223 protein-coding genes, 4 tRNA genes and 1 pseudogene (2 of these 228 cut by a window edge) are annotated in these 225091 nt (G+C 71.0%); 151 read left to right on the forward strand and 77 right to left on the reverse strand.

What is annotated here, in order from left to right; translation table 11 throughout:
* On the forward strand, window positions 1–398 hold the final stretch of the coding sequence (locus OG361_RS23265; protein ID WP_405856434.1) for an acyl-CoA dehydrogenase family protein. 499 nt of this gene lie to the left of the window's left edge; only the last 398 of its 897 coding nucleotides appear in the window; its start codon lies beyond the left edge, outside the window; the stop codon is at window positions 396–398.
* Between the two features lie 400 nt (window positions 399–798).
* Window positions 799–1320 carry an ATP-binding protein gene (locus tag OG361_RS23270; RefSeq protein WP_405856436.1) on the forward strand — a complete coding sequence of 174 codons (522 nt, stop codon included), beginning with the start codon at window positions 799–801 and terminating at the stop codon, window positions 1318–1320.
* 199 nt (window positions 1321–1519) lie between these two features.
* Here the strand turns inward: OG361_RS23270 and OG361_RS23275 are convergent, their stop codons facing one another.
* The gene (locus OG361_RS23275; RefSeq protein WP_405856438.1) at window positions 1520–2446 is read right to left on the reverse strand and encodes a cyclase family protein; all 927 of its coding nucleotides are present in this window, start codon (window positions 2444–2446) and stop codon (window positions 1520–1522) included.
* Window positions 2447–2546: 100 nt separating this feature from the next.
* On the opposite strand from OG361_RS23275, the gene OG361_RS23280 reads away from it, so the two are divergent.
* The 3 genes from OG361_RS23280 (at window position 2547) to OG361_RS23290 (ending at window position 5915) form a co-directional block, all read left to right on the forward strand.
* A complete protein-coding gene (locus OG361_RS23280; protein WP_405856440.1) occupies window positions 2547–3479 on the forward strand; it encodes an SDR family oxidoreductase in 933 nt (310 codons plus the stop codon).
* Entirely contained in the window at window positions 3476–4531 is a 1056-nt protein-coding gene (locus OG361_RS23285; protein ID WP_405856442.1) for a Zn-dependent alcohol dehydrogenase, read from the forward strand. Before OG361_RS23280 ends, OG361_RS23285 begins: the two co-directional genes overlap by 4 nt.
* A gap of 115 nt (window positions 4532–4646) precedes the next feature.
* Window positions 4647–5915, forward strand: coding sequence for an MFS transporter (locus tag OG361_RS23290; protein ID WP_405856444.1), 1269 nt, complete (start codon window positions 4647–4649; stop codon window positions 5913–5915).
* Here the strand turns inward: OG361_RS23290 and OG361_RS23295 are convergent.
* Window positions 5822–6865: a GlxA family transcriptional regulator gene (locus OG361_RS23295; RefSeq protein WP_405856446.1), complete on the reverse strand. Its 1044-nt coding sequence runs from the start codon at window positions 6863–6865 to the stop codon at window positions 5822–5824. The two genes, OG361_RS23290 and OG361_RS23295, sit on opposite strands and share 94 nt — an antisense overlap.
* A 154-nt stretch (window positions 6866–7019) precedes the next feature.
* On the opposite strand from OG361_RS23295, the gene OG361_RS23300 reads away from it, so the two are divergent.
* The 3 genes from OG361_RS23300 to OG361_RS23310 all read left to right on the forward strand — a co-directional run bounded on the left by OG361_RS23300 (window position 7020) and on the right by OG361_RS23310 (window position 10280).
* Window positions 7020–8267 (forward strand): MFS transporter, encoded by a 1248-nt coding sequence (locus OG361_RS23300; protein ID WP_405856447.1) that lies wholly within the window; start codon window positions 7020–7022, stop codon window positions 8265–8267.
* Between the two features lie 181 nt (window positions 8268–8448).
* Window positions 8449–9756: an MFS transporter gene (locus tag OG361_RS23305; RefSeq protein ID WP_405856449.1), complete on the forward strand. Its 1308-nt coding sequence runs from the start codon at window positions 8449–8451 to the stop codon at window positions 9754–9756.
* A gap of 23 nt (window positions 9757–9779) precedes the next feature.
* The gene (locus OG361_RS23310; RefSeq protein ID WP_405856450.1) at window positions 9780–10280 is read left to right on the forward strand and encodes a hypothetical protein; all 501 of its coding nucleotides are present in this window, start codon (window positions 9780–9782) and stop codon (window positions 10278–10280) included.
* Here OG361_RS23310 and OG361_RS23315 read toward each other — a convergent pair.
* The 4 genes from OG361_RS23315 to OG361_RS23330 form a co-directional block, all read right to left on the reverse strand.
* On the reverse strand, window positions 10277–10885 hold the full coding sequence (locus OG361_RS23315; RefSeq protein WP_405856452.1) for a flavin reductase family protein: 609 nt from the start codon (window positions 10883–10885) through the stop codon (window positions 10277–10279). The two genes, OG361_RS23310 and OG361_RS23315, sit on opposite strands and share 4 nt — an antisense overlap.
* Before the next feature lie 106 nt (window positions 10886–10991).
* A complete protein-coding gene (locus OG361_RS23320; RefSeq protein WP_405856454.1) occupies window positions 10992–14684 on the reverse strand; it encodes a hypothetical protein in 3693 nt (1230 codons plus the stop codon).
* 74 nt (window positions 14685–14758) lie between these two features.
* Window positions 14759–15550 (reverse strand): enoyl-CoA hydratase/isomerase family protein, encoded by a 792-nt coding sequence (locus OG361_RS23325; RefSeq protein ID WP_405856456.1) that lies wholly within the window; start codon window positions 15548–15550, stop codon window positions 14759–14761.
* A 7-nt stretch (window positions 15551–15557) separates the two neighbouring features.
* On the reverse strand, window positions 15558–17780 hold the full coding sequence (locus tag OG361_RS23330; RefSeq protein ID WP_405856458.1) for an acetate--CoA ligase family protein: 2223 nt from the start codon (window positions 17778–17780) through the stop codon (window positions 15558–15560).
* A gap of 365 nt (window positions 17781–18145) precedes the next feature.
* On the opposite strand from OG361_RS23330, the gene OG361_RS23335 reads away from it, so the two are divergent.
* A complete protein-coding gene (locus OG361_RS23335; RefSeq protein ID WP_405856460.1) occupies window positions 18146–19906 on the forward strand; it encodes a hypothetical protein in 1761 nt (586 codons plus the stop codon).
* A gap of 140 nt (window positions 19907–20046) precedes the next feature.
* A complete protein-coding gene (locus OG361_RS23340; protein WP_405856462.1) occupies window positions 20047–21783 on the forward strand; it encodes a hypothetical protein in 1737 nt (578 codons plus the stop codon).
* 105 nt (window positions 21784–21888) lie between these two features.
* Here OG361_RS23340 and OG361_RS23345 read toward each other — a convergent pair whose 3' ends face one another.
* A complete protein-coding gene (locus OG361_RS23345) occupies window positions 21889–23046 on the reverse strand; it encodes a flavin-containing monooxygenase (RefSeq protein ID WP_405856464.1) in 1158 nt (385 codons plus the stop codon).
* A 207-nt stretch (window positions 23047–23253) separates the two neighbouring features.
* Here OG361_RS23345 and OG361_RS23350 point away from each other — a divergent pair, with 207 nt between their 5' ends.
* Window positions 23254–23703 (forward strand): DoxX family membrane protein, encoded by a 450-nt coding sequence (locus OG361_RS23350; protein WP_405856466.1) that lies wholly within the window; start codon window positions 23254–23256, stop codon window positions 23701–23703.
* A complete protein-coding gene (locus OG361_RS23355; protein ID WP_405856468.1) occupies window positions 23703–24101 on the forward strand; it encodes a Zn-ribbon domain-containing OB-fold protein in 399 nt (132 codons plus the stop codon). The genes OG361_RS23350 and OG361_RS23355 overlap by 1 nt, the downstream gene beginning before the upstream one ends.
* Window positions 24102–24105: 4 nt before the next feature.
* Here the strand turns inward: OG361_RS23355 and OG361_RS23360 are convergent, their stop codons facing one another.
* Window positions 24106–26034, reverse strand: coding sequence for a protein kinase domain-containing protein (locus OG361_RS23360; RefSeq protein ID WP_405856470.1), 1929 nt, complete (start codon window positions 26032–26034; stop codon window positions 24106–24108).
* 360 nt (window positions 26035–26394) lie between these two features.
* Here OG361_RS23360 and OG361_RS23365 point away from each other — a divergent pair, with 360 nt between their 5' ends.
* The 3 genes from OG361_RS23365 to OG361_RS23375 all read left to right on the forward strand — a co-directional run bounded on the left by OG361_RS23365 (window position 26395) and on the right by OG361_RS23375 (window position 29599).
* Window positions 26395–27066, forward strand: a complete 672-nt coding sequence (locus tag OG361_RS23365; protein ID WP_405856472.1) for a DUF4097 family beta strand repeat-containing protein — start codon at window positions 26395–26397, stop codon at window positions 27064–27066.
* Between the two features lie 50 nt (window positions 27067–27116).
* The gene (locus OG361_RS23370) at window positions 27117–27947 is read left to right on the forward strand and encodes an alpha/beta fold hydrolase (protein ID WP_405856474.1); all 831 of its coding nucleotides are present in this window, start codon (window positions 27117–27119) and stop codon (window positions 27945–27947) included.
* 341 nt (window positions 27948–28288) lie between these two features.
* Complete coding sequence (locus OG361_RS23375; RefSeq protein WP_405856476.1) at window positions 28289–29599, forward strand: hypothetical protein; 1311 nt, start codon at window positions 28289–28291, stop codon at window positions 29597–29599.
* A gap of 183 nt (window positions 29600–29782) precedes the next feature.
* Here the strand turns inward: OG361_RS23375 and OG361_RS23380 are convergent, their stop codons facing one another.
* From OG361_RS23380 to OG361_RS23390, 3 genes are read right to left on the reverse strand one after another with little or no spacing between them, the layout of a single operon-like run.
* Window positions 29783–30439, reverse strand: coding sequence for an HAD family hydrolase (locus tag OG361_RS23380; RefSeq protein ID WP_405856478.1), 657 nt, complete (start codon window positions 30437–30439; stop codon window positions 29783–29785).
* Complete coding sequence (locus tag OG361_RS23385; protein WP_405856480.1) at window positions 30403–30588, reverse strand: DUF397 domain-containing protein; 186 nt, start codon at window positions 30586–30588, stop codon at window positions 30403–30405. Before OG361_RS23385 ends, OG361_RS23380 begins: the two co-directional genes overlap by 37 nt.
* Window positions 30585–31448 carry a helix-turn-helix domain-containing protein gene (locus OG361_RS23390; protein ID WP_405856482.1) on the reverse strand — a complete coding sequence of 288 codons (864 nt, stop codon included), beginning with the start codon at window positions 31446–31448 and terminating at the stop codon, window positions 30585–30587. Before OG361_RS23390 ends, OG361_RS23385 begins: the two co-directional genes overlap by 4 nt.
* A 91-nt stretch (window positions 31449–31539) precedes the next feature.
* Here OG361_RS23390 and OG361_RS23395 point away from each other — a divergent pair, with 91 nt between their 5' ends.
* Complete coding sequence (locus tag OG361_RS23395; RefSeq protein ID WP_405856484.1) at window positions 31540–31965, forward strand: ATP-binding protein; 426 nt, start codon at window positions 31540–31542, stop codon at window positions 31963–31965.
* On the opposite strand, the gene OG361_RS23400 is transcribed toward OG361_RS23395, so the two are convergent.
* The 8 genes from OG361_RS23400 to OG361_RS23435 all read right to left on the reverse strand — a co-directional run bounded on the left by OG361_RS23400 (window position 31952) and on the right by OG361_RS23435 (window position 47349).
* Complete coding sequence (locus OG361_RS23400; RefSeq protein ID WP_405856486.1) at window positions 31952–34297, reverse strand: FG-GAP repeat domain-containing protein; 2346 nt, start codon at window positions 34295–34297, stop codon at window positions 31952–31954. The two genes, OG361_RS23395 and OG361_RS23400, sit on opposite strands and share 14 nt — an antisense overlap.
* Window positions 34298–34388: 91 nt before the next feature.
* Window positions 34389–36632, reverse strand: a complete 2244-nt coding sequence (locus tag OG361_RS23405) for an FG-GAP repeat domain-containing protein (protein ID WP_405856488.1) — start codon at window positions 36630–36632, stop codon at window positions 34389–34391.
* Window positions 36633–36778: 146 nt separating this feature from the next.
* Window positions 36779–39037, reverse strand: a complete 2259-nt coding sequence (locus OG361_RS23410; protein WP_405856490.1) for an FG-GAP repeat domain-containing protein — start codon at window positions 39035–39037, stop codon at window positions 36779–36781.
* 120 nt (window positions 39038–39157) lie between these two features.
* Complete coding sequence (locus tag OG361_RS23415) at window positions 39158–41464, reverse strand: FG-GAP repeat domain-containing protein (RefSeq protein ID WP_405856492.1); 2307 nt, start codon at window positions 41462–41464, stop codon at window positions 39158–39160.
* Between the two features lie 120 nt (window positions 41465–41584).
* Entirely contained in the window at window positions 41585–43939 is a 2355-nt protein-coding gene (locus OG361_RS23420) for an FG-GAP repeat domain-containing protein (RefSeq protein ID WP_405856494.1), read from the reverse strand.
* Between the two features lie 128 nt (window positions 43940–44067).
* A complete protein-coding gene (locus tag OG361_RS23425; protein WP_405856496.1) occupies window positions 44068–46338 on the reverse strand; it encodes an FG-GAP repeat domain-containing protein in 2271 nt (756 codons plus the stop codon).
* A gap of 103 nt (window positions 46339–46441) precedes the next feature.
* Complete coding sequence (locus OG361_RS23430; RefSeq protein ID WP_405856498.1) at window positions 46442–46948, reverse strand: DinB family protein; 507 nt, start codon at window positions 46946–46948, stop codon at window positions 46442–46444.
* Entirely contained in the window at window positions 46945–47349 is a 405-nt protein-coding gene (locus tag OG361_RS23435) for a DUF1992 domain-containing protein (protein ID WP_405856500.1), read from the reverse strand. The genes OG361_RS23430 and OG361_RS23435 overlap by 4 nt, the downstream gene beginning before the upstream one ends.
* Window positions 47350–47504: 155 nt before the next feature.
* Here OG361_RS23435 and OG361_RS23440 point away from each other — a divergent pair, with 155 nt between their 5' ends.
* Window positions 47505–48341, forward strand: a complete 837-nt coding sequence (locus OG361_RS23440) for a M23 family metallopeptidase (RefSeq protein ID WP_405856502.1) — start codon at window positions 47505–47507, stop codon at window positions 48339–48341.
* A gap of 161 nt (window positions 48342–48502) precedes the next feature.
* Here OG361_RS23440 and OG361_RS23445 read toward each other — a convergent pair whose 3' ends face one another.
* Window positions 48503–48706 carry a cold-shock protein gene (locus OG361_RS23445; protein WP_030208785.1) on the reverse strand — a complete coding sequence of 68 codons (204 nt, stop codon included), beginning with the start codon at window positions 48704–48706 and terminating at the stop codon, window positions 48503–48505.
* Window positions 48707–48977: 271 nt separating this feature from the next.
* Between OG361_RS23445 and OG361_RS23450 the strand changes: the two genes are divergently transcribed.
* The 5 genes from OG361_RS23450 to OG361_RS23470 all read left to right on the forward strand — a co-directional run bounded on the left by OG361_RS23450 (window position 48978) and on the right by OG361_RS23470 (window position 54338).
* Complete coding sequence (locus OG361_RS23450) at window positions 48978–49850, forward strand: menaquinone biosynthetic enzyme MqnA/MqnD family protein (protein WP_405856505.1); 873 nt, start codon at window positions 48978–48980, stop codon at window positions 49848–49850.
* 395 nt (window positions 49851–50245) lie between these two features.
* Complete coding sequence (mqnC, locus tag OG361_RS23455; protein WP_405856507.1) at window positions 50246–51460, forward strand: cyclic dehypoxanthinyl futalosine synthase; 1215 nt, start codon at window positions 50246–50248, stop codon at window positions 51458–51460.
* A gap of 7 nt (window positions 51461–51467) precedes the next feature.
* Window positions 51468–52067: a hypothetical protein gene (locus OG361_RS23460; protein WP_405856509.1), complete on the forward strand. Its 600-nt coding sequence runs from the start codon at window positions 51468–51470 to the stop codon at window positions 52065–52067.
* A 98-nt stretch (window positions 52068–52165) separates the two neighbouring features.
* Complete coding sequence (locus OG361_RS23465; RefSeq protein WP_405856511.1) at window positions 52166–52858, forward strand: demethylmenaquinone methyltransferase; 693 nt, start codon at window positions 52166–52168, stop codon at window positions 52856–52858.
* Between the two features lie 193 nt (window positions 52859–53051).
* Entirely contained in the window at window positions 53052–54338 is a 1287-nt protein-coding gene (locus tag OG361_RS23470) for a geranylgeranyl reductase family protein (RefSeq protein WP_405856513.1), read from the forward strand.
* A gap of 50 nt (window positions 54339–54388) precedes the next feature.
* On the opposite strand, the gene OG361_RS23475 is transcribed toward OG361_RS23470, so the two are convergent.
* Together OG361_RS23475 and OG361_RS23480 are read right to left on the reverse strand one after the other, a co-directional pair.
* Window positions 54389–55348, reverse strand: coding sequence for a hypothetical protein (locus tag OG361_RS23475; RefSeq protein ID WP_405856515.1), 960 nt, complete (start codon window positions 55346–55348; stop codon window positions 54389–54391).
* Window positions 55349–55380: 32 nt separating this feature from the next.
* Window positions 55381–55794, reverse strand: coding sequence for a hypothetical protein (locus OG361_RS23480; protein ID WP_405856517.1), 414 nt, complete (start codon window positions 55792–55794; stop codon window positions 55381–55383).
* Between the two features lie 458 nt (window positions 55795–56252).
* Here OG361_RS23480 and OG361_RS23485 point away from each other — a divergent pair, with 458 nt between their 5' ends.
* From OG361_RS23485 to OG361_RS23500, 4 genes are read left to right on the forward strand one after another with little or no spacing between them, the layout of a single operon-like run.
* Window positions 56253–56696, forward strand: coding sequence for a hypothetical protein (locus OG361_RS23485; RefSeq protein ID WP_405856519.1), 444 nt, complete (start codon window positions 56253–56255; stop codon window positions 56694–56696).
* A 10-nt stretch (window positions 56697–56706) separates the two neighbouring features.
* Window positions 56707–58164: a peptidoglycan-binding protein gene (locus OG361_RS23490; protein WP_405856521.1), complete on the forward strand. Its 1458-nt coding sequence runs from the start codon at window positions 56707–56709 to the stop codon at window positions 58162–58164.
* Window positions 58161–58946: an ABC transporter ATP-binding protein gene (locus OG361_RS23495; protein ID WP_405856523.1), complete on the forward strand. Its 786-nt coding sequence runs from the start codon at window positions 58161–58163 to the stop codon at window positions 58944–58946. Before OG361_RS23490 ends, OG361_RS23495 begins: the two co-directional genes overlap by 4 nt.
* On the forward strand, window positions 58943–60181 hold the full coding sequence (locus OG361_RS23500; RefSeq protein ID WP_384559945.1) for an ABC transporter permease: 1239 nt from the start codon (window positions 58943–58945) through the stop codon (window positions 60179–60181). Before OG361_RS23495 ends, OG361_RS23500 begins: the two co-directional genes overlap by 4 nt.
* Before the next feature lie 84 nt (window positions 60182–60265).
* Here the strand turns inward: OG361_RS23500 and OG361_RS23505 are convergent, their stop codons facing one another.
* Window positions 60266–61159: a C40 family peptidase gene (locus OG361_RS23505; protein ID WP_405856526.1), complete on the reverse strand. Its 894-nt coding sequence runs from the start codon at window positions 61157–61159 to the stop codon at window positions 60266–60268.
* A gap of 658 nt (window positions 61160–61817) precedes the next feature.
* Here OG361_RS23505 and OG361_RS23510 point away from each other — a divergent pair.
* The 16 genes from OG361_RS23510 (at window position 61818) to OG361_RS23585 (ending at window position 79551) form a co-directional block, all read left to right on the forward strand.
* Window positions 61818–62177 (forward strand): NADH-quinone oxidoreductase subunit A, encoded by a 360-nt coding sequence (locus OG361_RS23510; protein ID WP_019888619.1) that lies wholly within the window; start codon window positions 61818–61820, stop codon window positions 62175–62177.
* A 17-nt stretch (window positions 62178–62194) separates the two neighbouring features.
* Window positions 62195–62749: an NADH-quinone oxidoreductase subunit B family protein gene (locus tag OG361_RS23515; protein WP_024756031.1), complete on the forward strand. Its 555-nt coding sequence runs from the start codon at window positions 62195–62197 to the stop codon at window positions 62747–62749.
* Entirely contained in the window at window positions 62746–63477 is a 732-nt protein-coding gene (locus tag OG361_RS23520; RefSeq protein ID WP_405856528.1) for an NADH-quinone oxidoreductase subunit C, read from the forward strand. The genes OG361_RS23515 and OG361_RS23520 overlap by 4 nt, the downstream gene beginning before the upstream one ends.
* Window positions 63474–64796 (forward strand): NADH-quinone oxidoreductase subunit D, encoded by a 1323-nt coding sequence (locus tag OG361_RS23525; RefSeq protein WP_384559951.1) that lies wholly within the window; start codon window positions 63474–63476, stop codon window positions 64794–64796. Before OG361_RS23520 ends, OG361_RS23525 begins: the two co-directional genes overlap by 4 nt.
* Complete coding sequence (gene nuoE, locus OG361_RS23530; protein WP_405856531.1) at window positions 64793–65533, forward strand: NADH-quinone oxidoreductase subunit NuoE; 741 nt, start codon at window positions 64793–64795, stop codon at window positions 65531–65533. Before OG361_RS23525 ends, nuoE begins: the two co-directional genes overlap by 4 nt.
* Entirely contained in the window at window positions 65530–66891 is a 1362-nt protein-coding gene (gene nuoF / locus OG361_RS23535; protein ID WP_405856533.1) for an NADH-quinone oxidoreductase subunit NuoF, read from the forward strand. Before nuoE ends, nuoF begins: the two co-directional genes overlap by 4 nt.
* Window positions 66888–69371, forward strand: coding sequence for an NADH-quinone oxidoreductase subunit G (locus OG361_RS23540; protein WP_405856535.1), 2484 nt, complete (start codon window positions 66888–66890; stop codon window positions 69369–69371). Before nuoF ends, OG361_RS23540 begins: the two co-directional genes overlap by 4 nt.
* On the forward strand, window positions 69368–70729 hold the full coding sequence (gene nuoH / locus OG361_RS23545) for an NADH-quinone oxidoreductase subunit NuoH (protein WP_384559959.1): 1362 nt from the start codon (window positions 69368–69370) through the stop codon (window positions 70727–70729). Before OG361_RS23540 ends, nuoH begins: the two co-directional genes overlap by 4 nt.
* Window positions 70722–71300, forward strand: coding sequence for an NADH-quinone oxidoreductase subunit NuoI (gene nuoI, locus OG361_RS23550; RefSeq protein WP_405856538.1), 579 nt, complete (start codon window positions 70722–70724; stop codon window positions 71298–71300). The genes nuoH and nuoI overlap by 8 nt, the downstream gene beginning before the upstream one ends.
* The gene (locus tag OG361_RS23555; RefSeq protein WP_405856540.1) at window positions 71297–72124 is read left to right on the forward strand and encodes an NADH-quinone oxidoreductase subunit J; all 828 of its coding nucleotides are present in this window, start codon (window positions 71297–71299) and stop codon (window positions 72122–72124) included. The genes nuoI and OG361_RS23555 overlap by 4 nt, the downstream gene beginning before the upstream one ends.
* Complete coding sequence (gene nuoK, locus OG361_RS23560; RefSeq protein WP_030693539.1) at window positions 72121–72420, forward strand: NADH-quinone oxidoreductase subunit NuoK; 300 nt, start codon at window positions 72121–72123, stop codon at window positions 72418–72420. The genes OG361_RS23555 and nuoK (OG361_RS23560) overlap by 4 nt, the downstream gene beginning before the upstream one ends.
* An 11-nt stretch (window positions 72421–72431) precedes the next feature.
* Window positions 72432–74324 (forward strand): NADH-quinone oxidoreductase subunit L, encoded by a 1893-nt coding sequence (gene nuoL / locus OG361_RS23565; RefSeq protein WP_405856542.1) that lies wholly within the window; start codon window positions 72432–72434, stop codon window positions 74322–74324.
* A gap of 5 nt (window positions 74325–74329) precedes the next feature.
* Window positions 74330–75910, forward strand: a complete 1581-nt coding sequence (locus tag OG361_RS23570) for an NADH-quinone oxidoreductase subunit M (protein ID WP_405856544.1) — start codon at window positions 74330–74332, stop codon at window positions 75908–75910.
* Window positions 75907–77556, forward strand: a complete 1650-nt coding sequence (gene nuoN / locus OG361_RS23575; RefSeq protein ID WP_405856546.1) for an NADH-quinone oxidoreductase subunit NuoN — start codon at window positions 75907–75909, stop codon at window positions 77554–77556. Before OG361_RS23570 ends, nuoN begins: the two co-directional genes overlap by 4 nt.
* 163 nt (window positions 77557–77719) lie before the next feature.
* Entirely contained in the window at window positions 77720–78685 is a 966-nt protein-coding gene (locus OG361_RS23580) for an AraC family transcriptional regulator (protein ID WP_405856548.1), read from the forward strand.
* 38 nt (window positions 78686–78723) lie between these two features.
* On the forward strand, window positions 78724–79551 hold the full coding sequence (locus tag OG361_RS23585; protein ID WP_405856550.1) for a carbohydrate-binding protein: 828 nt from the start codon (window positions 78724–78726) through the stop codon (window positions 79549–79551).
* A gap of 12 nt (window positions 79552–79563) precedes the next feature.
* On the opposite strand, the gene fahA is transcribed toward OG361_RS23585, so the two are convergent.
* Window positions 79564–80790, reverse strand: a complete 1227-nt coding sequence (gene fahA, locus OG361_RS23590) for a fumarylacetoacetase (RefSeq protein WP_405856552.1) — start codon at window positions 80788–80790, stop codon at window positions 79564–79566.
* 289 nt (window positions 80791–81079) lie between these two features.
* Between fahA and OG361_RS23595 the strand changes: the two genes are divergently transcribed.
* Entirely contained in the window at window positions 81080–82435 is a 1356-nt protein-coding gene (locus OG361_RS23595; protein WP_405856554.1) for a peptidase, read from the forward strand.
* Between the two features lie 58 nt (window positions 82436–82493).
* Here OG361_RS23595 and OG361_RS23600 read toward each other — a convergent pair whose 3' ends face one another.
* A complete protein-coding gene (locus OG361_RS23600; RefSeq protein WP_405856556.1) occupies window positions 82494–84491 on the reverse strand; it encodes a CocE/NonD family hydrolase in 1998 nt (665 codons plus the stop codon).
* Window positions 84492–84838: 347 nt separating this feature from the next.
* On the opposite strand from OG361_RS23600, the gene OG361_RS23605 reads away from it, so the two are divergent.
* Both OG361_RS23605 and OG361_RS23610 read left to right on the forward strand, forming a co-directional pair.
* Complete coding sequence (locus OG361_RS23605; RefSeq protein WP_405856558.1) at window positions 84839–85849, forward strand: polyprenyl synthetase family protein; 1011 nt, start codon at window positions 84839–84841, stop codon at window positions 85847–85849.
* 329 nt (window positions 85850–86178) lie between these two features.
* Window positions 86179–87354 (forward strand): LolA family protein, encoded by a 1176-nt coding sequence (locus OG361_RS23610; protein ID WP_405856560.1) that lies wholly within the window; start codon window positions 86179–86181, stop codon window positions 87352–87354.
* Between the two features lie 68 nt (window positions 87355–87422).
* On the opposite strand, the gene OG361_RS23615 is transcribed toward OG361_RS23610, so the two are convergent.
* The gene (locus OG361_RS23615) at window positions 87423–88727 is read right to left on the reverse strand and encodes a M28 family metallopeptidase (RefSeq protein ID WP_405856562.1); all 1305 of its coding nucleotides are present in this window, start codon (window positions 88725–88727) and stop codon (window positions 87423–87425) included.
* Window positions 88728–89193: 466 nt separating this feature from the next.
* Here OG361_RS23615 and OG361_RS23620 point away from each other — a divergent pair, with 466 nt between their 5' ends.
* Entirely contained in the window at window positions 89194–89757 is a 564-nt protein-coding gene (locus OG361_RS23620; protein ID WP_405856564.1) for a DUF1203 domain-containing protein, read from the forward strand.
* 22 nt (window positions 89758–89779) lie between these two features.
* Here the strand turns inward: OG361_RS23620 and OG361_RS23625 are convergent, their stop codons facing one another.
* Complete coding sequence (locus OG361_RS23625) at window positions 89780–90247, reverse strand: VOC family protein (protein ID WP_405856565.1); 468 nt, start codon at window positions 90245–90247, stop codon at window positions 89780–89782.
* A 21-nt stretch (window positions 90248–90268) separates the two neighbouring features.
* Here OG361_RS23625 and OG361_RS23630 point away from each other — a divergent pair, with 21 nt between their 5' ends.
* The 3 genes from OG361_RS23630 (at window position 90269) to OG361_RS23640 (ending at window position 92055) form a co-directional block, all read left to right on the forward strand.
* Window positions 90269–90877 carry a CGNR zinc finger domain-containing protein gene (locus OG361_RS23630; RefSeq protein WP_405856567.1) on the forward strand — a complete coding sequence of 203 codons (609 nt, stop codon included), beginning with the start codon at window positions 90269–90271 and terminating at the stop codon, window positions 90875–90877.
* Window positions 90877–91236 (forward strand): SRPBCC domain-containing protein, encoded by a 360-nt coding sequence (locus OG361_RS23635; protein ID WP_405856569.1) that lies wholly within the window; start codon window positions 90877–90879, stop codon window positions 91234–91236. Before OG361_RS23630 ends, OG361_RS23635 begins: the two co-directional genes overlap by 1 nt.
* Window positions 91237–91401: 165 nt before the next feature.
* Entirely contained in the window at window positions 91402–92055 is a 654-nt protein-coding gene (locus OG361_RS23640) for an NADPH-dependent F420 reductase (RefSeq protein ID WP_405856571.1), read from the forward strand.
* Here OG361_RS23640 and OG361_RS23645 read toward each other — a convergent pair.
* A complete protein-coding gene (locus tag OG361_RS23645; RefSeq protein ID WP_405862402.1) occupies window positions 91998–92648 on the reverse strand; it encodes a DUF4291 domain-containing protein in 651 nt (216 codons plus the stop codon). The two genes, OG361_RS23640 and OG361_RS23645, sit on opposite strands and share 58 nt — an antisense overlap.
* Before the next feature lie 180 nt (window positions 92649–92828).
* Window positions 92829–93265, reverse strand: a pseudogene (locus OG361_RS23650) (winged helix-turn-helix transcriptional regulator).
* A gap of 99 nt (window positions 93266–93364) precedes the next feature.
* On the opposite strand from OG361_RS23650, the gene OG361_RS23655 reads away from it, so the two are divergent.
* Both OG361_RS23655 and OG361_RS23660 read left to right on the forward strand, forming a co-directional pair.
* Entirely contained in the window at window positions 93365–94762 is a 1398-nt protein-coding gene (locus OG361_RS23655; protein ID WP_405856573.1) for an MFS transporter, read from the forward strand.
* A gap of 29 nt (window positions 94763–94791) precedes the next feature.
* Complete coding sequence (locus OG361_RS23660) at window positions 94792–95130, forward strand: DUF6401 family natural product biosynthesis protein (RefSeq protein ID WP_405856575.1); 339 nt, start codon at window positions 94792–94794, stop codon at window positions 95128–95130.
* A gap of 4 nt (window positions 95131–95134) precedes the next feature.
* On the opposite strand, the gene rarD is transcribed toward OG361_RS23660, so the two are convergent.
* Both rarD and OG361_RS23670 read right to left on the reverse strand, forming a co-directional pair.
* Window positions 95135–96163 carry an EamA family transporter RarD gene (rarD, locus tag OG361_RS23665; RefSeq protein WP_405862404.1) on the reverse strand — a complete coding sequence of 343 codons (1029 nt, stop codon included), beginning with the start codon at window positions 96161–96163 and terminating at the stop codon, window positions 95135–95137.
* A gap of 224 nt (window positions 96164–96387) precedes the next feature.
* Window positions 96388–97257 carry an NmrA family NAD(P)-binding protein gene (locus OG361_RS23670; RefSeq protein WP_405856577.1) on the reverse strand — a complete coding sequence of 290 codons (870 nt, stop codon included), beginning with the start codon at window positions 97255–97257 and terminating at the stop codon, window positions 96388–96390.
* 97 nt (window positions 97258–97354) lie between these two features.
* Here OG361_RS23670 and OG361_RS23675 point away from each other — a divergent pair, with 97 nt between their 5' ends.
* From OG361_RS23675 to OG361_RS23690, 4 genes are all read left to right on the forward strand, one after another.
* Entirely contained in the window at window positions 97355–97759 is a 405-nt protein-coding gene (locus OG361_RS23675; RefSeq protein ID WP_405856579.1) for a winged helix-turn-helix transcriptional regulator, read from the forward strand.
* A gap of 148 nt (window positions 97760–97907) precedes the next feature.
* A complete protein-coding gene (locus tag OG361_RS23680; protein ID WP_405856581.1) occupies window positions 97908–98678 on the forward strand; it encodes a hypothetical protein in 771 nt (256 codons plus the stop codon).
* Window positions 98675–100918 carry a bifunctional serine/threonine-protein kinase/ABC transporter substrate-binding protein gene (locus OG361_RS23685; protein ID WP_405856583.1) on the forward strand — a complete coding sequence of 748 codons (2244 nt, stop codon included), beginning with the start codon at window positions 98675–98677 and terminating at the stop codon, window positions 100916–100918. Before OG361_RS23680 ends, OG361_RS23685 begins: the two co-directional genes overlap by 4 nt.
* A gap of 3 nt (window positions 100919–100921) precedes the next feature.
* Complete coding sequence (locus tag OG361_RS23690; protein WP_405856585.1) at window positions 100922–103105, forward strand: bifunctional serine/threonine-protein kinase/ABC transporter substrate-binding protein; 2184 nt, start codon at window positions 100922–100924, stop codon at window positions 103103–103105.
* Window positions 103106–103158: 53 nt separating this feature from the next.
* Here the strand turns inward: OG361_RS23690 and OG361_RS23695 are convergent, their stop codons facing one another.
* The 5 genes from OG361_RS23695 to OG361_RS23715 all read right to left on the reverse strand — a co-directional run bounded on the left by OG361_RS23695 (window position 103159) and on the right by OG361_RS23715 (window position 110201).
* Window positions 103159–104211 carry a 2-oxoacid:ferredoxin oxidoreductase subunit beta gene (locus tag OG361_RS23695; RefSeq protein WP_405856587.1) on the reverse strand — a complete coding sequence of 351 codons (1053 nt, stop codon included), beginning with the start codon at window positions 104209–104211 and terminating at the stop codon, window positions 103159–103161.
* Window positions 104204–106138 (reverse strand): 2-oxoacid:acceptor oxidoreductase subunit alpha, encoded by a 1935-nt coding sequence (locus OG361_RS23700; RefSeq protein ID WP_405856589.1) that lies wholly within the window; start codon window positions 106136–106138, stop codon window positions 104204–104206. Before OG361_RS23700 ends, OG361_RS23695 begins: the two co-directional genes overlap by 8 nt.
* A 338-nt stretch (window positions 106139–106476) precedes the next feature.
* The gene (locus tag OG361_RS23705) at window positions 106477–107136 is read right to left on the reverse strand and encodes a LuxR C-terminal-related transcriptional regulator (RefSeq protein ID WP_405856591.1); all 660 of its coding nucleotides are present in this window, start codon (window positions 107134–107136) and stop codon (window positions 106477–106479) included.
* A gap of 377 nt (window positions 107137–107513) precedes the next feature.
* On the reverse strand, window positions 107514–108800 hold the full coding sequence (locus OG361_RS23710; protein WP_405856593.1) for a sensor histidine kinase: 1287 nt from the start codon (window positions 108798–108800) through the stop codon (window positions 107514–107516).
* Between the two features lie 192 nt (window positions 108801–108992).
* On the reverse strand, window positions 108993–110201 hold the full coding sequence (locus tag OG361_RS23715; RefSeq protein WP_405856595.1) for a sensor histidine kinase: 1209 nt from the start codon (window positions 110199–110201) through the stop codon (window positions 108993–108995).
* A 141-nt stretch (window positions 110202–110342) separates the two neighbouring features.
* On the opposite strand from OG361_RS23715, the gene OG361_RS23720 reads away from it, so the two are divergent.
* The 13 genes from OG361_RS23720 to OG361_RS23780 all read left to right on the forward strand — a co-directional run bounded on the left by OG361_RS23720 (window position 110343) and on the right by OG361_RS23780 (window position 122481).
* The gene (locus tag OG361_RS23720) at window positions 110343–110771 is read left to right on the forward strand and encodes an NADH-quinone oxidoreductase subunit A (RefSeq protein ID WP_405856597.1); all 429 of its coding nucleotides are present in this window, start codon (window positions 110343–110345) and stop codon (window positions 110769–110771) included.
* Window positions 110762–111325 (forward strand): NADH-quinone oxidoreductase subunit B, encoded by a 564-nt coding sequence (locus OG361_RS23725; protein WP_384560029.1) that lies wholly within the window; start codon window positions 110762–110764, stop codon window positions 111323–111325. Before OG361_RS23720 ends, OG361_RS23725 begins: the two co-directional genes overlap by 10 nt.
* A complete protein-coding gene (locus OG361_RS23730) occupies window positions 111322–112806 on the forward strand; it encodes an NADH-quinone oxidoreductase subunit C (RefSeq protein ID WP_405856599.1) in 1485 nt (494 codons plus the stop codon). The genes OG361_RS23725 and OG361_RS23730 overlap by 4 nt, the downstream gene beginning before the upstream one ends.
* Complete coding sequence (locus OG361_RS23735; protein WP_405856601.1) at window positions 112803–113771, forward strand: NADH-quinone oxidoreductase subunit H; 969 nt, start codon at window positions 112803–112805, stop codon at window positions 113769–113771. Before OG361_RS23730 ends, OG361_RS23735 begins: the two co-directional genes overlap by 4 nt.
* Window positions 113771–114364 carry a NuoI/complex I 23 kDa subunit family protein gene (locus OG361_RS23740; protein WP_405856603.1) on the forward strand — a complete coding sequence of 198 codons (594 nt, stop codon included), beginning with the start codon at window positions 113771–113773 and terminating at the stop codon, window positions 114362–114364. Before OG361_RS23735 ends, OG361_RS23740 begins: the two co-directional genes overlap by 1 nt.
* Window positions 114361–114960, forward strand: coding sequence for an NADH-quinone oxidoreductase subunit J (locus OG361_RS23745; RefSeq protein ID WP_405856605.1), 600 nt, complete (start codon window positions 114361–114363; stop codon window positions 114958–114960). The genes OG361_RS23740 and OG361_RS23745 overlap by 4 nt, the downstream gene beginning before the upstream one ends.
* A complete protein-coding gene (nuoK, locus tag OG361_RS23750; RefSeq protein WP_405856607.1) occupies window positions 114960–115364 on the forward strand; it encodes an NADH-quinone oxidoreductase subunit NuoK in 405 nt (134 codons plus the stop codon). Before OG361_RS23745 ends, nuoK (OG361_RS23750) begins: the two co-directional genes overlap by 1 nt.
* Window positions 115361–117403, forward strand: a complete 2043-nt coding sequence (locus OG361_RS23755) for an NADH-quinone oxidoreductase subunit L (protein ID WP_405856609.1) — start codon at window positions 115361–115363, stop codon at window positions 117401–117403. The genes nuoK (OG361_RS23750) and OG361_RS23755 overlap by 4 nt, the downstream gene beginning before the upstream one ends.
* 27 nt (window positions 117404–117430) lie before the next feature.
* Window positions 117431–118984 carry a NuoM family protein gene (locus tag OG361_RS23760; protein ID WP_405862406.1) on the forward strand — a complete coding sequence of 518 codons (1554 nt, stop codon included), beginning with the start codon at window positions 117431–117433 and terminating at the stop codon, window positions 118982–118984.
* A complete protein-coding gene (locus OG361_RS23765) occupies window positions 118981–120504 on the forward strand; it encodes an NADH-quinone oxidoreductase subunit N (RefSeq protein WP_405856611.1) in 1524 nt (507 codons plus the stop codon). The genes OG361_RS23760 and OG361_RS23765 overlap by 4 nt, the downstream gene beginning before the upstream one ends.
* A 47-nt stretch (window positions 120505–120551) precedes the next feature.
* Window positions 120552–121028 carry a large conductance mechanosensitive channel protein MscL gene (gene mscL / locus OG361_RS23770; protein WP_405856613.1) on the forward strand — a complete coding sequence of 159 codons (477 nt, stop codon included), beginning with the start codon at window positions 120552–120554 and terminating at the stop codon, window positions 121026–121028.
* A 200-nt stretch (window positions 121029–121228) separates the two neighbouring features.
* Window positions 121229–122092, forward strand: a complete 864-nt coding sequence (gene htpX / locus OG361_RS23775) for a zinc metalloprotease HtpX (RefSeq protein WP_405856615.1) — start codon at window positions 121229–121231, stop codon at window positions 122090–122092.
* Entirely contained in the window at window positions 122089–122481 is a 393-nt protein-coding gene (locus tag OG361_RS23780; protein ID WP_384560049.1) for a YccF domain-containing protein, read from the forward strand. The genes htpX and OG361_RS23780 overlap by 4 nt, the downstream gene beginning before the upstream one ends.
* A gap of 37 nt (window positions 122482–122518) precedes the next feature.
* On the opposite strand, the gene OG361_RS23785 is transcribed toward OG361_RS23780, so the two are convergent.
* From OG361_RS23785 to OG361_RS23800, 4 genes are all read right to left on the reverse strand, one after another.
* A complete protein-coding gene (locus OG361_RS23785; protein ID WP_405856618.1) occupies window positions 122519–123757 on the reverse strand; it encodes an APC family permease in 1239 nt (412 codons plus the stop codon).
* 10 nt (window positions 123758–123767) lie between these two features.
* Window positions 123768–124427, reverse strand: coding sequence for an alpha-ketoglutarate-dependent dioxygenase AlkB family protein (locus tag OG361_RS23790; protein WP_405856620.1), 660 nt, complete (start codon window positions 124425–124427; stop codon window positions 123768–123770).
* Window positions 124424–124930: a methylated-DNA--[protein]-cysteine S-methyltransferase gene (locus OG361_RS23795; protein ID WP_405856622.1), complete on the reverse strand. Its 507-nt coding sequence runs from the start codon at window positions 124928–124930 to the stop codon at window positions 124424–124426. Before OG361_RS23795 ends, OG361_RS23790 begins: the two co-directional genes overlap by 4 nt.
* Before the next feature lie 95 nt (window positions 124931–125025).
* A complete protein-coding gene (locus tag OG361_RS23800; RefSeq protein ID WP_267045269.1) occupies window positions 125026–125517 on the reverse strand; it encodes a YajQ family cyclic di-GMP-binding protein in 492 nt (163 codons plus the stop codon).
* Window positions 125518–125686: 169 nt separating this feature from the next.
* On the opposite strand from OG361_RS23800, the gene OG361_RS23805 reads away from it, so the two are divergent.
* A tRNA-Tyr gene (locus OG361_RS23805) sits at window positions 125687–125768 on the forward strand.
* Window positions 125769–125833: 65 nt separating this feature from the next.
* Here OG361_RS23805 and OG361_RS23810 read toward each other — a convergent pair.
* Window positions 125834–126490, reverse strand: a complete 657-nt coding sequence (locus tag OG361_RS23810) for an NAD(P)H-binding protein (protein ID WP_405856624.1) — start codon at window positions 126488–126490, stop codon at window positions 125834–125836.
* Between the two features lie 2 nt (window positions 126491–126492).
* Window positions 126493–127773, reverse strand: a complete 1281-nt coding sequence (locus tag OG361_RS23815; RefSeq protein WP_405856626.1) for an amidohydrolase family protein — start codon at window positions 127771–127773, stop codon at window positions 126493–126495.
* 229 nt (window positions 127774–128002) lie between these two features.
* Here OG361_RS23815 and OG361_RS23820 point away from each other — a divergent pair.
* From OG361_RS23820 to OG361_RS23845, 6 genes are all read left to right on the forward strand, one after another.
* Window positions 128003–128075, forward strand: a tRNA-Thr gene (locus OG361_RS23820).
* Window positions 128076–128119: 44 nt separating this feature from the next.
* Window positions 128120–128192, forward strand: a tRNA-Met gene (locus OG361_RS23825).
* Window positions 128193–128278: 86 nt separating this feature from the next.
* Complete coding sequence (gene rpmG, locus OG361_RS23830) at window positions 128279–128443, forward strand: 50S ribosomal protein L33 (protein WP_003956487.1); 165 nt, start codon at window positions 128279–128281, stop codon at window positions 128441–128443.
* A gap of 82 nt (window positions 128444–128525) precedes the next feature.
* Window positions 128526–128978, forward strand: a complete 453-nt coding sequence (locus OG361_RS23835) for a MaoC family dehydratase N-terminal domain-containing protein (RefSeq protein WP_384560063.1) — start codon at window positions 128526–128528, stop codon at window positions 128976–128978.
* Between the two features lie 2 nt (window positions 128979–128980).
* Entirely contained in the window at window positions 128981–129409 is a 429-nt protein-coding gene (locus OG361_RS23840; RefSeq protein ID WP_384560065.1) for a MaoC family dehydratase, read from the forward strand.
* 89 nt (window positions 129410–129498) lie between these two features.
* Window positions 129499–130557 (forward strand): UDP-N-acetylmuramate dehydrogenase, encoded by a 1059-nt coding sequence (locus OG361_RS23845; RefSeq protein ID WP_405856629.1) that lies wholly within the window; start codon window positions 129499–129501, stop codon window positions 130555–130557.
* A gap of 24 nt (window positions 130558–130581) precedes the next feature.
* Here the strand turns inward: OG361_RS23845 and OG361_RS23850 are convergent, their stop codons facing one another.
* Window positions 130582–131214, reverse strand: a complete 633-nt coding sequence (locus tag OG361_RS23850; RefSeq protein WP_405856631.1) for an NAD(P)-dependent oxidoreductase — start codon at window positions 131212–131214, stop codon at window positions 130582–130584.
* A gap of 87 nt (window positions 131215–131301) precedes the next feature.
* On the opposite strand from OG361_RS23850, the gene OG361_RS23855 reads away from it, so the two are divergent.
* On the forward strand, window positions 131302–131910 hold the full coding sequence (locus OG361_RS23855; protein WP_405856633.1) for a TetR/AcrR family transcriptional regulator: 609 nt from the start codon (window positions 131302–131304) through the stop codon (window positions 131908–131910).
* Here the strand turns inward: OG361_RS23855 and OG361_RS23860 are convergent.
* On the reverse strand, window positions 131900–132919 hold the full coding sequence (locus tag OG361_RS23860; protein ID WP_384560073.1) for an adenosine deaminase: 1020 nt from the start codon (window positions 132917–132919) through the stop codon (window positions 131900–131902). The two genes, OG361_RS23855 and OG361_RS23860, sit on opposite strands and share 11 nt — an antisense overlap.
* A gap of 121 nt (window positions 132920–133040) precedes the next feature.
* A complete protein-coding gene (locus OG361_RS23865; RefSeq protein ID WP_405856635.1) occupies window positions 133041–134267 on the reverse strand; it encodes a pyridoxal phosphate-dependent aminotransferase in 1227 nt (408 codons plus the stop codon).
* A 206-nt stretch (window positions 134268–134473) separates the two neighbouring features.
* On the opposite strand from OG361_RS23865, the gene OG361_RS23870 reads away from it, so the two are divergent.
* The 10 genes from OG361_RS23870 to OG361_RS23915 all read left to right on the forward strand — a co-directional run bounded on the left by OG361_RS23870 (window position 134474) and on the right by OG361_RS23915 (window position 147683).
* Window positions 134474–134546, forward strand: a tRNA-Trp gene (locus OG361_RS23870).
* Window positions 134547–134649: 103 nt separating this feature from the next.
* Window positions 134650–134937, forward strand: coding sequence for a preprotein translocase subunit SecE (gene secE / locus OG361_RS23875; protein ID WP_384560077.1), 288 nt, complete (start codon window positions 134650–134652; stop codon window positions 134935–134937).
* 44 nt (window positions 134938–134981) lie between these two features.
* Window positions 134982–135920: a transcription termination/antitermination protein NusG gene (gene nusG / locus OG361_RS23880; RefSeq protein WP_405856638.1), complete on the forward strand. Its 939-nt coding sequence runs from the start codon at window positions 134982–134984 to the stop codon at window positions 135918–135920.
* A 158-nt stretch (window positions 135921–136078) separates the two neighbouring features.
* Complete coding sequence (gene rplK, locus OG361_RS23885) at window positions 136079–136513, forward strand: 50S ribosomal protein L11 (RefSeq protein WP_015035536.1); 435 nt, start codon at window positions 136079–136081, stop codon at window positions 136511–136513.
* 79 nt (window positions 136514–136592) lie between these two features.
* A complete protein-coding gene (gene rplA / locus OG361_RS23890; protein WP_384560081.1) occupies window positions 136593–137321 on the forward strand; it encodes a 50S ribosomal protein L1 in 729 nt (242 codons plus the stop codon).
* Window positions 137322–137440: 119 nt separating this feature from the next.
* Complete coding sequence (locus OG361_RS23895; RefSeq protein WP_405856640.1) at window positions 137441–138364, forward strand: hypothetical protein; 924 nt, start codon at window positions 137441–137443, stop codon at window positions 138362–138364.
* Between the two features lie 249 nt (window positions 138365–138613).
* Window positions 138614–139144 (forward strand): 50S ribosomal protein L10, encoded by a 531-nt coding sequence (gene rplJ, locus OG361_RS23900; protein WP_024755372.1) that lies wholly within the window; start codon window positions 138614–138616, stop codon window positions 139142–139144.
* Between the two features lie 110 nt (window positions 139145–139254).
* A complete protein-coding gene (gene rplL, locus OG361_RS23905) occupies window positions 139255–139638 on the forward strand; it encodes a 50S ribosomal protein L7/L12 (protein ID WP_405856642.1) in 384 nt (127 codons plus the stop codon).
* A gap of 547 nt (window positions 139639–140185) precedes the next feature.
* Window positions 140186–143668 (forward strand): DNA-directed RNA polymerase subunit beta, encoded by a 3483-nt coding sequence (gene rpoB, locus OG361_RS23910; protein ID WP_384560087.1) that lies wholly within the window; start codon window positions 140186–140188, stop codon window positions 143666–143668.
* A gap of 100 nt (window positions 143669–143768) precedes the next feature.
* Window positions 143769–147683 carry a DNA-directed RNA polymerase subunit beta' gene (locus OG361_RS23915; protein WP_125744742.1) on the forward strand — a complete coding sequence of 1305 codons (3915 nt, stop codon included), beginning with the start codon at window positions 143769–143771 and terminating at the stop codon, window positions 147681–147683.
* Window positions 147684–147765: 82 nt separating this feature from the next.
* Here the strand turns inward: OG361_RS23915 and OG361_RS23920 are convergent, their stop codons facing one another.
* From OG361_RS23920 to OG361_RS23985, 14 genes are all read right to left on the reverse strand, one after another.
* Window positions 147766–148029, reverse strand: coding sequence for a hypothetical protein (locus OG361_RS23920; protein WP_056651295.1), 264 nt, complete (start codon window positions 148027–148029; stop codon window positions 147766–147768).
* Window positions 148016–148267 carry a hypothetical protein gene (locus OG361_RS23925; protein ID WP_405856645.1) on the reverse strand — a complete coding sequence of 84 codons (252 nt, stop codon included), beginning with the start codon at window positions 148265–148267 and terminating at the stop codon, window positions 148016–148018. Before OG361_RS23925 ends, OG361_RS23920 begins: the two co-directional genes overlap by 14 nt.
* Window positions 148268–148290: 23 nt before the next feature.
* The gene (locus OG361_RS23930; protein WP_405856647.1) at window positions 148291–149229 is read right to left on the reverse strand and encodes a peptidoglycan-binding protein; all 939 of its coding nucleotides are present in this window, start codon (window positions 149227–149229) and stop codon (window positions 148291–148293) included.
* A 108-nt stretch (window positions 149230–149337) separates the two neighbouring features.
* On the reverse strand, window positions 149338–149739 hold the full coding sequence (locus OG361_RS23935; protein ID WP_405856649.1) for an ATP-binding protein: 402 nt from the start codon (window positions 149737–149739) through the stop codon (window positions 149338–149340).
* Window positions 149740–149782: 43 nt separating this feature from the next.
* Window positions 149783–150361 carry a hypothetical protein gene (locus OG361_RS23940; protein ID WP_405856651.1) on the reverse strand — a complete coding sequence of 193 codons (579 nt, stop codon included), beginning with the start codon at window positions 150359–150361 and terminating at the stop codon, window positions 149783–149785.
* Window positions 150361–151473 carry a hypothetical protein gene (locus tag OG361_RS23945; protein WP_405856653.1) on the reverse strand — a complete coding sequence of 371 codons (1113 nt, stop codon included), beginning with the start codon at window positions 151471–151473 and terminating at the stop codon, window positions 150361–150363. Before OG361_RS23945 ends, OG361_RS23940 begins: the two co-directional genes overlap by 1 nt.
* A gap of 12 nt (window positions 151474–151485) precedes the next feature.
* Window positions 151486–152622, reverse strand: coding sequence for a hypothetical protein (locus tag OG361_RS23950; RefSeq protein WP_405856655.1), 1137 nt, complete (start codon window positions 152620–152622; stop codon window positions 151486–151488).
* Between the two features lie 31 nt (window positions 152623–152653).
* Window positions 152654–153844, reverse strand: coding sequence for a hypothetical protein (locus tag OG361_RS23955; RefSeq protein WP_405856657.1), 1191 nt, complete (start codon window positions 153842–153844; stop codon window positions 152654–152656).
* Window positions 153845–153893: 49 nt separating this feature from the next.
* Entirely contained in the window at window positions 153894–155087 is a 1194-nt protein-coding gene (locus tag OG361_RS23960; RefSeq protein WP_405856659.1) for a hypothetical protein, read from the reverse strand.
* 105 nt (window positions 155088–155192) lie between these two features.
* Window positions 155193–156116, reverse strand: a complete 924-nt coding sequence (locus tag OG361_RS23965; RefSeq protein ID WP_405856661.1) for a phage distal tail protein — start codon at window positions 156114–156116, stop codon at window positions 155193–155195.
* A gap of 66 nt (window positions 156117–156182) precedes the next feature.
* Window positions 156183–157445, reverse strand: coding sequence for a tape-measure protein (locus OG361_RS23970; RefSeq protein ID WP_405856663.1), 1263 nt, complete (start codon window positions 157443–157445; stop codon window positions 156183–156185).
* Window positions 157442–158653 (reverse strand): phage tail protein, encoded by a 1212-nt coding sequence (locus OG361_RS23975; protein ID WP_405856665.1) that lies wholly within the window; start codon window positions 158651–158653, stop codon window positions 157442–157444. Before OG361_RS23975 ends, OG361_RS23970 begins: the two co-directional genes overlap by 4 nt.
* Window positions 158654–158683: 30 nt before the next feature.
* A complete protein-coding gene (locus OG361_RS23980) occupies window positions 158684–159577 on the reverse strand; it encodes a hypothetical protein (protein WP_405856667.1) in 894 nt (297 codons plus the stop codon).
* A 97-nt stretch (window positions 159578–159674) separates the two neighbouring features.
* A complete protein-coding gene (locus OG361_RS23985) occupies window positions 159675–159887 on the reverse strand; it encodes a hypothetical protein (RefSeq protein ID WP_405856669.1) in 213 nt (70 codons plus the stop codon).
* Window positions 159888–160193: 306 nt separating this feature from the next.
* Between OG361_RS23985 and OG361_RS23990 the strand changes: the two genes are divergently transcribed.
* Window positions 160194–160991: a hypothetical protein gene (locus OG361_RS23990; protein WP_405856671.1), complete on the forward strand. Its 798-nt coding sequence runs from the start codon at window positions 160194–160196 to the stop codon at window positions 160989–160991.
* A 43-nt stretch (window positions 160992–161034) separates the two neighbouring features.
* On the opposite strand, the gene OG361_RS23995 is transcribed toward OG361_RS23990, so the two are convergent.
* Complete coding sequence (locus OG361_RS23995) at window positions 161035–161220, reverse strand: hypothetical protein (protein WP_405856673.1); 186 nt, start codon at window positions 161218–161220, stop codon at window positions 161035–161037.
* Between the two features lie 18 nt (window positions 161221–161238).
* On the opposite strand from OG361_RS23995, the gene OG361_RS24000 reads away from it, so the two are divergent.
* On the forward strand, window positions 161239–161502 hold the full coding sequence (locus tag OG361_RS24000; protein WP_405856675.1) for a hypothetical protein: 264 nt from the start codon (window positions 161239–161241) through the stop codon (window positions 161500–161502).
* Here the strand turns inward: OG361_RS24000 and OG361_RS24005 are convergent.
* From OG361_RS24005 to OG361_RS24015, 3 genes are all read right to left on the reverse strand, one after another.
* Window positions 161463–161753, reverse strand: coding sequence for a hypothetical protein (locus tag OG361_RS24005; RefSeq protein WP_384560120.1), 291 nt, complete (start codon window positions 161751–161753; stop codon window positions 161463–161465). The genes OG361_RS24000 and OG361_RS24005 overlap by 40 nt on opposite strands.
* Window positions 161754–161847: 94 nt before the next feature.
* A complete protein-coding gene (locus OG361_RS24010; protein WP_384560121.1) occupies window positions 161848–162459 on the reverse strand; it encodes a phage tail protein in 612 nt (203 codons plus the stop codon).
* Window positions 162460–162638: 179 nt separating this feature from the next.
* A complete protein-coding gene (locus OG361_RS24015; RefSeq protein WP_405856677.1) occupies window positions 162639–163049 on the reverse strand; it encodes a hypothetical protein in 411 nt (136 codons plus the stop codon).
* 261 nt (window positions 163050–163310) lie between these two features.
* Here OG361_RS24015 and OG361_RS24020 point away from each other — a divergent pair, with 261 nt between their 5' ends.
* Complete coding sequence (locus tag OG361_RS24020) at window positions 163311–164138, forward strand: hypothetical protein (protein ID WP_405856679.1); 828 nt, start codon at window positions 163311–163313, stop codon at window positions 164136–164138.
* A 69-nt stretch (window positions 164139–164207) separates the two neighbouring features.
* On the opposite strand, the gene OG361_RS24025 is transcribed toward OG361_RS24020, so the two are convergent.
* The 3 genes from OG361_RS24025 to OG361_RS24035 form a co-directional block, all read right to left on the reverse strand.
* Window positions 164208–164429 carry a hypothetical protein gene (locus tag OG361_RS24025; protein ID WP_405856681.1) on the reverse strand — a complete coding sequence of 74 codons (222 nt, stop codon included), beginning with the start codon at window positions 164427–164429 and terminating at the stop codon, window positions 164208–164210.
* Window positions 164423–165127: a hypothetical protein gene (locus OG361_RS24030; RefSeq protein WP_405862408.1), complete on the reverse strand. Its 705-nt coding sequence runs from the start codon at window positions 165125–165127 to the stop codon at window positions 164423–164425. Before OG361_RS24030 ends, OG361_RS24025 begins: the two co-directional genes overlap by 7 nt.
* Window positions 165128–165218: 91 nt before the next feature.
* Entirely contained in the window at window positions 165219–165494 is a 276-nt protein-coding gene (locus tag OG361_RS24035) for a WhiB family transcriptional regulator (protein WP_405856683.1), read from the reverse strand.
* Window positions 165495–165746: 252 nt separating this feature from the next.
* On the opposite strand from OG361_RS24035, the gene OG361_RS24040 reads away from it, so the two are divergent.
* The 5 genes from OG361_RS24040 (at window position 165747) to tuf (ending at window position 170844) form a co-directional block, all read left to right on the forward strand.
* Window positions 165747–166196 (forward strand): helix-turn-helix domain-containing protein, encoded by a 450-nt coding sequence (locus tag OG361_RS24040; protein ID WP_405856685.1) that lies wholly within the window; start codon window positions 165747–165749, stop codon window positions 166194–166196.
* Between the two features lie 289 nt (window positions 166197–166485).
* Window positions 166486–166857 carry a 30S ribosomal protein S12 gene (gene rpsL, locus OG361_RS24045; RefSeq protein ID WP_003948652.1) on the forward strand — a complete coding sequence of 124 codons (372 nt, stop codon included), beginning with the start codon at window positions 166486–166488 and terminating at the stop codon, window positions 166855–166857.
* Window positions 166858–166859: 2 nt separating this feature from the next.
* Window positions 166860–167330 carry a 30S ribosomal protein S7 gene (rpsG, locus tag OG361_RS24050; protein ID WP_024755400.1) on the forward strand — a complete coding sequence of 157 codons (471 nt, stop codon included), beginning with the start codon at window positions 166860–166862 and terminating at the stop codon, window positions 167328–167330.
* 39 nt (window positions 167331–167369) lie between these two features.
* A complete protein-coding gene (fusA, locus tag OG361_RS24055; RefSeq protein WP_384560133.1) occupies window positions 167370–169499 on the forward strand; it encodes an elongation factor G in 2130 nt (709 codons plus the stop codon).
* Between the two features lie 151 nt (window positions 169500–169650).
* Window positions 169651–170844: an elongation factor Tu gene (gene tuf, locus OG361_RS24060; protein WP_125744782.1), complete on the forward strand. Its 1194-nt coding sequence runs from the start codon at window positions 169651–169653 to the stop codon at window positions 170842–170844.
* Between the two features lie 106 nt (window positions 170845–170950).
* Here tuf and OG361_RS24065 read toward each other — a convergent pair whose 3' ends face one another.
* Entirely contained in the window at window positions 170951–172936 is a 1986-nt protein-coding gene (locus tag OG361_RS24065; RefSeq protein WP_405856688.1) for a PIG-L family deacetylase, read from the reverse strand.
* A gap of 225 nt (window positions 172937–173161) precedes the next feature.
* Here OG361_RS24065 and OG361_RS24070 point away from each other — a divergent pair, with 225 nt between their 5' ends.
* From OG361_RS24070 to truA, 33 genes are all read left to right on the forward strand, one after another.
* Window positions 173162–173524, forward strand: a complete 363-nt coding sequence (locus OG361_RS24070) for a YciI family protein (protein WP_384560137.1) — start codon at window positions 173162–173164, stop codon at window positions 173522–173524.
* A complete protein-coding gene (locus OG361_RS24075) occupies window positions 173521–174768 on the forward strand; it encodes an RNA polymerase sigma factor (protein WP_405856690.1) in 1248 nt (415 codons plus the stop codon). Before OG361_RS24070 ends, OG361_RS24075 begins: the two co-directional genes overlap by 4 nt.
* 490 nt (window positions 174769–175258) lie before the next feature.
* The gene (gene rpsJ, locus OG361_RS24080) at window positions 175259–175567 is read left to right on the forward strand and encodes a 30S ribosomal protein S10 (protein WP_003948644.1); all 309 of its coding nucleotides are present in this window, start codon (window positions 175259–175261) and stop codon (window positions 175565–175567) included.
* Window positions 175568–175578: 11 nt separating this feature from the next.
* A complete protein-coding gene (rplC, locus tag OG361_RS24085) occupies window positions 175579–176223 on the forward strand; it encodes a 50S ribosomal protein L3 (protein WP_267045310.1) in 645 nt (214 codons plus the stop codon).
* A 7-nt stretch (window positions 176224–176230) separates the two neighbouring features.
* Complete coding sequence (rplD, locus tag OG361_RS24090) at window positions 176231–176881, forward strand: 50S ribosomal protein L4 (RefSeq protein WP_384560141.1); 651 nt, start codon at window positions 176231–176233, stop codon at window positions 176879–176881.
* Entirely contained in the window at window positions 176881–177204 is a 324-nt protein-coding gene (rplW, locus tag OG361_RS24095) for a 50S ribosomal protein L23 (RefSeq protein WP_024755407.1), read from the forward strand. The genes rplD and rplW overlap by 1 nt, the downstream gene beginning before the upstream one ends.
* Window positions 177205–177244: 40 nt before the next feature.
* Window positions 177245–178081 (forward strand): 50S ribosomal protein L2, encoded by an 837-nt coding sequence (gene rplB, locus OG361_RS24100; protein WP_384560143.1) that lies wholly within the window; start codon window positions 177245–177247, stop codon window positions 178079–178081.
* A gap of 12 nt (window positions 178082–178093) precedes the next feature.
* A complete protein-coding gene (rpsS, locus tag OG361_RS24105) occupies window positions 178094–178375 on the forward strand; it encodes a 30S ribosomal protein S19 (RefSeq protein ID WP_024755409.1) in 282 nt (93 codons plus the stop codon).
* Window positions 178376–178417: 42 nt separating this feature from the next.
* Complete coding sequence (gene rplV, locus OG361_RS24110; protein WP_056552397.1) at window positions 178418–178765, forward strand: 50S ribosomal protein L22; 348 nt, start codon at window positions 178418–178420, stop codon at window positions 178763–178765.
* Window positions 178765–179613 (forward strand): 30S ribosomal protein S3, encoded by an 849-nt coding sequence (gene rpsC / locus OG361_RS24115; RefSeq protein ID WP_017239578.1) that lies wholly within the window; start codon window positions 178765–178767, stop codon window positions 179611–179613. Before rplV ends, rpsC begins: the two co-directional genes overlap by 1 nt.
* 5 nt (window positions 179614–179618) lie before the next feature.
* Complete coding sequence (gene rplP / locus OG361_RS24120) at window positions 179619–180038, forward strand: 50S ribosomal protein L16 (RefSeq protein WP_015035580.1); 420 nt, start codon at window positions 179619–179621, stop codon at window positions 180036–180038.
* Complete coding sequence (rpmC, locus tag OG361_RS24125; protein ID WP_017239580.1) at window positions 180038–180262, forward strand: 50S ribosomal protein L29; 225 nt, start codon at window positions 180038–180040, stop codon at window positions 180260–180262. Before rplP ends, rpmC begins: the two co-directional genes overlap by 1 nt.
* Complete coding sequence (rpsQ, locus tag OG361_RS24130) at window positions 180262–180543, forward strand: 30S ribosomal protein S17 (protein WP_024755411.1); 282 nt, start codon at window positions 180262–180264, stop codon at window positions 180541–180543. The genes rpmC and rpsQ overlap by 1 nt, the downstream gene beginning before the upstream one ends.
* Before the next feature lie 137 nt (window positions 180544–180680).
* Window positions 180681–181049: a 50S ribosomal protein L14 gene (rplN, locus tag OG361_RS24135; RefSeq protein WP_003956455.1), complete on the forward strand. Its 369-nt coding sequence runs from the start codon at window positions 180681–180683 to the stop codon at window positions 181047–181049.
* A 2-nt stretch (window positions 181050–181051) separates the two neighbouring features.
* Entirely contained in the window at window positions 181052–181363 is a 312-nt protein-coding gene (gene rplX / locus OG361_RS24140; protein ID WP_384560145.1) for a 50S ribosomal protein L24, read from the forward strand.
* Complete coding sequence (gene rplE / locus OG361_RS24145) at window positions 181360–181917, forward strand: 50S ribosomal protein L5 (RefSeq protein WP_384560389.1); 558 nt, start codon at window positions 181360–181362, stop codon at window positions 181915–181917. The genes rplX and rplE overlap by 4 nt, the downstream gene beginning before the upstream one ends.
* A 5-nt stretch (window positions 181918–181922) precedes the next feature.
* A complete protein-coding gene (locus tag OG361_RS24150; RefSeq protein WP_003948630.1) occupies window positions 181923–182108 on the forward strand; it encodes a type Z 30S ribosomal protein S14 in 186 nt (61 codons plus the stop codon).
* Window positions 182109–182330: 222 nt separating this feature from the next.
* Window positions 182331–182729, forward strand: a complete 399-nt coding sequence (rpsH, locus tag OG361_RS24155; protein WP_399224157.1) for a 30S ribosomal protein S8 — start codon at window positions 182331–182333, stop codon at window positions 182727–182729.
* 21 nt (window positions 182730–182750) lie between these two features.
* On the forward strand, window positions 182751–183290 hold the full coding sequence (gene rplF / locus OG361_RS24160) for a 50S ribosomal protein L6 (protein ID WP_055641839.1): 540 nt from the start codon (window positions 182751–182753) through the stop codon (window positions 183288–183290).
* Between the two features lie 3 nt (window positions 183291–183293).
* On the forward strand, window positions 183294–183677 hold the full coding sequence (rplR, locus tag OG361_RS24165; RefSeq protein WP_056651228.1) for a 50S ribosomal protein L18: 384 nt from the start codon (window positions 183294–183296) through the stop codon (window positions 183675–183677).
* Between the two features lie 45 nt (window positions 183678–183722).
* On the forward strand, window positions 183723–184325 hold the full coding sequence (rpsE, locus tag OG361_RS24170) for a 30S ribosomal protein S5 (protein WP_015035588.1): 603 nt from the start codon (window positions 183723–183725) through the stop codon (window positions 184323–184325).
* Window positions 184325–184507: a 50S ribosomal protein L30 gene (gene rpmD, locus OG361_RS24175; protein ID WP_015035589.1), complete on the forward strand. Its 183-nt coding sequence runs from the start codon at window positions 184325–184327 to the stop codon at window positions 184505–184507. Before rpsE ends, rpmD begins: the two co-directional genes overlap by 1 nt.
* Window position 184508: 1 nt before the next feature.
* Window positions 184509–184964, forward strand: a complete 456-nt coding sequence (gene rplO / locus OG361_RS24180; RefSeq protein WP_384560146.1) for a 50S ribosomal protein L15 — start codon at window positions 184509–184511, stop codon at window positions 184962–184964.
* Window positions 184965–185178: 214 nt separating this feature from the next.
* A complete protein-coding gene (gene secY, locus OG361_RS24185) occupies window positions 185179–186498 on the forward strand; it encodes a preprotein translocase subunit SecY (protein WP_384560148.1) in 1320 nt (439 codons plus the stop codon).
* Window positions 186498–187145, forward strand: coding sequence for an adenylate kinase (locus tag OG361_RS24190; RefSeq protein ID WP_405856699.1), 648 nt, complete (start codon window positions 186498–186500; stop codon window positions 187143–187145). The genes secY and OG361_RS24190 overlap by 1 nt, the downstream gene beginning before the upstream one ends.
* A 96-nt stretch (window positions 187146–187241) precedes the next feature.
* The gene (map, locus tag OG361_RS24195) at window positions 187242–188093 is read left to right on the forward strand and encodes a type I methionyl aminopeptidase (protein WP_405856701.1); all 852 of its coding nucleotides are present in this window, start codon (window positions 187242–187244) and stop codon (window positions 188091–188093) included.
* 368 nt (window positions 188094–188461) lie between these two features.
* Complete coding sequence (infA, locus tag OG361_RS24200; RefSeq protein ID WP_003956442.1) at window positions 188462–188683, forward strand: translation initiation factor IF-1; 222 nt, start codon at window positions 188462–188464, stop codon at window positions 188681–188683.
* 63 nt (window positions 188684–188746) lie between these two features.
* A complete protein-coding gene (gene rpmJ, locus OG361_RS24205) occupies window positions 188747–188860 on the forward strand; it encodes a 50S ribosomal protein L36 (protein WP_003956441.1) in 114 nt (37 codons plus the stop codon).
* Window positions 188861–189065: 205 nt separating this feature from the next.
* Window positions 189066–189446: a 30S ribosomal protein S13 gene (gene rpsM, locus OG361_RS24210; protein ID WP_015035595.1), complete on the forward strand. Its 381-nt coding sequence runs from the start codon at window positions 189066–189068 to the stop codon at window positions 189444–189446.
* A gap of 66 nt (window positions 189447–189512) precedes the next feature.
* Entirely contained in the window at window positions 189513–189917 is a 405-nt protein-coding gene (rpsK, locus tag OG361_RS24215; RefSeq protein WP_003956432.1) for a 30S ribosomal protein S11, read from the forward strand.
* Window positions 189918–190068: 151 nt separating this feature from the next.
* Window positions 190069–191091 carry a DNA-directed RNA polymerase subunit alpha gene (locus OG361_RS24220; protein ID WP_024755423.1) on the forward strand — a complete coding sequence of 341 codons (1023 nt, stop codon included), beginning with the start codon at window positions 190069–190071 and terminating at the stop codon, window positions 191089–191091.
* A gap of 138 nt (window positions 191092–191229) precedes the next feature.
* The gene (gene rplQ / locus OG361_RS24225) at window positions 191230–191694 is read left to right on the forward strand and encodes a 50S ribosomal protein L17 (RefSeq protein ID WP_384560153.1); all 465 of its coding nucleotides are present in this window, start codon (window positions 191230–191232) and stop codon (window positions 191692–191694) included.
* Window positions 191695–191776: 82 nt separating this feature from the next.
* Entirely contained in the window at window positions 191777–192634 is an 858-nt protein-coding gene (gene truA / locus OG361_RS24230) for a tRNA pseudouridine(38-40) synthase TruA (protein ID WP_405856704.1), read from the forward strand.
* Here truA and OG361_RS24235 read toward each other — a convergent pair.
* Window positions 192605–193582: a hypothetical protein gene (locus OG361_RS24235; RefSeq protein WP_405856706.1), complete on the reverse strand. Its 978-nt coding sequence runs from the start codon at window positions 193580–193582 to the stop codon at window positions 192605–192607. The two genes, truA and OG361_RS24235, sit on opposite strands and share 30 nt — an antisense overlap.
* 56 nt (window positions 193583–193638) lie before the next feature.
* Between OG361_RS24235 and OG361_RS24240 the strand changes: the two genes are divergently transcribed.
* From OG361_RS24240 to glmM, 4 genes are all read left to right on the forward strand, one after another.
* Window positions 193639–195261 (forward strand): ABC-F family ATP-binding cassette domain-containing protein, encoded by a 1623-nt coding sequence (locus tag OG361_RS24240; RefSeq protein ID WP_384560159.1) that lies wholly within the window; start codon window positions 193639–193641, stop codon window positions 195259–195261.
* Window positions 195262–195626: 365 nt separating this feature from the next.
* A complete protein-coding gene (gene rplM, locus OG361_RS24245) occupies window positions 195627–196070 on the forward strand; it encodes a 50S ribosomal protein L13 (protein WP_053646145.1) in 444 nt (147 codons plus the stop codon).
* 44 nt (window positions 196071–196114) lie between these two features.
* Window positions 196115–196627, forward strand: a complete 513-nt coding sequence (rpsI, locus tag OG361_RS24250) for a 30S ribosomal protein S9 (RefSeq protein WP_015035601.1) — start codon at window positions 196115–196117, stop codon at window positions 196625–196627.
* 128 nt (window positions 196628–196755) lie between these two features.
* On the forward strand, window positions 196756–198114 hold the full coding sequence (gene glmM / locus OG361_RS24255) for a phosphoglucosamine mutase (RefSeq protein ID WP_405856709.1): 1359 nt from the start codon (window positions 196756–196758) through the stop codon (window positions 198112–198114).
* A gap of 158 nt (window positions 198115–198272) precedes the next feature.
* On the opposite strand, the gene OG361_RS24260 is transcribed toward glmM, so the two are convergent.
* Window positions 198273–199220: a DUF389 domain-containing protein gene (locus OG361_RS24260; RefSeq protein ID WP_405856711.1), complete on the reverse strand. Its 948-nt coding sequence runs from the start codon at window positions 199218–199220 to the stop codon at window positions 198273–198275.
* A 25-nt stretch (window positions 199221–199245) separates the two neighbouring features.
* Window positions 199246–200271 (reverse strand): type I pantothenate kinase, encoded by a 1026-nt coding sequence (gene coaA, locus OG361_RS24265; protein ID WP_405856712.1) that lies wholly within the window; start codon window positions 200269–200271, stop codon window positions 199246–199248.
* Between the two features lie 184 nt (window positions 200272–200455).
* Between coaA and OG361_RS24270 the strand changes: the two genes are divergently transcribed.
* The 9 genes from OG361_RS24270 to OG361_RS24310 all read left to right on the forward strand — a co-directional run bounded on the left by OG361_RS24270 (window position 200456) and on the right by OG361_RS24310 (window position 209640).
* On the forward strand, window positions 200456–201211 hold the full coding sequence (locus OG361_RS24270) for a hypothetical protein (protein WP_405856714.1): 756 nt from the start codon (window positions 200456–200458) through the stop codon (window positions 201209–201211).
* Between the two features lie 102 nt (window positions 201212–201313).
* Complete coding sequence (glmS, locus tag OG361_RS24275) at window positions 201314–203161, forward strand: glutamine--fructose-6-phosphate transaminase (isomerizing) (RefSeq protein ID WP_405856716.1); 1848 nt, start codon at window positions 201314–201316, stop codon at window positions 203159–203161.
* Window positions 203162–203168: 7 nt separating this feature from the next.
* On the forward strand, window positions 203169–203537 hold the full coding sequence (locus OG361_RS24280; RefSeq protein WP_384560170.1) for a holo-ACP synthase: 369 nt from the start codon (window positions 203169–203171) through the stop codon (window positions 203535–203537).
* Window positions 203538–203717: 180 nt separating this feature from the next.
* Window positions 203718–205208: an NAD(P)H-hydrate dehydratase gene (locus OG361_RS24285; protein ID WP_405856718.1), complete on the forward strand. Its 1491-nt coding sequence runs from the start codon at window positions 203718–203720 to the stop codon at window positions 205206–205208.
* A 261-nt stretch (window positions 205209–205469) separates the two neighbouring features.
* Window positions 205470–206414, forward strand: coding sequence for a L,D-transpeptidase family protein (locus tag OG361_RS24290; RefSeq protein ID WP_405856719.1), 945 nt, complete (start codon window positions 205470–205472; stop codon window positions 206412–206414).
* Window positions 206415–206434: 20 nt separating this feature from the next.
* A complete protein-coding gene (alr, locus tag OG361_RS24295) occupies window positions 206435–207583 on the forward strand; it encodes an alanine racemase (RefSeq protein ID WP_405856721.1) in 1149 nt (382 codons plus the stop codon).
* A gap of 18 nt (window positions 207584–207601) precedes the next feature.
* Window positions 207602–208819, forward strand: coding sequence for an alpha/beta fold hydrolase (locus OG361_RS24300; RefSeq protein ID WP_405856723.1), 1218 nt, complete (start codon window positions 207602–207604; stop codon window positions 208817–208819).
* Between the two features lie 10 nt (window positions 208820–208829).
* Window positions 208830–209330: a tRNA (adenosine(37)-N6)-threonylcarbamoyltransferase complex ATPase subunit type 1 TsaE gene (tsaE, locus tag OG361_RS24305; RefSeq protein ID WP_141295646.1), complete on the forward strand. Its 501-nt coding sequence runs from the start codon at window positions 208830–208832 to the stop codon at window positions 209328–209330.
* Window positions 209331–209463: 133 nt separating this feature from the next.
* Window positions 209464–209640, forward strand: coding sequence for a hypothetical protein (locus OG361_RS24310; protein WP_405856725.1), 177 nt, complete (start codon window positions 209464–209466; stop codon window positions 209638–209640).
* Between the two features lie 60 nt (window positions 209641–209700).
* Here OG361_RS24310 and OG361_RS24315 read toward each other — a convergent pair whose 3' ends face one another.
* The gene (locus OG361_RS24315) at window positions 209701–210267 is read right to left on the reverse strand and encodes a hypothetical protein (RefSeq protein ID WP_405856727.1); all 567 of its coding nucleotides are present in this window, start codon (window positions 210265–210267) and stop codon (window positions 209701–209703) included.
* Window positions 210268–210458: 191 nt separating this feature from the next.
* Between OG361_RS24315 and tsaB the strand changes: the two genes are divergently transcribed.
* The 7 genes from tsaB to OG361_RS24350 all read left to right on the forward strand — a co-directional run bounded on the left by tsaB (window position 210459) and on the right by OG361_RS24350 (window position 215710).
* Window positions 210459–211115: a tRNA (adenosine(37)-N6)-threonylcarbamoyltransferase complex dimerization subunit type 1 TsaB gene (gene tsaB / locus OG361_RS24320; protein WP_405856729.1), complete on the forward strand. Its 657-nt coding sequence runs from the start codon at window positions 210459–210461 to the stop codon at window positions 211113–211115.
* A 23-nt stretch (window positions 211116–211138) separates the two neighbouring features.
* On the forward strand, window positions 211139–211609 hold the full coding sequence (gene rimI, locus OG361_RS24325; protein ID WP_405862410.1) for a ribosomal protein S18-alanine N-acetyltransferase: 471 nt from the start codon (window positions 211139–211141) through the stop codon (window positions 211607–211609).
* Window positions 211599–212732: a tRNA (adenosine(37)-N6)-threonylcarbamoyltransferase complex transferase subunit TsaD gene (tsaD, locus tag OG361_RS24330; protein ID WP_405856731.1), complete on the forward strand. Its 1134-nt coding sequence runs from the start codon at window positions 211599–211601 to the stop codon at window positions 212730–212732. The genes rimI and tsaD overlap by 11 nt, the downstream gene beginning before the upstream one ends.
* Window positions 212729–212983 carry a hypothetical protein gene (locus tag OG361_RS24335; protein ID WP_405856733.1) on the forward strand — a complete coding sequence of 85 codons (255 nt, stop codon included), beginning with the start codon at window positions 212729–212731 and terminating at the stop codon, window positions 212981–212983. Before tsaD ends, OG361_RS24335 begins: the two co-directional genes overlap by 4 nt.
* 77 nt (window positions 212984–213060) lie before the next feature.
* Complete coding sequence (locus OG361_RS24340; RefSeq protein WP_405856735.1) at window positions 213061–213912, forward strand: polysaccharide deacetylase family protein; 852 nt, start codon at window positions 213061–213063, stop codon at window positions 213910–213912.
* 162 nt (window positions 213913–214074) lie between these two features.
* Entirely contained in the window at window positions 214075–214440 is a 366-nt protein-coding gene (locus OG361_RS24345) for a YciI family protein (protein ID WP_384560192.1), read from the forward strand.
* A 28-nt stretch (window positions 214441–214468) separates the two neighbouring features.
* The gene (locus tag OG361_RS24350; RefSeq protein ID WP_405856737.1) at window positions 214469–215710 is read left to right on the forward strand and encodes an RNA polymerase sigma factor; all 1242 of its coding nucleotides are present in this window, start codon (window positions 214469–214471) and stop codon (window positions 215708–215710) included.
* Here OG361_RS24350 and OG361_RS24355 read toward each other — a convergent pair.
* The 3 genes from OG361_RS24355 to OG361_RS24365 are packed head-to-tail and all read right to left on the reverse strand — an operon-like array spanning window position 215704 to window position 219070.
* On the reverse strand, window positions 215704–217182 hold the full coding sequence (locus OG361_RS24355; RefSeq protein WP_405856739.1) for a hypothetical protein: 1479 nt from the start codon (window positions 217180–217182) through the stop codon (window positions 215704–215706). The genes OG361_RS24350 and OG361_RS24355 overlap by 7 nt on opposite strands.
* Complete coding sequence (locus tag OG361_RS24360) at window positions 217175–217825, reverse strand: hypothetical protein (RefSeq protein ID WP_405856741.1); 651 nt, start codon at window positions 217823–217825, stop codon at window positions 217175–217177. The genes OG361_RS24355 and OG361_RS24360 overlap by 8 nt, the downstream gene beginning before the upstream one ends.
* 54 nt (window positions 217826–217879) lie before the next feature.
* Window positions 217880–219070 (reverse strand): THUMP-like domain-containing protein, encoded by a 1191-nt coding sequence (locus tag OG361_RS24365; protein ID WP_405856743.1) that lies wholly within the window; start codon window positions 219068–219070, stop codon window positions 217880–217882.
* Between the two features lie 130 nt (window positions 219071–219200).
* Between OG361_RS24365 and OG361_RS24370 the strand changes: the two genes are divergently transcribed.
* Both OG361_RS24370 and OG361_RS24375 read left to right on the forward strand, forming a co-directional pair.
* Window positions 219201–220154, forward strand: a complete 954-nt coding sequence (locus OG361_RS24370) for a polysaccharide deacetylase family protein (RefSeq protein WP_405856745.1) — start codon at window positions 219201–219203, stop codon at window positions 220152–220154.
* Window positions 220155–220171: 17 nt separating this feature from the next.
* Entirely contained in the window at window positions 220172–220420 is a 249-nt protein-coding gene (locus OG361_RS24375) for a hypothetical protein (RefSeq protein ID WP_405856747.1), read from the forward strand.
* Window positions 220421–220446: 26 nt separating this feature from the next.
* Here OG361_RS24375 and OG361_RS24380 read toward each other — a convergent pair whose 3' ends face one another.
* Entirely contained in the window at window positions 220447–220875 is a 429-nt protein-coding gene (locus OG361_RS24380; RefSeq protein ID WP_405856749.1) for a DUF6234 family protein, read from the reverse strand.
* A gap of 301 nt (window positions 220876–221176) precedes the next feature.
* Between OG361_RS24380 and groES the strand changes: the two genes are divergently transcribed.
* Together groES and groL are read left to right on the forward strand one after the other, a co-directional pair.
* The gene (gene groES, locus OG361_RS24385; RefSeq protein ID WP_384560208.1) at window positions 221177–221485 is read left to right on the forward strand and encodes a co-chaperone GroES; all 309 of its coding nucleotides are present in this window, start codon (window positions 221177–221179) and stop codon (window positions 221483–221485) included.
* Between the two features lie 110 nt (window positions 221486–221595).
* Complete coding sequence (groL, locus tag OG361_RS24390; protein ID WP_405856752.1) at window positions 221596–223224, forward strand: chaperonin GroEL; 1629 nt, start codon at window positions 221596–221598, stop codon at window positions 223222–223224.
* A gap of 80 nt (window positions 223225–223304) precedes the next feature.
* On the opposite strand, the gene OG361_RS24395 is transcribed toward groL, so the two are convergent.
* The gene (locus OG361_RS24395) at window positions 223305–224003 is read right to left on the reverse strand and encodes an ester cyclase (protein WP_405856754.1); all 699 of its coding nucleotides are present in this window, start codon (window positions 224001–224003) and stop codon (window positions 223305–223307) included.
* 163 nt (window positions 224004–224166) lie between these two features.
* A protein-coding gene (locus OG361_RS24400; protein ID WP_405856756.1) for a hydroxyacid dehydrogenase crosses the window boundary here: on the reverse strand, window positions 224167–225091 show its 3' portion. The gene runs 95 nt beyond the window's last position; 925 of the gene's 1020 nt are visible here — the last part of the coding sequence; its start codon lies beyond the right edge, outside the window; it ends in the stop codon at window positions 224167–224169.

A 225091-nucleotide genomic window follows, 5' to 3' on the forward strand; every position in this document is an offset into this window, starting at 1 on the left:
AGACGGTCTTGCTCACGGCCGCGGAGCAGGTCGGGAGCGCCGGTCGGACCACTGAGACGGCTGTGGCGTACGCGCGGGAGCGGGAGCAGTTCGGGCAGGTGATCGGGGGGTTCCAGGCGGTCAAGCACCTCTGTGCCGGGATGCTCGTCCGTACCGAGCTCGCCCGGGCCGCCGTGCGGGCCGCGTCCGTCACCGCCGACCCCGTCGAGATCGCCGGGGCCAAGCTCCTCGCCGACGAGGCCGCCACCGGGAACGCCCGGGACTGCCTCCAGGTGTTCGGCGGGATGGGCTTCACCTGGGAGGCGGACGTGCATCTCCACCTCAAACGGGCGTGGGTACGGGCGGAGCTACGGCTGCCCGCCGCGCGGGCCGAGGAGGTGGTGGCCGCCCGCCTGTAGCGTTCCGCGTCCGCCGGGTCACGGAATGTCGATATCGGGTTGTGTCCTTCGGCGGGGCCGTCACGGCCCGGAGTCGGCCTCCGGCTCCGGTACTCTCCGTTGGATGCGAGTGCTCGTTGGCCCGGATCGTCCCGGTGTCGCCCCTGAGGTGACTCCGGGCCCGGGAATGCGCGCCGCTCGCGCCCCCAGGAGGCGCCCCGCGCGCTCCTGTTCGACTCCCCGCAGCGTGCGTCGCACAGTATGGACTACGCGTACTCCTTCGCGCTGGAATATGCCTGAAGCGCTTGTTGCGGTGACTGTACGTCAACCATGCTGTCTCACAAGGGAATCACGTTCCGTAAGGGCGTCGATGGCTGTGAGGCGCGAGGCGATGTGTCCGCCGGTTCGGATGGTGTGAGCGGTGCAGGTGCTTCAGGTTCAGTTGGAGGTCGGGCCGGACCCGGCGGAGGTGGGGCGGGCCCGGAGGTGGGCGCGGTCGCGGCTCGCCGGTTCGGGCATAGGGGACGACGAGCCGCTGGCGGACACGCTGGTGCTGCTCATCTCCGAGCTCGTGACCAACGCCGTGGTGCACACCGGCTGCCCGGCCGTGCTGCGGATGCTGTTCGCGGCGGAGGGCGGGGTGCGGGTCGAGGTGGCCGACGCGAGCGACCGCCCGCCGCGGCCCCGGCACGCGGAGGGCGAGGACACCAACGGGCGCGGCCTGGAGCTGGTGGACGGCCTCGCGGACCGGTGGGGCTGGCAGCCCGATGGCGTCGGCAAGAGCATCTGGTGCGAGGTGGACCGGGCGCCGGTCGCGCCCCCGACCGCCGCCCCCGTCGCCTCCTCCGCCCCCGCGTCGGTGTCCACCGTTTCCGTGGTCTCCGCCGTCTCCGCACCCGTGAAACCGGGGATCCCGGTGTCGCCCGGTTGGGCGCGCTGTTGACGGTTCGTTCCGTTTTGCCCACTCTGGTGTGAGCGATTCGTGGCGAGGGGAGCCGAGGGCCGTGGCCCTCGGCGTGTGCGGGTCGTGCTCGGGTGGCGGCGGCCGTGCCGTGCTCGGGGCGCGCGCGAGCGCGCCGCCGCCCGCGAACCACCGCTCAGAGGATCGCCGCTCAGGGGATCGCCGCTCGGGGGATCGCCGCTCAGAGGATCGCGACCGGGGCCACCGGTGTTCCCGTGCCACCGACGAAGGGTTCGGGCATCGCGGAGAGCAGGAAGGCGTAGCGCCGCTCCTGTGCACAGGCTGTGGACAGCCCCTCCAGATTCCAGTTCTGCCCCTGGAGCATCCCCATCTCGACGAGGTCGAGGGCGTGGACGGGCAGCCAGAGGTCGTCGATCTCCGGCGGGAAGATCTCGAAGGTGAGCGTGTCGTTGGCGACGGCCGCGACGTCCCGGGCGTGGAACCACTCCGGCGTACGGACCGAGAGCCCCGGTGACGGGAAGGCGTACCCGTGGCTGTCGCCGGCCAGGTACACCTGCATCTGTCCCGTCCGTACGAGGACGACGTCGCCGGACCGGACCGTGACCCCGCCGAACTCGGCGGCCTCGTCGAGGTCCTCGGGGGTGACGGCGTGGTCGCCGGGCAGCCGGTCGACCCCCTTCGCGGCGGCCACGTCGAGCAGGACGCCCCGCGAGACGAGGTGCCGGGCGGTGTGGATGCCGCTGAACTCGGAGCGGCCGTGCGGGGTGATGGTCGAGGCGGGGCGGCCGTTGTAGATCCGCCCGGAGTGCGAGGCGTGCGTCAGGGCGTCCCAGTGGGTGCCGGCCTGGAGGCCGAGGGTCACGGCGTCGTCGCTGGTGGCGACCGTGCCGGGGCCGAAGAGCTCCTGATTGACCTGGACCATGACGTGGAGCGGGTTGACCCGGCCGGGGATCATGCCGGTCTGGACGCCGTCCTGCTTGAGGTCGACGGCGAGCGGGACGCGGTGGCCGGTGCGGACGGTCGCGACGGCCTCCCGCACGACCTCGTCGGTGACGAGGTTGAGCGTGCCTGTCTCGTCGTCCTGGCCCCAACGTCCCCAGTTGTTGACGCGCTTGGCGATCTCGTGAAATGCGGCGGGCAGAGACATCGGGGCCTCCGGGGTCTTGTTTTCCGGTATCTGACGGACCGTAGAATCCTGACGACGAATGAATCTAACGGACCGTCAGAAACTGTGGGAGGGGCCGGGCATGGGGAACTTCTTGACTGGCAGGGTCGTCGCCGTGACGGGCGCGGGGCGGGGCATCGGCCGCGCCGTCGCCCTCGCGTGCGCGGCGGAGGGCGCGAAGGTCGTCGTCAACGACTACGGAGTGTCGATCGAGGGCGGGGAACCGACCTCGGAGATCGCCCTCTCCGTCGTGAAGGAGATCGAGGCGGCCGGCGGCACGGCCGTCGCCGTCGCCGACGACATCTCGACGATGGCGGGCGGGCAGCGGGTCGTCGACGTCGCCCTCGCGGAGTACGGGCGCATCGACGGGGTCGTGTGCGTGGCCGGCATCCTGCGCGAACGGATGCTCTTCAACATGGCCGAGGAGGAGTGGGACCCGGTCGTCGCCACCCACCTCAAGGGCACCTTCACGGTCTTCCGCGCCGCCTCGGCGGTGATGCGCAAGCAGGGCGCGGGGACGCTGATCGGCTTCACCAGCGGCAACCACCAGGGCTCCGTGGCGCAGGCCAACTACTCGGCGGCGAAGGGCGGCATCATCTCGCTCGTGCGCAGCGCCGCCCTCGGGCTCCACAAGTACGGGGTCACCGCGAACGCGGTCGCGCCGGTGGCCAGGACCCGGATGTCCGCCAACGTCCCGATGGAGCTCAAGGAGATCGGGGAGCCGGAGGACGTGGCCGCTCTCGTCGTCTACCTGCTCTCGGAACGGGCGCGGGCGGAGAAGATCACCGGCCAGGTGTACACGATCGCCGGCCCGAAGATCGCGGTGTGGGCCCAGCCGAGGGAACTGCGGGCCGGGTACGCGGAGGGCGGCGCGTGGACGCCGGAGCGGATCGCGGACTTCCTGCCGGGGACGGTGGGGGTGGACCCGATGCCGATGCTGGAACGCCTTGAGGAGATGGCCCGGGCCGCGGCGGACGGCTCGCGCCCGAATGCCGGTAAGGAGAACGGGTCATGAGGGGTGTCGTGTTCGACGGGAAGTCCGTGCGGGTCGTCGACGATCTGGAGGTGCGGGACCCCGGGCCCGGGGAGGTGCTCGTCGGGATCGCCGCCGCCGGGCTGTGCCACAGCGATCTGTCCGTCGTCGACGGGACCATCCCGTTCCCCCCGCCCGTCGTCCTCGGCCACGAGGGCGCCGGGGTCGTCGAGGCCGTCGGCCCCGGCGTCACCCACGTCGTCCCCGGCGACCACGTCGCCCTCTCCACGCTCGCGAACTGCGGCACGTGCGCCGACTGCGACCGCGGCCGGCCCACCATGTGCCGCAAGGCGATCGGCATGCCGGGGCAGCCGTTCTCGCGCGCGTCGACCGGGCAGCCGCTGTACCAGTTCGCGTCCAACTCCTCCTTCGCCGAGCGGACCGTCGTCAAGGCCGTCCAGGCCGTGCGGATCCCGAAGGACGTCCCGCTCACCTCCGCCGCCCTCATGGGCTGCGGCGTCCTCACCGGCGTCGGGGCCGTACTCAACCGCGCCAAGGTCGGCCGCGGCGAGACCGTCGTCGTCATCGGCACCGGCGGCATCGGCCTCAACGTCATCCAGGGCGCCCGGATCGCGGGCGCCCCGACGATCGTGGCCGTCGACACCAACCCGGAGAAGGAGGCCGTGGCCCGGCAGTTCGGCGCCACGCACTTCCTCGCCTCCACCGACGGCGTCCGGGAGATCCTGCCCACCGGCGCCGACCACGTCTTCGAGTGCGTCGGACACACCGGCCTCGTCCGTACCGCGATCGACCTCCTCGACCGGCACGGCCAGGCGATCCTGCTCGGCATGACCGCCCCGAAGGCGGAGGCGAGCTTCCCGCCCGCCGCGATGTTCCTGGACAAGTCGATCCTGGGCTGCCGCTACGGCTCCTCCCGCCCCCAGCGGGACATCGCCCTCTACGCGGAGCTGTACCGGTCCGGCGAGCTCCTCCTCGACGAGCTGGTGACACGGACGTACCCCGTGGAGGAGTTCGCGCGGGCCGTCGAGGACGCGGAGCGGGGGAAGGTGGCCCGGGGGGTGCTCACTTTCTGAGCTTTCGGAGCCTTCGAGCCTTCGGGCCTTCGAGCCTTCGGAGCCTCCGGGCCTCCGGGCCTGCTTGTGGAATTCCCCTGGGTGACAGGACCGCCTGAGGGCTACGGTCGTGGCCATGTCCTACCGCGAGCTCGCCACCCGCCCCGTCCTCGCCTGGTCCGCCGTCACCGTCGCCGGCCGGCTGCCCGTCGCCATGGCGCCGCTCGCGCTCGTCTTCCTCGTGCGGGAGCGGCCCGGCGGCTACTCGCTCGGGGCCGTGCTCGCCGCCGCGTACGTCATCGGGGAGATCGTCGCCGCACCCGTCCTCGGCATGCGGATGAACGCCGAGCGCGCCCGGCCGCAGCTCGTCGCCGGACTCGCCGTCGGCGCCGCCGGGTTCGCCGGGCTCGGGCTCCTGCCCGACGCGCACCCCGTCGTCCTCGCCCTCCTCGCCCTGCTCGCGGGCGCCGGACCGGCGGCCGTGCCCGGCGGGCTGCGCGCCATGCTGACCGGCATGGTCCCCGAGCGGGCCGTCACACAGGCGATGAGCATGGAGTCGGTGCTGACCTTCGCGATCTGGGCGGCGGCGCCCGCGCTCGCCACCGGTCTGGCGCTCGGCGTCGACCCCGCCGTACCGCTGCTCCTCCAGGGCGCCCTGATGGGGCTCTCCGTGGCCGGGCTGTGGCTGCTGCCGGCCGGCTGGTCGGCCGAGCCGCCGGGCGAGGGGGCCTCGGTGCGGCGGGCGCTGCTGCGGGCCTGGCCCGTGTACGTCCTCGGGGCCGGCGCCCTGACCCTGCTCGCGCTCGCCGAACTGATCCTGCCCGCCCTCCTCGAACAGCGCGGCATCGGCATCGGCTGGGCGGGACCGCTCCTCGCCGGGTTCTCGATCGGCTCGGCCGTCGGCGCGTTCGTGTACGGCCTGCGGAGCGGCGGCTGGCCCGGCCCGCTGCCGGTCCAGTCCGTCGTCCTGGTCCTCGCCGTCTCCGCCGGGGTCGCGCTCGTCGCCCTCCTGCCCTGGACGGTGGGCATCGCGATCACCCTGGCCGCCTCCGGCCTCCTCATGGCCCCCGCGATGCTCACCCGGAACCTCGCGCTGCGGGAACTCCTCCCGCCGTCCGCGCTCGCCGCCGGGTACTCGGTCATGTACGCGGCCGTCGGCGCCGGTTACGCGGCGAGCGGCACCCTCGCGGGCGGCCTCCTCAAGGTGGTGGCCCCCTCGACGGCGATCCTCTGCGGAGTCGGTCTGACCGTGCTGCTCACGGTGGTCGGCGCGGTGGGGGAGCGGCGGCTGGCCCGCCGTGCCCCGGTGGTTCAGGAGGAGGCCTCGGAGGATGCCTCCGAGGGAGTCTCCGAAGGAGCCACCGGGGAAGCCTCCGAGGAGGCGGCGCGGAAGGTGCGCCGGTAGGACGTCGGGGTCACCCCGATCGCGCTCATCAGGTGCACGCGCAGCGATTGGGCGGTGCCGAAGCCGGCGTCCTGCGCGACCCGGTCGACGGGCAGCCCGGTGGACTCCAGGAGGTGCCGGGCGCGCTCGACGCGCTGCTGCGTGAGCCACTGGCCGGGGCTGATGCCGACCTCGTCACGGAAGCGGCGGGTGAACGTCCGTACGCTCATCGCCTCCTTCTCGGCCAGGTCCCGCAGCTGGATCGGCTCGTGGAGGTGGGCGAGCGCCCAGGCCCTGGCCGTGGTCGTGGTGTGGGTGCCGGCCTCGGGGAGGGGCCGCTCGATGTACTGGGCCTGGCCGCCGTCCCGGTGCGGCGGCACGACGGTCCTGCGGGCGACGTCGTTGGCGACGGCGGTGCCGTGGTCACGGCGCACGATGTGCAGGCACAGATCGATCCCGGCGGCCACGCCCGCCGACGTGAGGACGTCGCCGTCGTCGACGAAGAGGACGTCCGCGTCGACCCGCACACTCGGGAAGAGGCGCTGGAAGTGGTCGGCGGAGGACCAGTGGGTGGTGGCCGGGCGCCCGTCGAGGAAGCCGGCGGCGGCGAGCACGTACCCGCCGGTGCAGATGGAGACGAGCCGGGTGCCCGGCCGGATGTGCGCGAGGGCGGCGGCGAGCTCCTCGGTGAGCCTGCCCTCCTCGTAGACCGGGCCGAGCTCGTACGAGGCGGGTATGACGACCGTGTCGGCGGTGGCGAGGGCCTCGGGGCCGTGCTCCACGTACACGGAGAAGTCGGCGTCGGTGGGGACGGCACCCGCGACGGGGGCGCAGGTCACGATCTCGTACAGGAGGGTCCCCTCGGCGTCCCGGGCGCGGCCGAAGATGCGGTGCGGGATGCCCAGTTCGAAGGGGAGGAGCCCGGGCAGGGCGAGGACGGCGACGCGGTGGGGCGTGGGCGACGGCGGCACGGGCGGTGCTCCCTCCGGGAAGGACGGTCGGTCGAGAACCGGTGAAGGACGGTAGGTCGAGAACCGGTGAAGGACGGTCGGTCGAAACCAGTGCAGGACGGTAGGTCGAAAACCAGTGGTGGTCCAGACCAGTTACTGGTACCCCTTCGTTTCCGTGACGGACAACACGTACAAGTCTGAGGCCGCCGAACGGATTCCCGTCCCGGCCGAGCCGCCCGCACTGTGGAACCGTAACTTCCGGCTCTTCTTCGTCGCCCGCGCGGTCGCCGTCTTCGGCGAGGGCACGGTCCCGGTCGCCTTCGCCGCCGGACTCCTCGGGGCCGGCCACTCCGGCTCCACCGTCGGCTACGCGCTCGGCGGCTGGACGGCCGCCTTCGCGCTCTTCGTCCTCTTCGGCGGCGTCCTCGCCGACCGCTTCACCGCCCGCCGCATGATGATCCTCGCGGACCTGCTCCGGCTCCCCGCGTCCGCCGTCCTCGCCGTCTCCTTCACCCTCGGCAGCCCACCCCTCTGGGCGGTCTACGCCCTCTCCGTCCTCAGCGGCGTCGGCGCCGCCCTCTTCCAGCCCGGGGTCGCCTCCACGATCCCGCGCATCGCCCCCGACGTGCAGCGCGCCAACGCCGTCCTGCGGGTCGTCGAAGCCCTCATGATCATGGCGGGACCGGCCGCCGCCGGCCTGCTCGTCGCCCTGTGGAACGCGGGCGCGGCCTTCGCCGTCAACGGTGCGACCTTCGCCGTCAGCGCCCTCTGCCTCGCCCTCATGCGGCTCGCCCCCATCCCGTCCGACACCGTCCGCCGCGACTCCCTCGGCGCCGAACTCGCCGGAGGCTGGCGCGAGTTCCGCTCCCGCAGCTGGCTGTGGGGGGTCATCTCCATCTGGACGGTGTACGGACTGACCGTCGCGGGGCCGATGGTCCCGCTCACCGCGAGCCTGGTCACCGGGGAGCACGGCTCCGCCACGTACGGCGTGCTCATGGCGATCAACGGCGCGGGCAGCGCCGTCGGCGGCCTGATGGCCATCCGGCTGCGCCCCCGCCGCCCCCTCGCGGCGGGCGCGGTGGCCCTCCTCGGCCTCCCCGTGAACCTCTGCCTGCTCGGCGCGGGCGCCCCCGTGTGGCTGCTCGGCGCGGGGCAGTTCATCGGCGGCGCGGCCTTCGCCTTCTGGCTGGTCATGTGGTCCACCGCCGTCCAGACCCACGTCCCGCAGGAGGCCCTCAACCGCATGCACGCGTACGACGTGGCCGGCTCGCTCCTCATGATGGGCGTCGGCCGCAGCCTGTCGGGCCCGGTGGCGGTGGCGGTCGGCACGGAGACGGTGCTGCTCACGGGGGCGGGGGTCGCGGTGCTCGTGGTGGCGGCGCTGCTCGTCGTGAGGCCGATCAGGACGCTGCCGCGGGTGTAGCGGGGAGGGGCGGGGGAGGGACGGGGAGGGGCGGGGCACGCCCAGGCCTCGCGGCCGCGCCCAGGCCTCGCGGCCGCCCCCGGGCCGCCCCGGTCGTGTCCCGGGCCGTGTCCCAATCCTTTGGAAACATGTCGTTCAGGCCAATGGTGGGGGTGGGGGCGGGCGCGCCAAGCTCTGTGGCATGGCCCAGACAACCGAGAGCCCCGCCTCCGCGCCCCCGTCCCGCCACCGCCGCACCCCGCGCGTCCACCGCGCCTGGTTCGTCGCCGCGGTCACCTTCGTCACGATCATCGGCGCCGCGGCCTTCGCCTCGCTGCCGGGCCTGCTGATCGAGCCGCTGCACCGGGAGTTCGACTGGTCGCGCGGCACGATCGGCTTCGCCGTCTCCGTGAACCTCGCCCTCTACGGCCTGACGGCCCCGTTCGCCGCCGCGCTCATGGACCGCTTCGGCATCCGCCGGGTCGTCGCCGTCGCGCTGACGATCATCTCCGTCGGCTCGGTCCTCACCGTGTGGATGACGGCCGCCTGGCAGCTCGTCCTCTTCTGGGGCGTCCTCGTCGGCCTCGGCAGCGGCTCGATGGCCCTCGCCTTCGCCGCGACCGTCACCAACCGCTGGTTCGTCGCCCGCCGCGGCCTGGTCACCGGCATCCTCACCGCCGCCGGCGCCTCCGGACAGCTCGTCTTCCTGCCGCTGCTCTCCTGGCTGGTCGAGAACCACGGCTGGCGCCCGGCCGCCGTCACCGTCTCGCTCGCCGCCCTCGCGGTCGTCCCCTTCGTGTGGCTGCTGCTCCGCGACCACCCGGCGGACGTGGGCCTCGCCCCGTACGGCGGGGAGTACGCCGAGAAGCCCGCCCCCGTCACCGGCGCCGCCCGCCGGACCCTCACCGTCCTCTTCAAGGCGGCCCGCACCGGCCCCTTCTGGCTGCTCGCCGGCACCTTCGCGATCTGCGGCGCCTCCACGAACGGCCTGGTCAAGACCCACTTCGTACCCGCCGCCCACGACCACGGGATGCCCGTCACCGCGGCGGCCGGACTGCTCGCGGTGATCGGCGTCTTCGACGTCGTCGGCACGATCGCCTCCGGCTGGTTCACCGACCGCTTCTCGGCGCGGCGGCTGCTCGCCGTCTACTACGCGCTGCGCGGGATCTCGCTGCTCTTCCTGCCGATGCTGCTCGCGCCCTCCGTGCACCCGCCGATGCTGTTCTTCATCGTCTTCTACGGCCTCGACTGGGTGGCCACCGTCCCGCCCACCATCGCCCTCTGCCGCGAGCACTACGGCGAGGACTCGGCGATCGTCTTCGGCTGGGTCCTCGCCTCCCACCAGGTCGGCGCGGCCCTCGTCGCCTTCGGTGGCGGTGTCGCCCGGGACGTCTTCGGGTCGTACGACATCGTCTGGTACGCCTCCGGTGCGCTCTGCGCGGCGGCGGCGCTGATGGCCCTGGTCATCCGGCGACCCCGGACGGAGACGGTGTCCTTGGCGGGAGCATGATGATCTCCAGGGGGTGATCGCGGGTGAGCGATCCATACATGGGGCGTACCAACGCCCGGATGCTGCGGGTCTCGACACTGGCGCTGCTGCTGGAGGCCGGGGCGGCCCTGGCGGTGCTGATGACGGTGGGCCTGTCCACGGAGCCGGAGCCCGGGGACGACGTCGGCGGCAGCGCTCTGCTCCTGCTGCTGCTCCCGTTCATCGCGGTGTTCGGCGTACTGGCGGCGTTCGCGGTCTCCGCCGTGCTGGTCCTGCCCGTGGTGCTGCTCGGCGAGGACCTGGGGCGCAAGTTCGGCGGCGGCCCGGTCTGGTGGCAGCTCTCCCTGGCGGGCCTCGCCGGCGCCCTCCTCGCACCGCTCGCGGGCGTGCGGGGGTGGGTCGTGGGCTGGACGGTCCTGGCCGTGGCGGCGCTGCTCACCCGGCGGGCGAGGCAGGGCTACTTCGTCTCCCTGCTTCTGTGGGGCACGCTCGCCGTGGTGAGCGTCTTCATGGTGGGCGGGATCGTCCTGTACGCGGACTCCTAGGAGCTGAACCGCCCGAACCGCCCCCGGTGGAAGAGCAGCGGATCCGCGTCCTCCGCCGCGCCCAGGGAGTCGACCCGCCCGACCACGATCAGATGGTCCCCGCCCGTGTGGACGGCGGTGATCGTGCAGTCCAGCCAGGCGGGGGAGCCCGCCAGCCGCGGGGAGCCGGTGGACGGGGCCGGGGTCCAGTCGACGCCGGCGAACTTGTCGGCGCCGCTCACCGCGAACGACCGGCACAGCTCGCCCTGGTCGGCGCCGAGGATGTTGACGCAGAAGGTGCCCGCGTCCCCGATCCGGGGCCAGGTCGTCGAGGTGCGGGCGACCATGAAGGCGACCAGGGGCGGGTCGAGGGAGAGCGAGGCGAAGGACTGGCAGGCGAAGCCCGCCGGGCCTTCGGCGTCGAGGGCCGTGACGATCGTGACCCCGCTCGCGAAGTGGCCGAGGACGCGGCGGAATTCGGCCGGGTCGACGGGCGGTCGCTCGTCCTCCCGTACCGCGCGCAGTACCGGCCTGGGCAGTGGTTCGACGGCCGTCGGTGCACCGGCCGCTCTCAGGTGTCGGACGGCGGTGGCCGCCATCCCCGCATGTCCCATCACACCGCCCATTGAAACTGACGGTTCGTCAGATAGGAAGCCCCCGGGGCGACGGAGGACCGTCGCCCCGGGGGCTTCCGGGACAGAGGAGCCCGAGGGGGCCGAGGGGGCCGATGGGTCAGCCCGCGACCGCCCCCGTCGACCGGGTCCACGCGACCCCGGCCGTGTGACCGGTCCGGTAGGCCGTCACCTTCACGGTGATCCGCGTCCCGCGCTGCGCGCTCGTCGGCGTGAACCAGGTCTTGGTGGCCCCGGAGATCGCCCGCCCGTTGGCGTACCACTGGTACGCGTACGAGGTCGGCGCCGGCGTCCACGTACCCCGGTTCAGGGTGAGCGTCCGCCCGACCCTGACCGTGCCCGTGAGGTACGGAGCGACGGTCGCCTTCGGCGCGAGGCCCGTGGCGACGGTGTACCCGGCGGTCGTGTACGCCCCGCTCAGGTGCCCGGTCCGGTGGGCGGTCACGGTCACCGTGAGCTTCTTGCCGAGGACGGACGCGACGGGCACGTACGTCGACGCCGTCGCCCCGGCGATCGCCACACCGTTGGCCCGCCACTGGTACGCGTACGAGGTCGGCGCCGGCGACCAGGTGCCGACCACCGCCGTCAGCTTGCTCCCGACCCGGGTGGCGCCCGTGAAGTACGGGACCTTGGTGGGCTTGGGCGCGACGCCCTTCACCACCACGGACCCGCTGACCGCCGTGACGACCGGATGCCCGGCCTTGCGGGCGGTCACCGCCACGGACAGCTGCTTGCCGAAGAGCGTCGACGGCAGCGTGTACGTGGAGGCCGTGGCCCCCGCGATGGCGACGCCGCCGGCCCGCCACTGGTACGCGTACGCGTCGACGGCGGGCGTCCAGGTCCCGGCCTTCGCCGTCACCTTGCCGCCGACGACCGCGGTGCCGGTGACGGTGGGAGCGGCGGTGGCGCGGATGGGGGCGACGACGGTGACGGGCGGGCGGAGGTACTGCGCCCCGTGCGCGAAGACGCTCAGGCTCAGCGTGCCGAGAGGGGCGTTCGTCAGGTCCAGGGCGACCGTCGCGCTCCGGCGGTCGGGAGCGACGGAGACCGGCGTCGACCGCACCCGGTACGTACCGTTCGACACCTCCACGGCGAGCGACTCGTGGAGTGCGCCGCCGGTGACCGTCATGGTGATCCTGCCCCGGCCGACCGTGCCCGGGGTCACGGTGCCGACGGTCCGCTCGTCGAGGCCGCAGAGGTAGTGGGTGCAGGAGAGGTCGGCCCGTACCGCGGTGGAGGCCTGTGCGGGCTTCTCGGGGAGGCCGAGCACGAGCGTGCTGGGCCGGGACGCCTTCGGCTGGGCGCTCGGCAGGGAGCACTGGTAGTTCTGGCCCTCGCTGGAGTACGACCCGAAGCAGCCGTTCTTCAGCGTCGAGCCGTCGTACAACCAGGGGGTCGGCGACTGCTCGAAGGTCCCCGTCGGCGTGAGCCGCACGTCGAAGCGGTCACCGGACGCCGTCGGAAGCACGGCGCAGATCGCCGTCCTCTGCTCGCTGAGAGTGCCGACGAGCGGCCCGAAGCCGTAGCTGATGTTCGGGACCTTGACGCACTCGGGCGCCGGCCCGGCGGGCGTGCCGACGCGCAGGGCGTCGAGACGGTAGGAGGCCGGGGCGGTCTTGCCCTCCGGGACCTCCACGAGGACCTGGTAGCGGCTGGAGCCGGTGACGGCGCAGCCCGCGGCGAAGTAGTCGCAGACGGCCTTGCCGCTCGCGTCGTAACCGATCTGGCGGACGGCGCCCTGTGCGTCGCGCACGTTCAGGTGCAGGGTGTCTCCGGCGGAGGCGGTGGTCACCTGGTGGCAGAGGAAGGTGCCCGGCGCGGCCGGGACACCACCGGTCGACGGGCCGCCGACCGCCGTGGCCGGGGTCGTGACGCAGCCGCGCGCGGTGGCGGTGACGTCCCGGCGGGTGAGCGCGAACTCGGCGGGGACATCGCGGCCCCGGACGAGGACGGTGTGCGCGAGCCCCGGGGTCAGGGCACAGGTCGAGAAGGTGCCGTAGTACGAGCGGATGGCACAGACCTGCTTGCCGGCCGCGTCCAGGACGCTGACCTCGGCCCCGGAGTCGCCGGAGACCTCCTGGATCCGTACGAGCTCGTGCGCGGAGTGGCCGTCGGCCGGGATGGTCAGGCAGTCGGCGAAGACGCCGTCGCCGTTCTTCACGCTCATCCGGGCGGAGTTCGCCGTGAAGTCGCCGGCGAGGAAGGTGCGGCAGGCGCTCGGCGCGTCCGTGCGGTGCGCGACGAGACCGTAGCCGGCGGTTCCCTCGTGCGGGTCCTTGTCGGCGACGAGGGCGCGGTACGGGGCGGTGCCGCCCGGGACGCACGTGCCCTGCATGAGCTGGAGGTCGTCGCAGAAGGCGACGCCGGTCGCGTCGACGACGCTGACGTCCGTGGAGCCGTCGGTGAGGAGGGCCAGGTGGGCACCGGCCGACACCGGCAGGGTCAGGCAGTCGACCTCGCCGGGGGCGGTGAAGGTGCCCCGGTGGACGGTGCCGAGCGGGACGTCGCTCACGCAGCCCTCGCCGGAGGCGCGGTCCACGATGCTGACGGCCTCGTCGGTGACCAGCGTGTACGTGGCACCGGCGGTGAGCGCGCAGTTCTCTCCGCCCGCGCACACGGTCGTGCCGTCCGCCGCGTACACCTCGATGCCGGTGGCCCAGCCGTCCGCGCCGACCTGCCGCACGTCGTAACGGCTCGTCACAGCGGGGACGAAGGTCCGGCACCCGGTCTGCGGGGCGGCCACGGTGGGCGCCGTGCCGTAGGCGTTCACGGGCGCGGCGGCGCAGCCGGACGGGTTCGACAGGCGCCGGACCTCAAGGGTGTACGCGGCCGGGGAGCCGTCCTCGGCGTGTCCGACGACGGCCAGGACGCGGAAGCCGGCGGAACCCTCGGGCAGGACGCAGCCGTCGCTGCCGTCGGCGTTCCAGGAGGGACAGATCCGCTTGCCGGAGTCGTCGGTGATCCAGCGGTGGGCGGCGCCGGGGAGGTCGGCGGTGATCCGCTCGCCGGGGGCGGCGGTGAAGGCGTGGCAGACGACGCCCAGCGGGCCGGCGCCCCGGCCGGTCGCCGGGGCCGTGTCGTAGCCGGTGCCGGGGATGCCCGGGCAGCCGGGTGCGGCCATCAGCGGGACGAGGGAGACACCGCTCTCGTGGCTGTCCCAGTCGCTGTTGTAGAGCTTGAGCGTGTACGTCCCGGCGGCGAGTTCGCACCAGGAGTCGCGGTAGTTGAAGTCCTCGCACTCGACGGGGGTCTCACCGGAGTACAGCGAGGGGTACGCGTGCTGGTCGGAGTGGAGGAGCCGGTGCAGGCCCGGCTTCTCGACGGTGACCGTGAAGCAGACGGATTCCTTCCCCGCGACCGTCGCGCTGCCGACCGCGCCGCCCGGGTCGCCCAGCGGGGCGAGGGCGAGGGCCGGGCAGGGGGCGGCGGTCTCCGTCGGGTCGGGAGTCGGTGTCGGTTCGGCCGTTTCCGTCGGGTCGGGAGACGGTGTCGGCTCGGTGGTCTCCGTCGGGTCGGGAGACGGCTCGGCGGTCTCCGTCGGGTTCGGCGTCGGGTCCGTCGTCGACGGCTCCGGTGCCGGTACGGCACTCGCCGTCGGCGCGGGCGTCGCCGCCAGGGCCGTACCCGTCGGGACGAGCGGGCCCAGGAGGGCCGTCAGCAGGGCGGGGACCAGAAGAAGCGATCTGCGGGATCTTCCGGATCCGCCGGTTCCTCCGGATCTGGTGGATCTGGAGGGTGTCGTGGATCTGGTGGATCTCGTGGATCTTTCGCGCGAGCGCGCGGAGTTGGGCATGCCGTTCCCCCCGGAGCGGTGTGTGTCATATGCGCGTCACACACTAAGGCCGGCCCCGGACACCCGTCGCGCGACTATCTCCCCTCGTACCGCGACTCCCGCCGCTCCACGAAGCTCGCCACCCCCTCCTGCGCGTCCCGCGTCGTCATGTTGATCTCCTGTGCCGTCGCCTCCGCCGCGAAGGCCGTCGCGCGGTCCACCTCCAGGGACGCGTTCACCAGCTGTTTCGTCAGGGCGAGGGCCCGCGTCGGGCCCTGGGCCAGGCGTTCGGCCCATTCGCGGGCCGTCTTGGCCAGGTCGTCCGCCGGGACGACCCGGTTCACCAGGCCCATCTCCTTCGCCTCCGCCGCCGGGACCGCGTCGCCGAAGAACATCAACTCCTTCGCCCGCTGCGGCCCGATCAGCCGGGGCAGCAGATACGCGCCGCCCCCGTCCGGGACGAGGCCCCGGCGTACGAACACCTCGATGAAGCGTGCCGAGTCCGCCGCGAGCACCAGGTCGCAGGCGAACGCGAGGTGCGCCCCGATCCCGGCCGCCGTGCCGTTCACCGCCGCGATCACCGGCTTCTCGCAGTCCAGTACGGCCCCGATGAACCGTTGCGCCCCGAGCCGGATCACCCGGGCCACGTCCCCCGCCACCCGCTCCGCGCCGCCGGCCGGGGGCGCTCCCCGCAGGTCCGCGCCCGCGCAGAAGCCCCGGCCGGTCGCCGTGACGGCCACCGCCCGGACGCCGGGGTCGGCGGAGGCCTCGGCGAGCAGGGCGATGATCCGCTCCCGCTGGTCCCAGGTGACCGCGTTCATCGCCTCGGGGCGGTTGAGCGTGATCCACGAGACGCCGTTCTCGACGGTGTGCAACACATCGGACATGGCTCTCCTATCGGCAGACCGCGAGCGCGTCCAGGGCCACCGCCCCCTGCCCGCGCGGCAGCACCATCAGCGGGTTGATGTCCAGTTCGGCGAGGTCGCCGTCGAGTTCGAGGGCCATCCGCTGCACCCGGAGCACGACCTCGACGAGCGCGTCCACGTCGGCCGGCGGAGCTCCCCGTACGCCGTCGAGCAGGGCCCGGCCGCGCAGGTCGGCGAGCATGGACCGGGCCTCGTGCTCGCCGAACGGCGGGACGCGGACGGCCGTGTCGTCGAGGACCTCGACGAGGACCCCGCCGAGGCCGACGGTGACGGTCGGGCCGAAGAGCTCGTCGCGCGTCACGCCCACCACCATCTCGACGCCGCGCCCGACCATCTGGCAGACGAGGATCCCGTCGAGGTCGATCGACTCGTAGCGGGCGATGTCGGTGAGCTCGCGGTAGGCGTCCCGTACCTGGCTGGCCGAGGTGAGGCCGACCTTCACGAGCCCCAGCTCCGTCTTGTGGGCGAGCTGCCCGCCGGAGGCCTTCATCACGACCGGGTAGCCGACGAGCCCCGCGGCCCGGACCGCCGCCGCCGCGCTCGTCACGAGCTGCTCGCGCGGCACCCGTATCCCGTACGCCCGCAGCAGTTGCTTCGCCGCGTGCTCGCTGAGCCGCCGGCCGGGCCGCATGAGGGCCTGGGCCTTGCGGAAGGAGGGGGAGGGGGTGCGGGGGGCCTCGTCGAAGGGGGAGCGGTAGCCGGTGGTGAAGCGGTGGTGGTCGAGGTAGGCCTTCACGGCCCCGATGCAGTTGCCGAAGGTGCGGAAGGTGGCGACGCGCGAGGAGCCCAGGAGAGTCGAGCGGTACGCGTCCTCCGTTCCCACCGGTGAGCCCCAGATCACGCACACCAGCTTGTCCGTCGCCTCGGCGGCGTCGACCAGGTCCTGGGCGAGCTTGTCGCTCATGGGCGGGAAGGGGCCGGTGATGGGACAGATGAGGACACCGACGGAGGGGTCGGCGAGGATCGCGTCGATGATCTTCCGGCCGCGCCAGTCGCCGACCGGGTGCCCGCCGTTGTCGACGGGGTTCGAGACGCTCAGGTACTCCGGTATCCACTGGTGCAGTTCGTCCTGCTTGGCCTGCGGGAGGGTGGGCAGCTGGAGGCCCGCGGCCGTGGCGAGGTCGGCGAAGTGGGCGCCCGTACCGCCGGAGATCGAGTAGACGACGACTCCCTCGGCGAGCGGCCGGCGGGCGCGGGCGAGCAGCGTCGCGGTGTCCTGGAGCTCGTCGAGCCCGTCGACCCGGATCACCCCGTACTGGCGCATGGCCGCGTCGACGACCTGGTCGGCGCCGGTGAGCTTGCCGGTGTGGGAGGCGGCGGTACGGGCCCCGGTCTCGGTGCGGCCGACCTTCACGGCGACGACGGGAACGCCCTGGCGCGCGGCCCGGTCGGCGGCGAGGAGGAAGGAGCGGCCGTCCTTGAGCCCTTCGACGTAACAGGCGATGGCCCCGACCTCGGGCAGTCCGGCGAAGTACGAGATGAAGTCGGAGGTCTCCAGGTCGGCCTCGTTGCCGGTGGGGGCCCAGTGGGAGAGGCGGACGCCGAGCTCCTGGAGGGTGAAGACGGGCCGTCCCTGGTGGCCGGACTGGGTGATGAGGGCGACGGCGGGGCCTTCGAGGTCCTCGCGGAAGCGCTCGAAGGCGTTGAGGTTGGTGTTGGGGCCGAGAAGCCGGAGCCCGGAGCCGCGTACGGCGGCGGCGAGCCGTTCCTGCGCGGCGGCGCCCGCCTCGCCGGTCTCGGCGAAGCCGGAGGCGAAGGCGACGGCGAACCGCACCTTCGTCCCGGCGAGTTCCTCGACGACGGGGAGCGGGTCGGCGACGAGGAGGACGGCGAGGTCGACGGGTTCGGTGAGCGCGGAGACGGAGGGCACGCAGTCGATCCCGAAGACGCTCTTACGGGTCGGGTGCACGGGCACGAGCCGGGCGCCGACCCGCTCGGCCCAGGCGAGCAGCTGCCGGGTGATGCCGGTGTTGGGGCGGCCCTCGGTGTCGGAGGCGCCGACGACGGCGACGGACCCGGGCCGGAAGAAGCGGTCGAGGTCGGGTACGGGGGCGTGCAGCGGCCGCCCGCTGACGTCCTGGTCGCCGGGGGCGACGGTGACGCCGTGCACGACGACCGGGGGTGCCTCCCCGCAGGCGACCACGCGGGCGCGGAGATCGGTGGTGAAGGTGCCGTGAGTCGATCCAAGCATGTGTTCCGCCCGCCCTTCACCCATCCGTATACACCTGACGACTAGTCAGATTACAGAACTGACGGCCAGTCAGGAATGGGTGTGCGGCGGGAAGCCTTGATCCGGGCAGGGGGAGGCCGATCCGAGCCGGGAAGCCCCGATCCGGGCAGGGGGGGCGATCCGAGCCGGTAAGCCCCGATCCGGGCAGGGGGGGCCGATCCGAGCCGGTAAGCCCTGATTCGAGCCGGGAGGCTGTACGGCCGGTCGCGCATCCACCCGCCCATCCACCCGCCCATCCACCCGTACAACCCTTCGGGTCGCTGGTCTGTCTCACCCCCCGAACGACGCGAACGGTCGCGTCCGACGAATCCGCCCGGGGGGGCCTCTTGAACCGCACCACTCGCACCACCCGCACCACCGCCTCGCGCGGCCGCCGCCGTGCCCTCGGCGCCGCCCTGGCCGTCCTCGCCTCCTCCGCCGTGCTCACCGCCGTCACGACGGCACCGGCCGTGGCCGAGGAGACCCCGTCCCCGAGCCCGAGTCAGCAGCCCGTCGCCTCCGTCGACCAGGAGGACGTCGTGCGTCAGCAGCGCGTCGCCTTCGTCGAGCAGAAGGACGTCGACGGGGTGCGTACGAGCACGATCGTCACGATCAACGCCGACGGCACGGACCGGCGCGAGATAGCCCCCGTCAGCTGGAACGGCGCCCGGCCCCAGGGCGAGATCACCGCGGTCACCTTCTCGCCCGACGGCCTGCGGATGGCCTTCATCGTGCACGACGGCGCTCCCGACGTCTGGACCGCGGGCGCCGACGGCACGGGCGCCTCCCTGGCCCAGACGAACGTCGAGCAGGTGGGCACCCGGCTGGACGAGCTCGACTGGACCGCCGACGGCCGGAGCCTCTACCTGAGCTTCCGCCCCGAGGCGGGCCAGACCCGGACCCGGCTCATGCGGATGACCGTCGGCAGCTCCCAGCGCAGCTACGTCTTCGACACGCCGGAGAACACCTGGGAACAGGAGGCGGACGTCGCCTGGGACGGCCGTCTCGCCTTCGTGCGCGGCGGCGTCATCCACCTCTGGGACCCGCGCACGGGCGGCGAGCCGCGGCCCCTCACCCGGGGAAGTCACCCCGAGTTCAGGCCGGACGGGCTGTCGCTCTCCTTCTCGAACGGCGAGGACGGCTCGTTCGACATCCACACGTACTCCTTCGGCGACGGCAGCACGCACGCCGTCACCCAGGGGCAGGACATCCGGACCTTCGAGCACTCCCCGTACCGCGTCCTCACCGCCCGGCTCTCCGGCGGAGAGAAGCCCCAGGCCGTCGTCGGGGAGTTCGGCAAGCCGGACAAGGTGCTGTCCGGCCCGGACGCCACGGCCTCCTCGATCACCTGGGCCGTCCCGCCGGGGTCGACCCCCTGGGGGCAGCGACCGCACGACTACGGCGGGACGGTCCGGCCCGACGTGTTCGCCCAGGACTCCACCGGTGTCATCTGGCGCTACGAGAGCAACGGCAGGGGAGGACTGGAGCCCCGGGTGAAGTCCGAGTGGGGCTGGAAGGGCTGGCGCCTCACGGCCGTCGGCGACCTGAGCGGAGACGGCTGGGCCGACGCGCTCGCCCAGGACCCCTCCGGCGACCTCTGGCGGGTCGACGGCTCCAGCTACGGATTCCAGTCCAAGGTGAAGATCGGCTGGGGGTGGAAGAACCTCCGGCTCACCGGCACCGGCGACATGAACGCCGACGGTTCCCCGGACGTCATCGCCGTCGACCCCGCCGGGGCGCTGTGGGTCTACCAGGGTGACGGCCACGGAGGCCTCAAGTCCCGCTTCCAGCACGGAGGGGGCTACCAGAACTACCGGCTGACGGCCGTCGGCTCCATGGAGGACCACGGCAGTCCGGCCGTCCTCGCACAGAAGAGCAACGGAGACCTCTACCTCTACACCCGGCACATGAACAGCAGGACCCTGATCGGTTGGGGCTGGCAGAACCTGACGCTGACCGGCGTGGGCGACCTCACCGGCGACGGGATTCCCGACGTGCTCGCCCGCGACACCGCCGGTGTCCTGTGGCGGTACGACGGCGACGGCGCGGGCGGCCTGAAGCCGCGTACGAAGATCGGCTGGGGCTGGAACGGCCTCTCCCTGTTCTGATCCCGCCCGCGAGCCGACCCCGGCCTGATCGGCACGAGCCCCCCAGGTGCGGCTCCGTACAACCATTCGGGCCGGCGGTCGGTCTCACCCCCCGGACGCCGAGAACGGCCGCGTCCGACGACACCGCCCTGGGGGGCCTCTTGAACCGCACCACCCGCACCACCGGCGCACCCGGCTCGCGCGGCCGCCGCCGCGCCCTCGGCACCGCCCTGGCCGTACTCGCCTCCTCCGCCGCGCTCACCGCGGTCACGGCGGCACCGGCCCAGGCCGCCGAGGGCGCGCCGAAGCCCCGCGTGGTCTTCACCGAGCACAAGGACGTCGACGGCGTCCGCCACAGCACCCTGGTCACGGTCAACCCCGACGGCACGGACCGGCGTGAGCTGGTGCCCACGGGCCCGGGTCTCCCCAAGGCGGAGATCTCCGGTGTCTCGTACTCGCCGGACGGCCTGCGCATGGCCTTCATCAGCAACGACGGCTACGCCGACATCTGGGTCGCGAACGCCGACGGCACCAACGCCCGTCCCGTCCGCATGGACATCGACGAGCCCGACGGCTGGCTCAACGGCCTCGACTGGACGCCCGACGGCAAGCAGCTCTACCTGAGCTTCCGCGCCAAGCCCGGCCACGACCGCCTGCGCATCATGCGGGTCGACCTGGACGGCACCGGCCTCGGCTACGTCTTCGCCGAGCCGGAGAAGACCTGGGACACCCAGGTCGACGTGGCCTGGGACGGACGCGTCACCTTCCTGCGCGGCAGCACGATCCACCTCTGGGACCCGCGCGCGGGCGGCGACCCGAAGCCCGTCACCCAGGGCCTGAACCCGACGTTCTCGCCGAACGGCGATCGCATCGCCTTCGCGAACGGCGCCGACGGCTCGTACGACGTGCACGCCCGCGCCCTGGGCAGCGGCGCCGAGGAGACGTTCACCTACAACCAGAACGTCCTGCTCCCCGAGTGGTCCCCGGACGGCTCCAAGGTCGCGTTCCTCTCCGGAGGTACGCAGCAGAAGGCCACCGTCGCCGACGCCGCCGACCCCTCGACCGGCCGCACGTCCGGCATCCGGGTCCTCTCCGCCCCCGGCACCACGGCCTCCGACATCGCCTGGGCCGCCCCGCGCGGCTGGAGCCCCCGGGGTACGTTCCGCCACGACTTCACCGGGGACGCCGTTCCCGACGTCCTCGCCCAGGACGCCTCCGGTGTCCTCTGGCGCTACGACGGCGACGGCAAGGGCGGCCTGAAGGCCCGGGTGAAGATCGGCTGGGGCTGGACCGGGTACCGCCTCACGGTCGCCGGTGACCTCAGCGCGGACGGCATCCCCGATGCCGTCGCCCAGGACGCCTCGGGCGGACTCTGGCGAGTCGACGGGAACGGGACCGGCGGTCTCCGGCCGAAGGTGAGGATCGGGTCGGGCTGGCAGGGCCTGCGGCTGGCCGGCACCGGCGACCTCAACAACGGCGCCCTGCCCACCGACGGCTTCTCGGACCTCCTCGCCATCGACGGAAACGGCACGCTGTGGCTGTACGGCGGTAACGGCCGCGGCGGCCTTCTGCCGCGCGTCAGTCACGGCGCCATGTACCAGGGCTACCGAGTGACGGGCGTGGGCGCCCTCTCACCGGATGGCTCCCAGGCCTACCTCGGACAGAAGCCCTCCGGCGAACTGCACCGCTATGACGACGCCTTGGGCCGCGAGACGATCGGCTGGGGCTGGAAGGACCTGACCCTGACCGGCGTCGGCGACCTGGGCAACGACGGCATCCCCGACGTGATCGCCCAGGACACCGCCGGTGTCCTCTGGCGCTACGACGGCGACGCCGCCGGCCACCTCAAGCCGCGCGTGAAGATCGGCTGGGGCTGGAAGGGCATCACCACCTTCTGATCCCGCCCATGTGCTGATCCCGTCCCCCGGGATCAACCGGTGCCCGCCCCCAATCCCCTGGGGGGCGGGCACCACCTTCATCTCGCGGCCGTCACTTCGCGGCCGTCACTTCGCCGTCTTCCTCGCGATCCGCCGCGCGATCCTCTCCGCGTCGATCGCCAGCTCGCGGAACATCCCGCTGATCGGGTTCGTGAACCCCGTGAAGTACAGCCCCGGCGCCTCGCGCGGGCAGCGCGCCCCGTGCGCCACCGGGCGGCCCTGCGCGTCGAGCACGCCGTCCAGGTGTCCGAGGAGCGGTTCCAGGGCGCGGCGGTAGCCGGTCGCCGCGATCACCGCGTCCGGGGCGATCCGGGTGCCGTCCGCGAGGAGCACCTCGCCGTTCTCGAAGCCCTCGACGGCGGCGACGATCTCGACCTTCCCGGACCGTACGGCGTCGATGAGGCCGATGTCCTGTACCGGGATCGCGCCCTCCCGCTGGCGGGTGGCGACGCCCTTCTCCGGCCGGGGCAGCCCGTACGCCGTCAGGTCCGGCAGCGCGACCCGCGCCATCACCGAGCCCATCAGGTCGACCACGGCCACCGGCAGCCGCCGCACCAGGATCCCGGTGCGCTGGGCGGGCCAGCCGGCCGTCGTGCGGCGCACGATGTGGGGGACGGTCCGCACCGCGAGCCGTACGCGCGCGGCGCCGCCCTCGGCGAGGTCGGAGGCGATCTCCGCCCCGGTGTTGCCGATGCCGACGACGAGGACGTCCCTGCCCTTGTACGGCCCCGGGTCGCGGTAGGTCCGGGCGTGGCTCAGCTCGCCCTCGTACACGTCGCGGCCGGGCCACTCGGGAAGGTACGGGGTGTGGTTGTACCCGGTGGCCACGACCACCGCGCCCGCGACGAGCCGCCGCCCGCCGGTCGCGTGCAGCACCCACTCCGCGCCCGCCCGCTCGATCCGGAAGACCTCGACGCCCGTCACGATCTCCAGCTCGTGCTTCTCGGCGTACTTCTCCAGGTAGCGCACCACGTCCGCGCGGGCGACCCAGCGGCCGAAGGAGCGGGGCATCCGCAGGCCGGGGAGGCCGGAGAGGCGCCGGGTGGTGTGCAGCCGCAGCCGGTCGTAGTGGGCGCGCCAGGAGGCGCCGACGGCGTCGGACTTCTCCAGGACGACGGCCCGGACCCCGCGCTCGCGCAGGGAGGCGGCGACGGCGAGTCCGCCGGGGCCGCCGCCGATGACGTACACGGGGTGGGTGGTGGCTTGCTGGGGGGTGGTGACCATGAATGCTGAGCGTAATGACGTGTACACGCAGTGGGTCTCGACCAAGAGGGATTTCGGTTGCGAATCGGTCACGTCCACTCGCTTCGCGGGTGAGGAGTCCCGCCCTCGCCCGAGCGGCCCCGCGCCCGCCCCTTGCGCGCGGGGCCCGCTCTGCGCTGAACTGACGTACCGTCAGATTCAGTGGTTCAGTTCGCCGAGGGGGCGCGCATGCAGACCGTCTGGCTCACCGGCGCCGAATGGCTCGCCGTCCTCCGCATCGGCCTCGGCCTGTGGTGGCTGGAGAGCTGGCGCCACAAGGACAGGAAGGGCTGGTTCGAGCGCGGAACCGGCATAGCCTGGGCCGCCGACGTCGCCGCCAACCACAAATGGCCGCAGGTCAAGAAGGGCTTCGAGGCTGTCGTCGCCCCCCGCCCCAAGGTGATGGCGTACGTCGTCGTCTACGCCGAACTCGCCCTCGGCCTCGGCCTGGTCGTCGGCTTCCTCACCCCGGTCGCCCTCGTCGGCGGCCTCCTCCTCAACCTCCTCTACCTCGTCCTCATGATCCACGACTGGGCCGAGCAGGGGCAGAACGCGATGATGGCGCTCATCTCCCTCGTCGCCCTCCTCGCCATCTCCTGGCAGACCTGGTCCCTCGACTCCGCGATCGGACTCTTCTGATGACGGCCGCCGACCCCGACATCGACGCCTTCACCCGCCCCTACTGGGACGCCGCCGCCGAAGGACACCTGCTCCTGCGCCGCTGCGCGGCCTGCGACCGGCCCCACCACTACCCGCGCGAGTTCTGCCCCCACTGCTGGAGCGAGGACGTCCACTGGGAGCGGGCGAGCGGCCGGGCCACGCTCTACACCTGGTCCGTCGTCCACCGGAACGACCTCCCGCCCTTCGGCGAGCGCGTCCCGTACGTCGCGGCCGTCGTCGACCTCGCGGAGGGCCCGCGCATGATGACGGAGATCGTGGACGTGCCGGAGGGCGACCTGCGGATCGGGATGGGGCTACGGGTCGCCTTCCGGGCGGAGGGCGAGGCGACGGTCCCGGTCTTCACGGGCGCCGCCTGAACCGTCAGACGGGGGAGACGTTCCTCCAGAGCTGGGTCTTGCTGCTCGGGTCGCAGGTGTACTCCATGTTGAACGGCGGTCCGGCGACCATGCACTGGCCGCTGTCCATGTTCTTGATGGTCATGCCGGCGGACGTCTTGGTGTTGATCTTCCACGACTGGGTGCTGGAGCCGTTGCAGGCCTTGGCGGTGAAGCCGGGCGTCCCGCCCGGCTGGAGGCAGTGGCCGGACTGCTTGTTGACCAGCCGGAAGGTGCCGTTCGCGCCGGGCGAGTAGATCCAGGCGTAGGAGATCGTGCCGCTGCTGGGCGCGGAGCCGCACGGAGCGGTGTTCGCCATGACGGCGTACCCGGGGTTGGACTCGGCCAGGCACTCCCCGTTGGAGACGCTCTCGATGGAGTACGTCCCCGAGGGCACCGAGCCGCCGGTCGACGGCGGGGGAGCCGGCTGGGTGGTCGTCCGCGAGGGCTGCGGGGCGGGCTGGGTGGTCGTGGAACCGCCACCACCGGGGCTGGTCGTCTTCGACCCGCTCCCGGGGCTGCTGCCCGACCCGCCCCCGGATCCGCCTCCGCCGCCGGGCTGGGTCCCGCCCCCGCCCGCGCCGCCCGTGCCGGGCGGAGGCGCCGCGGTGGACCCGCCCGGAGGCGGGGACGACGGCTCCGTGGAGGTGGAGGAGGAAGCCGACGCGGACGCGGACGTGCCCGGCTTCCCGGACGACGACGTGGGTACGGGTACGAGCGCGGGGTTCCCGGGCGCCGGCTGCGAGGCGACCGCGGAGGGTGAGCCCGAGGCGTCGGGGCCCGCGTCGCGGCCGATCTGGTACGGGCCGAGGGCGACGGTCAGGGTGGTGCCGGTCGCCACGACGACGGGCACGGCGAGCATGACGAACTTGTTCCGCCGCTCCCGCCGCTTGCCGGGGGCGGCGGCACCCGTGACGGCGAGCTGGTCGGGCGACGCGGTCGCGGGTTCCTTCCCGCGCTGCGGGGTGAGCGAGGCGGTCGCCACGTCCTGGGCCGGTTCGATCCGCTCCAGCTCCGCCAGGTGCTCGGCGGTGGGCGCCCCGGCGGCGAAGGCCGCGCGCTCGCCTATGCGCTCGGCGACGACGCCGGGCCACGTGGCCCCGGCGGCCCGCTCGTCGGCCCGGTCGACGAGTTCGGCGGCGGTCGGCCGGTCCGCCGGGTCCTTGGCGAAACAGGTGCGGACGAGCGCGGCGAGCTCGGGGTCGTCCTCCGTGAGCCGCCCGAAGTCGGGCTCTCCGTGGACGACCCGGTAGAGCAGGTCCGGCCCGGAGCCGTCGCCGAACGGGGGCCGCCCGTTCGCCGCGTAGAGCAGCAGACTGCCCAACGCGAAGACATCGGCGGCACCGGTCAACTTCCGGTCTGCGACGGCCTGTTCGGGAGCCATGTAGGCGGGGGTTCCGATGACCATGCCGGTCTTGGTCAGCCGGCTCTGGTCGGCGGCGCGGGCCACGCCGAAGTCGATGAGGGAGAGTCCGTCGGCGGTCAGCATGACGTTGGACGGCTTGAGGTCGCGGTGCACCATGTCGGCGCCGTGCACGACCCGCAGCCCGGCCGCCGCGTTCCGGAGGAGCCGCCACAGGGCGTCGCCGGTCAGCGGGCCGCCGTGGAGCCGGATCGCCTCGTTGAGGGTGATCCCGGGGATGAACTCGGTGGCGAACCACGGCGGTTTGGCCGTGCGGTCGCTCGCGAGGAGCTTGGTGTTGGCGCCGGCGGGCAGCCGGGCGAGGTTGTCGAGCTCGTGCCCGAAGTGGCTCAGGAAGTCGGCGTCCTCGGCGAGGATGGGGAGTACGCGCTTCACCGCCGCGAACTTCCCCGGCACGGCGCCGAGATAGACCCGGCCCATACCTCCGGAGCCGAGTACGCCGAGCAGCCGGAACGCCCCGATCTGACGGGGATCCCCCGCCTCGAGAGGCATGGCTCCGCTGCCGTCCAGACTGCCCACACCAGAGTGGTCTTCCAGTTCCCCCTGCATGGGCCACAGGTTAGCTGAGGGTTGTTCACATTCGTACGGAGACCAAGTGCTTGTTTCCGTAAGGCGGTTGAACGGACGGGGCGGCGCCCGCGGTGCGTTAACGCCCAGTTCATTGCAACGCAAGCGTGTCGAACGTTGCGTTAGACGCCACGATGGTTGCAATGAAATCGAGGCATTGACCTGTGTGAATGGTGATTTCACGCAACGAGGCCGTTGCTCGATCCTTGAACGCAACGTAGCGTTTCTCTTGTCAGAAACGACGAGCGCAAGAGCTCGAGAGCGCAAGAACCCAAGGAGATCGTCATGCAGAAGTTCGCCACCACCGCCCCGATCGCCGTCATCCTCGACGTCCCGGCGGGCCTGGTCCGGTTCATCGCCGCCGAGCGGGCCGACGCCACGGTCGAGGTCCTGCCTGCGGACGCCTCGAAGGGCCGCGACGTGAAGGCGGCGGAGCAGATCGCGGTCGAGTACGCCGACGGCGTCCTGCGGATCGGCGCCGCGGAGGCCAAGAACCGGATCCTCGGCAACTCCGGGGCGGTCGAGGTCACGGTCCAGCTGCCCGCCGGCTCCCGCGTCGAGGCGAAGACGGCCGCCGCCGAACTCCACGGCGTCGGGCGGCTCGGTGACGTCACCTTCGAGAGCGCGCAGGGCACGGTCAAGCTCGACGAGGCCGCCGCCGCCCGCCTCACCCTCCAGGCCGGTGACATCACCGTCAGCCGACTGGGCGGCCCGGCGGAGATCAGCACCATGAAGGGTGACATCCGGATCACCGAGGCGCTGGGCGGCGCGGTCGTGCTGCGCACCGAGTCGGGTGACCTGGAGATCGGCGCGGCCCGCGGAGTCTCCGCCACCCTCGACGCCGGAACCACCCACGGCCGCATCCACAACACCCTCCGGAACAGCCAGGGCGCCGACGCCGGCCTGAACATCCGCGCCACCACCGCCCACGGCGACATCACCGCCCGCAGCCTCTGAAACACCACCGGCAGTTCCCCACTCCCTCCCACTCCGAAAGAAGAAACGCCATGACCGCCACCACCGCCACCGCCGCCCGCACCCAGCAGCCCGCCGCCTGGACCGGCACGGTCTCGGTCGACGACACCACCCTCGCCGTGACCGACACCGGCGGCCCCGGCCGCCCCGTGGTCTACCTCAACGGCTCCTACGCCGACCGGTCGCACTGGCGGCGGGTCATCACCGAACTGGGCGTCGACCACCGGCACATCACCTACGACGAGCGCGCCCGCGGCAAGTCGGGGCTCTCCGCCGACTACTCCTTCGAAGCGTGCCTGCGCGACCTCGACGCCGTCCTCACCGCCCGGGGCGTGGAGCGCCCGATCCTGGTGGGCTGGTCGTACGGAGCGATGCTCGCCGTGCACTGGGCCGCCCGGAACCCCGACCGCGTCCTGGGGGTGGTGTCCGTGGACGGCGCCCTGCCGCACTCGTGGCTCGACGAGGCCACCAAGACGCAGGTCCGCAAGCTGTTCCGCCGTCTGAGCCCGCTCTTCCCGGTCGCCCGCCGGCTCGGCATGGCGGCGCGCATGAGCGCCGAGCAGCACGCCGAGATCAACATCGAGGTCAACGAACTCTGCGCACCCGCCGCCCTGGACCCGGTCTTCGACAGCCTGACCGTCCCCACCCGGTACGTGCTCGCCACCGGCGGGAACCTGGGCGGCGACGCGGAGCTGATGGAGAAGATCCGAGGCAACCTCGCCCCGGTGGTCGCCCGCAACCCGCACGTCCGGCTCAGCGCGAAGGTCGCGAGCAACCACTCCAAGATCCTGCGCAAGGACTACCGGGCCGTCGCGGCGGCGGCACGCGACATCGCCGCCACCGCCACGCACCAGGGCGCCTGATCCGTGGCGTGGAGGCCGGGCCCAGGAACGGGTCCCGGAGGTGGACGTCTCCGGTGGGCTTCTGGTGGGGCCGCCCTCTTTCCGAGTGTGGCGCCCTCCGCCGCATGGCGGGCATTTCACCCCTGTCCGGTGATCGATCTGTAGGAATGCCTCGCCTCGCCCCAGTGTCAAGCCCACCAGCGGGGCCTGAATCCCCGCCAACCGGCGGTCCCACCCGCACTCGCTCGACACGGCCACCCTCCGCACCTCGGAGACCTTCCCTTCCGCACAACCATTCGCCCCCACCGAAGGTCAAAGACGCGAACTACCGAACAAAATCGGAAGAATTCCTGGGGGGATTCGTGGCACATGCGCGTGCGGCTCTGGCGATCGCGACGGTTCTGGCCGTCGGCGTGACCCCTGCGGTACTGGGAGGCACGGCGACCGCTGCCGTACCCCCGGCCGCCGGGGCGACGAGTACGAGTACGACCGGAACCGTCGTCCAGGAGGGCGGCCCGCTGGTCGTGCCCTCGGGCGAGGAGGTGGTGACCACCCGGGTCACCGTCACTCTCCCGGCGGACGCGAGCGGCCCCGTGAAGGCGCGGCTTCTCCTGCCGATCACCTATGAGTTCGCGGGTGACGCGTGGGACTTCCAGGACGACATCAAGGCGACCTGCTCGGTCAACGGCGGTGCCTACCAGCCCTGCCCCTGGCTGCAGCCGGTCGAAGGGGTCAACCAGGGCCCGTACGTGGCCACGATGCCCGTCACCGAGGCCGCGACCACCCTCACCTACGACATCCGTATCGAGTCGGGCATCGGCGCCCGCCGGCACGGGGACGTCAACGGCACCCTCGAAGTGGGCGCGGGCGGGGCCCCCGACCTCGCGAGCGGGCCCGTGGTCTTCCAGTTCGCCCGGAACACCCCGGCGGCCAACCTGCGGACGACGGTCCTCGCCCGTGACAAGGCGGGCGTGCTCTGGCAGTACGAGAGCACCGGCCTCCACGAGAAGCCGCTCAAGGCGCGCGAGCGCATCGGCGGCGGCTGGAACATCTACACGTCGATCGCTCCCCTCGGAGAGCGGACGGCGGCGGGCGAGGGCAGCCTCGTCGCCCGGGACAAGGACGGGGTCCTCTGGCACTACCAGGGCTCCGGAAACCCGGACGCCCCCTTCAAGCCGCGCGTGCGGGTCGGTGGCGGCTGGAACACGTACACGGCGATCACGACCCGGGGCGGGGGCCTCATGGCCCGCGACCGGGAGGGGGTCGTCTGGTACTACCCGCAGACGTGGGACGGCTCCCCGTCCGTCCCCCTCCAGCCGCCCCGGCTCGTGACCGACGGCTGGAACGTGTACAGCGCCATCGTGGGCCAGGGCCAGAGCCCCGGATACGGCGTCGTGACCCGCGACACGGCCGGAGTGCTCTGGTCGCACACGCCCTCCTGGCAGGTGTCGGGCTTCCTGCCGAGGGTGCGTCTGGGCGGTGGCTGGAACGCCTACGACCGCATCACCTACGCCCGGAACCTCGCAGGTTCCCGCTACGGCGACTACCTCGCCCGCGACAAGGAAGGCCGTCTCTGGTTCTACGAAGGCCTCACCCGCAACGGCAACCTCGTCCCGTCGCCGACCCGCAGGCAGATCGGCTGGGGCTGGGGCATCTACGACGCCATCCTCTGACCGGTCCTAGGGCGTGTGTCGAAAGTCCCGCCTGCCCGGCGGCGCCCGGCACGCACGCTCGCCGCGTTGTCGGGATCACCCCGATACATCCAGTATCGGGGCGACCCTCCGCCTTGCGATCGCACGCACCGGACACCACCGGGCCTGCCCTTCGGGCAGACGGCGCTACTTTCGACACACGCCCTAGCCCAGCGCCGCCAGGATGTGCGGCGCCGCCTCCGCCAGGGTCGGGAAGTGGCGGTGCGCGTCGGGGTGTGCGGCCGGGGTGTTGACCGTCCAGACGGTCATCCCGGCCGCCAGGCCCGAACGGACCCCCGACGGCGCGTCCTCGATCACCAGACACTCCGCCGGGTCCGCGCCGAGCTTCTCGGCGGCGGTCAGGTACGGGACGGGCGAAGGCTTCCCCTCCGCCACCGAGGCCGCGTCGACGACGAGCGCGGGCATCGGAAGCCCGGTCCGCCCGAACCGGCCCCGGACCCGGTGCTCGTAGTTCGACGTGACCAGCGCCCACCGGTCGGCGGGCAGGGCGGTCAGCAGCTCGACGGCGCCCTCGAAGGCCGCGTACGTACCCGTACGGACGTCCTCGTCCTCCAGCGCGTGCAGGAGGGCGAGGCACTCGTCCGGGTCGCGGGTCGGGACGACGGCCGCGAAGGTCTCGACGGGCCGCGTCCGCAGGGCGACGGCGTACACCTCGTCCCCGTCGAGCCCGTGGCGCGCGGCCCACTCGTGCCAGACGCGCCGCTGGTTGGCGACGGCGTCCATGAGGGTGCCGTCGACGTCGAAGAGTACGAAGTTCTTGCTGGTCACGCGCTCGATGCTACGTCCACGAACGCGGCCCATGCCGTCGGGGCGACGGCGAGCTGCGGGCCGTCGGGGTTCTTGGAGTCGCGGATGTGGACGGCGGTGGGGTGCGCGGCCACCTCGACGCAGTTGCCGCCTTCGCCGCCGCTGTAGCTGCTCTTGAACCAGGCCAGATCTGCGGTGCTCATAGCTCTCCCAGCATCTTCTCGATCAACTCCAGGGACTCGCGGGGCGTGAGTGCCTGCGCCCGGATGATCCCATAGCGCTCGGTATACATGCGGACCTCTTCTGGGTCGGTGATCAGCCGGGCGTGCCCGTAGCTCTCGGTGTACGCAACCTCCCGCCGCCCCTTGGGCGTGAGCAGCGTGAATGCGCCCTCCATGCCCGGGTGTTCCTCACGCTCGGTCGGCATGATCTGAAGGTGGACGGTTCTGAACCGGGCGACTTCGGCGAGGCGCCGCAACTGCTCCCGGAAAGCCACCCGGCCGCCCAGCGGGCGGCGGAGCACCGCTTCCTCGACGACGAAGCTCATCGTCGGGCCCGGCCACTTGTCGAAGATGACCTGGCGAGCCAGCCGGTCGGCCAACCGCTTCTCGATCGTCTCCTCGTCGTACAGCGGGCGGCGGTAGCGGAACACGGCCTCCGCGTAGGGGGATGTCTGCAACAGCCCCGGTACCGCCTGCACCTCGTAGTAGTGCAGCGCTACCGCCGCCGCCTCGGCCTTCGCGAAGTCCTGGAACCAATCCGGATGCCGAACCCGCGCCTTGGCCAGCGCCTCCCTTACGTCATCCACCGCCGCGATCAGCACACCCCCCGCCCCCACCACCGGGTCCGCCCGGATCAGGAAGTCCGGTTGGGGTGTCCGTACTCCTCGCTCGACCGAGGAGACGAGGTCCTCGCTGCAATGGGTGGCGTCCGCCAGTTCCGCCTGGCTCAGGCCCGCGTTCTTCCGCAGCACCTTGATGATCTTCCCGAGCGCACGGAACAGGTGCGCCGTACCGTCCACCTCGGAGGGCCGTTCCGGCCGCTCCTGCTCGTTCCCCGACATCCGTACCGCCCTCTTGGCGCACCCGTACAGTGACTCAGCGTCGTCGCGTCGCTGCTGTTCAGCGTAGGGCGCACCCGCCACGCTCAGGGGCATGAAGTCCGAAACCACCACTCCAACCGGTGAGTTCACGCTCCGGCTCTCGGCCACGCGCCGGGGCGCGCGGCTCGCCCGGCTACTCGCCGTGCAGCAGCTCCACGACTGGGGCGTCACCGGCTCAGCCGCCGAGGCCGCCGAACTGGTCGTCGCCGAGCTCTCCAACAACGCTGTCCTGCACGGGCGCGTGCCCGGGCGGGACTTCGAGGTGCGGATGCGGATGGAGCGGGGCGACGACCACGTACGGATCGAAATCTCCGACGCGCGCGGCGAGCGGCGCCCCTTACCGGCCGAGAAGCCCGACGAGGGCGGCTACGGGCTGTTGCTCGTCGCCGCCCTCGCCACCACGTGGGGTGTGAAGGACAGGTGCGTCGGCAAGACGGTCTGGGCGACCGTCCCGCTGACGCCCGTCAGAACAGGGTGAAGTAACCCGTTCCGAGGTCCTCCGGGCTGTAGACCTCGCGCCGGGGGCCGAAGGGCGTGTCCCAGTCGCCGGTTCCCTCGTAGTAGGAGAGGGTCTCGAAGCTGCCGCCCGCGACTCCCTGCACGACGAGGTCCGGGTCGCCGTCCCTGTCGATGTCGCCGACGCCGACGATGTCGCTGTACCGGTCCCAGCCGCCGCCGATGCGGGTCCGCTTGGCGAAGGTGCCGTCGCCGTTGCCGAGGTGGAGCCAGAGGACGCCGGCCTTGTCGCGGGCGACGAGGTCTCCGGTGGTGTTGCCGCCGATGTCACCGACGGCGGCGATCGTGTTGTAGATGCCCCAGCCGTAGCCGATCTTCTTGCGCGGGGCGAAGGGGGCGGCGCCGTTGCCGGTGCCCTTGTACAGGTACAGGTCACCGGCCTTGTCCGTGGCGACCAGGTCCGCTCGGCCGTCCCGGGTCAGGTCGCTGCCGCCCGTCAGCTGGTTGTAGATCTGCCAGCCGCCGCCGATCTTCTTCCGGGGGGCGAGCGTGTGACCGGTGCCCGAGTGGAGCCACAGGGCGCCCGTCCGGTCCCGGCCGATCACGTCGGCGTACGGGGAGGCGTCCAGGTTCCCGGGGGCCGCGACGCGGTCGTAGACCTGCCAGCCCGTGCCCATGACGACGGGCGTCCTCCGGTGGCCCACCACGGCCTCGTACAGGGCCTGGCGGGCGTCGTAGTTGATCAGACGGCCCGCGCTGTCCTTGACGAGCAGGTCCGGGACGCCGCTGTCGGAGAAGTCGTGCGGGGCGGGCCTGCTCGTGACCTTGAGGGTGCCGGTCCGTTCCACCGACGGCCCGATGCCGTTGAGGGGCTTCGCGGTCAGCTTCCAGGTGTAGGTGCCGTTGTACGCGGAGGAATGGTCGTCGAACATTCCGGTCCAGGTCGTGGCGCCGAGGTGGGGGCGGTCCAGGTAGATGCGCTCGGAGGTCCAGCGCTTCCCGGACGCGGTGTGGGTCAGGACGACGTGTGCGTCCGTGGCCTTGTCGAACTCCCACCCCAGCGTCGCGTCCTGGCCGCGTGCGAAGTCGACGACGGTGGGGATGGGGGTGTGGTCGTGGTCCTTGACCCCGAGGACGGTCGTCCCGCCCGTGCTCGCCACCAGCTCGGTGCCCGGCCTGCCGTCCGGCCCGAGGGCGATCCGGTACAGGCCCTCGCCGTCGGCCACGGTTCCGCCGCGTACGAGCTGCGTGCTGTCGGGGCCCGGGGCGGCGCTCATGAAGTGGTCCAGGAGCCTGACCGTCTCACCGGACGTCAGGGACCGGGCGGTCAGGGCGTACAGGGGCTTCGGCTGGGTGGCGGCGAGCCCGCCGTTCTGCCCGTACAGCAGCCAGTCACCGGCCAGCTCGATGTTCAGGACGTCGGCCTGGCCCAACGGGACGCGCTTCGTCTCGCCGGTGTCGCGCCGGACCACGACAGCGTCCGTCGTGGTGGAGGTGGGCCGCTCGATCCAGGCGATGTGGGTCGCGGACAGGGCGACGTCGCCGTCGTAGTTTCCGGTCCGCGGTGTCTCGTACGCGTCGACGACCGCGTGCTTCTCGACGTCGACGACGGCGATGTGTGTGCCGAGCGATGTGTCCCCGGCGTCGCTGTACCGGACGACGAGGGTGCCCGGGTGGTCCAGGACGAGACGCTTGATCGGGGCGTTCTCGGGCAGGCCGGTCACCTTGTGGTCGACGAGGGTGCCGTTCACCTTGCTGATGACGTGGACCTCGCTGCCTCCGGCCGCGGTGGCCTTCGTGGCGACGAGGGTGGACGGCCCGATGCCCCGCCCCGAGCGGTAGCCCTCGCCGAGGAGACCGAGGTCGATCACCACGGGCTCGGCGTCCGTCGCCATGTCGTAGAGGGTGTGGACGGACCCGTCGGTCTTCGTGACGACGTCGGTCCGTCCGTTGCCCCACCCCGCGGTGCCGGCGGGCATGGCCGTGGTGGAGCCGTCCGCGTATCGCGTCCACGCGTGCGCCGTCTTGCCGTCGACGAGACGGCTGGTGAGGAAGCCCGTCCGGCCCGCGCCGACGACGGCCGCCCCGTCCGGGAACGGGAGGACGTCCTCCGCCGACTGCGCGGCGACCGTCACGGCCGCCCCCGTCGCCGCCAGGGCCGCCGGGGCGGTGGTCGCCGTCGTGGCGTCCTGTTCGGTCGCTGTCGCTGTCGCTGTCGCGGTCGAGCTCGGGGTCGTGCCGGCCGCCACGTCACCGGCCGCCACGGCCGGAGCGGCCAGGGTGCCCACGGTGACGGCGAGGGCGACGGTGACGGCGGCCGCGAGGTGCCGTCGGGAGATGCGTGCGCGTGCCAAAGCTGTGGTCCTCCTCAAGAGGTACGGGCGGGGCGGAATCCGCCACGCCCGTACCTGACTCACGAGGAGTTCGAATGGTTGTACGCCGGTGTCAGGAAACCGAGTTGAACTTCGTTCCCTCGCCCGCGTAGAGGGCGCTGGCCGCGCGGGTGAAGGGCGTGGCCGCGGTGCCCGTGGCGAGGTACGCGGTGGTGCCGGCGGCCCCGTACGCGAGCAGGTCCGCGCGGCCGTCGTTGTTCAGGTCGCCCGCGCCGACGAGCTGGGAGAAGGAGCCCCAGCCGCCGCCGATCCTCGTCCGGGCGGCGAAGGTGCCGTTGCCGTTGCCGAGGTAGAGCCAGAGGACGCCGGCGGTGTCGCGGGCGACGAGGTCTCCCGCGGCGCCTCCGGCGATGTCGCCGACGGCGGTGATCTGGTTGTAGACGCCCCAGCCGCCGCCGATGCGGGTGCGGGCGGCGTAGGGGGTCTGCCAGTTGCCGGTGGCCTTGTAGAGCCAGAGGACGCCGGTGGTGTCGGTGGCGACGAGGTCGGGGCGGCCGTCGCCGGTGAGGTCGGAGCCCGCGGCGATCTTGTTGTACGTGTTCCAGCCGCTGCCGATCCTCGTACGGGCGGCGAAGGTGCCGTCGCCCTTGCCGAGGTAGCTCCACAGGACCCCGGTGGTGTCCCGGGCGACGAGGTCGACCGCCGCGTTGCCCGTGTGGTTTCCGGCGGCCTCGATCTGGTTGTAGATCTGCCAGCCCGTACCGATCTTTGTACGCCGTGCGGGCGCCACGATGCCGCCGGGCGGCCAGTCGAAGGCGTCGTCCCGCCAGAGCGTGCCCGAGGCGTCGCGGGCGAGCAGGTCGGCCGAGCCGTTGTCGTTGAGGTCGTGCGCGTTCACCTTGCGGGTCACCTTGAAGGTGCCGCCGGCGGACCCGGCGTAGCCGATGCCGTTGAGCGGCTTGGCGAGGACCGACCACGTGTAGTCGCCGTTGGGGGCGCTGATGCCGTCCAGGAGGCCCTGCCAGGTGAACCGGGCGGGGGAGGCGGGCTGCGTCAGGCGCTGCGTGAACGTCTTGCCCGTCGCGTTGTGCTTCAGCGTGACGTCCAGGGTGACGTTGGAGCGGGACAGGGTCCACTCCATCGGCACCTGGGTGCCGTTCCTCTCCAGGTCCACGACGCCGGGGACGTTGCTGCCGAGCACCTGGACGGAGGTCGGCTGACCCGTACCCGCGACCATCGAGACGCTCGGGGCGCCGCCGCCCAGGTCCGCGATCCGGTACAGGCCCTCGCCCTGGGCGGCGTCGCCGCCGCGGACGAGGAGGGTGCCGTCGGGGGCGTGGGCCGCGCTGGACAGGTGGTCCAGGAGCTTGGTGGTGGCGCCCGTGAGGATGTTGCGGGCGGTCAGCGCGTACAGCGGGTTCGGGGCGGTCGCCGTGGCGCCGCCCGGCTGCCCGTACAGCACCCAGTCGCCGATGATGCCGGCGACGACGACCTTGGGGGCGTTGCCCAGGGGGATGGGGATCGGGCCGTCGTGGTTCGTGCGGTTCTCGACCACGATCTCGGTCGACGTGCCCTGGTGCTCTCTCCACGCCAGGTACTTCGTGGAGATGGCGCCGGTCGTGGTGGCGTCCCACGCGCCCGCGCCGCTCGTGTAGGCGTAGAGGCCGCCCGAGGCCAGGTCGTACGTCGTGCGCGAGTACTCGGTGTACGCCCCGTTCGTGGCGGAGATCAGGATGAAGACCTTGCTCCCCGAGGCGCCGACGATCTTGTAGCCGGTGTTCTGGTTGCCGTAGGAGATCTGCTGCTTGTTCAGGGTGCCGTTGCTCAGCTTGACGACCCGGTAGAGGTGCAGGAAGCCGTTGCCGTCGGGCAGGGTCGCGAAGACCGTCGAGCCGACGGCGCCGACGAACGCGGCGCCGTTGCCGAGCTGAGACAGGTGGTAGGTCGACGAGTAGCCGCCCGTGGTCATGTCGTACAGGGCGACCGAGGAGCTGCCCTCGCTGGTCGCCACGGTGTCCGAGTACGTGTTGAAGCCGTAGGTCCCCGCGACGGGCGTGGTGCTCCCGTCGGTGAACTTCGTCCAGGTGAGGGTGGAGCCGCCCGCGCCGTCGGGTGTGCCGCTGAGGAAGCCGGTCGCGCCGGTGCTGATGATCTCGGCGCCGACCGGGAAGGAGACGGTGGCCCCGGCCGTCCCCGTCGTGGTCGCTGCACCTGTCGTGGTCGTCGTGGTGACGGGTGCGGCGACGGCCGGGGCCGCGACCAGCGTCCCCGCCACGGCGGTGACGGCGAGGACGGCGGTGACGGCCGCGGCGAGGCGACCGCCGCGTATGTGGTTGTGGTGGTGGCTGTGGTTCACGCGGTACTTCTCCCCAGGAAGCGGGCGCGGCGGGGTCCGCCGCGCCCTGCGGATGACTCAGACGCAGATGCGGATACAGATGCAGATGTCGTGCGTGCCACTGCCGGCACGGAGACGACGGTCAGATGACGTTCTTGAACGAGCGGTCAGATGACGTTTTTGAACGAGCTGCCTTCGCCCGTGTAGACCCAGGTGGCCTGCCGCGCGCCCAGCGGGGCCGCCGGGACGCCCGTCCCCCCGTACACGTACGTGCCGCCCGGGCCGTACGCGACGATGTCGGCCCGGCCGTCCTTGTCGATGTCCCCGGCGCCCACGAGGTGCGTGTACGCGCCCCAGCCGCCGCCGATCCTCGTCCGGGCGGCGAAGGTGCCGTCGCCGTTGCCGAGGTAGAGCCAGAGGACACCGGCCGTGTCGCGGGCGACGAGGTCTCCGGCGCCGCCGCCCGCGATGTCGCCGACGGCGGTGATCTGGTTGTAGACGCCCCAGCCGCCACCGATCCTCGTACGGGCGGCGTAGGGGGTCTGCCAGTTGCCGGTGGCCTTGTAGAGCCAGAGGACGCCGGTGGTGTCGGTGGCGACGAGGTCGGGGCGGCCGTCGCCGGTGAGGTCGGAACCGGCGGCGATCTTGTTGTACGTGTTCCAGCCCGCGCCGATCCTCGTCCGCGGGGCGAACGTGCCGTCGCCCCTGCCGAGGTAGCTCCACAGGACACCGGCCGTGTCCCGGGCGACGACGTCTCCCGCCGCGTTGCCCGTGTGGTTTCCGGCGGCCTCGATCTGGTTGTAGATCTGCCAGCCCGAACCGGCCTGCTTCCGCTGGTACACGTAGATCCCGGCGCCGGTGGACTCCGAGCGGACGAGGTCGTCCCGCCACAGCGTGCCCGTGGAGGTCAGGGCGAGCAGGTCGGGCGAACCGTTGTCGTTGTAGTCGTGCCCGTTGGGCTTCCGGACCACCTTGAAGGTGCCGGTCTGCTTCACGGCCGGGCCGATGCCGTTCTTCGGGGTGGCGTTGAGCTCCCAGGTGTAGTCGCCGTTCGGAGCGTGCTCACCGCCCAGGAGGCCCTGCCAGTTGAGGGCGACGACCCCGGTGCCGGAGGTCCAGTTCAGGGAGGAGTCGAAGGAGTGGTCCGCCGCGGTCCCGCCCGTACGGACGTGGCGGAGCTTCACCGTGCCCGAGGCGAGGGCGCGGGACAGCGTCCACTCCAGGGTCGCCCTGCCGCCGTTCTTGTCGAGGTCGACGACGGCCGGGACCTTGCTGGAGACCATCGTGAGAGCGGTCGGCTCGCCCGTGCTCGCGACGAGGGCGACGATCGGTGCGCCGTCCTCCCCGATCGAGATCCGGTAGACGCCCTCGCCCTGCGCGAGGCTGCCGCCGCGCACGAGCAGCGATCCGTCGGCCTCGTTCACCGAGGAGGTGGCGTGGTCGAGGAGCTTGACCTTGGCGCCGGTGGTGACGTTGTACGCGGTCAGCGCGTGGTGGGGGTTCGGAGCGGTGGCCGTGGGGGCGCCCGGAGCCGAGTAGGTGAGCCAGTCGCCGAGGAACGCGACCTGGGCGTTGGTGCTGTTGCCCAGGGGGATCGGTGTGCCGGTCGGGCCGGCGCCCTCGCCGCCGCGCTCGGCGTACACCAGGGTGGCGACCGTGTCGACGGCCGTGACCCAGGCCAGGCGCGAGCCGGAGACGGCCGAGTCCCCGAAGCCGGCCAGGCCGGGCACCTCGCGCTTCTCGACGACCGAGGCGGTGACGGTGTCCACGAGGGCGAGGTGGTGGTGGAGGACGGAGTTCGCGTCGAGCGTCGAGTAGGTGACGAGCGCGGTGGAGACCGAGGCGGGCTCCGCCCTGCGGATGCGGGCGTCGGCGGGCAGCCCGGTCACCAGGCGGTCGGACCCCGAGCTGATGCCCCGCGTCTTGAGGCGGAGCTCGCCCGTGTGCGTCGCGGTGCTGTACGTCGACATGAGGAGCGTCGAGCCGACCGCTCCCATGAGCGTGGGGCTGCCGCTCAGCTCGTAGGTCTCGTAGGAGAGGTCCGGCGACGACATGTCGTACAGGCGGTAGGACGACTGGGTCGGGACCTTGGCCACGACGATGTCGGAGAAGCCGCCGTAGTACGTGCCGGACGCCGGGAGGACCTTGGTGGTGCCGTCCACGGTGCTCGTCCAGCGGTAGATGGAGTCGGCGAACGGGTCGTTGCTCGCGGGCGCCGTGGTGAGGAAGCCGGAGGGGCCCGAGCTGACGATGCGCCGGGCGGCGGGCAGGGAGATCGGCGCGTCGGCCGTCTTCGCGACGGCCGCGGGGCCGGGCGCCGGGGCGGCGACGGCGGGCACGGTCAGGGCGCCGGCGCCGAGGGTGACGGCGAGGGCGGCGGTCACGGCGGCGGTGAGACGGTGCCGGGTGGTGCGTGCTGAGCTCAAGGTATCCCCCCGTGAGATGCGAAACGGCGCGCGAACATGCGCGCGCCGTTCGATCAGACTCTTGATCGGCACGGGGGGTTGTACGGCAAAAACGTCGAACTTCCGTACAGGTGTGCGGTGTCAGTAGGTGCCGTTGTACGAGACGCCGTCGCCGAGCAGGGCCCCACTGGACACCCGGCTCCCGAAGGGAGCCTTGTAGTTGCCCGTACCGGGGTAGAAGTACGCGGCGCCACCCGGCCCGTACGCGTACAGGTCGGGGCGGCCGTCCTTGTTGCCGTCGCCGATGCCGACGGTGTCGGTGTACGCGTTCCAGCCGCCGCCGATCCTGGTGCGGGGCGCGAAGGTGCCGTTCCCCGTGCCGAGGTACAGCCAGAGGGTGCCGGAGGCGTCGCGGGCGACGAGGTCGCCTGCCGGGCCGCCGCCGATGTTCCCCGTGGCGGTGATCTGGTTGTAGCCGCCCCAGCCGTGGCCGATCTTCTTCCGCGCGGCGAAGGGAGCGGTGAGGCTGCCGGTGCTCTTGTAGAGCCACAGGACCCCGGCCTTGTCGGTGGCGACGAGGTCGGCGCGGCCGTCACCGGTCAGGTCGCTGCCGCCGGTGAACCGGGTGTACGTGTTCCAGCCGCCGCCGATCCGCGTCCGGGGCGGGAACGTCACGTCGTAGCCGGTGTCGGCTCCGTTGTACATCCAGAGCACGCCGTCCCGGTCCCGGGCGACGAAGTCGGCGGAGCCGCGGACGGCGATGTCGCCGACGGCCTCGATCCGGTCGTAGGCCTGCCAGCCGCCCCCGACCCGGATGCGCCCGCCGCTCCTGACGAGGCTCTTCTTCGTGGCGTCGTACGTGGTGTCGGTCCGCCACAGCACGCCCTGGGCGTCGCGGGCCAGCAGGTCCGGGGTGCCGTTGTCCTTGATGTCGTGCGGGGCGGAGGTCTTGACGGCGCGGAAGGAGCCGGTGGCCTCCACGGCCGGGCCGACGCCGTTCTGCGGGGTCGCCTTGAACGACCAGTCGTAGTCGCCGATGTGGGCGTCCTTACCCATCTGGGACTCGTCCGCGATCGTGGACCAGGAGATGCAGACGACGTTGTCCCTGCAGAGGTACGGACTGCCCGCGGACTCGGTGTAGAGCCCGAACGTCGTGGTGAAGGTCTTGCCGGTCCGACGATGGGTGATCTTCAGGTCGATGTTGGCGTTGTTCCGGGACAGCTGCCACTTGAGCGTCGGGTCGGTGTCCAGGTCGAGCGTCCCCGGGAACTGTGCGCCGAGGTACGTGAGCTTCGTCGGCTCGCCGGTGGAGGCGACGAGCTCGGCGGCCGGCTTCCCGTCCGCGCCGAGGGCGATCCGGTAGATGCCCTCGCCCCTGTCGAGGGTGCCGCCCCTCGCGAGCAGGGTGCCGTCGGGGCCGGGCACGATCCGCTGGGTGTAGTCGAGGAGCTTGAGCGGTCCGTCCGAGGTCGGGGACTTCGCCATGAGCGGGATCAGCGGCCCCCCACTGCCGCCCAGACCGTCCCCTTCGAGGGCCGACGGCTCGGCGTACATCACCCACGAGCCCAGCAGGCCGCCTGTGAGCGACTCCGTCCTGCCCAGGTCCACCCGCGTCTCCGCCCCGGTGGCACGGTCCGCGACGACGACACCCTGCCGGCTGTCGTCCTTCCACTCCGACCAGGCCAGGTGGGTGTCGGAGAACGCGCTGAACCCCCATGTGTTGCTCAGGAAGGCCGCCGGGTCGGTCTCGTGGGTGGTGACCACCGAGGCGGTGGCGAGGTCCACCAGCGAGAGATGCTCCTTGGACGCCCCGCTTCCCTCGTCCCACACGTAGTACGAGACGAGGACGGATCCGTCGCGCGCGACGCTGGACAGCACACCCCGGGCCCCGGTGGGGATGCCGGTGATCGTCTTCTGCGTGACGGCGGCTCCGGTACGGGTGACGAGCCGCACCTCCTCGGTGCGGTCCTCGCGCGTCGCCTTGGCCAGGACCGAGTCCCGGGACACGCCCTTCACATAGGTGAGCTTCAGCGCGCCGAGGTCGATCGCGACGGGCGCGCCGCCGGTGGCCATGTCGTGGAGCTTCACGACCTTGGAACGGTTCATCTCATACTCCCCGTCTCCGGACACGACCACGTCCGACCCGGTGGAGTCGACCGTCGTGGCGTCGAACGCGGTCGTCGAGCCGTCCGCGTACCGGATCCACCGGTACCCCGACTCCCACCACGGTGGTGACGTCAGGAAGCCGGTCTTCCCGGCCGCCGCGAGGCCCGCGCGCTGGGGGAAGGTCAAGGGCGCGTCCGCCGTGACCCCCGCCGCCGCGGCGGCTGGTGCGGGAGTGGGCGCGGCGGTGGCCGGGACGGCCAGGGCGCCCGCGCCGAGCGTGACGGCGAGGACGGTGGTGACCGCGGCGGAGACACGGCGACGGGTGATGCGTGCGGAGTTCAAGGCTTCCCCCCATGGGAATCGAAACGGCGCGCGATCACGCCGGCGCCGTTCGGTCAGACTCTTGGTCGGCGCAGGCGGTTGTACGCAGGCGTCGAACTTCCCTACGGGCGCGGCGCGGTGTCAGGAGACGCTGTCGTACGTGACGCCGCCTCCGAGCAGGGCCTCACTGGGCGTACGGGTCGCGAACGGCGCGCTGTAGTCGCCCGTTCCGGCGTGGAAGTACGAGGTGTCGGCGGGTCCGTACCCGTACAGGTCGGGGTGGCCGTCCTTGTTGCCGTCGCCGATGCCGACGATCTCGCTGTACTGGTTCCAGCCGCCGCCGATCTTCCTCCGGGGCGCGAAGGTGCCGTCGCCCTTGCCGAGGTAGAGCCAGAGGACGCCGGCCGTGTCGCGGGCGACGAGGTCACCCGTACCGTTGCCGCCGAGGTTGCCCGTGGCGGAGACGTGGTTGTAGATGCCCCAGCCGTGGCCGATCTTCCTGCGCGGGGCGAAGGGGGCGCCCGTACCGCCGTTCGCCTTGTACAGCCAGAGGTCGCCGGCCTTGTCGGTGGCGACGAGGTCGGGGCGGCCGTCGCCGGTGAGGTCGCTGCCGCCGGTGAACCGGGTGTACGTGTTCCACCCGCCGCCGATCCGCGTCCGGGCCGGGAACGTCGCCTCCGAGCCGGTCCCGGCACCCGAGTACAGCCACAGCACGCCGCTCCTGTCGCGGGCGACGAAGTCGGCGGCGTCGCTCCGGCCGCCGATGTCGCCGACGGACTCGATCCGGTCGTAGATGTTCCAGCCGTGCCCGACCCGCTTGCGGGAGACGGGGCTCGTGAGACGCGACGCGGACGTGTCGGTGTGGGTGTCGACCTGCCACAGCAGGCCCTGCGCGTCCCGGGCCAGCAGGTCCGGAGCGCCGTTGTCGTCGAGGTCGTGCGGCTTCGGCGCGCGGACGACCTTGAAGCTGCCCGAGGCGGTGACCTCCGGGCCGATGCCGTTCTGCGGGACGGCCCGCAGCGACCAGTCGTAGTCGCCGTTCTGCGCGGCCTTGCCGGTGATCGTCTTGAACCCGTAGTTCTCCCACCAGTTCAGGGCGAGGGTTGTTCCGGCGGCGCCGCGGGGGCCGTCGGGCTTGTACTCCTGGATGTACGTCCGGCCCGTGCGGCGGTGGGTCAGCTTCAGGTACACGTCGGCGTTGAGCCGGGACAGCCTCCAGGTCAGCGGGGTCTGCCCGCCGCTGCGGTCCAGGTCGAGCACGTCGGGGATCTCGTCGCCGAGGTACGTGAGCTTCGTCGGCTCACCGGTGGAGGCGACCAGCTCGGTGGTCGGCCTGCCGTCCTCGCCCGCGGCGATCCGGTAGAGGCCCTCGCCCTTCTCGACGGTGCCGCCGCGCGCCAGGAGCGTCCCGTCGGGACCGGGCGCGGCGGAGGACATGTACGAGAGCAGCGCGATCGTCTCGCCGGTCTTCGACGACCGGGCCCGGAGGGGCCCGAGCGGTGCCGTCCCCCGGCCGTAGAGGTCGCTGGGGCTGGCATACGTGACCCACTCGCCCACCAGGCCGATGCTGATCCCGTACTCGCCCCGACGGCCCAGGGGGGTGCGCCGGATCTCGCCGGTGGCGCGGTCGACGACCGCCAGCGTCCCCGTGGAGCCGTCGTCGTCGTACTCCGGCCAGGCGACGGAGGAGTCCGACACGGCGAGGCTGTCCCCGGGGTAGCCCCCACTGGCACCGATGGTCGTGCTCGCACCCCTCACCGCCGCGGTGGTCAGGTCCACCGTGACCAGGTGTTTCGATTGAGCCTCGTCCGGGCCGGTGTAGTAGCCGAGGAGCGCGGTCCCGGCGCCGCGGCCGTAGACGCCTCCGTCCCGTACCTCCGCCGGCAGACCCGTCACCTTGCGGGCCGACTCGGGGTCGCCCGTCATGTCGAGGAGCAGCAGCTCGCTCGCACCGTCCCGGTTCGTGCCCAAGGCCAGCAGCGTGGAGTCGACGAGCCCCGCGAACCGGTGGTCTCCGCCGAGCGCGGTGAGGTCGACCTTGACGGGCTCGGCGCCCGTGGCCATGTCCCGCAGGGTGAACTTGCGGGGACGCCAACTGCTCTGGCCCTCGTCCGGCGACATGAGGACGTCGGAGCCGGCGACACCCATGCGGGTGTCCTCGGGCAGTGCGGTCGACGTGCCGTCCGCGTACCGGGTCCAGCGCGGGTTCGCCGGATAGGCCAGGCTGTTCAGCGTCAGGAAGCCGGTCCTGCCCGCCCCGGAGAGCACCCCACTCATCGGGAACTGCACCGTGCCGTCGGCCGTGACGCCCGCCTCTCCCGGCACGGCGGCCGTCGCGGGGACGGTCGTGGCGGGAGATGCGGGAGATGCGGGAGATGCGGGAGAGGCGGGCGCGGCCGTCGCCGGCACGGACAGGACGCCGGCGCCGAGGGTGACCGCGAGGACGGTGGTGACGGCGGTGGTCAGACGGCGCCGGGTGGTACGCGCTGAGCTCAAGGAATCCCCCACGAGATGCGAACGGGCGCCCGCTCGTGCGTGCGCCGTTCGGTCGGACTCCCGGTCGGGCCAAGGGGTTGTACGTGCCCCGACCCGTGATCGCTCGGGGCACGCGGTCCGACGTCGTGTCAGACGAAGTGGTTGTACGTGACGGCCGTGGCCCAGAAGTGATACGGGGACGTCTCCTCGCGCGGCCGCAGCGGGGTCCGGTAGTCGCCCGTTCCCCGGTAGAGGACCCCCGCGGTGTACAGGTCCGGACGGCCGTCCCGGTCCGCGTCCCCGATCCCGACCAGCCGGCCGTACCCGCCCCAGCCGCCGCCGATCCGGGTCCGCGGCGCGAAGGTGCCGTTCCCCGTGCCGAGGTAGAGCCAGAGGACACCGGCCCGGTCCCGGGCGACGAGGTCTCCGGCAGCGCCTCCGGCGAGGTCTCCGACGGCGGTGAGCTGGTCGTAGACGCCCCAGCCACCGCCGATCCGGACGCGGGCGGCGAAGGGCGCGGTGTCCCTCCCGGTGCCCCGGTACAGCCAGAGGACACCGGCCCTGTCGGCCGCGACGAGGTCGGCGCGGCCGTCCCCGGTCAGGTCGCTGCCGCCGGTGAGCCGGGTGTACGCGCCCCAGCCGCCGCCGATCCGGATGCGAGCGCTGAAGGTGTGGTCACCGCGCCCCTTGTACAGCCACAGCACCCCGGCCTTGTCGCGGGCGACGAAGTCGCCGACGCCCGAGCCGCCGAGGTCGCCGGTGGCCTCGATCTTGTCGTAGATCCCGTAGCCCTGCCCGACGACCTTGAAGTGGTGCTCCTGGAAGTACTCGTAGCCGCTTCCCCAGTCCGTGACGCGGAAGGTGTCCGCGAGCAGCAGCCGGCCCGTGGTGTCCCGCATGAGCAGGTCGGGCGACCCGTCGCCGTCGAAGTCGTGCGGCTGCGGCTTGCCGCGGACCACCGTGAAGGAACCGGTCTTCGTCAGCGTCGGGCCGATGCCGTTGAGCGGCTTGGCGTCGATCCGCCAGGTGTACGGGCCCGCCGGAGCGCCCGTCGACCGGCCCGGTTCGCCCGGCCAGTCGACGTCGCCCTGCCAGACGTAGTGGGCATACGTGAAGTCCGCGGCCTGCTCGGCGAGCGGGTACACGTGCTCGACCTTGGTGTCGCCGGTGCGGGTGTTGCGCAGGGTGACGGTCATCTCGACGTTGATGCGCGAGAGCCGCCACTTCAGGTCGAAGCCGCGGTTGCGGCTCAGGTCGATCGTCGCCGGAATGCTGTGGCCGAGCAGGTCGACCTTGGTCGGCTCGCCGCTGGGTGCGAGGAGCGTGGCGACCGGCACCCCGCCGGTCCCCGGGGCGATCCGGTACAGGCCCTGGCCCTGGGCGGCCGTGCCGCCGTGGACGCCGTTCGTGCCGCCGGGCCCGTCGACGTCCGACACGACGTGGTCGAGGAGCTTGCGGGTCGTACCGGTGTTCAGGTCGCGGGCGGTGAGCGCGAGGAGCGGGCTGGGCTCGTAGGCACGCAGCCCGTCGGTCTCGCCGTACGTGACCCAGTTCCCCACCAGACCGAGGGCCACGCGGTTCTGCGCGGCGAGCGGGATGCGCTGGACCTTGCCGGTGGCGCGGTTCAGGGCCACCACGGTGGCGGCCCCGCCGTCGGACTGCTCGGTCCAGGCGACGTACGTCGCGGACACGGCCGCGTCCTGAAGCTGTGGGGCCGCGTGGTGGGCGGTCACGGCGGCGGTCTTGAGGTCGAGGAGCGCCCAGTGGCCGCCCGAGCCGGTCCGGTACCTGATGAGGGCGCTGTCACCGGCGACACCCACGGCCCACAGGCCGGTGGCGTCCGTGGGCAGCCCGGTCACGGACCGGGACGAGGGCAGGCCGTCGGCGGGGGTGTAGAGGCGGAGGCTCCGGCCGCCGGCCCCGTTGGAGGCGGAGACGAAGAGGGTCGAGCGTACGGCGCCCGCGACCTGGCTGTCCGCGCCCAGCTGCATGAGGTCGAGCTCGAACAGTTCCGTGCCCACCGCCATGTCCCTGAGCGTGACGGTACGGTCCGCCTCGTCGATGACGACGTCGGAGTCGCGCGAGCCGAAGACCGTGTGGCCGGCCGGGAAGGCGGTCACGGCGCCGTCCGAGAGCCGCGTCCAGCGGGCGATGAGGTCTTCTTCCACCGACCAGGTGAGGAAGCCGGTACGGCCCAGGCCCCAGAGCTTCGCCTCGCGCGGGTACGTGGTGGTGGTGGCGGACGTGCCGGCGGTGGCGGAATCGTCGGCGGCGGCTGACGTGTCGGCGGTGACGCCCGTGGGCGGCGCGGCGACGGCGGGCGCGCCCAGCCCACCGGCCGTGACGGCGAGTGCGACGAGGACGGCCGCGCCGAGACGGCGGCGTGAACGCGAAACGGATGTGCGGGTGCGGTGGTCCATCGAAGGCCTCCCCCTGGAGCCGAGGCGGCCGGTGGTGCCCCCCAACCGGAACATCGCCTCTCGTCAAGATCGGCCGGAGGCTACCAGCCGCAGGCGTCCGACGTCACCGCCGCTCCACCACACCCCGTACGTACGCCGCCTGCCCCGCGTGCTGGAGGTCGTCCGCGATCACCGACACCAGCCGGACGCCGAGGGTGACCGGCGGGTCCCAGGAGGTGTCGACGACCCGCGCGAGCTCCGCGTTCGTCACCGTCCCGACCAGCTCCACGCTCCGCTCGTGCACGGCGTCGTGGTACCCGAGCAGCAGCTCCGCCGGGGCGCGCACCGCGTCCACCTGGGCCCTCGTCTGCCCGTACCCGGTGGCATCCTTCGGGAACGGCAGGCCGAAGCGGTCCGCCCAGCCGTCGGAGGCCCACAGCTGCTCCGTGTCGAAGGCGCCCGCGAGGTGGTCGTCCTGGATGCGGGTGAGGTGCCAGACGAGCCAGGCGATCGAGTTGGCGTCCGGATCGATCCGGGCGGCGAGCTCCTCGTCCGTCAGGCCCTCCACGGCTTCGTGGACGGCTTCCCGCACCCGTCCGAACGAGTCGACCAGCAGTCCGGCGCTGTTCACGGGAGACTCCTTTCCGCCTTCCACCGCTCCACCGTCGCGTCGACGTCGAAGGGCTTGAGGTTCAGCGGGGGCCCGGCGGGCGGCCGGAGCAGGGCTTCGGCGATCCGGGTGTTGATCTCGCCGAGGATCCGGCGGACCTGGCTCTCCGAGACGGCCGCGGCGACCGCCTCCTCCGCGTCCTCGGCCGCCTTGCGGAGGGCGAGCGACGGCGGCAGCACGGACGCGCCCTCGCTGTGCATCTTGCCCTTGATCCACCACAGTTCGTCGTACGGCGCGGAGTCGTCCGGCAGCGGCTTCCCGAAACCGGGCAGGCTCCGGAACTCCCCGCGCTCCGCGGCCTCGCGGATCTGCTTGTCGACGAATGACTCGAAGCTCACACCGGGCGGTTTCCGTTCGGTCATGTGTCCAGACTACGTAATCGCCGCGGCACGAGTGTGGTGTTCGCGGTCTACTGCGACAGACGATCTTCCGGCACTCTGTGGTCCGTTCAACGCGCGTCGACCCCTGATCCCCCAAGGGATCACCGCTCCCCCCACCCCCCCGTACCGGAGGACGCATGCGTGCACGGATCACTCCGCTCGGCACCCTGCTCGCGCTCGTCGCGGGCCTGCTCACCGCGCTCGTCACCACCACCCCCGCCCAGGCGGCGCCGCTCTTCAAGGCGCCCTACCCCTGCGGCCAGAAGTGGACCTACAGCCACCACTCCGCCGAGGTCCGCCAGGCCCTCGACTTCATCCGCGCCGACGGCGGTACGACGGCCCGCACCCCGGTCCTCGCCTCGGCCTCCGGCACCGCCTACCGCTACTCGCAGCCGACCGGCGCGGGCAACTACATCGTGGTCGACCACGGCGGCGGCTGGAAGACGTACTACTTCCACCTCAACGCCTACTCCGTCGCCAACGGCGCCTGGGTCGCCCAGGGTCAGCAGATCGGCACCACCGGCTCCACCGGCAACAGCTCCGGCGCCCACATCCACTACGAGCAGCTCTACAACGGTGTCGGCCAGCCCATCGTGATCAACGGCGCCTCCCTCGCCCCCTACCCGGGCTCCTACGGCTCCAAGTACCTGACGAGCGACAACGGCTGCTCGGGCGGCGGAGGCGGAAAGTACTGGGTCGACACCTTCGCCAACGCGACCGGCTACGCCCAGGCGAACACCAACGACGCCCAGGGCGTGCTGAACGCGGGCACGAACTACGTCTACTGCAAGGTCTGGGGCCAGGAGGTCCGGGACGGCTCCGGCAACTACAACCACTGGTGGCTCAGGACCGACCTGGACACCGTCTACGCCGGGAAGAACGGCAACGGAGCGTACGTGTCCGCCTACTACCTGTCCCGCTGGGGCAACGACGAGGCCCGCGACAACAACGGCGCGACCATCCCCACCTGCTGACCGCCTGCCCCGGCCGACTCCGGGCGGCCACGTGACGTGCCCGGAGGCCGGCCGCGTGACGTGCCCGGAGAAAAGGGCAGGAGCCCCGCTCGTGCCCTGGGGCACGGAGCGGGGCTCCTTGGGTACTGCTCTAGTCGTGCGCTTTCGCCGACCCGGGCAACTTAGGCCGGGGTGACGTTCTCCGCCTGCGGGCCCTTCGGGCCCTGCGTGACGTCGAAGGTCACGAGCTGGTTCTCCTCGAGCGAACGGAAGCCGTTCGCGTTGATCGCGGAGTAGTGGACGAAGACATCCGGGCCGCCGCCGTCCTGGGCGATGAAGCCGAAGCCCTTTTCAGCGTTGAACCACTTGACGGTTCCGGTAGCCATAAGCCCTCCTTGGGCCAAAGGGTTGCCCTGCTCCAGAACCTGCAAACAAGTCTGAAAACTACAAAAGCCTGCGGGTCACATGCTCCGCAGGCTCTGTACTGCAAGGGAAACCAAACTGCAACTTGCGCTGAGCGTAGCACGCAGGACGCGGCGGGCGGTAGAGGGAAAGATCACGTCACCCACATGTTTGATCTGCGGTTCAGAAGCTGACGCCGACCGTGTCGCGTGCCCCGGCGATGTCCGCCGTACGAGACGGGTCTAGCCTCGCGATGTGGACAATGCAACCGATGACCACCAGCGCAGCCGGCCCCGCGTCGGACACATCCAGTTCCTGAACTGCCTGCCCCTCTACTGGGGGCTCGCGAGGACCGGAACGCTCCTCGATCTCGAGCTCACGAAGGACACCCCGGAGAAGCTCAGCGAGCGCCTCGTGCGGGGCGATCTCGACATCGGCCCCATCACCCTCGTCGAGTACCTCCGCAACGCGGAGGACCTCGTCGCCCTCCCCGACATCGCCGTCGGCTGCGACGGCCCGGTCATGTCCTGCGTGATCGTCTCGCAGCGGCCGCTCCAGGAGCTGGACGGGGCCCGGGTGGCGCTCGGCTCCACCTCCCGCACCTCGGTCCGCCTCGCCCAGCTGCTCCTCGCCGAGCAGCACGGGGTGCGGCCCGCCTACTACACCTGCCCGCCCGACCTCGGCGTGATGATGCAGGAGGCGGAGGCGGCGGTCCTCATCGGCGACGCCGCGCTCCGGGCCTCCCTCCATGACGCTCCCAGGCTCGGGCTCCAGGTCCACGACCTGGGCCTCATGTGGAAGGACTGGACGGGGCTGCCGTTCGTCTTCGCCGTGTGGGCGGCGCGCAAGGACTACCTGGAGCGCGAGCCGGAGACCGTCCACGAGGTGCACCAGGCGTTCCTGGCCTCGCGGGACCTCTCCCTCGACGAGGTCGCCAAGGTCGCCGAGCAGGCCGCCCGCTGGGAGACCTTCGACGCCGAACTCCTTGAGCGGTATTTCCGTACGCTCGACTTCCGCTTCGGCCCGGAGCAGCTCGCCGGCGTACGGGAGTTCGCCCGCCGCACGGGCCCGACGACGGGTTTCCCCGCGGACGTCACGGTGGAACTGCTCGGGTCCGCCATCCGATAGGGCGCTCGATACAGAGCTCGACCCAGAGTCGATAGAGCGCTCGGTACAGAGCGCGATAGGCCACTCGATAGAGCGCTCGTTACACAGCTCGTTAGGCGCCTCGTTACGCCGCCCCTTGCGCCGCTCCTTATGCGCCGGGGGCGTTCGGGAATGCGCGCGCACCGGATCGCCACCGGCTCGCGAACCGGATCGCGAACGCTCGTGAACCGAATCGCGTGCGGAATCCGGTACGTCCCCGGTGTTCCGGACGCCCCTTTCCTGACGTTCCCGGAATGACCCCCGCAATTCACCGGGCATTCGCCCCGCGCCGCCGACCGGCACCCTGCGGAGGCCGTGACAACCGCTGGCGTAGGCTGGTTCGGTCCGTCAGAACCCCTCCGAAAGGGACGCATCCGGTGACCGAGAAGGCCGAACTCACGTCGTTTGATGTCGCAGCCGTTCTCGACCGCGCAGCCGCGGGTGGCCGGATCACCCCCGAGGAGGCGCTCGACCTCTACCGCTCGGCGCCCCTGCACGCGCTGGGCGCCGCCGCCGACGCGGTCCGCCGCCGTCGGTACGCGGGGACCGAGCACATCGCGACGTACATCATCGAGCGCAACATCAACTACACGAACGTCTGTGTGACGGCGTGCAAGTTCTGTGCGTTCTACGCCGCCCCGAAGGACACGAAGAAGGGCTGGACCCGCGACCTCGACGACATCCTGCGCCGCTGCGCGGAGACCGTGGAGCTCGGCGGCACCCAGATCATGTTCCAGGGCGGCCACCACCCGGACTACGGCGTCGAGTACTACGAGGAGCACTTCGCCGCCATCAAGCAGGCCTTCCCGCAGCTGGTCATCCACTCCCTCGGGGCCTCCGAGGTCGAGCACATGGCCCGGATCTCCGGGGTCTCCGCCGAGGAGGCGATCACCCGGATCCACGCGGCAGGCCTCGACTCCTTCGCGGGCGCCGGCGCCGAGCTGCTCCCCGAGCGGCCGCGCAAGGCCATCGCCCCGCTCAAGGAGAGCGGCGAGCGCTGGCTGGAGATCATGGAGATCGCCCACGGGCTGGGTGTCGAGTCCACCTCCACCATGCTGATGGGCACCGGCGAGACCAACGCCGAGCGGATCGAGCACCTCCGCATGATCCGTGACACGCAGGACCGGACGGGCGGCTTCCGGGCCTTCATCCCGTACACGTACCAGCCCGAGAACAACCACCTCAAGGGCCGCACGCACGCCACGCTCTTCGAGTACCTCCGGATGATCGCGATCGCGCGGCTGTTCTTCGACAACATCGCCCACATCCAGGGCTCGTGGCTCACCACGGGCAAGGAGATCGGCCAGCTGACCCTGCACTACGGCGCCGACGACCTCGGCTCGATCATGCTGGAGGAGAACGTCGTCTCCTCGGCGGGCGCCAAGCACCGCTCCAACCTGCGCGAGATGATCGACATGATCCGCACGGCCGACCGGGTCCCGGCGCAGCGCACCACGACCTACGAGCACATCGTGGTCCACGACGACCCGGCGAACGACCCGGTCGACGAGCGCGTCGCCTCGCACATCTCGTCCACGGCGATCGAGGGCGGCACGGCTCACCCCGAGCTGAAGCTCCTCGACGCCAACTGACGCGCCCGTGCTGACCATCCACGTCGCCGAGGCGTCACCCGAGACCGCCGTCCTGGTCGACGGCGCCCTCGTCGCCGCCGTCGGCCCGTACGAGGACCTGGCCGCCGTCCGACCCGAGGCGCGGGTGCGGCGGTGGCCCGGCATCCTCACGCCCGGACTGCTCAACCCGTACGCGCCCGAGCTGCTGGAGGGCATGTACCACCCGGACCCCCGGGAGGCCGCGGGGTTCGGCACCGAGCCGATCACGGGGGAGCGGGCGCAGCGGATCTTCCGGGCGGACGCCTCCCGCCGGGGCGCCTCCGCGCGCCGCGGCGTGCAGCGGATGCTCGCCCACGGGACGGTCGCCGTCGCCGGCGAGCTGCGCGGCCGGGCCGCCGTGGACGCCGTGCGCCGGGCCGGTCTCGCCGTCGGCCGCCGCCCCGACAGGCTCCCCGGCCCGCCGTCCTTCTCTCCGGTGCCGCTGGTGCTCATGCCCGGTCTGATGCCGGGAGGCCCCGCCCGCTTCGCCGTCTTCGACGTCCCCGACCGGGCGGCTCTGGTCCGCCTCGGAGCGTCGACCTGTGTGGCGACCGTCATCGAGGGACGTCTCGTCCACCGCAGCCGCTGACGTCGTCACCGACCGGCAAGCCCCCGGTCGGTGACGGCACTCCGCCTGCGAGAATGGACGCGCCCGCCCGTACCCCGATTCTGCGAGGCCGAACGCCAGTGACCCGAGCCACTCTGGACAAGCAGCCGCACGAAGTCGCCTCGATGTTCGACGACGTGGCGGCGAACTACGACCTCACCAACGACGTGCTCTCCCTCGGCCAGGACCGGCGCTGGCGCAAGGAGGTCGCGAAGGCGGTCGACGCCCGCCCCGCGCAGAAGATCCTCGACCTCGCCGCGGGTACGGCCACCTCCTCGCAGCCCTTCGCCCGCGCCGGCGCGTACGTCGTGCCCTGCGACTTCTCGATCGGCATGCTCCAGGTCGGCAAGAAGAAGCACCCGTGGATGCCGTTCACGGCGGGCGACGGCACGAAGCTGCCGTTCCGCGACGACGTCTTCGACGCCGTCACCATCTCCTTCGGGCTGCGCAACATCCAGGACACGGACGCGGCGCTGCGCGAGCTGTACCGGGTGACGAAGCCCGGCGGCCGGGTCGTCATCTCCGAGTTCTCGCACGCGACCTGGGCGCCGTTCCGCACGGTGTACGAGGAGTACCTGATGCGCGCGCTGCCGCCGGTGGCCCGCGCGGTCTCCTCGAACCCCGACGCGTACGTGTACCTGGCCGAGTCCATCCAGTCCTGGCCGGACCAGCCGACCCTGGCGGGAATGCTCCAGAAGGCCGGCTGGTCGAAGGTGGCCTGGCGGAACCTGACCGGCGGGATCGTCGCCCTGCACCGGGGGTTCAAGGCCTGAGGGGGGTCCTGGCCGCTGCTCGGCGTACATGCCGTAGTGGCCGCTGATCCCCGCGTACGCGGTGGCGGCCAGGAGGAAAGCCGTCCGGACAGCCCTCGGGGTGGCCCTCCGGACGGCCCGCGACACGCCCCCATAGACTGCCCCGGTACGTCCGTACCGCCCTCCTACCGTCGAGTCTTCGGGAGAATCCGCCGTGACCGAGCAGCCCCTCTCCGAGCACACCGCAGATGTGATCGTCGTCGGGGCGGGCCCGGCCGGCTCGACCACCGCGTACTACCTCGCCAAGGCCGGACTCGACGTCCTGCTCCTGGAGAAGACCGCGTTCCCCCGCGAGAAGGTCTGCGGCGACGGCCTCACCCCCCGCGCCACCAAGCAGCTCGTCTCCATGGGCATCGACATCTCCGAAGAGGCCGGCTGGCTGCGGAACAAGGGCCTGCGGATCATCGGCGGCGGCGTCCGCCTGGAGCTCGACTGGCCGGAGCTCGCCTCGTACCCGGACTACGGACTCGTCCGCAAGCGCGACGACTTCGACGAGCAGCTCGCCCGGCAGGCGCAGAAGGCCGGCGCCCGGCTGTACGAGCGCTGCAACGTCGGCGCCCCGATCATCGACGACCGCACGGGCCGCATCACCGGCGTCCAGGCCAAGCTCGGCGAGGAGAAGCGCGAGGTCACCTTCCACGCCCCGCTCGTCGTCGCCGCCGACGGCAACTCCACCCGGCTCTCCGTCGCCATGGGCCTGCACCGGCGCGAGGACCGGCCGATGGGCGTCGCCGTCCGCACCTACTTCACCTCGCCCCGCCACGACGACGACTACCTGGAGTCCTGGCTGGAGCTGTGGGACCGGCGCGGCGACCAGGACCGGCTGCTCCCCGGCTACGGCTGGATCTTCGGCATGGGCGACGGTACGTCCAACGTCGGCCTCGGCATCCTCAACTCCTCCTCCGCCTTCAAGGAGCTGGACTGGCGCGAGGTCCTCAAGGCCTGGTGCGCCTCGATGCCGGAGGACTGGGGCTACACCCCGGAGAACATGACGACGTCGATCCGCGGCGCCGCCCTCCCGATGGCCTTCAACCGCCAGCCGCACTACACCAAGGGCCTGCTGCTCGTCGGCGACGCGGGCGGCCTCGTCAACCCGTTCAACGGCGAGGGCATCGCGTACGCCATGGAGTCCGGCCAGATCGCGGCCGACGTCATCGTCCAGGCGCACGCCCGCGCGACCCCCGCCCAGCGCGAGCTGGCCCTGCGGAACTACCCGCAGATCCTCAAGGACACCTACGGCGGCTACTACACGCTCGGCCGCGCCTTCGTGAAGCTCATCGGCAACCCGAAGGTCATGAAGATCGCGACCCAGCGCGGCCTGACCCACCCGCTCCTGATGAAGTTCACGCTCAAGATGCTGGCGAACCTCACCGACCCGACGGGCGGCGACGCCATGGACCGCATCATCAACGGCCTCTCGAAGGTGGCCCCGAAGGCCTGAACGCTGCCGGACACGACGGGCCCCTTCCCGCCGGAAGGGGCCCCGTCGTGTCACCGGTTGACCGAGGCAGCCTTCTTGATCCGCTCGTCCAGCTCGACCTTGACCTGGCGCAGCGTCTCGGCGTGCTCCTCCATGAGCTTCTTCTGGAACCCGGCCTCGGCGGTGTACCAGAGGGCCACCAGATCCGTCCGCTTCTTGCAGGCCACATCCTGCTTCGCGGCGGCGATCGCCTTGGCACTGCCGAAGTCGACCTCCGACTTCAGCCCGAGGGCTGCCTGCGGGGAGACGGGGTCGGTGACGCGGTACCCCTTCTCCGCCATGCACGCCGACCATGCCTTGACGGCCTTGGCCACCTTCGGGGACTCCTGGGCCCGGGAGGACGACTCGCTCTCCATGCCGAAGACGTAGAGGAGCTCCACGGGCTCCTTCTTCTCGGCGTAGAGGCGGAGGTACCCTTCCCGGCCGCAGCCACCGACCGGCACCTTCTGCCCGTTGACCGTCCGGCCGCTGTCGGTCTTCCGCGACTCCTCCAGGGTGAGCGGGGGAAGGACGATCCCACCCCCCGGCTTGGGCTTGAGCGGCGGGCCGCTCAGCGCCAGCCGCTCGGCCGGAGGGAGCGAGTCCTCGGGCACCTCGTCCGGCTCGGGGACGGGGCCGCCGGGCCTGGCGTACCCGTACCGTGCCGCCTTCGCCTCGTCCGTGACCCCGTAGCGCGACGACGTGTCCTTGGGACGAGGCACGGGCCGGACCGGCGGCTTGTACGTGAATCCGAACCGCTTCATGCAGTCCCCGACCAGCACGTCCTGTGCCGCCTCCAGACTGCGGATCTGCTCGTCCGTCGTCTTGTACGGGTCCAAGGGGTACACCAGTCGGGCCGGGGCGACCTTGGACGGGTCGGACAGCGGCTTCGTGTCGGCGGAGACGGCCGGTTCTCCCGATGAGCAGGCGGTGAGAAGCAGCCCCGCACTCAACAGGAGGACAGCGGCCGAACGGGACGGGCGGGGACGCATGAATGCTCCGGAGCTGGATGCGGGGGACGGACCTAGTTGGCGTCGTTGTCGTAGATCGAGGAGACCTGGTTCTTGAAGTTGGTGGAGAAGTTGCCCAGGTGCTCTGCGGGAATCCAGCCTTCGATACCGCCGGCGTACGAGCTGGTGTACACGTACCAGGTCACGTTGTCGCGGTTGAAGTACGACTCGGCGTTGTTGTCCACGATCTTGCCCTGCCCGTCGCCGGGCGTAATGAAGGTGTCGTTGCTGAGGAGGGCCTCGTCGTACAGGAAGTCGGTCCAGGAGCCCATCTGAGTGGCGTAGTAGGTCAGCGAGAACTCGTGGTAGTCCAAGTAGCCGTCCTTGTTCGCCGCCGAGGCGGGAGCGGCGGTCGCCAGAGCGCCCGCACCGAGGGCTCCGAGGGCGACGGCGGTGCTGAGGGTGCGACGGAGGCCGGTGTTCTTCATGGTCTTGCCTTTCGATACGAAAGAGACAGCGTGAGAACTACGTGACACATGGCGCCCGCGAGGCACCGACGGCGAAGTACACGCCACCGTCGATCTTGCGTCCAGACCTTTTCGCTCGCGTTGTCGAGCGAGGAGGGGGTTTTCCCTCGGCAACCAGCACCTTTCGCCCTGAGCGAAGGGGTGTTCGGTGTTGTGATAGTTCGTCAGGTCGACAGGCGCGGCGTCCGTTCGAACGGATCGCGCCCGCTCCCGATCTGGGAAACGGCTTGCCGGTCAAGGCATTTGGGAAGTGACGCGCCTTCGGCCGTGTGTCTAGAGTGGCGTCCGTCGAGCGCGCGTACGACGTGCCCGGCCCGCTTCGCGCCGCGCCGTGGAGGCGCCCCGCGCCACCGGTTCCGAGCTCCGCGCGCCCCATCACCGGGGACGCCTCCCCGTAGAAGGCAGAAGGACGTGCACCGATGAGACGCTCGCCGGCCATCCCCCTGCTCCTCGTCGCCCTCGCGCTCACCGGGTGCACCGCGGAAGCCGCCCGCGCCCCGATCGAGCCGGTCGACGCCGCCTACGCCGCGCACACCGAGTGCCTCGGCAAGCACGGAGTGGAGCTCAAGGAGAAGAGCGCCGGTGTCTGGGTCGTGGACAAGGGCGTCATCGACCACAAGGCGATGCTGGCAGCCCAGGAGGAGTGCAAGAGCCTGCTTCCCACCGAACTCCCTGTCGATCAGGAGGCGTTGAAGGTGGGGAAGCAGATCTCGGAGTGCTACCGGCGCAACGGCTACCCCGACTATCCCGACCCCGACCCGAAGACCGGTGAGGTGCCCGCGGGGACGGACATGAACGACTCCGCCGTGATGCGAAAGTGCCACCCGGGTACCTCTGACGTCAGCTTGCCCGCCTCCGGCTGAGGCCGCCGACATGGACGCAGACGTGAATACGGACATGGACACCACCCCCGAGCGCCAAGCCTCCCGAGGCCGCCTCTGGGTCGGTGCGCTCGTCGTCGGGGCCGTCGTCCTCACCGCTGCCGGCGCCTTCGCCGGTACGGTGATCAAGTCGCCCGCTCAGATCGCGGCGGATGCCGCCCCGCCCCCGGCCGACTTGCTCACCGCCGCCGTCGAGCGCCGCGTCCTGCGTGAGACGGTCGTGCTGCGCGGCACCGTCGTCGCGGGCCAGACCGTACCGGTGGCGCCGGTCGCCGCCGGCGCGGACGGCGGGGCGCCCGTCGTCACCAAGACGCCGGGCGCCGTCGGTGCGGCCGTGCGCGCCGGGCAGGTCATCCTGGAGATATCCGGCCGCCCGCTCTTCGTCCTCCCGGGCCGTCTCCCCGTCTACCGGGACCTCAAGCCGGGCGCGACGGGCGACGACGTGGCCCAGCTCCAGACCGCGCTGGCCGGGCTCGGCTTCGGCCGGGGCGGCGACGAGGAGGGGACGTTCGGTGCGGGGACGAAGGAGGCCGTGGAGGGGTTCTACGCCACCGCCGGCTACGAACCACGCCCGGCCGTGGACGACGTAGGCGCCGGTGTGGACGCCGCGAGTGACGCCGTGACGGCCGCCGAACGGGCCGTCGACGACGCCCGGGACGCGGTCGCCGAGAACAAGGACGAGGCTCAGAAGAAGAACCTGCGCAAGGCGCGGGACCGGGCCGTCGAGGACTTGGAGAAAGCCCGTACCGCGCTCGGCAAGGCGCGGGCAGTCGCCGGGCCGATGGTCCCGGCGGGAGAGGTCGTCTTCGTGGAGCGCTTCCCGGCCCGGATCGCGTCCACCGCCGTACGCCCCGGCTCCCCGGTCTCCGGCACGCTGATGACCCTGTCCTCCGGCCGCCTCCTCGCACAGGGCTACCTCCAGGACCACCAGAAGGGCATGGTCCGGCCCGGCCAGAAGGTCCGTGTCGTCGACGAGGTGACCGGCGTCGAACTCACCGCCGAGGTCGAGACCGTCGCCTCGACGCCCACCGCCGCCGCCGCCAAGCAAGGCGGCGGCCAGGGCGAGGGGCAGGGCCGGAGCGAGGACGGAGCCGCGCCCGCGAACGGCCCCACCGGCTCCGGCTTCCTCTTCACCGCCATGCCCGACGAGGAGATCCCGCCCGCCCTCGCCGGCCAGGACGTACGGCTGACGATCGAGGCGGCCTCCACCGATGGCGAGGCCCTCGTCGTCCCCGTCACCGCCGTGTCGGCGGGCGCGGACGGTACGACCGTGGTCACCGTCGTCGACGGGAGCGGGCGCCACACCCCCGTCGAGGTGCGCACCGGCACCCTCGGGGACGGCTACGTCGAGGTCGTCCCGCTCACGGCGGGCAGCCTGACGGAGGGCGCCGAGGTCATCACCGGGATCGCCGCCACCAGCGCCGACCAGGGCGGCCGGGAGCCGGAATGACCCCACTCGTACGACGAAGGCGGGACCGGAACTCCGGCCCGTCACCCGTCCACACCGCGCAGCCCACTCCGGAGACGCCCGTCATGGAGTTCCGCCGCGTCGGCCTCACCTACCCGGGCCCGCCGCCCGTCCAGGCCCTGCGACCCTGCGAACTCGCGGTCGAACGCGGCGAGTTCGTCGCCGTCGTCGGCCCCTCCGGTTCCGGCAAGTCCACCTTCCTGAACGTCGCGGGACTCCTCGACGCCCCCACCGAGGGCACCTATCTCCTCGACGGGATCGACACGGCCGAGCTCCCCGACAGAGACCGCACCGCCCTGCGAGGCCGCCGCATCGGCTTCGTCTTCCAGGCGTTCCACCTGATGCCGCACCGCAGCGCCGCGGAGAACGTGATGCTGTCGATGGTGTACGCGGCGGTGCCCCGCGCCGAGCGGCGCGTCCGCGCCCGCGAGGCGCTGGAGCGCGTCGGGCTCGCCCACCGGGTCGACGCGCTCCCCGGCCGCCTGTCGGGCGGTGAACGCCAGCGCGTCGCCATCGCCCGCGCGCTGGCGGGCCGGCCGTCGCTGCTGCTCTGCGACGAGCCGACGGGCAACCTCGACTCGGGCAACGCCGAGACGGTCCTGTCGCTCCTCGGCGAGCTCCACACCTCGGGCATGACGGTCGTCGTCATCACCCACGACAGCGAGGTCGCCGCGCGCGCCGACCGCACGGTGACGATCCGCGACGGCGTCCTCAGCGAGGCCGGGCCCGTACGGCGGAGCGGCCACGAACGGACCCCCGCATGAGAAACCGCCAGGGCGGCCGCGCCGTCGAGCCCACCCGCCTCACCTCCCGCGACCTGCTCTCCGAGGCCGTCGCGGGCATGCTCCAGCGCCCCGGCCGTTCCCTCCTCACCGCCCTCGGCACCGTCCTGGGCGTCGGCACCTTCGTCGCGATCCTGGGCCTGACGGCGACGACCTCCTCGCAGATCGACGCCCGCTTCGACCTGTTGACCGCGACCGAGGTCACCGTGGAGGACGTGGCCCAGCAGCAGGACGAGTTCGCCGGGCCCGGCTTCCCCGCCGACGCGGACGCCCGCGTCGAGCGGCTCGGTGGCGTCCGGCACGCCGGGGTGTACTGGACGGTCCGGCTGGGGCCCGACGTCGCCGTGCGGGCCGCGCCGGTCGGCGACGGCGCGGACGGCGTGCCGGTCGACGTGGTGGCCGCCTCGCCGGGCGCGCTCCGGGCCGCCGTGCCCCACCTCGCACAGGGCCGGCTGTACGACGAGTTCGCGTCGGCGAAGGCGCAGCCGGTCGCGGTCCTCGGGGCGTCGGTCGCGGCCCGGCTCGGCATCGTCACCCTGGAGACCCGCCCGGCGGTGTTCATCGGGGACGAGCCGTTCGTGGTCGCCGGGATTGTGGACGACGTCGAGCGCCGGCCGGACGTGCTGATGTCGGTGAGCGTGCCCCGGACGACGGCCGAGCGGATGTGGGGACCGCCGGGGCCGGGGGACGCGCGGATGCTGGTCGCCACCGAGACGGGGGCCGCCCGGCAGGTCGCCGAGGTGGCGCCGGTGGCGCTGCGCCCGGACCACCCGGAGTACCTGAAGGCGGTGCCGCCGCCGGATCCGCGGATGCTGCGGGCCGGGGTGACGGGCGACCTGGACCAGCTGTTCCTGCTGCTTGCCGGGATCTGCCTGGTCATCGGCGCGGTCGGCATCGCCAACACGACCCTGGTGGCGGTCCTGGAGCGGACCGGCGAGATCGGGCTGCGCCGCGCCCTGGGCGCGCGGGGGCGGCACATCTCCCTCCAGTTCCTGGCGGAGTCGGGCACGCTGGGCACGGTCGGCGGGCTTGTCGGTACGGCGCTCGGGGTGTGCACGGTGATCGGCGTGGCGCTGGTCAGGGACTGGACCCCGGTCGTCCATCCCGCGACCGTCGCCGCGGCTCCGGCGGTCGGTCTGGCCACCGGTCTGGTCGCCGGCCTCTACCCGGCGTGGCGGGCCTCCCGCATCGAGCCGGCCGAGGCCCTGCGCCACTGACCGCCGTCTCCGTGGGCCGGACACGGCGAAGGGCCGTCGCTCCCCCGAGGAGTGACGGCCCTTCGCCGTGAGTGCGGGGTCGGATCAGAGGATCCGGACGGCGCCCGAGGGGGTGTCCCAGTCGAGCGAGTGCTCGACGACGCCGGTGGCCGAGTTCTGCGCGCCGACGTACTTGCCGCCGCCGACGTAGATGGCGACGTGGTACGAGCCGCTGCGGCTGCCCCAGTACAGGATGTCGCCCGGCTGGAGGTTGCTCAGGGAGACGGAGGTGCCCATGCTCGACTGGTCGTACGAGATGCGGGGCAGGTCGATGCCGGCCGCGGCGTAGGCGCCCTGGACGAGGCCGGAGCAGTCCCAGGAGTTGGGGCCGGTGCCGCCGCGGACGTACGCGTCGCCGACCTGGGCACGCGCGAAGGCCACGATCGCGGCGGCGGTGCCGGAGGGGGCCTGCGTCTCGTTGCTGCTGCCGGTGCTCGTGGAGGAGCCGCTGTCCGAGGAGCCGGAGGAGCCGCTGTCGCTCGTGGAGGTGGTGGAGAGCTGGGTGCGCTCACGGTCGCGCGAGGCGCGCTCCTCGGCCTCCTTGCGCTCCTGCTCGGCCTTCGCCTTGGCCTCGGCCTCGGCGCGGGCCTTCTCGGCGCGCTCGGCCTCGGCCTTGCGGTCCGCCTCGGCCTTGGCCTTCTTGGCCTCCTTGGCGGCCTTCTGCAGGGCCAGGTTCTCCTGGGTCTGCAGGCTCTGGTCGAGAGCCTCCTGCTGGGACGCCTCGGCCGAGGCGGCGACGGCGCTCGCCAGGCCGGTGTCGAGGGACCCGAGCGTGGGCATTTCGATGGTCTCGGTCACCGGCTCGGCATTCGCCGGCCCGGCAGCACCGGCCACCGCGATGGTGCCGAGGACGCCACCGGCAACTCCGGCACGGAGCGCGAGCTTCGAGGCGCTGCGGCGGGGCTTCCGGTGGCTGGGTATGTGAGCGGTGTGGGACATGGGACAACCGCTATCAGGGCTTGGCGGTTCCCTTCAAGAAACGTGGTCTGCGCCACAGTTGTGCCGGGAGGCGCCGAATCCGCTTCTGTGGTGCCCTTATTGACGCCGTAACGGGCAAATCGGGCACGAGTCATTGAGCCCTTGATCATGCGTTTTCAATAAAACGTCCGAATTGCCCGTCACTTACCACCTCTTCACCTCGGTGGCCAAGCCCCGCTTTCCCTGGCCCCACTCGTCGTGACGCAGGTCACAATCTCGCTCGTGAACGGGCGCACGCGTCCACCTCCGTACGCCGGACCCCTCGACCGGGCGATGCGGGCTTCCTTTACCACCGGGGTGCGTCCATCGCCAATTTGCCTGTATGGGCCAACGCTTGATAGTGCAGCACCCCCTCCGAGCAGCGATTTCCCGTATGGATGTCACATCTGGTGATCACCTGGGCGCTTCGCGCAACAAGATCACCGCTCATCCGGCTTCATGATCCTTCGTCAGGTGGTGGAGATCACAAAGTCCTTGCTGTACCCCGTGTCGCAGATCACAGAGGGGCAGGCATAAGATGCGGGGCAGCCGGGCTTGTGAACTGCCTCACATGGGGGCGATCTTTCACGGGTCGGCAGTGCGGTCCAACGGTCAAGGACGACTGGAAGGAGCGAGGAGCGTGAATGCGTACGCGCCCGTCCTCGTGCTCGGTGCCCTGGGTGCGGGGTTTGCGATCTTCTCCGTGGTCATGGCCACGCTTATCGGGCCAAAGCGGTACAACAGGGCAAAACTTGAGGCGTACGAGTGCGGCATCGAGCCGACGCCCACTCCCGCCGGAGGCGGTCGCTTCCCGATCAAGTACTACCTGACGGCGATGCTCTTCATCGTCTTCGACATCGAGATCGTCTTCCTCTACCCCTGGGCCGTCACCTTCGACGCCCTGGGGCTTTTCGGGCTCGTGGAGATGCTGCTCTTCGTGCTCACCGTCTTCGTCGCCTACGCGTACGTGTGGCGGCGCGGCGGCCTGGAATGGGACTGAGGGGCTGAGGGGCACCTATGGGACTCGAAGAGAAACTCCCGAGCGGCTTTCTGCTGACGACGGTCGAACAGGCCGCGGGCTGGGTGCGCAAGGCGTCCGTGTTCCCCGCGACCTTCGGCCTCGCCTGCTGCGCCATCGAGATGATGACCACCGGCGCCGGCCGGTACGACCTGGCCCGCTTCGGCATGGAGGTCTTCCGCGGCTCACCGCGCCAGGCCGACCTCATGATCGTCGCCGGCCGCGTCAGCCAGAAGATGGCGCCCGTCCTGCGGCAGGTCTACGACCAGATGCCCAACCCCAAGTGGGTGATCTCCATGGGCGTCTGCGCCTCCTCGGGCGGCATGTTCAACAACTACGCGATCGTGCAGGGCGTCGACCACATCGTGCCGGTCGACATCTACCTGCCCGGCTGCCCGCCGCGTCCGGAGATGCTCCTGGACGCGATTCTCAAGCTCCACCAGAAGATCCAGACCTCCAAGCTCGGCGTGAACGCCGAGGAGGCTGCGCGCGAGGCGGAGGAGGCGGCGCTCAAGGCGCTGCCGACCATTGAATTGAAGGGTCTGCTCCGGTGAGTGACGAGACACCCAACCCCGAGAAGGAGCTGAGCGAGCAGAACCTGCCGGGCCAGCGCGGGGAGCACGGCGAGGAGGTACGCCTCCAGCGTGGCATGTTCGGCGCCAACAACGGCGGCGACACGTCCGGCTACGGCGGCCTCGTCCGCTCCGTCCGGCTCCCCGGCGCGACCGTCCGCCCCTACGGCGGCTGGTTCGACGAGGTCGCCGACGAACTCGAGGGCGCGCTGGAGGAGCAGGGCCTGCTCCCCGAGAACGCCATCGAGAGGACGGTCGTCGACCGCGAGGAGCTCACCTTCCACATCGAGCGCGAACACCTCGTCCGGGTCGCCCGCACCCTCCGCGACGACCCGGCGCTCCGCTTCGAGCTCTGTACCGGCGTCTCCGGCGTCCACTACCCGGGTGACAAGGGCCGCGAGCTGCACGCCGTCTACCACCTGCGCTCGCTCACCCACGGCCGGCTGATCCGCCTGGAGGTCTCGGCGCCGGACGCCGACCCGCGCATCCCGTCCCTCGTCGCCGTCTACCCGACGAACGACTGGCACGAGCGCGAGACGTACGACTTCTTCGGCATCGTCTTCGACGGCCACCCCGCCCTCACCCGGATCATGATGCCGGACGACTGGCAGGGCCACCCGCAGCGCAAGGACTACCCCCTCGGCGGCATCGCCGTCGAGTACAAGGGCGCCCAGATCCCGGCTCCGGACCAGCGGAGGTCGTACTCGTGACCACTCCCCACGCGTCTCCCCGCGAGACGACAGAAGGCGCCGTCTACACGGTGACCGGTGGCGACTGGGAAGAAGTCGTCCAGTCCGCCGCCAAGGCCGACGACGAACGCATCATCGTCAACATGGGCCCCCAGCACCCGTCCACCCACGGCGTGCTCCGCCTCATCCTGGAGATCGACGGCGAGACCGTCACCGAGGCCCGCTGCGGCATCGGCTACCTCCACACCGGCATCGAGAAGAACCTCGAGTACCGGACCTGGACGCAGGGCACCACCTTCGTCACGCGCATGGACTACCTCACCTCGTTCTACAACGAGACGGCGTACTGCCTGGGCGTGGAGAAGCTCCTCGGGATCACCGACCAGATCCCGGACCGGGCGAGCATCATCCGCGTCCTGCTCATGGAGCTCAACCGGCTCTCCTCCCACCTGGTGTGCATCGCCACCGGCGGCATGGAGCTCGGCGCCACCACGATCATGATCTACGGCTTCCGGGACCGCGAGATGATCCTGGACCTGTACGAGCTGATCACCGGCCTGCGCATGAACCACGCGTTCATCCGCCCCGGCGGCCTCGCCCAGGACCTCCCGCCCGGCGCCGTCGACGCCGTGCGCGAGTTCGTGAAGACCATGAAGAAGAACCTGCCGGAGTACGACAAGCTCGCCACCGGCAACCCCATCTTCAAGGCCCGCATGCAGGACGTCGGCTACCTCGACCTCACCGGCTGCATGGCCCTCGGCGCCACCGGTCCGATCCTGCGCTCGGCGGGCCTCCCGCACGACCTGCGCAAGACCGACCCGTACTGCGGCTACGAGAACTACGAGTTCGACGTCCCGACCGCCGACACCTGCGACTCCTACGGACGCTTCCTCGTCCGCCTGGAGGAGATGCGCCAGTCGCTGCGGATCGTCGAGCAGTGCCTCGACCGGCTGGCACCGGGCCCGGTCATGGTCGGCGACAAGAAGATCGCCTGGCCCGCGCAGCTCGCGCTCGGCCCCGACGGCCTCGGCAACTCCCTCGACCACATCAAGAAGATCATGGGCACCTCCATGGAGGCCCTGATCCACCACTTCAAGCTGGTCACCGAGGGCTTCCGGGTCCCCGCCGGGCAGGCCTACGCGGCCGTCGAGTCCCCCAAGGGCGAGCTCGGCGTCCACGTCGTCTCCGACGGCGGCACCCGCCCCTTCCGGGTCCACTTCCGCGACCCGTCCTTCACCAACCTCCAGGCCATGGCCGCGATGTGCGAGGGCGGCCAGGTCGCCGACGTCATCGTCGCCGTCGCCTCCATCGACCCCGTGATGGGAGGCGTCGACCGATGACGGAGAACGTCAGCCTGGGGATGCCCCAGCTCCCCGCCCCCGAGTACCCGGCCGAGGTCCACGCGCGCCTGACGGAGGACTCGAAGGCGATCATCGCCCGCTACCCGGACTCCCGCTCCGCGCTCCTGCCGATGCTGCACCTCGTGCAGTCGGAGGAGGGCCACGTGACCCGTACCGGCATGAGGTTCTGCGCCGAACTCCTCGGCCTGACCACCGCCGAGGTCACCGCCGTCGCCACCTTCTACACGATGTACCGGCGCAAGCCCTCCGGCGACTACCAGGTCGGCGTCTGCACGAACACGCTCTGCGCGGTCATGGGCGGCGACGCCATCTTCGAGGAGCTCAAGGCCCACCTCGGCGTCGGCAACGACGAGACGACCGAGGACGGCCGGATCACCCTCGAACACATCGAGTGCAACGCGGCCTGCGACTTCGCGCCCGTCGTGATGGTCAACTGGGAGTTCTTCGACAACCAGACCCCGGAGTCCGCCAAGAAGATGGTGGACGACCTGCGGGCCGGACGGACCGTCGAACCCACCCGCGGCGCCCCGCTCTGCACCTTCAAGGAGACCGCCCGCATCCTCGCCGGCTTCCCCGACGAGCGCCCCGGCGCCGTCGAGGCCACCGGCGGAGCCGGCCCGGCCTCCCTCATCGGCCTGCGCCTGTCCAAGGGCGAGGCCCCGCACCACCGAATCGTTCACCCGCGCGGTGAATCAACCCGTCAGGAGGGGGAGTGACGACCTTGGCGGCCGAGATCGACAACAGCAGCCCCGAGAAGCTTCTCGCCCCCGTTCTCTCCGCGTTCTGGGACCAGCCCAACTCCTGGACCCTGGAGACCTACGAGCGCCACGAGGGATACCAGGGCCTCAAGCGGGCCCTCGCGATGAGCCCCGACGACGTCATCGCGTACGTCAAGGAATCCGGGCTCCGCGGCCGCGGCGGCGCCGGCTTCCCCACCGGCATGAAGTGGCAGTTCATCCCGCAGGGCGACGGCAAGCCCCACTACCTCGTCGTCAACGCCGACGAGTCCGAGCCCGGCACCTGCAAGGACATCCCGCTCCTCTTCGCCAACCCGCACTCCCTCATCGAGGGCATGGTGATCGCCTGCTACGCGATCCGCTCGAACCACGCCTTCATCTACCTGCGCGGCGAGGTCGTCCCCGTCCTGCGCCGCCTCCACGAGGCCGTCCGCGAGGCCTACGCGGCCGGCTACCTCGGCAAGAACGTCCTCGGCAGCGGACTCGACCTCGACATCACCGTGCACGCCGGCGCCGGCGCGTACATCTGCGGCGAGGAGACCGCGCTCCTCGACTCGCTCGAAGGGCGCCGCGGCCAGCCCCGGCTGCGTCCCCCCTTCCCCGCGGTCGCCGGTCTGTACGCCTGCCCCACTGTCGTGAACAACGTCGAGTCCATCGCCTCCGTTCCCGCGATCCTCAACCGGGGCAAGGAATGGTTCACCTCGATGGGCAGCGAGAAGTCCCCGGGCTTCACGCTCTACTCGCTCAGCGGGCACGTCGCATCCCCCGGCCAGTACGAGGCCCCCCTCGGCATCACGCTCCGCCAGCTCCTCGACATGAGCGGCGGCATGCGGCCGGGCCACCGGCTCAAGTTCTGGACCCCCGGCGGCTCCTCCACCCCCATGTTCACCGAGGAGCACCTCGACGTGCCCCTCGACTACGAGGGCGTCGGCGCCGCCGGATCCATGCTCGGCACCAAGGCCCTCCAGTGCTTCGACGAGACCACCTGCGTCGTCCGGGCCGTCACCCGCTGGACCGAGTTCTACGCCCACGAGTCCTGCGGAAAGTGCACCCCGTGCCGGGAGGGCACCTACTGGCTCGTCCAGTTGCTCCGCGACATCGAGGAGGGCAAGGGCGTCATGGCCGACCTCGACAAGCTGAACGACATCGCCGACAACATCAACGGCAAGTCGTTCTGCGCCCTCGGCGACGGCGCCGCCTCGCCGATCTTCTCCTCGCTGAAGTACTTCCGCGCGGAGTACGAGCAGCACATCACGGGCAAGGGCTGCCCCTTCGACCCCGCCAGGTCGACCGTCTGGGCCGACCGGCGCGCAGGAAACACGGAGGTGAACGCATGACAGTCACCACGTCTGCCCCCTCCGGGGGTGGCGAGGCGGCGCTCCCGCCCCAGGACCTCGTCACGCTGACCATCGACGGCGCCGAGATCTCCGTCCCCAAGGGGACGCTGGTCATCCGCGCCGCCGAACAGCTCGGCATCGAGATCCCCCGCTTCTGCGACCATCCCCTCCTCGACCCCGCCGGCGCCTGCCGCCAGTGCATCGTCGAGGTCGAGGGCCAGCGCAAGCCCATGGCCTCCTGCACCATCACCTGCACCGACGGCATGGTGGTGAAGTCGCAGCTGACCAGCCCGGTCGCCGAGAAGGCCCAGCACGGCGTGATGGAGCTCCTGCTCATCAACCACCCGCTGGACTGCCCGGTCTGCGACAAGGGCGGCGAATGCCCCCTGCAGAACCAGGCCATGTCCCACGGACAGTCCGAGTCCCGCTTCGACGGGCACAAGCGGACCTACGAGAAGCCCGTACCGATCTCCACCCAGGTGCTGCTCGACCGCGAGCGCTGCGTCCTGTGCGCCCGCTGCACCCGCTTCTCCAACCAGGTCGCGGGCGACCCGATGATCGAGCTGATCGAGCGCGGCGCGCTCCAGCAGGTCGGCACCGGCGAGGGCGACCCCTTCGAGTCGTACTTCTCCGGCAACACCATCCAGATCTGCCCGGTCGGCGCCCTCACCTCGGCCGCCTACCGCTTCCGCTCCCGCCCCTTCGACCTGGTCTCCTCGCCGTCGGTCTGCGAGCACTGCGCCGGCGGCTGCGCCACCCGCACCGACCACCGGCGCGGCAAGGTCATGCGGCGGCTCGCCGCCGACGACCCCGAGGTCAACGAGGAGTGGATCTGCGACAAGGGCCGCTTCGGCTTCCGGTACGCGCAGCAGCGCGACCGGCTCACCACCCCGCTGGTGCGGAACACCGAGACCGGTGAGCTCGAAGCCGCCTCCTGGCCCGAGGCCCTGGAGGCCGCCGCCCGCGGGCTCGTCCGCGGCCGCACCGGCGTCCTCGCCGGCGGCCGGCTGACCGTCGAGGACTCCTACGCGTACGCCAAGTTCGCCCGGATCGCCCTCGACACCAACGACGTCGACTTCCGGGCCCGGATCCACTCCGGCGAGGAGGCCGACTTCCTCGCCTCCACCGTCGCCGGCCGCGGCCGCGACCTGGACGGCAGTGGGGTCACGTACACCTCGCTCGAAGCCGCCCCGGCCGTGCTCCTCGTCGGCCTGGAGTCCGAGGAGGAGGCCCCCGGCGTCTTCCTGCGGCTCCGCAAGGCCTGGCGCAAGCACGGACAGCGGACGTACGCGATCGCCGCCTTCGCCACCCGCGGCCTGGAGAAGGCGGGCGGCACCCTGCTGCCCGCCGCCCCCGGCACCGAGACCGAGTGGCTCGACGCCCTCACCTCCCGGGTCGGCCTCGAAGGCGACGGACTCGCCGCCGCCGAGGCCCTCCGCCGGGACGGCTCCGTCATCGCCGTCGGCGAGCGCCTCGCGGGCGTGCCCGGCGCGCTCACCGCCGCCCTGCGCACCGCGGCCGCCACCGGCGCCCGGCTCGTCTGGATCCCGCGCCGCGCCGGCGAGCGCGGAGCGGTGGAGGCGGGCACCATCCCGACGCTGCTGCCCGGCGGCCGGCCCGCGACCGACCCCCGCGCGCGGGACGAGGTCGCCGCCGCCTGGGGCGTCCGCGAACTCCCGCACCGCTACGGCCGCGACACCGGCCAGATCCTGGAGGCCGCGGCCACCGGCGAACTCGGCGCACTGCTCGTCGCCGGCGTAGAGGTCAGGGACCTGCCCGACCCGGCACGCGCGCGTGAGGCCCTCGACGCGGCCTTCGTGGTCTCCCTGGAGCTGCGGCCCGGCGAGGTCACCGAGCGCGCCGACGTCGTCCTGCCGGTCGCCGCCGTCGCCGAGAAGTCCGGCACCTTCCTCAACTGGGAGGGCAGGGCACGGCTCTTCGAGGCCGCGCTCAAGCCCGAGCAGATGACCAGGACGCTCGCCCCGACCGACGCGCGCGTGCTCCACATGCTCGCCGACGCCCTCGACGTCCACCTGGCCCTCCCCGACCTGCGATCCGCACGACGGGAGATCGACCGGCTCGGCCGCTGGACCGAGGAGCGGGCCTCCGAGCCCGCCGAGCCCGGCCAGGCCGCGCCCCGGGCCGGCGAAGGCGAGGCCGTCCTCGCCGGACACCGGATGCTCCTCGACCTCGGCCGCCTCCAGGAGGGCGACACCGCCCTGGCCGGCACCCGCCACGCGGCGGTCGCCCGGCTGTCGGCCGCCACCGCCGCCGACACCGGCGTCAAGGACGGCGACACCCTCGAAGTGACCGGCCCCACCGGCTCCGTCACCTTCCCCCTCCGGATCACCGAGATGCCCGACCGCGTGGTCTGGCTCCCGCTGAACTCGGCCGGCAGCGGCGTCCACTCCGCCACCGGCGCCCGCCCCGGCGACCTGGTCCGCATCGGCGCGGCCACCACGACGGAGGTCCAGGCATGAACACCGTCCTCGCCGCCGAAGACCTGTCCATGTTCGGCACGGACCCCTGGTGGCTCGTCGCGATCAAGGCCGTCTTCTGCTTCGCCTTCCTGATGGTGACCGTGCTCTTCTCCATCGTGTGGGAGCGCAAGGTCGTCGCCTGGATGCAGCTGCGCATCGGGCCCAACCGGCACGGCCCCTGGGGCATGCTCCAGTCCCTCGCGGACGGCATCAAGCTGATGCTGAAAGAGGACGTGATCGTCAAGAAGGCCGACAAGGTCGTCTACGTCCTCGCCCCGATCATCGCCGCCGCCCCCGCGTTCATGGCGATCGCCGTGATCCCCTTCGGGCCCGCCGGCAACGAGGTGTCGATCTTCGGCCACCGCACGACGATGCAGCTCACCGACCTCCCGATCGCGATGCTGTACGTCCTCGCGATCGCCTCCGTCGGCATCTACGGCATCGTCCTCGCCGGCTGGTCCTCCGGCTCCACGTACCCGCTCCTCGGCGGCCTGCGGTCCTGCGCGCAGATGATCTCGTACGAGATCGCCATGGGCGCGGCCTTCGCCTCCGTCTTCCTCTACTCCGGGTCGATGTCGACCTCGGCGATCGTCGAGGCGCAGGCGGACCGCTGGTTCGTCATCCTGCTGCCGGTCTCGTTCATCATCTACATCGTCACGATGGTCGGTGAGACCAACCGCGCGCCCTTCGACATGCCGGAGTCCGAGGGCGACCTCGTCGGCGGCTTCAACACCGAGTACTCGTCCATCAAGTTCGCGATGTTCATGCTCGCCGAGTACGTGAACATGGTGACGGTCTCGGCCGTGTCGGTGACGCTCTTCCTGGGTGGCTGGCGGGCCCCGTACCCGATCTCCACCTTCTGGGAGGGCGCGAACCACGGCTGGTGGCCGATGCTCTGGTTCGTCCTCAAGGTGCAGCTGCTCCTCTTCTTCTTCATCTGGCTCCGCGGCACCCTGCCCCGCGTCCGCTACGACCAGCTGATGAAGCTCGGGTGGAAGGTCCTCATCCCGGTCTCCGTGGTCTGGCTCATGCTCGTCGCCACCGTCCGGGCGCTGCGGAACGAGAACATCGCCTTCAGCAACATCGTCCTGTACGTGGCCGGTGCCGTCCTCGGACTGCTGCTGCTCTCCTTCGTCGTCGACACGTTCCGCGACAGGAAGGCGAAGGCCGGGGCGGAGGCCCCCGAGGACGCCCGCGCCTTCGACCCGATGGCCGGAGGCTTCCCCGTACCGCCCAAGCCCGGACAGTCCCTGCCGCCCGTGCCCCGGCGCAGGCCGCGGCACGACAAGGACCTCGTTGTCAGCGGCGCCTCCGATACTGCTACTGCGAGTGAGCGAAAGGAGACGGACGGTGTCTGAGTTCCAGAATCCGGTGGCCGGCTTCGGCGTGACCTTCAAGGCCATGTTCAAGAAGCGGCTGACCGAGCAGTACCCGGAGCAGCAGAAGACGACGGCGCCCCGCTTCCACGGCCGGCACCAGCTCAACCGTCACCCCGACGGCCTGGAGAAGTGCGTCGGCTGCGAGCTGTGTGCCTGGGCCTGTCCCGCCGACGCCATCTACGTCGAGGGCGCGGACAACACCGACGAGGAGCGCTACTCGCCCGGCGAGCGCTACGGCCGCGTCTACCAGATCAACTACGCCCGCTGCATCCTCTGCGGGCTGTGCATCGAGGCCTGCCCCACGCGCGCGCTGACGATGACCAACGAGTTCGAGCTGGCCGACTCCTCCCGAGAGAACCTGATCTACACCAAGGAGCAGCTGCTCGCGGGCCTCGACGACACCATGGTCGACACCCCGCACGCGATCTTCCCGGGCATGACCGAGCAGGACTACTACCGGGGCCTGGTCACCGAGGCCGCGCCCGGCACCGTCCCGCAGGTCGCCGTCTCCAACGGTGAGCAGGGCGAGCCGGAGGGGGCGGACGCATGAGCGCGAACCTCGCGGCGTACGCCACGTCCTCCGGTGAGGCCTTCCAGTTCTGGGTCCTCGGCACGGTCGCCGTCGCCGGCGCACTCGCCACGATCCTGATGAAGAAGGCCATGCACAGCGCCCTGTCGCTGGCCGGCACGATGATCGTCCTGGCGGTCTTCTACCTGGCCAACGGCGCGTACTTCCTCGGCATCGTCCAGATCGTCGTCTACACCGGCGCGATCATGATGCTCTTCCTCTTCATCGTCATGCTGGTCGGTGTCACGGCCGCGGACTCGCTGAAGGAGACCATCAAGGGGCAGCGCTGGTGGGCCGCGGCCTGCGGCCTCGGCTTCGGCATCCTGCTGATCGCCGGCATCGGCCAGGCCTCGCTCACCGAGTTCAACGGCCTGGGCACGGCCAACGCCGCGTACGGCGGGAACGTCGAGGGCCTCGCCGCCCTCATCTTCACCAAGTACGTCTTCGCCTTCGAGATCACCGGCGCGCTCCTGATCACCGCCGCCGTCGGCGCGATGGTGCTCACCCACCGCGAGCGCACCGAGCGGGCCCGCACCCAGCGCGAGCTGGCCGAGCAGCGCGTACGGGAAGGCAAGCACGTGCCGCCGCTCCCCGCGCCCGGCGTCTACGCCCGGCACAACGCCGTGGACGTCGCCGGTCTGCTGCCCGACGGCACCCCGTCGGAGCTCACCGTCATGCAGACCCTGCGCAAGCGGGGCCAGATCCGGGACGTGTCCAGCGAGGCGCTCGCCGACCTCAAGGCCCTGGAGCAGCGCTCCGAGGAGCGGCTCGGCCGGGACCGGGACGAAGAGGAGGCCACCCGGTGAACCCCGTCAACTACCTGTACCTGTCGGCCCTGCTGTTCACCATCGGTGCGGCCGGGGTGCTGATCCGGCGCAACGCGATCGTGGTCTTCATGTGCGTCGAGCTGATGCTCAACGCCTGCAACCTCGCGTTCGTCACCTTCTCCCGTATGCACGGCAATCTCGACGGCCAGATCATCGCGTTCTTCACGATGGTCGTCGCCGCCGCGGAGGTCGTCGTCGGGCTCGCGATCATCGTGTCCGTCTTCCGCGCCCGCCACTCGGCCTCGGTCGACGACGCCAGCCTGATGAAGCTGTAAGGGGCGGAATCGTGGATAACTTGATTGCGCTGCTCATCGCGGCGCCTCTGCTCGGAGCAGTCGTTCTGCTCTGCGGAGGGCGGCGGCTCGACAGGACCGGGCACTGGCTCGGCACCCTGCTCGCGGCCGTCTCCTTCGTCATCGGCCTCGTCCTCTTCGCCGACATGCTCGGCAAGAGCGCCGACGACCGGGCGATGTACCAGCGGCTGTACACCTGGATCCCGGTGGAGGGCTTCCAGGCGGACATCGCCTTCCAGCTCGACCAGCTGTCGATGACCTTCGTCCTGCTGATCAGCGGGGTCGGCACGCTCATCCACGTGTACTCCATCGGTTACATGGAGCACGACGAGCGCCGCCGCCGCTTCTTCGGCTACCTCAACCTGTTCGTCGCGGCGATGCTCCTGCTGGTCCTCGCCGACAACTACCTGCTCCTGTACTTCGGCTGGGAGGGCGTCGGCCTCGCCTCGTACCTCCTGATCGGCTTCTGGCAGCACAAGCCCAGCGCGGCCACCGCCGCGAAGAAGGCCTTCCTGGTCAACCGGGTCGGCGACATGGGCCTGTCGATCGCCATCATGATCATGTTCACCACCTTCGGCACCTTCACCTTCGGGCCGGTCCTGGCGTCGACCGACCAGGCCTCCGAGGGCACCCTGACCGCGATCAGTCTGATGCTGCTCCTCGCGGCCTGCGGCAAGTCGGCCCAGGTGCCGCTGCAGTCCTGGCTCGGGGACGCGATGGAGGGCCCGACCCCGGTCTCGGCCCTCATCCACGCGGCCACGATGGTGACCGCCGGTGTCTATCTGATCGTCCGCTCCGCCGACATCTTCAACGCCGCGCCGAACGCGCAGCTCGTCGTCACCGTCGTCGGAGCGGTCACGCTCCTCTTCGGTGCGATCGTCGGTTGCGCCAAGGACGACATCAAGAAGGCGCTCGCCGGTTCGACGATGTCGCAGATCGGCTACATGATCCTGGCGGCCGGCCTCGGCCCCATCGGATACGTCTTCGCGATCATGCACCTGGTGACGCACGGCTTCTTCAAGGCCGGGCTCTTCCTCGGCGCCGGTTCGGTCATGCACGGCATGAACGACGAGGTCGACATGCGGAGGTACGGCGGCCTGCGGAAGTACATGCCGGTCACCTTCGTCACCTTCGGCCTCGGCTACCTCGCGATCATTGGCTTCCCCGGCCTGTCCGGCTTCTTCTCCAAGGACAAGATCATCGAGGCGGCCTTCGCCAAGGGCGGCACCGAGGGCTGGATCCTCGGCTCGGTCACCCTGCTCGGCGCGGCCATCACGGCGTACTACATGACCCGCGTGATGCTGATGACCTTCTTCGGCGAGAAGCGCTGGCAGGCTGACGCCGAGGGCCACGAGCCGCACCCGCACGAGTCCCCGAAGTCCATGACGATCCCGATGGTCCTGCTGGCCGTCGGCTCGGTCGCCGCGGGCGCCTACTTCGAGTTCGCCGGATTCGTCGAGTGGCTGGAGCCGGTCACCGGCTTCGCCCACGGCCACTCGCCGCTCAGCGCGGCGGCCGTCACCACCGCCACCGTCGCCGTCATGGTCATCGGCGTCGGCCTCGCCTACCTCCAGTACGGGCGCAGGCCCGTCCCGGTGGTCGCCCCGCGCGGCTCGCTGCTCACCCGGGCGGCCCGCCGCGACCTCCTCCAGGACGACTTCAACCACGCCGTCTTCGTCACGGGCGGCACGCACCTCACCCGCTCGCTCGTCTACGTCGACCACAGCCTGGTCGACGGCGTCGTCAACGGCACCGCGGCCGCCGTCGGCGGTCTCTCCGGCCGGCTGCGCAAGCTGCAGAACGGCTACGCCCGCTCGTACGCGGTCTCCATGTTCGGAGGTACTGCGGTGCTGATCGCCGCGACCCTGCTGATGAGGGCGGTGTAACTCCCATGTCCTTCCCGCTCCTTACGCTGACGGCAGCGGTGCCGGCGGCCGGTGCGATCCTCACCGCCGCCGTCCCCGCCGCCCGTCGCACCGCCGCCAAATGGCTGGCGCTGCTCGTCTCGCTCGCCACACTGGTGCTCGCCGCCGTCGTCTTCGTACGGTTCGATCCCGGCGGCGCGCGGTACCAGCTGACCGAGTCCCACGCCTGGATCAAGGACTTCGGGGTCCGCTACGAGCTCGGCGTGGACGGCATCGGGGTGGCGCTCATCGCGCTCACCGCCCTGCTGATCCCCTTCGTGATCCTGGCCGGCTGGCACGACGCCGACCCCCTGGAGACGAAGTCCTCGCGCTGGCGGCCGACGCAGGGCTTCTTCGCCCTGATCCTCATGGTCGAGGCGATGGTGATCCTCTCCTTCGAGGCCACCGACGTCTTCCTCTTCTACGTCCTCTTCGAAGCCATGCTCATCCCGATGTACTTCCTCATCGGCGGCTTCGGCGACCGGGCGCACACGGGCTCCGACGAGAACGCGGCGGCCCAGCGCTCGTACGCGGCGGTCAAGTTCCTGCTCTACAACCTGGTCGGCGGCCTCATCATGCTGGCCGCGGTGATCGGGCTGTACGTGGTGGCGGGGAACTTCTCGCTCACCGAGATCGCCGAGGCGCGGGCCGACGGCTCGCTGGAGATGGCCACCAACACCGAGCGGCTGCTCTTCCTCGGCTTCTTCTTCGCCTTCGCGGTGAAGGCGCCGCTCTGGCCGCTGCACACCTGGCTGCCGAACGCGATGGGGGAGGCGACCGCCCCGGTCGCCGTCCTCATCACCGCCGTCGTCGACAAGGTCGGCACCTTCGCGATGCTCCGCTTCTGCCTCGGGCTCTTCCCCGAGGCCTCGAAGTGGGCCACCCCGGCGATCATCGTCCTCGCGCTGATCAGCATCGTCTACGGGGCGCTTCTCGCGGTCGGCCAGCGGGACATCAAGCGGCTGGTCGCCTACGCGTCGATCTCGCACTTCGGCTTCATCATCCTGGGCATCTTCGCGATGACCACCCAGGCCCAGTCCGGTGCCACGCTGTACATGGTCAACCACGGCATCTCGACGGCCGCGCTGATGCTCGTCGCCGGCTTCCTGATCTCCCGGCGCGGCTCGCGGCTCATCGCCGACTACGGCGGTGTGCAGAAGGTCGCCCCGGTGCTCGCCGGCACCTTCCTGATCGGCGGGCTTGCGACCCTGTCGCTGCCCGGACTCGCGCCGTTCGTCAGTGAGTTCCTGGTCCTGGTCGGCACCTACTCCCGGTACCCGGTGGCCGGCATCGTCGCCACCACCGGCATCGTCCTCGCCGCGCTCTACGTCCTCGTCCTGTACCAGCGGACGATGACCGGGCCGGTGAAGGAGGAGGTGCGCACGCTGCCCGATCTGCGGGTGCGTGAACTGGCGGTGGTCGTCCCGCTGATCGCCGTCCTGATCTTCCTCGGCGTCTTCCCGAAGCCGCTGACGGATGTCGTCAACCCGGCGGTGCAGCACACCATGTCCGACGTCCAGCAGAAGGACCCCCAGCCCACCGTGGAGAACGTGGAGGCAGCCAAGTGAGTACAACGGCTGTCCACAGCCTGTGGACGACGGCGGCCGAGCCGCTGAACAAGATCCCGGCCCCGCACATCGAGTACACGCAGCTCTCGCCCGTGCTCATCGTGATCGGCGCCGCGATCGTCAGCGTCCTCGTCGAGGCCTTCGTGCCCCGCAAGGGCCGCCACGTGGCCCAGGTCTTCCTGTCGGTCCTCGCCCTGGCCGCCGCGTTCGCCGCCGTCGTCGCCCTGGCGGCCGGCGGCTACGGCACCACCAAGGCCCAGATCGCGGCCATGGGCGCCATCGCCGTCGACGGGCCCGCCCTCTTCCTCCAGGGCACCATTCTCCTCGCCTCGATCGTGGCGGTCTTCACCTTCGCCGAGCGCAGGCTCGACCCGGCCGACCACGGCCACAAGGTCGACTCCTTCGCCGCCGAGGCCGCCGCCGTCCCCGGCAGCGACCACGAGAAGGCGGCCGTCAAGGCCGGGTTCACCACCACCGAGGTCTTCCCGCTCGCGCTCTTCGCGATCGCCGGCATGCTGGTCTTCCCGGCGGCCAACGACCTCCTGACGCTCTTCGTCGCCCTGGAGGTCTTCTCCCTCCCGCTGTACCTGCTCTGTGCCGTCGCCCGCCGCAAGCGGCTGATGTCGCAGGAGGCGGCCGTCAAGTACTTCCTGCTCGGCGCCTTCTCCTCGGCCTTCCTGCTCTTCGGGATCGCCCTGCTGTACGGCTACGCGGGCTCGGTCTCCTACGCGACCATCGCCCGGGTCGTCGACGGCGCCGTCGTCTCCGTCGACCCGGCGCTCGCCGACACCATGGGCAACGACGTCCTGCTGCTCATCGGCTTCGCCATGGTCCTCACGGGGCTCCTCTTCAAGGTCGGCGCCGTGCCGTTCCACATGTGGACCCCGGACGTCTACCAGGGCGCGCCGACCCCGGTCACCGGCTTCATGGCCGCCGCGACCAAGGTCGCCGCCTTCGGCGCGCTGCTCCGTCTGCTGTACGTGGTGCTGCCGGGTCTGACCTGGGACTGGCGGCCGGTCATGTGGGGCGTCGCGGTCGTCACCATGCTGGGCGGTGCGATCGTCGCCATCACCCAGACCGACATCAAGCGGCTCCTGGCCTACTCGTCCATCGCCCACGCCGGGTTCCTGCTGGCCGGTGTCATCGCCGCCACCCCCGCCGGCGTCTCGTCCGTCCTCTTCTACCTGGCGGCGTACTCCTTCGTGACGATCGGCGCCTTCGCCGTCGTCACCCTGGTCCGGGACGCGGGCGGCGAGGCCACCCACCTCTCCAAGTGGGCCGGGCTCGGCCGCCGTTCGCCGCTCGTCGCGGCGGTCTTCGCGGTCTTCCTGCTCGCCTTCGCCGGTATTCCGCTGACCTCCGGATTCTCCGGCAAGTTCGCGGTCTTCGCGGCGGCGGCGGACGGCGGCGCGGGCGCGCTCGTCGTGGTCGGCGTGCTCTCCTCGGCGATCGCCGCCTTCTTCTACATCCGGGTGATCGTGCTGATGTTCTTCAGCGAGCCGAAGGCGGACGGCCCCACGGTCGCCGTGCCCTCGGCCCTGACGACGCTCACCATCACGGCGGGCGTGGTGGTCACGCTGGTGCTCGGCGTCGCGCCGCAGTACTTCCTGGACCTGGCCAACCAGGCGAGTGTCTTCGTCCGGTAGGCGTCACGCGCGCACGGAGGGGCCCGGCTCACCACGAGCCGGGCCCCTCCGGCGTGCGCGGGGGACCCACGGGCCCTTCACCAGGGGAGGTGTCCGTGTCATCGTGGGAGCCGCTCCGAATGGTCTGTACCAGCCATGTCAGTCACCGGGAGGAAGTGCCACGATGCGCGGCACGACCGTCTTACCAGGCACTCCCTGCGCCGCCCCCAGGGCAGGCGACCCGCCCGTGCACCGCCTGGAGGTGCGCCTGCCCGACGAGGTGCCCTTCGCCGCCGGAAGCTTCGACGCCGTCGGCCCCCTGTCCCGGGCCGCCTTCCCCCACCGCCACACCTTCTACGAGATCGTGCACGTCACCGCCGGCACCGGCACCCACGTCGTCGACCTGGCCCGCTGGGAGCTCCGCCCGCCCCACCTGGCCGTGATCGTGCCCGGCCAGGTGCACCACTGGGAGAACGCCCGCGACCTGGACGGCACCGTCGTCCTCTTCACCGAGGACTTCCTCCTCGACCACCCCGGCGACCGGGACCTGCTCCGCCGCCTCGGCGACCGCCCCTGGCTCACCCTCGACGGGCCCACGCACACCCGCACCACCGGGCTGATGGCCGAACTCGCCGAGGAGTACGGGCACGGGGCCGACGGCTTCGCGACCGTCCTGCGCTCCCTGCTGCGCGTGCTCCTCGTCCGTACGGCCCGGCTGCCCGGCCCCGGTCCCGGCCCAGGCCCCGGCAGGGGAGCGGCCGGGGGCGCGGGCGCGGGCCCAGGTGCGGGCCCCGGCGCCGTCGCCGAGGCGTTCGCCCGTCTGATCGCCCGTACCGGAGCGGACCACCGGTCCGTACGGGAGTGCGCCGAGCGGATCGGGGTCACCCCGGGCTACCTCACCGAGGCCGTCCGGGCCGCCACCGGCCGGACCGCCGGGGCGCTGCTCCGGGAGGCGCGCACGCGCGAGGCCCAACGGCTGCTGATCGGCACCGGCCTGTCGATCCGTCAGGTCGCCGCCCGGGTCGGCTTCGACGACCCCGCGTACTTCTGCCGTTTCTTCCGCCGCGAGACCGGGCGGAGTCCGGGGGACTTCCGAAAACACCACGACCGCCGTGTTCCGTCCCTCGAAGCCGGCGGCGCACCCGCCTAGGTTCGTTGCGACCCCAGCCCCCCGTACGAGGAGCAGGCATGGACAACGAGACCAGCACCGGGCACGTCACCCGCAAGGCCGTGCTGCGGGCCGCGCTCGCGGCCGGCATGGCGGCGCCCGCCGTGCTCATGGGCGTCCCGGCGCTCGCCCGGACCCTCACCGCGGGCGAGGCGGCGCCCGCGCTCACCCCCGAGTGCGACGACGGCGACGACCCGACCCCGCCGCAGACCGAGGGCCCCTACTTCAAGCCCAACTCGCCGCTGCGCACCAGCCTGTTGGAGTCCGGCACGGTCGGTGTCCGGCTGACCGTCAGCGGCTATGTCTTCGGGCTCGCCTGCCGGCCGATAGCGGGCGTCCTGCTCGACTTCTGGCAGGCCGACACCAACGGCGCCTACGACAACACCGGCTTCCGCTTCCGTGGGCACCAGTTCACCGACGCGCAGGGCGCCTTCAAGCTCACCACGATCGTGCCCGGCCTCTACCCCGGCCGCACCCGCCACATCCACGTCAAGCTCCAGGCCCCCGGCCGGCCCGTGCTCACCACCCAGCTGTACTTCCCGGGCGAACCCCGCAACAACACCGACACCATCTTCGACCCGCGGCTCCTCATGACCGTGCGGGACGCGGGCGGCGCCCGGGAGGCCGCCTTCGACTTCGTCCTGAACGTGCCCCAGAACCCCGGCCCGAGCCCCACGGTCACGGCCACGCCCACCGGGTCCCCCGGGGGAAGCTGGACCGCGGGGACCGCCTACCGGGCCGGGGACGCGGTCACGTACGGCGGCCTGGGCTACGTGTGCCTCCAGGCACACACGGCCCAGGCCGGCTGGGAGCCGCCGAACGTCCCCGCGCTGTGGCGGGTGCGCTGACGGCCGTACGGATCAGGCGGAAGGAACGATCCGGCCCCGGACCTCGCCCAGCGCCACCCGCGTGCCGTCCGGGCCCGGCGCCCAGGCCGTCAGCACGACCTCGTCGCCGTCCTCCAGGAACGTCCGCTTGCCACCGGCCAGTTCGATCGCGTCCCGGCCGTTCCAGGTGAGTTCGAGCAGCGAACCGCGCTGGTTCACCTCCGGCCCCGACACCGTCCCGGAGCCGTACAGGTCACCCGTGCGCAGCGAGGCGCCGTTCACCGTCATGTGGGCCAGCTGCTGGGCCGCCGTCCAGTACATGGTGGAGAACGGCGGCTCGGCCACGACCTCGCCGTTGATCTCCACCGTGATCCGCACGTCGAAGCCGCCCGGCTCCTCCTCGCCCGCGTCGTCCAGGTACGGAAGCAGCGGGAAGTCCCGCGCGGGCGGGGCGGTCCGGGCCGCGTCCAGCGCCTCCAGCGGGGTCACCCACGCCGAGACCGAGGTCTGGAACGACTTCCCGAGGAACGGGCCGAGCGGCACGTACTCCCAGGCCTGCACGTCCCGCGCCGACCAGTCGTTGAGCAGCGTCAGACCGAAGACGTGCTCCCGGAAGTCGCCGAGCGCGACCGGCCGGCCCAGCTCCGACGGGGTGCCGACCAGGAAGCCGACCTCCGCCTCGATGTCCAGCTTCACGGAGGGCCCGAAGACCGGAGCCGCGTCCGCCGGCGCCTTGCGCTGCCCGGAGGGGCGTACGACATCGGTGCCGGACACCACGACCGTGCCCGCGCGACCGTGGTAACCGATCGGCAGGTGCTTCCAGTTGGGGGTCAGCGCGTCGCCGTCCGGGCGGAAGATCCGGCCCACGTTCGTCGCGTGGTGCTCGCTCGCGTAGAAGTCGACGTAGTCCGCGACCTCGTACGGCAGGTGGAGCGTCACCTCGTCCAGCGGGTACAGCAGCGGCTCGATGTCCGCCCGGTGCGCGGGAACCGTCACCCAGGCCGTGAGCGCCCGGCGCACATCGCGCCAGGCGGTCCGCCCGGCCGTGAGCAGCGGGTTGAGACCGGGCTGCGCGAGCAGCGCCGCGTAGGGCGAGCCGAGCGCGTGCGCCGCGGCGCCCGCGTCCAGCACGTGCCCGCCGATCCGGACACCGAGCCGGCGCCGATCGGGCTCGTCGGCGGTGGAGAAGACGCCGTACGGGAGGTTGTGCGGGCCGAAGGGATCGCCTTCGGCCAGGTCGAGCGGGCTGTGCTCGGGCATCGGTGCGTGCCTCGCTTTCCACGTGTGTGGGGGACACGTTACGGGTCGGGCCGCCGGGTGCGGATGACATGGATCACAGAGAAACAGGGGCCTCCGTGGGCAACTGTCCGCATTCGCGCGCTATGTGGCCGAGGTCTGTCGCACTACCCGTCCCGGGCTGCGGAAAGAGACTCCCCGCGGGGTGCCGTGAGCCCTACGATCGCGGTGGCGTCGCGCCGCGTGAAGTCCCCGCGGAGGCACGCCCCGACGCTCTCTTTCACCTCTCCCTGACCAGGAAAAGGTCCGCTCTGTGAAGATTCGCCGCATACTCGCGACCGCCGTGGCCGCCGCCGTGACCACCCCGGTCGTGTTCCTCTCCGCCGCGCCGGCGTTCGCCGACACCAAGCCGTCGCCCGCTTCGACGCAGAAGCCCGCGCAGGACGAGGACGACCTCGACGACGAGATGCCGTCGCTCGAGGAGCTCAAGGCCGCCGTCGCCGAGGCCCAGGAGGCGTACGACGAGGCCGTCGTCGAGCTCGCCAAGGCCACCGCGGATCGGAAGGCCCTGGACAAGGCCGACAACGACCTCGTGGTCGCGGTCGCCGACGCCCAGAACGCCGCCGACGCCGCCGCCGCCGAGAAGACGGCCGCCGACGAGGCACTCGAAAAGGCCGAGGAGGCAGTGACGAAGCTGCCCGAGACCGCGACCGAGGCGGAGAAGAAGGCGGCCGCCGACGCCGTCACCGACGCCCAGAAGGCCGCCGACGAGGCCGCCGACGCCCAGAAGGCCGCCGACGAGAAGGTGAAGGAGGCCGCGGCCGCCCTCACCGCCGCCCAGGACGCCGCCGACCGCGTGGTCAAGCTCGCCGAGAAGGTGAAGAAGGCCGCCGCCGAGGACCTCGCCGAGGCCGAGGAGGAGCTGGAGTTCTTCGAGGACTTCCCGGATTGCAAGGAGGACGACGCCGTCGAGGTCGCGCTCAGCGGCCCGGAGACGGTCACCGCCGGCCGGCCCGCGATCTTCTCGCTCCGCGTCACCAACACCTCCGACCGGACCCTGGACGCCGTCGAGGCCTACGCCAACGCCGCGCAGTTCCCGGGGCCCGATGAGGTCATCGACGAGGAGACGGGATTCGAGGACCGGCTCATCCCCGTCGAGTGGTCGTCCGCCGACGTCCTCGAATGGACCCCGGTCTCCGACGAGTTCGAGGCCATCGAGGTCGGCAAGCTCGCCAAGGGCGCCCACTACGACGTGAAGCTGCGCCTCACGGTCGCGGCCGACGCCCCGGCCGGCAAGGGTCTGGCCTACGCCTACGGCTCGTACGAGAACGACGACGAGAGCTGCGGCATCGGCGAGGAGTACGCGAAGGTCGACTTCGACATCCTCGCGGCCAAGGGCGACAAGCCCACGCCGACGCCCACGCCGACCCCGTCGGCGTCGACGAGCACGCCCACCCCGGCGCCGACCGTCACCACCGGTGGCACCACGGGCAACACGAACACCACCCAGCAGGGCGGCTCGTCCCGCACCCCCGTGAACGGCACCCTCGCCGCCACCGGTTCGAACGACACCCTGCCGCAGCTCGGCCTCGCCGCCGGCGCGGCCGTCGCCCTCGGCGCCGGTGCGCTGGTCGTCGCCCGCCGCCGCAGGGCCGGCGCGGACGCGTAGGGCAGCACGCGCGGAGGCGCCCGTACCCCCGACCGGGGTACGGGCGCCTCTCGCGTACTCATCCCGCCGTGCGCGGGATCCGCTTCTCCCACGTGCGGTGGAAGACGATCTCGCCGTCCTCCTTGCACACCACCTCGTTCGAGGTGTGGAAGGCGTCCGCGTCGCAGGAGATCTCCGAGCGCGTGTCGACCGTGACGTCCCAGGCGAGCTCGGGCCGGTGCAGCCGGATCGACCACTCCGAGCGGGTCCGCGCGGACAGCGGATCGCCCTCGTCGATCGTGTACGTCTCCACGGCGTCCTCGGTGTACTCCAGGCCGTCCGGGTACACGCGCGTGCCGCCGTACTTCGGATCGACCTCCAGCTTCCACTCGCCCTTCGCGACGTCCCGCACCACGACCCGCTCCGGGCGCGGCTCCTCCAGGGGGCGCGGGTAGGCGACGCCCAGCGGTTCGGACTGCTCCGGCTCCTCCCAGGTGACGGCGTCCTCGGTGTGGCGGCGTACCGGCAGGGTGAGGGAGGAGCCCGCCGGGTCGAGGGTGAAGCCCGCCGCGTCCGGCTGCGGCCAGATCCACGGCCAGTACGTGGAGGAGACCGCGAGCCGCACCCGGTGGCCGGGCGGGAAGGTGTGCCCGATGCCGTTCAGCTCGAAGGCGAAGCCCTCCGTCTCGCCGATCTGCGCCTCCACGGCCCGGTCGCGGCCGTAGCGGGCGGAGAAGTTCAGCGCGCCGCGCGTGACGAGGGTGGAGGAGCCGTCGGGGGCGATGTCGCAGAGCCGGGCGACGACCTGGCCGGTGGGGGCCGCCGTGCGCAGGGCGAGGCTCACGGAGGGCCGGCCGAGGATCTCGATGGGGCCGCCGTCCTCGGGGACGGGGAAGTCGAAGCAGGCCGAGTGGGCGTCCTCCTCGCGCTGGTCGGGCGGCAGGTCGGCGTCGTTGCCGAAGGGGAAGAAGCGGCCCGCGTCGATGCCGGTCTGCTGGGGCGAGTCGACGACCACGGGGGCGCCCTGGAAGGCGTACGTGACGGGGGTGACGTTCGGGGAGGGCCAGACGGGGTCGGTGACCCAGCGGCCCGGCAGCTCCTCGTACACGGTGGCCGGCGGGTGCGACTCGCTGATCCAGGAGCGCAGCAGCGGCTCGGCCATCACGTCGTTCTCGACGCCCTTGAGGTGGTGGTCCCACCAGCGCAGGGTCTCCTGGAGGAAGCCGATGGCGGGGCCGGGCGGCAGCCCGCGGTCCGGGTACTGGTGGGACCAGGGGCCGATGATGCCGCGCACCCGGTCCTGGGGGAGGTGCTGGGCGAGCCGCAGGACGGTGTCCCGGTACGGGTCGTGCCAGCCGCCCACGGCGAGGACGGCGGCCCGGATCGCGGAGTAGTCCTCGCAGACGCTGCCGTGCTTCCAGTAGGCGTCGCGGGTCTGGTGCGCGAGCCAGGTGTGGATGAGCGGGTCCACGGCATCCAGGCGCTTCAGCCACATCGAGCGCCACTCCTCGCCCGTGTACCGCGGGTCGGGCGGCCGGCAGACGAAGGCGAGCATGGTGGCCGCCCAGGCGTGCATGTCGACGCCGAGGACCGAGCCGCCCATGTAGTGGACGTCGTTGTCGTACCGGTCGTCGGTGGAGCAGACGGTGACGATCGCCTTGAGCGGCTCGGGGGCGAGCGCGGCGATCTGGAGCGAGTTGAAGCCGCCCCAGGAGATGCCGAACATGCCGACCTTCCCCGTGCACCAGGGCTGCTCGGCGAGCCAGTTAACGACGGCCACGCCGTCGGCGAGCTCGACGGCGTCGTACTCGTCGCCGGGCAGGCCCTCGCTGTTGCCGTGGCCGCGGACGTCGACCCGTACGGAGGCGTAGCCGTGGCCCGCGTACCAGGGGTGGCGCTGCCAGTCGCGGGGCGCGGTCCAGTCGCTGAGGCGGTACGGCAGGTACTCCAGGAGGGCCGGTACGGGCTCGTCGGTGACCGGGCGCCAGATCCGGGCGTACAGCTGCGTGCCGTCCGGCAGCGGGACGCGGACGTCCTCGTGGCGGGTCTCGTACGGGAAGTCGGTACGGATCTTCATCGCGGATACCTCGTGGCTCCCTGGTGGACGGGGTGCGTGGTGCGGCGCAGCCAGGGCGCCAGGGCGATCACGGCGAGGCCGGCCCGGATCATGGCGGCTCGCCGTTCGTATCGGTGTCGATCGCTGTTCGGGACAAAACGCCTACTCCTGGTCGTATGAGCTGATCACGAACATACCGGGGGTGACGGGAAGGCGCCCACGGTGATCGAAAGGTGACCGGATACGCTGGCTTGAGTGAATCGAGCGACACATCGACAATCCGTGTGATCGTCAATAGTCCATGTGAACAATCCGTGTGATCAATCCGTGTGATCGTCAGCAGGCGTCAGCAGACAGGAGACCCCCTCGTGACCGTCGTCGGGCCGTTCGGTCTTAGCGTGCGGGACCAGGCTCTTGAGGCCGATGTCCAGACCGGGTTGGCGGCTGTGGAGGCGGGCCTCCTGGACGCCACCAAGAGCGATGTCCCCTTCATCACGGAGGCCGCGCAGCACCTCGTCCTGGCCGGTGGCAAGCGGTTCCGCCCCCTGCTCGTGATGCTCGCCGCCCAGTTCGGCGACCCCTACGCGCCGGGCGTCGTGCCCTCCGCCGTGGTCGTCGAGCTCACCCACCTGGCCACGCTCTACCACGACGACGTCATGGACGAGGCCGACGTCCGGCGCGGTGTGCCGAGCGCCAACACGCGCTGGGGCAACTCGATCGCCGTCCTGACGGGTGACTTCCTCTTCGCCCGCGCCTCGCACACGCTCGCGGACCTCGGTCCCGAGGCCGTACGAATCCAGTCCGAGGCGTTCGAGCGGCTCGTGACCGGTCAGATCCTGGAGACCGCCGGTCCCAGCGACGGCCGCGACCCCGTCGCCCACTACCTCGACGTCCTCGGCGGCAAGACCGGCTCGCTCGTCGCCGTCTCCTGTCGCTTCGGCGCGATGATGTCCGGCGCCGACGAGAGCGTCGTCGACATCCTCACCCAGTACGGGGAGCGGCTCGGCGTCGCCTTCCAGCTCGCCGACGACGTCCTCGACATCACCTCCGACTCCCACGAGTCCGGCAAGACCCCCGGGATCGACCTCCGCGAGGGCATCCCGACCCTGCCCGTCCTGCACCTGCGGGCCGCGGCGGCCGCCCACGGCCGCCCGGAGGACATCGAGCTCGTCGAGCTCGTCGACGGCGATCTGACGGACGACGAGCGGCACGCCGAGGTCCTGCGCCGGCTGCGCTCCCACCCGGCCCTGGAGCAGGCCCGGAAGGACACCGTGCGGTACGCGGAGGAGGCGCGGGCGATGCTGGCGCCGCTGCCCGACGGGTACGCGAAGGCGGCGCTGCAGGAGCTGTGCGACGCGGTGGTCCACCGCGCGGGCTGAGGCTCCGGGGCTTCGGGGGCTTCCGGGCCGTAGGGCCTCTGGGGCATCGGCTATCGGGCCTCTGGGCCATCAGGCCATCAGGCCATCAGGCCATCAGGCCATCAGGCCATCAGGCCATCAGGCCTTCGGGCCTTCGGGCCATCGGGCCCGAGGAGTTCAACCCCCGGCCCGGCCCGGGGGGTTCCGTCCCCCCAGCGGACCAGGCGATCTCAGGGTCGGGTCATCCCGAAGCAGTACGCGAGGTTGATCCCGGGGGCTGACGCTTCCGCGTTCTCGTTTTGGTCAGATGGAGACATCGACCAACAGGGCGCACGGAGGAAGCGGAGACCATGGCAGACACCCGTAAGGCGAGCCGGTTCATCGTCCCGGTCGCGGTGGCAGGAGTGGCCGCGGCGACCATCGGGCTCGTCCCGGCACTGGCGGCGTCCGGTGACCCGGACCTGCCGGAGATCACGGCCCAGCAGCTCATCGAGAAGATCGCCGCCTCGGACACCCAGACCCTGTCCGGCACGTTCAAGATCTCCACCGACCTCGGCCTGCCCCTCGACGGCCTGGCCTCCGGCCTCGGCGGGGGCGGCGGCTCCTCCTCGGCGGACCCCGCGGACCGGCTCACCGAGCTCGTCTCCGGCACGCACACGCTGCGCGTGGCGGCCGACGGCCCCGAGCGCCAGAAGCTGACGCTGCTCGACGGCACCGACGAGTACAGCCTCATCCACAACGGCGACGACGTCTGGGCCTACGACAGCAAGTCCAACGAGGTCTTCCACGAGAAGGCCCCCGCGGACGCGGCGGCGAAGGGGGAGAAGCACGAGAAGCAGTTCCCCGGCACGCCCAAGGAGCTCGCGGACGAGGTCCTGAAGGCCGCCGGTGACACCACCTCGATCACCGTCGACGGCACGGCGAAGGTGGCCGGCCGGGACGCGTACCAGCTGGTGATCAAGCCGAAGCAGTCCGGCTCGACGGTCGAGTCGGTGAAGATCGCCGTGGACGCGGCGAACGGCACCCCGCTGAAGTTCACCCTCGCCTCGGTCGAGGGCGGCAAGCCGGTCGTCGACGCGGGCTTCACGAAGGTCGACTTCGGCAAGCCGGCCGCCTCCGACTTCACCTTCAAGGCCCCGGAGGGCGCGAAGGTGACGGAGGGCGCGGCGGAGAAGGGCGCGAAGGAGGAGCAGCTCCCCGAGGGCTTCGAGAAGGGCTTCGGCGGTGGCCTCGGTGACCTCCCGGGCTTCGGCGACCTCGGGAAGGACGGCCTGAACGTCATCGGTGAGGGCTGGACGACGATCGCGAAGCTCGACACCGGTGCCCCGGCGCCCAAGACGGACGAAGCGCCGAAGGAGGTCCAGGGTCTCCTGGGCTCCTTCGGCGACAAGGTCACCGGGAAGTTCGGCTCGGGCACCGTCTTCAAGACGAAGCTGGTGAACGCGCTGCTCACGGACGACGGCAAGGTCTACGTCGGCGCGGTGACGCAGGACGCGCTGGTGAACGCGGCCAACGCCGGTAAGTAGCAGTCCGGTTGGGACCCCGGGCGGGTCGGGGGCGATGGTCACCGACCCACCCGGGAGCTTTGTGCGTCCTACGGGAAGGTCAGCTTGAAGTTGTTGATGTAGCCGGTGTCGATCGAGGCCTTGTCCTGGACGCGGAGCTTCCAGGCACCGTTGGCGACCTCGGTGGAGGCGTTCACGGTGAAGGTCTGGATGATGTTGTCGGCGCTGCCGCCGGACCGGTTGCTCAGGCTGTAGACCGAGCCGTCGGGGGCGACGAGGTCGACGACGAGGTCACCGCGGTAGGTGTGGACGATGTCCACGCCGACGGCGAGGTTGCTCGGGGCGTTGCCGGTGATCCCGGTGACGTTGACCGTCGAGGTGACCGCGGCGCCGTTGTCCGGGATGGAGACGTCGGCCGCGTTCTCGAAGACCGTGCCGGTGGGCGGGGGCGTGGTGGTGCCGGACAGCGTCCAGATCGCATGCGCGGCAGCGTCGCTGTTGCGGTCGAGAGCGGTGTCGCTGATGTTCGACGTCGTGTCGCAGGACGAGTGGTAGCAGCGGTCGAAGGCCGTGGTCGTACCGCCCCACTTCGACACCTGGGCACTGGTCTTGACCCGGCTCGCGCCCGTGAAGAGACCGCCGACGGGTATGCCGACGTTCTTGAACGAGGCGTGGTCCGAGCGGCCGTCGCCCTCGGTCTCGATCTCGGTCGGGACGCCGAGACCCGCGAAGTAGTCCTTGAAGGTCTGCTCGATGGCCGGGTCGTCGTCGTAGACGAAGTAGCCCGGGTTCGGCGAGCCGATCATGTCGAAGTTCAGGTAGCCGGAGACCTTGGCGCGCTCGGCCGTCGGCAACTGGCTGACGTAGTAATTCGAGCCGACGAGACCGAGCTCCTCCGCGCCCCACCAGCCGAAGCGCAGGTGCTTGGAGGGCTGGTACCCGGCGCGGGCGACGGCCAGGGCGGTCTCCAGGACCGCGGCGGAGCCGGAGCCGTTGTCGTTGATGCCGGCGCCGGAGCTGACCGAGTCGAGGTGCGCGCCGGCCATCAGGACCTGGTTCGGGTCGCCGCCCGGCCAGTCGGCGATGAGGTTGTAGCCGATGGCGCCGCTGGTGGTGAACTGCTGGACGGTCGTGGTGTATCCGGCCGCGTCGAGCTTGGCCTTCACGAAGTCGATGGACGCCTTGTAGCCGGTACGGCCGTGGGCGCGGTTGCCGCCGTTGGCGGTGGCGATCGACTGGAGGTCCGTCAGGTGCTGCTTGACGTTGGCCAGCGGGATGTCGGGCGCGGCGGCAGCCGCCCGCGACTCGGCGGTGGCGGTGCCGGTGAGACCGGCGAGCGCGAGGGCCGCGAGGGCCGCGAGCGCGGTGATGCGTCTGGGCACGGAGATGTTCATGTGGGGGCTCCGGATTCCGAACGGGGATGGGACGGAACGTGCGAGACGCCTCGGGCTTGGGTGCCACGAGGCGCGGGAGCTGTGCGAGTGCATGTGCGGTGTTCAGTTGTTCTGCTGTGCGTGCTGAATGTTCAGTGAGAGTTTGACTCCGCGTCAAGAGCGGAAACCGGTCAGGTGCGTTCGCTGAGCGGACGAGCGTGAGCGTCAAGGGAGTTGAGGCCTTGGGTGTGGGGGTTCGGGGCCGCGTCAGGCGTGGATCGCGTACGGCCCACCGGGCCCACCGGGACCACCGTGCTCACCGGGACCACCGTGCTCACCGGGACCACCGTGCTCACCGGGACCACCGTGCTCACCGGGACCACCGGGACCACCGGACCCACCGGGAACGCCCACCCCTCACGGACCCGCCGAGTGCCCCGTCCGAATTCCGCCAGCGGCCGTGGCGGGACCGCGTGACCCTGGCCCCATGAGCACCCACATCGGCGAAGCCGCCCCCACCACCCCGACCGCCCCGGCCACCCCGGCCGCCCCCACCACCACTTACGCCGCCCGCGCCATCCCGCCCGCCGCCCTCGCCCGGCTCCGCGTCACCGACGACGCCGGACGGCCCTGTGTGCCGTTCGTCGACGGCGAGGGCGGGAACCCCCTGCGCTGCTGTCTGCGGCTCTCCCTCGTCGGCGAGCGGATCGCGCTCGTGTCGTACGCCCCGCTGCGGCGCTGGGCCGCCGAGGCCGGGGTCGAGCCGGGGGCGTACGACGAGCAGGGGCCCGTCTTCGTGCACGCCGAGGAGTGCGAGGGGCCCCGGCCCTCGGAGGCTTACCCCTTCGAGCGGGCCGGGGCGCTGCGGACCGTCCGGCGGTACGACGCGGAGGGCCGGATCGTCGGCGGGCGGCTCCTGGAGCTTCCCGAGGCCGCCCGTGAGGGCTTCGACCGGGCCTTCGCGGAGGCGTTCGCCGACCCGGCCGTCGTCCTCGTGCACGTCCGCGCGGTGGAGTACGGCTGCTTCCACTTCGAGGTGCGGAAGCCCTGACCTCCGTCATCGGGCGGCGCCGTCACTGCACGCAGAACTCGTTGCCCTCCGGGTCGGCCATGACCGTCCAGGACCCGGACGGCTCGTCCACCCGGCGCAGGACCGTCGCGCCGAGCGCCTCCAGGCGGGTGACCTCGGTCTCGCGGGTACCGGGGTCCGCGTGGAGGTCGAGGTGGAGCCGGTTCTTCGTGGTCTTGGGCTCCGGGACGCGCTGGATGAGGAGGCGCCGGCCGAGCCCCCCGCCCGTCGCCGGGTCCTGGGGGTCGTCCGGGTGGCGTACGGCGGCGAGGTCGCGCCAGCCGAGGCGCTCGCGGTCCGTGCCCTCGTGGACGGTGGCGGTGGCCTCGGGCGGGGCGGCCCCGAGGTCGAGGAGGCGGCGGATGAGCGCGTCGTGGTCCTCCTCTACGTATCCGAGGGCGGCGGCCCAGAAGACGGCCTGCGCGTGCGGGTCGGCGGCGTCGAGGACAAGCTTCCAATGGATGGGCTTCATGTAACTGGTTATACTGGTTACATGACGCAGGCCGCCACCGGAATGACCCTCCGGCACCGCGACGGACAGCGGTTCCGCTTCGATGCCGGGGCCCTCTGCCTGGAGCTGCTCCTCACCGGTGGACCAGGGCCCGTCGCCGCGCGGTACGAGGTCCTCGACCGGGTCGAGGGGCTGCTCACCTGGGTGCGGGAGTGCCGGCTGGCCCCCGGGCTCGACGTCACCGTCACGGACGGCGAGCTGGCCGCCGTGCGCGAGGTGCGGGACGCGCTCTGGGGCATCGCCCTCGCGCGCGCCGGGGGTGCCGCCCCCGACCCCGATGAGGTGGCGCTGGTCAACGCCGCCGCCGCCGAGCCGCCGCTCGTGGCCCTGATCGCCGCCGACGGCACGCGCGCGTGGGCGCCCGGGGCCACCGGGGCCGGGCTGCTCGCGACGGTCGCCCGGGACGCGGTCGAGCTGCTGACCGGACCGCACGCCGGCCGGGTCCGGATCTGCGGCGCCGACAACTGCGCCCTGGTCTTCGCCGACACCTCACGCCCGGGGCGCCGCCGCTGGTGCTCGATGGACCGGTGCGGCAACCGTCACAAGGTGCGGGCGCACCGTGCCCGTACCCCGTCGGAGGGAGAAGCCTGATGCCCGTGGGACTGACGCGGGACGCCGGTTGGGAGATCGGCGTCTCGAAGACCCTGCCCCTGCCCGTCGCGACCGTCTGGGAGTTCCTCGTGAGCCCGGAGGGCCTGGCCCTCTGGCTCGGTCCCGGCGCCGCACTGCCGGCCGAGGGCGACCCCGCCCTCCGCGGTCTCCGGCCGGGCGACCGCGTCCGCCTCACGTACGGCGACACCGTCCTCCAGGTCACGGTCTCCCCGGCGAGCGGCGACCGGACCGTCCTCACCTTCCACCAGGAGCACCTGGCGGACGCCGAGGAGCGCGAGCGTCAACGCGCCCACTGGAAAGGCGTGATGGCCGAAATCATGCGGGTCCTCTTGCCGTAGAGAGGTCATGCGGAGGCCGTGGAGGTCGTGGAGGCATTCGCGCATGCGGGACGACACGGGACGGCACGGGACGCCACCCGGGCTCACGCCGTCCTAGGGTCGGGCTCCCGGACCAAGGATTTTCGGACGTGAAAGCGCGCACGCCGTCGTGAAGGAGCACATGCCATGAGGATCGCCGTACTGGGCACGGGCGAGGTCGGCCGCCGCCTCGCCACCAAGCTGGTCTCCCTCGGGCACGAGGTCACGATGGGCTCCCGCACCGCGGACAACGCCGAGGCGGTGAAGTGGGCCGAGGCGTACGGCGGTGGGCACGGCACCTTCGCCGACGCCGCCGGCCCCGCCGAGCTCGTGGTGAACGCGACCGGCGGGCTCGTCTCCCTCGCCGTCCTGGAGTCCGTGGGCGCGGAGAACCTGCGCGGCAAGGTCCTCGTCGACGTGTCCAACGCGCTCGACTCCTCGGAGGGCTTCCCGCCCAAGGTCGTCACGCCCGACGGCGGCAGCCTCGCGGAGCAGCTCCAGAGGGCGTTCCCGGAGACGCACGTCGTGAAGACGCTCAACACCATGACCAACACGGTGATGGTCGAGCCCGGCCGGGTCCCGGGCGACCACAACGTCTTCCTCAGCGGTGACAGCGAGGACGCGAAGGCCGTGGTCGCCGACCTGCTCCGCTCCTTCGGCTGGCCCTCCGACCGGATCCTGGACCTCGGCGACCTGTCGAGCGCCCGGGCCACCGAGCAGCTGCTGCAGCTGTGGCTGAGGCTCTACGGGGTGCTCGGCACCGGTGACTTCAACTTCGCGGTGTCGACCGCCGGTTCCTGAGCCCCGCGCAAGTGGTCCAGCAGCCCCCCGGACGTCGGGTACGGCTCCTCCCGGGGCAGCAGCCGGCCCGCGGCGGCCGTGTCGCCCGCGCGGACGAGCGCGTGGACGTCGTGGGCGAGCGGGGTCACGTCGGTGACGGAGACCGTCCACTCGTCCGCGTACCGCCGGGTGGCCTCCCCCGACAGGCCGAGCTGGAGTGAGCGGTACGGGAGCGGCCGCAGGTGCAGGTCGCGCTCCGGGTCCCACTGGACGCGGGCCGGAGCCTGCTTCAACTGCCGCTTCCAGGAGGCCTGGTCGGGGTGGAAGCCGCGCACGTAGTGCGAGAGGCAGGCGTGCCGCAGGGCCCATTCGAAGCCCTCGCGGGTGATCTCCACGGCGAGGACCGTCTCCTGGCCCTCCTTCGCGCCCCAGCCGCAGCGGTACATCATCCACAGGAACGACGGCTTGATCCACGTCATCCGGTCCCGCTTCCAGGCGGCCGGGAAGCGGCCGTCGCGGGCCGCGGGGAGGCCGATCCCCGGCCTGTACGCCTGGTAGACGGTGACGGTGTCCGGGGTGTGCAGCGCCCGGATCCGGTGCTTCGATTCCTTCATGGACGTCATGGACGTCAGGGTGCGGGAAGTCGTGCGGGGAGGGCCACCGGATATCCGGGCCTCGGCTCTCGGCCCCGCCCCCGGCCCCTCGGCTCTCGGCCCCGCCCCCGGCCCCGGCCCCCGGCCCCTCGGCTCTCGGCCCCGCCCCGCCCTCCGCCCCCCGGCGCCGCCCCCCGGCCCTCAGATCAGCGCCGCCTCTTTCGCGTCGTACTCCTCGCGCGCCGCCGCGATCTCGTTCTGGTGCTGCTCGGTCCAGGTCACCAGGGAGCGGATCGTCGTGTGCAAGGTCCCGCCCAGGGGCGTGAGTTCGTACTCGACGCGCGGCGGGACCACCGGGTGGACCGTGCGCTTCACCAGGCCGTCGCGCTCCAGCTGGCGCAGCGTCACGGTCAGCATGCGCTGGCTGACGCCGTCGATCTCGCGCTTGAGCTCGGTGAAGCGCAGGACTCGGCGGTCGAGGAGGGCGATGACGAGGAGGGACCACTTGTCGGCGACACGGTCGAGGATCTGGCGGACCTCGCAGTCCTCGCGGGTGTCCCACTGGAAGGGGTCGGGGTCCCCGTCGCTTCCGTAGTTCCCTCGCAGTGACTCGGTGACTTCAAAGTGCCTTCTTCCATGGCACCCGATCCTCCCGCAGGATTCAGGTGGTTACAAGAGGGAACCGACCCTCGGCCCGGTAACCGACCCACCCAACCCACCCTGCCCTGGAGACAGTTGTGTCCCTACGCGCCTGGAGTCTGCTCCTCGTCCTCTGCGGGACGATCTTCCTCGAAGGCATCGACGTCGCCATGCTCGCCGTCGCCGTCCCCACCGTCCGCGCCGACCTCGGCCTCACCACCGGCACCGCCGCCTGGGTCATGTCCGCGTACGTCCTCGGCTACGCCGGCTTCACCCTCCTCGGCGGCAGGGCGGCCGACCTGCTCGGACGGCGCCGGATGTTCCTCGGCTGGCTCACCGTCTTCCTGCTCTTCTCGGGTCTCGGCGGCCTCGCCGACGAGGGCTGGACCCTGATCCTGGCCCGCTTCGTGACCGGTGTCGCGGCCGCCTTCATGACCCCGGCCGCCATGTCGATCATCACCACCTCGTACGAGGAGGGGCCGCAGCGCAACCAGGCGCTCCTCGTCTTCGCCGGCACCGCCGCCGGCGGCTTCTCGCTCGGCCTCGTCATCGGCGGGCTGCTCACCCAGCTCGGCTGGCGCTGGGTCTTCTTCGCCCCGGTCCTGCTGGCCGCCGCGATCCTGGTCGCCGCGGTCAGACTGATCCCGAAGGAGCCGCGTCCGGTCCGCGTGAAGGGCGGCTTCGACCTGGGCGGCGCGCTCACCGCCGCCGGGGCCATGCTGCTCCTCGCGTACGGGATCGTCCGTCTGGAGCACGGCTTCGACGGCTGGACGGTCACGGCCGCCGCGCTCGCCGCCGGACTCGTCCTCGCCGGGGTCTTCGTCGCCGTCGAGCGCCGGGCCGCGAGCCCGCTCGTCCGGCTCGGCATCCTCCGCAAGGCCTCGCTCGTCCGCGCCGACCTGGGCGCCCTGCTCTTCGTCGGCTCCTTCTTCGGCTTCCAGTTCGTGGCCACGCTCTACCTCCAGGAGCTGCGCGGCTGGTCGTCGCTGGAGACGGCGCTCGCCCTGCTGGTCATGGGCGTCGACGCGGTCCTCGCGCCGACGCTGACCCCTCGGCTCGTGGCGCGGTTCGGCAACGCCCGGGTGATCCTCGGCGGGTTCGTCCTCGCGGTCGTCTCGTACGCGCTGTTCCTGCCGGTCGGCCCGGACTGGTCGTACGCGGCGATGTTCCCGACCCTGCTGCTGACCGGCCTCGCCTTCGCCCTCGCGTACGGGCCGCTGACCATCGCGGGAACGGAGGGGATCGCGGAGGAGGAGCAGGGGCTCGCGAGCGGGCTGCTCACGACGGCGACCCAGTTCGGTTCGGCGGTCGGCATCGCGGCGGTGACCGCGGTGTACGGGCTGGCGGGCGGCGGTCTCGACGGCTTCCGGGCGGCGCTCGTCGTCCCGCTGGTGATGGTGGCGCTGGGGGCCGTGGTCACGGCGACGGGGGTACGGGGAGGCTCGCGCGCGGCCGCCCCGGAGGTCCCGGAGGCTGCGACGAAGGTCACGGTCTGAACGCCCCGGTCCGCACCTAATGTGGAGGGATGAACGATTCGCCCGGCTGCCCGCTGATCGATGTCGCCGTCACGTACATGCCCCGGCTCGCGGAGTTCACCTCCGAGCCGGGGCTCGTGGCCGCCGTGGACCAGCACGCCGCCGCGGTGTGCGACGCGCTCGTCCCGGCACAGCGGAGGGGGCCGGGGAGGCCGAGGAGGCCGGAGGGCAGGACCGTACGGCGGGAGGAGCTCGCCGACTACGTCCTCGGGTTCACCGACGGGCTCTCCGAGGCCGAGTGGACCGAGCCCGCGGGGCACGACTTCGCGACGCTGCGGCTGACGGCGGTCTGCTGGCTGATCCGGGAGCACGACCTCCTGGACGCGTGAGGCGTCAGAGCCCCGGGCGGGCCGGGTCGGCCGTCGGGCCGACGGCCGGTGTGGCCGTCAGATCGGCCGTCGGGCCGACCGCCGGTGTGGCCGTCGGATCGGTCGTCGGGGTGGCTGCCGGTGCGGCCGCCGGGGTGGGGGCGGACTGCGCCGCCGCCTCGACCGCGGCGAACGCCTCCGCGGACGCCGCCGCCACCGCGGCCCGGCTGCGGCGGGCCGTGCGCAGCGCGTCCCAGGTGAGGAGCGTCAGGGCCAGCCACACGAGGGCGAAGCCCGCCCACCGCTCCGGCGGCATCGCCTCGTGGAAGTAGAGGATCCCGAGCAGGAACTGGAAGGTCGGCGCCAGGTACTGGAGGAGGCCGAGCGTCGACAGCGGTACGCGGATGGCCGCCGCGCCGAAGCAGACCAGCGGCACCGCCGTGACGATGCCGGTGGCGGCGAGCAGGGCCGCGTGACCGGCGCCCTCGCTGCCGAAGGTCAGGGTGCCCTGGGTGCCGATCCAGACCAGATAGCCGAGGGCCGGGAGGAACTGGACGGCGGTCTCGGCGGCGAGCGACTCCAGGCCCCCGAGGTTCAGCTTCTTCTTCACCAGGCCGTAGACGGCGAAGGAGAAGGCGAGGGTGAGCGAGATCCACGGCGGCTGCCCGTACCCGATCGCGAGGACGAGGACGGCCGCGAAGCCGACGCCGACCGCCGCCCACTGGGCCGGGCGCAGTCGCTCCTTGAGGACGAGGACGCCGAGGGCGATGGTGACGAGCGGGTTGATGAAGTAGCCGAGGGAGGCCTCGACGACGTGGCCGGTGTTGACCGACCAGATGTAGAGGCCCCAGTTCACGCTGATGACGGCGGCGGCGACGGTGATCAGGGCGAGCTTGCGCGGGCTGCGGACGAGCTCCCGTATCCAGCCCCAGCGGCGGAGCGCGAGCAGCGCGACGCCGATGAAGACGAGCGACCAGACCATCCGGTGGGCGAGGATCTCGACGGCTCCGGCGGGCTTGAGGAGCGGCCAGAAGAGCGGGACCAGCCCCCACATGCCGTAGGCGCCGATCCCGTAGAGCAATCCTGCTCGTCCCTCGTTCTCCGTCTTCGTCTCCACCGGACCTCCTGCCACGCGCCGCGCTGTCCTGTCGAAGGTAGCGCCGCGGAGGTCGGGTTGTCATGCCCGTATCGCCATACGGTCATGACAATGTGAGAGCTGTGAAGTGTGAGCGGCGGGTGGGCTCCGTGAAGTGGGAGCCGTCGCTCAGGAGTCGTCGCTCAGGCGGCGGCGTCGAGCGCTTCCTTGATCGTCACAGCGATCGGGGTGGTGGGGCGGCCGATCAGCCGGGCCAGGTCACCGGTCCGCAGGGCGAGCGCGCCGTGCTCGACGGCCCGGTCGACGTCGACCAGGATCGCGGCGAAGGGCTCGGGGACCCCGGCGCCGGTGAGGATCGCGAGGTGGGCCTCGGCCGGGACGTTGGTGTACGCGATCTCCCGGCCGGACAGTGCGGCGACCTCGGCCGCGTACTCGGCGAGCGACCAGGCGATGTCGCCGCTCAGCTCGTACGCCGTGTTCACGTGCTCCTCGGCCGGGCCGGTAAGGACGGCGGCCGCGGCGGCGGCGTAGTCGGCGCGGGCGGCGGAGGCGATCCGGCCCTCGCCGGCGCTGGCGACGACGGCGCCGTGGGCCAGGACGGGGGCGAGGTTCGCGGTGTAGTTCTCGGTGTACCAGCCGTTGCGGAGGAAGGTGTACGGCAGGCCGGAGGCGAGGACGAGCCGCTCGGTCTCCTTGTGCTCGGCGGCCAGGTCGAAGTCGGCCTCCGGGCCGCCGAGGACGCCGGTGTACGCGAGCTGGGCGACGCCCGCCGCCTTGGCCGCGTCGATCACGGCGGCGTGCTGCGCGACACGCTGCCCGACCTCACTGCCCGAGATGAGGAGCACCCGGTCGCCGGCCTCGAAGGCCTCCGCCAGCGTCTCCGGCCGGCTGTAGTCCGCGATCCGCAGCTCGACACCGCGCTCCGCGAGGTCGGCCGCCTTCTCCTTGTTCCGGACGACGGCGGCGACGGACTCGGCGGGGACGGTCTCCAGGAGGGCGTCGATGACGAGACGGCCGAGCTGTCCGGTGGCTCCGGTGACGACGATGCTCATGATTGCTTCCTTTTCCCATGGGGTGCGGTGGCGATGCACTCACCGTAAGGCGGGCGCTTTCCTTTCGTAAGTACCCACTTTGAAGTAAGGTACTGGTATGGGAGTAAGTCCACAGGCCAAGAAGCCCGACGTGAACGAGCCGATGTGCCCCTCCCGGCTCGTCCTGGAGCACGTCACCAGCCGCTGGGGCGTCCTGATCCTCGCGGCCCTGCTGGAGCGCTCGTACCGCTTCAGCGAACTGCGCCGCGCGATCGGCGGCGTCAGCGAGAAGATGCTCGCCCAGACCCTCCAGACCCTGGAGCGCGACGGCTTCGTCCACCGCGACGCCAAGCCCGTCATCCCGCCCCGCGTCGACTACACCCTCACCGGCCTGGGCGAGGAGGCCGCCCGCCAGGTCTGGGAGCTCGCCCGCTGGACCGAGCGGCAGGTCGGAGCCGTCGAGGAGGCCCGCGGACGGTACGACGCGGCGCGTCGCGAGAGCGCCACGAATACGTCCCAATGATGTTGTAACCAGGGCGAGTTGTCTGTGCCGGGCCGTACGATCTGCTCACTGTTCGGGGGAGACCGCGAAGGACCGTGGGGGAACTGTGGCATACGGGGACCGAAGACTGTGGCGCGCCTGCTGCGCCGTGCTGGTGGGTGGGCTGGCCGTGACGGGGTGCACCGACGGAGGGAAACCGGAGGGCAAGGGCGGTACGACCACGGCGGCGCCACCCACCAGGACGCCGACCACCGCCCCGGCACCCACCCCGACCGGCCTCGACTTCACCCCGGACCCGAAGCGCGCGCCGAAGACCGAGGCCGAGGCCAGACGCCTCGCCCTCGCCGTCGTCGCAGGGCCCGACGCCTGGGCCCCGGGTTACGTCAAGCGCACCCCGCACCTCAGCGACCCGGACTACTGGCCCGTCCTCGGCGCCAACTGCTCCTGGGAGACCGGCAGCCGGCCGGCGGACGTCCTCGCCAGCGTCACCGCCTACAGCGAGATCCCCGCCACCGGCGGCAAGGGCGTTCTGCGGGTCGCCGCCACCGTCACCGTGCACCGCACCGAGTCCGACGCCGACTGGGAGATGGCCTCGACCCTCGAAGAGGTGCTGCGCTGCCCCGACCAGAAACTCCGCGACGGCGAGCGCATCACCGGCCTCATGTCGCTCGGCAATCCCTTCGGCGTCGGCGGCAACGCCACCGCCCACGACGCACTCCGCGAGGGCGGCTCCTACCTCAACGACGCCGTGAAGGGGAAGCAGTTCTACAGCTGGTACCAGTCCCGGCTCGGCCAGGTCACCGTCGCCACCGTCGTCAAGGGCGCCCCCGGCTACACCGAGTTGAGCGATGGCGCTGCCATCGGCACGAGCCAGGCACAGGTCCAGGCCCTCGTCACCATGCTCGAACGCGCCCAGGACGAGCTGGAGGTCCAGTCGTGAGCGCCACCACCCCGCAGCCCCGCCCCGAGCCCGGCGCCCTCCAGCCGCTGCTGCCCTCCGACCCGTCGACGATCGCCGGCTACCGGCTCCTCGGCCGTCTCGGCGCCGGCGGCATGGGTGTCGTCTACCTCGGCCGCACGGCAGTCGGCGAACTCGCCGCCGTCAAGGTCACCCACGCCGACCAGGCCGACCAGCCCGACTTCCGGGCCCGTTTCCGCCGCGAGGTCGAGGCCGCCCGCCGGGTCTCCAGCCCCTGGGCCGTCCCCGTCACCGGCGCCGACCCGGACGCCCCCGAACCGTGGATGGCCACCGCCTTCGTCGCCGGCCCCTCCCTCGGCGAGGCCGTCACCGCGCACGGCCCGCTGCCCGAGCGGAGCGTCCGCCTCCTCGGCTGGTCCGTCGCCCGCGCCCTCGCCGCCGTGCACGCGGCCGGGCTCGTCCACCGGGACGTCAAGCCCGGCAACGTCCTCCTCGCCGTCGACGGACCGCGCCTCATCGACTTCGGCATCGCCCGCGCCACCGGGGAGACCGCGCTCACCGCCACCGACATGGTCGTCGGCACCCCCGGCTTCCTCGCCCCCGAGCAGGCCGAGGCCCGCGCCGACGCCATCGGCCCGCCCGCCGACGTCTTCGCCCTCGGCTGCCTCCTCGCGTACGCGGCCACCGGCCGCCCGCCCTTCGGCACCGGCGCCGTGGACGCCCTGATGTACCGGACCGTCCACGACGAGCCCGACCTCACCGGCGTCCCCGAAGGGCTGCTCGACCTCGTCAGGGCCTGTCTCGCCAAGGACCCGGCCGCCCGGCCCACCGCGGCCGAGATCGGCGTCCGGCTCGTCGAGGACAGCCCGGGCAACGGCGCCGACTGGCTGCCCGCCCCGGTCGTCCGGACCATCGCCGAACGCTCCGCCCGGATGCTCGCCCTCCCCGAGATCGACGTCACCGAGGCCGGTGGCACCACCGCCCCGGCCGCCCCGGAGAAGAGCAGACGCGGCTTCCTGCTGCTCGCCTCCGGCGCCGCCGTGCTGGCCGTCGGCGGCGGTGCGGCCGCCGTCTGGGCAGGGCTCGACGACGACAAGGGCGACGCCAAGGGCGGCGGCAAGAAGGCCGCTCCGCCCCGCACCCGCTGGACGATCGGCGTCCTCGCCGACCTGTCCGGGCCCGCCAAGGAGATCGGCCGCGCCCAGGAGCGCGGCGCACGGCTGGCCGTCGAGCAGTTCAACGCCCGCAAGGACAAACCCTTCACGCTCGACCTCAAGGTCGTCGACGAACGGGGCGACGGCTCCCGGGCCCTGCAGACCGCCAAGGCCCTCACCACCGACCCCGGGGTCCTCGCCGTCCTCGGCCCCACCACCGACGCCGTCGGCCAGGCCGCCCTGCCCGCCTTCGAGGAGGCCGGCATCCCGCTGATCACGGTCTCGGCCGGATACAACCTGCTCACCGCGCGGTCGGACACCGCGCGGAACGAGACGTTCCTGCGCGCCATCCCCAACCACATCAGCGCGGGCACCCACCTCTCCTTCGCCGCCACCCTGCTGCCTCAGATCCGCCGCCCCGGGGTCCTGGAGGACCGGACCGAGGACCACTACAGCTGGCAGGTCACCGGCGGTGTCCGCTTCGGCTTCGGGCAGGCCGGCATCGCCCCGCACTTCCGGGTCGTCCCCGCCCACGCCGACGCCGCCGCGTACCGCCGGGTGCTCGGCGAGATGATCGACGCCGGTGTGGACGCGTACGTCCACTGCGGAGTCACCGAGACGGCCGTCCACGCCGCCCGCGCGCTCACCGAACTGGGCTTCACCGGGCCGAGGTTCACCGGCCAGGCCGTCTTCGGCCAGGACTTCTTGAAGCAGGCCGGGGCCGCCGCCGAGGGCTGGTTCGTGTGCGCACCCGTCGCCGACCCCACCACGCAGAAGACGGCCGCCGCCTTCACCGCCGCCCACCGCAAGCGGTACGGCACGGGCCCCGCGTACTACACGGGCGAGTCGTACGACGTGGTCACCATGACGGTCAAGCAGCTGACGGCCCAGGCGAAGGCCGGTGGCAAGCCCGCCCGCAAGGGCCTGTGGGCCGCGCTGCGCAAGCAGAAGTACACCGGCGCGATGGGCGGTTACCACTTCAACGAGTTCGGCGACCTGGGGCTCGGCGGCACCTTCGTCTTCGCGGTGCAGAACGGCGCGTACAAGCCGATCGGCTCCGCGCCCCTGCTGCCGAACAAGCCCGCGAAGAACGACAAGAAGGCCTGACCCGTGCAGCCGCTCCGCAAGGCCGACCCGTCGGCCATCGCCGGGTACCGGATCCTCGGCCGCCTCGGCGCCGGCGGCATGGGTGTGGTCTACCTCGCCCGCTCCGGCGGCGGGGCGCTCGCCGCCCTCAAGCTGATCCGCGCCGAGCACGCCGCCGATCCGGGCTTCCGGGAGCGGTTCCGCCGCGAGGCCCGGGCCGCCGAGCGGATCACCGGCCGCTGGGTCGTCCGCGTCCTCGGCGCCGACCCCGAGGCCCGCGAACCGTGGCTCGCCACCGAGTACGTGCCCGGCCCCTCGCTCGCCGAGGCCGTCGCCCTGCATGGCGCCCTCCCCGAGCCGACCGTCCGGGCCCTGGGCGCCCGGCTCGCCTCCGCGCTCGCCGACATGCACGACGCCGGGCTCGTCCACCGGGACGTCAAGCCGGGCAACGTCCTCCTCGCAGTCGACGGGCCCCGGCTCATCGACTTCGGCATCGCCCGCTCCGCCGGCGCGACCGCCCTGACCGCCACCGACGCGATGATCGGCACCCCCGGCTTCCTCGCCCCGGAACAGGCACGGGTGGCGGGGTCCGCAGAGGTCGGTCCGGCCAGTGACGTCTTCTCGCTCGGCTGCGTCCTCGCGTACACGTCGACCGGTGAGCGGCCCTTCGGTACGGGCGGCGTGGCGGCCGTCGTCTACCGCACCGTCCACGAGGAACCCGAGCTCGACGGCGTACCGGCCGCACTCCTCCCGCTGGTCGCCGCCTGCCTCGCCAAGGACCCGGCGGACCGGCCCACGGCCGCCGAGGTACACGCGGCCCTGGGCGCGGCCGACGGGCCCGCCGGCGACTGGCTGCCGCCCGGCCTGCCCGCGCTGATCGCCCAGCGCTCCACCCGGGTCCTTGACCTGCCCGTCGCCGAACCGACCCTGCTCACCCGGGAGGAGCGGCCCCCGGGCGTCTCCCGCCGCCGGCTCCTCATGGCCGGCTCCGCCGCCGCCGTCGCGGGCGCCAGCGGCCTCACCGCCTGGCTCCTCACCCGCTCACCGGGCGGCACGGGCGCGGGAACGGGCGGCACCGGCGGCCCCCTCGCCTCCTACACGATCGGCGTGCTCACCGACCTGAGCGGCCCCACCAAGTCGGACGGACGGGGGCAGCAGCGTGGCATCCGGCTGGCCGTGGAGGAGTTCAACGCCCGCGCCGACCGGCCCTTCGACGTGCGGCTCCGGGTCGTGGACGACGGGGGGAGGCCGGAGCGCGCCAAGGCCGGCGCCCGCGTCCTGCTGGACGAGCCCGGGCTGGCAGGCGTCCTCGGCCCCACGACCGCGCCGACGGCGGCCGCGGCGGGGAACGAGTTCTTTCTTCGCCGGATGCCGTTGGCGAGCGTCGTCGCGGAAGTCCCGTCGGGGCAGATCCCGGGCCAGGACTCCAGGATGACGTACTTCCAGCCGCGCGCCCTGCACGACGTGATGACCGTGCCCTTCGGCCGCTATCTCACCGCCCACGGGCTCGTACGGACCGCCGTGGTGGAGGACCGTGCCGCCGGCCGGTACAGCTGGTTCGCCGTCAAGAGCCTCAAGGAGTACCCGCCGTCCGGAGCGAACGGCGGGGTGGTGACCTCGCATCCGGTGGAGGCGGACAGCGAGGACTTCGGCCCCGCCGTACGTGCCGCGCTCGCGACCGACCCGCAGGGCGTGATGTTCGCGGGGTCGTCACCGCGCCGTGCCGCGCTGTGCGCGAGGGCGCTGCGCGACCAGGGGTACAAGGGGCTCTGCGGCAGCGTCGAGTACGTGCTCGAGCCGGAGTTCCTCTCCGTCGCGGGTCCGGCCGCCGAGGGATGGTTCTTCGGAACCGGGTACGTCGACCCGGACGGGCTGCCGAAGGCACGGACGTTCGCGGCCGCGTACCGGAAACGCTGGGGCCTCACCTCCGCGACGCCCGTCGACCGGTTCGCGACGGAGGCGTACGACGCCACCAACTGGGCACTCCAGGCGCTGCGTGACGCGACCGCGAACAAGTCCGACTCGGTGTCGGCGGGCGTCATCAACAGCCTTCTGGAGAAGCCGTACGACGGGGTCGCCAAGACGTATCTGGCCCGGACGACGAAGGACAAGCCCACCGCTCTGATAGGCCTCTTCCTCTGGCAGGTGAAGGGCGGGGTGCCGCGCTTCCTCGGCGCCTACGACGAGGCGGCCGCGAAGGGCACGTGAAAGGGGCCCGGTCCGTGCCCACGGACCGGGCCCCCGACGTCGTGCGGGGCGTGCTACCCGACGACCGTCCAGGTGTCGTTCCCCGCCAGGAGCTGGCCCAGGTCGCCCTTGCCGTACCGCTCCACGGCCTCCTCCAGCTGATCCGACATCAGGGTGTCGTAGACCGGACGCTCCACCGACCGGAACACCCCGATCGGCGTCTGGTGGAGGGTGTCCGGGTCCGCGAGCCGCGAGAGCGCGAACGCGGTCGTGGGGGTGGCCGCGTGGGCGTCGTGGACGAGGATCCGCGACTCGTTCTCCGGGGTGACCGTGACGACCTGGAGGTCGCCGGTGGCCTGGTCGCGGACGACGCCCTTGTCGAGCTCGGCGCCGAAGCGGATCGGCTGCCCGTGCTCCAGGCGGATGACCGCCTCCTTGGCCTGGTCCTTGTCCTTGAGGACCTCGAAGGCGCCGTCGTTGAAGATGTTGCAGTTCTGGTAGATCTCGACCAGCGCCGTGCCGTTGTGGTCGGCGGCCTGGCGCAGCACCTCGGTGAGGTGCTTGCGGTCGGAGTCGACCGTCCGGGCCACGAAGGAGGCCTCCGCGCCGAGCGCCAGCGACACCGGGTTGAAGGGCGCGTCGAGCGAGCCCATCGGGGTCGACTTGGTGATCTTGCCGACCTCGGAGGTGGGCGAGTACTGACCCTTGGTCAGCCCGTAGATCCGGTTGTTGAAGAGCAGGATCTTCAGGTTGACGTTGCGGCGGAGCGCGTGGATGAGGTGGTTGCCGCCGATGGAGAGCGCGTCGCCGTCGCCCGTGACGACCCAGACGGACAGATCGCGGCGGGAGGTGGCCAGGCCGGTCGCGATCGCCGGGGCGCGGCCGTGGATGGAGTGCATCCCGTAGGTGTTCATGTAGTACGGGAAGCGGGAGGAGCAGCCGATCCCGGAGACGAAGACGATGTTCTCCTTCGCCAGGCCGAGTTCGGGCATGAAGCCCTGGACGGCGGCGAGGACGGCGTAGTCACCGCAGCCGGGGCACCACCTGACCTCCTGGTCGGACTTGAAGTCCTTCATCGACTGGACGGCCTCGGCCTTGGGGACCAGGTTGAGCAGGGACTCACTCATCGATGGCCTCCTTGAGAGCGGCGGCGAGCTGCTCGGCCTTGAACGGCATGCCGTTGACCTGGGTGTGACTGCGGGCGTCGACCAGGTACTTCGCCCGGACGAGGGTGGCGAGCTGGCCGAGGTTCATCTCCGGGACGACGACCTTCTCGTACCGCTTCAGCACCTCCCCGAGGTTCTTCGGGAAGGGGTTGAGGTGGCGCAGGTGGGCCTGGGCGATGGGGCGGCCCGCGACCCTGAGGCGGCGGACGGCTGCCGTGATCGGCCCGTAGGTGGAGCCCCAGCCGAGGACCAGGGTGCTCGCGCCGTCCGGGTCGTCGACCTCGAGGTCCGGGACGTCGATGCCGTCGATCTTGGCCTGACGGGTGCGGACCATGAACTCGTGGTTGGCGGGGTCGTACGAGATGTTGCCGGTGCCGTCCTGCTTCTCGATGCCGCCGATGCGGTGTTCGAGGCCCGGGGTGCCGGGCACGGCCCAGGGGCGGGCCAGGGTCTCGGGGTCGCGCTTGTACGGCCAGAAGACCTCGGTGCCGTCGGCCAGCTCGTGGTTGGGCCCGGTGGCGAACTGCGTCCGCAGGTCGGGGAGTTCCTCGACGTCCGGGACGCGCCACGGCTCGGAGCCGTTGGCGAGGTAGCCGTCGGAGAGCAGGAAGACGGGGGTGCGGTACGTGAGGGCGATCCGGGCCGCCTCGATCGCCGCGTCGAAGCAGTCCGCGGGCGTCTTCGGGGCCACGATCGGGACCGGGGCCTCGCCGTTGCGGCCGTACATGGCCTGGAGGAGGTCGGCCTGCTCGGTCTTGGTGGGCAGACCGGTGGACGGACCGCCGCGCTGGATGTCCACGACCAGCAGCGGCAGCTCCAGGGAGACCGCGAGGCCGATCGTCTCGGACTTGAGCGCCACGCCGGGGCCGCTCGTCGTCGTCACGGCGAGCGAGCCGCCGAAGGCCGCGCCGAGCGCGGCGCCGATGCCGGCGATCTCGTCCTCGGCCTGGAAGGTGCGCACGCCGAAGTTCTTGTGCTTGCTCAGCTCGTGGAGGATGTCCGAGGCCGGTGTGATCGGGTACGAGCCGAGGTAGAGCGGCAGGTCAGCCTGGCGGGAGGCGGCGACCAGGCCGTAGGAGAGGGCCAGGTTCCCGGAGATGTTCCGGTACGTGCCGGTGGGGAAGGCCCGGGTCGCCGGGGCGACCTCGTAGGAGACGGCGAAGTCCTCGGTGGTCTCGCCGAAGTTCCAGCCGGCCCGGAAGGCGGCCACGTTGGCCTCGGCGATCTGGGGCTTCTTCGCGAACTTCTGGCGAAGGAAGGTCTCGGTTCCCTCGGTCGGCCGGTGGTACATCCAGGAGAGCAGCCCGAGCGCGAACATGTTCTTCGAGCGCTCGGCCTCCTTCCGGGACAGGCCGAACTCCTTGAGGGCCTCGACGGTCAGCGTGGTCAGGGGCACCGGGTGGACCCGGTAGCCGTCCAACGACCCGTCCTCCAGGGGCGAGGTCGCGTAGCCGACCTTGGCCATGGCGCGCTTCGCGAACTCGTCGGTGTTGACGATGATCTCGCCGCCGCGCGGCACGTCACCGATGTTGGCCTTGAGCGCGGCCGGGTTCATCGCGACCAGCACGTTCGGGGCGTCACCCGGCGTGAGGATGTCGTGGTCGGCGAAGTGCAGCTGGAAGGACGAGACGCCCGGCAGCGTTCCGGCGGGTGCGCGGATCTCGGCCGGGAAGTTCGGCAGCGTGGAGAGGTCGTTCCCGAAGGACGCCGTCTCCGAGGTGAAGCGGTCACCCGTGAGCTGCATGCCGTCACCGGAGTCGCCCGCGAAGCGGATGATCACCCGGTCGAGCCGGCGCACTTCCTTCTCGGTGCCCTGGTGGGCCGCCGGGGCGCTGCGCTGCTCCCCGAGCAGGGCCTCACCGGCCTCGCTACTGACCTGGCTGGTCACTGAACTGGACCTCCCTCGTGGCAAGGGGACTCTCCGCCGGAGGCGGGAGCAGGCTCGGGAGACGGCCGGCCGATCACCGGTCGTCCCGTGGCCCACCCTACGACGGTAAGGGGGGCCTTCCCGGGACTTCTCATATATCGGACCTCTTTTTGAGACGCCCTCTTGCCCTGAATTGTCACGTTCTGTCGCCACCCGGATTGTTCCGGAAGGTCTTGTTCCGCCTCATCCTTTGGATCTGGGACCCTCCGGTGTCGGACGGAGGGCAGCCTCCCCGATGTCGCTCCGGCCTCGCTCCAGCCACACTCGGCCCTGCTGGATTCTGACAGGGTGTCAGATTCTCAGGACCTTAGATACGTCAACACCGCGAGTACCCGTCGATGATCACCGTCGCTCGGGGAGAGCCCCAGCTTCAGGAAGATATTGCTGATGTGCTTCTCCACCGCGCCGTCGCTCACCACCAGCTGCTTCGCGATGGCCGAGTTCGTCCGCCCCTCCGCCATCAGGCCGAGGACCTCCCGCTCACGCGGCGTCAGGTTCGCGAGCACGTCCTGCTGACGGCTCCGGCCCAGCAACTGCTGTACGACCTCGGGGTCCAGGGCCGTGCCGCCCCCGGCGACCCGGACCACGGCGTCCACGAACTCGCGGACCTCCGCGACCCGGTCCTTCAGCAGATAGCCCACACCACGGCTCGATCCGGCCAGAAGTTCGGTGGCGTACTGCTCCTCCACGTACTGCGACAGCACCAGGACACCGAGCCCCGGATACTCCTTGCGCAGCCGCACCGCCGCCCGTACGCCCTCGTCCGTGTGGGTCGGCGGCATCCGCACGTCCGCGACCACCACGTCCGGCAGCGCGCCCTCCTCGGCGAGTCCGGCCACCAGCTCGACCAGCGCCTCGCCGTCCCCGACCCCGGCGACGACCTCGTGCCCCCGGTCCGTCAGCAGCCGGGTCAGGCCCTCACGGAGCAGCACGGAATCCTCGGCGATGACCACTCGCACCCGGTCCGTCACCTCTCTTGCGACCACGTCCCGCAGCCCCCACATTCTCAGTTCGATTGCGACGCGATCAGCATCGCAGCAAGGAGGACGCGGGCGGGGCGGTACGGGTTCAGCGGGTCGGGGCGGGTCGAGGCGGGTCGGGGCGGCCCGGGCGGGGTGGGGCGGGGCGGCCGGGCGCGGTGGACGGGGCGAGGCCTGTAGGGGTGCCCGGCCTGATCGGCAGGACACCCCTACAGGGCCCTCTAGACCCTCTAGACCCTCAAGGCCCCTAGGCCCCCTAGGCCCCCCTAGGCCCTCTAGGTCCTCAAGGTCCCCTAGGCCCCCTCAGCCCCCTCAGCCACCTAGGTCCTCAAGGCCCCCTCAGCCCCCTCAGCCCCCTAGGCCCGCCAGGGCAGCTCCGCTGTGACCGTCGTCGGGCCGCCCTCCGGCGAGTCCACCGCGAGCACCCCGTCGACCGCCCCGACCCGCTCCGCGAGCCCCGCCAGGCTCCGGCCCGCCGCCGCCTCCGCGCCGCCCACGCCGTCGTCCCGCACCTGGAGCATCAACCGGTCGCCCGCCCGCCACACGTCCACCCAGGCGCGCCGCGCCCGCGCGTGCCTGGACACGTTCTGGAGCAGCTCCGAGACCGTGAAGTACGCGATGCCCTCGATCGCCGGGACCGGCCGGGCCGGCAGGTCCACGTCCACCGACACCGGGACCGAGCAGCGGGAGGCCACCGAAGAGAGCGCCGCGTCCAGGCCCCGGTCCGTCAGGACGGCCGGGTGGATGCCCCGGGCCAGGTCACGCAGCTCCTGGAGGGCGACCTTCACCTCGCCGTGGGCCTCGTCGACCATCACCGCGGCCGCCTGCGGGTCCTCCGCCAGCTTCTCCTTCGCGAGCCCCAGATCCATGGCGAGCGAGGCCAGCCGGGCCTGCGGGCCGTCGTGCAGATCCCGCTCGATGCGGCGCAGGTCGGCGGCGGCCGTGTCCACGACCACGCCCCGGTCCGACTCCAGCTCCGTCACACGGGAGGCCAGCCGCGACGGACCCAGCAGCCCGGAGACGAGGAGCCGGTCGACGGCGACGACCCCGCGCAGCACCCACGGCCCCGCCAGCACGAACAGCAGGCCGATCAGGCTGGTGACCGCGGTCTCGAAGGGCGAGTCGAGGTAGAAGTCGTGCGTTCCGTCCCCGTACAGCTGGATGCCGTCCTGCCCCACGTACGCCGGGAAGACCCACTGCCACAGCGGGTACGTGAAGAGGCTCCAGCCCCAGCCCCAGAGCGCCACCGTCACGGAGAAGCCGAAGACCGCCCACGGCATGTGCAGGATCGCGTACAGCAGGTGGCGCCACGACGCCCCGCTCTTCAGCATGGCCCCCATCCAGGAGAACGCCCCGCCCGTCTTGCCGCGCACCGGCTCCGGCGCCTTCACGTCGAGGCCGAGCAGCCCGCGCGCCCGGGCCCGCTCCACCGCGCCGAAGCCCCGGCACATCGCGAGCGCCCCGGCCAGGATCGGCACACCGAGGAAGGTGATGAGCAGCCCGGCGCCGGCCGAGACGAAGGCGACGGAGAGCGCGAACCAGCAGACGCTCAGCGGCAGCCCGATCAGCACGTATCCGAGGGCGCGCCAGGTGCGGGCCTCGAACGGCGCGCGGATCGCGGCGGGGAGTCGGGGGGAGGCCATCGCGGTCGTCCTTCTCTGATCGAGGGGGTGGGGCGGTACGTGTTCCAGGGTTCCGTCTCGCCGCGCCCCGGACCATGAGGGGAGTGGGCGTCTCCGGCCGGGGGTTTTCCCTACCTGCCGGCGCGGAGCCCCGTACGGAGGCGGGGGCAGAGGCACGGGCGGGAGCCGTTCAGGCGGCCGGAGGGAAGCCGTTCAGGCGGCCGGGCGGGAGCGCCACGGCAGCTCCGCCGTGACCGTCGTCGGCCCGCCCTCGGGGGAGTCGACGACGAGGAGGCCGTCCACCGCCCCGAGGCGCTCCGTCAGCCCCGCGAGCCCCGTCCCGCCGTCGAGCCGCGCCCCGCCGAGCCCGTCGTCGCGGACCTGGAGCATCAGCCGGTTCTCCACCCGCCACACCTCCACGGACGCCGTCCGGGCCCGGGCGTGCTTGGACACGTTCTGGAGCAGCTCCGAGACCGTGAAGTACGCGATGCCCTCGATCGCCTCGGCCGGCCGCTCCGGCAGGTCCACCGACACCTTCACCGGCACCGTGCAGCGCGCGGATACCGAGGAGAGCGCGGCACCGAGCCCCCGGTCCGTGAGGACCGCCGGGTGGATGCCCCGGGCGAGGTCCCGCAGCTCCTGGAGGGCGAGCTTCACCTCGCCGTGGGCCTCGTCGACCATCGCCGCCGCCCCCTCCGGGTCCTCCAGGAGCTTCTCCTTCGCCAGACCGAGCCCCATCGCGAGGGCGACGAGCCGGGCCTGCGCGCCGTCGTGCAGATCCCGCTCGATGCGCCGCAGGTCGGCCGCGGCCGTGTCCACGACCACGCCCCGGTCCGACTCCAGCTCGGCGATCCGCCGCTCCAGCTCGTCGGAGGGCGACAGCAGCCCGCGGACCATGCCCCGGTCGGCGTTGGACAGACCGCGGGAGATGAAGGGCAGGACGGGCCAGAGGACCAGCAGCGAGACCAGGGTGACCGTGAACGTCACGATCCCCCAGGGCAGCCGGATCAGCCCGTACAGCTGCGTCCGCCAGGCCACCGGGTCCTTCAGCGAGGACCACAGCCAGGCGAAGAAGCCGCGGCGCGGCGGCATCCGGGACGGCTCCACGACCCGTACCCCGAGGAGTGCGCGGGCGCGGGCCCGCTCCGACCGGCCGATCCAGCGCGCACCGCCGAGCCCGAGAGCCAGCAGCGGCAGCCCGATCACCGTGACCGAGAGGCCCACGCCGAGGAGGACGGTCACGACCGCGTAGACGAAACCGGCCAGGGCCGTGAAGAGATTGGAGAGGAGGAAGGAGATCTCCTTCCAGGTCTCCTTCCCGTAGGCGAACCGGACGGGCGGACGCGGGGCCACGGCGGACGCGGGGGAACCGGCGGAGCCGGGGGAGCCGGCGGAAGCGGCGGATTCATGATCGGGGCTCATGCTGCCCAGACTGCCGGTCGCGGAGCGCGCGACGCCATGGGGGAGGTGGGTGAGCGGCGGTGGGGATATCCCTACCCGCAACTGCTTACGGTCCCTTTAGCAGGGCCTAGACTCGCGTTCGTACAGATACAGAAGTGACCCATGAGACACCGAGACCGAGGGGCGGACGTGCGGGAACCGACCGTTGTCGCGGCCGACGCGGCGGACTACTTCCAGACGTACTCCGTCGTCGGGCTGATCGCCGTCGTCGGCGTGCTCTTCGTCGCCGTGGCGTTCGGCGCCGGGCGGCTGCTGCGGCCCGTCGTGCCGACACCCGAGAAACTCCTCACCTACGAGTGCGGTGTCGACCCCGTGGGGGAGGGCTGGGCGCACACCCAGGTCCGCTACTACGTGTACGCCTTCCTCTACGTGATCTTCGCCGTCGACTCGATCTTCCTCTTCCCCTGGGCGACGGTCTTCGCGGCGCCCGGCTACGGCGCCACGACCCTGGTCGAGATGTTCATCTTCCTCGGCTTCCTGGCCGTGGGGCTGCTCTACGCGTACAAGAAGGGCGTTCTGGCATGGACGTGACACCCCTGCCCGCCCCGAAGCTGGGTCCGCTCGCCCGCCTGGCGCCCGAGCCGATGAAGGTGGTCCTGAACTGGGGCCGCCGCTACAGCCTGTGGGTCTTCAACTTCGGCCTCGCCTGCTGCGCGATCGAGTTCATCGCCGCGTCCATGGCCCGGCACGACTTCATCCGGCTCGGCGTGATCCCCTTCGCGCCCGGCCCGCGCCAGGCCGACCTGATGATCGTCTCGGGCACGGTGACGGACAAGATGGCCCCGGCCGTGAAGCGCCTGTACGAGCAGATGCCCGAGCCGAAGTACGTGATCTCCTTCGGCGCCTGCTCCAACTGCGGCGGCCCCTACTGGGACTCGTACTCCGTCACCAAGGGTGTCGACCAGATCATCCCGGTCGACGTGTACGTGCCTGGCTGCCCGCCGCGGCCCGAGGCGCTCCTCCAGGGCATCCTCAAGCTCCAGGAGAAGATCGCCCGCGAGAGCCTGGCGGAGCGGTACGCGACGACCGCGTCGGTCTCGGAGCTGACGAGCCCGCTGACGCCCCCGCCGGGAGGCACGGCATGAGCGAGTACGACGCCCTCCACGACTCCCTCCCGGCCTCCGTCACGGAGATCTTCGGCGAGGAGGCGACGGCGGAGCAGGCGTACGACCTGCTGACGGTCGACGTCCCGCCGGCCTCCTGGATCACGGCCCTCGAAACCGCCCGGGACGTGCTCGGCTGCACCTACTTCGACTGGCTGAGCGCGGTCGACGAGCCGGGCACGGGCTTCCGGATCTGCGCGCACGTGGTCGCCCTCGCGGCCGGCCACCCCCCTCGCCGCCTCCTCGTCCGCACGACGGTCCCGCACGCGGCCCCGGCGCTCCCGACGGCGATCGGTGTGTACGCGGGCGCGGGCTGGCACGAGCGCGAGACCCACGAGATGTTCGGCGTGGACTTCACGGGCCACCCGCACCTGGTGCCGCTCCTCCTCCCCGAGAACTTCGAGGGCCACCCGCTCCGCAAGGACTTCGTCCTGGCGGCCCGGGTCGCCAAGGCGTGGCCGGGCGCGAAGGAGCCGGGCGAGTCCCACGACGGCGGCGGCCCGAAGCGCCGCCAGATGCTCCCGCCGGGCGTCCCGGACCCCAACGAGTGGGGCCCCCTCAAGGGCCAGCTGCCCCCGGCCCCGGCCCGCCCGGCCCGAGCGGCGGCGGGCGACCGCCCCGCCCGCCGCGCGCGCTCGGTAGCGGAGGGCTCGGCGACCCAGACGACCCCGGAGGCGGCCGCCCCGGCCCGCCGCGCCCGCTCGGTGTCGGAGGGCTCGGCGAGCCAGGCGACCCCGGAACCGGGCACCGCGGCTTCTGCGGCCTCCCCGGCTTCCCCGGCTTCCCCGGCTTCCCCGGCCTCCGCGGCGGAACCCGGCACCCCGGCCGCCCCTGCGGCGCGCCCGCCGCGCCGCTCCCGCACGACGGCCGACGGCTCGGCGAGCCAGGCGGCCCCGGAGCAGGACGCGGCGACGGACGGCCCGACGGCCGCCACCCCGCGCACCCGCAGCTCGGACGCCCCCTGGCACCACGCCCGCCCGGCCTTCGACGAGAAGCGACCGGAGCCCGACGCCCCGGCCGACCCGGCCACATCTGCACCTCCGGCCGAGCCGGCAACCGAGGCCGCGGCCGAGTCGCCCGAGGCCGGCGCTTCGGCCGAGCCCGACGCTCCGGCAGCGCCGGCCACCCCGACCCCGGCGACCCCGGCCGCTCAGGCCGAGGCCGGCGCTTCGGCCGAGCCCGACGCTCCGGCGACCCCGACCCCGACCCCGACCCCGACCCCGACCTCGGCCCCGGCCCCGGACGGGCCGCCGCCCGCAGGGCAGGCGCCCGAGGCCGGGGGCGACGCCCCCGAGAGCGGGCCGCCCGCAGGGCGGGAAGGCGCCACCGAAGCCACCGAAGCCCCGGACGCCACCGAAGCCACCGAAGCCCCGGACGCCACCGAGGCCACCGAGGCCACCGAGGCCACGGACGCCACCGAACCCACCGACCCCACCCACCCCGCCGGAGGCGACCCCGCGTGAACGACGCACTCGACGTCGCCGTCCGGCTCCTCATCGTCTTCGGCGTGTTCCTCGTCCTGCCGCTGGTCGTCGGGCAGGCCGAGCACAAGGTCATGGCCCACATGCAGGGCCGCCTCGGCCCCATGTACGCCGGCGGCTTCCACGGCTGGGCACAGCTCGTCGCCGACGGCGTGAAGTTCGCGCAGAAGGAGGACGTCGTCCCGGCCGAGGCCGACCGCAGGATCTTCCAGCTCGCGCCGGCCGTCGCCCTCCTCCCGTACCTCCTCGTCCTCGTCGCGATCCCGATCGGGCCGAGCGAGGGGGCCGTCGGCCAGGTCGTCGACGCGGGCATCTTCTTCGTGCTGGCCGTGATGGGCGTCGGCGTGCTCGGCAGCCTCATGGCCGGCTGGGCGTCCGCCAACAAGTTCTCCCTGCTCGGCGCCCTCCGCTCGGCCGCCCAGCTGCTCGCCTACGAGCTCCCGATGCTGCTCGCCGCCGCCTCCGTCGCGATGGCCGCCGGCACCGTCTCCCTCCCCGGCATCCTGAACGCCTTCGAGTGGTGGTGGCTGCCCTGGCAGATCGTCGGCGCGATCGTCTTCTTCGTGGCCGGCCTCGCCGAGCTCCAGCGGCCTCCGTTCGACATGCCGGTCGCCGACTCGGAGATCATCTTCGGCGCGTACACCGAGTACACCGGCCTCCGCTTCGCGCTCTTCCTGCTCGCCGAGTACGCGGGCATCGTCGTCCTCTGCGGTCTCACCACCGTCCTCTTCCTCGGCGGCTGGCACGGCCCCTTCGGCGCCGAGGGCCTCGGCTGGGTCTGGACCCTGCTCAAGGTGGCCGTCCTCGCCTTCGTCGTGATCTGGCTGCGGGTGACCTACCCGCGCCTTCGCGAGGACCAGCTCCAGAAGCTGGCCTGGACGACGCTCGTCCCGCTCGCCCTCGCGCAGATCGCGCTCACCGGCATCGTGAAGGTGGCGATCCAGTAATGCCCATCCCCGGCTCCGGCCTCGCCAAGGGCCTCGCCGTCACGCTCCGCACGATGACGAGGAAGACCGTCACCGCGCAGTACCCGGACGTCCAGCCCGAGCTGCCGCCCCGCACCCGCGGGGTCATCGGGCTGTTCGAGGAGAACTGCACGGTCTGCATGCTCTGCGCCCGCGAGTGCCCCGACTGGTGCATCTACATCGACTCCCACAAGGAGACGATGCCGGCCGCCGCCCCCGGCGGCCGCGAGCGCAGCCGGAACGTCCTCGACCGCTTCGCCATCGACTTCTCGCTCTGCATGTACTGCGGCATCTGCATCGAGGTGTGTCCCTTCGACGCGCTCTTCTGGTCGCCCGAGTTCGAGTACGCGGAGACCGACATCCACGAGCTGACCCACGAGCGCGACAAGCTCCGCGAGTGGATGTGGACGGTCCCGGAGCCGCCCGCGCTCGACCCGATGGCGGAGGAACCGAAGGAGATCGCCGCGGCCCGCAAGGCAGCGGAGAAGGCGGCGGAGAAGGCAGCGGCCGAGGCCGCAGCCCAGGCCCAGGCCGAAGCCGACGCCCAGGCCGACGCCCAGGAGGGGGAGCAGTGATCCTGGCAGCACAGGCAGCACAGGCAGCACAGGCAGCACAGGCAGCACAGGCAGCACAGGCAGCGGAGGCCAACGGCTTCCTCTCGCCCTCCGGCGTGGAGATCGCCTTCCTCCTCGTCGGCCTCGTCACCCTCGGCGCCGCCCTCGTCACCGTCATCACGCGCCAGCTCGTCCACGCCGCCCTCTGGCTGGTCGTGGCGCTGGGCGGGCTCGCCGTCGAGTACCTGCTCCTGACCGCCGAGTTCATCGCCTGGGTGCAGGTGCTCATCTACGTCGGCTCCGTCGTCGTCCTCCTCCTCTTCGGCCTCATGCTGACCAAGGCCCCCATCGGCCACTCCCCGGACGCCGACTCCGGCAACCGGCCGGTCGCCCTAGCCGTCGCGCTGGCCGCCGCGGCCGCCCTCGTCTGGGTCGTCGTCGACGCGTTCCGTACGACCTGGATCGACCTCGACGGGGCCGTCCAGGGCTCCACCGAGGTCACCGGCGCCACCCTCTTCAAGCACTGGGTGCTGCCCTTCGAGGCCCTCTCGGTGCTCCTCCTCGCCGCGCTGGTCGGCGCGATCGTCCTCTCCCGCAAGAAGGAGCAGGAGCGCTGATGCATCTCGCCTACCCCGCCGTCCTGGCCGCCCTCCTCTTCTCCATCGGCCTGTACGGCGTCCTCGCCCGCCGCAACGCGATCCTGGTCCTGATGTCCGTCGAGCTGATGCTCAACGCCGTCAACCTCAACCTGGTCGCCTTCGACGTCTGGCTCCGCGACACCCTCCACGCCGGACAGGCCCTCACCCTCTTCACCATCGCCATCGCCGCCGCGGAGATCGGCATCGGTCTCGCGATCGTCCTGATGGTCCACCGCAACCGCGGCACCGCGGACATCGACCGCCTCCGCGACACGGCGGAGCGGCCGGGATCCCCGGACGACGAGCCCGAAGACGACGCGCGCGCAGCCGAGACGCCCGCAGACGAGACGCCCACCGGCGAGAAGGCCGAGGCCACCGCGTGACCACCACGACCCTCGCCGTCCTCGTCCCCCTCCTGCCCTTCCTCGGCTCCGTCGCCGGACTCCTCCTGGGCCGGACCGCGCCCGGCTTCGTCCGCCCGCTCGCCGTCCTCCCGACGCTCGCCGCGGCCGTCCTCGCCGCCGTCGTCGCCGCTCGCCAGGGCGGCGGCGAGGTGATCAGCGCGGCCACCGAGCTCACGCCGACGGGCTCCGTCCCCCTCTACCTGAGCCTCTACATCGACGGCTTCGCCGCCCTCGTCGCCGTCCTCGTCGGAACGATCGCGACCTGCGTGCAGATCTACTCGACCGGCTACCTCCGCGAGGACCCCCGCTACCCCTCGTACGCCGCGCTCGTCTCCCTCTTCACCTCCGCGATGCTCCTCGTCGTCTACTCCGGCGACCTGATGGTGCTGCTGGTCGGCTGGGAGATCATGGGCATCTGCTCGTACTTCCTCGTCGGCCACTACTGGGAGACCTCCGAGGCGCGGGCCGCCTCCCTCAAGGCCTTCCTCGTCACCAAGCTCGGTGACGTCCCCTTCCTCATCGGTCTCTTCGCGCTCGCCACCGACGCCGGCACCTTCCAGATCAGCGGTGTCCTCGGTGCCGTCGCGAGCGGCGGCCTCGACCACCCCACCCTGATCGCGCTGCTGCTGCTCGCCGGCGTGGCGGGCAAGTCCGCGCAGTTCCCGCTGCACACCTGGCTCCCGGACGCGATGGCCGGCCCCACCCCCGTCTCCGCGCTCATCCACGCGGCGACGATGGTCGCCGCCGGCATCTACTTCACGGCCCGGCTGCTGCCCGTCTTCGCCGCCTCCGCCGCCGCCCTGACCGTGCTCGCCGTCATGGCCGCGATCACGATGGTCGGCTCGGCGCTGGCCGCGCTCGCACAGGACGACATCAAGCGGGTCCTCGCCTACTCGACGATCGGCCAGCTCGGATACATGGCCGGCGCCCTCGCCGTCGGCGACCGCGGCGCCGCCGTCTTCCACCTCCTCTCGCACGCCGCCTTCAAGGCGCTGCTCTTCCTCGCCGCGGGCACGGTCATCCACGCCGCCGGGACGAACTCGCTCACCGCGATGTCCCGCATGAGCGGCCTCGCGAAGCGCGTCCCCGACGCCTACTGGACGATGACCGTCGCCCTCCTCGCGCTCGCCGCGATCCCGCCCTTCGCCGGCTTCTTCTCCAAGGAAGCCGTCCTCGTGGCCGTCGAGCACACCGCGCTCGGGGACCGGACCGTCGCCCCCGCCGGGGCCGGCTGGACCGTCCTCGTCGCCGGGCTGCTGACCGCCCTGCTCACCGCCGCCTACGCGCTCCGCCTGTGGCTGCGGACCTTCCGCGGCCGGGGCGCCGAGGCACCCGACCACGGCCGCCAGCCGCTCGCCATGACGACCGTCCTGTGGGTGCTCGCGATCCCCTCCGTGGGCTTCGGCCTGACCGTCACCTCCCTGGACGACTGGTTCGACGGCCACGCCCTCACCCCGACCGTCACCACGGCCGTCCTCGGCACGGGCCTCGCCGCCGCCGGCGCCGTCATCACCTACTCGGTGTGGCGCACCCTCACCGCGAGGACCGCCGCCGGGATCGCCGGGACCGCCACGACGACCACCGCCGGGACCGCCGAAACCACCGGGACCCCCGTGCCGGCACCCGCCCCGCACGTCGCCCACCCGGACGCCGACGGCGGCCTGGTCGAGGCCGAGGCGCTGCACCTGCCGCACCCCGCCGCGGACCCGGCCGACCCCGGCCGCGCCCTCCTGGGACCGCTGTACCGCCCCGCCGCCGACGGCTTCCACCTGGACGCCGTCTACCGGACCGCCTTCGTCCGCCCCGTCCTCGCCGCCGCCTCCCTGGTCCGCTTCCTGGACCGCGAGGTCGTCGACACCTACGTCCGCGGCGCGGGCGACACCGCCAAGGGGCTCGGCTGGCTCGTCCGCCGCGCCCAGACCGGCAACGTGCAGACCTACCTGAGCGCCCTGCTCGCCGGCTCCGTCGTCCTGGTGATCGCCGCAGTCGCCCTCGCCAACGCCGCCGCCGGAGCGTGAGCCGTGATCGATATCAGCGAATCCGTGATGCAGTTCCTTCTCGCGGCGATCGTCGCCGTCCCGCTCCTCGGCGCGGCCGCCGCCCTCCTCCCGGCGCCGCCCGGGCTGAAGGGGAAGTCCCCGGACCAGGCCGTGCTCCGCCACGGCGTCACCGTCACCGCCGTGATCCTGCTGGCCGCGATCGTCCTCGCGCTCGGCTTCGACCACGACCAGCCGTCGAAGATGCAGGCCACGACGGACATCACGTGGATCCCCGCGCTCGACGTGCGCATCCACCTCGGCGTCGACGGCATTTCCCTCCCCCTCCTGGTCCTCACCGCGCTGCTGACCTTCCTCTGCGCGCTGTACTCCTACTTCAAGATGCCGAGCGGGCCTTCCCCCAAGGCATTCGTCGCGCTCCTCCTGGTCCTGGAGTCCGGCACCCTGGCGACCTTCGCCGTCCTCGACCTCGTCCTGTTCTTCCTGGCCTTCGAGATGGTCCTCATCCCGATGTACTTCCTCATCGCCCGCTGGGGCGGCGAGGGCAGGCAGGCCGCCGCCTGGAAGTTCATCCTCTACACGCTGCTCGGCTCCGTCGTCATGCTGCTCGGCCTGCTCCTCATCGGCGTGAAGGCGGGCACGTTCGACATGGTGGCACTCGCCACCGACAACGGCCGTGGACTGACCACGTCCGTGCAGGTCATCGCCGTTCTCGCGATCGGTCTCGGCTTCGCCGTGAAGACCCCGATGTGGCCGCTGCACAGCTGGCTCCCGGACGCCCACACCGCCGCCCCGACCGTCGGCTCCGTCCTCCTCGCGGGCGTCCTGCTCAAGATGGGCACCTACGGATTCGTCCGGATCCTCCTGCCGATCACCCCCGACGGCATGCGGACCTTCGCCCCGTACCTCGCCGCCTTCGCCGTCGCCGGGATCATCTACGGATCGCTCGCCTGCCTCGCCCTCGCGCGCCCCGGCGGCAAGGGCGACCTCAAGCGCCTCATCGCGTACTCCTCCGTCGGGCACATGGGCTTCGTCCTCCTCGGCATCGCCACCATGACCCCGACCGGGGTCAACGGCGCCCTCTTCGCCAACATCGCCCACGGCCTCGTCACCGGCCTGCTCTTCTTCCTGGTCGGCGCGGTCAAGGACCGCTACGGCACCGCCGACCTCGACACCCTCGCCGGCGCCACCGGCGCGGCCCTCTACGGCCGCGCCCCGCGCCTCGGCGCCCTCCTCGCCTTCGCCGCCGTCGCCTCCCTCGGCCTTCCCGGCCTGGCCGGCTTCTGGGGCGAGATGCTCGCCCTCTTCGGCGCCTTCGAACCGGCCGAGGGCCTCAGCCGCCCCGCCTTCCTCACCTTCATGGCGATCGGTGCCTTCGGCACCCTCCTCACCGCCGCCTATCTCCTCGTCGTCGTCCGCCGCGTCTGCATGGGCGGCCCCCGACCCGCCGGGGAGACGGCGATCGCCGACGTCCAGGGGTACGAGTTCGCCGCCTGGACCCCGCTCGTCGCCCTCACCGTCCTCGCCGGACTCTGGCCCGCCGTCCTCCTCGGCCTCACCGACCCGGCCGTCCAGAAGCTCCTCGCCGGAGGCACCCAGTGACGTCGTCGCTCGTCCAGTCCGTCGACTGGCTCACGATCGCGCCCCCCACCCTCACGGCCGTGGTCGCCCTCGTCGTCCTCGTCGCCGACCTCTTCGTCCCCCCGGAGCGCAAGCAGCTCCTCGGCTGGACCGCGATCGGCGGCCTCACCGCCGCCCTCGCCCTCCTCGTCCCGCTGCGGGCCGGCGACCGCTCCACCTTCTGCCTCACCCCCGAGGCCCAGGTCAGAGCGTGCAGCTACACCGCGGACCACTTCACGCTCGTCATCCAGCTGCTCGTCCTCGGCGGCGCGCTGCTCACCGCGCTCCTCTCCATGGACGCGACCCGCCAGAAGCTCCCGGCCGGCGAGTTCTGGTTCCTGCTGCTCTCCTCGGCCGCCGGCGCCGCCCTGCTGCCCGCCTCCCGCGACCTCGCGACCCTCGTCGTCGCCCTCGAAGTGGCCTCGCTGCCCGCCTTCGCGCTCGTCGGCCTCAAGCGCGGCGACCGCATGTCCGGCGAGGCCGCCCTGAAGTTCTTCCTCTCCTCCGTCACCGCGACCGCCGTCACCCTGCTCGGCGTCAGCTTCGTGTACGCGGCGACCGGCACCCTCCACCTCACGGAGATCGCCCAGCGCCTCGACGACGTCCCCGGGCAGCTCCAGACGCTCTCCGAGGCGGGCGTCGCCCTCACCCTCGTCGGCTTCGCCTTCAAGACGGCGGCCGTCCCCTTCCACTTCTGGGTCCCCGACACCTACGTCGGTGCGCCGCTGCCCGTCGCCGCCTACCTCTCGGTGGTCGGCAAGGCCGTCGGCTTCACCGGACTCATCCTCGTGACGGTCGTCGCCTTCCCCTCGTACGCGGACGTCTGGGGCCCGGCGCTCGCCGTCCTCGCCGCGCTCACCATGACCGTCGGCAACGTCGCCGCCCTCCGCCAGGTCTCCACGCGCGCGTGGAGCGCGGTCCGGCTGCTCGCCTGGTCCTCCGTCGCCCAGGCCGGCTACCTCCTGGTGCCGATCGCCGCCGCCGCGTACTCCAGCGACGACCAGATCGGCGCCACCGTCGCGTACGCCCTGATGTACGCCGTCGTGAACCTCGGCGCCTTCGCGGTCGTCGCCCTCGTCGCCCGTACCCACCCCCGGAACCGCATCGCGGACTACCGGGGCCTGTACGCGACCAGCCCCGCCACCGCGCTCGCCCTCGGCTTCTTCCTCCTGAATCTGGCCGGACTGCCCCCGGGTATCATCGGCCTCTTCGCCAAGGTGACCGTCTTCTCGGCGGCCGTCGACGCGGGCCTGGGCTGGCTGGCCGTGATCATGGCCGTCAACGTCGTGATCGCGCTGTACTACTACCTGCGCTGGACGGCCCTGCTCTTCCGCACACCGGAGCGGGCCGCGCCGGACGGGGCCCCGCTGGAAGGGGCCACCGCCCCCCACAAGGTCCCCGCGCCGATCACCCTGGCGATCGTGCTGACCGCCGTCGCCGGAGTCGTGCTGTCGGGCTACCCGCAGTTCGCCCTCCGCTTCGCCTCGGACAGCCTTTTCTGACCCCCCACAGAGCCACCCCCACAGAGCAACACCGAGGAGCAACACCCGTGCTGAACGGATTCAAGGACTTCATACTTCGCGGGAACGTCATCTCGATGGCCATCGGTCTGGCCGTCGGAACGGCGTTCACGGCCGTCGTCACGGGCTTCAGCAAGGCCTTCATCACCCCGCTCATCGGGCTCGCCACCGGCTCCGTCGGTGACTTCAGCGAGGCGAAGTTCAGCGTCGGCAAGACCGTCTTCCCCTACGGCCTCGCCATCTCCGCCGCCATAGCCTTCGTCATCACGGCCGCGGTCCTCTACTTCCTGATCGTCGCCCCGCTGGCGAAGGTCCAGGAGAGGTTCGTGAAGGAGGAGGCCGCCGACCCGAAGTCCGAGAAGCGCGACTGCCCCCGCTGCTACACCGAGATCCCGGCCATCGCCTCCCGCTGCGCCCACTGCACCAGCGAGGTCGAGCCGGTGGCCGACATCCTGGCGAAGCTCGACGAATCCCTGGAGATGGCCCCGGTCCCGGCCCAGCGCTAGACACCGGCACCACCGGCACCACCCGCAGCACCGGCAGCACCGGCACCACCCACATCACCCGAACGGCCCATGGCCGCCCCGGTACGGCCGGGGGAACCCGAGCCTCCCGCCTGGCGTTGACCAGTACGGGAGGGTCCACTGGACGAGTGGACCACCACGAAGCAAAGGGTTCCCCTGCCGCACCACTTGGAGGGCGTACCGTGCACCGCCGGCACAACGGGCTGAGGACCGCCGTCCTCCTCGGAGGGCTCTCCGCCCTCATCATCGTCATCGGCAGCTTCTTCGGACGTACGGGGCTGATCGTCGCGCTCTTCGTGGCGCTCGGCACCAACGCGTACGCCTACTGGAACAGCGACAAGATGGCGCTGCGGGCCATGCGTGCCCGCCCGGTCAGCGAGTTCGAGGCCCCCGCGCTGTACAGGATGGTGCGCGAGCTCTCCACCCAGGCCCGCCAGCCGATGCCGCGGCTCTACATCTCGCCGACCCAGGCGCCCAACGCCTTCGCCACCGGCCGGAACCCGCGCAACGCCGCCGTCTGCTGCACCGAGGGCATCCTCGCGATCCTCGACGAGCGCGAGCTGCGCGGGGTCATCGGCCACGAGCTGAGCCACGTCTACAACCGGGACATCCTCATCTCCTCGGTCGCCGGAGCGCTCGCCTCCGTGATCATGTTCCTGGTCAACTTCGCCTGGCTGATCCCCGTCGGCCGCTCCAACGACGACGACGGCCCGGGGCTGCTCGGCATGCTTCTGGTCATGATCCTCGGCCCGATCGCCGCCTCGGTCATCCAGCTCGCCATCTCCCGCTCCCGCGAGTACGAGGCCGACGCCTCCGGCGCCCAGCTCACCGGCGACCCGCTCGCCCTGGCCAGCGCCCTGCGGAAGCTGGAAGCCGGCACCAAGCAGCTGCCGCTCCCCGCCGAGCCCCGGATCGAGACCGCGAGCCACATGATGATCGCCAACCCGTTCCGCCCCGGTCAGGGGATGTCCAAGATGTTCTCCACCCATCCGCCGATGGGCGAGCGCATCGCCCGGCTCGAACAGATGGCAGGTCGACGCCCGTGAAGACGATCCTCAACGTCATTTGGCTGATCCTCTGCGGATTCTGGATGTTCCTGGGCTACATGCTCGCGGGCGTCCTGCTCTGCATCACGATCATCGGCATCCCCTTCGGTCTCGCCGCGTTCCGCATCGGCATCTACGCCCTGTGGCCCTTCGGGTACACGGTCGTCGACCGCCGCGACGCGGGCGCCCCCTCCTGCGTCGGCAACGTGCTGTGGCTGATCCTCGCCGGCTGGTGGCTCGCCCTCGGCCACATCGCCACCGGCATCGCCCTCTGCATCACGATCATCGGCATCCCGCTCGGCATCGCGAACTTCAAGCTGATCCCGGTCTCGCTGCTCCCGCTCGGCAAGGAGATCGTCCGGACGGACCAGGCGTACGCGGCCCGCTGATACCGCCCGGCCACCTTCCAGGAGATCGCCGACGGCCTCACGGACGCGGGGGTACGGGTCGTCCTCGGCTGACCGCCCACGCCACGACCCCCACCGCGAGCACCCCCGACCCCGCGAGGACGGAGCCGAGCGGCAGCGCGAAGGCGAGCACCGCGCAGCCGACGAGCCCCAGCCCGGCGAGCGGCCGGTGCCTGGTGCCCAGGGTCCACGCGGAGGCGTTCGCGATCCCGTAGTAGACGAGCACGCCGAAGGACGAGAAGCCGATCGCGCCCCGCACGTCCACGGTCGCCGCCACCACCGCCACCAGCGCGCCCACGGCGAGCTCGGCCCGGTGCGGCACCTGGAAACGGGGGTGCACGGCGGCGAGCCCGCCCGGCAGGTATCCGTCCCGCGCCATCGCCAGGGCCGTACGGGACACCCCGAGGATCAGGGAGAGCAGCGAGCCGAGCGCGGCGACCGCCGCCCCGACCGTGACGAGCGGCACCAGCCACTCCGCGTCCGCCGCGCGGGCCGCGTCGGCGAGCGGCGCGGGGGAGTCGGCGAGGGCGGTGGGTCCCAGGACGGTGAGCACGCTCACCGTGACCGCCGCGTACACGGCGAGTGCGATCCCGAGGGCGACCGGTACCGCCCGGGGGATCGTGCGGGCCGGGTCGCGCACCTCCTCGCCGAGCGTGGCGATGCGTGCGTACCCCGCGAATGCGAAGAAGAGCAAACCTGCGGCCTGGAAAACCCCACCCGCCGTGAGCTCCCCGCCGAGCCGGTGAGCCGTCGCCCCGCCGGCCCCGAAGGAGACCGTGACGACACAGGCGAGGAGTGCGAGGACCAGCGCCACGATGACCCGCGTGAGCAGCGCGGACTTCTGAACACCCCGGTAGTTGACGGCTGTCAGGGCCACCACTGCGGCGACCGCCACCGCGTGCGCGTACTCCGGCCACACGTACGCCCCGACCGTCAGCGCCATCGCCGCGCACGAGGCCGTCTTGCCGACGACGAACGCCCAGCCCGCGAGGTACCCCCAGAAGGATCCGAGACGTTCGCGACCGTACACATAGGTGCCGCCGGAGGCGGGGTACCGGGCCGCGAGACGGGCCGATGCCATGGCGTTGGCGTACGCGACGACGGCGGCGACCCCGAGCGCCCAGAGCAGCCCGGCACCGGACCCGGCCGCACCGGCCGCCGGCCCGAGCGCGACGAAGATCCCGGCGCCGACCATCGAACCGAGCCCGATCACGACCGCGTCGAAGACGCCGAGCGATCGGCGCAGTTCCTCTGCCATACGGGTCAGCCTAGGGGGTGCCCGGCGGGGTCAACCCGGTCTCCCGCAGTGTGATGTTGAGCCGTCCGACCAGGCCGAGCGCGGGATCGGCCGTCCCCGGGTACACCGTGGGCACCCCGTGGTGAACCCACCGCGAAGCCCGGCCGAAGACGAAGAGATCACCCGATGCCAGATCGACGTCCCGGTAGGGCCGCCCGCGGTTCTCCGCGTTCCCGAACCGGAAGACGCACCGGTCCCCGAGGCTCAACGACACGACCGGAGCCCCGGACCGCTCCTCCTTGTCCTGGTGCATGCCCATCTTCGCGCCGGGCCCGTAGAAGTTCACGAGCGCGGTGTCCGGGGCGAAGTCGCCGTGCTCCCCGCCCTCCCCGTCCGCCCCGTACGCCTCGACGAGTGCCTCCCGCCCCAGGGCGGCCAGCCAGCCGGGCAGCTCGACCCCGACCGAGTCGAGGTAGCGGTAAGGCTCCCACTGTCGCCCCAGGCACAGCGAACTCACCGACATGACGCCACCACCCGGCAGCACGGTCCGCCGGTACGGCACCGGCCCGCGCCCCCACTCCCGGCAGGCGTCCACCAGCTCCCGCTGCCGCGCAGGCGACAGCCAGCCGGGCACGTGCACGGCCCCGGGCGCGACGGTGGCCCGCTCGCGGGGGAAGAGCCCCTCGCTCACCCTGAACCCGCCGGAGCGCCCTCGAGTCCCAGCAGCCGCTCTTTCCGCTCCAGCCCGGCGGCGTACCCGCGCAGGCTCCCGTCGGCCCCGATCACCCGGTGACAGGGCCGCACCACGAGCAGCGGATTGCGTCCGATCGCGGTGCCCACGGCCCGCACCCCGGCCCCCGAGGAGCCGACGCGCCGGGCGATCTCCCCGTAGGAGACGGTCGTGCCGTACGGGATCTCCTCCAGGGCCCGCCAGACGCGCCGCTGGAACTCCGTACCGCTGCCCGGGTCGTACGCGATGTCGAACCGCTCCCGGTCACCCGCGAAGTACTCCCGCAGCTGCCCGGCGACCTCCTCGAAGGCCCCGGGCGCGCGCGTCCAGCCGTCCGCGACCTCGACGGCGCCCTTCTGCCCCGGCAGGGACAGCGAGCGCAGCACGGCACGGCCCCCTTCGGCGAGCTGCCCGACCAGCAGCATCTCGCCCAGGGGGCCGTCGACGTACGCGTACACGGTCATGACTGGGTCCTCTCCCCGCACGGGTCTTCCACGATCCAGTGTGCGGGGCCCGCCGACCCTCGGGCTGGCGGAATTCGGACACGAGCCTCGACGGGTCAGCGGTAGTTCACGTACTGGAGGGCGAAGTCGAAGTCCTTGCCCTTGAGCAGCGCCTGAACGGCCTGCAGGTCGTCCCGGCTCTTCGAGCTGACCCGCAGCTCGTCGCCCTGGACCTGCGCCTTGACGCCCTTGGGGCCCTCGTCGCGGATGGCCTTCGCGACCTTCTTGGCGTTCTCCTGCGAGATGCCCTCGACGACCGACGCGAAGAGCTTGTACTCCTTGCCGGACAGCTGCGGCTCACCCTCGACGTCCAGCGACTTCAGCGAGATCCCGCGCTTGATCAGCTTGGACTGGAAGATGTCGAGGATCGCCATGACGCGCTCCTCGCCGTTCGCCTGCATGAGGATCTTCTCGCCGGACCAGGAGATCGAGGCGTTGGTGCCCTTGAAGTCGTAGCGCTGGGAGATCTCCTTCACGGCCTGGTTGAGGGCGTTGTCGACCTCCTGCCGCTCGACCTTGGACACGATGTCGAAACTGGAGTCGGCCATGACTCGTGGCTCCTTGCTCGGATGCTGTGGGGTACAGCCCAAAGCCTAGGGGGTTCACCACGCCCCGAACGGCTGATCAATCCGGTGGCGAAGCACCCCCCGGGATCAGGTATTGTTTACGTCGTTGCCACGGAACACCGCGAAAGCGGCTCCACGGCAGCGATCTCATGGCGATGTGCCCGAGTGGCCAATGGGAGCGGACTGTAAATCCGTCGGCTTAGCCTACCCAGGTTCGAATCCTGGCGTCGCCACGCGAAGAAGGTCCCCGGTGCTTGCACCGGGGACCTTCACTCGTTTCCGGGGGCGGTTCCCCGGATCAGTTTCCGGCCACGTCCTTCACCGCGACCGAGAGCGGCGTCGAGCCGCTGGTCAGTTCCAGGGTCAGACCGGCCGTCGCCGGCGTGTCGAGGAGTTCGGCGAGGACCGCCGCCACGTCGTCGCGGGGGATCATGCCCGGGCCCGTCCGGGCCTCCAGGCGGACCAGGCCCGTGCCCGCGTCGTTCGTCAGGGAGCCGGGGCGCAGGATCGTCCAGTCCAGGCCCGTGCGGGAGCGGACCGCGTCGTCGGCGGCCCCCTTGGCGCGGAGGTAGGCGTCGAAGACCTCGTCGCCCGCGTGCGCCGCGTCCGCGCCCATCGAGGAGACGACGACGTAGCGCCGTACGCCCGCCCGCTCCGCCGCGTCGGCGAAGAGCACCGCCGCCGCGCGGTCCACCGTGTCCTTGCGGTCCACCGAGCTGCCCGGGCCCGCGCCGGCCGCGAAGACCGCCGCGTCGGCGCCCTGGAGCACGGCGGCGACCATCTCCGCCGACGCCGACTCCAGGTCCAGGACGACCGGTTCGGCGCCCGCCGCCCGTAGGTCGTCGCCCTGCTCCGGCCGTCGGATGATCCCCGCGACCTCGTGTCCGCCCGCCGAGAGCAGCCTCTCCAGGCGCAGGGCGATCTGTCCGTGTCCTCCAGCGATGACGATGCGCATACTCACGACCGTACGACGGGACCGGCCGGAGGGCTCCCCGGCTCGGGCGGCCGCTCCGGACGCACCTGCCGGGGCAGGTCCAGCGCCGCCGCCGAGTCGCAGTACTCCCGCACCGCGCTCGTCCGGGCCACCACCCGCCCCCGGTGCACCACGATCCGGCTGTACGCGAGGGACAGCACGCCCGCCAGCCGCTCGCCGCGCACCGCGAGCAGCTCCGCGGGGAAACCGGCCTCCACCCGCACCTCCGGCAGCCCCATCGCCGCCCGCGCCTCCGCGCTCACCGCCGCGTACGCCTCCTGCGGCGACAGCCCGCCGAGCGAGGCGAGGAGGTAGGCCGCCTCCAGCGGGTCGCCCCGCCCGACCGGGTTGGACACGTCCCGCAGCGCCCCGCCGCCCGCGGCGACCCGCACCCCGGCCGCCCGCAGCAGCCGGACCGGTGCCGCGCCGCGCAGCTCCGTACCGCCGCAGCCGCCCTGCGGCAGGCACATCACCGTCACCCCGGCCGCCGCCAGCTGGTCCGCCGCCCGCCGCGCCGCGTCGGAGGGGAGTCGGCCGAGCCCGGCGCACGGCCCGATCGTCACCCCGGGCCGCAGCCCGCCGGCCATCGCCGCGAGCCGGGCGAGCCGGGCCGGGTCGTCCCCGTCGGTGTGGAGGTCGACCGGGCAGCCCTGCTCGGCCGCGACCTCCAGGACCGCCTCCACGTACCCCGCCGGGTCGGGGTCGAGGTCCGGGCAGCCGCCGACCACGCCGGCGCCCATCTTCACCGCGTCCCGCAGCATCGCGAGCCCGTCCGCGCCCGCCACCCCGGTGAGGAGCCGGGGGACGGCGACGGCGGTGAGATCGGTGAGGCCGCGCAGCGAGCGCCGGGCCTGGAGCACGGCTTCGAGCGGGCCGAGCCCCTGGACGTCGCCGATGCGTACGTGCGCGCGCAGCGCGGTGGCGCCGTGTCCCAGCTGGAGCAGGGCGGCCTCGGTGGCCCGCCGCTGCACCTCCTCCGGGGCGTACGAGACGGGTCCCGGGGTGTCGGCGGAGAGGGCGGTGTCGGCGTGCGCGTGGGGTTCGACGGCGGCGGGCAGCAGCAGATAGCCGGCGAGGTCGACGCGCGCGCCGACGGCGCTGAGGCTGCCGGCCGTTCCCACGGCCTCGATCCGCCCGCCGACGAGCCGTACGTCCACGGTCCGGCCGTCGGTGAGGCGTGCGTGGGAGAGCAGGAGCGAGGTCGAGTCGGCGGTGGTGGCGGCCCCGTCCTCGGGCGGCTGGGGCTGCTTGCTGTCGGCTGACATCGGCTCCTCAAGGCTCCTCAAGATCAAGATCGCGCAAGGTGGGGCCGAGCCTAGGGGGGCTCGCTCCGACCTTTCGAGGAGGAGCGCAATAGTCGTACCGATGAGTCCACGAGTGGCGTACGTGACGCCTGGTGAGAGCTGTTGCGGGCACCTGGTGAGGACCGTCGCGGGGGCGCGGGGAAACGGATTTGGGTGATGGGCGGGAGACCGTGTAATGTCTTCCTCGCTCGCCCCAATAGCTCAGTCGGTAGAGCGTCTCCATGGTAAGGAGAAGGTCTACGGTTCGATTCCGTATTGGGGCTCTGGTGAGAAGGACCCCGCCCTCGGGCGGGATCCAGATCATCAAAGCGGTGTAGCTCAGTCGGTAGAGCAAGCGGCTCATAATCGCTGTGTCACCGGTTCAAGTCCGGTCACCGCTACACACGGTAGCCGATTGTGGGGTCGGTCCTTCGATCGGCTACTCTTTTATGCGTTCATCCGTCCCATCCGTCCAAGGAGCACTCACGTGGCTGCCACCGACGTCCGCCCGAAGATCACGCTGGCCTGCGTGGAGTGCAAGGAGCGGAACTACATCACCAAGAAGAACCGGCGTAACAACCCGGACCGTCTTGAGATGAAGAAGCACTGCCCTCGCTGCAACTCGCACACTGCACACCGCGAGACGCGTTAATCAGGCTCGTACACGAGGCCGTCCCCGCCAGGGGGCGGCCTCGTGTCGTTTGTCGGCAACAAATCCAGGAGGTATCGAGTCCATGGCGCTCGACCAGTCCTTCGTGGGCCGGACCTATCCGCCCACCGCGCCCTACGAGGTCGGCCGCGAGAAGATCCGCGAGTTCGCCGAGGCGATCGGTGACGCCAATCCCGCGTACACCGACACCGAGGCGGCCAAGGCGCTCGGGCACTCCGAAGTGATCGCCCCGCCCACTTTTGTGTTCGCCATCACGTTCAAGGCGGCCGGACAGGTCATCGAGGACCCGCAGCTCGGCCTCGACTACAGCCGCGTGGTCCACGGCGACCAGAAGTTCGCCTACACCCGGCCCGTACGCGCCGGGGACCGGCTCTCGGTCACCTCCACCATCGAGGCGATCAAGTCCATGGCCGGGAACGACATCCTGGACATCCGCGGCGAGGTCCACGACGCCTCCGGCGAGCACGTCGTGACCGCCTGGACCAAGCTCGTCTCCCGCGCACCCGAGGGGGCCTGACCATGACCGCCAAGATCGCCTACGACGAGGTCGAGGTCGGCACCGAGCTGCCCGCCCAGAGCTTCCCCGTGACCCGCGCCACGCTCGTGCGGTACGCGGGCGCCTCCGGTGACTTCAACCCCATCCACTGGAACGAGAAGTTCGCGGTGGAGGTCGGCCTCCCGGACGTCATCGCCCACGGCATGTTCACCATGGCCGAGGCGATCCGCGTCGTCACCGACTGGACCGGCGACCCCGCCGCCGTCGTCGAGTACGGCGTCCGCTTCACCAAGCCCGTCGTCGTCCCCAACGACGACAAGGGCGCCCTCATCGAGGTCAGCGCCAAGGTCGCCGCGAAGCTGGACGACCGGCGGGTGCGGGTCGACATCACCGCGACGAGCGCCGGGCAGAAGGTCCTCGGCATGTCCCGTGCCGTGGTCGAGCTCGCATGAGGCCATGAGGCCATGAGGCCCTGATGCCCTGAGCCCCGTGTCCCCTGACGTCGTCGGGGGATACGGGGCTTTCTCGTACCCTTGAGCCCGTGCAGCCACTCCACGACGCCCCCCTCGCGCCCCTGACCACCTTCCGGCTCGGCGGACCCGCCACCCGGCTCGTCACCGCCACCACCGACGACGAGGTCGTCGCGGCCGTCCGCGAGGCCGACGCCGCGGGCACCCCCCTGCTGGTCATCGGCGGCGGCTCCAACCTGGTCATCGGCGACAAGGGCTTCGAGGGCACGGCGCTGCGCATCGCCACCACCGGCTTCGCCCTGGACGGCACGCGCCTGGAGCTCGCCGCGGGCGAGGTCTGGACGGACGCCGTGGCCCGGACCGTCGAGGCCGGGCTCGCCGGGATCGAGTGCCTGGCCGGCATCCCCGGCTCGGCCGGCGCGACCCCGATCCAGAACGTCGGCGCGTACGGCCAGGACGTCTCCGCCACGATCACCGAGGTCGTCGCCTACGACCGGCGCGCCGAGGAGACCGTCACCCTCACCAACGCCGAGTGCGCCTTCTCGTACCGGCACAGCCGCTTCAAGGACGCCCCCGAGCGGTACGTGGTGCTGCGGGTCCGCTTCGAGCTGGAGGACGCGGAGGGGCTCTCCGCCCCGATCAAGTACCCGGAGACCGCCCGAGCGCTCGGCGTCGGGGCGGGGGACCGGGTGCCGCTCTCGCAGGCCCGCGAGACCGTGCTGCGGCTCCGCGCCGGCAAGGGCATGGTCCTGGACCCGGAGGACCACGACACCTGGTCCGCGGGCTCCTTCTTCACCAACCCGATCCTCACGGCGGGGGAGTACGAGACCTTCCTCGCGCGCGTGGCGGGGCGGCTCGGCCCCGACGTCGCCCCGCCGGCCTTCCCGACGGGCGAGGACGGCACCGTGAAGACCTCCGCGGCCTGGCTGATCGACCGGGCCGGATTCACCAAGGGATACGGCACCGGGCCCGCCCGGATCTCCACCAAGCACACGCTCGCCCTCACCAACCGGGGCGAGGCGACCACCGAGGACCTGCTCGCCCTCGCCCGCGAGGTCGTCGCCGGGGTACGGGACGCCTTCGGGATCACCCTCGTCAACGAGCCCGTCACGGTGGGCGTCAGCCTCTAGGGGTCCGGCGGGCCGTCGAAGGCCTCAGTTCGCGACGCCCACGCCCTGCTTGACCGTCGACGGGTCGTCGACCATCGCCAGCATGGCGTGGGCCACGTCCGCGCGGGCCAGGGAGCGGCCCCGGGGCGGGTTGCCGCCGACGACCGTGCGGTACCTGCCCGTGGCCGGCTTGTCCGTCAGCCGCGGCGGGCGGACCGAGGTCCAGTCGGTGCTGCTCGCCGCGATCTCCGACTCCATGACCCGCAGATCGGCGTAGACGTCCTTCAGGACGGCGCTGACGACCGCGAGCAGCGCCTTGTCCAGCAGGCCCTCGCCGTCCGGGGCCGGGCCCACCGGGGCCGCGCTGACGACCAGGAGCCGCCGGACCCGCTCGGCCTCCATCGCCGCGAGCACCGAGCGCGTCAGCCGGGAGGCCACCCCCGCGTGCGACGGCGACCTGGCCCCGAGCCCCGAGAGCACCGCGTCGCGGTCCGCGACCGCCCCGCGCAGGACCTCCGGGTCGGACAGGTCGGCGCGCTGGACGATCAGCCGCTCGCCGCTCACGGTGAGCCGCGCGGGGTCCCGTACGACCGCCGTGACCTCGTGGCCCGAGGCCAGCGCCTGGCGGACGATCTCCTGACCGACGCCGCCGGTCGCACCGAAGACTGTGAGCCTCATGTCGCACCCTCCCGGGGTGGGTAAGTATTCACTCACCCCCAGGGTGGGTGGATACTCACTCACGCGTCAAGCGTGGCTGGAGGATGCATGGAACAGAAACCGACCCGCGTACGGATCGTCGACGCCGCGCGCGACCTCATGCGGACGGTGGGGCTCGCCCGCACCACGACCAAGGAGATCGCCAAGGCGGCCGGCTGCTCGGAAGCGGCGCTCTACAAGTACTTCACGAGCAAGGAAGAGCTGTTCCTGACGGTCCTCGACGAGCGGCTGCCCCAGCTCGGCGGACTGCTCGACACGCTCGCCGCCGACCCCGGCCGCCGAAGCGTCGAGGAGAACCTCACCGAGATCGCCCGGCAGGCCGCGCTCTTCTACGCGCAGACCTTCCCGGTCGTCGCCTCCCTCTACGCGGAACCGCGGCTCAAGCGGCGCCACGAGGAAGCCGTGCGGGCGTACGGCAGTGGCCCCCACAAGCCCATCGAAGGCCTCGCCGCCTATCTGCGCGCCGAGCAGCGGCACGGCCGCGTCGGACCCGACGCCGACCCCGTGGCCGCCGCCTCCCTGCTCCTCGGGGCCTGCGCCCAGCGCGCCTTCGCCTGGGAGATGACCCCGGACGGCAGACCGCCGGACTCCCTCGACGACTTCGCGCGCTCGATCGCCCGCACCCTGGTCGGGGGGATCAGCCGGTTCAGCCGGTGATCCAGTCGTCGATCCCCGCGAGCAGCTTCGCCCGGACGCCCTCCGGGGCCGCCGAGCCCCGCACCGACTGACGGGCCAGCTCCGCCAGTTCCTCGTCCGTGAACCCGTGGTGCCGGCGGGCGATCTCGTACTGCGCGGCGAGCCGCGAGCCGAAGAGCAGCGGATCGTCCGCGCCCAGCGCCATCGGCACGCCCGCCTCGAAGAGCGTCCGCAGCGGAACGTCCTCGTGCCTCTCGTACACGCCGAGCGCCACGTTCGACGCCGGGCAGACCTCGCAGGTCACCCCGCGCTCCGCGAGCTTCCGCAGCAGCCGCGGGTCCTCCGCCGACCGCACCCCGTGACCGACCCGCGAGGCCCGCAGATCGTCCAGGCAGTCCCGTACCGAGGCGGGGCCCGTCAGCTCGCCGCCGTGCGGGGCCGCGAGCAGACCCCCGTCCCGGGCGATCGAGAACGCCCGGTCGAAATCGCGAGCCATGCCGCGCCGCTCGTCGTTGGAGAGCCCGAAGCCGACCACGCCCCGGTCCGCGTACCGCACCGCGAGCCGCGCGAGCGTCCGCGCCTCCAGGGGATGCTTCATCCGGTTCGCCGCGACGAGGACCCGCATCCCGAGCCCGGTCTCCCGGGCGGCCGAGTCGACCGCGTCGAGGATGATCTCCATGGCCGCGATCAGCCCGCCCAGCAGCGGCGCGTACGAGGTGGGGTCGACCTGGATCTCCAGCCACCCGGAGCCGTCCCTGACGTCCTCCTCGGCCGCCTCGCGGACGAGCCGCCGGATGTCGTCGGGCTCGCGCAGGCAGGAGCGCGCGATGTCGTACAGGCGCTGGAAGCGGAACCAGCCGCGTTCGTCGGTCGCCCGCAGCTTGGGAGGCGTGCCGCTGCTCAGTGCCTCGGGGAGGTGGACGCCGTACTTGTCGGCCAGCTCGATGAGCGTCGTGGGCCGCATCGAACCGGTGAAGTGCAGGTGCAGATGGGCCTTGGGCAGCAGGGTGATGTCGCGAACGTGCTCCATTGGCCGATCCTGCCGCACCCGAATGGACCAAGGCACCCCCTTTCCCCGATCGGGACCTTGCTAGAACGCAAAAACGGGCCCCCGGTTCCGAAGAACCGGGGGCCCGCGGCAAGGACTGATGTCAGTCGGTCGCCTCGGCGAGGAGCTTCTGCATGCGGGACACGCCCTCCACCAGGTCCTCGTCGCCCAGCGCGTACGACAGGCGCAGGTAGCCCGGCGTGCCGAAGGCCTCGCCCGGGACGACCGCGACCTCGGCCTCGTCGAGGATGAGGGCCGCGAGCTCGACCGAGGTCTCCGGGCGCTTGCCGCGGATCTCCTTGCCGAGCAGCGCCTTCACCGAGGGGTACACGTAGAACGCGCCCTCCGGCGTCGGGCAGTACACGCCCTCGATCTCGTTCAGCATCCGCACGATGGTCTGGCGGCGCCGGTCGAAGGCGGTGCGCATCTCCGCGACCGCGTCCAGGTTGCCCGCGACGGCGGCGAGGGCGGCGATCTGCGCGACGTTGCTCACGTTGGACGTGGCGTGCGACTGGAGGTTCGTCGCGGCCTTCACGACGTCCTTCGGGCCCACGATCCACCCGACGCGCCAGCCCGTCATCGCGTACGTCTTCGCCACACCGTTGACCACGATGCACTTGTCGCGCAGCTCGGGCACGATCGTCGGCAGCGAGGTGAACTTCGCGTCGCCGTAGACCAGGTGCTCGTAGATCTCGTCGGTCAGCACCCACAGGCCGTGCTCGACGGCCCAGCGGCCGATCGCCTCGGCGTCGGCCTCGGGGTACACCGCGCCGGTCGGGTTGGAGGGCGACACGAAGAGGACGACCTTGGTCTTCTCCGTACGGGCGGCCTCCAGCTGCTCCACCGAGACCCGGTAGCCGGTGGTCTCGTCGGCCACGACCTCCACCGGGACGCCGCCGGCGAGGCGGATCGACTCGGGGTACGTCGTCCAGTACGGAGCCGGGACGATGACCTCGTCGCCCGGGTCGAGGATCGCGGCGAAGGCCTCGTAGATCGCCTGCTTGCCGCCGTTGGTCACCAGGACCTGGGAGGCGTCGACCTCGTAGCCGGAGTCGCGCAGCGTCTTGGCGACGATCGCGGCCTTCAGCTCGGGCAGACCGCCGGCCGGCGTGTAGCGGTGGTACTTCGGGTTCCTGCAGGCCTCGACGGCCGCCTCGACGATGTAGTCGGGAGTCGGGAAGTCGGGCTCACCGGCGCCGAAACCGATCACCGGGCGTCCGGCGGCCTTGAGGGCCTTGGCCTTGGCATCGACGGCGAGGGTGGCGGACTCGGAGATCGCACCGATCCGGGCGGAGACCCGACGCTCGGTGGGAGGGGTAGCAGCGCTCATGCGGCCCATCGTCCCAGACAGGCTCGGAGCCCGGCACACAGGTTTCACGGACCGGACAGGAACGGTCATTCCCGGTCGTACGCGCGTCCTGCGGCAGGTCGGCGTGGTTTCTGTTCGACGCGGACCCCCATGACCACGTATGCTCACTGCTCGTTGGCCCGCACCGACCACATCTCACGATGCGGTAGGTTGAGGGACACCAACAAAGGGTCGTAGCTCAATTGGTAGAGCACCGGTCTCCAAAACCGGCGGTTGGGGGTTCAAGTCCCTCCGGCCCTGCTACACACACCGCCAGGTGTTGTGCGCATGTACGTACTTCATTGCACCGCCGTGCGGCTCCACCCGGGCGCGGCACGGCCGACCCGGAATCAGGTGAGAGATCGTGACGGACGCCGTAGGCTCCATCGACATGCCTGATGCCGATGACGAGGCCGCAGAGTCGAAGAAGAAGGCTCGTAAGGGCGGCAAGCGCGGCAAGAAGGGCCCCCTGGGCCGTCTCGCGCTCTTCTACCGCCAGATCGTCGCGGAGCTCCGCAAGGTCGTCTGGCCCACTCGTAGCCAGCTGACGTCGTACACCACTGTGGTGATTATCTTCGTCGTCATCATGATCGGCCTTGTCACCGTGATTGACTATGGCTTCCAGGAAGCAGTCAAGTACGTCTTCGGCTGACTTTTTGTTCCACCCCATCTGTATCGCAGGAAGAAGCAGCCACCGTGTCTGACGCGAACCTGAACGACGCCTTCGAGTCCGAGCCCGTCGAGGACGAGCTGGACATCGTCGAGGCCGCCGACGAGGACCAGGCCGACGCTGCTGACGACGCTGCGGGCGAAGCCGCCGAGGAAGCCGCTCTCCACGTCGAGGACGAGGACGAGGCGGAGGCCGAAGAGACCGAGGATTCCGACGAGGAGTCCGACGCCGACGTCGAGGCCGAGGAAGGCGAGTCGGACGAGTCCGACGAGTCCGACGACGAGGAGTCCGTCGAGGTCGAGGACGCCGCGGACGAGACCGAGGAGGAGGCCGAGCCGGCCGCCCCGGTCGACCCGGTCGCCGCGCTCCGCGAGGAACTCCGCACCCTTCCCGGCGAGTGGTACGTCATCCACACCTACGCGGGCTACGAGAAGCGCGTGAAGGCCAACCTCGAGCAGCGTGCCGTCTCGCTCAACGTCGAGGACTTCATCTACCAGGCCGAGGTCCCCGAGGAAGAGATCGTCCAGATCAAGGGCGGCGAGCGGAAGAACGTCAAGCAGAACAAGCTTCCCGGCTACGTTCTCGTCCGCATGGACCTGACGAACGAGTCCTGGGGCGTCGTCCGCAACACCCCCGGCGTCACCGGCTTCGTGGGCAACGCCTACGACCCGTACCCGCTGACCCTGGACGAGATCGTCAAGATGCTCGCCCCGGAGGCCGAGGAGAAGGCCGCCCGCGAGGCCGCCGAGGCCGAGGGCAAGCCGGCTCCGGCCCGCAAGCTGGAGGTCCAGGTGCTGGACTTCGAGGTCGGCGACTCGGTCACGGTCACGGACGGTCCCTTCGCGACCCTCCAGGCCACGATCAACGAGATCAACCCGGACTCGAAGAAGGTCAAGGGCCTCGTCGAGATCTTCGGTCGCGAGACCCCGGTCGAGCTCAGCTTCGACCAGATCCAGAAGAACTGATCTCACCGTCTTCCGACCAGGTCAGAGTGGCTCTCGCAGCCGCTCTGACCTGCTCGGTTTTTAGCCGCGCGTCTATACCCGTTATCGTTGTGCGGTATGCCTGCATCCGGATGACCGGAAGGCGGGCTGAACACTCTCACTAGGACCCGGAGAGAGCAATGCCTCCCAAGAAGAAGAAGGTCACGGGGCTTATCAAGCTCCAGATCAACGCTGGTGCGGCCAACCCGGCCCCGCCGGTCGGCCCCGCGCTGGGTCAGCACGGCGTCAACATCATGGAGTTCTGCAAGGCCTACAACGCCGCGACCGAGTCGCAGCGTGGCATGGTCGTGCCGGTGGAGATCACGGTCTACGAGGACCGCACCTTCACCTTCATCACCAAGACTCCGCCGGCCGCGAAGCTGATCCTCAAGGCCGCTGGTGTGGACAAGGGCTCCGGCGAGCCGCACAAGACCAAGGTCGCGAAGCTCACGGCCGCTCAGGTCCGCGAGATCGCCACGGTCAAGCTGCCCGACCTGAACGCCAATGACCTGGACGCCGCGTCCAAGATCATCGCCGGTACCGCCCGTTCCATGGGCATCACCGTCGAGGGCTGATCACCCCCCTTGTGACCTCAGTGGTAGGGCCGGCGCTGGCCCGCACCACGACTCCACACCTGAACCAACAGGAGAAGAAGTGAAGCGCAGCAAGGCTCTCCGCAGCGCGGACGCCAAGGTCGACCGCGAGCGGAACTACGCTCCCCTCGAGGCCGTCCGTCTCGCCAAGGACACCGCCGCCACCAAGTTCGACGGCACCGTCGAGGTCGCCTTCCGCCTGGGCGTCGACCCGCGCAAGGCCGACCAGATGGTCCGTGGCACCGTGAACCTCCCGCACGGCACCGGTAAGACCGCCCGGGTCCTGGTCTTCGCGACCGGTGACCGTGCCGAGGCCGCGATCGCCGCTGGCGCCGACATCGTCGGTTCCGACGAGCTCATCGACGAGATCTCCAAGGGCAACCGCCTGAACGAGTTCGACGCCGTTGTGGCCACCCCGGACCTCATGGGCAAGGTCGGCCGCCTCGGCCGCGTCCTCGGCCCGCGTGGTCTCATGCCGAACCCCAAGGTCGGCACCGTCACCCCCGATGTCGCGAAGGCTGTCAACGACATCAAGGGCGGCAAGATCGAGTTCCGCGTCGACAAGCACTCGAACCTGCACTTCATCATCGGCAAGGTCTCCTTCGACGAGACGAAGCTGGTCGAGAACTACGCCGCGGCGCTGGAGGAGATCCTCCGTCTGAAGCCGTCCGCCGCCAAGGGCCGCTACATCAAGAAGGCGACCCTGACGACGACCATGGGCCCCGGCATCCCGCTGGACTCCAACCGCACCCGTAACCTCCTCGTCGAGGAGGACCCGGCCGCGGTCTGAACCTCACCGGTTCACTGAGTGGTCAACAGGCCCTCGCCTCTTCTCGGAGAGGCGGGGGCCTGTTCTTTGTTACGGTTCAAAGAACCGTAAAGACGTTGATCAAGGGGTGGGGAACACTCATGAGCATGTCCGCATGGAAGCGCGCGGGCGTCGCCCTGACGGCCACGGCCGTCGTGACGGGTGTCGCGGGCTGTCAGGACGACGGTACGAAGGCGGCCGACGCGCCCGCCAAGCCGCAGACGCAGAGCCTGGAGGACGTCACCAAGGTCATCCAGGCCGCGTACACGAAGACCTCCGAGGCCAAGGCCGCGAAGATCCGGATGACGATCGAGATGACGGGTGCCGGCCCGGGCTCCGGCACCACCACCATGACCGGGGTGCAGGGCTGGGACCCGGCCGCGATGGACGTGACCATGTCCGGGGGCATGTTCGCCGGCGCGGATGCCGCGGGAATGCCCGAGAAGATCCGCATGATCATGCGTGACGACGTCATGTACATGGACATGGGCGCCGAGCAGGCCGCCGAGATGGACGGCAAGCGCTGGATGAAGATGGACTTCGCCGGGATGGCGAAGGAGTCCGACGCCGTCCTGGGGAAGTCGATGTCGCAGGGCCTGGGCGGCATGAACCAGGACCCGGCCCAGCAGCTCGCGCTCCTCCTCGAGGCCCCGGGCATCAAGCACATCGGCCCGGAGAAGGTCGAGGGCGTCGACGCCCAGCACTACAAGGGCTCGATCGCCTTCGAGGACATGCTGAACGCCAACAAGAGCCTCGACGGCCTCCCGAAGGCGGACCGCGACAAGCTCGTCGCGACCATGAAGGAGTCGGGGATCAAGGGCTACGACACCGAGCTCTGGGTCAACGGCGACGGCTACCCGGTCAAGATGGTCGTCGGCATGAAGATGCCCGAGGGCAAGATGAACATGACCGCCTTCTACTCCGACTACGGCACGAAGACGAGCGTCGAGGCCCCGCCGGCCAAGGACACCTTCGACTTCATGGAGATGCTCGAGGGCCTCGGCGAGGACGCCGGCCAGGGCTGATTTGCCCGAACCGCACCCCGTCACGTACGCTTCCACAGAAGCCAAAGACCGCTGGTCGTCGCTGCTCCCATTAAGGGTGCGGTGGCCGAAGGATTCGCTGAGATGCGGACGACCCGCGCAGGTGACTGTGGAAGAGTTCCCGACTCCTTGTGATTCGGTCGAGCTCAGCCCCGTGCGCCTGCGCCGGGGCGTTTTGTTTTGTTCAGCCCCTTCCGCGCGGTCCCATCACCCGGAAGGAGGCCGACGCTCATGGCAAGGCCCGACAAGGCTGCCGCGGTAGCCGAGCTCAAGGACAAGTTCCAGAGCTCGAGCGCCGTTGTGCTGACCGAGTACCGGGGTCTCACCGTTGCGCAGCTCAAGACGCTGCGTCGTTCGCTCGGTGAGAACGCCCAGTACGCCGTGGTGAAGAACACGCTGACCAAGATTGCGGCCAACGAGGCCGGGATCACCTCGCTCGACGACCAGTTCACCGGTCCGACGGGCGCTGCCTTCATCACCGGTGACCCGGTGGAGTCGGCGAAGGGTCTTCGTGACTTCGCCAAGGAGAACCCGAACCTCATCATCAAGGGCGGTGTCCTTGACGGTAAGGCGCTGACCGCCGATGAGATCAAGAAGCTTGCGGACCTCGAGTCCCGCGAGGTTCTGCTCAGCAAGCTGGCCGGCGCGTTCAAGGGCAAGCAGTCTCAGGCTGCCTCGCTCTTCCAGGCGCTGCCGTCGAAGTTCGTCCGCACCGCGGAGGCGCTTCGCGTCAAGCTCGCCGAGCAGGGCGGTGCCGAGTAATTCGGCTCGCGCATTGATCCGCGCCGCCTAGTGCGCGGGTCGCAGCGGGCCGTTACGCCCGCCTCTACATACATCCGGCACCTGCCGAATTAGTGGAAGGATCGCCCATCATGGCGAAGCTCTCTCAGGACGACCTCCTCGCCCAGTTCGAGGAGATGACCCTCATCGAGCTCTCCGAGTTCGTGAAGGCCTTCGAGGACAAGTTCGACGTCACCGCCGCCGCGGCCGTCGCCGTTGCCGGCCCCGCCGTGGGTGGCGCTGCCGCCGAGCCCGAGGCCGAGCAGGACGAGTTCGACGTCATCCTCGAGGGTGCCGGCGACAAGAAGATCCAGGTCATCAAGGTCGTGCGTGAGCTCACCTCCCTGGGCCTCAAGGAGGCCAAGGACCTCGTCGACGGCACCCCGAAGCCGGTCCTCGAGAAGGTCGCGAAGGAGGCCGCCGAGAAGGCTGCCGAGTCCCTCAAGGCCGCCGGCGCCTCCGTCACGGTCAAGTAAGACCGTTTCGGCTCGCTGAGCTGACTCCTGCCCCCGTGTAACGCGGGAGCACCGAAAGGCGATCACCCTTGTGGGTGGTCGCCTTTCGGCGTTCCCCGGGAAGGGCGTGGCGGGGTCCGTGAGGGCCGCCGGAAGCGGAGTATGGTGATCTTCGCCGTGCGCCCCGCAGACCGGGGGGCCTTGACGAACCGCACGCAGCGCGCAATTCTCAGGACGCGTCGTCACAACGATCCGTATCCGAGGCATGGATCGACGACCGAACGGGCAGTATCGAGGTGCGCCGCACGGCGCGAGTAGCGCGGAGTTGAGAGCAACGAGGGTCGCGAATTATTCGCCCTGGACATCAGTGAGCCAAGTGGCTACACTGACCCTTTGCGCTGCCTGTTAGCTGCCCTCTGCCCGTCACCAGGGGCATACCTTCGCATCCGCTTCGTGGACCGACCCCGTCTGAACTGGCCTTTTGGTCATCTCAGGAAAAGTCTGCCGCAAAGCATTGCTGGGGACCGGTACGCGCGTAGTGAGTCCGAGCCCTCGGAAGGACCCCCTCTTGGCCGCCTCGCGCAACGCCTCGACCAATACGAACAACGGCGCAAGCACCGCCCCGCTGCGCATCTCCTTTGCAAAGATCAAGGAGCCCCTCGAGGTTCCGAACCTCCTCGCGCTGCAGACCGAGAGCTTTGACTGGCTGCTCGGTAACGCCGCCTGGAAGGCTCGCGTCGAGGCTGCCCTTGAGTCGGGACAGGACGTCCCCACGAAGTCCGGCCTGGAAGAGATCTTCGAGGAGATCTCGCCGATCGAGGACTTCTCCGGGTCGATGTCGCTGACCTTCCGCGACCACCGCTTCGAGCCGCCGAAGAACTCGATCGACGAGTGCAAGGACCGTGACTTCACGTACGGCGCCCCGCTCTTCGTCACCGCCGAGTTCACCAACAACGAGACCGGCGAGATCAAGTCTCAGACGGTCTTCATGGGCGACTTCCCGCTCATGACCAACAAGGGCACCTTCGTCATCAACGGCACCGAGCGTGTCGTCGTGTCGCAGCTGGTCCGATCGCCGGGCGTCTACTTCGACTCCTCGATCGACAAGACGTCCGACAAGGACATCTTCTCCGCCAAGATCATCCCGTCCCGGGGTGCCTGGCTGGAGATGGAGATCGACAAGCGCGACCTGGTCGGTGTCCGCATCGACCGCAAGCGCAAGCAGTCGGTCACCGTTCTGCTGAAGGCTCTCGGCTGGACCACCGAGCAGATCCTGCAGGAGTTCGGCGAGTACGAGTCCATGCGCGCCACCCTGGAGAAGGACCACACCCAGGGCCAGGACGACGCGCTGCTCGACATCTACCGCAAGCTGCGTCCGGGCGAGCCGCCGACCCGTGAGGCCGCTCAGACGCTGCTCGAGAACCTCTACTTCAACCCGAAGCGCTACGACCTCGCGAAGGTCGGCCGCTACAAGGTGAACAAGAAGCTCGGCGCCGACGAGCCGCTGGACGCCGGCGTGCTCACCACCGACGACGTCATCGCCACGATCAAGTACCTGGTCAAGCTCCACGCGGGCGAGACCGAGACGATCGGCGAGAACGGCAACGAGATCGTCGTCGAGACCGACGACATCGACCACTTCGGCAACCGTCGTCTGCGCAACGTCGGCGAGCTCATCCAGAACCAGGTCCGCACGGGTCTGGCTCGTATGGAGCGCGTCGTGCGTGAGCGCATGACCACCCAGGACGTCGAGGCGATCACGCCGCAGACCCTGATCAACATCCGGCCGGTCGTCGCCTCCATCAAGGAGTTCTTCGGCACCAGCCAGCTGTCCCAGTTCATGGACCAGAACAACCCGCTGTCGGGTCTGACGCACAAGCGTCGTCTCTCGGCGCTGGGCCCTGGTGGTCTGTCCCGTGAGCGGGCCGGCTTCGAGGTCCGAGACGTGCACCCGTCCCACTACGGACGTATGTGCCCGATCGAGACCCCCGAAGGCCCGAACATCGGTCTGATCGGTTCGCTCGCCTCGTACGGCCGCGTCAACGCGTTCGGCTTCATCGAGACGCCGTACCGCAAGGTCGTCGACGGCCAGGTCACCGACGAGGTCGACTACGTCACCGCCGACGAGGAGGACCGCTTCGTCATCGCGCAGGCCAACGCCGCGCTCAACGACGACATGCGGCTCACCGAGAACCGCGTCCTGGTGCGCAAGCGTGGCGGCGAGGTCGACTACGTCCTGCCGTCCGAGGTGGACTACATGGACGTCTCGCCGCGCCAGATGGTGTCGGTCGCGACGGCCATGATCCCGTTCCTCGAGCACGACGACGCCAACCGTGCCCTCATGGGCGCGAACATGATGCGTCAGGCGGTGCCGCTGATCAAGTCGGAGGCCCCGCTCGTCGGCACCGGCATGGAGTACCGCTGTGCCACCGACGCCGGCGACGTGCTCAAGGCCGAGAAGGACGGTGTCGTCCAGGAGCTGTCGGCCGACTACGTCACGGTCGCCAACGACGACGGCACGTACATCACGTACCGCCTGCACAAGTTCTCGCGCTCGAACCAGGGCACCTCGGTCAACCAGAAGGTCGTCGTCGACGAGGGCGACCGCGTGATCGAGGGCCAGGTCCTCGCCGACGGTCCCGCCACCGAAGACGGCGAGATGGCGCTCGGCAAGAACCTGCTCGTGGCGTTCATGCCGTGGGAGGGTCACAACTACGAGGACGCGATCATCCTGTCGCAGCGCCTCGTGCAGGACGACGTCCTCTCCTCGATCCACATCGAGGAGCACGAGGTCGACGCCCGTGACACCAAGCTCGGCCCGGAGGAGATCACCCGGGACATCCCGAACGTCTCCGAGGAGGTCCTCGCCGACCTCGACGAGCGCGGCATCATCCGTATCGGTGCCGAGGTCGTCGCCGGCGACATCCTCGTCGGCAAGGTCACGCCCAAGGGTGAGACCGAGCTGACCCCGGAGGAGCGCCTGCTCCGCGCGATCTTCGGTGAGAAGGCCCGTGAGGTCCGTGACACCTCGCTGAAGGTGCCGCACGGCGAGATCGGCAAGATCATCGGCGTCCGCGTCTTCGACCGCGAGGAGGGCGACGAGCTTCCCCCGGGCGTGAACCAGCTGGTCCGCGTCTACGTCGCCCAGAAGCGCAAGATCACCGACGGTGACAAGCTCGCCGGCCGTCACGGCAACAAGGGCGTCATCTCGAAGATCCTGCCGATCGAGGACATGCCGTTCCTGGAGGACGGCACCCCGGTCGACATCATCCTCAACCCGCTGGGTGTCCCGTCCCGAATGAACCCGGGACAGGTCCTGGAGATCCACCTCGGCTGGCTCGCCAGCCGCGGCTGGGACGTCTCCGGCCTCGCGGACGAGTGGGCGCAGCGCCTCCAGGTGATCGGCGCCGACAAGGTCGCCCCCGGCACCAACGTCGCCACCCCGGTCTTCGACGGTGCGCGTGAGGACGAGCTCGCGGGTCTGCTCCAGCACACCATCCCGAACCGCGACGGCGAGCGCATGGTGCTCCCGACCGGTAAGGCGCGTCTCTTCGACGGCCGCTCCGGCGAGCCGTTCCCGGACCCGATCTCCGTCGGGTACATGTACATCCTCAAGCTCCACCACCTGGTCGACGACAAGCTGCACGCTCGGTCGACCGGTCCCTACTCGATGATCACCCAGCAGCCGCTGGGTGGTAAGGCCCAGTTCGGTGGCCAGCGCTTCGGTGAGATGGAGGTGTGGGCGCTGGAGGCTTATGGCGCCGCGTACGCCCTCCAGGAGCTGCTGACGATCAAGTCCGACGACGTGACCGGCCGCGTGAAGGTCTACGAGGCCATCGTCAAGGGCGAGAACATCCCTGAGCCCGGCATCCCCGAGTCCTTCAAGGTGCTCATCAAGGAGATGCAGTCCCTGTGCCTCAACGTGGAGGTGCTCTCCTCGGACGGCATGTCCATCGAGATGCGCGACACCGACGAGGACGTCTTCCGCGCAGCGGAGGAGCTCGGTATCGACCTGTCCCGGCGCGAGCCGAGCAGCGTCGAAGAGGTCTGACGGGAGTCCGGACCGGGGGTTCAGCGATGAACCCCCGGCCGGCCCCAGGACCCCCGTTCCAGACCCCAAGACTTACAACCCTGAGAGGGATTGACGCATAGTGCTCGACGTCAACTTCTTCGACGAGCTCCGGATCGGTCTGGCTACCGCTGACGACATCCGTCAGTGGAGCCACGGCGAGGTCAAGAAGCCGGAGACCATCAACTACCGCACGCTCAAGCCCGAGAAGGACGGACTCTTCTGCGAGAAGATCTTCGGTCCGACCCGGGACTGGGAGTGCTACTGCGGCAAGTACAAGCGTGTCCGCTTCAAGGGCATCATCTGTGAGCGGTGTGGCGTCGAGGTCACCCGCGCCAAGGTGCGTCGTGAGCGGATGGGCCACATCGAGCTCGCCGCTCCCGTCACCCACATCTGGTACTTCAAGGGCGTCCCGTCGCGCCTCGGATACCTGCTCGACCTCGCCCCGAAGGACCTCGAGAAGGTCATCTACTTCGCGGCGTACATGATCACGTTCGTCGACGACGAGCGTCGTACGCGTGACCTGCCCTCCCTCGAGGCGCACGTCTCCGTCGAGCGTCAGCAGATCGAGAACCGTCGCGACTCCGACCTGGAGGCCCGCGCCAAGAAGCTCGAGAACGACCTGGCCGAGCTCGAGGCCGAGGGTGCCAAGGCCGACGTGCGCCGCAAGGTGCGCGAGGGTGCCGAGCGCGAGATGAAGCAGCTGCGCGACCGTGCGCAGCGCGAGATCGACCGTCTGGACGAGGTCTGGTCGCGCTTCAAGAACCTCAAGGTCCAGGACCTGGAGGGCGACGAGCTCCTCTACCGCGAGCTGCGTGACCGCTTCGGCACGTACTTCGACGGTTCGATGGGTGCCGCGGCGCTGCAGAAGCGCCTGGAGTCCTTCGACCTGGAGGAGGAGGCCGAGCGCCTCCGCGAGATCATCCGTACCGGCAAGGGCCAGAAGAAGACCCGTGCGCTCAAGCGCCTCAAGGTCGTCTCCGCGTTCCTGCAGACCGCGAACAGCCCCAAGGGCATGGTTCTCGACTGCGTGCCGGTGATCCCGCCGGACCTGCGTCCGATGGTGCAGCTGGACGGTGGCCGCTTCGCGACCTCCGACCTGAACGACCTGTACCGCCGTGTGATCAACCGCAACAACCGTCTGAAGCGTCTGCTCGACCTCGGTGCCCCCGAGATCATCGTGAACAACGAGAAGCGGATGCTCCAGGAGGCGGTCGACGCCCTCTTCGACAACGGCCGTCGTGGTCGCCCGGTCACGGGCCCCGGCAACCGTCCGCTGAAGTCCCTCAGCGACATGCTGAAGGGTAAGCAGGGTCGATTCCGTCAGAACCTGCTCGGTAAGCGTGTGGACTACTCCGCGCGTTCCGTCATCGTCGTCGGTCCGCAGCTGAAGCTGCACCAGTGCGGTCTGCCGAAGGCCATGGCGCTGGAGCTCTTCAAGCCGTTCGTGATGAAGCGCCTGGTCGACCTGAACCACGCGCAGAACATCAAGAGCGCCAAGCGGATGGTCGAGCGCGGCCGCACGGTCGTGTACGACGTCCTCGAAGAGGTCATCGCCGAGCACCCGGTTCTGCTGAACCGTGCGCCCACGCTGCACCGCCTCGGCATCCAGGCCTTCGAGCCCCAGCTGGTCGAGGGCAAGGCCATCCAGATCCACCCGCTCGTCTGCACCGCGTTCAACGCGGACTTCGACGGTGACCAGATGGCCGTGCACCTGCCGCTCTCCGCGGAGGCGCAGGCCGAGGCCCGCATCCTGATGCTGTCCTCGAACAACATCCTGAAGCCCGCCGACGGCCGTCCGGTCACGATGCCGACCCAGGACATGGTCCTCGGTCTGTTCTTCCTGACCACCGACGGTGAGCTCCGTGACACCAAGGGCGAGGGCCGAGCGTTCGGTTCCACGGCCGAGGCGATCATGGCGTTCGACGCCGGCGAGCTTGCGCTCCAGTCGGAGATCGACATCCGCTTCCCCGTCGGCACCGTCGCTCCCCGCGGCTGGGTTCCCCCGGTCACGGAGGAGGGTGACGACAGCGTCGCCGCCGGTGAGTGGCAGCAGGGTGACTCGTTCCGTCTGCGGACGACCCTGGGCCGCGCGCTCTTCAACGAGCTGCTGCCCGAGGACTACCCGTTCGTCGACTACTCCGTCGGCAAGAAGCAGCTCTCCGAGATCGTCAACGACCTCGCCGAGCGCTACCCCAAGGTCATCGTGGCGGCGACGCTCGACAACCTGAAGGCGGCTGGCTTCTACTGGGCGACCCGTTCCGGCGTCACCGTGGCCATCTCCGACGTCGTCGTTCCCGAGGCGAAGAAGGAGATCGTCAAGGGCTACGAGGCGCAGGACGAGAAGGTCCAGAAGCAGTACGAGCGCGGCCTGATCACCAAGGAAGAGCGCACGCAGGAGCTCATCGCGATCTGGACCAAGGCGACCAACGAGGTTGCCGAGGCGATGAACGCGAACTTCCCCAAGACGAACCCCATCTTCATGATGGTTGACTCGGGTGCCCGAGGAAACATGATGCAGATGCGTCAGATCGCCGGTATGCGTGGTCTGGTGTCGAACGCCAAGAACGAGACCATCCCGCGTCCCATCAAGGCGTCGTTCCGCGAGGGCCTCACCGTCCTCGAGTACTTCATCTCCACGCACGGTGCCCGTAAGGGTCTCGCCGACACCGCCCTGCGTACCGCCGACTCGGGTTACCTGACCCGTCGTCTGGTGGACGTCTCGCAGGACGTCATCATCCGCGAGGAGGACTGTGGCACCGAGCGCGGTCTGAAGCTGCGGATCGCGGCCAAGGACGAGACCGGTGTCCTGCGGAAGACGGACGACGTCGAGACCTCCGTGTACGCGCGGATGCTCGCCGAGGACGTCGTCGTCGACGGCAAGGTCATCGCGCCGGCCAACGTCGACCTGGGTGACGTGCTCATCGACGCCCTCGTCAACGCGGGCGTCGAGGAGGTCAAGACCCGCTCGGTCCTGACCTGTGAGTCCGCCGTCGGTACCTGTGCGTTCTGCTACGGCCGTTCGCTCGCCACCGGCAAGCTGGTCGACATCGGTGAGGCGGTCGGCATCATCGCCGCCCAGTCCATCGGTGAGCCCGGTACCCAGCTGACGATGCGTACCTTCCACACCGGTGGTGTGGCCGGTGACGACATCACCCAGGGTCTGCCCCGTGTCGTCGAGCTCTTCGAGGCTCGTCAGCCCAAGGGTGTCGCCCCGATCTCGGAGGCGGCCGGCCGCATCCGTATCGAGGAGACCGAGAAGACCAAGAAGATCGTCGTCACCCCGGACGACGGCACCGACGAGACGGCGTTCCCGATCTCGAAGCGTGCCCGTCTGCTCGTGGGCGAGGGCGACCACGTCGAGGTGGGCCAGAAGCTCACCGTGGGTGCCACCAACCCGCACGACGTGCTGCGTATCCTCGGTCAGCGCGCGGTCCAGGTCCACCTGGTCGCCGAGGTCCAGAAGGTCTACAACTCGCAGGGCGTGTCGATCCACGACAAGCACATCGAGATCATCATCCGGCAGATGCTGCGCCGCGTGACGATCATCGAGTCCGGCGACGCGGAGCTGCTGCCGGGCGAGCTCGTCGAGCGCTCGAAGTTCGAGACCGAGAACCGTCGTGTGGTCACCGAGGGCGGTCACCCCGCCTCCGGCCGTCCGCAGCTGATGGGTATCACCAAGGCCTCGCTCGCCACCGAGTCGTGGCTGTCGGCGGCGTCCTTCCAGGAGACGACCCGGGTTCTGACCGACGCGGCGATCAACGCCAAGTCGGACTCCCTGGTCGGCCTCAAGGAGAACGTCATCATCGGTAAGCTCATCCCGGCCGGTACGGGCCTCGCCCGCTACCGCAACATCCGGGTCGAGCCGACCGAAGAGGCCAAGGCCGCGATGTACTCGGCCGTCGGCTACGACGACATCGACTACTCGCCGTTCGGCTCGGGCTCCGGCCAGGCCGTTCCGCTGGAGGACTACGACTACGGTCCGTACAACCAGTAAGTAGTGCGAACCGAAGGGCGGTCACCCCGTGTGGGTGACCGCCCTTCGGCGTTCTCATCCGGACTTCGTCATCCGGGCCCCGTCACCTCGCGGCCAGTTCCCAGACCGCGACGAGCACGCCGGCGCTCGCCGTGAGCGCGGCGATGCTGGCCAGCGGCCAGCGGGCGCGCTCCAGCGCGTCGAGCCGGGCCTCGTGGTCGGCCAGCTGCTTGTCGGTCTGGTCGCTGCGCTGCACGAGCAGCGCGAGCGAGCCGTCGACGCGGGCGAAGCCGGCCTCCAGGGTGCCGCGGAGGCGTTCCAGTTCGAGGGCGACGGCGACGGGGTCGTTCGGATCAGACTCGGTCATCGGCACCTCCCGGGGAGGACGCGGCGCTCGGGGTGCTGCGCAGCCAGGACGGCAGCAGGTTCTGCACCAGGTCGAGGGCCATCACCCGGGCCAGTCCGCCGGCGACGGCCAGCGCCCCGGCGACCCAGGGGAGGGTCGCGGGGACGCCGGACGCGTCGACGATGGCGGGGAGCACGACGGCGATGCCGACGGCGGACTGGAGGACGGTGCGGGCCGTGCGCTTGGCGGCATCGGACATCGGGGGTCTCCTCTCGTGCGGGGCTACTTCGTGTACGGGACCTTCAGCGCGCTCCAGGAGGCGGCGCCGGGCATGCCGTCGGCGTCGGAGCCGCGGAAGCCGAGCTTGTGCTGCCACTTGGCGTAGCTGCGCCGGTCGGCCTCGCTCCAGCGGGGGCCGGGGCCGACGGTGTACGCGGAGCAGCCCTCGGCGACGAGCCGGCGGCCCATCGCCGTGATGATCGGGGAGCTCGTCTCCTTGCGGAAGAACGAGGTGCCCGGGAAGGGCTGGTAGCGGGGGGCGGCGGGCTTGCCGGAGGCCGGGTTCCCGGGGGTGGGCTTGGCGGCCGGGGGGTTCTTGACGGGGGCCGCGGCGAGCCGGTTCTGCACCCGGTCGCGCAGGCCCGGCATGGCGAAGCCCTTGGGGTCGCTCTTCCAGTCGGACCACTCCAGGTGGCCGATGACGGACTTGGCGCCCCATTCGTGGGCCCGGCAGAGGGCGGCGGAGACCCGCTCGATGGCGTCGAGCTGGGCGGCCGGCCAGGGGTCGGTGCCGTTGCCGAGGTTGACGCACTCGAAGCCGTAGAAGCGGGCGTTGCCGTCGACGGCGTTGGAGCTGCCCTGGTGCTCGCGCGGGGCGGGCGGCCGGACGCCGTACGTCTCGGTGACGACGGCCTGGAGGACGGAAGGGTCGCCGCCGCCGGCGTGGTTGGCGCGGCCGCTGCCGACGAGGTGGACGGTGCCGTCCTTGGCGATCACGCCGTGGCAGAGGGGGCCGGGGAGGCCCTCGTAGCCGTTGAAGCACATCTCCACGGAGGAGGCGGTGCCGGTGGAGACGGTGTGGTGGATCATGACGCCCACCACGGGGCCCCAGGTGCCGGCGTGGTTGCGGTTGTGGGTGCGCCAGCCGGGGTGTTCGACGACGGTGACGCCTTCGGCGCGGAGCGCGGCGACGAACCGGTCTGCGGGGAGGGGAGTGGCCATCGGTTGTCCTCCAGACATGCGAGAGCCCCGGCCGTGGGGGCGCGGGGCGGGCGTACGGGTGGGGCATGAGGCATTGCGTGGGGCGGGGCGCCCTCGGTGTGCCGGGGCTTACGGGGCCGGCGCGGGCTCCGGGGCCGGCTCGGGTTCCGGGGCCGGGGCCCAGGTGGCGCAGAGCGAGGCGTAGGCCGCCCGGCGGGTCTCGAAGTCGGCGAGCGCGGCGGTGACGGCCCGCTGGACGGCGGTCGGGTCGGCCACGGCGGGGACGCCGTCCCTCGCCTCGACGACGGCCATGCCGTAGCCGCGCAGGATGGCGTCACCCGTTCCGGTCCTGGAGAACTCCGCGCTGACGTACACCGACGGGTACTGGCCGGTGATCGGGTCCAGCTCCAGGGCGTAGCCGAGACCGGAGTCGTAGACGCGTACGGAGAGGGTGTGGCCGTTCTCGATGACGGAGGCGCGGCCGGCGTAGTCGATGGCCACGCCCCAGGGCTGGGTGGGGTCGATGTTCATGGTGTGCTCCTCGATGGCCTCGTCGGCCGCGGTGGTCGGGCGGTCAGGTCTGGGTGCCGTACATGCCGACGGGCTGGGCGTAGACCGTGCCGGTGCCACTGGCGATCCTGGCGTGGATCTCGACGGTCATGACCTTGCCGAACTTGCTCGCGAAGTCGGCGAACGGCAGCAGACCCGTGTAGTCGAAGGTCTGGCCGGCGGCGACGGTCGGGCCGAACTGCACGCCGTCCACCATGACCTGCACCTGGCCCGTCGCGCCGCTGGACACCTTCGTGTACATCGACAGCCGCATCTTGGGCTGCCAGACCGGATTGAAGGACTGGGCGATGGCGGTGAAGGTCGTGCTCGTGGTGGACGGCCACTTCGCTTCCTTCAGGTGGTCCACCGGCGGCATCAGCTGCAGCCACGGCCTGGCGAGGCCGCCGGTCGCGATGTCGTCCGCGAAGAGCTCGTGGTTGTAGTCGTCGAAGACCCGCAGGACCGGCTTGTTGGTCTTGGGGGCGTTCGGGTCGGGACGGATCTCGTTGAGAGGAGGACGGGTGTTGACCGCTGTGGACAGGGCCTGGATCCGGCGCTCCATCTGGATCAGCCGGTCGATGATGTCCTCGGGCAGCAGGGCCATCAGCCCTCCTCAAGTGCGAGTTCGGCGGTGTCGGGGCGGCCTCGCTCGGCCGGCCGGACCTTCACGCCGACGATGCGATAACGGGAGTCGAAGCCCGTCGGGTGCCACTCGTCGGTGATGCGGATGCGCGCGGTGCGGCCGAGGAGCGCCGGGGGGACGATCCCGCCGAGCCGGATGCTGATCTCGGGGATCTGCACGGACCCGGACGCCGCGTCGACCGCCGCCTGGGCGAGCGAGTTCAGCGTGGCCTTGTCGCTGATGTCGTTGTGGTCCGAGGACAGGTCGAGCCGTGGCCAGAGGTCCGGGAGCGGCTTCGTCGGCCGGGCGAGGTCGGACAGAGTCGGCCGGGACTCGGCGCCGGCGTTGCTGTTGGTCGAGGCGCCGCGGGCCAGGGCCTCGGTCCCGCCGCGGGTGGCGTCGTCCGGAAGGGAGTACGACAGGATCGTGCCGGGCCGGTCGAAGACCATGTCGGTGGCGCCGGTGCGGATGGGCTTGCCGAGCCGGAGCTGGCGGATCCGCCTGCCGTCGCCCGGATCGCGGTAGACGAGGATCTGGTACTCGAAGCCGTCCTCCTGGGCACCGAGCTGGTCGAGGGCCTCCTGGTAGACGGTCTCGTCGCCGTCCCGCCAGGACGCCGTCCGCAGGACGTCGGACTTCTCCTCGAAGTCACCGACCTCGATCTTGCTGCCGCCCAGTCCGTCCGACAGCTCCGACCAGAGGCTGCGGGCGATGACGAACTGGTCGGTCGGCTGGGTGAACTGGGTCTCGAACCGGTCCGTACGGATGCGGCGCCGGGCCGCGTACGAGTCGAAGGTGGAGGCCTGGATGCCCAGGGTCACCACGCCTCGGTCACTTGACTGCAGGTTGGTGGTCCAGACGATGCCGCCCCACCACAGGTCTCCGCCGCGCTCCAGGTAGACCGTGGTGCGGCCCGGCTTGATCTTGTGGGCCCGCTCGGCGATGGTGCGGTCGGGGATCGGGACGGTGCCGGACAGGGAGCCGGCCCGGCCGATGTAGTCCTCGAACGAGACGTCCCGCAGCGGCAGGATGTCGATGGTCGTGTCGGACCAGAGGTCGCAGAAGATGGCCCGGTAGGGCGTGTCGAGTGCCATGGGACAGCCCCCTTACAGGACGTAGGTCGCGGAGATGCGGATGTTCCGGCCCGCGACGAGGGCGCCGTTGGACGACCAGGTGCGCAGGTTGATCTGACCTCCGGCCGAGATGTAGGCGCCGCCGCTGCCGAAGCCGTCGCAGGCGGAGGCCTCGTAGTCGAAGGCCGGGCGCCATCCGGAGGGCAGGGTGCACAGCGGCTCGTCGGTGATGTTGCCGGCGCTCTCGGCGTTGACGGTGGCGCCGTTGCGGGTGACGGTGACGAGGACGGTCGCGAGGCCCCGGGAGCGGCGGGCGGCGAAGGCCACCACCGTCCAGCCGGTCAGCGGGGTCACGCCGCTGGTGGTGGTCTCCACCTCCACCGGCGCCTGGTAGTTGGCCCAGGAGGTGCCGTTCCAGCGCTGGAGGGTGCCGTTGTTGTCGCGGAACTGGCCGGTGTAGCTGCCGACGGAGAGCACACCGCTGGGGGCGACGCCGCCGACTTCCTTGGGGTAGGCGACCCAGCCGTTGCCGTCCCACCGCTGGAGGTAGTGGGCGTTGTCGTTGTCCTGGTACTGGCCCGGGTAGGAGCCCGGCACACCGGCGTTGTTGTAGACGGGCAGGATGCCGCCCACGCCGACGAGGGTGGTGCGCAGGTCGGTGACGGTCCCGCCCGTCCAGATGATGCCGCCGGTGCCGGCCGAGGCCGACTTGTCCACCTTGACGGAGAAGAGGGGGAGGGAGAGCGGCGGCGCGTCCGGGGCGGTCGGCACTGCCTTCGGCTCGCCCTTGATGATCTCCAGGGCGGCTTCGCTCCTGGTCAGGTTGTCGAACTCGTCGTCGTACACGCGCAGGACGACGAGGTCGATGCGCGGGTTGATCGGGTCGCCGTCGCCGAAGGTGAGGACGGTGTCCGAATCGAGGGTGACGGGGTAGGCGCCCTGGTTGTTCGGGCCCTGGATGACGGCGCGCCCGGCGTAGACGGTCGCGCTCATCGGCCCGCTGGAGGCCATCCAGAGGCCGCCGACGCGGAACTTGCCGTCGATCGTGCCGGGCAGGATGCCGGAGCGCGAGGCGAGCGGATTGGCCGGGGTGGTGGCGCCGTGGGCGGTGAGGCGGGTGGTGACACGGGTCTGCCCGGTCGGCGGAAGCCAGCCGCTGCGCAGTGCCATGGTTTTCTCCTGTCGGGTGGGTGGATCGGGACTACGGCAGCGGGTCGACCTTGATGAAGGTGTTGTCGAAGCCGCCCGTGAGAGCGGGGGTGGTGGCGGAGATCCGGAAGAAGGCCGTGAGCGTGTACGTCGCGCCCGCGGTCAGGCCCGACTGGCGGTACGTGCTGGACGCCGAGACCATGTGCTTGCTGGCGACGACCGTCGCGTAGTCGTCCTCGAGGTCGCTGATGACCGTGGCGCCCTGGGTGAGCTTGAGCGCCATGTACGCGTAGAAGTCGGGGTTCGTCGACCGCAGCTTGGCGCCGAAGCTGATGACGACCGCCCTCGACGGCGGGGCGACGAAGTTGAGCGCGAGCGGATTGGTGATGCGGCCCGCGAGGGTCGAGGTGTACGCGGTCGACGTGGTGTCGCCGTAGTCGCGGTTGTCGACGAAGTACGGGCCCGCCACGACCGGGACCCACGTGGTGCCGTCCCAGCGCTGGAGCCGGCCGCTCGTCGAGTCGCGGTACTGGCCCGTGTAGCTGGCCGGGGTGCTGGACGCGGAGTTCGGGATGATGCTGCCGAGAGCCGACGGGTACGACACCCAGGCGCCGCCGTCCCAGCGCTGGAGCGCGCCGCCCGCGTCCTGGTACTGGCCCGGGTAGGCGCCCGGCAGGACCGCGCCCTCGACCGGGAGGATGCCGCCGAGGGCGACGACCGGGGTGCGCAGGTCCTTGAGCGAGCTGGCCCAGGGGATGCCGCCGTTGCCCGCGCTGGCACCGGCGGGGACGGTCACCTCGTACAGCGGGAGGCAGCGCGGCGGGACGACCGGGGCCTTCGGGGACTGCTCGGCGGCGCCCTGGACGATCTCGATCGTGGCCTCGGTGCGCGTCCCGCCGTCGTAGAGCTTGTCGTAGATCCTCAGGACGAGCAGGTCGATGCGGCTGTACGTGGCGTTGCCCGGCGCGAAGGTCACGACCTCGGAGGCCGGCAGCGTCACGGGGAAGACGCCCTGGGAGATCTCGCCCTGGATGACGGCCCGGCCCTCGGAGACGGTCACCGACATGGCGGCGGAGCCGAAGGTCCAGAAGCCGGAGAGCCGGTACTGGCCGCCGTACGAGCCGGGCAGGACGCCGGAGCGGACCTGGACGGGGTTGGTCATGGTGGTGACGCCGGTCTGGGTGAGCCGGGTGTCCTCGCGGGTCTGGCCGGTTTCGGTGACCCAGCTGCTGCGCAGGTTCATGGGGTTTCTCCGTTCGAAGAGTCGGGGGACGGTTCAGCGGTCGGGGGCGTCAGGACCTGACCCACTCGGCGGACAGGCTGCAGGCGTAGCCAGAGCCGCCGAGGGTCTTGATCGCCGCCGTGTGGTTGTGGAAGCCGGCGAGCTGGAGGGTCTCGCCGGCGACGAGCCTGACGATTCCGCTGCCGCCCACGGAGATGGCGCCGTTGCCGGCGGGGGTGAGCCAGGTCAGCCGGGACTGTCCGACTCCGGCGACCACGACTCGGGCGCCGCGCATGCCGGTCTGGGACTCATTGGCCCAGGTGGCGTGGGCGTTGACCCGCCACCAGCCGGTGCGCGGCACGACGTAGGTGGTGTTCGAGGTCCAGGCGGCGGCGTCGTCGACCTCCACGGTGGGCAGGTTGAGCACGGTCCAGGTGTTGGGGGCGACGCTCTGTTGCTGAGCGGTCAGCCACTGCGTCGCCGCGAACAGCACGGTCGAGGCGCCCTCGACGTACTGCCAGGCAGAACCGTTCCAGCGCTGCAGTCCGCCGCCGTTGTCCCGGTACTGGCCGGTGTAGGCGCCGTTGGTCGTGGTGCTCGGGGCGATGCCGCCGATCGCCTTGGGGTACGAGACCCAGGTCGTGCCGTCCCAGCGCTGGAGGAGGCTCGCCGAGTCCCGGTACTGGCCGACGTAGGCGCCCTTGAAGCCGCTGGTGGGCAGGATGCCGCCGAGCGCGACGACCGGCCAGTGCAGGGTGGTGACGGCGGTGGCCCAGGCGATGCCGCCGGTGCCGGCCGAGGTGCCCTTCGGGACCTTGATCGTGTAGAGCGGGATCGTGCTGCCCGCCTCGGGCTGGGGGGCGGTGGGGGTGGCCTCGGGGGTGCCCTTGACCAGTCGGATGACCGCCTCGGTGGAGCCCGTCTTGTCGTAGAGGTCGTCCACGACGGCCAGTTCGATCAGGTCGATCCGGTCGTACTGCGGGTCTCCGTCCGCGAGCGTGAAGCTCTCCGGCGCGGTGGCGGCGACGAGGTAGGCGCCCTGGGTGGTGTCGTTGCCCTGGACGATCGCGCGACCGGTGCCGATGGTGGCCTGCATGGGCGTGCTGCCGGTCAGGACGAAGCCGCCCGGCACGATGCCCGCCCGCGAGCGCAGCGGGGTCTCGTCGGCACTCTGGCCGCTGGGGGTGAGCAGGGCGGCGAGGGTCAGGCGGGTGTCCTCGCGGGTCTGGCCGGTGGGCTGGAGCCAAGCGGCGCGTACGGTCATGGGGTCACCTCTCCGAAAGGGGTCGGGTCGGGGTGGTCGGTGGGGAGGAACCGCCGACCGCCGGCGCCCGAGGGCGGCCGGCGGCGGACGGTCAGCGCGTCCCGGTCACCACTCGGCGCTGCGCCAGCGCACGGTCATCAGCGCGTCCGCGGTGCCCTCCTCGGGCCGGAAGGACAGGTCGGTGCGACCGGGGTCGAGCACGAACAGCTCCTCCGGGGTGGAGTCGGCCATCGCGGTGTGCAGGCGGGAGGCGGAGTTGTTGAGCATGACCGTGCCCGCGCGCGTGTCGACGACGAGTTCGTCGCCGGCGGTCAGGTCGATCGCGTACCGCAGTCGGCGCCTGCTGACCCGCTCGGTGACGGTCGGCATGGAGCACGGGCCGCGGAAGACGATGACCGGGTGGACCGGGGCCGAACCGGTGTTCTCGACGACGGCGTCACCGGTGCTCTTGGCCTGGCCCCAGGAGAGCGGCCAGGTCAGCGGCCAGTTGAGCCCCGACTCCGGCTGCGGGGGAGTGGTCGTGGCGATCTGCTCGTTGACGACGTACCGGCGCGGGTCGGTGGCCAGCCACTGGACGGACATGCGGGAGCTGCCCTGGGTGGCGTAGCCCTGGTCGGCGGGGACCACGCGCTGCGCGATCCGGGCGCGGACGGCGAGCAGTTCGCCGTGCAGCCGGACGGTGAGCCAGCGCTCCTCGTCGAGGAGGGCGAGCGACTGCCGCAGGGCGCGGACGGCCCCTGCGGTGCCGCCGTACTCCGGCATCAGCACGATCGTGCCGCCGACCTTGCGCGGCTTGGCGTACCGGGCGCCCGGCCAGGCGCCGTGGGAGGTGGGACGGTCGGCGTCGGCGGAGTCGTACTCGGGCAGGTCCTCCCAGCCCGACAGGCCGGACTTGTCGACGGCGAAGGGGGTGCCGGGGCCGATGAGGAGCCCGGCCCACTGCATCTGCCCGTCCTGGGTGATGAGCGAGCCGGGCGCGAGGTCGGCGGTGTAGGAGTTTCCGGCGTACGGGGTCGTGGTCTCGGCCATGGGGCCGTCACCTCACTTGGGATGGGGTCGGCGGTGGGCGGACGGGCGCGGGCTGATGCGCGGGCGTCAGCGGGCGGCGGTCGCGAGGAACAGCAGGTCCTCGGCGGTCGACCGGGGACCGGCGCCGGGCTCCTCGTGGAAGTCCCGGATGCGGTGCGGCCGCGGGAGCGGCTCGGTGAGGGCCGGGACGCGACGGTTCTCCAGCTGGGAGAGCGAGTCGATGCGGTAGTCCTCGGCGCTGCCGGGGGAGACGATGCCGCCCTCGGCGAGCATGGGGAGCTTGTCGAGTTCGACGCCGAACTTCTTGTCGGTGAGGGGGATTTCGAAGCTCAGCTTGTTGAGCCCGTCGATGATCCAGTTGACGAAGGCGATGAGGCCGTTGATCGGTCCCTTGACGACCCCGATGACGGCGCTCAGAGCGCCCTTGATCAGATCGCCGATGCCACCCAGGGCCTTGCTCACCGCGTCCTTGGCGGTCCGGAAGAAGCCGGGGATCTTGTCGGTGATCCAGTCGGTGACCGGCCGTACGGCGCTCTTGATGCCGCCGATGGTGCGGGAGGCGATGCCGCTCAGCGCGTTCCAGGCGGAACGGACGGCGGAACCGAGCCTGGAGATCCCGCCGATGGCCGATCCGACGACCTTGAGGCCGGTCCTGAAGACGGTCAGGTACGCCTTGAAGTAGGTGCCCACGGCCTGGCCGAGGAGCTTCATGAACGGCTGGATGAACTTCCAGACCGCCTGGAAGCCCTTCAGCGTCTGCTGGAAGACCTGCTTCATGATCCGCTGGCCGGTCTCGGAGTTGAGGGCCAGTTCGATGAGGTACGCCGCTACGGGGACGAGGATGCCGACGACGAAGCCGAGCGGATTGGCCCGCATGGCGACGTTGACGGCGGTCATGGCGATGGAGGCGACGGTCATGACGGTGCCGAAGGTGCCCATCAGGCCGGCGATGACGTCGGTGATGGGGAGCAACGGCAGCAGAAGGGAGAGGATCGCGCCGGCGCCGGTGCCGATCTTGCCCGCGGCCGTACGGGCCTTGCCCGCCGCGGCGCCGATCCGCTTGACACCCGCGGGGGCGGTGGACCGGCGGATCCTGGTCATGGCGGTGGCGGCGCCTGAGGCGTTCTGGCCGAGGGTGCGTACGGCGGTTCCGGCGTTGCGGATCGCGGTCGCGACGCTGCTGACGCCGCCGTCCGCGCGCCGGACGTCCTGGGTGAACCGCCGTAGGGAGTCGCCCGCCTGGCCGAGCCCCCGTTTCAGGGAGCCCATTGACGGGGCGGCCCCCCGGAAGGGGTTACGTATGCCGCCGCCGATGGCCACGGCACTCATGCGCGTGCTCCACGCGCCTTCACGAGGTACATGAGCGCTGCGGCGGTGGAGTGCGGGTCACTGTTCCGGGCCGCGTGGTAGTGCTCGATGTGCAGCCCGGTACCGGCGCCCGCGCCCTGCTGACCGCCCTGCGCCATGCGGGCGCGCCGTGCGGTCTGGGCGAGCAGCCGGTCCAGCTTGGAGAGCGGGAGGACGGCCTCGGCCTCGCCGGCCTCGGCGAGGATCGCCGGGACACCGCCGGTGCGGGGCATGACGACACCACCGGTGGCGAGCATGGGGATCGTCGGGATGTTGACGCCGAAGGTCTTGCCGCCGACGACCGGGACCCAGCCGGGGACGCTGACCTTGACCCGGTTGAGGCTGCCGATCATCGAGTTGATGAGGCCGATGACGGCGTTGATCGGGCCCTTCACACCGCTCTTGATGCCGTCGAACGCCCGGGACGCGATGTCCTTGAGGCCGTTCCAGATGGACGACATCTTGTCCTTGACGGCGGTGAACGCCTTCGGGATCGCCGACTTGATCCAGTCGACGACCGGCACGATGACGGCTTTGATGCCCTTCCAGACCGCGCTGATGACCGACTTGATCGCGTTCATCACCGTGGTGATGACCGTCTTCCAGATCTTCACGTAGGTCTTGATGACGGTCGCGACGGCCTTGACGACGGTGGAGACGGCCTTCTTGATGCCGTTCCAGACCGTCTTGATCAGGTCGCCGGCCTTCTTCATGATCGGCCCGATGGCCTTCATGACGGAGCTGATGACGGTCTTGATGGCGTCGAACGCCTTCTTCATGACCGTCTGCATCGTCTTCGAGCGCATCGCCATCTCGACGATCTTCTCGATGAGAGGCATGAAGAGTTCGAGGAGCCGGGCGAGGATGTTGCCCTTCATGGACCTGTTGAGCTTGTCCTGGCCCTTGGCCGCCTTGCCGGCGCCCGACTCGTACTTGGAGAGCTTTCCGCCGGCCGACTGAGCGGTGTCGCCGGCCTTCTTCATGGAGCGCTCGGCCTGGTCCGAGGCGGTCTTGAGGTTCTTGAGCTGAGTGGTGGAGCCCTGGGCGTTGGTACGCAGCGTCTTGAGCTGGCCCGAGGCCGACTTGCCGGCGTCGCCGACCTTCTTGACCGAGGTGCCGGCGCCGGACGCCTGCGTCTTGAGGTTGCGCAGGGAGTCGGACGCCTTCTTCATGGAACTGACGAGAGACATGGGTGTACCTCCTTTCGTGGTGTGGTGGGGTCAGCTGGCCGCGATGACTCGTTCGGCCGCCTGGGCCGCGGCCTTGAGGTTGTCGAACGCCAACTTCACGGCGTCCCCTGCCTTGGCGAGCCGCTCGGCCTCCGTCGCGGCGGACGCGAGGCCGCGGGCCTTGGGCAGCTTCTTCGGGTCGAACTTGTCCTGGGCGTCACCGAGCTTGTCGATGGCCTTGGCGAGCGTCTCGATCTCCGTGGGCTTGGCCGCGTCGGTCGCCTTGGTCACCGCCTCGACCCCGGCGGCCAGTTTCTTGAGCGCGGAGGCGCTCTTCATCTTGGCGACGGCCTTGTTGAAGTTGATGATCCGCCGGTTGATCTGGCCGAGCGCCTGCTTCAGCTCGTCGAACGTCGAGGCGGCCGGCGGGTTGGTCAGGACGGCCTGACCGGCGGCGCCCTCCCGACCCTCGACGTGTGCACGGGGCAGGATGTCGGGCCTGCGACCGTTGTCGGACATGGCGATGATGTTCGGATTGTCGCCGCGACGGAGGATCACCCTGGCGATCCACTGCTGGGTGTTCCGCTGCCACTCCTTGAAGTTGGCCAGGAACATGATGCCGAGCAGAGGGAGGAGGAAGCCCCCGATCGCGAAGGCGAAGTAAGGGAGGTAGGTCTTCCAGTCCGTTCCTTCGGCGATCTTCTCGACGCCGGCGGCGATGCCGTCGAGACCGGCGGCCTCGAGCCATTCGGTGATCGGGGCCTTCACGACCTCCTTGTGGATGTCCTCGATCTTCTCCTTGAGGAATGCCAGGGTGCCGGGGACGGTCGCCAGGTCCCCCAGTGCCCGCATCACGCTGCTGTGCTCGAGGATCTGGCGTATGTGTCCCTGGACCACGGTGATCTTGAGGTCGGCGATCAGGTTGGGGATGTCTGTTTCTGCCATGAGTTGCTCCGCTTCCGGCCGGTGACGGCCAAGCGCCGAAAAGCCCCCGCCGTAAGGAAGTCGGCAGGGGCTCGTTCGTCTGGGGCAGCGGGGGCGGCTAGGCGTCCTCGTCCCGGCGGGATCCGCGGCGCGCCGTCGCGAGTGCGTCGTTCCAGCCCGCCGTGTAGGCGACGGTCTCGCAGCGGGAGACCTCGGCGTACAGGCTGCCGAGCAACGCTCTCTTGTCGAGGGCGGCGGGTCCTTCGAGGAGCTGGCGGAGGCGGTCCTGGAGCGGGATGTGCGGTCGCGATGCCTCGGCCTGCTGAGTCATAGACGCCTGCCTTCCGGTTGCTTGCCCGTGCGTGTGTGGCGGCGCCGCGGAGTGAGGAGCGGGGGCACCACATGTTCGAACTACTGTGCGAACAGAGTGTGGGACATCTGTTCGAGGTTTGTCGAGCGGGAAACGTCTGACGGCGTGTCTTTTGGCTTGATACCCGAACGGGTTGGCGGCTGATCGGAGCTTCTGTTCGACCGGGTAACCTGGAGGACGCGTTCCTCGGACCCGACCACTCCGGGGGGTGCGAGGGGCGCGAGGGGCGCGCGGGGACCCCAGGGGGCTGGAAGGCAGTACTGACGCATGGACACGGAGCCGGGAGCGAGCCGACGGGAGCGAGTCGTCGATTGGCTTGCGACCCACCCCGATCTGCCCCACCTCTTCGCACGCCTCTCCGAGCTCGTGCACATCCATGGGTACGCCCCCGAGGACCTCGTCGTGATCCTCCGGAGCGAGGTGGACCGCCGTGAGACGGCCGCCTTCACCTCCGGCTGGGCCGAGGCCGTGTCGGACGAACTCCCGCGCATACGCCGGGAGTACGAGAAGCGTGTCGCGGACGCCTACGCGCAGGGGCAGAGTGACGCGCGTGGAATCCGCCGTCCCCAGCGCCGGGTGGACGGCGGACAGGACGGTGCCCGGGTCATCGCGCTGCCCTTCGCCCGTCTCCTCGAACCGCCGGCCGCCGTCGTCGAGGCCGAGGAACGCGTACGCAGGGAACGCGAGTTGTTCGACCAGCGGTCCGAGCCGGAGCCCGAGCCCGCCGCTCTCGCTCCCGTGCCGGATCCCGAACCCGAGCCCGAGCACCAGAAGGAGCCCGGATCGGAGTCGGACGTCCTCGTCACCGCCCAGGAGAGCCGTACCCGCAGGAATGCCCAGCCGGTACGGAAGGTCGTCCGCGGCAAGGGCGGGCGCCCGATAGTCCCGCCGCTGGCCGGCGTACCCGTGCAGGCCACGACCGGCAGCGAGCGCCGAACCGCCGAGTCCGCCGGAGCGGAGACGCGCGCGGGCAAGCGGCGCCCGCTGTCCGAACGGGCCAGGGCCCTTGAGGAGGAGCTGGGCTCCCAGCGAGCACAGGAAGCGCCCCCGGAGTCCGCCCCCTGACGGGAACGGACTCCGGGGGCTGCGGGGGTGTGGCTCGCCGGCTTCAGCCGAAGAACCGGGCGAGCTGTCCTGGGGAGATCTCGGGGGTCTCCGCTCCGGGGGAGCGCTCGTCCTGTCCTCCGGCCTCCTCGCCGTCGCCCTCGTCCTCGTCCTTGACGCCCGGACGGGGCACGGGCTTCGGCGGATCGGGCTGGTCGCCCTCCTCGGACGCGTTGACGCACTGGAACATCCAGTTCGCGACGGCCAGATGGTCGACCGTCGCCGCGAGGAGGTGGTCGGTGATCGACCACTCGGCGGCCTCGCCGTGGAGCTCGCGCTGGAGGGCGCTGTCCCGCGGCAGATGCTTGATCAGCGCGAGGACCCGCCTGCTGGAGAGTTCCTCGCGGTGCCAGTCGAGGATGTCGACCCCGTAGTAGCGGATGAAGTCCGCCTCAATGGCCTCGGCGTGTTCTTCGACGAACTCGACGAGGCTCAGTCTTCCCCCAGGCCGAGCCCGGTCTCCTTGCCGTAGGCCTCCAGGATGGCGGCGATGTCCTGCATCGTGATCTCGTGCTGCTCGAAGCGGTTGAACTGCTTCTCACCCATCAGGAGCGCGAGCAGGCCGTCCACGTCGTTGTCGTCGAGCTTGCGCAGCGCCTTGGCGGTCGCGCGGCTGAGTTCGGTGGGAAGGGTGTAGCTCTCGCCGTCCAGCTCGAAGGACCAGGCGCGGCCGTGGGCCTCCTGTCGCTGGGCGCGGGCAGCGTTGACGTCGAAACGGGCCATGGTGATGCGTACTCCTTGTTTCGGGTGACGGGAAGAAGAAGGAGGGAGGGGTGGGGCGGGACGGCGGTGTGCCGTCCCGCCCCTGGGGAAGGGATCAGACAGTCGCGGAGTACTGGCTGTCCTTCATGAGGAAGGTCGCCAGCGGCTTGCCGTCGCCCTTCGACATGGCGGAGAAGGTGACACCCAGCTGGGAGGCCGCCTTGCGGGCCAGCTTGATGTCGTCGGAGGCGGTGACCTGGCCGCGCGGGATGATGAAGCGGTACGTGACGGCGGTCGTGCCACCGGCCTTCACGTCGGTGAACTCCAGGCCGAGGGCGCGCACGTCGGCGAACGGACGCTCGGCGATCTCGTAGCGGTAGGTGTCGACCGCCGGGGTCGGCTCCGCCTTGACGGCGCCGCCGCCCATGAAGAACGGCAGCGTGTCCTCGTTGAACTGGAGCATCGAGAACTTCAGCGAGAGGTCACGGGCCGAGTAGATGTAGTGGACCGGGGAGACCGACTGCCACGAGTCGATGGCCTCCAGCTTGTCCTTCTTCGAGAACGTGACGCCGTCGCCGGTGGTGAAGCCCAGGTCCTTCCAGCCCGCACCGGACCAGTCGACGGCGGTGTCGGTACCGAAGGTGGCCGGGGCGGTCGTGCCGGCGTCGGCCACGTAGAGCTTGCCGGTACCTGCGACGCGGATCTCGGCGGAGTTGTTTCCAGCCATGGTGGTGTTTCTCCTTGTGTTGAGAGGGGTGTGACCGCCCCGGCATCGGTCCGGGTACGGCAAAGGCCCCGCCGGACGGCGAGGCCTGGTCTGTGGGGTGGGCGTCCGTCGGGGAGCCGGGATGGCTCGGGGACGCTCAAGGGGCCGAGCGGCCGGAAGGCGCTCGGTGGTGCGAGCGGCTAGAAGACGCTCAGGGAGAGGCGGATGACGCAGAGGTAGCGGTTGGCGCCCCGGTAGAGGTAGTCGGGCAGCCAGCGCGGCCCGTCCTGCTCCTCCACGTCGTGGACGACGTTGTTGGCGCCGATCTGCTTGCCGATGGTGGCGAGCAGGCACCGCCGGGCCGCGTTGGCGAGGAGGTGGGCCGCGTTCTTGGTCGGCCCGTACACCTCGAACTCGATCAGCGGCATGTCGACGTGCAGGTCGCCGATCCAGGCGCCGCCGCGGCGGTTCACCAGGACCGCGTTCTGCGTGCCGTCGAAGCCGGCCGGCGCGTTGACCGCGATGGTCGCGCCGGCCAGGGCGGGGTCGGCCTTGAGGACGTCGACGACCAGCTTCTCGACGTCCGGGAACGCACTCGGGGGAGTGGTCATGACGGTTCTCCTCGGGACAGGGGAGGGATGGCGGGACGGGGTGCCGCCCGGGGGCGCTCCGGCGGGAGGGGGGCGGGGCGCGGCAGCGCACCCGGACGGCGGACGGCGGAGCCGCGTCCCGTCCTGCGGGCGCAGCTCCGCCGCTGCACCAACTGTGACAGCGATCGTGCGCGCACGCAACTAGAACGGTGGGGAGATCTCCCGGAGCCCGGAGAAGGCCCCCTCGATAGGTTGGCCGTCACCGAACCGAGGGAGCCGCCCGTGCCCGCCGACCGCCCCCGCCTGCTCTACGTGACCGACCTGGCCTACCCGGCCAAGGGGCGGCGCTACTGCGACGAGGACATCCACCTCACCGCCCGGCTGCGCGCCGACTTCGACCTCGCCCTCTGCCACCCGCTCGACGCCGCCGCGCTCATGGAGGACTTCGACGCCGTCGTCGTCCGCAACAGCGGCCCGGTCCTCGGCTACCAGAAGGAGTACGAGGCCTTCCGCGAGCGCGCCCTGGCCCTCGGCACCCGCGTCTACAACCCCCTCCACGGGCGCGGCGACATGGCCGGCAAGCAGTACCTGCTCGACCTCACCGCCGCCGGGTACCCCGTCATCCCCACCGCCGACCGCCCCGAGGACCTCCACCGGCTGCCGGAGGCCACGGAGTACGCGGTCAAGCCCAAGGCCGGGGCGGACTCCATAGGCCTGCGCTTCGTGGCGCACGAGGAGCTCGCCGCCCTCCCGTACGGCGAACTCCTCGTCCAGCCACGCGTCCACTTCCGGTACGAGGTCTCCTTCTACTTCGTCGACGACCTCTTCCAGTACGCCCTGTACGCCCCCGACCCCGAGCGCCGCTGGGTCCTGGAGCCGTACGAACCGAGCGCCGACGACCTCGCCTTCGCCCGCCGCTTCGTCGACTGGAACACCCTCGACCACGGCATCCAGCGCGTCGACGCCTGCCGCACCCCCGAGGGCGAGCTGCTCCTCGTCGAGCTGGAGGACCTCAATCCGTACCTCTCCCTCGACCGCGTCCCCGAGCCGGTGCGCGAGCGCTTCGCCGACACCCTGACCCGCTCCCTCCAGGCCTTCCTGACGGCATGAGGTCCTGAGACGGAACGACGAAGCGCCCCGAGTCCGGATGTGGACTCGGGGCGCTTCTGTGCAGCGGGGTCAGGCGGTACGGGTGCGGCGGCGGGCCAGCCGTTCCGCCGCGAAGACGTCCTCCAGGCGGAAGAGCTGCGCGCGGCCCGCCTTCCCGGCGGCCCGCAGGTGCCCCAGCTGGACCCACTTGCGGATCGTCGCGGGGGCGACCCCCGCCTCCTCGGCGGCGAGCGGCCCGGGGATCAGCGCGGGCAGCGCGGCCAGGGCAGGCAGGGAGGGGGAGCTCAGCACGGGGTCTCCTTCGTGTCGTCCATCGCCGCTTCGATCTCCTCGGTACGGGTCCCCGAGGCCTCCGTCAGTTCAGCCCACTCGCTCTCCGGCCACAGGTGCCGGTACGCGGGGTCGTCCTGACAGCCGCAGGCCTCGTCCGTGCAGACGCATGCCGGGTTCACGCACAGCACCGCCCGCCGGTCCGGGAACGCCCGCAGCGACACCGAGTCGCACCAGGGGCAGCGTCCCGACACCCGCACGATCGTCTCCGAGTCGCCCAGCGTCCGGGCGCACCGGCGAGCCATCCGCCGGATCTCGTCCCGAACGTGCCGGGCGAGGTCCGGGTGCGCGGCGACGGCGTCGAGCAGGCCGACGATCCGGCGCAGCCGCTCGACGACCCCGGCCCGGCGCGGCCGCGGCAGGGCGAGCCGGGCGCAGACCGCCTCCTCCAGCTCCACCACGCCGTCGGTGATGTCCCGGATGGCGTCGGAGATGTGGAGCCGGATCGGGGCGGCGCCGTGCCCGGGGACGGAGAGGCCGTGGCGCTGTTCGAGGAGCAGCGCCTCGCGGCGCTCCTCGCGGATCAGCTCGTCGCGGCCGGGGTGCGGGGCCGTCGGCGCGGTCCCGGCGGGGGAGCGGCGGCCGGGCGCCAGTTCCTCGGAGAGCTCGGGGAACTGCCGTACGAGGGAGGCGGTCCAGAGGACGATGTCCCGCAGCACGGGCTCGACGGCGCGGTCGGGGGCGGCCCCGGTGCCGTGGGCGCTCGTGGTGCTCGCGGTGTTCGTGGTGCTCGCGTCGCTGTCGGTGAGGTCAGCCACGGCGGCGGCTCCCCGCCATCGCGACCGCCTTCGCCACGCGCTGCGCGTCCGCCGGGCGGCCGTTGCGCCAGAGGCGGCCCGCGCAGACGCCGTCGAAGTAGCTCTCGGCCGGGGCGACCGCGGCCTCGCACTCGCGGCGTACGGGACAGTCGGCGCAGGCGCGCAGTGCCGGGGCGGCCTCCTTGGGCCGGCGGGCGAAGACGACGGACGGGGAGAGGCCGGCGCACGCGGCGGAGGCCTGCCAGGGGGACGGGTCGTGCTGGAACAAGAGGTTTCTCCACGGTCCGAGGCCACCGGGGCGTCCATGGGGCCGGTGGGGCTTCTGGGGCTCAGGGGGCCGACGAGTGCGGCGGTGAGCAGCCTGACATGTTGCGTGCGAGCGCGCAACAAACTTGTGGGGGTCCCTCGATCGGGTCTTCATCGATTCGACACGATTGCGTGCCCGAAAGCACGTAATTCTGTGCGCGCAAGCACGCTAAGGTGAGGCATCCGGAGGGTGGGGAGTGAGGGAGCGGTACACATGACCAGTCAAGGGCTCGACGAATTCGCAGGCTGGGTCGAAGGCCTGATGAGAGCGCGCGGGTACGACATCGACAGTCCCCGCGGCGGAGGCAAGTCCCGGATCGCGGACGAGGCCGGAGTCCACCGCGCCGCCGTGACGCGCCTGCTGCAGCGGCAGAGCATGCCCGACCTGGAGACGATGCGGCGGATCGCCCCGCTCCTCGGGGTCTCCGTACGGGACATGCTGATCCGGTCCGGCCGGGTGACCCCTGAGGAGCTGCCGCTGGCGGCCGACCTCCTGCCGCCCAACGACTGGCAGCCGACCATGGAGGACTTCGCCCGCTGGCTCGGCGTGCCCGACGAGCGCCTCGGCGTCTTCGTGAAGGTCGTGAACCAGTTCCTGGAGCCCGACGGGGAGGATCTGGACGACTCCGCCGGCGTCGAGGCGAGGCGTACCGCGCGCGACTGACCGCCATCGGCCGGGCGATCCGACCCGCCCGGCCGTGGCCCGCCCTCCGTGCGCGTGGGCATTTGTTTTGACCGGAGTCCATGCGATAGGTACGCTCAAGCCTTGTGCCTGGGGTGTGCCTGGGCTCGTGCTGCGTGTCCTCAACCGCATGACGAGTCCGCTGACTGGCCACCGTGATCCGCGCCTTTTCGCCTTCGGCGGAGGTCCGCGAGATTCGACACACCCGACCGCGTGGGTCGGTGAATGTTCCAGGTTAGTTTTACGACGGCACACAGAAACCGGAGAAGTAGTGCCTACGATCCAGCAGCTGGTCCGTAAGGGCCGGCAGGACAAGGTCGAGAAGAACAAGACGCCCGCACTCGAGGGTTCCCCTCAGCGTCGTGGCGTCTGCACGCGTGTGTTCACGACCACCCCGAAGAAGCCGAACTCGGCCCTCCGTAAGGTCGCGCGTGTGCGTCTGACCTCGGGCATCGAGGTCACGGCCTACATCCCGGGTGAGGGCCACAACCTGCAGGAGCACTCCATCGTGCTCGTGCGTGGTGGCCGTGTGAAGGACCTGCCGGGTGTTCGCTACAAGATCATCCGCGGTTCCCTCGACACGCAGGGCGTCAAGAACCGTAAGCAGGCTCGCAGCCGCTACGGCGCCAAGAAGGAGAAGTAAGAATGCCTCGTAAGGGCCCCGCCCCGAAGCGCCCGGTCATCATCGACCCGGTCTACAGCTCTCCTCTTGTCACCTCGCTGATCAACAAGATCCTGCTGGACGGCAAGCGTTCCACCGCCGAGCGCATCGTGTACGGCGCCATGGAGGGTCTTCGTGAGAAGACCGGCCAGGACCCGGTCATCACGCTGAAGCGCGCTCTCGAGAACGTCAAGCCGTCCCTCGAGGTCAAGTCCCGCCGTGTCGGTGGCGCCACCTACCAGGTGCCGATCGAGGTCAAGCCCGGTCGCGCCTCCACCCTCGCGCTGCGCTGGCTCGTCGGTTACTCCCGCGCCCGTCGCGAGAAGACCATGACCGAGCGCCTCCTGAACGAGCTCCTCGACGCCTCGAACGGCCTCGGAGCTGCGGTCAAGAAGCGTGAGGACACGCACAAGATGGCCGAGTCCAACAAGGCCTTCGCGCACTACCGCTGGTAGTCGCAACCCACATCGAGACCGAGAGAAGACTGAGCCGATATGGCTACCACTTCGCTTGACCTTGCCAAGGTGCGCAACATCGGCATCATGGCGCACATCGACGCGGGCAAGACGACCACCACCGAGCGGATCCTGTTCTACACCGGTGTCTCTTACAAGATCGGTGAAGTCCACGACGGCGCTGCCACGATGGACTGGATGGAGCAGGAGCAGGAGCGCGGCATCACGATCACGTCCGCCGCGACGACCTGCCACTGGCCGCTCGAGAATGTCGATCACACGATCAACATCATCGACACGCCGGGCCACGTCGACTTCACCGTCGAGGTGGAGCGTTCGCTGCGCGTGCTCGACGGTGCTGTCACCGTGTTCGACGGTGTGGCCGGCGTTGAGCCCCAGTCCGAGACCGTTTGGCGTCAGGCGGACCGCTACGGCGTTCCGCGTATCTGCTTCGTCAACAAGCTCGACCGTACGGGCGCTGACTTCCTCCGCTGCGTCGACATGATCGTGAACCGCCTCGGCGCGGTCCCGATCGTCATGCAGCTGCCCATCGGCGCCGAGATGGACTTCCAGGGTGTCGTGGACCTCGTCCGCATGAAGGCCCTGGTCTGGTCCGCGGAAGCGTCCAAGGGCGAGATGTACGACGTCGTCGACATCCCGGCCGACCTCGTCGAGCTGGCCGAGGAGTACCGCGGCAAGCTGGTCGAGGCCGTTTCCGAGAACGACGAGGAGCTCATGGAGCTCTTCCTCGAGGGCGTCGAGCCCACCGAGGAGCAGCTCTACGCTGCCGTCCGTCGCATCACCATTGCCTCCGGCAAGGGTGGCGGCGAGAAGACGGTCACCCCCGTCTTCTGCGGCACCGCGTTCAAGAACAAGGGCGTCCAGCCCCTGCTCGACGCGGTCGTGCGCTACCTCCCCTCCCCCCTGGACGTCGAGGCCATCGAGGGCCACGACGTCAAGGACGCGGAGCTGGTCGTCAAGCGCAAGCCGTCCGACGAGGAGCCGCTGTCGGCCCTCGCGTTCAAGATCGCGAGCGACCCGCACCTCGGCAAGCTCACCTTCGTCCGGATCTACTCCGGTCGCCTGGAGGCCGGCACCGCGGTGCTGAACTCCGTCAAGGGCAAGAAGGAGCGCATCGGCAAGATCTACCGCATGCACGCGAACAAGCGTGAGGAGATCGACTCGGTGGGCGCCGGCGACATCGTCGCCGTCATGGGCCTGAAGCAGACCACCACCGGTGAGACGCTGTGCGACGAGAAGAACCCGGTCATCCTGGAGTCCATGGACTTCCCGGCGCCGGTCATTCAGGTCGCGATCGAGCCCAAGTCCAAGGGTGACCAGGAGAAGCTGGGTGTCGCCATCCAGCGTCTCGCGGAGGAGGACCCCTCCTTCCAGGTGCACTCGGACGAGGAGACCGGCCAGACCATCATCGGTGGTATGGGCGAGCTTCACCTCGACATCCTCGTCGACCGTATGCGTCGCGAGTTCAAGGTCGAGGCGAACGTCGGCAAGCCGCAGGTCGCGTACCGCGAGACGATCCGTAAGGCCGTCGAGCGTCTTGACTACACCCACAAGAAGCAGACCGGTGGTACCGGTCAGTTCGCCAAGGTGCAGATCGCGATCGAGCCCATCGAGGGCGGCGACGCCTCGTACGAGTTCGTGAACAAGGTCACCGGTGGCCGCATCCCGAAGGAGTACATCCCTTCGGTCGACGCGGGTGCGCAGGAGGCCATGCAGTTCGGCATCCTGGCCGGCTACGAGATGACTGGCGTCCGCGTCATCCTTCTCGACGGTGGCTACCACGAGGTCGACTCCTCCGAGCTCGCGTTCAAGATCGCCGGTTCGCAGGCCTTCAAGGAGGCCGCGCGGAAGGCTTCGCCGGTCATCCTCGAGCCCATGATGTCCGTCGAGGTCACCACGCCCGAGGACTACATGGGTGAGGTCATCGGCGACATCAACTCCCGCCGTGGTCAGATTCAGGCCATGGAGGAGCGCAGCGGCGCTCGCGTCGTGAAGGGCCTCGTGCCCCTCTCGGAGATGTTCGGCTACGTCGGAGACCTCCGCAGCAAGACCTCGGGTCGCGCAAGCTACTCGATGCAGTTCGACTCCTACGCCGAGGTTCCGCGGAACGTCGCCGAGGAGATCATCGCGAAGGCCAAGGGCGAGTAACTCTTCCGAGTTCACGCTTTAGGCTTGACACCAGTCGCCGGGGCTCGGCCCCCGAAACCCGAGGAATCGGGCCCCGGCGGATGGCATCCCAGCAAAGATCACCTGGCGCCGATGAAGCAAGGCGTACAGAACCACTCCGCAGGAGGATTCAGTGGCGAAGGCAAAGTTCGAGCGGACTAAGCCGCACGTCAACATCGGTACCATCGGTCACATTGACCACGGTAAGACGACCCTCACGGCCGCCATTACCAAGGTGCTGCACGACGCGTACCCCGACCTGAACGAGGCCTCGGCCTTCGACCAGATCGACAAGGCTCCCGAGGAGCGCCAGCGCGGTATCACGATCTCGATCGCGCACGTCGAGTACCAGACGGAGTCGCGTCACTACGCGCACGTCGACTGCCCGGGTCACGCTGACTACATCAAGAACATGATCACGGGTGCGGCGCAGATGGACGGCGCCATCCTCGTGGTCGCCGCCACCGACGGCCCGATGCCGCAGACCAAGGAGCACGTGCTCCTGGCCCGCCAGGTCGGCGTTCCGTACATCGTCGTCGCCCTGAACAAGGCCGACATGGTGGACGACGAGGAGATCCTGGAGCTCGTCGAGCTCGAGGTCCGTGAGCTCCTCTCCGAGTACGACTTCCCGGGCGACGACCTGCCGGTCGTCCGCGTCTCGGCGCTCAAGGCGCTCGAGGGCGACAAGGAGTGGGGCGAGGCTCTCCTCGGTCTCATGAAGGCCGTCGACGAGTCGATCCCGCAGCCCGAGCGTGAGGTCGACAAGCCGTTCCTCATGCCGATCGAGGACGTCTTCACGATCACCGGTCGTGGCACCGTCGTCACCGGTCGTATCGAGCGTGGTGTCCTCAAGGTCAACGAGACCGTCGACATCATCGGCATCAAGACCGAGAAGACCACCACCACGGTCACCGGCATCGAGATGTTCCGCAAGCTGCTCGACGAGGGCCAGGCCGGTGAGAACGTCGGTCTGCTCCTCCGTGGCATCAAGCGCGAGGACGTCGAGCGCGGCCAGGTCATCATCAAGCCGGGTTCGGTCACGCCGCACACGAACTTCGAGGCCCAGGCCTACATCCTGTCGAAGGACGAGGGTGGCCGTCACACCCCGTTCTTCAACAACTACCGCCCGCAGTTCTACTTCCGTACCACGGACGTGACCGGCGTCGTGACCCTCCCCGAGGGCACCGAGATGGTCATGCCGGGCGACAACACCGCCATGAGCGTTGAGCTGATCCAGCCCATCGCCATGGAGGAGGGCCTCAAGTTCGCCATCCGTGAGGGTGGCCGGACCGTCGGCGCCGGCCAGGTCGTCAAGATCACCGCCTGATCGGCGATCTGACCTGGTAGCTCCACGAGCTCCAAGAGAAGGCCCCGCACCGAAAGGTGCGGGGCCTTCTCGCTTTCCCGCGGGCTGTACGGGCTTCCCGTGGGTTCTACGGGCGCCAGCTCCAGGGATGCCCGTCCGCGCCGAGGCCCACCACGGTCACCCCGCGCGCGCCCAGGTGGAGCGCGGCCGACAGCGCCGCCCCTCCCGCCGTACGGGTACGCAGCCGGGCGCCGGCCCGCACCGCGACCCGGCCGCGCGGATCCGTGCCCAGCAGCACCGTCCCGAGCGCCGGCGACCGCGCGGCGACCACGCCCCCGTACCCGTCGAGACCGGTGTCGCCCGCCGGGCCGAGCAGCTCCCCGGCCGCGGGCCGCCGGTAGTACAGCTCCCCGCCGGCCGATGCCACCGTCGAGCCCGAGAGCGGCAGCGGCTCCGTGTCCGCCGCCCCGTCCACCCAGTGCCGTACGGACTCCCGGCCCGCCGCGTACACGTGCACCCGGCCCGCCCCGTCGAGCGAGACGGTGAGGCCGTCCTGGACCTCCGCATCGCCGGGGAGCGTCCGCCATGGGCCCCAGGCGCCGTCCGCCGCCCGGACCCGTGTCGAGACGCCCTTGTCCGCGTTCCGTACGAAGAGGTGGACGCGGCCGTCGGGGGCCGTGACCGCCACCGGGGCACCGATCCGGCGCCCCCGGTCGTCCCCGCGGTCCGGGCCGCCGAGCCCGCGCCAGGCCAGGAACGGGCCGCCGGGGGAGCGCTGCTCCAGGAGCACCACCTCGCGCCGGTTCGGTCCGCCGTGCCCCTCGATCGCGGCGAACCGGACGCCGAGGAGCAGGACCCGGCCGTCGCCGAGCACCGCCGAGCCGAGCGCCGGTGCGAGCGGGCCGCCGCCCAGGTCCTCCGGCTCGCCCCAGGCGCCGCTGCCGGGCGCCGACTCCCGCCAGCGGACCGCGCGCAGGCCGATGACCCCGTACGCCGCCAGCCGGCCGTCCGGCTCCTCCCCGAGCGCCGGGCCCGCGCCGGGCCAGCGGTGGTGCGTCGAGCGCACCCAGCCCTTGCGGTTGGTCAGCGGCCGGTCGCCGCCGACGCCGTAGTCGCCGCAGCCCGAGGGGTTCCCGCACTCCCAGGACGGATCCCCGCCGTACGGGACGAGGTGCGCGGCCTTCTCCTTCAGGACACCCGGCGGGAGGTTCTTGGGCCAGTGGCGGTTGTAGTAGCCGCGGAACGCGGTCGTCGCGAACGCCGGTATCGGCTCGCCGTCCCGCACCGCGTCGGAGACCCAGCGGCTCAGCGCCGCCCAGCTGAAGCAGCCGACCGCCGTGTGGTCCCCGTGGTCCGCGTAGCCCCGCTGCTCGCTGTCCCGCTTCCGGGTGGCCTCGTCGCCGAGCTGGATGTCCGGATCCGGGTCCAGGGTGTGCACCACGGTCGGCCGGTAGCGGCGCAGCAGCCCGACGAGCACCCCGATCAGCCGGTCGTAGTCGTACGTGTCCGAGCGGGTCACCGGCGAGCCCGCCGACAGATGGGTCCGCAGCTCCAGGGCCCGGTCGTGCCAGAGCGCCGGCACGGCCATGTACCGGCGGTTCGTGTGCATCGGCAGGTTGAGGAATATCAGCTCGATCCGGCGGCGGCCGCGCGTCAGCGTGTCGATCGCCGCGCGGCGGCCGCCGGGGAGCGCCAGCACCTCACGCCGCCACGGCGTGAACCTCGGCAGCCCGAGCGCCTCGGCGTACGCCTGGCGCAGGCCCTGGTGGCGGGCGGAGGAGTACGCGGCGCGGTCCGGGGGAGTGTCCGGCATCCCCGCGACCCTGTTGCGGCCGGTGTGCTCGCCGGCCGTCACGTACACGGAGACGAGCGGGACCCCGGAGTCGAGCAGCCGCTGCGTGTCCGGGTTCATGAAGTACAGGTCGTCGTCCGGATGCGCGGCGAACTGCATCAGCAGCGCCCGCCGCGCCCGGGCCGGGGCGATCGGCTTCCCGGGCGCGGGGTCGACGGTCGGGGCGGGCCGGCGCGGCTCCGGCACGGAACAGCCGGCGGCGGCCGCGGTGACCGCGAGGGCGGCGGCGAGAACCGTCCGGCGACGGGCGGTGGTGGTCACGTGGGTCCGTCCCCTGGGGCGGTGTCATCGGTCTTCTGCAAGACGGATATCCAGGGCCCGAGGTTGTGCGCGGAGTGACCATTCGGTGCGAGGATTCACCTACCGGAAAGATCTTGGAGAAGTTTCCGAGAAATGCTGCCGCCCGATGTCGAGCCCGCCCCGACGGCTCCGACCCATGGGTGACAGCGCGCCACAGGGGCGCGCGGGACGGGGAGGACACCCGAGATGAAGTACGTCGCGATGATCTACGGCAGCCAGGCCAAGTGGGATTCCTTCCCCGCCGAGGCCTGGCCCGAGGCGATCGCCAAGCAGGACGCCTTCAACAGGAAGTACCGGGAGAGCGGCGAGCTGATCGGCGCGTACGGACTCGCCGACGCGGCCGCCGCCCAGCTCGTCCGCCGCGAGGGCGGCGCCCCCGCGGTCACCGACGGGCCGTACCTGGAGACCAAGGAGTACCTGGCCAGCTTCTACCTGCTCGACTGCGACAGCCCGGAGCGCGCCCAGCAGATCGCCGCCGACATGCCCTTCGCGGACGTCGACCCCGTCGAGCTCTGGCCGATCCTGCACGAGTCCGCGGCGGACGTGTGACCGGCCCCGTCGACGCACGACACGTCGAGGACCTGCTGCGCGAGTACGCGCCGCAGGTCCTCGTCGCGCTCGTCCGGCGCCACGGCGACTTCGACACCTGCGAGGACGCCCTCCAGGAGGCCCTGATCGCCGCCGCCCGGCAGTGGCCGGAGGCCGGGGTCCCCGACCACACGCGCAGCTGGCTGCTCACCGTCGCCCAGCGCAAGTACGTCGACCTGGTGCGCAGCGAGGCCGCGCGCAGACGCCGCGAGGACGCCCTCGCGCTCGCCACCCCGGACTCCGAGCTCATCGCCCGGGCCGCGGACGCCCCCGCGAGCGGCTGGGACGACTCCCTGGCCCTGCTCTTCCTCTGCAGCCACCCCGATCTGACGCCGCCCAGCCGGATCGCGCTCACCCTGCGCGCCGTCGGAGGCCTCACCACGGCACAGATCGCCGCCGCCTTCCTCGTGCCCGAGTCGACCATGGCGCAGCGGATCAGCCGGGCCAAGCAGACCATCAAGGCGGCGGGCGGCTCGCTCGCCATGCCCGAGGGAGAGGACCGGGCCGCCCGGATCGCCGAGGTGCGGCACGTCCTCTACCTGATCTTCAACGAGGGCTACACGGCCAGCGCCGGCGACGAGCTCACCGCGCCCGAACTCTCCACGGAGGCGATCCGGCTCACCCGGCTCCTGCACCGGCTCGTCCCCGACGACACCGAGACGGCCGGCCTGCTCGCCCTCATGCTGCTCACCGACGCCCGCCGCCCGGCCCGCACGGGCTCGCACGGCGAACTGGTGCCGCTCGCGGAGCAGGACAGGGGCCGGTGGGACGGCGGGCTGGTCGCGGAGGGCGTCGAGCTGATCAGCCGCACGCTGCCCAAGGGGGAGGTCGGCCCGTACCAGCTCCAGGCGGCGATCGCGGCCGTCCACGACGAGGCCGAGTCGGCCGAGGCCACGGACTGGCCGCAGATCCTCGCCCTGTACGAGCTCCTGGAGCGGACCGGGGCGAACCCGATGATCACGCTCAACCGCGCGGTGGCGGTCGCGATGGTCCACGGCCCGGAGGCGGGTCTGGAGCTGCTCGCCGGACTGGCCGAGGACAAGCGCCTCGCCCACCACCACCGGCTGCTCGCCACCCGCGCCCACCTCCTCGAACTCCTCGGCGACGAGGAGAAGGCGGCCGTCGCCTACCGGGAGGCGGCCCGCCACACGACGAGCGCCCCGGAGCGCCGCCATCTGACGGAGCGGGCGCGGCGGTTGGGCTGAGGCCGCGAGCCGGGGCGGGGCGGCGCGTGGAGTGGGATCCTGAAGATCCAGCGCCTGCGCCCCGACGGTTGCCCGTACGTGACGTGGGGTACAGTCTTCGCCCCGATTGGCGGCCGGATGGCCCCGTATGGCAGACTGTCGGGGTTGCTCGGTTGAGTGCCGATGCTGCGCGCCTCCCGTCGGGAGGACCGGAAGCGAGTCCCACAGTACTCGTCGTCTCACGCTTCTCAGATGAGAGGAGCAGGGGCGGACGTACGGGAATCTTCTGGGAAGCGTCAGCGGGGTTCCAGCCAGGCGCCCGGTGGGTGTTCTGCCCCCGAACCGCGGTCATTGGTGGCCGCACCCCCTTGGTTGGGAAATCCTCAGGGATTTCTGCGTAGAGGGAGTGCGACACGCCCGACCGCGTGGGTCGGAGGTCGGACGGTGCTTTTCATCAAGCGCAGTCGACCGGGAAGCCAGAGCGTTACGAGAGACAGGACTACTAGTAGCCATGGCGGGACAGAAGATCCGCATCCGGCTCAAGGCCTACGACCACGAGGTCATCGATTCCTCGGCGAAGAAGATCGTCGAGACGGTGACGCGCACTGGTGCGTCGGTCGCGGGCCCGGTGCCGCTGCCCACTGAGAAGAACGTGTACTGCGTCATCAAGTCGCCGCACAAGTACAAGGACTCGCGCGAGCACTTCGAGATGCGCACGCACAAGCGCCTCATCGACATCCTTGACCCCACGCCGAAGACGGTTGACTCGCTCATGCGTCTCGACCTGCCGGCGGGCGTCGACATCGAGATCAAGCTCTGAGGGCGCGCGAGATGGCCAAGAACATCAAGGGCATCCTGGGTGAGAAGCTCGGCATGACGCAGGTCTGGGACGAGAACAACCGGGTCGTCCCGGTGACCGTCGTCAAGGCCGGCCCGAATGTCGTGACCCAGGTCCGTACGAACGACAGCGACGGCTACGAGTCGGTCCAGATCGCCTTCGGCGAGATCGACCCGCGCAAGGTGAACAAGCCCCTCAAGGGTCACTTCGCCAAGGCCGACGTCACCCCGCGCCGCCACCTGGTGGAGCTCCGCACCGCTGACGCCTCCGAGTACACGCTCGGCCAGGAGATCACCGCCGAGCTGTTCGAGGCCGGCGTGAAGGTCGACGTCACCGCGAAGAGCAAGGGCAAGGGCTTCGCCGGCGTCATGAAGCGCCACAACTTCCGTGGTGGCAAGGCGTCGCACGGTGCCCACCGCGTGCACCGTAAGCCCGGTTCCATCGGTGGCTGCGCCACCCCGGGCCGTGTCTTCAAGGGCATGAAGATGGCTGGTCGCATGGGCAACGAGCGTGTGACCACCCAGAACCTGACCGTCCACGCCGTTGACGCCGAGAAGGGTCTGCTGCTCATCAAGGGCGCCGTCCCCGGCCCCAACGGTGGCCTCGTCCTGGTCCGCACCGCGGCCAAGGGGGTTTGAGGAACCGATGAGCACCATTGACATCCTTTCGCCGGCAGGCGACAAGGCCGGGACCGTCGAACTCCCCGCGGAGATCTTCGGCGCCAAGGTCAGCGTTCCGCTGATCCACCAGGTCGTCGTCGCGCAGCTGGCCGCGGCCCGTCAGGGCACGCACAAGACCAAGACCCGTGGCGAAGTCCGCGGTGGTGGCAAGAAGCCTTACCGCCAGAAGGGCACCGGCCGCGCCCGTCAGGGTTCGACCCGCGCCCCGCAGTTCGCCGGTGGTGGCGTCGTGCACGGCCCGCAGCCGCGTGACTACTCGCAGCGGACCCCCAAGAAGATGAAGGTCGCCGCCCTCCGCGGTGCCCTCTCGGACCGGGCGACCCACTCCCGCATCCACGTCGTCACCGGCGTGGTCGAGGGCGAGGTCTCCACGAAGGCCGCGAAGACGCTGTTCGGCAAGATCTCGGAGCGCAAGAACCTGCTCCTGGTCGTCGAGCGCTCCGACGAGGCCGCGTGGCTGTCCGCTCGTAACCTGCCCCAGGTGCACATCCTGGAGCCGGGCCAGCTCAACACGTACGACGTGATCGTCTCCGACGACGTGGTCTTCACGCAGGCCGCCCTCGAGTCCTTCGTGTCTGGCCCCCAGACCGCTGAGACCGAAGGGAGCGACGCCTGATGACTGAGGCCGTCGTCACCAGCAAGACCTTCTCGGACCCGCGCGACATTCTCGTCAAGCCGGTTGTCTCGGAGAAGAGCTACGCACTGCTGGACGAGAACAAGTACACGTTCATCGTCGCGCCTGGCTCCAACAAGACCCAGATCAAGCAGGCCGTCGAGGCGGTCTTCTCGGTCAAGGTCACCGGGGTCAACACGATCAACCGCCAGGGCAAGCGCAAGCGCACCAAGGCCGGTTTCGGTAAGCGCAAGGACACCAAGCGCGCCATCGTGACCCTTGCCGAGGGCAACCGTATCGACATCTTCGGCGGTCCGACCGCCTAAGGGCGGTCTGGATCGTCCGGAATCGGACGAGGACTGAGAAATGGGAATCCGCAAGTACAAGCCGACTACGCCGGGCCGTCGTGGCTCCTCCGTAGCCGACTTCGTCGAGATCACGCGGTCCACGCCGGAGAAGTCGCTGGTTCGCCCCCTGCACAGCAAGGGCGGCCGTAACAACACCGGTCGGATCACCGTGCGCCACCAGGGCGGTGGCCACAAGCGTGCCTACCGTGTGATCGACTTCCGTCGTCACGACAAGGACGGCGTGCCGGCCAAGGTCGCTCACATCGAGTACGACCCGAACCGCACCGCGCGCATCGCGCTGCTCCACTACCTGGACGGCGAGAAGCGCTACATCATCGCCCCCAAGGGTCTGACGCAGGGTGACCGCGTCGAGAACGGCCCCGGCGCGGACATCAAGCCCGGCAACAACCTGGCGCTCCGCAACATCCCGGTCGGTACCACGATCCACGCGATCGAGATCCGTCCCGGTGGCGGCGCCAAGTTCGCGCGCTCCGCTGGTGCCTCCGTGCAGCTGCTGGCGAAGGAGGGCACGATGGCCCACCTTCGTATGCCGTCCGGCGAGATCCGTCTCGTCGACGCCCGCTGCCGCGCCACCATCGGCGAGGTCGGCAACGCCGAGCAGTCGAACATCAACTGGGGCAAGGCCGGCCGTAAGCGCTGGCTGGGCGTTCGCCCGACCGTTCGCGGTGTGGCGATGAACCCGGTGGACCACCCGCACGGTGGTGGTGAGGGCAAGACCTCCGGTGGTCGCCACCCGGTCTCCCCGTGGGGTCAGAAGGAGGGTCGTACTCGCTCGCCGAAGAAGGCTTCGAGCAAGTACATCGTCCGCCGCCGCAAGACGAACAAGAAGCGCTAGGAGCGGGTTTAGATGCCGCGCAGTCTCAAGAAGGGACCCTTCGTCGACGGACACCTCGTAAAGAAGGTGGACGTACAGAACGAAGCCGGTACCAAGAACGTCATCAAGACCTGGTCCCGTCGCTCGATGATCATCCCGGCCATGCTCGGCCACACGATCGCGGTGCACAACGGCAAGACCCACATTCCGGTGTTTGTCACCGAGTCGATGGTCGGCCACAAGCTCGGCGAGTTCTCGCCGACGCGCACCTTCCGGGGTCACGTGAAGGACGACCGGAAGTCGAAGCGCCGCTAGTAGCGGGGTGGAATGACCATGACAGACACTGGAAGGACAACCATGGAAGCCAGGGCCCAGGCGCGGTACATCCGCGTCACGCCCATGAAGGCCCGCCGCGTGGTGGACCTTATCCGTGGCATGGACGCCACGGAGGCTCAGGCGGTCCTGCGTTTCGCCCCGCAGGCCGCGAGCGTGCCGGTTGGCAAGGTGCTTGACAGCGCCATTGCCAACGCTGCACACAACTACGACCACACGGACGCCTCTTCGCTGGTCATCAGCGAGGCGTTTGTGGATGAGGGCCCGACCCTGAAGCGGTTCCGTCCGCGTGCTCAGGGCCGTGCCTACCGGATCCGTAAGCGGACCAGCCACATCACCGTGGTCGTCAGCAGCAAGGAAGGAACCCGGTAATGGGCCAGAAGGTTAACCCGCATGGGTTCCGGCTCGGCATCACCACGGACTTCAAGTCCCGTTGGTACGCCGACAAGCTGTACAAGGACTACGTCAAGGAAGACGTCGCCATCCGTCGGATGATGACGTCCGGCATGGAGCGCGCCGGCATCTCGAAGGTTGAGATCGAGCGCACCCGTGACCGCGTGCGGGTGGACATCCACACCGCGCGTCCCGGCATCGTCATCGGCCGCCGTGGCGCCGAGGCCGACCGCATCCGCGGCGACCTCGAGAAGCTCACGGGCAAGCAGGTCCAGCTGAACATCCTCGAGGTCAAGAACCCCGAGATGGACGCTCAGCTGGTTGCTCAGGCCGTTGCCGAGCAGCTCTCCTCCCGCGTCTCCTTCCGTCGCGCCATGCGTAAGAGCATGCAGGGCACGATGAAGGCCGGCGCCAAGGGCATCAAGATCCAGTGTGGCGGTCGTCTCGGCGGCGCCGAGATGTCCCGCTCGGAGTTCTACCGCGAGGGTCGTGTGCCGCTGCACACGCTCCGCGCGAACGTGGACTACGGCTTCTTCGAGGCCAAGACGACCTTCGGTCGCATTGGCGTGAAGGTCTGGATCTACAAGGGCGACGTCAAGAACATCGCCGAGGTCCGCGCCGAGAACGCTGCGGCCCGTGCGGGTAACCGCCCGGCCCGTGGTGCCGGCGCTGGCGACCGCCCGGCCGGCCGTGGTGGCCGCGGTGGCGAGCGTGGCGGCCGCGGCCGCAAGCCGCAGCAGCAGTCCGCGCCGGCTGCCGAGGCCCCCAAGGCCGACGCTCCCGCCGCCGCTGCCGCTCCGGCTGAGAGCACCGGAACGGAGGCCTGACCGAAATGCTGATCCCCCGTAGGGTCAAGCACCGCAAGCAGCACCACCCCAAGCGCTCGGGTATGAGCAAGGGTGGTACGCAGGTTGCGTTCGGCGAGTACGGCATTCAGGCCCTCACGCCGGCGTACGTGACGAACCGCCAGATCGAGGCTGCTCGTATCGCGATGACCCGCCACATCAAGCGTGGCGGCAAGGTCTGGATCAACATCTACCCGGACCGTCCCCTGACGAAGAAGCCTGCCGAGACCCGCATGGGTTCCGGTAAGGGTTCTCCGGAGTGGTGGATCGCGAACGTCAAGCCGGGTCGGGTGATGTTCGAACTGTCCTACCCGAACGAGAAGATCGCGCGCGAGGCCCTGACCCGTGCGGCCCACAAGCTGCCGATGAAGTGCAAGATCGTTAAGCGCGAAGCAGGTGAGCTGTGATGTCGGCCGGTACCAAGGCGTCCGAGCTGCGCGAGCTGGGCAACGAGGAGCTTCTCAACAAGCTCCGCGAGGCCAAGGAAGAGCTGTTCAACCTCCGCTTCCAGGCGGCGACGGGCCAGCTCGAGAACCACGGCCGGCTCAAGTCCGTCCGTAAGGACATCGCCCGGATCTACACCCTGATGCGTGAGCGCGAGCTGGGCATCGAGACGGTGGAGAACGCCTGATGAGCGAGAGCAACGTGACTGAGAAGACCGAGCGCAACGCTCGCAAGGTCCGCGAGGGCCTGGTCGTCAGCGACAAGATGGACAAGACCGTCGTCGTCGCTGTCGAGGACCGCGTCAAGCACGCGCTGTACGGCAAGGTCATCCGCCGTACCAACAAGCTCAAGGCTCACGACGAGCAGAACGCTGCCGGCATCGGCGACCGCGTCCTCCTGATGGAGACCCGGAAGCTGTCGTCGACGAAGCACTGGCGCGTCGTCGAGATCCTCGAGAAGGCCAAGTAAGGAATTTCCCGTAAGGGAAATCCCAAAAGTTCAGCCTGAGGGGTTTCCCTTAGGTCAGTTCCGCCAGGCTCGGTGGGGTTGCGCCATTCGTTTGGTGCAACCCCGCCGGGAACCGGCAGACAAATCAGGAGATAGACGTGATCCAGCAGGAGTCGCGACTGCGTGTCGCCGACAACACTGGTGCCAAGGAGATCCTTTGCATCCGTGTTCTCGGTGGCTCGGGTCGCCGCTACGCGGGCATCGGTGACGTCATCGTCGCCACCGTCAAGGACGCGATCCCCGGTGGCAACGTGAAGAAGGGTGACGTCGTCAAGGCGGTCATCGTTCGCACCGTCAAGGAGCGCCGCCGCCAGGACGGCTCGTACATCCGCTTCGACGAGAACGCCGCTGTCATTCTCAAGAACGACGGCGACCCTCGTGGCACCCGTATCTTCGGCCCGGTCGGCCGTGAGCTGCGCGAGAAGAAGTTCATGAAGATCATCTCGCTCGCGCCGGAGGTGCTGTAAGCATGAAGATCAAGAAGGGCGACCTGGTCCAGGTCATCACCGGTAAGGACAAGGGCAAGCAGGGCAAGGTCATCACGGCCTTCCCCAGCGAGAACCGTGTCCTGGTCGAGGGTGTCAACCGGGTCAAGAAGCACACCAAGGCCGGCCCGTCGCAGGCCGGTGGCATCGTCACGACCGAGGCCCCTGTCCACGTGAGCAACGTTCAGCTCGTCGTGGAGAAGGACGGCCAGAAGGTCGTCACGCGTGTCGGTTACCGCTTCGACGACGAGGGCAACAAGATCCGCGTTGCCAAGCGGACGGGTGAGGACATCTGATGGCTACCACCACTCCGCGTCTCAAGACGAAGTACCGCGAGGAGATCGCGGGCAAGCTGCGTGAGGAGTTCTCGTACGAGAACGTCATGCAGGTTCCCGGCCTCGTGAAGATCGTGGTCAACATGGGTGTCGGCGACGCCGCCCGTGACTCGAAGCTCATGGACGGTGCCGTCCGTGACCTGACCACGATCACCGGTCAGAAGCCGGCCATCACCAAGGCCCGTAAGTCCATCGCGCAGTTCAAGCTGCGTGAGGGCCAGCCGATCGGTGCGCACGTCACCCTCCGTGGCGACCGCATGTGGGAGTTCCTGGACCGCACCCTGTCGCTCGCGCTTCCGCGCATCCGCGACTTCCGTGGTCTGTCCCCCAAGCAGTTCGACGGGCGTGGCAACTACACCTTCGGTCTCACGGAGCAGGTCATGTTCCACGAGATCGACCAGGACAAGATCGACCGTGTCCGGGGTATGGACATCACCGTGGTGACCACGGCGACCAATGACGCTGAGGGCCGTGCCCTTCTCCGTCACCTCGGCTTCCCGTTCAAGGAGGCGTAAGCGAGATGGCGAAGAAGGCTCTCATCGCGAAGGCTGCCCGCAAGCCCAAGTTCGGCGTGCGTGGCTACACGCGCTGCCAGCGTTGTGGTCGTCCCCACTCCGTGTACCGCAAGTTCGGCCTGTGCCGCGTGTGCCTTCGTGAGATGGCTCACCGTGGCGAGCTGCCGGGCGTGACCAAGAGCTCCTGGTAATTCCCCACTGCCCTTTGGGCGTTGGGAATGACCAGAGACTCTCGGTAAGCACTGGGTTGGCGGTCGCCCATCCCTCCATGGCTTAGGCTAGGAGGGTTGGGCGTCCGCCGCCCGTACGACTTACTACGCCGTAGGTCCCCGCGCCGCACCCGTCCCGCCCCTGTGTGGGGAGAGGGATGGCGCATACAGGAAACCCCGGCGAGAGAGGCCGAAGGCCAATTCATGACCATGACTGATCCGATCGCGGACATGCTGACTCGTCTGCGTAACGCGAACTCGGCATACCACGACTCCGTGACGATGCCGCACAGCAAGATCAAGTCTCACATCGCGGAAATCCTCCAGCAGGAGGGCTTCATCACGGGCTGGAAGGTCGAGGACGCCGAGGTCGGCAAGAACCTCGTCCTCGAGCTCAAGTTCGGTCCGAACCGTGAGCGCTCCATCGCGGGCATCAAGCGGATCTCGAAGCCCGGTCTCCGGGTTTACGCGAAGTCCACCAACCTGCCGAAGGTCCTCGGTGGCCTGGGCGTGGCGATCATCTCCACGTCCTACGGTCTCCTGACCGGCCAGCAGGCAGGCAAGAAGGGCGTAGGTGGGGAAGTCCTCGCCTACGTCTGGTAGTCGGGAAAGGAAGGAAAGCTCATGTCGCGTATTGGCAAGCTGCCTATCCCGGTTCCCGCCGGCGTGGACGTCACCATCGATGGCCGCACGGTCACGGTGAAGGGTTCCAAGGGCACCCTGAGCCACACCGTCGCCGCTCCGATCGAGATCGTTAAGGGCGAGGATGGCGTGCTCAACGTCAACCGTCCGAACGACGAGCGTCAGAACAAGGCCCTCCACGGCCTGTCCCGCACGCTGGTGGCCAACATGATCACCGGTGTGACCCAGGGTTACGTGAAGGCGCTCGAGATCAGCGGTGTCGGTTACCGCGTTGCCGCGAAGGGCTCCAACCTGGAGTTCCAGCTCGGCTACAGCCACCCGATCCTCGTCGAGGCGCCCGAGGGCATCTCGTTCAAGGTCGAGTCGCCGACCAAGTTCTCGGTCGAGGGCATCGACAAGCAGAAGGTCGGCGAGGTCGCCGCCAACATCCGCAAGCTTCGCAAGCCTGACCCCTACAAGGCCAAGGGCGTGAAGTATGCGGGTGAGGTCATCCGCCGCAAGGTCGGAAAGGCTGGTAAGTAAGCCATGGCATACGGTGTGAAGATCGCCAAGGGCGACGCCTACAAGGGCGCCGCCAAGAAGCGCCGCCACATCCGCATCCGCAAGAACGTGTCGGGTACGGCGGAGCGTCCGCGCCTCGTCGTGACGCGTTCCAACCGCGGTATCACCGCTCAGGTCATCGACGACCTCAAGGGCCACACCCTTGCGTCTGCGTCGACCCTGGACGCGTCGATCCGCGGCGGCGAGGGTGACAAGTCCGCGCAGGCCAAGCAGGTCGGTTCCCTGGTCGCCGAGCGCGCCAAGGCCGCCGGTGTCGAGGCTGTCGTGTTCGACCGTGGTGGCAACAGGTACGCCGGGCGCATTGCCGCTCTGGCTGACGCCGCCCGCGAAGCCGGGCTGAAGTTCTAAGCCCCGGTTCCGGGACTAACGGACGTAACAGAGAGAGGTAATCCAATGGCTGGACCCCAGCGCCGCGGAAGCGGTGCCGGTGGCGGCGAGCGGCGGGACCGGAAGGGCCGCGACGGTGGCGCTGCCGCCGAGAAGACCGCGTACGTTGAGCGCGTTGTCGCGATCAACCGCGTCGCCAAGGTTGTCAAGGGTGGTCGCCGCTTCAGCTTCACCGCGCTGGTCGTGGTGGGCGACGGTGACGGCACCGTAGGTGTCGGTTACGGCAAGGCCAAGGAAGTTCCCGCGGCCATCGCCAAGGGTGTCGAGGAAGCGAAGAAGAACTTCTTCAAGGTTCCCCGCATCCAGGGCACCATCCCTCACCCGATCCAGGGCGAGAAGGCCGCGGGCGTCGTCCTGCTCAAGCCGGCTTCCCCCGGTACCGGTGTTATCGCCGGTGGCCCGGTGCGCGCCGTGCTCGAGTGCGCCGGCGTTCACGACATCCTGTCGAAGTCGCTCGGCTCCGACAACGCGATCAACATCGTGCACGCGACCGTGGAGGCCCTGAAGGGCCTGCAGCGTCCCGAGGAGATCGCGGCTCGCCGTGGTCTGCCCCTCGAGGACGTCGCCCCCGCGGCTCTGCTCCGTGCGCGTGCTGGGGCGGGTGCGTAATGGCTCGCCTCAAGGTCACGCAGACGAAGTCGTACATCGGCAGCAAGCAGAACCACCGCGACACCCTGCGTTCGCTTGGCCTCAAGAAGGTCAACGACGTGGTTGTCAAGGAGGACCGCCCCGAGTTCCGCGGCATGGTGCACACCGTCCGCCACCTCGTGACGGTCGAGGAGGTTGACTGACATGGCGGAGAACAACCCGCTGAAGGCCCACAACCTCCGTCCCGCCCCCGGCGCCAAGACCGCGAAGACCCGTGTCGGTCGTGGTGAGGCGTCGAAGGGTAAGACGGCCGGTCGTGGTACCAAGGGCACGAAGGCCCGTTACCAGGTTCCGCAGCGCTTCGAGGGTGGGCAGATGCCCCTCCACATGCGTCTGCCGAAGCTCAAGGGCTTCAAGAACCCGTTCCGCACCGAGTACCAGGTCGTGAACCTGGACAAGCTCACCGCGCTCTACCCGCAGGGTGGCGAGGTCACGGTGGCCGATCTGGTCGCCAAGGGTGCGGTTCGCAAGAACCAGCTCGTCAAGGTGCTCGGCACCGGCGAGATCACCGTGGCGCTGCAGGTGACGGTTGACGCCGTCTCCGGCTCCGCCAAGGAGAAGATCGCCGCCGCCGGCGGCACCGTCACCGAGCTCGTCTAAGACGACTCGATGGCTTGAACATCCCAATCGGGGATGCCTCCCAAAAGGGGCATCCCCGATTGGTCGTTCCTAGGGGGGCATGGTCGCCGGTAAGGTGGCGTGCACTGTCTAGACTCCGTGCGGTATGCCCGCACGGAATTGATGACCGATACCCAATCGTCGAACCTCAAGACCGTCACCCTTGACGCATAGCGCGGGGGTCGCAGGAGGCACCGTGCTCACCGCGTTCGCCCGGGCGTTCAAGACGCCCGACCTGCGCAAGAAGCTGCTCTTCACGCTCGCCATCATCGTGCTGTACCGCCTTGGGGCGCACATCCCGGTGCCTGGTGTCAGCTACGAAGCTGTTCAGCAGTGTGTCAAGCAGGCCAGTGAGGGCAACAACAGCCTGTTCGGCCTGGTCAACATGTTCAGTGGCGGAGCGCTGCTGCAGATCACGATCTTCGCTCTCGGCATCATGCCGTACATCACGGCGAGCATCATCCTGCAGCTGCTGACCGTCGTGATCCCGCGACTGGAAGCCCTCAAGAAGGAGGGACAGTCCGGTACCGCCAAGATCACGCAGTACACCCGGTACCTGACGATCGCCCTCGCCATCCTCCAGGGCACCGGTCTCGTCGCAACCGCGAAGAGCGGCGCACTCTTCAGTGGCTGCGTGGTCGCCGACCAGGTCGTGCCCGACCAGTCGATCTTCACCATCGCCACCATGGTCCTCACGATGACCGCGGGTACCGCCGTCGTCATGTGGCTCGGTGAGCTCATCACCGACCGTGGCATCGGCAACGGCATGTCGATCCTCATGTTCATCTCGATCGCCGCCGGCTTCCCGGGTGCCCTGTGGGCCATCAAGGAGAGCGGCAAGCTCGCCAAGGGCTGGATCGAGTTCGGCACCGTCATCCTGATCGGCTTCGTGATGGTGGCCCTCGTGGTCTTCGTCGAGCAGGCCCAGCGGCGCATCCCGGTGCAGTACGCGAAGCGCATGATCGGCCGGCGCTCCTACGGCGGTACGTCCACTTACATCCCGCTGAAGGTGAACCAGGCGGGTGTGATTCCTGTCATCTTCGCCTCGTCGCTGCTCTACATCCCGGCCTTGATCGCCCAGTTCTCGAACTCCACCGCAGGGTGGAAGACCTGGATCGAAGCCCACTTCGTCAAGGGTGACCACCCCTACTACATCGCCACGTACTTCCTCCTGATCGTGTTCTTCGCCTTCTTCTACGTGGCGATCTCGTTCAACCCCGAGGAAGTCGCCGACAACATGAAGAAGTATGGTGGCTTCATCCCGGGTATCCGGGCTGGTCGACCTACTGCCGAGTATCTGAGCTACGTGCTCAACCGGATCACTTGGCCGGGCTCGCTGTACTTGGGTCTGATCGCTCTTGTGCCGACGATGGCGTTGGCAGGCTTCGGTGGCGCCAATGCCAACTTCCCCTTCGGTGGGACGAGCATCCTCATCATCGTGGGTGTGGGGCTGGAGACCGTGAAGCAGATCGAGAGCCAGCTCCAGCAGCGCAATTACGAAGGGTTCCTCCGCTGATGCGAATCGTCCTCGTCGGACCGCCCGGTGCCGGCAAGGGTACGCAGGCCGCGTTCCTTGCCAGGAACCTGGACATCCCGCACATCTCCACGGGTGACCTGTTCCGTGCCAACATCTCTCAGGGCACGGAGCTGGGTCTCAAGGCCAAGGCGTTCATGGACGCCGGCGACCTGGTGCCCGACGAGGTGACCATCGGGATGGCCAAGGACCGGATGGAGCAGTCGGACGCCGTCAACGGCTTCCTGCTGGACGGGTTCCCCCGGAACGTGGCTCAGGCCGAGGCCCTGGACGTGGTCCTGAAGGCCGAGGACATGCAGCTGGACGCGGTCCTGGACCTGGAGGTCCCCGAGGACGAGGTCGTGAAGCGGATCGCGGGTCGCCGCATCTGCCGCAACGACAGTGCGCACGTCTTCCACGTGACGTACACCCCGCCGAAGACCGAGGGCGTCTGCGACGTCTGCGGAGGCGAGCTCTACCAGCGCGACGACGACTCCGAGGGCACGGTCCGTCGGCGCCTGGAGGTCTACCACACCCAGACCGAGCCGATCATCGACTACTACCGGGCGCAGAACCTGGTCGTGACGATCTCGGCGCTCGGCAAGGTGGACGAGGTCACGGCGAAGGCCATGGCCGCGCTGAAGAAGTAACCCCGGTTCGTTCGATACGGCCGCGGTGCCCGGGAGGGCGCCGCGGCCGTATCGTTGTTCTGTCCCCGTGTACACGCAAGGAAAGGCCCCGCGACGATGGTGCAGATCAAGACCCCCGAGCAGATCGCGAAAATGCGCGAGGCGGGGCTGGTCGTCGCCGCCATCCACGCGGCGACCCACGAGGCGGCCGTGCCGGGCGCCACGACGCGCGATCTGGACGAGGTCGCGCGGAAGGTCATCGCGGACCACGGGGCGAAGTCGAACTTCCTCGGGTACGGGGGCTTCCCCGCGACGATCTGCACCTCGGTCAACGAGGTCGTCGTCCACGGCATCCCGGACGAGAAGACCGTCCTCAAGGACGGCGACATCATCTCCATCGACGCGGGCGCGATCGTTGACGGCTGGCACGGTGACGCGGCCTACACGGCCTTCGTGGGCACCGGGCACGCGCCCGAGCTCGTCGAGCTCTCCCGCGTGACGGAGGAGTCGATGTGGGCCGGTATCGCGGCGATGAAGCCGGGCAACCGGCTGGTGGACATCTCGAAGGCGATCGAGACCTACATCAAGCGGCAGCCGCGGCCGGCCGTCGGCGACCACAGCCTCGGCCGGTACGGGATCATCGAGGACTACGGCGGCCACGGCATCGGCACCGAGATGCACATGGACCCGCACCTGCTGAACTACGTCTCCCGCAAGCGCGGCAAGGGCCCGAAGCTGGTCCCCGGCCTCTGCCTGGCGATCGAGCCGATGGTCTCCCTGGGCACCCCGCAGACGGAGGTCCTCAAGGACGACTGGACGGTCATCACGACCGACGGCACCTGGTCCTCCCACTGGGAGCACTCGATCGCCCTCACCGAGGAGGGCCCGCTGGTCCTGACCGCGGTCGACGGCGGCAAGGCGAAGCTGGCGGAGCTGGGCGTCGTCGCGGCGCCGGACCCGCTGGCATAGCTGGGCCTCTTGGCGTAGCAGGGCTCCCGCGCGCGGTCGGGGTGTGGAGACCGGTGGACGGAGTCCACCGCAGCAGGCCGACGCTTGTGAGGCGCCCCTGGCGCCGAGCCCGCGAGGGCTGCGTCGGGGATGGGTCGGCGGCAAGGCGAAGCTGGCGGAGCTGGGCGTCGTCGCGGCGCCGGACTCGCTGGGATAGTGCGGAATTTCTACGGCGTGGCACCTTGCGTAAGGATCAGTACGGGTGGGCAGACTTCCCGATTCGTCTTTTCCTGGGGCCTGACGTAGACTGATGCGTCGGCTCTCGTGTACCCGTGTGTCCGCATACGGCGTCGAGAGTCGATCAAGGTAGCCGATTCGAAAGGCGAAGCGTGGCCAAGAAGCAAGGTGCCATCGAAATCGAGGGCACCGTGATCGAGTCCCTCCCGAACGCCATGTTCAAGGTGGAGCTCCAGAACGGTCACAAGGTCCTCGCGCACATCTCCGGCAAGATGCGGATGCACTACATCCGAATCCTTCCGGACGACCGGGTCGTGGTGGAGCTCTCCCCGTACGACCTGACGCGTGGCCGGATCGTCTACCGATACAAGTAGATCTTGCCCGCACCCCGCCTTCACGCGCGGGTGATGGCACTGACCCGGAGAACCTCACATCCCATGAAGGTCAAGCCGAGCGTCAAGAAGATCTGCGACAAGTGCAAGGTGATCCGCCGTCACGGCCGGGTCATGGTCATCTGCGACAACCTGCGCCACAAGCAGCGCCAGGGCTGACGCACGCCGACCGACCTGCATTTCGCAGTTCTTCGCGCGACGCATAGCAATTCGTACATACGCAGAGCCCGTCCGGTCGTGTTCCACGGCTGACGGCACCTCCGGCGGGGGCCGGGGACCCGGTCGTACCACCTCTCTGAATCCAGAGCGGTCGGCGGTCGGGAGCGGTTCTGCAGCAGACCCCCGAGAACACAGGAGCCATTGAATGGCACGCGTTTCCGGTGTTGACATCCCGCGCGAAAAGCGTGTGGTGGTCGCACTCACCTACGTCTTCGGCATCGGGCGTACCCGGTCCGAGGAGATCCTCGCCGCGACCGGCGTGAACCCGTCCACCCGTGTCCGTGACCTTGCCGAGGAAGACCTCGTCAAGATCCGTGAGTACGTGGACGCCAACCTCCAGACCGAGGGTGACCTCCGCCGCGAGATCGCCGCCGACATCCGCCGCAAGGTCGAGATCGGCTGCTACCAGGGTCTGCGCCACCGTCGTGGCCTGCCCGTTCGCGGTCAGCGCACCAGCACGAACGCTCGTACCCGCAAGGGCCCGCGTCGCGCCATCGCCGGCAAGAAGAAGCCGGGCAAGAAGTAGTCCTCAGCGGACGCTTGACCAAGCGGTCTTCGCTGTAGGACCGACCACCTCCCGTAGGAGTTATAGATGCCCCCCAAGGGTCGTCAGGGCGCTGCCAAGAAGGTGCGCCGCAAGGAAAAGAAGAACGTCGCTCACGGCCACGCGCACATCAAGAGCACGTTCAACAACACGATCGTCTCGATCACGGACCCCTCGGGCAACGTGATCTCCTGGGCCTCCGCCGGCCACGTCGGCTTCAAGGGCTCGCGCAAGTCCACCCCGTTCGCCGCGCAGATGGCCGCCGAGTCGGCCGCTCGCCGCGCGCAGGAGCACGGCATGCGCAAGGTTGACGTCTTCGTCAAGGGTCCGGGCTCCGGCCGCGAGACCGCGATCCGCTCCCTCCAGGCCACGGGCCTCGAGGTCGGTTCGATCCAGGACGTCACCCCCACGCCGCACAACGGCTGCCGTCCCCCCAAGCGCCGCCGCGTCTGACGCACGGCTGCTTGACACAGGCTTCGGGCGGTACGGCTCTTCGGACCGTGCCGCCCGTACCCTTGTAGGTGGTATTGACATCATCGGGCTCCGCCCGGTGGTCCCGTCGGGCGTCAAATAGTGGGCGTCCACGACTGAAGGATTCACAGACATGCTGATCGCTCAGCGTCCGTCGCTGACCGAAGAGGTCGTCGACGAGTTCCGCTCCCGGTTCGTGATCGAGCCGCTGGAGCCGGGCTTCGGCTACACCCTCGGCAACTCGCTCCGCCGTACCCTCCTCTCCTCGATCCCGGGTGCCGCTGTCACCAGCATCCGCATCGACGGTGTCCTGCACGAGTTCACCACCGTGCCGGGCGTCAAGGAGGACGTCACCGACCTCATCCTCAACATCAAGCAGCTGGTCGTCTCCTCGGAGCACGACGAGCCGGTCGTGATGTACCTGCGCAAGCAGGGCCCGGGTCTGGTCACCGCCGCCGACATCGCGCCCCCGGCCGGTGTCGAGGTGCACAACCCCGACCTCGTCCTCGCCACGCTCAACGGCAAGGGCAAGCTGGAGATGGAGCTGACCGTCGAGCGCGGTCGCGGCTACGTCTCCGCCGTGCAGAACAAGCAGGCGGGCCAGGAGATCGGCCGTATCCCGGTCGACTCCATCTACTCGCCGGTGCTCAAGGTCACGTACAAGGTCGAGGCGACCCGTGTCGAGCAGCGCACCGACTTCGACAAGCTGATCGTCGACGTCGAGACCAAGCAGGCCATGCGCCCGCGTGACGCCATGGCGTCCGCCGGTAAGACCCTGGTCGAGCTGTTCGGTCTGGCGCGCGAGCTCAACATCGACGCCGAGGGCATCGACATGGGCCCGTCCCCCACGGACGCCGCCCTCGCCGCCGACCTGGCGCTGCCGATCGAGGAGCTCGAGCTCACCGTTCGTTCGTACAACTGCCTCAAGCGTGAGGGCATCCACTCCGTGGGTGAGCTCGTGGCGCGCTCCGAGGCCGACCTGCTCGACATCCGCAACTTCGGTGCGAAGTCGATCGACGAGGTCAAGGCGAAGCTGGCCGGTATGGGCCTCGCGCTGAAGGACTCGCCGCCCGGATTCGACCCGACCGCCGCGGCCGACGCGTTCGGTGCGGACGACGACGCCGATGCCGGTTTCGTGGAGACCGAGCAGTACTGATCCTCTGCGGGCCGGCTTTGGCCGGCCGCGCAGTTCCCCGCGCCCCTTACGGGGCGCGGGTCTCCGACGGGCGACCGCCCGCTCGGACACTGACACCGGTACCTCATACGGCCGGTGCAGATCACTAGGAGAAACACCATGCCGCGTCCCGCCAAGGGTGCCCGTCTCGGTGGCAGCGCCGCTCACGAGCGTCTGCTGCTCGCCAACCTGGCGAAGTCCCTCTTCGAGCACGGCCGCATCACGACGACCGAGGCCAAGGCCCGCCGCCTGCGCCCCGTCGCCGAGCGCCTGATCACCAAGGCGAAGAAGGGCGACATCCACAACCGTCGCCTGGTGCTGCAGACGATCACCGACAAGGGCATCGTCCACACCCTCTTCACCGAGATCGCCCCGCGTTACTCGGAGCGTCCCGGTGGCTACACCCGCATCACCAAGATCGGCAACCGTCGTGGCGACAACGCCCCGATGGCCGTGATCGAGCTGGTCGAGGGCGAGATCGCCAAGAAGGCGACCGTCGCCGAGGCCGAGGCCGCCACCGTGCGCGCCGTCAAGGAGGCCGACGCGGCCGCCGAGGCTCCGGCCGAGGAGTCGAAGGACGCGTAAGCGTTTTTCCGACGTTTCTCGTGAGCGGGCCCGTACCCCCTGGGGTGCGGGCCCGTTCCCGTGTGTTTGAGAGGATTCCCACGTGAGCGATGACGTGCAGGACGGGTTCGTACGAGTACGCCTTGACCTTTCGTACGAGGGCAAGGACTTCTCCGGCTGGGCCAAGCAGCCCCAGGGGCGGCGCACCGTGCAGGGCGAGATCGAGGCCGCTCTGCGGACCGTGACCCGCTCCGAGGAGACGTACGAGCTGACCGTCGCCGGCCGGACCGATGCCGGGGTGCACGCCCGCGGCCAGGTCGCCCACGTCGACCTGCCCGTCGAGCTGTGGGAGGAGCACCGGGACAAGCTGCTCAGGCGGCTCGCCGGGCGGCTCTCCCACGACGTACGGGTCTGGTCCGTCGCCGAGGCCCCCAGCGGCTTCAACGCCCGCTTCTCCGCCATCTGGCGCCGGTACGCCTACCGGGTCACCGACAACCCCGGGGGCGTCGACCCGCTCCTGCGCGGGCACGTCCTGTGGCACGACTGGGCCCTCGACATGGACGCCATGAACGAGGCCGCGACCGCGCTCGTCGGCGAGCACGACTTCGCCGCGTACTGCAAGAAGCGCGAGGGCGCCACGACCATCCGCACCCTTCAGGTGCTGCGCTGGGAGCGGCGGGAGGACGGCATCCTCGAGGCGACCGTGAAGGCGGACGCCTTCTGCCACAACATGGTCCGCTCGCTCGTCGGCGCCCTGCTCTTCGTCGGCGACGGGCACCGGCCCGTGGACTGGCCCGGCAAGGTGCTCGCCGCCGGTGTGCGGGACTCGGCCGTCCACGTCGTACGGCCGCACGGCCTCACCCTCGAAGAGGTCGGCTACCCGGAGGACGCGCTGCTGGCCGCCCGCAGCCGGGAGGCCCGCAACAAGCGGTCACTCCCCGGGAGCGTTGGCTGCTGCTGACGCCTGGGCGCGGCCGCGGGCGTAGATCTGGTTGAAGGCGAAGGTGCCGAGGTCGTCGCTGGCCTGGAAGACGGGCTTGTCGGCCTTGGTGACCTTCTTGCCGTTGGCGAAGCCGGCCTGGGTGAAGTAGGCGTAGCGGCCGACGGAGTTCGCGCGGCGCAGGCAGACCGTGGCGTGGCAGAAGTCACGCACGCCCGCGCCGGCCAGCGGGGCGATGCCGCCGGTGGCCTGGGTCTTCGCCTTGAGGGCGGCCGCCTCGGAGGGGAAGACCGCCACGCCGATGGTGATCGCCACGCCGTCCTTCACGTAGGTGGCGCGCAGGACCTTCTGGCAGCCGTTCTTCTTCAGGACGGCGCCGAGGCCGCCCTGGGTGACGGCCGCGCAGTTGGTGGTGGCGGAGGTCGCGCCCTTCTTGTAGGCGCGGCCGTTCATGCTCATCTTCTTGCCCGGGAAGAGGCCCTCGGCGCTGATCGGCGCCTTGTCCTTCTTCGGGTCCGAGATGTAGTCCTTCGGGTTCGGCGGGGGCGGCGGTGCCACCGAGGAGAAGGTCGGCTCGGGGGTGGGGGAGCCGGTGGGGGAGACCGTGCCGGTGGGGACCCCGCCGTTCTTCGCCTCGTCGTCGGTCTTGTTCGTGCTCACGACGGCCGTGGCGACGATCGCGCCCACCGCGAGGGTGGCCAGCGCCCCGCCGCCGATCATCAGCCAGCGCTTGCGGCGGCTACGGCTGGCGGAGGCGTCGGCGAGGGCGCCCCAGTCGGGGGTCGGCCCGCCGCCCTGCGCCCCCGGGAAGGGGTTCGGCTGCTGCTGTCCGTGGCCCGGCTGCCCGCCGTACGGCTGCTGCTCGCCGTAGCCGGGCTGCTGCCCGTACCCCGGCTGCTGTCCGTAGCCCTGCTGTCCCTGCCCCTGCTGCTGCGGCTCCTGCGGCCACTGCGGTCCCCCAAAGCTCATGCCGCGCATCCTAATCCGGTTGGGCGAAGGCGACGCGTGCGGCGACAATGCACCCCATGGGACATGTCGAGGCCGCACATCTTGAGTACTACCTTCCGGACGGGCGGGTCCTGCTCGGGGACGCCTCCTTCCGCGTGGGCGAGGGCGCGGTCGTCGCCCTCGTCGGGGCCAACGGCGCCGGGAAGACGACCCTGCTCCGGCTGATCTCCGGGGAGCTCCAGCCGCACGGCGGTTCGGTCACCGTCAGTGGCGGCCTGGGCGTGATGCCGCAGTTCGTCGGCTCCGTACGGGACGAGTCCACCGTCCGCGACCTGCTGGTCTCGGTGGCGCAGCCGCGGATCCGGGAGGCCGCGAAGGCGGTCGACAAGGCCGAGCACCTGATCATGACGGTCGACGACGAGGCCGCGCAGATGGCGTACGCGCAGGCCCTCAGCGACTGGGCCGAGGTGCAGGGGTACGAGGCCGAGACCCTCTGGGACATCTGCACCATGGCGGCGCTCGGCGTCCCGTACGAGAAGGCGCAGTTCCGGGAGGTGCGGACGCTCTCCGGCGGTGAGCAGAAGCGGCTGGTCCTGGAGTACCTGCTGCGCGGCCCCGACGAGGTGCTGCTCCTGGACGAGCCGGACAACTACCTCGACGTGCCCGGCAAGCGGTGGCTTGAGGAGCGGCTGCGGGAGACCCGTAAGACCGTGCTCTTCATCTCCCACGACCGGGAGCTGCTCTCCCGCGGCGCCCAGAAGATCGTCGCGGTCGAGCCCGGCCCGGCCGGCTCGGACGTGTGGGTGCACGGCGGCGGCTTCGACACCTTCCACGAGGCGCGGCGGGAGCGGTTCGCCCGCTTCGAGGAGCTGAAGCGGCGCTGGGACGAGAAGCACGCCCAGCTGAAGAAGCTCGTGCTCAACCTGCGCCAGGCGGCGTCGGTCAGCCACGACATGGCCTCGCGGTACGCGGCGGCGCAGACCCGGCTGCGGAAGTTCGAGGAGGCGGGTCCGCCGCCTGAGCCGCCGCGCGAGCAGGACATCCGGATGCGGCTGCGCGGCGGCCGGACCGGGGTGCGGGCCGTGACCGTCGAGAACCTCGAGCTGACCGGTCTCATGAAGCCGTTCTCGCTGGAGATCTTCTATGGGGAGCGGGTCGCCGTCCTCGGGTCGAACGGCTCCGGGAAGTCGCACTTCCTGCGGCTGCTCGCGGGGGACCCCACGGTCGCCCACACGGGCGACTGGAAGCTGGGCGCCCGGGTCGTGCCGGGGCACTTCGCGCAGACCCACGCGCACCCGGAGCTGACCGGGCGGCCGCTCGTCGACATCCTGTGGACGGAGCACGCCAAGGACCGCGGCGGGGCGATGTCGATGCTGCGGCGGTACGAGCTGGAGCGCCAGGGCGACCAGCCCTTCGACAAGCTCTCGGGCGGTCAGCAGGCCCGGTTCCAGATCCTGCTCCTGGAGCTGGCGGGGACGACGGCGCTGCTGCTCGACGAGCCGACGGACAACCTGGACCTGGAGTCCGCCGAGGCGCTCCAGGACGGTCTGGAGTCGTACGACGGGACGGTGATGGCGGTCACGCACGACCGGTGGTTCGCGAAGAGCTTCGACCGGTACCTGGTCTTCGGTTCGGACGGGGTCGTGCGGGAGACGAGCGAGCCGGTGTGGGACGAGCGGCGGGTCGAGCGGGCGCGGTGACCCGGGCCGGTCGGCGGGGGCCTGGGGCACGCGTCGACGGACGGAGTCCGGCGCAGCCGGGCGAAGCCGGGGAGGCCCCCTGGGGCCTCCCCGTGCGAGGGCGGCGTCCAGGAAAGGTCGAGCGGCGGGTCGAGCGGGCGCGGTAGGGGCGGCGCGTTTTGACCCGTCCGGGGTGGCACGGGTACTGTTGCGGTTTGTTATGCGTATTGGCTTCGTCGTTCTCACACGAAGGGCCCATACGCAGGTTCCCTGGAGCAGTTACCAGTGGCTCGCATACGGGCGGTGTCCCGGCAGTGCAGGCCCCAGCTGCATGATCGCTTCAGGTGTGTCTGGACTCCATCCACTGAAGAAGCGAAGGCTACGAAGTGCGTACGTACAGCCCCAAGCCCGGCGATGTCACTCGCCAGTGGCACATCATCGACGCGCAGGACATCGTCCTGGGCCGTCTGGCGACCACGGCTGCGAACCTCCTCCGAGGCAAGCACAAGCCCGTCTACGCCCCCCACATGGACATGGGCGACTTTGTCATCATCATCAACGCTGACAAGGTTCACCTGTCCGGCAACAAGAAGACCCAGAAGCTGGCGTACCGCCACTCCGGCTTCCCGGGCGGTCTGCGCTCCGTCCGTTACGACGAGCTGCTCTCCAAGAACCCCGAGAAGGCCGTCGAGAAGGCCATCAAGGGCATGATCCCCAAGAACACCCTGGGCCGCCAGATGCTCTCGAAGCTGAAGGTCTACGCGGGCGAGAACCACCCGCACGCTGCGCAGCAGCCGGTCCCGTTCGAGATCACCCAGGTCGCGCAGTAGTTCCGGCCACACCCCCTAAGAACGAAAGAAATCTGAGGAGCATCGTGGCCGAGACCACCCCCGAGACCCCCGTCGACGAGTTCGAGGGCGTTGAGGAGTACACCACCGAGACCGAGCTCGTCGAGGGTGAGTACACCTCCGAGTCGCTCGCGTCCCGCTTCGGCGACCCGCAGCCGGCCGCCGGCCTGGGCCGTCGCAAGAACGCCATCGCCCGCGTCCGGATCGTTCCGGGCACCGGCAAGTGGAAGATCAACGGTCGCACCCTTGAGGACTACTTCCCCAACAAGGTGCACCAGCAGGAAGTCAACGAGCCCTTCAAGGTGCTCGAGCTCGACAACCGCTACGACGTCATCGCCCGCATCGCGGGTGGCGGTGTCTCCGGCCAGGCCGGCGCCCTGCGCCTCGGTGTGGCCCGTGCGCTGAACGAGGCGGACGTCGAGAACAACCGCCCGGCGCTGAAGAAGGCCGGCTTCCTCTCCCGCGACGACCGTGCGGTCGAGCGCAAGAAGGCCGGTCTCAAGAAGGCCCGTAAGGCCCCGCAGTACAGCAAGCGTTAATCACGCCTGCTCGGACTGTTCTCGTACGCCCCGGCGGCACTGCCCGTGCCGTCGGGGCGTACGTTTTTTCATAACCCTTTTACCCTTCATCTTTCATCAGCTTGGGCACGCATATTCGGAGGACAGCTGTGGGACGACTCTTCGGCACGGACGGCGTACGCGGCGTCGCCAACGCGGACCTGACGGCGGAGCTTGCGCTCGGTCTCTCGGTCGCGGCGGCGCACGTGCTGGCCGAAGCGGGCACCTTCGAGGGCCACCGGCCGACCGCCGTGGTCGGACGGGACCCGCGTGCGTCGGGAGAGTTCCTGGAAGCGGCCGTCGTGGCGGGTCTCGCCAGCGCCGGTGTCGACGTGCTGCGCGTCGGCGTCCTTCCCACCCCCGCCGTGGCCCACCTCACCGGCGTCCTCGGCGCCGACCTCGGCGTGATGCTCTCCGCCAGCCACAACGCGATGCCCGACAACGGCATCAAGTTCTTCGCCCGCGGTGGCCACAAGCTCGCCGACGACCTCGAGGACAGCATCGAGTCCGTGTACGAGGAGCACCGCACCGGCGCTCCCTGGGCGCGTCCGACCGGTGCCGGCGTCGGCCGGGTCCGCGACTACGACGAGGGCTTCGAGACGTACGTCTCCCACCTCCTCACCGTCCTCCCCAACCGTCTCGACGGCCTCAAGGTCGTCCTCGACGAGGCCCACGGCGCCGCCGCCCGCGTCTCGCCCGAGGCCTTCACCCGGGCCGGCGCCCAGGTCGTCACCATCGGCGCCGAGCCGGACGGCCTCAACATCAACGACGGCTGCGGCTCCACCCACCTGGGGCTGCTCCGGGCCGCCGTCATCGAGCACGGCGCCGACCTCGGCATCGCGCACGACGGCGACGCCGACCGCTGCCTCGCCGTGGACGCCGCGGGCAACGAGGTCGACGGCGACCAGATCCTCGCCGTGCTCTCCCTCGCCATGCGCGAGGCCGGCACGCTGCGCGGGGACACCGTCGTCGCGACCGTCATGTCCAACCTGGGCTTCAAGCTCGCCATGGAGCGCGAGGGGCTGAACCTCGTCCAGACCGCGGTCGGCGACCGCTACGTCCTGGAGTCCATGAAGGAGAACGACTACGCGCTCGGCGGCGAGCAGTCCGGGCACGTCATCGTGCTCGACCACGCCACCACCGGCGACGGCACCCTCACCGGCCTGATGCTCGCCGCCCGGGTCGCCGCCACCGGCAAGTCCCTCGCGGACCTCGCCGGCGTGATGGAGCGCCTGCCGCAGATCCTCATCAACGTCCCGGACGTCGACAGGTCCCGGGTGAAGACCTCCGGTGACCTCGCCGCCGCCGTCACCGCCGCCGAGCAGGAGCTCGGCGCCACCGGCCGTGTCCTGCTGCGCCCCTCCGGCACCGAGCCGCTGGTCCGCGTCATGGTCGAGGCGGCCGACATCGAGCAGGCCCGCGCGGTGGCGCAGCGCCTGGCGGATGTCGTGAAGTCCGCGCTGGGATAGCCTTTCTGAAGCACCGTCATGCAGTTCGGGGGAGGCCCCGTCGCACCCGGACTCCGGGCGCGACGGGGCCTCCTCGTTCTGCGGGCCCTCAGGCCTTCCGGGTCTGCTGGCTCCTCCGGGCTTCCTCGCTCCTCCGGGGTTCCTCGCCTTCCGGGCTCTCAGGCCTTCGGCGCGCGGCGCCAGCGGCCGCGCTGGGTGCGCCACAGCAGCTTCTGCCCGTACAGCGTCAGCACCCCGGCCAGCATGATGCCGAAGAGGTTGAGCAGCAGCTGCTCGATCGAGCCCCACATCTGGCTCAGGTCGCCGTAGCTGAGCGCCACGGCCGCGTTCGCGCCCGCCGGGATCGTCGTCACCGAGATCGCGACGCCCACCAGGGCGCCCGACTTGGCGGAGGTGAGCGAGAGCGTGCCGGCGATGCCCGCGAGCAGCGCGACGACGAAGGAGAACGGGTCCGGCTGCCAGACGAAGCTGGTGTTGGGGCGGTCCGCTTCCAGCTGCTCCCTGCTGAACAGGTCCAGTGCGTCCATTCCCAGGCTGAACACCGTCGTGGCCGCGATCGCCACCGCGAAGCCGACCAGCAGTGCGATCAGCGAGCGGGCCGCGAGCTTCGGGGCCCGCTGCACCACCGCCGTACAGACCCCGGCGAGCGGGCCGAACTCCGGGCCGACCGCCATCGCGCCCACGATCAGGATCGCGTTGTCCAGGACGACACCGCAGGCCGCGATCATCGTCGCCAGGATCATGAACGCGCTGTACGTGATCGAGAGCGTCGACTCCTCGTGCGTCGCCCCCGCCAGCTGCTCCCAGATCACCGCGTCCGCGGGCTCGCCCGGGGCCTCCTCCTCGGCCGCTTCCGCGCGCTTGGAGAGGGAGAAGTCGATGTCCTCGACGGCGATCGAGCCGTCCTGATCGATCCTCAGTGCGCGCAGCCCGTTGAGGAGTTCATGGCCGGCCTCGCGGGCCACGTCGCACATGACGACGTCACCGGCCGGGTCCAGGGCCGCGCCCGGCAGCACCACCAGATGCGTGGTGCCGACCGTCGACTCGATGAGTTCGACGGCGGCCGGAGTGCGGTCGGCTGGGACGATCATCCGGAGGTGCAACATGCGGGAGAGCTTACGGAGGCCGGATCTAGAGCTTGCGGAGGCTCAGGCGCTGCACCTTGTGGTCGGGGCCCTTGCGGACGACGAGGGTGGCCCGGCCGCGGGTCGGCGCCACGTTCTCCAGGAGGTTGACCTTGTTGATGGTCCGCCACATCGTGCGGGCGTAGTCGAGGGCCTCGTCCTCGGAGACCTGCGTGTACCGCTGGAAGTACGAGGAGGGGTTCTGGAACGCGGTGTCGCGCAGCTTGCGGAAGCGGTTGAGGTACCAGCGCTCGATGTCCTCCGGCCGCGCGTCCACGTACACCGAGAAGTCGAAGTAGTCGGCGAGACCGACGCGCGTACGGCCGTCCTTGCCGGGCAGGGCCGGCTGGAGGACGTTCAGCCCCTCCACGATGAGGATGTCGGGGCGGCGGACGACGAGCCGCTCGCCGGGCACCCGGTCGTAGATCAGGTGCGAGTAGACCGGGGCCGTGACCTCCTCCTTGCCCGCCTTGATGTCCGCGACGAAGCGGGTGAGCGCGCGGCGGTCGTACGACTCGGGGAAACCCTTACGGGCCATGAGTCCGCGCGCCTTCAGCTCCTCCATCGGGTAGAGGAACGCGTCCGTGGTCACCAGCTCCACGCGCGGGTGCTCCGGCCAGCGGGCGAGGAGGGCCTGGAGGAGCCGGGAGACCGTCGACTTGCCGACGGCGACCGAACCGGCGACCCCTATGACGAAGGGGGTGCCGCGCTGCTCCGCGTTTTCGCCGAGGAAGGTGTTGAGGGCGCCGCGGAGACCGCTGGTGGCCTGCACGTACAGGTTGAGCAGCCGGGAGAGCGGGAGGTAGACGTCCCGGACCTCGTCGAGGTCGATGACGTCCCCGAGACCGCGGAGCCGCTCGACCTCGTCCGCGGAGAGCGGGAGGGGCGTCTTGTCACGGAGGTCGCTCCACTCCGCGCGGGTGAGGTCGACGTACGGCGTCGCCTCGGAGGGCCGGCGGTGGCCGGTGCCGTTCCGGGGGGTCCCGTGCCCGGGGCCGTCTCCGTTGGTGCTTCGTGCCGGCGAAGTGATCACCCCGCCATTGTCGGGGGTCGGGGGCCTCCGTGGGTCGTGGGGTCGGTCACGCGACAAAAGCCTTTGTCCGACCGTCGCCGCCGGGCGATCATGCTCATGCCGCGTGTCCTCTGAATCTCACGCGGGGGGAGCCGCCGCAGGGCGGCACGAGAGAAGCAGAGAGCCACCACCCATGCGTACGTCCATGAGAAGCGCCGCCGTCGCCGCCACCGCCGTCTCCCTCGCCCTGCTCGTCACCGCCTGCGGCGGCGGCGAGAAGAGCGACGGCAAGGGCAAGGGCACCGGCAAGGACGCCGCTCCCAGCGCCTCCGCCACGAGCAGCGCACCCGCCAAGACGCTGTCCGCCGCCGAGCTGGAGAAGCTGATCGTCGAGCAGGCCGACCTGCCGGGTCACCAGGTGCAGAAGGCCAAGGCCGGGGAGATCCCCCCGGCCTCCGCGGTCTCCACCGACAAGCCGTCCTGCAAGCCGATCGCCGACGCCATGTCGTACATCGCCACCGGGAAGCCGGCCGCGTCCGCGCAGCGCAAGGCCATCGAGGTGCCGAAGACCGAAGGGGCGTCGGCCTCGCCGGAGGAGGCCCTGGGGGCGCTGGCGGCACCGGTGACGGGCGTGACCCTCGGCTCGTACGACGGGCAGGGCGCCCAGGAGGCCTTCGCCTCGCTGAAGACGGCCGGTACCGACTGCGCGGGCGGCTTCACGCTGATCGGCGGCGGCGAGAAGACGAAGATCTCCAAGGTCGCGCCGGAGACGGTGACCGCGGGTGAGGAGGCGCTCGCCTGGACCGTCACCACCGACCTGGACGGTAAGCCCTTCGTCACCAAGCTGGTCGTCTTCCGTCAGGGCAGCACCCTGGCCTCGTTCTCCACGCTCAGCTTCGGCGGCACGGTCAAGGCCCTGCCGAAGGACATCGTCGACGCGCAGGCCGCCAAGCTCGGCTGACGTCACCCCGGAGTGGCGTCCTGGTCCGGCGGCTGCCGACGCGCAGCCGCCGAACCCGGCCGACTCCGGCCTTCCGGGCCCCTTCCGTCCTAGGCTTCCGACATGTGCGGAATCGTGGGATACGCCGGCGGGCAGTCGGCGCTTGATGTGGTGGTCGCGGGCCTCAAGCGGCTCGAATACCGGGGCTACGACTCGGCCGGTGTCGCGGTGCTCTCCGACGGAGGGCTCGCCGCGGCCAAGAAGGCGGGCAAGCTCGTCAACCTGGAGAAGGAGCTCAAGGACCGGCCGCTGGCCGGCGGCTCCGTGGGCATCGGACACACCCGCTGGGCCACCCACGGCGGGCCGACCGACGTCAACGCCCACCCCCACCTGGACAACGCCGGGCGCGTCGCCGTCGTCCACAACGGCATCATCGAGAACTTCGCCGCCCTGCGCGCCGAGCTCGCCGAACGCGGCCACGACCTGGTCTCCGAGACCGACACCGAGGTCGTCGCCCACCTCCTCGCCGAGGAGTTCTCCTCCGCCGGGGACTTCGCCGAGGCCATGCGGCTCGTCTGCCGCCGCCTCGAAGGGGCCTTCACCCTGGTCGCTGTCCACGCCGACCAGCCGGACGTCGTCGTCGGCGCCCGCCGGAACTCCCCGCTCGTCGTCGGCGTCGGCGAGGGCGAGAACTTCCTCGCCTCCGACGTGTCCGCCTTCATCGCCCACACCCGCTCGGCGATCGAACTCGGCCAGGACCAGGTCGTCGAGCTCACCCGGGACGCCGTCACCGTCACCGACTTCGACGGGGCGCCCGCCGACGTACGGGCCTACCACGTCGACTGGGACGCCTCGGCCGCCGAGAAGGGCGGCTACGACTACTTCATGCTCAAGGAGATCGCCGAGCAGCCCAAGGCCGTCGCCGACACCCTCCTCGGGCGGATCGACGGGGCCGGCCGGCTCACCCTCGACGAGGTGCGCATCCCGGACGCCGTGCTCCGCGCGGCCGACAAGGTCGTCATCATCGCCTGCGGCACCGCCTTCCACGCCGGTCTCATCGCCAAGTACGCCATCGAGCACTGGACCCGCATCCCCTGCGAGGTCGAGCTCGCCAGCGAGTTCCGCTACCGGGATCCGATCCTCACCCAGAAGACCCTGGTGATCGCGATCTCGCAGTCCGGCGAGACCATGGACACCCTGATGGCGCTCCGGCACGCCCGCGAGCAGGGCGCCAAGGTCCTCGCCGTCTGCAATACGAACGGTTCGACGATTCCGCGTGAGTCCGACGCCGTGCTCTACACCCACGCCGGGCCCGAGGTCGCCGTCGCCTCCACCAAGGCCTTTCTGACGCAGCTCGTCGCCTGCTACCTCCTCGCGCTCTACCTCGGGCAGGTACGCGGCACCAAGTGGGGCGACGAGATCCACGCCGTCGTCCGCGAGCTCGCCCGGATCGGCGACGAGGTCGAGCGGGTCCTGGAGACGATGGAGCCCGTCCGGGCCCTCGCCCGCTCCCTCGCCCACAAGAACACCGTCCTCTTCCTCGGCCGGCACGTCGGCTACCCGGTGGCCCTGGAGGGCGCGCTGAAGCTCAAGGAGCTCGCGTACATGCACGCCGAGGGCTTCGCCGCCGGAGAGCTCAAGCACGGGCCGATCGCCCTCATCGAGGAGGACCTGCCGGTCGTCGTGGTGGTGCCCTCGCCCAAGGGCCGTTCCGTCCTCCACGACAAGATCGTCTCCAACATCCAGGAGATCCGGGCGCGCGGTGCGCGGACGATCGTGATCGCGGAGGAGGGCGACGAGGCCGTCGTCCCGTACGCCGACCACCTCATCCGGATCCCGGCCACGCCTACGCTGCTCCAGCCGCTGGTCTCCACGGTGCCGCTCCAGGTCTTCGCCTGCGAGCTCGCCACCGCGCGGGGCAACGAGGTCGACCAGCCGCGCAACCTGGCCAAATCCGTGACCGTGGAGTGAGTGGGAAATGATCATTGGGGTGGGCATCGACGTGGCGGAGATCGACCGCTTCGCCGCGTCGATCGAGCGCACACCGGGGCTGCTCCAGCGCCTCTTCGTCGAGCAGGAGCTGCTGCTCCCGAGCGGCGAGCGGCGCGGGGTGGCCTCGCTCGCGGTGCGGTTCGCCGCGAAGGAGGCGCTGGCGAAGGCGCTCGGCGCGCCCGGCGGGCTGCACTGGACGGACGCCGAGGTGTACGTCGAGGGGACCGGGCAGCCGCGGCTGCGGGTGCGCGGGACGGTGGCGGCGCGGGCCGCGCAGCTGGGCGTGAAGCACTGGCACGTCTCGCTGAGCCATGACGCGGGGGTGGCCTCGGCGGTGGTGATCGCCGAGGCGTGAGCCTTTCGAGGTGTACGAGCCCGGGGCCCGGCCGTTTCCACGGTCGGGCCCCGGGCCGTGTGGCGCGCGACTGCCAGGGCCGGGGTCGGGTTGTTCGCGCACCCCCTGGAGGGGTCCTCAAGCCGCCGCCCAAGCCGCCGCCCAAGGCGGTGGCTTGATGACTGCGGCAGACTGCTGGACATGCGTACCGCTCACTGTGTGGAGACCGTCCGGGCCGCCGAGGCCGCACTCATGGCCCGCCTGCCGGAAGGCGCCCTCATGCAGCGCGCCGCCGCCGGACTCGCCGCCGCCTGCGCCGGGTTGCTGCCACGGGTGTACGGGGCGAGGGTCGTGCTGCTCGTCGGCAGCGGCGACAACGGCGGCGACGCCCTGTACGCCGGTGCCCGGCTCGCCCGGCGCGGCGCGGGCGTCACGGCCGTCCTGCTCGGGGCGCAGGCCCACGAGGGCGGGCTCGCGGCCCTCCGGGCGGCCGGCGGGCGGCTCGCCGACGACCCCTTCGCGGCGCTGGCCGCCGCCGACCTCGTCCTCGACGGCATCACCGGCATCGGAGGGCGCGGCGGGCTCCGGCCCGACGCCGTCCCCGTCGCCCGGGCCGCGCGCGGATCCGACGCCGTCGTCGTCGCCGTCGACCTGCCGAGCGGCGTCGACGCCGACACGGGAGAGGTGACGGGGGAGGCGCTGCGGGCCGACGCGACGGTGACCTTCGGGACGTACAAGCCCGGCCTGCTCGTCGACCCCGCGCGGGAGTACGCCGGGGCGCTGCGGCTCGTCGACATCGGGCTCGACGCCTTCCTCCCCGGGGTGCCGGAGATGGAGGCGCTCCAGCACCAGGACGTCGCACGGCTGCTGCCGGTGCCGGGCGCCGAGAGCGACAAGTACCGGCGCGGGGTCCTCGGGGTCTTCGCCGGATCCACCCGCTACCCCGGCGCGGCGGTCCTCGCCGTGGCCGGGGCGCTGCGGGGCGGGGCCGGGGCCGTGCGGTACGTCGGGCCCGCCGGGGACGCGGTGCTCGCCCGGCACCCGGAGACCCTGGTGCACTCGGGGCGGCCCGAGAAGGCCGGGCGGGTGCAGGCCTGGGTCGTCGGGCCCGGACTCGGCGAGGGACCCGGACACCTCGTCGCGGTCGCCGAGGTCCTCGCCTCCGACGTGCCGGTCCTCGTCGACGCCGACGGACTGCGGGGCCTTGACCCCGCGGTGGTACGGGCCCGCACGGCCCCCACCCTGCTCACCCCGCACGCGGGCGAGGCGGCCGCGCTGCTCGGCGTCGCGCGCGAGGAGGTGGAGGCGGGGCGGCTCGCGGCGGTACGGGAGCTGGCGGAGCGCTTCGGGGCGACCGTGCTGTTGAAGGGGTCGACGACGCTGGTGTGCGGGCCGGGCGCCGGTCCCGTACGGGTGAACCCGACCGGGACCTCGTGGCTGGCGACGGCCGGCAGCGGCGACGTCCTCTCCGGCCTCGCGGGCTCCCTCCTCGCGGCGGGCCTCCCGGCGGTCGACGCGGCCTCGGCGGCGGCGTACCTCCACGGGCTGGCGGCGCGCCGGGCGTCGGCGGGGCTGGAGGGGCCGCAGGTGATGGCGGGGCCCGCGGGGCCGGTGACGGCGGGGCCGGTGACGGCGGGAGAGGTGGCGGAGGCCCTGCGGGGGGCGTGGCAGGACGTGAACGCGCCCGCGTAGGTGGGGGTCGTTTCGTTCCCCCACCCCACCCCACCCCACCCCACCCCACCCCACCCCTTCCCGAAACCCTGCCGGGGCTAGGTGGTGGGTGCCGCTCTCCCGGGGGCTTCGCCCCCGAGCCCCCTGTCCGAAGCAGCGCGCCCGCTTCGCGGCGCCCTCGCTCCGGACGTACACCCCCGCCACCCCCACTCGGGCGAACCCGTTGCCCCACCCGTGGGATACGGCGCGCTGGGATCACGGGGCGGGGCTTGGGTGGGTGGGGTGATCAGTTGGAGAAGTCGTACCGCGCCGCTGTTGTTCGTCCTCGCCGCCGTCCTCGCCCTCGGGCCCGCAGTGGCCGCCGCCGACCCGCCCGAGCCCTCCGCCCCCGTTCCCGCCTCCGACCCGCCCGCTGAGCCGCCCGTACCCGAGCCCGCGTCCGAGCCCGCGTCCGAGCCCGCGTCCGAGCCCGCCGAGGTGCTCGTCCCCGGGGTCGTCGGGGGCGGGCGGGCCGAGTACCCGATGGATACGCCCGATCAGGTGCTGCCGCCGCTGCGGTCCGAGGGGGACGTGCCCGTGCCCGAGCCGGAGGGGGACGTCGACGAGCTCGTCGAGTACCTGCCGCGAAGTGCCGTCGGGGCCACCTGCACCGCGAAGGCCGGGACCTACCAGCGACAGGTCGAGCGGCTGCTGAAGCTGCGGGTGGACGGCAGGCAGTCCGCCGCCGACTGCAAGGCCATCAAGGCGTTCCAGGTGAGGGAGAAGATCAAGCCCGCCATCGGGTACGCGGGGCCCGTCACCTGGGCCCGGGCCGAGCTGCTCGCCGCCCGGAAGAACCTGGACCCGGGCCGCCGCTGCCCCGTGAAGAAGTACGCCGTCGCCTGCGTCGACCTCGACCGCCAGCTCATGTGGGTGCGGAAGGACAAGAAGGTGACCTACGGGGTGGTGAACGTGCGGAGCGGGCGGGCCGGGTACGCCACCCGTACCGGCTGGCACACCGTCTACTGGCGCCACAAGGACCACTGGTCGTCCATCTACAACACCCCCATGCCGTACTCCCAGTTCTTCAGCGGCGGGCAGGCCTTCCACGCCGTCTACGGGCAGCTCGCCACGCCCACCGGCAGCCGCGGCTGCGTCAATCTCAGCTACCGCAACGCCGAGAAACTGTGGGGCGTCCTCCGTAAGGGTGACCGGGTCTACATCTGGGGGAAGCGGCCCGGTAGCTGACACCTGAGAGACTGGGCGCGATGACTGAGACACCTCCGCCCCGCAGAGCCCGCGCCGAGATCGACCTCGGTGCGCTGCGTGCGAACGTCCGCACGCTGCGCGCCCGTGTCGCCCCCCACGTCCGGATCATGGCCGTGGTCAAGGCCGACGCGTACGGACACGGCGCCCTGCGCTGTGCCCGCGCCGCCCTGGACGCGGGCGCGGACTGGCTCGGTACGGCCACCCCGCACGAGGCGCTCGCCCTGCGCGCCGCCGGGATCACCGACGTCCCCGTCCTGTGCTGGCTCTGGACCCCCGGCGACCCCTGGGACCAGGGCATCGAGGCCGGTCTCGACATGTCCGTGAGCGGGATGTGGGCTCTGGACGAGGTCGTCGAGGCGGCGCGGCGGACGGGGAAGCGCGCCCGTGTGCAGCTCAAGGCCGACACCGGGCTCGGGCGCAACGGCTGCCAGCCCGCCGACTGGCCCGAGCTGGTCGGGGCCGCCCTGGAGGCGGAGGCCGAGGGGCTCGTGAAGGTGACCGGGCTCTGGTCGCACTTCGCCTGCGCCGACGAGCCCCACCACCCCTCCATCGCCGCGCAGCTCGACGTCTTCCGGACGATGCTCGACCACGCGGAGAAGGCGGGCGTCGCCCCCGAGGTCCGGCACATCGCGAACTCGCCGGCCACCCTCACCCTGCCCGAGGCCCACTTCGACCTGGTCAGGCCCGGCATCGCCATGTACGGCGTCTCGCCCAGCCCCGAGCTCGGCACCTCCGCCGAGCTGGGGCTCCGGCCGGTCATGTCGCTCAAGGCGAGCATCGCCCTCGTCAAGCACGTACCGGCCGGGCACGGCGTCAGCTACGGCCACCACTACGTCACCGGCGACGAGACCACGCTCGGCCTCGTCCCGCTCGGCTACGCCGACGGCGTCCCCCGGCACGCCTCGGGCCGCGGCCACGTCCTCGTCGGCGGCACCGTCCGGACGATCGCCGGCCGCGTCGCCATGGACCAGTTCGTCGTCGACCTCGGCGGGGACACCCCCGAGGCCGGCTCCGAGGCCGTGCTCTTCGGCCCCGGCGACCGGGGCGAGCCGACCGCCGAGGACTGGGCGGTGGCCGCCGACACCATCGCGTACGAGATCGTCACCCGGATCGGCGCGCGCGTCCCGCGCGTGTACCTGGGCGAGTAGGCGAGCGAGGGGGACGACGTGGGCGACACCGGTGGCACGGGTACGAGCAGCTGGCGGCGGGCCGGGTTCGCCGGGGCCGCGATAGGCGTCCTCGCCGCGGGCGCGGCCGCCGGAGTCGCCGTCGAGCGGCTCACGGTCGGCCGCTCGGTGCGGCAGAAGGCCCGGCTGGCCCTCGACGCCACCGGCCCGTACGGCAGTCTCCGCGGCACCTCCGGCCGGGCACTCGCCGACGACTCGACCGTCCTCTACTACGAGGTGGACGAGGTGGACGGGGTGGACGGGGCCGAGGCGGACGAGGCCCGGCCGGGCTCGTCGGCCGGTCGCCGCCGGCGGCTCTTCGGGCGCAAGGAACCCGCCCCCGTCACCGTCGTCTTCAGCCACGGCTACTGCCTCAACCAGGACTCCTGGCACTTCCAGCGGGCCGCGCTGCGCGGTCTCGTCCGCACGGTCCACTGGGACCAGCGCAGCCACGGCCGCTCCGGCCACGGCATCGCCCAGTCCGGCCCGGACGGGGTGCCCGTCTCCATCGACCAGCTGGGCCGCGACCTCAAGGCCGTCCTCGACGTCGCCGCGCCCGAGGGGCCGCTCGTCCTGGTCGGGCACTCGATGGGCGGCATGACGGTGATGGCGCTCGCCGAGCGGTTCCCGGAGCTGATCCGCGACCGGGTCGTCGGCGTCGCCTTCGTCGGGACCTCGGCGGGGAGGCTGGGCGAGGTCTCGTACGGGCTGCCGCTCGCCGGCGTCAACGCCGTCCGGCGGGTCCTGCCGGGGGTGCTGCGGGCGCTCGGCTCCCAGGCGGAGCTGGTCGAGCGCGGGCGCCGGGCGACGGCGGACCTGTTCGCCGGGTTGATCAAGAAGTACTCGTTCGCGTCGAAGGACGTGGACCCGGCGGTCGCCCGCTTCGCGGAGCGGATGATCGAGTCGACGCCGATCGACGTGGTGGCGGAGTTCTACCCGGCCTTCGCCGAGCACGACAGGACGGCCGCCCTCGCCGCCTTCGCGGAGCTGCCGGTGCTCGCGCTCGCCGGGGACAACGACCTGGTGACCCCCAGCTCCCACACCGAGGCCATCGCCGATCTGCTGCCCGACGCGGAGCTGGTCATCGTCCCCGACGGCGGCCACCTGGTGATGCTGGAACACCCCGAGGCCGTCACCGACCGGCTGGCCGACCTGCTCGTACGCGCGGGGGCCGCGCCGGGGCCGGCGACGGTGAGGACGGACGTCCGCAAGAGTTAGGTTGGCTGGCATGGAAGCAGCGCACCCGCCCGTCTCCGGCGCCACTCTCGCCATCGACTCCCCCGAGCAGATGGGAGACCTCGGCCGCCGGCTCGCGAAAATCCTCCGCCCCGGCGACCTCGTCATGCTCACCGGTGAGCTCGGCGCCGGGAAGACCACCCTGACCCGAGGCCTCGGCGAGGGGCTCGGGGTGCGTGGCGCCGTCACCTCGCCGACCTTCGTCATCGCCCGCGTCCACCCGTCCCTGGTCGGCGGCCCGGCCCTCGTGCACGTCGACGCGTACCGCCTCGGTGGCGGTCTCGACGAGATGGAGGACCTCGACCTGGACGTCTCGCTCCCCGAGTCCGTGGTGGTCGTGGAGTGGGGTGACGGCAAGGTCGAGGATCTGACCGACGACCGGCTGCACGTCCTCATCCACCGGGTGACCGGCGACACCGACGACGACCGGCGCACGGTCGTGCTGCGCGGGATCGGCTCGCGCTGGGCCGACGAGGACCTCGATCTCGGCTGACGGCGGGCCGTGGCGTACGTCGGATCGTAGGAGCTTCCGACAACGTGTCGGCAAGATATTGCGTGGGTCGTACGTGCCGTGGTGACATGGATGCACGAACTGGTTAGGTGTACCTAACCTACGGGAGGCATGCATGGCCACGCCACAGCGCGCGGAAGCGGAACAGGGCTGGGACCACGTCTCGATGGGTGAGCTGCTGGCGTCCTGTGCCGCCGCGCGCGCCCTGTCGACCCCGCCGCTCCGGCCCGAGCCGGCCGAAGCGGAACGGGCGGGCGACGAGAAGCTCGTGCGGAGGGACGAAGCCGCTTAGGGCCTGTCCGGCGGACCAGGGCCGGACATGCCCTGGGAAACGGCCGGCCTCAGGCCTGCCTCAGGCGACGACGACGACCTTCGCGCCGATCACCGCGAAGGTCCACAGCGCGTCCCCGTCCGCACGCTTCATGCGGATGCCGCCCGTCTTCCTCGACGGGTCCGGGGTCGGCGTCGAGCCGTCGACCGCCGCGCTGAAGCCGATCGCCACGTCCTCGGTCTTCGCGAACCGCACCACGTGCTCGATCTGCACGCCGTCCGAACCGCGCACGGAACCCGACCGCGAGGTCACGGTGTACGCCCCCGGCTCCGGGTGCACCGTGCTCGGCATCACCGAGAACGTCCGGGTGGCCTTGCCCTTCGCGTCCACCAGCCACACCCGGCGGTCGGCCAGCGCGTACACGACCCGCTCGCCGCTGCCCGAGCTCGCCGGGACCGCCAGCGGGTTCTTCGCCGGCTGCTTCGGACCGCCGCTCGGCGAGATGGAGGGGGCGGCCGTGCCCGGCGTCTTCGGCTTCGCCGACAGATCGGCGGGGGCGCTCGCCGAGGCCTGGTACGCGAGGACGCCGACCGCGACGACGGCCGCCGCGGTGAGCCCGGCCACGAATCCCGAGCTGCTCCTTGCCACCGTGCCCACCTCTCGTACGAACGTATCGAAGGGTGACGGTAGCAGCCGGTGCCCCCGGGGGTCGGGCGCCGTGCCCGGTCGGTGGTCCGGTGGGCGGCCGGCGGGTTCCTCCGTCCCGCCGGTGCCTCGCGGGTGCCCTGCCGGGGCCTCCGCCGGGGCGCCGCCCGCCCCGGGAGCCGTAGGCTGTTCGCGTGCTGTTGCTCGCCATGGATACCGCCACCCCCGCCGTCACCGTCGCCCTCCACGACGGCGAGGCCGTCGTCGCCTCGTCGAGTCAGGTCGACGCCCGCCGCCACGGGGAGCTGCTGCTGCCCGCCGTCGACCGGGTCCTCAAGGAGGCCGGGCTGAAGCTCGACGCGGTCACCGGGATCGTCGTCGGCGTCGGCCCCGGCCCCTACACCGGCCTCCGCGTCGGCCTCGTCACGGCCGCGGCCTTCTCCTCCGCGCTCGGCGTGCCCGTGCACGGGCTGTGCACCCTCGACGGCCTCGCGTACGCCTCCGGGATCGACGAGCCCTTCGCCGTCGCCACGGACGCGCGCCGCAAGGAGGTCTACTGGGCGCGGTACGCGGACTCCCGCACCCGGGTGACCGACGCCGCCGTCGACCGGCCCGCCGAGATCGCCGAAGGGCTCGCGGGCCTGCCCGTCGTCGGCGCGGGCGCCCGGCTCTACCCCGAGGCCTTCCCCGACGCCCGCGACCCCGAGCACCAGTCGGCCGCCGCCCTCGCGGCGCTCGCCGCGGAGAAGCTCGCGGCCGGCGGTGAGGGATTCCTCGACCCGCTGCCGATGTACCTGCGCCGCCCCGACGCGCAGGTGCCGAAGAACTACAAGGTGGTCACGCCCAAGTGACCGGCGGCGTCGAACTGCGCGAGATGCGCTGGTGGGACATTGCCCCGGTGCTCGCCCTCGAGGACGAGCTCTTCCCCGAGGACGCCTGGTCGGAGGGGATGTTCTGGTCGGAGCTCGCGCACGCGCGCGGCCCCCGGGCCACCCGGCGCTACCTCGTCGCGGAGGACCCGGAGGGGCGGCTCGTCGGGTACGCGGGGCTCGCCGCGGCCGGCGGACTCGGCGACGTGCAGACCATCGCCGTCGCCCGCGACCAGTGGGGCAGCGGCCTCGGCGCCCGGCTCCTCACCGACCTCCTCCACCACGCCACCGCCTTCGAGTGCGACGAGGTCCTCCTCGAAGTGCGCGTGGACAACACCCGGGCCCAGAAGCTCTACGAGCGCTTCGGCTTCGAGCCCATCGGTTTCCGGCGCGGCTACTACCAGCCCGGAAACGTGGACGCGCTCGTGATGCGACTGACCGTTCAAGGAACTGAGACTGATTCTGATGGCTGCTGACGAACCCCTCGTACTCGGCATCGAGACCTCCTGCGACGAGACCGGCGTCGGCATCGTCCACGGCACCACCCTCCTCGCCGACGCCGTCGCCTCCAGCGTCGACACCCACGCCCGCTTCGGCGGCGTCGTGCCCGAGATCGCCTCCCGCGCCCACCTGGAGGCGATGGTCCCGACGATCGAGCGCGCCCTGAAGACGGCCGGGATCTCCGCGAAGGACCTCGACGGCATCGCCGTCACGGCCGGCCCCGGCCTCGCGGGCGCGCTGCTCGTCGGCGTCTCGGCCGCCAAGGCGTACGCGTACGCCCTCGGCAAGCCGCTGTACGGCGTCAACCACCTCGCCTCGCACATCTGCGTCGACCAGCTGGAGCACGGCAAGCTGCCCGAGCCGACGATGGCCCTGCTGGTCTCCGGCGGCCACTCCTCGCTGCTGCTCTCCGCCGACATCACCTCCGACGTGCGCCCGCTGGGCGCCACCATCGACGACGCGGCCGGCGAGGCCTTCGACAAGATCGCCCGCGTCCTCGACCTCGGCTTCCCCGGCGGCCCGGTCATCGACCGGCTCGCCAAGGAGGGCGACCCGGCGTCGATCGCCTTCCCGCGCGGTCTGAGCGGCTCCCGGGACCCCGCGTACGACTTCTCCTTCTCCGGCCTCAAGACCGCCGTGGCCCGCTGGATCGAGGCCAAGCGGGCGGCCGGCGAGGACGTGCCCGTACGGGACGTGGCCGCGTCCTTCCAGGAGGCGGTCGTGGACGTCCTCACCCGCAAGGCCGTCCGGGCCTGCAAGGACGAGGGCGTCGACCACCTGATGATCGGCGGCGGCGTCGCCGCCAACTCGCGGCTGCGGGCGCTCGCCCAGGAGCGCTGCGAGCGGGCCGGCATCCGGCTGCGGGTGCCGCGCCCGGGCCTGTGCACGGACAACGGCGCGATGGTCGCGGCGCTCGGCTCCGAGATGGTCGCCCGCAACCGGCCGGCCTCGGACCTGGAACTGTCGGCGGACTCGTCCCTGCCGGTGACGGACCCGCACGTGCCGGGAGCGCAGCACGACGGGCACGGTCACGGGCACGGGCACTCCCACGACCACGACCACGTGCACGAGGTCAGCAAGGAGAACCTGTACTCGTGAGGCTCACGCTCATGTGGGAGGCGCGGGCCGCCCAGGGCCGCGGCGCCGAGCTCCTGGAGTGGGCGCGGGCGCAGCTCCTCGCTCGCGAGCCGATTCGCCGGGAGATCTTCAGGGCGCCCCAGGACCGGGTCCTCGTCCTCACCTGGTGGGAGGCGGAGGCCTTCGACGCCGAGCTGCCCGAGCTGCCGGAGCCGGACGCCGAGCTGATCACCCGTCCGGTCCACCGCTGGCGCTTCGAATCGGTCGAGTAATCGGTCGAATAGCCGAACGGGCGACGCGGGTTCGAAAGTAGAGCAACCTTTCGACCGGCGTCGGCATCCCACAACGTGTGAAGAAGACGATCGCGCTGTGGGCGGCGCTGACCGCCGTGACCCTCCTGGTGACCGGCTGCGCGGCGGAGGAGCCCGACGCCGCTCCGGCCCCGGCGAAGGCGACCGCACCCGCGGTCGCGCCCTCCGCCGGGCACCGGGCACCCGGAGCCGCCGGAGCTCTGGGCTCCGCCGCCGCGTACCGCAAGTGGGGACTCAGGCCCTTCGCGGCCCCGCCCGCACCTCCCGAGACGAAGCCGGTCGCCCGGAAGCCCGGCGGTCCCGTCCCCGTCATCAGCGAGATCCCCACCACCGAGAAGATCGTCTTCATCACGATCGACGACGGGGCCGAGAAGGACCCCGAGTTCGTGACGATGATGAAGGAGCTCAAGGTCCCGGTGACGATGTTCCTCACCGACTCGGCGATCCGCGGCGACTACGGCTACTTCGCCCCGCTGGCCGCACAGGGCCACGGCGTCGCCAACCACACCCTCACCCACCCCGACCTCCGCACGCTCTCCCAGGAGGCCCAGCGCCGGGAGATCTGCGGCCAGCAGACGGAGCTGGCGCGGCGGTACGGCACGACCCCGCGCCTCTTCCGCCCGCCCTACGGCAACTGGAACGAGGCCACCCGCGCCGCCGCGGGCACCTGCGGGGTGGACGCGATCGTGCTGTGGCGCGAGTCCATGCAGATCAAGAACATGCAGTACCAGCGCGGGGACAAGCGGCTGCACCCCGGCGACATCATCCTGGCGCACTTCCGGGGCCCGGCCGAGCTCAAGGGCCGGACGATGACCGAGATGACGGCGACGATGCTGCGCCGCATCCAGGAGCAGGGCTTCACCGTGGCCCGCCTGGAGGACTACGTCTAGGGCGTGCGTCGAAAGTCCCGCCTGCCCTTCGGGCAGACGGCGCTACTTCCGACGCACGCCCTAGAAGATTCCTCCGGCGCGGTGTCGATGCGGGCGCGGCCCGTTCGACGTATGTGTGGAAGGCGGGGAACGGCCCCGCCACCGCACCACCGAGGAGTCGTCATGCCCCGCTTCCTGTCCCTCGTCCGCATCGAGGAGAACACCATCGACATGGAGAGCGCCGACCCCGGCTTCGAGGAGCGGATGGGCGCGCTCTTCGCGGAGATCACCAAGGCCGGCGCCATGGTCGACACGGCCGGGCTCAGGCCGACCGCCGAGGCCACCCGGATCACCTGGTCGGAGGGGAAGCTGTCGTACACCGACGGACCGTTCACCGAGACCAAGGAGGTCGTCGGCGGCTACGCCATGCTCCAGTGCAAGGACATGGCCGAGGCCGTCGAGTGGGGGAAGCGCTTCCTCGCCGTCCACCCGCCGCAGTGGAAGGTCGGCCTGGAGGTCCGCGAGGTCGAGGAGATGCCGGAAGGCTGACCCGCGTGTGTGTGCTGTCATGTGAACCATGACGGTGGAAAGCACCCTGGAGACGGTCTGCCGGATGGAGTCGGCGCGGATCATCGCCACCGTGGCGCGGATCGTCCGGGACGTCGGCATCGCCGAGGAGATCGCCCAGGACGCGCTCGTCTCCGCCCTGGAGCAGTGGCCGCGGTCAGGAGTCCCGGAGCGGCCGGGAGCCTGGCTGACGGCCACCGCGAAGCACCGCGCCGTCGACCTCGTGCGGCGGCGCGAGACGTACGCCCGGAAGCTCGCCGAGGTGGGCCGGACGCTCACGGAGGAGTCGTACGACCCCGAGCCGTCCGGCCCGGGCGACATCGACGACGACGTGCTCCGGCTCGTCTTCACCACCTGCCACCCGGTGCTCTCCGCCGACGCCCGCACGGCGCTCACGCTGCGGCTCGTCGGCGGGCTCCGGACGGACGAGATCGCCCGCGCGTTCCTCGTGCCGGAGGCGACGGTCGCGGCGCGGATCACCCGCGCCAAGCGGACGCTCGCGAAGGCGGGCGTGGAGTTCGAGGTGCCGTACGGGGAGGAGCGCGCCGCCCGGCTGGGCTCCGTCCTGGAGGTCGTCTACCTGATCTTCAACGAGGGGTACGCGGCGACCGCCGGCGACGACCTGCTGCGGCCCGGCCTGTGCGAGGACGCGCTGCGGCTGGCCCGCGGCCTCGCCGCGCTCATGCCCGGGGAGGGGGAGGTCCACGGGCTCGCCGCCCTCCTTGAGCTCCAGGCCTCCCGGACGGCGGCCCGTACCGGCCGCGACGGGCAGCCGGTCCTCCTCGCCGACCAGAACAGGAGCCGCTGGAACCGGCTGCTCGTCCGGCGCGGGTTCGCCGCCCTGCAGCGGGCCGGGGACGGGCGCTCCTACGGGCCGTACGCCCTCCAGGCCGCGATCGCCGCCTGCCACGCGCGGGCCGCCTCGTACGAGGAGACGGACTGGGCGACCATCGCCGCGCTGTACGGGCGGCTCGGCACCCTCGCCCCGTCCCCGGTGGTCGAGCTGAACCGCGCGGTCGCCGTGTCGATGACCGAGGGCCCCGCCGCGGCCCTCCCGCTCGTCGACGCCCTGGCCGCCGAACCCGCCCTGGCGGGCTACCACCTGCTGCCGAGCGTGCGGGGGGACCTGCTGGCCCGTCTGGGGCGGGCGGCGGAGGCGCGGGCGGAGTTCGAACGGGCGGCCTCGCTCACCCGCAACGCGCGCGAGCGGGATTTGCTCCTCGGGCGCGCGCGGGCGACCAGCACTCAGTAGCGCAGGATCTGGCCGGCCGCGGTGCCGACGATGACCGTGCCGTCCGGGGCCGCGTGCACCGAGACCGGCCCGTACGGGGGCAGGGGGCGCCGGTCGAGGACAGTGCCGTCGGCTGCGTCGACCGAGAGCAGGGCGCCGTCGGTGCACAGGACGTGCAGGACACCGGCGTGCGCGTCGAGGTCGACGACCTCGCACTCCAGGGGCCTGGTCCAGACGACCTCTCCGGCGGGGAAGGTCCGGCGGACCAGCTCCGTCCGGCCGTGCAGGAGCGCGGGGCCGGCGGAGTCGGAGACGTACACGGCCCGGCCGAGCGGCCGGTCGACCATGAAGGGCTCCAGCGCGAAGAGCACCGTCTCGGTGGTGGTGACGGGGTCGAGCGCGATCACCTCGCGGCGCCGGCGCCCGTACAGCAGCTCGGGGCAGCGGCGGACGTCGATCGGGACGAGGTCGTACCGGTCCGGCTCGTGGACCGTGCCGAGCGGGGTGCCGTCGGCGGTGAAGGTCCGGGTGTTGGGCGGGTCGGGGGGTTCGGTTCCGAAGCTGCGGTCGTACGTGTCCCGGATCGCCCACACCCCGTCCGTACGGGCCGACAGCGCGGCCGAGAAGGGCACCGAGGGGCAGTTGAGGACCGTGCCGTCGGAGAGGTCGACGAGTGGGAAGTCGGTCCGGGCCCGGGCGTCGGGACCGGCGACGGCGACGCGCGCCGTCCGCTCGTCCGCGGCGACCTCGATGCGACTGCCGCCGACCCCCGGCGCGGGAACGCTCCACAGCAGCGATCCGTCGGGGGCCCAGCACTCCACCGTGGCGCGGCTGCGGGTGGCGAGCACCCGGCCGTCGCTCAGCCCGGCCACGGCCCGGACCTGGCCGAGGCCGGTGTAGCTCCGGCCCGCCCCCTCGGCGAGGGCCTGGAGCAGCGGATACGGGCGTTCCGTGTCGAGGTACTCGACCAGGGCGTCCGGGGGGAGCGGGGTCCGGGGAAGAGTGCGCAGGTCGAGGGCGTCGGAGGGGAGTCCGAGCCAGTCGTCGCGGACGACGGTGGCGCGGGACCGGAGGTGCACGCAGTCCGATTCCCAGGTGAAGAAGGTGAGTTCGAGGGTGCGGGCGTCCAGCCAGCGGATCGGCTCGATGCCCCACTCGGGGTCGGCGAAGTCGACGCGGTGTCCCGTGACCGGTTCGAGGAGGGTGAGGCCGCCCTCGCGCTGGTACGCGTCGTAGTTGTCGAGTCCGATGGCGAGGAGCGGGAGCGTGGGGTGGAACGCGATCGACTCGGCGTCCGTCGTGAACGTCAGAAGGTGCGCGCAGGAGAGGTCGTCGGCGCGGTAGACGGCCACCCGGCTCAGGCCCTGCAGCACCGAACTGACCGCGATCCACTGCTCGTCGGCGCTGAAGATCACCTGGGACGCGTGCCCGAACAGCTCGGGGAACGGCTCGTCGTGGAAGGGCTGGTGAGGGGTCACCGTCGGCTCAGGCATGGTGCTCCGTCATGTGGGCGAACGTGGTGCGGGCGAGGACGTCCAGGGTCTCCGGGGTCGCCTGCGGCGCGAGGATCCGGAAGGACGCGGCGAAGGCCGCCGACTCCGCGCTGAGCGTGCGCGCCTCCAGGGCCTGGGTGAGGCGCGGGATCACCTCGTAGGAGCAGTACGGGTGCTCGCCCTCGACGAACGCCCGCACGTACTCCTCGTACGAGGCGAACTCGCCGTCGTACGCCCAGCCGTCCAGCGACAGCAGCAGCGGGAACCGCGCCCTCACCTCCCACGCGGCGAGCGGCACGTCCTCGTACGTGGCGTCCCCCTGGCGGTCCGCGAGCCGCAGCAGCATCGCGAGCTCGGTCATGAACGCGGGCAGGGTCCTCGTCCCGGCGGCCGCACGCCAGGTCCGGCGGTCCGCCTCAGGGCAGGTCGCGAAGAACTCCTCGCTGAACGCGGTCGCCAGATAGTCCAGTTGGGAGGCGAGGTGCTGCGGGGTGTGCCGCCAGGCGGGGTCCCAGTACTCCGTCCGGGTGACGCGGTTGAACCGGAGGACCTCCCACTCCAGCGGGTCGGGTCCGCCGGCGGCCAGGCCGACGAGGTGTGCGATCGGCCCGGTGGTGAACATGCCCTCCGGATGCAGCGCCATGACTCTCCCCCCGGTCCGGATCCTGCCGCCCAGAGCACTCTAGTCACCGGCCGGTCAGCGGCCTCCGCCCGCCGGGCGGCCGATCAGCATGGTGGGGGCTCCCGCGACCCGGGTGAGGAGCACCGTCGCGGAGTTGGGGCCCTTCGGCTTCACCTTGCGCCGGATCTCCTCGGGTTCGACCGCCGAGCCGCGCTTCTTCACGGTCAGCGTGCCGACCTCGCGCTCTCGCAGCAGCGCCTTCAGCTTCTTCAGGTTGAAGGGGAGTTCGTCGGTGATCTCGTAGGCGGCCGCGTACGGGGTGGGGACGAGCTCGTCCGCCGTCACGTAGGCGATCGTCTCGTCGATCAGTCCGCCGGAGACGCCCTGCGCGAACTCGGCGACGAGGTGCGCGCGGATGACGGCGCCGTCCGGCTCGTAGAGGTAGCGGCCGACCGGGCGGACCGCCGGGTCGGGCAGGCCCCGGCCGAGGAGCCCGGCGCCCGAGGGCAGGAGCGTGGCGCGGCGGGCACCCGGCTCCGTACCGAACCAGAGCACGGCCTCCTTCACGTCCCCGCCGTCCGAGATCCACTCGGCCTCGGCCTCCTCCGGGACGGCCTCGTGCGGGATGCCGGGGGCGACCTTCAGGGCGGCGTGCGGGGCCTTGCGGGCCGCCTCGACGGCCCAGGAGAGCGGCGGGGAGTACGCCTCCGGGTCGAAGATCCTGCCCCGGCCGCCGCGCCGCGCCGGGTCGACGAAGACCGCGTCGTACGGGCTCGTGTCGATCTCGGTCACATCGGCCTCGCGGACCTCGACGAGCTCTTCGAGGCCGAGGGCCTCGGCGTTGGCGCGGGCCACCTCGGCGGTCAGCGGGTCGCGGTCGACGGCGAGGACGGAGATCCCGGCGCGGGCGAGGGCGATCGCGTCGCCGCCGATCCCGGAGCAGAGGTCCGCGACGCTGCGGACGCCGAGCTCCTTGAGCCGGGCCGCCCGGTACGTGCCGACCGAGGCGCGGGTGGACTGCTCGACGCCGTTGGGCGTGAAGTACATCCGGTACGCGTCCTCGGCCCCGAACTTCGCCACCGCGCGCTGGCGCAGCCGGGCCTGACCGACCGCCGCGGTGACGAGCTCGGCGGGGTGGTCGCGGCGCAGCCGGGAGACGACCGCAAGCTCCTGTGCGGGGTCGTGGTCGCGCAGGGCGGCGAGGAGCGTCTGTCCCTCGGGGGTGAGCAGGGCGGTGAAGGAGGCGAGGTCGGTCACCCGTCCCATTGTGGGCCCTGTGGCGCTGTGGGCCGGCCGGGGGACGGTGGGCGCCGTACGGCGGTGTCGTGGCCGGGAGGGGGCGTCCGCGCTGACAGGATGCGGCGCCATACGACTTGTACGACAAGAGGAAGAATCTATGGTGATCAGCGCGCACCTTTTCCGGCGGACCCTCGGGGCAGCTCTCGCCGTCGCCGCCCTCGCCTCCGCCGCCACGGCCTGCTCCGACGCCGGCTCCGATGCCGACTCCGACGGACCGGAGCGCGTCGCCCCCGCCCCCGCCCCCGCCGCCGGTCGGCAGGGCGGCCGGGCGCAGGAGCCGGGCTCGGCCGGCGCGCTCAACGCGTACGTCGAGAGGGTCCGCGCACAGCGGGCCGCCCGCGTGCTCGCGGCCAAGAAGTGGGGCCTCGCCCGGCCCCCGCTCGAAGCCCCGGCCCCGCCGGCGGTCAAGCCGAAGATCACCACCCGCAAGGGCTTCGAGACGGACGGCGAGGGCCTCCCGCCCGTCTTCACCACCGTGCCGACCAAGCAGAAGGTCGTCTTCCTGACGATCGACGACGGCGCGGAGAAGGACCCCGAGCTGCTGCGGATGATGACGGACCTCCGGATCCCCTACAGCGCCTTCCTCAGCGACTACGTCGTCAAGGACGACTACGGCTACTTCGCGAAGATGCAGAAGTCGCAGGAGTCCGGGGTCGCCCTGCACAACCACACCCTCAACCACCGCTACCTGCCCGGGCTCTCGTACAAGCAGCAGAAGCGCGAGATCTGCGGGATGCAGGACGTCATCGAGAAGCGGTTCGGCAAGCGGCCCCCGCTCTTCCGCCCGCCGTACGGCAACTACAACGAGGACACGCTGCGCGCCGCGAAGTCCTGCGGGGTCAAGGCGGTCCCGCTGTGGGCCTCCGAGGCCTTCCCCGACCACATGGAGTGGCGCGAGTGGGACCGGGACCTGCACCCCGGCGACATCGTGCTCACCCACTTCCGGGGCAAGGGCGACTGGAAGGGCACCATGCCCGACATGATCCGCCGGGTGATGAACGTGATCACGGCCAAGGGGTACGCGGTGGCGAAGCTCGAGGACTACGTGTGAGAGGGAAAGGGACACGGATGAGGGGGCTCCGCGTGGGCCGGGCGCGGCGGGCCGTGGCGGGCGTGGCGCTCGTCGGCGCGCTCCTCGCCGTCTCCGGGTGCGCGTCGGCCGTGGACCCGATCGAGCGCCTCGGACGGAAGGCGGCGGAGCGGGGGAAGGAGTCGCGGGAGGCGGCGACGGCGGCCCGGGAGCGGGCGGCCGAGGCATCCCGGGAGGTCGTACGCCCGGAGGGCCACGACCGCGACCGCGAGCCCGGCACCCCCTAGGGTCGTAACCCGTGCTCGGGTCGGGGTCAGCCGCCCGGGCACTCGCACGGGCCGCCCCCGCTGCGACACACGCACCGGGCTTCGTAGGAGGTCGGGGAGACCTCCGGTTTCGGGGGTGCGGGATGCGACCGGGACCACTCCTGCACCCCGAAGGTCAGCGTGGCGATGCCGAGCAGGCCCGCGGCGAGGAACTGCCCGCCGGCCGACCAGCGCCGGCCGCCGCGCATCATCCCGTACGCGAGCAGGGACGCGACCCCGGCGACCGTGCCGAAGGCCAGGACCGGCACCCAGTCCATCGGAGGCGGCCCCGAGCGCGGGGGGCCGCTCCCCGCGCTCCACTGCCGCAGGCCCATCACGATCGCCGTCCACAGGGCGATCGCACCCTGGAGCGCCAGGAGCAGGAGTCCGATCAGGAAATCGGCCCAGGGGCGTACCGGTTGAGGGGATGTCGTCATGGCCGCACCCTCGTACGGAACCGCGGAGTCCGCCGTGTCGTTGCCCGTACCGAGACCCGATCGCCACCGCCCCGGTTCCTCCGTCACGCTCCGAGACCTCGCGCGGCACGACGCGCGACGGTACGGAATTGGCACTCCGCTTGACCGAGTGCTAATCGCGGTCATAGTCTCGGGTCTGGCACTCCCCCCTGGAGAGTGCCAACACAGCGACGGGCAGGTCCGGCACCCGCGACGACGGATCCACCTGGTCGCCACCTCAGACAGTCAACCCCGTGAGATCTATGAAGGGGGAGGTCGGATCGTGACGACCGCCAGCACCAAGGTTGCCATCAAGCCGCTCGAGGACCGCATCGTGGTCCAGCCGCTCGACGCCGAGCAGACCACGGCCTCTGGCCTGGTCATCCCGGACACCGCGAAGGAGAAGCCCCAGGAGGGTGCTGTCCTCGCCGTGGGTCCGGGTCGCTTCGAGAACGGCGAGCGCCTTCCGCTCGACGTTCAGGTCGGCGACATCGTGCTCTACAGCAAGTACGGCGGCACCGAGGTGAAGTACAACGGCGAGGAGTTCCTCGTCCTCTCGGCTCGCGACGTGCTCGCGATCATCGAGAAGTAATTCACCGAAGTATCTGAAGCAGATGCTTTGAGCTGCGCCCCTTGACCCCGCACTGGGCGTCCGGGGGCGCAGTTCGTTCCACCCGATTCCGAGAGGGCTGAACCGCTCCCATGGCGAAGATCCTGAAGTTCGACGAGGACGCCCGTCGCGCCCTTGAGCGCGGCGTCAACAAGCTTGCCGACACGGTGAAGGTGACGATCGGCCCCAAGGGCCGCAACGTCGTCATCGACAAGAAGTTCGGCGCCCCCACCATCACCAACGACGGTGTCACGATCGCCCGCGAGGTCGAGATCGACGACCCGTACGAGAACCTCGGCGCCCAGCTGGTGAAGGAGGTGGCGACCAAGACCAACGACATCGCGGGTGACGGCACCACCACCGCCACCGTGCTCGCCCAGGCCCTGGTCCGCGAGGGTCTGCGCAACGTCGCCGCCGGCGCCTCCCCGGCCGCCCTGAAGAAGGGCATCGACGCCGCCGTCAAGGCCGTCTCCGAGGAGCTCCTCGCCACCGCGCGCCCGATCGAGGACAAGTCCGACATCGCCGCCGTGGCCGCGCTCTCCGCGCAGGACCAGCAGGTCGGCGAGCTCATCGCCGAGGCGATGGACAAGGTCGGCAAGGACGGTGTCATCACCGTCGAGGAGTCCAACACCTTCGGCCTGGAGCTCGACTTCACCGAGGGCATGGCCTTCGACAAGGGCTACCTGTCCCCGTACATGGTGACCGACCAGGAGCGTATGGAGGCCGTCCTCGACGACCCGTACATCCTGATCAACCAGGGCAAGATCTCCTCGATCCAGGACCTGCTGCCGATCCTGGAGAAGGTCATCCAGGCCGGCGCCAGCAAGCCGCTGCTGATCATCGCCGAGGACGTCGAGGGCGAGGCCCTGTCGACCCTGGTCGTGAACAAGATCCGTGGCACCTTCAACGCCGTGGCCGTCAAGGCCCCGGGCTTCGGCGACCGCCGCAAGGCGATGCTCGGCGACATGGCGACGCTGACCGGCGCCACCGTCATCGCCGAGGAGGTCGGCCTCAAGCTCGACCAGGCCGGTCTCGACGTGCTGGGCACCGCCCGCCGCGTGACCATCTCCAAGGACGACACCACCATCGTCGACGGTGGCGGCAAGTCCGAGGACGTGCAGGGCCGCGTCAACCAGATCAAGGCCGAGATCGAGGCCACGGACTCCGACTGGGACCGCGAGAAGCTCCAGGAGCGCCTCGCGAAGCTGGCCGGCGGCGTGTGCGTGATCAAGGTCGGCGCCGCCACCGAGGTGGAGCTGAAGGAGAAGAAGCACCGTCTGGAGGACGCCATCTCCGCGACCCGCGCCGCGGTCGAGGAGGGCATCGTCTCCGGTGGTGGCTCCGCTCTGGTCCACGCCGTCAAGGTCCTCGAGGACAACCTCGGCAAGACCGGCGACGAGGCCACGGGTGTCGCGGTCGTCCGCCGCGCCGCCGTCGAGCCGCTGCGCTGGATCGCCGAGAACGCCGGCCTCGAGGGCTACGTCATCACCTCGAAGGTGGCGGAGCTCGACAAGGGCCAGGGCTTCAACGCCGCGACCGGCGAGTACGGCGACCTGGTCAAGGCCGGCGTCATCGACCCGGTGAAGGTGACGCGCTCCGCCCTGGAGAACGCCGCCTCGATCGCCTCCCTCCTCCTCACCACCGAGACCCTCGTAGTGGAGAAGAAGGAAGAGGAGCCGTCGGACGCGGGCCACGGCCACGGTCACGGCCACTCCCACTGAGGCGTGTCGTAACTGATCACTGAGGCCCGGTGCCCCCGTCGCGGGGGCACCGGGCCTCGTGCTTTCCGTGCCGCGTCCGTCTACCCCTCCACAGCGCCGAGCTGCCCCATGAGCCCGAGCAGGTCGTACTGCCACCACCCCTCGACGATCTTCCCGTCGTCCCGGCAGCGGTGGATGACCGTGCCGGTCATGGTCACGTCCATGCCGGTCGGCTGGAGCCCCATGAAGTCCCCGGTGTGGCTGCCCTTCCACGTCCAGCGGGTGCAGACCCGGTCGCCCTCGGCGATCTGGTCGTCGACGGTGAAGGCGAAGTCGAAGCCGCCCCGCCACATCTCGACCTCGCGCCGGACGGCGTCCATGCCGATGACGTCCTGCTCGTTGGTCGGATCGTGGTCGTGGTACCCCTCGGCCAGCACCTCGTCGAGCAGCGCGAGCTCCGGCTCCTGGGCGAACATCTCCAGAAGCCGCCGGGCGTTGCCCTTGTACAGCGCCTCGTCCCGGACCACGTCGAGATCGGTGAAGGTCGGCATCTCGTCACAGAGAGCGACCATCTCCCGGAAGATCCGGTCGGTCTCGGGGAGCTGCGAGTTGCGCATGGCCACGTCGTAGGAGGGGAACTCGACGATCTCCACGATGTGGGAGGCGTCGGAGCGGTCCTTGCCGACGATGCTGTGGGTCGCGGTCCGTTTGCCCTTGGTCTGCTCGACCCACTGGTCCATGAGCAGGTTCAGGTCGTCCACCCGACTCGTCTTGCAGTCGATTATCTGTACGAACGTCATGGCGCCTCCCGACCCCGGTAGGACCCTTCCAGTCTAGGTGGGGTCCATGGAGCGGGCAGGGGGAGAGCTGCCGGTCACGGTCGGGAACGGGACCGGTCCGCGGCGCAGCCGTGACCCGAGGGGGACCCGCACGGGGGCTCCGCAGTGCCCCCGCACGGTGCCCCTACGCCGAGTGCCGGAGGTCTGACGCCCTGACCTCCTCCGCGAACGGCTCGCCGCGCCCGTAGCGGGCCACCTCCTCCAGGGCCTGGTCCGCCATGCGGTGGAGTTCGTTGCCCAGGGAGCCCGCCACGTGCGGGGTGAGCAGGACGTTCGGGAGGGTGTAGAGCGGGGAGTCCGGGGGCGGGAGTTCCGGGTCCGTCACGTCGAGGATCGCGTCGAGGCGGCCCGCGCGGAGGTGGGGGAGGAGGGCGGTCTCGTCGATCAGGGAGCCGCGGGCCGTGTTGATCAGGGTGGCTCCGTCCGGCATCGCGGCGAGCTGGCGGGCCCCGATCATCCGGTGAGTGGACGGAAGTTGGGGCGCGTGGACGGAGACGACCGTGCTGCGGGCGCAGAGTTCGTCGAGGTCCGTGAGTTCCGCGCCGGGCGGCGGGACCGTCACGTACGGGTCGTACAGGAGGATCTCGAAGTCGAAGGGGCGGAGGAGTTCGATGACCCGGCGGCCGATGCGGGAGGCGCCGATGATGCCGATCGTGCGGCGGTAGTTGCCCCAGGCGGCGGACTCGGCGAGCCAGGCGTGGTCGGCGCGGAGCTCCGCGTACCGCTCGGCCGAGTGGAGGACCCGCTTCCCCGCGAGGAGGATCGCGGCGAGCGTGTACTCGGCGACCGGCAGCGCGTTGGCGGCGGCGGCCGAGGTGATGCGGAGGCCGCGGTCCCAGCAGGCGTCGGTGATGTGGTGCTTGACCGAGCCGGCGGCGTGGACGACCGCCCGCAGGCGCGGCGCGCGGTCGAGGACCTCGGCGGTCAGAGGGGTCGCTCCCCAGCAGGTGAGGAGGATCTCGGCCTCCGCGAGGGCGGCGGTGACCCGCGGGTCGGGGGAGGTCAGGTCGTGGGCGACGAGGTGCGGCTCGGTGCGGGTGAGGGCGGTG

Origin of the sequence: Streptomyces sp. NBC_00090, from assembly GCF_045160815.1 — a bacterium.
Lineage (GTDB): Bacteria > Actinomycetota > Actinomycetes > Streptomycetales > Streptomycetaceae > Streptomyces.

Bases quoted from the DNA above. Each gene is read 5' to 3' on its own strand.
- OG361_RS23580 (WP_405856548.1), top strand. From the start codon at position 77,720: ATGCGCGGCACGACCGTCTTACCAGGCACTCCCTGCGCCGCCCCCAGG.
- OG361_RS23855 (WP_405856633.1), top strand. From the start codon at position 131,302: ATGGAACAGAAACCGACCCGCGTACGGATCGTCGACGCCGCGCGCGAC.
- OG361_RS23495 (WP_405856523.1), top strand. From the start codon at position 58,161: ATGACCCCACTCGTACGACGAAGGCGGGACCGGAACTCCGGCCCGTCA.
- OG361_RS24270 (WP_405856714.1), top strand. From the start codon at position 200,456: ATGAGAAGCGCCGCCGTCGCCGCCACCGCCGTCTCCCTCGCCCTGCTC.
- OG361_RS23365 (WP_405856472.1), top strand. From the start codon at position 26,395: ATGCAGAAGTTCGCCACCACCGCCCCGATCGCCGTCATCCTCGACGTC.
- OG361_RS23720 (WP_405856597.1), top strand. From the start codon at position 110,343: ATGAGACACCGAGACCGAGGGGCGGACGTGCGGGAACCGACCGTTGTC.
- OG361_RS23930 (WP_405856647.1), bottom strand. From the start codon at position 149,229: ATGGCCACTCCCCTCCCCGCAGACCGGTTCGTCGCCGCGCTCCGCGCC.
- OG361_RS23380 (WP_405856478.1), bottom strand. From the start codon at position 30,439: ATGGGCCGCGTTCGTGGACGTAGCATCGAGCGCGTGACCAGCAAGAAC.
- OG361_RS23935 (WP_405856649.1), bottom strand. From the start codon at position 149,739: ATGAACATCGACCCCACCCAGCCCTGGGGCGTGGCCATCGACTACGCC.
- OG361_RS23865 (WP_405856635.1), bottom strand. From the start codon at position 134,267: ATGAGCGCTGCTACCCCTCCCACCGAGCGTCGGGTCTCCGCCCGGATC.
- OG361_RS23505 (WP_405856526.1), bottom strand. From the start codon at position 61,159: ATGTCCCACACCGCTCACATACCCAGCCACCGGAAGCCCCGCCGCAGC.
- OG361_RS24310 (WP_405856725.1), top strand. From the start codon at position 209,464: ATGGCCACGCCACAGCGCGCGGAAGCGGAACAGGGCTGGGACCACGTC.
- OG361_RS23350 (WP_405856466.1), top strand. From the start codon at position 23,254: ATGCAGACCGTCTGGCTCACCGGCGCCGAATGGCTCGCCGTCCTCCGC.
- OG361_RS23425 (WP_405856496.1), bottom strand. From the start codon at position 46,338: ATGGACCACCGCACCCGCACATCCGTTTCGCGTTCACGCCGCCGTCTC.
- OG361_RS23290 (WP_405856444.1), top strand. From the start codon at position 4,647: ATGTCCTACCGCGAGCTCGCCACCCGCCCCGTCCTCGCCTGGTCCGCC.
- OG361_RS24005 (WP_384560120.1), bottom strand. From the start codon at position 161,753: ATGGCCCGTTTCGACGTCAACGCTGCCCGCGCCCAGCGACAGGAGGCC.
- OG361_RS23840 (WP_384560065.1), top strand. From the start codon at position 128,981: ATGACCGCCAAGATCGCCTACGACGAGGTCGAGGTCGGCACCGAGCTG.
- rplL (WP_405856642.1), top strand. From the start codon at position 139,255: ATGGCGAAGCTCTCTCAGGACGACCTCCTCGCCCAGTTCGAGGAGATG.
- OG361_RS23275 (WP_405856438.1), bottom strand. From the start codon at position 2,446: ATGTCTCTGCCCGCCGCATTTCACGAGATCGCCAAGCGCGTCAACAAC.
- OG361_RS24345 (WP_384560192.1), top strand. From the start codon at position 214,075: ATGCCCCGCTTCCTGTCCCTCGTCCGCATCGAGGAGAACACCATCGAC.
- OG361_RS23345 (WP_405856464.1), bottom strand. From the start codon at position 23,046: ATGGTCACCACCCCCCAGCAAGCCACCACCCACCCCGTGTACGTCATC.
- OG361_RS24280 (WP_384560170.1), top strand. From the start codon at position 203,169: ATGATCATTGGGGTGGGCATCGACGTGGCGGAGATCGACCGCTTCGCC.
- OG361_RS23355 (WP_405856468.1), top strand. From the start codon at position 23,703: ATGACGGCCGCCGACCCCGACATCGACGCCTTCACCCGCCCCTACTGG.
- rpmJ (WP_003956441.1), top strand. From the start codon at position 188,747: ATGAAGGTCAAGCCGAGCGTCAAGAAGATCTGCGACAAGTGCAAGGTG.
- OG361_RS23445 (WP_030208785.1), bottom strand. From the start codon at position 48,706: ATGGCTACCGGAACCGTCAAGTGGTTCAACGCTGAAAAGGGCTTCGGC.
- rplR (WP_056651228.1), top strand. From the start codon at position 183,294: ATGGCATACGGTGTGAAGATCGCCAAGGGCGACGCCTACAAGGGCGCC.
- rpmD (WP_015035589.1), top strand. From the start codon at position 184,325: ATGGCTCGCCTCAAGGTCACGCAGACGAAGTCGTACATCGGCAGCAAG.
- OG361_RS23515 (WP_024756031.1), top strand. From the start codon at position 62,195: ATGGGACTCGAAGAGAAACTCCCGAGCGGCTTTCTGCTGACGACGGTC.
- OG361_RS23940 (WP_405856651.1), bottom strand. From the start codon at position 150,361: ATGGCCCTGCTGCCCGAGGACATCATCGACCGGCTGATCCAGATGGAG.
- OG361_RS23280 (WP_405856440.1), top strand. From the start codon at position 2,547: ATGGGGAACTTCTTGACTGGCAGGGTCGTCGCCGTGACGGGCGCGGGG.
- OG361_RS23725 (WP_384560029.1), top strand. From the start codon at position 110,762: ATGGACGTGACACCCCTGCCCGCCCCGAAGCTGGGTCCGCTCGCCCGC.
- rpsJ (WP_003948644.1), top strand. From the start codon at position 175,259: ATGGCGGGACAGAAGATCCGCATCCGGCTCAAGGCCTACGACCACGAG.
- OG361_RS23555 (WP_405856540.1), top strand. From the start codon at position 71,297: ATGAGCGCGAACCTCGCGGCGTACGCCACGTCCTCCGGTGAGGCCTTC.
- OG361_RS24235 (WP_405856706.1), bottom strand. From the start codon at position 193,582: ATGAGCTTTGGGGGACCGCAGTGGCCGCAGGAGCCGCAGCAGCAGGGG.
- OG361_RS23955 (WP_405856657.1), bottom strand. From the start codon at position 153,844: ATGAACCTGCGCAGCAGCTGGGTCACCGAAACCGGCCAGACCCGCGAG.
- OG361_RS24380 (WP_405856749.1), bottom strand. From the start codon at position 220,875: ATGACGACATCCCCTCAACCGGTACGCCCCTGGGCCGATTTCCTGATC.
- rarD (WP_405862404.1), bottom strand. From the start codon at position 96,163: ATGTGGGGGCTGGTCCCGCTCTTCTGGCCGCTCCTCAAGCCCGCCGGA.
- OG361_RS23980 (WP_405856667.1), bottom strand. From the start codon at position 159,577: ATGGCAGAAACAGACATCCCCAACCTGATCGCCGACCTCAAGATCACC.
- rplQ (WP_384560153.1), top strand. From the start codon at position 191,230: ATGCCGCGTCCCGCCAAGGGTGCCCGTCTCGGTGGCAGCGCCGCTCAC.
- OG361_RS23635 (WP_405856569.1), top strand. From the start codon at position 90,877: ATGCCCGTGGGACTGACGCGGGACGCCGGTTGGGAGATCGGCGTCTCG.
- OG361_RS23395 (WP_405856484.1), top strand. From the start codon at position 31,540: ATGAAGTCCGAAACCACCACTCCAACCGGTGAGTTCACGCTCCGGCTC.
- OG361_RS23715 (WP_405856595.1), bottom strand. From the start codon at position 110,201: ATGAGCCCCGATCATGAATCCGCCGCTTCCGCCGGCTCCCCCGGCTCC.
- OG361_RS24350 (WP_405856737.1), top strand. From the start codon at position 214,469: ATGACGGTGGAAAGCACCCTGGAGACGGTCTGCCGGATGGAGTCGGCG.
- rpsG (WP_024755400.1), top strand. From the start codon at position 166,860: ATGCCTCGTAAGGGCCCCGCCCCGAAGCGCCCGGTCATCATCGACCCG.
- OG361_RS24000 (WP_405856675.1), top strand. From the start codon at position 161,239: ATGGTCGACCGTCGCCGCGAGGAGGTGGTCGGTGATCGACCACTCGGC.
- OG361_RS23625 (WP_405856565.1), bottom strand. From the start codon at position 90,247: ATGAAGCCCATCCATTGGAAGCTTGTCCTCGACGCCGCCGACCCGCAC.
- nuoK (WP_405856607.1), top strand. From the start codon at position 114,960: ATGCATCTCGCCTACCCCGCCGTCCTGGCCGCCCTCCTCTTCTCCATC.
- OG361_RS23695 (WP_405856587.1), bottom strand. From the start codon at position 104,211: ATGAGTGAGTCCCTGCTCAACCTGGTCCCCAAGGCCGAGGCCGTCCAG.
- OG361_RS23620 (WP_405856564.1), top strand. From the start codon at position 89,194: ATGAGCACCCACATCGGCGAAGCCGCCCCCACCACCCCGACCGCCCCG.
- OG361_RS24150 (WP_003948630.1), top strand. From the start codon at position 181,923: ATGGCGAAGAAGGCTCTCATCGCGAAGGCTGCCCGCAAGCCCAAGTTC.
- groL (WP_405856752.1), top strand. From the start codon at position 221,596: ATGGCGAAGATCCTGAAGTTCGACGAGGACGCCCGTCGCGCCCTTGAG.
- OG361_RS23895 (WP_405856640.1), top strand. From the start codon at position 137,441: ATGAGCATGTCCGCATGGAAGCGCGCGGGCGTCGCCCTGACGGCCACG.
- OG361_RS23485 (WP_405856519.1), top strand. From the start codon at position 56,253: ATGAGACGCTCGCCGGCCATCCCCCTGCTCCTCGTCGCCCTCGCGCTC.
- OG361_RS23325 (WP_405856456.1), bottom strand. From the start codon at position 15,550: ATGTCCGATGTGTTGCACACCGTCGAGAACGGCGTCTCGTGGATCACG.
- OG361_RS23800 (WP_267045269.1), bottom strand. From the start codon at position 125,517: ATGGCCGACTCCAGTTTCGACATCGTGTCCAAGGTCGAGCGGCAGGAG.
- OG361_RS23920 (WP_056651295.1), bottom strand. From the start codon at position 148,029: ATGACCGAGTCTGATCCGAACGACCCCGTCGCCGTCGCCCTCGAACTG.
- OG361_RS24375 (WP_405856747.1), top strand. From the start codon at position 220,172: ATGAGGGGGCTCCGCGTGGGCCGGGCGCGGCGGGCCGTGGCGGGCGTG.
- rpmC (WP_017239580.1), top strand. From the start codon at position 180,038: ATGTCGGCCGGTACCAAGGCGTCCGAGCTGCGCGAGCTGGGCAACGAG.
- OG361_RS24395 (WP_405856754.1), bottom strand. From the start codon at position 224,003: ATGACGTTCGTACAGATAATCGACTGCAAGACGAGTCGGGTGGACGAC.
- OG361_RS23925 (WP_405856645.1), bottom strand. From the start codon at position 148,267: ATGTCCGATGCCGCCAAGCGCACGGCCCGCACCGTCCTCCAGTCCGCC.
- OG361_RS23710 (WP_405856593.1), bottom strand. From the start codon at position 108,800: ATGGCCTCCCCCCGACTCCCCGCCGCGATCCGCGCGCCGTTCGAGGCC.
- OG361_RS23860 (WP_384560073.1), bottom strand. From the start codon at position 132,919: ATGGAGCACGTTCGCGACATCACCCTGCTGCCCAAGGCCCATCTGCAC.
- OG361_RS23570 (WP_405856544.1), top strand. From the start codon at position 74,330: ATGTCCTTCCCGCTCCTTACGCTGACGGCAGCGGTGCCGGCGGCCGGT.
- OG361_RS24040 (WP_405856685.1), top strand. From the start codon at position 165,747: ATGACCAGTCAAGGGCTCGACGAATTCGCAGGCTGGGTCGAAGGCCTG.
- OG361_RS23615 (WP_405856562.1), bottom strand. From the start codon at position 88,727: ATGAACATCTCCGTGCCCAGACGCATCACCGCGCTCGCGGCCCTCGCG.
- OG361_RS24285 (WP_405856718.1), top strand. From the start codon at position 203,718: ATGCGTACCGCTCACTGTGTGGAGACCGTCCGGGCCGCCGAGGCCGCA.
- glmS (WP_405856716.1), top strand. From the start codon at position 201,314: ATGTGCGGAATCGTGGGATACGCCGGCGGGCAGTCGGCGCTTGATGTG.
- rimI (WP_405862410.1), top strand. From the start codon at position 211,139: ATGCGCTGGTGGGACATTGCCCCGGTGCTCGCCCTCGAGGACGAGCTC.
- OG361_RS23675 (WP_405856579.1), top strand. From the start codon at position 97,355: ATGGGAGTAAGTCCACAGGCCAAGAAGCCCGACGTGAACGAGCCGATG.
- rplW (WP_024755407.1), top strand. From the start codon at position 176,881: ATGACTGAGGCCGTCGTCACCAGCAAGACCTTCTCGGACCCGCGCGAC.
- OG361_RS23390 (WP_405856482.1), bottom strand. From the start codon at position 31,448: ATGTCGGGGAACGAGCAGGAGCGGCCGGAACGGCCCTCCGAGGTGGAC.
- OG361_RS23360 (WP_405856470.1), bottom strand. From the start codon at position 26,034: ATGCCTCTCGAGGCGGGGGATCCCCGTCAGATCGGGGCGTTCCGGCTG.
- map (WP_405856701.1), top strand. From the start codon at position 187,242: ATGGTGCAGATCAAGACCCCCGAGCAGATCGCGAAAATGCGCGAGGCG.
- OG361_RS23320 (WP_405856454.1), bottom strand. From the start codon at position 14,684: ATGCCCAACTCCGCGCGCTCGCGCGAAAGATCCACGAGATCCACCAGA.
- OG361_RS23330 (WP_405856458.1), bottom strand. From the start codon at position 17,780: ATGCTTGGATCGACTCACGGCACCTTCACCACCGATCTCCGCGCCCGC.
- tsaE (WP_141295646.1), top strand. From the start codon at position 208,830: ATGGAAGCAGCGCACCCGCCCGTCTCCGGCGCCACTCTCGCCATCGAC.
- OG361_RS23600 (WP_405856556.1), bottom strand. From the start codon at position 84,491: ATGAAGATCCGTACCGACTTCCCGTACGAGACCCGCCACGAGGACGTC.
- rplJ (WP_024755372.1), top strand. From the start codon at position 138,614: ATGGCAAGGCCCGACAAGGCTGCCGCGGTAGCCGAGCTCAAGGACAAG.
- OG361_RS23645 (WP_405862402.1), bottom strand. From the start codon at position 92,648: ATGAAGGAATCGAAGCACCGGATCCGGGCGCTGCACACCCCGGACACC.
- OG361_RS23760 (WP_405862406.1), top strand. From the start codon at position 117,431: ATGCAGTTCCTTCTCGCGGCGATCGTCGCCGTCCCGCTCCTCGGCGCG.
- OG361_RS23660 (WP_405856575.1), top strand. From the start codon at position 94,792: ATGAACGATTCGCCCGGCTGCCCGCTGATCGATGTCGCCGTCACGTAC.
- OG361_RS23585 (WP_405856550.1), top strand. From the start codon at position 78,724: ATGGACAACGAGACCAGCACCGGGCACGTCACCCGCAAGGCCGTGCTG.
- OG361_RS23985 (WP_405856669.1), bottom strand. From the start codon at position 159,887: ATGACTCAGCAGGCCGAGGCATCGCGACCGCACATCCCGCTCCAGGAC.
- OG361_RS23440 (WP_405856502.1), top strand. From the start codon at position 47,505: ATGCGTGCACGGATCACTCCGCTCGGCACCCTGCTCGCGCTCGTCGCG.
- rpsS (WP_024755409.1), top strand. From the start codon at position 178,094: ATGCCGCGCAGTCTCAAGAAGGGACCCTTCGTCGACGGACACCTCGTA.
- OG361_RS24190 (WP_405856699.1), top strand. From the start codon at position 186,498: ATGCGAATCGTCCTCGTCGGACCGCCCGGTGCCGGCAAGGGTACGCAG.
- fahA (WP_405856552.1), bottom strand. From the start codon at position 80,790: ATGCCCGAGCACAGCCCGCTCGACCTGGCCGAAGGCGATCCCTTCGGC.
- nuoE (WP_405856531.1), top strand. From the start codon at position 64,793: ATGACGGAGAACGTCAGCCTGGGGATGCCCCAGCTCCCCGCCCCCGAG.
- OG361_RS23785 (WP_405856618.1), bottom strand. From the start codon at position 123,757: ATGGCAGAGGAACTGCGCCGATCGCTCGGCGTCTTCGACGCGGTCGTG.
- OG361_RS23960 (WP_405856659.1), bottom strand. From the start codon at position 155,087: ATGACCGTACGCGCCGCTTGGCTCCAGCCCACCGGCCAGACCCGCGAG.
- OG361_RS23500 (WP_384559945.1), top strand. From the start codon at position 58,943: ATGAGAAACCGCCAGGGCGGCCGCGCCGTCGAGCCCACCCGCCTCACC.
- OG361_RS23315 (WP_405856452.1), bottom strand. From the start codon at position 10,885: ATGGGCGGTGTGATGGGACATGCGGGGATGGCGGCCACCGCCGTCCGA.
- OG361_RS23835 (WP_384560063.1), top strand. From the start codon at position 128,526: ATGGCGCTCGACCAGTCCTTCGTGGGCCGGACCTATCCGCCCACCGCG.
- OG361_RS23850 (WP_405856631.1), bottom strand. From the start codon at position 131,214: ATGAGGCTCACAGTCTTCGGTGCGACCGGCGGCGTCGGTCAGGAGATC.
- OG361_RS23540 (WP_405856535.1), top strand. From the start codon at position 66,888: ATGACAGTCACCACGTCTGCCCCCTCCGGGGGTGGCGAGGCGGCGCTC.
- OG361_RS24365 (WP_405856743.1), bottom strand. From the start codon at position 219,070: ATGGGACGGGTGACCGACCTCGCCTCCTTCACCGCCCTGCTCACCCCC.
- rpsH (WP_399224157.1), top strand. From the start codon at position 182,331: ATGACCATGACTGATCCGATCGCGGACATGCTGACTCGTCTGCGTAAC.
- OG361_RS23995 (WP_405856673.1), bottom strand. From the start codon at position 161,220: ATGTTCCAGTGCGTCAACGCGTCCGAGGAGGGCGACCAGCCCGATCCG.
- OG361_RS23640 (WP_405856571.1), top strand. From the start codon at position 91,402: ATGAGGATCGCCGTACTGGGCACGGGCGAGGTCGGCCGCCGCCTCGCC.
- OG361_RS23610 (WP_405856560.1), top strand. From the start codon at position 86,179: ATGGCAGACACCCGTAAGGCGAGCCGGTTCATCGTCCCGGTCGCGGTG.
- OG361_RS23945 (WP_405856653.1), bottom strand. From the start codon at position 151,473: ATGGCACTCGACACGCCCTACCGGGCCATCTTCTGCGACCTCTGGTCC.
- OG361_RS23435 (WP_405856500.1), bottom strand. From the start codon at position 47,349: ATGACCGAACGGAAACCGCCCGGTGTGAGCTTCGAGTCATTCGTCGAC.
- rplD (WP_384560141.1), top strand. From the start codon at position 176,231: ATGAGCACCATTGACATCCTTTCGCCGGCAGGCGACAAGGCCGGGACC.
- rplP (WP_015035580.1), top strand. From the start codon at position 179,619: ATGCTGATCCCCCGTAGGGTCAAGCACCGCAAGCAGCACCACCCCAAG.
- OG361_RS23950 (WP_405856655.1), bottom strand. From the start codon at position 152,622: ATGGCACTGCGCAGCGGCTGGCTTCCGCCGACCGGGCAGACCCGTGTC.
- rpsE (WP_015035588.1), top strand. From the start codon at position 183,723: ATGGCTGGACCCCAGCGCCGCGGAAGCGGTGCCGGTGGCGGCGAGCGG.
- OG361_RS23815 (WP_405856626.1), bottom strand. From the start codon at position 127,773: ATGTCAGCCGACAGCAAGCAGCCCCAGCCGCCCGAGGACGGGGCCGCC.
- rpsK (WP_003956432.1), top strand. From the start codon at position 189,513: ATGCCCCCCAAGGGTCGTCAGGGCGCTGCCAAGAAGGTGCGCCGCAAG.
- OG361_RS24010 (WP_384560121.1), bottom strand. From the start codon at position 162,459: ATGGCTGGAAACAACTCCGCCGAGATCCGCGTCGCAGGTACCGGCAAG.
- OG361_RS23670 (WP_405856577.1), bottom strand. From the start codon at position 97,257: ATGAGCATCGTCGTCACCGGAGCCACCGGACAGCTCGGCCGTCTCGTC.
- rplB (WP_384560143.1), top strand. From the start codon at position 177,245: ATGGGAATCCGCAAGTACAAGCCGACTACGCCGGGCCGTCGTGGCTCC.
- OG361_RS24220 (WP_024755423.1), top strand. From the start codon at position 190,069: ATGCTGATCGCTCAGCGTCCGTCGCTGACCGAAGAGGTCGTCGACGAG.
- alr (WP_405856721.1), top strand. From the start codon at position 206,435: ATGACTGAGACACCTCCGCCCCGCAGAGCCCGCGCCGAGATCGACCTC.
- OG361_RS23795 (WP_405856622.1), bottom strand. From the start codon at position 124,930: ATGACCGTGTACGCGTACGTCGACGGCCCCCTGGGCGAGATGCTGCTG.
- rplK (WP_015035536.1), top strand. From the start codon at position 136,079: ATGCCTCCCAAGAAGAAGAAGGTCACGGGGCTTATCAAGCTCCAGATC.
- OG361_RS23740 (WP_405856603.1), top strand. From the start codon at position 113,771: ATGCCCATCCCCGGCTCCGGCCTCGCCAAGGGCCTCGCCGTCACGCTC.
- rpsQ (WP_024755411.1), top strand. From the start codon at position 180,262: ATGAGCGAGAGCAACGTGACTGAGAAGACCGAGCGCAACGCTCGCAAG.
- fusA (WP_384560133.1), top strand. From the start codon at position 167,370: ATGGCTACCACTTCGCTTGACCTTGCCAAGGTGCGCAACATCGGCATC.
- OG361_RS24370 (WP_405856745.1), top strand. From the start codon at position 219,201: ATGGTGATCAGCGCGCACCTTTTCCGGCGGACCCTCGGGGCAGCTCTC.
- OG361_RS24015 (WP_405856677.1), bottom strand. From the start codon at position 163,049: ATGACCACTCCCCCGAGTGCGTTCCCGGACGTCGAGAAGCTGGTCGTC.
- OG361_RS24240 (WP_384560159.1), top strand. From the start codon at position 193,639: ATGGGACATGTCGAGGCCGCACATCTTGAGTACTACCTTCCGGACGGG.
- nuoH (WP_384559959.1), top strand. From the start codon at position 69,368: ATGAACACCGTCCTCGCCGCCGAAGACCTGTCCATGTTCGGCACGGAC.
- OG361_RS23730 (WP_405856599.1), top strand. From the start codon at position 111,322: ATGAGCGAGTACGACGCCCTCCACGACTCCCTCCCGGCCTCCGTCACG.
- rplC (WP_267045310.1), top strand. From the start codon at position 175,579: ATGGCCAAGAACATCAAGGGCATCCTGGGTGAGAAGCTCGGCATGACG.
- rplX (WP_384560145.1), top strand. From the start codon at position 181,052: ATGAAGATCAAGAAGGGCGACCTGGTCCAGGTCATCACCGGTAAGGAC.
- OG361_RS23970 (WP_405856663.1), bottom strand. From the start codon at position 157,445: ATGAGTGCCGTGGCCATCGGCGGCGGCATACGTAACCCCTTCCGGGGG.
- rplF (WP_055641839.1), top strand. From the start codon at position 182,751: ATGTCGCGTATTGGCAAGCTGCCTATCCCGGTTCCCGCCGGCGTGGAC.
- OG361_RS23370 (WP_405856474.1), top strand. From the start codon at position 27,117: ATGACCGCCACCACCGCCACCGCCGCCCGCACCCAGCAGCCCGCCGCC.
- OG361_RS23480 (WP_405856517.1), bottom strand. From the start codon at position 55,794: ATGAAGAACACCGGCCTCCGTCGCACCCTCAGCACCGCCGTCGCCCTC.
- OG361_RS23810 (WP_405856624.1), bottom strand. From the start codon at position 126,490: ATGCGCATCGTCATCGCTGGAGGACACGGACAGATCGCCCTGCGCCTG.
- OG361_RS23965 (WP_405856661.1), bottom strand. From the start codon at position 156,116: ATGGCCGAGACCACGACCCCGTACGCCGGAAACTCCTACACCGCCGAC.
- rplV (WP_056552397.1), top strand. From the start codon at position 178,418: ATGGAAGCCAGGGCCCAGGCGCGGTACATCCGCGTCACGCCCATGAAG.
- OG361_RS24355 (WP_405856739.1), bottom strand. From the start codon at position 217,182: ATGCCTGAGCCGACGGTGACCCCTCACCAGCCCTTCCACGACGAGCCG.
- rpsM (WP_015035595.1), top strand. From the start codon at position 189,066: ATGGCACGCGTTTCCGGTGTTGACATCCCGCGCGAAAAGCGTGTGGTG.
- OG361_RS23630 (WP_405856567.1), top strand. From the start codon at position 90,269: ATGACGCAGGCCGCCACCGGAATGACCCTCCGGCACCGCGACGGACAG.
- OG361_RS23975 (WP_405856665.1), bottom strand. From the start codon at position 158,653: ATGTCTCTCGTCAGTTCCATGAAGAAGGCGTCCGACTCCCTGCGCAAC.
- OG361_RS24260 (WP_405856711.1), bottom strand. From the start codon at position 199,220: ATGTTGCACCTCCGGATGATCGTCCCAGCCGACCGCACTCCGGCCGCC.
- OG361_RS23305 (WP_405856449.1), top strand. From the start codon at position 8,449: ATGGCCCAGACAACCGAGAGCCCCGCCTCCGCGCCCCCGTCCCGCCAC.
- tsaD (WP_405856731.1), top strand. From the start codon at position 211,599: ATGGCTGCTGACGAACCCCTCGTACTCGGCATCGAGACCTCCTGCGAC.
- OG361_RS23490 (WP_405856521.1), top strand. From the start codon at position 56,707: ATGGACGCAGACGTGAATACGGACATGGACACCACCCCCGAGCGCCAA.
- OG361_RS23475 (WP_405856515.1), bottom strand. From the start codon at position 55,348: ATGCGTCCCCGCCCGTCCCGTTCGGCCGCTGTCCTCCTGTTGAGTGCG.
- rplO (WP_384560146.1), top strand. From the start codon at position 184,509: ATGGCGGAGAACAACCCGCTGAAGGCCCACAACCTCCGTCCCGCCCCC.
- OG361_RS23285 (WP_405856442.1), top strand. From the start codon at position 3,476: ATGAGGGGTGTCGTGTTCGACGGGAAGTCCGTGCGGGTCGTCGACGAT.
- OG361_RS24070 (WP_384560137.1), top strand. From the start codon at position 173,162: ATGAAGTACGTCGCGATGATCTACGGCAGCCAGGCCAAGTGGGATTCC.
- OG361_RS23385 (WP_405856480.1), bottom strand. From the start codon at position 30,588: ATGAGCACCGCAGATCTGGCCTGGTTCAAGAGCAGCTACAGCGGCGGC.
- OG361_RS24360 (WP_405856741.1), bottom strand. From the start codon at position 217,825: ATGGCGCTGCATCCGGAGGGCATGTTCACCACCGGGCCGATCGCACAC.
- rpsC (WP_017239578.1), top strand. From the start codon at position 178,765: ATGGGCCAGAAGGTTAACCCGCATGGGTTCCGGCTCGGCATCACCACG.
- OG361_RS23990 (WP_405856671.1), top strand. From the start codon at position 160,194: ATGGACACGGAGCCGGGAGCGAGCCGACGGGAGCGAGTCGTCGATTGG.